We start from the raw sequence: 222,500 nt of genomic DNA, 5'->3' as shown, positions 1-222,500 counted from the left end.
CCCGTCACACCATGGGAGTGGGTTGCAAAAGAAGTAGGTAGCTTAACCTTCGGGAGGGCGCTTACCACTTTGTGATTCATGACTGGGGTGAAGTCGTAACAAGGTAACCGTAGGGGAACCTGCGGTTGGATCACCTCCTTACCTTAAAGAAACGTTCTTTGTAGTGCTCACACAGATTGTCTGATGAAAAATTAGCAGTAAGAAAATCTCTGCAGGCTTGTAGCTCAGGTGGTTAGAGCGCACCCCTGATAAGGGTGAGGTCGGTGGTTCAAGTCCACTCAGGCCTACCAAATTCTTTCTGATACCGCGTTGTGAAACGACTCGCATACTTCAGTATGCTTCGCCGCTCCACGCCTTGTCTCAGCAGGAATTAAGGTGAATGAGATAACTACGATGGGGCTATAGCTCAGCTGGGAGAGCGCCTGCCTTGCACGCAGGAGGTCTGCGGTTCGATCCCGCATAGCTCCACCATCTTTACTGCAAAAACACAAGAAAACTTCAGAGTGTACCTGAAAAGGTTCACTGCGAAGTTTTGCTCTTTAAAAATCTGGATCAAGCTGAAAATTGAAACGACACACTGTTTCATTTCTCCGTAATAAGAAATGAAAAGCGGTGTGTTCGAGTCTCTCAAATTTTTGCAAGTCGATGATGAATCGAAAGAAACATCTTCGGGTTGTGAGGTTAAGCGACTAAGCGTACACGGTGGATGCCCTGGCAGTCAGAGGCGATGAAGGACGTGCTAATCTGCGATAAGCGTCGGTAAGGTGATATGAACCGTTATAACCGGCGATTTCCGAATGGGGAAACCCAGTGTGTTTCGACACACTATCATTACGTGAATACATAGCGTAATGAAGCGAACCGGGGGAACTGAAACATCTAAGTACCCCGAGGAAAAGAAATCAACCGAGATTCCCCCAGTAGCGGCGAGCGAACGGGGAGCAGCCCAGAGTCTGAATCAGCTTGTGTGTTAGTGGAACGGTCTGGAAAGTCCGACGGTACAGGGTGATAGTCCCGTACACCAAAATGCACAGGTTGTGAACTCGAAGAGTAGGGCGGGACACGTGGTATCCTGTCTGAATATGGGGGGACCATCCTCCAAGGCTAAATACTCCTGACTGACCGATAGTGAACCAGTACCGTGAGGGAAAGGCGAAAAGAACCCCGGCGAGGGGAGTGAAAAAGAACCTGAAACCGTGTACGTACAAGCAGTGGGAGCCTCTTTATGGGGTGACTGCGTACCTTTTGTATAATGGGTCAGCGACTTATATTCTGTAGCAAGGTTAACCGTATAGGGGAGCCGAAGGGAAACCGAGTCTTAACTGGGCGTTAAGTTGCAGGGTATAGACCCGAAACCCGGTGATCTAGCCATGGGCAGGTTGAAGGTTGGGTAACACTAACTGGAGGACCGAACCGACTAATGTTGAAAAATTAGCGGATGACTTGTGGCTGGGGGTGAAAGGCCAATCAAACCGGGAGATAGCTGGTTCTCCCCGAAAGCTATTTAGGTAGCGCCTCGTGAATTCATCTTCGGGGGTAGAGCACTGTTTCGGCTAGGGGGTCATCCCGACTTACCAACCCGATGCAAACTGCGAATACCGAAGAATGTTATCACGGGAGACACACGGCGGGTGCTAACGTCCGTCGTGAAGAGGGAAACAACCCAGACCGCCAGCTAAGGTCCCAAAGTCATGGTTAAGTGGGAAACGATGTGGGAAGGCACAGACAGCCAGGATGTTGGCTTAGAAGCAGCCATCATTTAAAGAAAGCGTAATAGCTCACTGGTCGAGTCGGCCTGCGCGGAAGATGTAACGGGGCTAAACCATGCACCGAAGCTGCGGCAGCGACACTATGTGTTGTTGGGTAGGGGAGCGTTCTGTAAGCCGTTGAAGGTGGCCTGTGAGGGTTGCTGGAGGTATCAGAAGTGCGAATGCTGACATAAGTAACGATAATGCGGGTGAAAAACCCGCACGCCGGAAGACCAAGGGTTCCTGTCCAACGTTAATCGGGGCAGGGTGAGTCGACCCCTAAGGCGAGGCCGAAAGGCGTAGTCGATGGGAAACAGGTTAATATTCCTGTACTTGGTGTTACTGCGAAGGGGGGACGGAGAAGGCTATGTTAGCCGGGCGACGGTTGTCCCGGTTTAAGCATGTAGGCGGAGGTTCCAGGTAAATCCGGTACCTTTTTAACGCTGAGGTGTGATGACGAGGCACTACGGTGCTGAAGTAACAAATGCCCTGCTTCCAGGAAAAGCCTCTAAGCATCAGGTAACACGAAATCGTACCCCAAACCGACACAGGTGGTCAGGTAGAGAATACCAAGGCGCTTGAGAGAACTCGGGTGAAGGAACTAGGCAAAATGGTGCCGTAACTTCGGGAGAAGGCACGCTGATATGTAGGTGAAGTGGTTTACCCATGGAGCTGAAATCAGTCGAAGATACCAGCTGGCTGCAACTGTTTATTAAAAACACAGCACTGTGCAAACACGAAAGTGGACGTATACGGTGTGACGCCTGCCCGGTGCCGGAAGGTTAATTGATGGGGTTATCCGTAAGGAGAAGCTCTTGATCGAAGCCCCGGTAAACGGCGGCCGTAACTATAACGGTCCTAAGGTAGCGAAATTCCTTGTCGGGTAAGTTCCGACCTGCACGAATGGCGTAATGATGGCCAGGCTGTCTCCACCCGAGACTCAGTGAAATTGAACTCGCTGTGAAGATGCAGTGTACCCGCGGCAAGACGGAAAGACCCCGTGAACCTTTACTATAGCTTGACACTGAACACTGGTCCTTGATGTGTAGGATAGGTGGGAGGCTTTGAAGTGTGGACGCCAGTCTGCATGGAGCCATCCTTGAAATACCACCCTTTAATGGCTGGTGTTCTAACGTGGACCCGTAATCCGGGTTGCGGACAGTGTCTGGTGGGTAGTTTGACTGGGGCGGTCTCCTCCTAAAGAGTAACGGAGGAGCACGAAGGTTAGCTAATCCTGGTCGGACATCAGGAGGTTAGTGCAAAGGCATAAGCTAGCTTGACTGCGAGAGTGACGGCTCGAGCAGGTGCGAAAGCAGGTCTTAGTGATCCGGTGGTTCTGAATGGAAGGGCCATCGCTCAACGGATAAAAGGTACTCCGGGGATAACAGGCTGATACCGCCCAAGAGTTCATATCGACGGCGGTGTTTGGCACCTCGATGTCGGCTCATCACATCCTGGGGCTGAAGTAGGTCCCAAGGGTATGGCTGTTCGCCATTTAAAGTGGTACGCGAGCTGGGTTTAGAACGTCGTGAGACAGTTCGGTCCCTATCTGCCGTGGGCGCTGGAGAATTGAGGGGGGCTGCTCCTAGTACGAGAGGACCGGAGTGGACGCATCACTGGTGTTCGGGTTGTCATGCCAATGGCATTGCCCGGTAGCTAAATGCGGAAGAGATAAGTGCTGAAAGCATCTAAGCACGAAACTTGCCCCGAGATGAGTTCTCCCTGAGACTATAAGTCTCCTGAAGGAACGTTAAAGACGATGACGTTGATAGGTCGGGTGTGTAAGTGTAGCGATACATTGAGCTAACCGATACTAATGAACCGTGAGGCTTAACCTTACAACGCCGAAGATGTTTTGGCGAAGAGACGACATTCAGCTTGAAACAGATTACATTAACCGGCGAGAAGCGGGTTAATAACAGAATTTGCCTGGCGGCTGTAGCGCGGTGGTCCCACCTGACCCCATGCCGAACTCAGAAGTGAAACGCCGTAGCGCCGATGGTAGTGTGGGGTCTCCCCATGCGAGAGTAGGGAACTGCCAGGCATCAAATTGCAGTAAACCGGGATGAAGAATCCGGGTAGTGACAAAGAAATTCGGTGGAGCGGTAGTTCAGTTGGTTAGAATACCTGCCTGTCACGCAGGGGGTCGCGGGTTCGAGTCCCGTCCGTTCCGCCACTTATTAGAAAATTAAGCCTGCTACTAAGCAGGCTTAATGATAAAAAAATTTAGGGGCGTAGCTCAGTTGGTAGAGCACCGGTCTCCAAAACCGGGTGTCGCGAGTTCGAGTCTCTCCGCCCCTGCCAGAAACAATCCTTAGCATTCTTGCTAAGGATTTTTTTTATCTGCAATTTGCACTGTGCCTTCCAGTTGTTTTATTCCCGGCATCCTTGCCCGTATTTTCTTTAATCTTCCAGAATATTCGTTCTCAGCAAGTCGCAAATCAGTGCATGTTTATCGCTGTTTTGCAGCCAAACTGCATATAACGGGCGCGAAAGGTTTGTACTGTCAGTAACCGTATGGAGATCGCTTTTACCTTTAGCCCAACTGACCGGAAGCCAGCTAAAGCCTCTAAGGACTGAAAGTTGCTGCCTGGCCAATTCTGCCGAACTGGTGGTGAGTACCGGCACTTCATCTCCTGCAATCAATCCCGCTTCGTGTTGCTGAAAGTCAGGTCCCCATTCCAGACGCAGATAATTCAGTTCATCCTTGGTTTGCGAAGGAGAACTGCAATAGAGCGCCAGCGTGAAATATCCCAACAGTTGGCTGCTAAATTCGTCCATTTTGGGCGTTTCGGTAGTAATCAGTAGATCAAGCTGTCGTTCATGGAGCTGTTTTACTAACGACTGTCGCTGAGCGATCCTCGCTTCAAACTGCAGGCTGGATTGCGGCTCCTGGGATTGGTACAAACGCCCCAGCCAGCCATTAAGCATGCATTCCCAGAGGGATGCGCTGGCACCAATAGAAAACTCGTTATGCCGCGAGGTATTCGCAACCTCCTTACGTGCGGCTTGCCACGTATTCATCAGCGTTTCAGCGTAAGGCAGTAATTTTTCACCTGCAGCGGTTAAACGGATATTGTTTCTGTGTCGGGTGAACAGGTTTACACCCAATTGATTTTCCAGTTGTCTGATCCGGAAACTAACCGCTGATTGGGTCAGATAGAGCGCTTCAGCAGCTCTGCCAAAGTGGCGTGTCCGGCTAACTTCCAGGAAAGTTTTTAACAATTCCGTATCCACAACTCGCTCCATAAAATTATTTGTCGTTATGATTTAAATCTTTTGTTTGACGCTCTGTCAAGCGTAACTAATACTCCGCGCCATAAATAGCTCGGCCAAAGAATTAGGAGCGTGCAGGATGGCGGAAAGCTTTACGACGACTAATCGATATTTCGATAATAAATATTATCCCCGCGGATTCTCCCGTCATGGTGATTTCACCATTAAAGAAGCACAACTGCTTGAGCGTCACGGTTATGCTTTCAACGAGCTGGATCTGGGCAAGCGTGAGCCGGTAACGGAAGAAGAAAAACTGTTTGTTGCGGTATGCCGTGGTGAGCGCGAACCGGTTACCGAAGCTGAACGTGTGTGGTCCAAATACATGACGCGCATTAAGCGTCCAAAACGCTTCCACACGCTGTCAGGCGGGAAACCTCAGGTGGAAGGTGCGGAAGACTACACCGAATCTGATGATTAATAAAAAAAGGGCGAAAGCCCTTTTTTTATGCCAGTAGTTTCTGCAAATGAATGAGTAATCTGTCTATCGCCCGATACCCAACAGCCTCCTGTAAGTGCTGGCGAGAGATATGGTCAGATTGCTCTATATCCGCGATCGTTCGAGCGACCTTTATCAGGCGTAACCAGGCGCGGATGGATAATCCGAGATGCGCGAGCGTTTCTTCAAGCCACTGTGCATCGTCGCTGCGCAGTGGACAGTATTTATGGATATCCTGACTGTCCAGATGCGCGTTTAACTTATTTTGTCGTCGATACTGACGATCTCGCGCTGCCATAACACGTTGCTTCACCGTTGCGCTATCTTCCCCTTTTACCTGGTTCTGGCTGAGTATCCCGGGCGGTGGCAAAGGGATTTCGAGAGAGAGATCGAAGCGGTCAAGAAATGGACCGGATAATCGATTGAGGTAGCGTAGCGTCTGCTCTGGGGTACAGCGGTTATGGTTCCCCTGATAATGGCCTGTTGGGCTGGGATTCATGGCGGCTATGAGTTGAAAGCGAGCGGGATAGGTGATTTTTGCTCTGGTGCGGGATAGATGTATCTGTCCGGACTCAATGGGTTCGCGCAGTGCATCCAGCGTGCGTCGCTCAAACTCGGGTAGTTCATCCAGAAATAGTATGCCGTTATGCGCCAGAGAGATCTCGCCAGGCGCAGGAATAGAGCCTCCACCGACCATGGCGGTTAAAGAAGCACTGTGATGCGGAGAGCGAAAAGGGCGTTTTTTCCACTGTTTCTGTAGCGTGTCGGAATTGACCAGACTAAGAATCGCGGCGCTTTCCAGTGCCTCATCGTTACTCAGTGGCGGAAGCAATCCTCTCAGGCGACTGGCCAGCATGGTCTTACCCGTACCCGGAGGGCCGATGAGTAAGAGGTTATGACCGCCAGCTGCGGTAAGCTCCAGCCCGCGTTTACCCTGTTCCTGGCCGATAACATCGCTCAGATCATCTGCTAATGCGCAGGGGGTAAAATCTGCCGATGATGGTTTGTCTAAATCATGCTTACCTTCGAGGAATGCGCATACTGCCTGTAGATGATCGGCTATCAGGCACCCTTCACCCTGTATTAGTCCAACTTCAGCTGCATTCTCTTTTGCGACAATAATTCTCCTGCCTGCGCGAATGGCTTCGGTTGCACTTGATATCGCACCGGGAACGCCGCGTAACGCGCCTGTAAGCGCTAATTCGCCTACCAGCTCATATGTATCGAGATTATGGGTAGTAAGCTGCTCAGAAGCGGCCAGAAGCGCAACTGCGATAGGTAAATCGTATCGTCCCCCTTCTTTTGGGAGATCGGCTGGAGCGAGGTTTATGGTTATCTTCTTTGCCGGGAATTCATAACCGCTATTAATTACCGCACTGCGAACCCGATCGCGAGCCTCTTTTACCGTTGTTTCGGGTAATCCCACCATGGTTAAACCAGGCAAACCATTGCTGATATGTACCTCGATGGTAATGGCTGGCGCATTCACGCCCAACGCAGCGCGTGTGTGAACAATCGATAGTGACATAAGCCCTCCTGATGAAAGCATTATGTCGCAATACATCGCGGCAAGATTTCACATAATTACGGTTTTTAGAGGCTTATTCCCGTGTTTTATGTAGCTCAACACTGATTGCATAAAGTCTGGAATAGCGCTCGCAAACGCTTTTGAATGGCGTTTTTAGTAGGGAATGGTTGCCGAGAATCACCTGAAACGTGAAATATTTTCACCTTTGATTTTTTGTTTAAAAAACAACGATATTTATCTAAACCGTTAACGTCGTCAGAAAAACGAATAAAAAAATATCTTGTGTCATTTGCAAATTCTATGGTAACTCTTTAGGTATTCCTTCGAACAAGATGCAAGAAAATACAAAAATGACAGCCCTTCTACGAGTGATTAGCCTGGTCGTGATTAGCGTGGTGGTGATTATTATCCCACCGTGCGGGGCTGCACTTGGACGAGGAAAGGCTTAGAAAACAAGCCTTAACGAACTAAGACCCCCGCACCGAAAGGTTCGGGGGTTTTTTTTGACCTTAAAAACATACACGAGGAGCAGAAAGTGAACGGTAGCATAAAATTCTGTTTCTCAAGATTTCCGGCGGGGATGTAACTATGAATGGGGCACAGTGGGTGGTACATGCGTTGCGTGCACAAGGGGTTCAAACCGTCTTTGGTTATCCTGGTGGCGCAATTATGCCGGTTTACGATGCGTTATATGACGGCGGCGTAGAACACCTGTTGTGCCGACACGAGCAGGGCGCGGCAATGGCAGCAATTGGCTATGCCCGTGCGACCGGTAAAACCGGCGTGTGTATCGCCACTTCCGGGCCTGGTGCTACCAACCTGATCACGGGCCTTGCCGATGCGCTGTTAGATTCAGTTCCTGTGGTGGCGATCACCGGCCAGGTGGCATCACCTTTCATCGGAACGGATGCGTTCCAGGAAGTGGACGTTCTGGGTATGTCTCTGTCCTGCACCAAACACAGTTTCCTGGTGCAGTCACTGGAAGAGCTGCCGCGCATCATGGCTGAAGCTTTCGCTGTAGCGAATTCCGGTCGTCCGGGGCCGGTTCTGGTTGATATCCCGAAAGACATCCAATTGGCCAGCGGTACGCTGGAGCCGTATTTTACGACAGTCAAAAACGTAGAGGTTTTCCCGCACGCTGACGTTGAGCAGGCGCGTAAAATGCTGGCACATGCGCAGAAACCTATCCTGTACGTAGGTGGCGGCGTTGGTATGGCGCAGGCGGTCCCGGCCCTGCGTGAATTTATCGCGGTAACCCAAATGCCGGTCGCTTGCACGTTGAAGGGGCTGGGCGCAGTAGAGGCTGACTACCCATACTATTTGGGTATGTTGGGAATGCACGGCACTAAAGCGGCAAATTTCGCGGTGCAAGAATGTGATTTACTGATTGCAGTGGGCGCGCGTTTTGATGACCGGGTGACCGGCAAGCTGAATACCTTCGCACCAAACGCCAGCGTGATCCACATGGATATCGACCCTGCGGAAATGAACAAGCTGCGCCAGGCGCACGTAGCATTGCAGGGTGATTTAAATTCTCTGCTGCCGGCATTGCAGCAATCGCTGAAGATTGACGCATGGCGTCAGCATAGTGCTGAACTGCGCACAGAGCATACCTGGCGCTATGATCATCCCGGTGAGGCTATCTACGCACCACTGTTGTTGAAGCAGTTGTCCGATCGCAAACCCGTGGACAGCGTAGTGACAACGGATGTTGGCCAGCATCAGATGTGGTCGGCGCAGCATATGACCTACACCCGCCCGGAAAATTTTATCACCTCGAGCGGCCTGGGTACGATGGGCTTTGGCTTGCCAGCAGCGGTTGGCGCGCAGGTTGCTCGCCCGAACGATACGGTAATCTGTATCTCCGGTGACGGTTCCTTCATGATGAATGTACAGGAGCTCGGCACCGTAAAACGCAAGCAGTTGCCGCTGAAGATAGTTTTACTCGACAACCAGCGGTTAGGCATGGTGCGACAATGGCAGCAGCTGTTTTTCCAGGAACGTTATAGCGAAACCACCCTTACCGATAACCCCGATTTCCTCATGTTGGCCAGCGCCTTCGGCATACCAGGTCAACACATCACCCGTAAAGACCAGGTTGAAGCGGCACTCGACACCATGCTGAACAGCGAGGGGCCATACCTGCTTCATGTCTCAATCGACGAACTTGAGAATGTCTGGCCTCTGGTACCGCCAGGTGCCAGTAACTCAGAAATGCTGGAGAAATTATCATGATGCAACATCAGGTCGCCGTTGAGGCTCGGTTCAATCCGGAAACGTTAGAACGTGTTTTACGCGTGGTACGCCATCGCGGTTTTCAGGTGTGCTCCATGAATATGGAAGCCGCTAGCGATGCGCAGAATATAAATATCGAATTGACCGTTGCCAGCCCCCGGTCGGTCGACTTACTGTTTAGTCAGTTAAGTAAACTGGTAGACGTTGCACATGTTGCTATCTGCCAGAGCACAACCACATCACAACAAATCCGCGCCTGAGCGCAAAAGGAAGAAAAATGACGACGAAAAAAGCTGATTACATTTGGTCTAATGGCGAGATGATTCGTTGGGAAGACGCTAAGGTTCACGTGATGTCCCACGCGCTGCACTACGGTACTTCTGTATTTGAAGGCATCCGTTGCTACGATTCTCACAAAGGGCCGGTGGTGTTCCGTCATCGCGAACATATGCAGCGTCTGCGTGATTCAGCCAAGATCTATCGTTTTCCGGTTTCTCAGAGCGTTGATGAGCTGATGGAAGCTTGCCGTGAGGTGATTCGTAAAAACAATCTGACCAGCGCCTATATCCGTCCGCTGGTGTTTGTTGGCGACGTGGGGATGGGCGTTAACCCGCCAGCGGGATACACCACTGACGTGATCATCGCTGCGTTCCCGTGGGGCGCTTACCTTGGTGCTGAAGCGCTGGAACAGGGGATCGACGCGATGGTTTCTTCCTGGAACCGCGTTGCGCCGAACACCATCCCTACAGCGGCTAAAGCGGGCGGTAACTATCTGTCTTCGCTGCTGGTGGGTAGTGAAGCGCGTCGTCATGGCTATCAGGAAGGCATTGCCCTGGATGTGAATGGTTACATCTCTGAAGGCGCGGGTGAAAACCTGTTTGAAGTAAAAGACGGCATTCTGTTTACCCCGCCGTTTACCTCTTCTGCACTGCCGGGTATCACCCGTGACGCGATCATTAAGCTGGCGAAAGATCTCGATATCGAAGTGCGTGAGCAGGTGCTGTCCCGTGAATCGCTGTACCTGGCCGACGAAGTGTTCATGTCCGGTACCGCGGCCGAAATCACCCCAGTACGCAGCGTCGATGGTATCCAGGTGGGCGAAGGCCGCTGCGGTCCGGTCACCAAACGCATCCAGCAGGCCTTCTTTGGCCTCTTCACTGGTGAAACGGAAGATAAATACGGCTGGTTGGATCAGGTTAATCAATAAACATAAATTTGGGACGGCACGCACCGTCCCAATTATTAGACAGACGGGAGTTAATCAAGCATGCCTAAGTATCGTTCTGCTACCACCACCCACGGCCGCAATATGGCGGGTGCCCGCGCACTGTGGCGCGCCACCGGGATGACCGATGATGATTTCGGTAAACCGATTATCGCTGTGGTGAACTCTTTTACCCAGTTTGTGCCGGGTCACGTCCACCTGCGCGATCTCGGTAAACTGGTTGCCGAACAAATCGAAGCCTCAGGCGGCGTGGCGAAAGAGTTCAACACCATTGCTGTGGATGATGGTATCGCCATGGGGCACGGTGGCATGCTGTATTCACTGCCGTCGCGCGAGCTGATTGCTGACTCCGTTGAGTACATGGTTAACGCCCACTGCGCCGATGCGATGGTCTGTATCTCTAACTGCGACAAAATCACCCCTGGGATGTTAATGGCCTCTTTGCGCCTGAATATTCCGGTGATCTTTGTTTCCGGCGGTCCGATGGAAGCCGGGAAAACCAAGCTCTCTGACCAAATCATCAAGCTCGACCTGGTTGATGCGATGATTCAGGGTGCTGACCCGAAAGTCTCCGACTCACAAAGCGAGCAGGTTGAACGTTCCGCCTGTCCAACCTGCGGCTCCTGCTCCGGCATGTTCACCGCCAACTCGATGAACTGCCTGACCGAAGCGCTGGGCCTGTCGCAGCCGGGTAACGGTTCGCTGTTGGCGACTCACGCCGACCGTAAAACGCTGTTCCTTAACGCGGGTAAACGCATCGTCGAGCTGACCAAACGCTATTACGAGCAGGATGATGCCTCCGCCCTGCCGCGCAACATTGCCAGTAAAGCGGCGTTTGAGAACGCCATGACGCTGGATATCGCCATGGGCGGCTCCACCAACACCGTTCTGCACCTGCTGGCGGCCGCACAGGAAGCGGAAATCGACTTCACCATGAGTGATATCGACAAGCTGTCCCGCAAAGTCCCACAGCTGTGTAAAGTGGCGCCGAGCACGCAGAAATACCATATGGAAGACGTGCACCGCGCAGGCGGCGTACTGGGTATTTTAGGCGAACTGGATCGTGCCGGACTGCTGAACCGCGACGTGAAAAACGTGCTGGGTCTGACTCTGCCGCAAACGCTTGATCGGTATGACGTGATGTTGACCAAAGACGACGCGGTGAAAAAAATGTTCCGCGCCGGACCGGCGGGCATCCGTACCACCCAGGCGTTCTCGCAGGACTGCCGTTGGGATACGCTGGATGACGACCGCGCTGAAGGCTGCATCCGCTCGCTGGAACATGCTTACAGCAAAGACGGCGGTCTTGCAGTCCTGTACGGTAACTTTGCGGAAAACGGCTGTATCGTAAAAACTGCAGGCGTGGATGACAGTATCCTGAAATTCACCGGCCCGGCAAAAGTGTATGAAAGCCAGGACGATGCGGTTGAAGCAATCCTCGGCGGTAAAGTGGTGGCTGGCGACGTGGTTGTCATTCGCTACGAAGGGCCGAAAGGCGGGCCAGGCATGCAGGAAATGCTCTACCCAACCACCTTCCTGAAATCGATGGGCCTCGGCAAGGCTTGTGCGCTGATTACCGATGGTCGTTTCTCCGGCGGTACTTCGGGGCTTTCCATCGGTCACGTTTCTCCGGAAGCCGCCAGCGGCGGTAATATCGCGATTATCGAAGATGGTGACATGATTGCCATTGATATCCCGAATCGTGGTATTCAACTGCAACTGAGTGATGCGGAAATCGCTGCGCGCCGTGAAGCGCAGGAAGCTCGCGGTGACAAAGCCTGGACGCCAAAAGATCGTCAACGTCAGGTCTCCTTTGCACTGCGCGCCTATGCCAGCCTGGCAACCAGTGCCGACAAAGGTGCGGTGCGCGATAAGTCGAAGCTCGGGGGATAATGACCATGGCGGATTCACAACCTCTATCCGGTGCTCCTGAGGGCGCTGAGTATCTCAGAGCGGTACTGCGTGCGCCGGTATACGAAGCGGCACAGGTAACGCCGCTACAGAAAATGGAAAAGCTCTCTTCGCGCCTCGATAACGTCATTCTGGTGAAGCGCGAAGACCGTCAACCCGTTCACAGCTTCAAGCTACGCGGTGCCTATGCCATGATGGCGGGCTTGACCGAAGAGCAAAAAGCGCATGGGGTCATCACCGCATCGGCGGGTAATCATGCTCAGGGTGTCGCGTTCTCTTCTGCGCGATTAGGCGTGAAGGCGCTGATTGTCATGCCAACGGCTACCGCCGATATCAAAGTCGATGCCGTTCGCGGCTTCGGCGGAGAAGTGCTGCTGCACGGCGCGAATTTTGATGAAGCCAAAGCCAAAGCGATTGAACTGTCACAGCAGCAGGGTTTTACCTGGGTTCCACCGTTTGATCATCCGATGGTGATTGCCGGGCAGGGCACGCTGGCGCTGGAGCTGCTCCAGCAGGACGCTCATCTCGATCGCGTATTCGTGCCTGTTGGTGGTGGCGGATTAGCGGCAGGTGTTGCGGTGCTGATTAAACAGCTGATGCCGCAAATCAAAGTGATTGCCGTGGAAGCGGAAGATTCGGCCTGCCTGAAAGCAGCGCTGGATGCTGGTCATCCGGTGGATCTGCCGCGTGTGGGTCTCTTTGCCGAAGGCGTAGCGGTGAAACGTATTGGCGATGAAACCTTCCGTCTGTGCCAGGAATATCTCGACGATATTATCACTGTCGATAGCGATGCTATTTGTGCGGCAATGAAAGACCTGTTCGAGGATGTACGTGCGGTGGCTGAGCCTTCCGGGGCGCTGGCGCTGGCGGGGATGAAAAAATACATCGCCCAGCACAATATTCGCGGTGAACGTCTGGCGCATGTTCTTTCCGGCGCTAACGTTAACTTCCACGGCCTGCGCTACGTTTCCGAACGTTGCGAGCTGGGCGAACAGCGTGAAGCGTTGCTGGCGGTGACGATTCCGGAAGAGAAGGGCAGCTTCCTGAAGTTCTGCCAGCTGCTGGGCGGGCGTTCGGTGACCGAGTTCAATTATCGCTTTGCTGACGCCAAAGATGCCTGCATCTTCGTGGGCGTGCGGCTGAGCCGCGGCGTTGAGGAGCGTAAGGAAATCCTTAGCCTACTCAAAGATGGCGGTTACAGCGTGGTGGATCTGTCAGACGATGAAATGGCCAAGTTGCATGTGCGCTATATGGTCGGTGGCCGTCCTTCTAAGCCGTTGCAAGAGCGCCTTTATAGCTTTGAGTTCCCGGAATCGCCGGGCGCGCTGCTGAAGTTCCTCTACACCCTGGGAACGCACTGGAATATCTCGCTATTCCACTACCGTAGCCACGGTACCGACTACGGCCGTGTACTGGCGGCGTTTGAGCTGGGCGATAACGAACCGGACTTCGAAACCCGGCTCAATGAACTGGGCTATGAGTGCCACGACGAGACCCATAACCCGGCGTTCAGGTTCTTCCTGGCGGGTTAACAACAGCCATTAAAAAAGGGTTCATGTAAAAACATGAACCCTTTTTGCTACTGTATCAGCAGATTACAGCGTGATAACGTCGAATTCGACTTCGGTATTCACGTCAGCGTCGTAGTCCACGCCGTCGAGGCCAAAACCGAACAGGTTCAGGAATTCTTGCTTGTAGCCTGCATAATCGGTTTCTTGCGCCAGGTTTTCGGTGGTGATCAGCGGCCACAGGTCGCGACATGCCTGCTGAATGTCATCACGCAGTTCCCAGTCATCCATACGGATACGCTGGTTGTCATCAAGCGCCACTTTGTCACCGTACAGGCTGGTGGTCATCAGACGGTTGATTTGCTCGATACAACCTTCATGAATCCCCTGTGCTTTCATCAGCTTGAAGACCATGGAGATGTACAGCGGCATCACTGGAATGGCGGAAGACGCCTGGGTGATTACGGATTTCAGTACGGCAACGTTCGCAGAGCCGTGCAGCGGAGCCAGCTGGTTACGCAGTTCGCCCGCGGCGCGATCGAGATCTTCTTTCGCTTTGCCCAGCGCGCCGTGCCAGTAGATTGGCCAGGTCAGGTCGGTACCGATGTAGGAGTAGGCTACGGTTTTCACGCCGTCAGCCAGCACGCCAGCTTCGTTCAGCGCGCCCATCCACAGTTCCCAGTCTTCGCCGCCCATGACGGTGACGGTGTTCTGCACTTCTTCTTCGGTTGCCGGCTCAATGCTGGCGGTGATGATCTGATCTTTGTTGGTATCGATCGCTTTAGAGGTGTAAACCTCACCGATTGGCTTCAGCGCAGAACGGACGATTTCACCGGTTTTCGGCATTTTACGCACTGGGGAAGCCAGTGAGTAAACCACCAGGTCAATCTGACCCAGGTCTTCTTTTATCAGTTTGATCACTTCATCACGGCATTCGTCAGAGAACGCATCGCCGTTGATGCTTTTGGAGTACAGACCTTCACGCTTAGCTGCTTCATCGAAAGCGGCAGAGTTATACCAGCCTGCGGAACCCGGTTTGGTATCCGTGCCCGGTTTTTCGAAAAATACGCCGATAGTGGCGGCTCCGCTGCCAAAGGCGGCAGAAATTCTGGAAGCCAGACCGTAACCGGTGGAAGCACCGATCACCAGCACGCGGGACGGGCCGTTCTCGATTTTCCCGTTCTGCTTAACATACTCGATCTGCTTTTCCACGTTGACTTTGCAGCCAGTCGGATGGGTCGTTGTACAGATGAATCCACGAATTTTTGGTTTGATTATCATAATGATGGCTAATTAAGTTTGTATTTTCGCTGTCAAGTGCGCAATGACACCGTCTGTTCTGGCCTGCTTAACGCGATGGTTAACAAGCCCCCCACTACAATGGATCACGACATTATACAGAAAAGGAGCGCCAATACTGAATCTACCACTGATTTTAGGCCTGACGCTGGAGCTAGTCGGCAGATTTACGTTCCAGAACAATCTTCCAGAACGCGTCGATCAGCGGTTCATGCAGCCGCTTTTTCGGCGCGCAGACGCCCAGTTCGAACGGCGTTTTCTCGTCGCTGCGTTCTAAAATCATCACGCGGTTACGTACCGGCTCCGGGCTGTTTTCCAGCACCACTTCCGGCAGCAGCGCCACGCCGCAGCCCAGCGCCACCATTGAGACCATCGCTTCATGACCGCCTACCGTAGCGTAAATCGATGGGTTGCTGATTTTGTGACGGCGGAACCACAGCTCAATGCGGCGGCGGACCGGCCCCTGGTCGGCCATGATAAACGGCACCGTCGACCAGTCGGGTTTCTCGACGGAAACCTGATTACGCACCGGGCAGGGCAGCGCCGGGGCGATCAGCACCACCGTCAGATTCTCCAGCATCGAGAAAGCTACCGCGCCGGGTAGTGTCTCGGGCTTACCGGCAATCGCCAGATCGGCTTCACCAGTGACCACTTTGTCCATCGCATCGGCGGCGTCGCCGGTGGTGAGCTTAATTTCCACCGATGGATGCTCGGCGCGGAAACGATCGAGAATGGGTGGCAGATGGCTGTATGCCGCAGTTACCGAACAGAAAATATGCAGTTCGCCTGACAGCGACGGCCCTTGTTGATCGAGGGTGTGGCGCAGTTGCTGGTATTGCAGCAGCGTCTGTTGGGCGAATACGCGCAGCTCTTCGCCCGCTTCGGTCAGCGTGACCGTGCGGTTATCGCGCACAAACAGCGGCTGGCCGAGATCTTCTTCCAGGCGCTGAATCTGGCGCGAAAGCGTGGAGGGGCTGACGTGCATTGCCCGTGCGCTGCGGCCAAAGTGGCGACTTTCAGCCAAATGCAGGAACATTTTCAGATCGCGTAAATCCACAGACGAGCCTCCGATTTTCTACGTTGCATAAATTGCAATGTGACGTTGTGAATATATCAATTTCCGCAATAAATTTCCTGTTGTAATGTGGATTCAATCTCGCAAATACAAATCTGCGAACCGAATAATAAGCACCACAACACAACATCACGGAGTACACCATCATGGCTAACTACTTTAATACACTGAACCTGCGCCAGCAGCTGGCACAGCTGGGTAAATGTCGCTTTATGGGCCGCGACGAATTCGCCGATGGTGCGAGCTACCTTCAGGGTAAAAAAGTGGTCATCGTCGGCTGTGGCGCTCAGGGTCTGAACCAGGGCCTGAACATGCGTGACTCCGGTCTGGATATCTCCTACGCACTGCGTAAAGAAGCCATTGCTGAGAAGCGTGCTTCCTGGCGTAAAGCGACCGAAAACGGCTTCAAAGTGGGTACCTACGAAGAGCTGATCCCGCAGGCGGACCTGGTCGTTAACCTGACCCCGGACAAACAGCACTCCGACGTGGTGCGCTCCGTACAGCCGCTGATGAAAGATGGCGCGGCGCTGGGCTACTCCCACGGCTTCAACATCGTCGAAGTGGGCGAGCAGATCCGTAAAGACATCACCGTTGTGATGGTGGCACCGAAGTGCCCGGGTACTGAAGTTCGTGAAGAGTACAAACGTGGCTTCGGTGTACCGACCCTGATCGCCGTTCACCCGGAAAACGATCCGAAAGGAGAAGGCATGGCGATTGCTAAAGCCTGGGCTGCGGCCACCGGTGGTCACCGTGCGGGCGTGCTGGAGTCCTCCTTCGTTGCGGAAGTGAAATCTGATCTGATGGGTGAGCAGACTATCCTGTGCGGTATGCTGCAGGCAGGTTCTCTGCTGTGCTTCGATAAGCTGGTGGAAGAAGGTACTGACCCGGCATATGCTGAAAAACTGATTCAGTTCGGCTGGGAAACCATCACCGAAGCGCTGAAGCAGGGCGGCATCACCCTGATGATGGACCGTCTGTCTAACCCGGCGAAACTGCGTGCTTATGCGCTGTCCGAACAGCTGAAAGAGATTATGGCGCCGCTGTTCCAGAAACACATGGACGACATCATTTCCGGCGAATTCTCTTCCGGCATGATGGCTGACTGGGCTAACGACGATAAGAAACTGCTGACCTGGCGTGAAGAGACCGGTAAAACCGCGTTCGAAACCGCTCCGCAGTTTGAAGGTAAAATCGGTGAGCAGGAGTACTTCGATAAAGGCGTTCTGATGATTGCGATGGTGAAAGCGGGCGTTGAACTGGCGTTCGAAACCATGGTTGATTCCGGCATCATCGAAGAATCTGCGTACTACGAATCACTGCACGAGCTGCCGCTGATCGCGAATACCATCGCCCGTAAGCGTCTGTACGAAATGAACGTGGTTATCTCCGATACCGCAGAATACGGCAACTACCTGTTCTCTTACGCTTGCGTACCGCTGCTGAAAGAGTTCATGACCACCCTGCAGACCGGCGACCTGGGCAAAGCGATTGCCGAAGGTGCGGTAGACAACGCGCAGCTGCGCGACGTGAACGAAGCAATCCGTAGCCACGCTATCGAGCAGGTTGGTAAGAAACTGCGCGGTTACATGACCGATATGAAACGCATTGCCGTTGCTGGCTAAATAGGATGTCGGGTGGCGCTTGCGCTTACCCGACCTACGCACAGCAGATGTAAGCCGGATAAGGCGTAGCCGCCATCCGGCAAAAAAATCCCGGTGCCTGAACGCTCCGGGATTTTTTATTAGTTACGGTACAGTACTTTAATGATGTGGTAACCAAACTGAGTGTGCAGCGGGCCGGTTGGCTCCAGCACTGGGCAGGAAAAGACCACTTTGTCGAACGCCGGAACCATCTGGCCCTGACGGAATTCACCTAAATCACCGCCGCGTTTGCCTGATGGGCAGATAGAGTGTTTCTTCGCCAGTTTGCCGAAGTCTGCGCCGTTTTTAATCTGTTCCAGAAGATCCAGTGCCAGTTTCTCTTCTTTAACAAGGATATGCACTGCTGCTGCTGTTTTTGCCATGATCGTGCCTTGAGTGGGGTGGTTAAGGCTGGCTATACTACCACGCTGTTATTCTCCCCTCCCGACTTTCATGAGTGACCCTTTATGCGTTTGAACCCCGGACAACAACAAGCCGTCGAATTCGTCACCGGACCTTGCCTGGTGCTGGCGGGAGCGGGTTCCGGCAAGACGCGTGTTATCACCAACAAAATCGCCCATCTGATCCGTGAATGTGGTTATCAGGCACGCCATATTGCAGCCGTGACCTTTACCAATAAGGCTGCGCGCGAGATGAAAGAGCGCGTGGCGCAAACGCTGGGTCGTAAAGAGGCGCGTGGGTTGATGATCTCCACCTTCCACACCCTGGGACTGGATATCATTAAGCGTGAATATGCGGCGCTGGGGATGAAGTCTAACTTCTCGTTGTTTGACGATACTGACCAGGTGGCCTTGCTCAAGGAACTGACCGAAGGGCTAATCGAAGACGATAAGCTTATCCTCCAGCAGTTGATCTCGACGATCTCCAACTGGAAAAACGATCTGATGACTCCGGCACAGGCGGCAGCCAGCGCCAAGGGCGAGCGCGATCGTATTTTTGCCCACTGCTATGGTCTGTATGACGCGCATATGAAGGCGTGTAACGTCCTCGATTTTGACGATCTGATCCTGCTTCCCACGCTGCTGCTACAGCGCAATGAAGAAGTGCGTGAGTGCTGGCAAAACAGAATCCGCTACCTGCTGGTGGATGAATATCAGGATACCAACACCAGCCAGTACGAGCTGGTGAAGTTGCTGGTAGGTAAACGCGCGCGCTTTACCGTCGTGGGCGATGACGATCAGTCGATCTACTCCTGGCGCGGCGCCCGTCCACAGAACCTGGTACTGTTAAGCAAAGATTTTCCGGCTTTGCAGGTGGTGAAGCTGGAGCAAAACTACCGTTCATCAGGTCGCATCCTGAAGGCGGCGAACATCCTTATTGCGAACAATCCACACGTCTTTGAAAAGCGACTCTTTTCCGAGTTGGGTTACGGTGCTGAACTGAAGGTACTGAGTGCCAATAATGAAGAGCACGAAGCGGAACGCGTGACCGGGGAATTAATTGCCCATCATTTTGTGAACAAGACGCAGTATAAAGACTACGCCATCCTGTATCGCGGTAATCATCAGTCGCGCGTGTTCGAAAAGTTTCTAATGCAGAACCGTATCCCGTACAAAATTTCCGGCGGAACGTCGTTCTTCTCGCGTCCGGAGATTAAAGATCTGCTGGCTTATCTGCGCGTGCTGAGCAACCCGGATGACGATAGCGCATTTTTGCGGATCGTAAACACGCCAAAACGTGAAATCGGCCCGGCCACGCTGCAAAAGTTGGGGGAATGGGCGATGACACGTAATAAAAGCCTGTTTACCGCCAGCTTTGATATGGGGCTTAGCCAGACACTAACCGGGCGCGGGTATGATTCTCTGACTCGCTTTACGCACTGGCTGGGGGAAATTCAGCGTCTGGCGGAGCGTGAGCCGGTTGCCGCTGTGCGCGATCTTATCCACGGTATTGATTACGAATCCTGGCTGTATGAAACCTCGCCGAGTCCGAAAGCGGCTGAAATGCGTATGAAAAACGTCAATACGCTGTTCAGTTGGATGACGGAGATGCTGGAAGGCAGTGAGCTGGAAGAGCCAATGACCCTGACCCAGGTTGTTACCCGCTTTACCCTACGCGACATGATGGAACGTGGAGAGAGTGAAGAAGAGCTGGATCAGGTGCAATTAATGACACTGCATGCCTCAAAAGGGCTGGAGTTCCCATACGTGTTTATGGTGGGAATGGAAGAAGGATTTTTGCCGCACCAGAGCAGTATCGATGAAGACAATATCGACGAAGAACGTCGTCTGGCTTATGTAGGGATTACGCGTGCACAAAAAGAGCTCATCTTCACGCTATGTAAAGAGCGTCGTCAGTATGGTGAGCTGGTGCGTCCGGAACCGAGTCGTTTCCTTCTGGAGCTGCCACAGGATGACGTTATCTGGGAGCAAGAGCGAAAAGTGGTGAGCGCAGAGGAGCGGATGCAAAAAGGGCAGGCCAGCATCGCTAATATTCGGGCAATGATGGCGAAAGCTAAAGCGAAGTAGGTATTTTATGGGCCGGATATGTGTAAGCACTATCCGGCAACCAACATCTAATGAACGTCCAGCGGCCAGTGGACATAGCTTTGCCACTGGCTTTCCTGATCGATTAACTCTTTACCCAGCGGATGATGTTCCAGCCAGCCTTCTGGTAGAGTGACCGTCAGGTGCTCGTTTCTTGCATCCAATTGAATTTCCGGCACAAGATCGTCACGGCGACGACTGGCGAAGATGATCGCCAGGCGTAGCAAACGACAAAGATGCTCCGCGATGCGCGGCGGCACTGCGTTTTGCTGGTGGAGCGAAGAGAGATCGACGGGATTGGTCTGGTTGAGTAACAGCGTCGCTAGCAGTTTCTTTTGCGCAGGGGTAAAACCCGGGAGATCGAGATTGCGCACCAGATAAGCGGCATGCTGTGGTGCCTGTTTAAAATCAACGCTTAGGCCAATTTCATGCAGCTGACAGGCACTAATCAGTAATTCGCGGCTAATCGGTTCAAGATGCCACTTTTTTTCTACCTGATCGAGAAATTTAGTCGCCAAATTGGCAACGCGATGTGCTTGCTCTGTATCGACCATAAAGCGACGCTGGATATTGCGTAATGTGCGGCTACGAATATCCTGATCCACCGCCAGATGCAGCATACCGTAGACCAGACCTTCACGTAATGCGCCGCCGGCCAGGGTCATGCATTGAATGTTCAGTTCGGTGAAAATAGCAATCAAAATGGCCAGCCCGCTGGGGAAAACCAGCGCACGTTCCAGCGTTAACCCTTCGATCTCTAGCTCTTCCAGACGACCGCAGTGAATGGCGCGCTGCTTAAGCTGCTGAAGTTTGGCCAGCGTAATGCGCTCATCCATGCCCTGCGCCATCATGATTTCCTGCAACGCCTGGACGGTGCCAGAGGCACCAACGCAAACTTTCCAGCCATGAAAACGCAGTTTGTCGGCGACCGGGCGCAGAACTTCGCGAGCCGCTTTCTCGGCCTCGTCAAAGTTTTCCTGTGCCAGATTACGATCGGTAAAATAGCGTTCGAGCCAGGTGACGCAGCCCATTGACAGGCTGAACAGGGAAGTGGTTTGCGCGCCAGAACCGGTAACCAACTCTGTGCTGGCCCCGCCAATGTCGACGACCAGACGCTGATCTGCGCCGCCGGTAGTGTGGGCCACACCTTGATAAATCAGGCGCGCTTCTTCTTCACCGCTAATCACCTGGACAGGGCAGCCGAGGATCTCTTGCGCTTTAGCAATAAACACATCGGCATTTACGGCGATGCGTAATGTTGCCGTGGCGACCACGCGGATTTGTGGATGCGGAATATCCTGCAGACGTTCTGCAAACAGGCGCAAACATTGCCAGCCGCGCTCCATCGCTTCAACAGAGAGCTCGTTGTCACCGTTGAGTCCAGCAGCCAGACGCACTTTGCGTTTGATACGAGTGAGCGTCTGGATGCTTCCTGCCACCTCACGTACAACCAGCATATGAAAACTATTTGATCCGAGATCGATTGCCGCATACAGCGAAGTAGAATTCATACACTTCATCCTTCAACCTGTATCTGTGTTGGCTGCGTTCTCTCACCCGAATCACTTACTAAAGTAGGTTCATCAGGATTCGTTTTCTTGCCGCCTTGATACAGGCTGAATGATTTTGTGTATGGCATAACTTTTCTTAACCTGAACGACGACGATTACGCGGAGCACCACCGGTACGGCGTGGGCCATTGCCTGTGCGCGGGCGCGTTAAGCGCAAAGGCTTCGGCAGATCGGTCATCAGCGCATCCGGGTTATATTTGCTGACCGGAATCGAGTGGCCGATATAGGTCTCAATTGCGGGTAAATTCAGCGCGTACTCTTCACAAGCGAGGCTGATAGAGTGACCGCTTGCACCAGCACGACCGGTACGACCAATACGGTGAACGTAATCTTCACAGTCATCCGGCAGGTCATAGTTAAATACGTGCGTTACGGCTGGGATATGCAGACCACGTGCAGCAACATCCGTCGCAACGAGAATGTCGATATCGCCACGGGTGAATTCATCGAGGATTCGCAGACGTTTTTTCTGCGCCACGTCACCGGTCAGCAGACCGACACGATGGCCGTCTGCAGCAAGGCTGCCCCAGATATCTTCACAACGATGCTTGGTGTTAGCAAAAACAATGGCGCGATCTGGCCACTCTTCTTCAATCAGCGTTTGCAGTAAACGCATTTTCTCTTCGTTGGAGGGGTAGAAGAGCTCTTCTTTAATGCGATGGCCAGTTTTCTGTTCCGGTTCGACTTCAACGTACTCAGCGTTATTCATTTGTTCGAACGCCAGTTCGCGAACGCGGTAAGAGAGGGTTGCAGAAAACAGCATATTCAGACGTTGGGTGGTTGGCGGCATACGACGGAACAGCCAACGGATATCTTTAATAAAGCCCAGATCGTACATACGATCGGCTTCATCCAGCACCACGACCTGAATCGCGCCCAGATTAATGTGGTTCTGTTTTGCATAGTCGATGAGACGACCGGTCGTGCCGATAAGAATATCGACGCCGCTTTCCAGCACTTTCAGCTGCTTATCGTAACCGTCGCCGCCATACGCCAGGCCTAATTTCAGACCAGTGGTCTGTGCCAGCGGCTCGGCATCGGCGTGGATCTGCACGGCTAACTCACGCGTTGGCGCCATAATTAACGCACGCGGTTGGTTCACCTTGCGATCGGCAATCGCGGGATGAGAGAGAAGATAATGAAACGTTGACGTCAGGAACGCCATCGTTTTTCCGGTACCGGTTTGCGCCTGCCCGGCAACATCACGACCAGCCAGCGTTAGCGGCAGCGCGAGGGCCTGAATGGGCGTACAGTTATGAAAGCCTTTTTTTTCAAGGGCTTCTATCACCTTTGGGTGCAGGGCGAAGTCGGAAAACTTCTGTTCTGTTAAATGTGTTTTGCTCATAGTGTGGTAGAATATCAGCTTACTATTGCTTTACGAAAGCGTATCCGGTGAAATAAAGTCAACCTTTAGTTGGTTAATGCTACATCAACACGTCGTTGATTAATGCTACACCAATGCACCAGGCTTATTCCTGTGGAGTTATTATGAGCGATAAAATTATTCACCTGACTGACGACAGTTTTGACACGGATGTACTCAAAGCGGACGGAGCAATCCTCGTTGATTTCTGGGCAGAGTGGTGCGGTCCGTGCAAAATGATCGCTCCGATTCTGGATGAAATCGCTGACGAATATCAGGGCAAACTGACGGTTGCTAAATTGAACATTGACCAAAACCCAGGCACCGCGCCGAAGTATGGTATCCGTGGCATCCCGACCCTGTTGCTGTTTAAAAACGGCGAAGTTGCGGCGACAAAAGTCGGCGCGCTGTCCAAAGGTCAGTTGAAAGAATTCCTCGACGCTAATTTAGCGTAAGGAAGTCTCATGATCGGGCGACCATACTTCGAAATGATTCGGATGACTGGACGCCCGACTTGAGTCGTGCTAAGTTAGTGTTGACTTCGTATTAAACATACCTTATTAAGTTTGAATCTAGTTATATCCAATACTTCCCGTTGTTTCTCGCGCGAGAAGTGGACAGATTCCTGGCTTGTCACTCAATCCGTCTTGTCGTTTCAGTTCTGCGTACTTTCCTGTGACCAGACAGCGAACAGACATGAGTTGATGGCCGTAAACAGGCATGGATGACCCTGCCATACCATTCACAACATTAAGTTCGAGATTTACCCCAAGTTTAAGAACTCACACCATTATGAATCTTACCGAATTAAAGAATACGCCGGTTTCTGAGCTGATCACTCTCGGCGAAAATATGGGCCTTGAAAACCTGGCTCGTATGCGCAAGCAGGACATTATTTTTGCCATCCTGAAGCAGCACGCAAAGAGTGGCGAAGATATCTTTGGTGACGGTGTGCTGGAGATATTGCAGGATGGATTTGGTTTCCTCCGCTCTGCAGACAGCTCCTACCTCGCCGGTCCTGATGACATCTACGTTTCTCCCAGCCAAATCCGCCGTTTCAACCTCCGCACTGGTGATACCATTTCTGGTAAGATTCGCCCGCCGAAAGAAGGTGAACGCTACTTTGCGCTGTTGAAAGTTAACGAAGTTAACTACGACAAACCAGAAAACGCCCGTAACAAAATCCTCTTTGAGAACTTAACGCCGCTGCACGCAAACTCTCGTCTGCGTATGGAACGTGGTAACGGTTCTACTGAAGATTTAACGGCGCGTGTACTGGATCTGGCATCGCCGATCGGTCGTGGCCAACGTGGTCTGATTGTTGCTCCGCCGAAAGCGGGTAAAACCATGCTGCTGCAGAACATCGCGCAGAGCATTGCATACAATCATCCTGACTGCGTGTTGATGGTGCTGCTGATTGACGAACGTCCGGAAGAAGTTACCGAGATGCAGCGTCTGGTGAAAGGTGAAGTGGTTGCGTCTACCTTTGACGAACCAGCCTCCCGCCACGTTCAGGTTGCGGAAATGGTTATCGAGAAGGCGAAACGTCTGGTTGAACACAAGAAAGACGTTATCATTCTGCTTGACTCCATCACCCGTCTGGCACGTGCATATAACACCGTGGTTCCTGCTTCCGGTAAAGTACTGACCGGTGGTGTGGACGCCAACGCCCTGCATCGTCCGAAGCGTTTCTTTGGTGCTGCACGTAACGTGGAAGAGGGCGGTAGCCTGACCATCATCGCGACTGCGCTGATTGATACCGGCTCTAAAATGGATGAAGTTATCTATGAAGAGTTTAAAGGTACCGGCAACATGGAACTGCACCTCTCTCGTAAGATTGCTGAAAAACGCGTCTTCCCGGCTATCGACTACAACCGTTCCGGTACCCGTAAAGAAGAGTTGCTCACCACCCAGGAAGAGCTGCAGAAAATGTGGATCCTGCGTAAAATCATCCATCCGATGGGTGAAATCGACGCCATGGAGTTCCTCATTAACAAGCTGGCGATGACCAAGACCAATGACGACTTCTTCGATATGATGAAGCGTTCCTGATTCGGGCATCATCTGAAAACGCCACGTTTTTACGTGGCGTTTTGCTTTTACGATTCATCCTAATGTTTGGTCAGATAAAATTGTCATTATTATCGGCGTCATGGATTGTCACAATGTGCGGCATGACCGACAAGAGGTAGGAAGTGTAATGTTTTAGCTGCTCTCTTCAAGGGGGCGTCTTAACGCATTATACTTTAAGGAAATGATATATGCTGAGAACACATACACTGTGAATCTACTCGCTGCTTTCTCTGAGCTAGTTAGTATTTTTTTATTCACAACCATTTTTATTTTTTTGGCACGAAAAGTAGCCATAAAAATAGGTTTAGTGGATAAGCCAAACTTCCGCAAACGTCACCAAGGGATTATTCCGTTAGTGGGCGGGATTTCTGTGTTTGCCGGAATCAATTTCATGTTTGGCCTTTCGGATTATTACATTCCCCATGCCTCTTTATACCTCTTCTGTGCAGGTGTGCTGGTGTTTGTTGGCGCGCTTGACGATCGTTTTGACATCAGCGTAAAAATACGAGCAGTCGTTCAGGCGGCGATTGCTATTGTGATGATGGTAAAAGGTGAGCTTTATCTAAGTAGCCTGGGATATATTTTTGGCCCGTGGGAGTTGTTGTTGGGTCCCTTTGGTTATTTTCTCACCCTTTTTGCCGTCTGGGCGGCGATTAACGCCTTTAATATGGTTGATGGCATTGATGGCTTGTTAGGCGGGCTATCCAGCGTCTCATTCGCAGCGATGGGGTTTATCCTGTGGTTCGATGGCCAGACAAGCCTGGCAATCTGGTGTTTTGCCATGATCGCCGCCATTCTGCCTTACATCCTACTGAACCTGGGGATTCTCGGACGCCGCTATAAAGTCTTTATGGGCGATGCGGGGAGTACGCTGATTGGCTTTACGGTAATCTGGATCCTGCTGGAGACCACTCAAGGTAAAACGCATCCTATTAGCCCGGTCACGGCTCTGTGGATTATCGCCATTCCGTTAATGGATATGGTGGCGATCATGTATCGTCGTTTACGTAAAGGCATGAGTCCTTTCTCTGCAGATCGCCAGCATATTCATCATTTAGTGATGCGCGCCGGGTTTACTTCCAGACAGGCATTTGTTCTGATCACGTTGGCTGCAGCGATTCTGGCCTCTATCGGTGCACTGGCTGAATATTTTCGTTTAGTCCCTGAATGGGCCATGTTGGTGCTCTTTTTACTGGCATTCGGTCTTTACGGTTACTGTATTAAGCGAGCATGGAAGGTGGCGAGATTTATTAAGCGAGTTAAGCGCAGACTACGAAGGCACCGCGAAGGCAAACCAAACTTAACCAAGTAAATTGAGGATGCGATGACACAACCATTACCGGGGGAACACGCCGTGAGCGCAGAAAATGAACTGGATATCCGTGGGTTGTTTCGTGCCTTATGGGCAGGGAAAGTGTGGATTGTCGGTATGGCTCTCGCCTTCGCGTTAGTCGCTCTCGCCTATACGTTCTTTGCTCGTCAGGAGTGGAGTGCGACGGCGATTTCAGACAGGCCCACGGTCAATATGTTGGGCGGTTATTACTCTCAGCAGCAATTCTTGCGTAACCTGGACATCAAGGCCAGTCTTGCATCAGCGGATCAACCGTCAGTGATGGATGAAGCCTATAAAGAATTTATTATGCAGCTTGCCTCATGGGATACGCGCCGTGAATTCTGGCAGCAGACTGATTACTACAAGCAACGTATGGTGGGTAACAGCAAAGCCGATGCGGCGATGCTGGATGAACTGATCAATAACATTCAGTTTATGCCTGGCGATGCGGTTCGTAATACCAATGACAGCGTGAAGCTGATTGCCGAGACGGCACCCGATGCCAACAATCTGTTGCGTCAGTATGTTGCGTTTGCCAGTCAGCGTGCTGCGCGTCATCTGAACGACGAGTTAAAGGGAGCCTGGGCTGCGCGCACCGTGCAGATGAAGGCACAGGTAAAACGCCAGGAAGAAGTGGCGAAATCGATTTTCTCTCGCCGAGTCCACAACATTGAGCAGGCACTCAAAATTGCTGAACAGCATAATATTTCGCGTACTTCCACTGACGTTCCGGCTGAAGAATTACCTGATTCAGAACTGTTTTTGCTTGGACGCCCTATGCTGCAGGCGCGACTCGAAAACCTGCAATCTGTTGGTCCCGATTTCGATCTGGACTACTTCCAAAACCGAGCCATGCTTAACACACTGAACGTTGGGCCAACTCTGGATCCGCGTTTTCAGACCTATCGTTATTTGCGTACGCCGGAGGAACCGGTAAAACGTGACAGCCCTCGTCGTGCCTTCCTGATGATTATGTGGGGCATCGTTGGGGCTCTGATCGGTGCTGGTGTCGCGTTAACCCGTCGCCGCACGATTTAGCAATATCGTTGCAGTGAGGGGCTGGGCCCTCACTGCCAATCCGAAGAGAATCGATGTGAAAGTACTGACTGTATTTGGCACGCGACCGGAGGCCATAAAAATGGCACCTCTGGTTCATGCGTTGGCAAAAGATCCTGATTTTGAGGCAAAAGTTTGCGTCACGGCGCAGCATCGCGAGATGCTCGATCAGGTGTTGAACCTTTTTTCCATTGTACCTGACTACGATCTCAATATTATGCAGCCAGGTCAGGGACTAACAGAAATTACCTGCCGAATACTGGAAGGATTAAAGCCTATTCTGGCTGACTTTAAACCCGACGTTGTGTTGGTTCACGGCGATACCACGACCACCATTGCCACTAGCCTGGCCGCGTTCTATCAGCGTATTCCGGTAGGGCATGTGGAGGCGGGTTTACGTACAGGCGATCTCTACTCTCCCTGGCCGGAAGAGGCGAACCGTACGCTGACAGGGCATTTGGCGATGTATCATTTTGCGCCAACAGAAAACTCGCGCCAAAACCTGCTACGGGAAAATATTTCTGATAGCCGTATCTTCGTTACAGGTAATACGGTTATTGATTCGTTGATCTGGGTTCGTGACCGTGTACTGGGAAATGAGGTGCTGCGTACCGATCTGGCAGAACGTTATCCTTTCCTGGCTGTTGATAAAAAGATGATACTGGTGACCGGTCATCGTCGTGAAAGCTTCGGTCGCGGTTTTGAACGCATATGCCACGCGCTGGCGGAAATTGCTGCGGCCAATCAGAACGTACAGATTGTCTATCCGGTGCACCTGAATCCTAACGTTAGCGAACCGGTGAATCGCATTCTGGGTCACGTTGAAAACGTCATCCTGATTGAACCGCAGGATTACATGCCGTTTGTCTGGCTGATGAATCATGCCTGGCTGATCCTGACCGACTCCGGTGGGATTCAGGAAGAAGCCCCATCTTTGGGGAAACCGGTACTGGTGATGCGCGAAACGACGGAACGTCCGGAAGCGATTACTGCAGGTACAGTACGTCTGGTAGGGACAGACCCGCAGCGTATTGTCGAAGAAGTCACGCGTTTGCTGCATGACGATAATGAATATCAGACCATGAGCCGCGCCCATAATCCATATGGTGACGGGCAGGCATGTGGCCGCATTTTACACGCGTTAAAAAATAATCGGATATCGCTATGAGTTTTACGACCATTTCTGTCATTGGGCTGGGTTATATCGGACTGCCGACGGCGGCTGCCTTTGCTTCCCGTCAAAAGCATGTGATTGGCGTAGATGTAAATCAACACGCGGTGGATACCATTAATCGCGGTGAAATTCATATCGTTGAGCCAGATTTGGGCGCCGTGGTGAAAACGGCGGTCGAAAATGGATTTCTGCGTGCGACCACAACCCCTGTAGATGCGGATGCCTTTCTGATTGCTGTGCCTACTCCGTTTAAGGGGGAGCACGAACCCGATATGGTTTATGTGGAAGCCGCAACCAAGTCTCTTGCTCCGGTGCTGAAAAAAGGCGCGTTGGTGATCCTTGAATCGACGTCGCCTGTCGGGGCTACCGAACAGATGGCCACATGGCTGGCTGAAATGCGTCCTGATTTGACTTTCCCGCAGCAGGTCGGTGAACAGGCTGACGTTAACATTGCTTATTGTCCAGAACGCGTGCTGCCGGGCCAGGTGATGGTTGAACTGATTAAAAACGACCGCGTGATTGGGGGAATGACCTCCGTCTGTTCCGCGCGTGCTAGCGAACTGTACAACATTTTCCTTGAGGGTGAATGTGTCGTGACCAACGCGCGCACTGCGGAAATGTGCAAGCTGACTGAAAATAGCTTCCGCGACGTCAATATCGCCTTCGCTAATGAGTTGTCGCTGATTTGCGCCGATCAGGGGATCAACGTCTGGGAACTGATTCGCCTGGCAAATCGCCATCCGCGCGTGAATATTTTGCAGCCGGGTCCGGGTGTTGGCGGGCACTGTATCGCAGTTGATCCGTGGTTTATCGTGGCGCAGAACCCGCAGCAGGCGAAATTGATTCGCACCGCGCGTGAGGTAAACGACGGTAAGCCTCATTGGGTGGTCGATCGGGTAAAAGCAGCCGTGGCCGACTGTCTGGCGGATACCAATAAACGGGCCAGCGAAGTGAAAATTGCCTGTTTTGGTCTGGCATTTAAACCGAATATCGATGATTTACGTGAAAGCCCGGCGATGGGAATTGCGCAAAGTATCGCGCATTGGCACAAAGGCGAAACATTGGTGGTGGAACCGAATATCCATCAACTGCCGAAAAAACTGGACGGTCTGTGCCAACTGGCAACGCTGGACGATGCCCTGGGAAGTGCCGATGTACTGGTCTTGCTTGTCGACCACAATGAATTTAAAGCCATTGAAGGCGATGCGGTTCACCAGCAATATGTCGTTGATACCAAAGGGGTCTGGCGGTGAAAATCCGCGCCAGTATTGAGCCGCTTAGCTGGGAAAATACGTTCTTTGGCGTGCATAGCGCTATTGTGCGTTTTGACCAACACGCGTCGGTTCTGACTGCGGATGCGTTGCAGCCCTGGTCGCGGGTACAGGCAAAAATACCTGCCGCCAATACCCAAGCATTAGATGCCCTGCAACAAATGGGCTTCTCACTGGTTGAAGGTGAAGTGGATTTTGTGCTGCCAGTGACGTGTGCGCATGGTGACCCCGGTGCGCAGGTCGCACAAACTACGGATATCCCTGCATTACGCCATCTGGCAGGACAGGCGTTCGCGCAAAGTCGTTTTCGCGCCCCGTGGTATGCCGCAGATGCCAGCGCGCGTTTTTATGCGCAGTGGATTGAAAACGCGGTGCTGGGGACGTTCGATCATCAATGCCTCGTTTTTCGTACACCAACAGGTGAGATTCGTGGCTATGTCTCGCTGCGTGAACTGAATGCGACCGAGGCGCGAATTGGCCTGCTAGCCGGGCGTGGGGCGGGAGCAGAACTGATGCAGGCCGCGCTTTGCTGGGCGCAGGCTCACGGTAAAACAGCACTGCGTGTGGCGACCCAAATGGGCAATACCGCCGCGCTTAAACGTTATATACACAGTGGTGCGAATGTGGAAAGCACCGCGTATTGGTTATACAGGTGACACGATGATTCCATTTAACGCACCGCCGGTGGTGGGCACTGAACTCGATTACATGCAGTCTGCGATGAACAGCGGCAAACTGTGTGGCGATGGCGGTTTTACCCGTCGCTGCCAGCAGTGGCTGGAACAGCATTTTGGCAGCGAGAAAGTATTGCTGACGCCTTCCTGCACCGCATCGCTTGAGATGGCGGCATTGCTGCTGGATATCCAGCCTGGCGACGAAGTCATTATGCCAAGCTATACGTTTGTATCCACGGCCAATGCTTTCGTGCTGCGAGGCGCGAAAATTGTCTTTGTTGATATCCGCCCGGATACCATGAACATTGACGAAACGCTGATTGAAGCGGCGATCACCGACAAAACCCGCGCGATTGTGCCGGTGCATTACGCGGGTGTGGCCTGCGAAATGGATACTATTATGGCGCTGGCGACCAAACATAACCTGTTTGTGGTGGAAGATGCGGCCCAGGGCGTTATGTCGACTTACAAAGGTCGGGCGCTGGGGACGATTGGTCACATCGGTTGCTTTAGCTTTCATGAGACCAAAAACTATACCGCAGGTGGTGAAGGCGGTGCGACGCTGATTAATGATAAAAAATTAGTCGAACGTGCAGAGATCATCCGTGAAAAAGGGACAAACCGCAGCCAGTTTTTCCGTGGCCAGGTAGATAAATATACCTGGCGTGATATCGGCTCCAGCTATTTGATGTCCGATCTACAGGCCGCCTATCTGTGGGCGCAGCTGGAAGCAGCGGACCGCATTAACCAGCAGCGTCTGACTCTGTGGCAGAACTACTATGATGCTCTTGAACCGCTGGCGCGTACCGGACGTATCGAGCTGCCTTCTGTACCGGACGACTGCGTGCAAAACGCCCATATGTTTTACATCAAGCTGCGCGATATCGACGATCGCACGGCGTTGATTAACTTCCTGAAAGAAGCTGAAATTATGGCGGTGTTCCACTATATCCCGCTGCATGATTGCCCGGCTGGCGACAAATTCGGCGTATTTGCCGGTGTTGATCGTTACACCACCAAAGAGAGCGAGCGTTTGCTGCGTTTACCGTTGTTCTACAACCTGTCGCCGGTCAACCAGCGAACGGTAATTTCGACCTTACTCAACTACTTCGCCTGAAATGTCGCTTGCTAAAGCGTCCTTATGGACGGCAGCCAGTACGCTGGTAAAAATTGGTGCGGGTTTGCTGGTCGTGAAGCTGCTGGCGGTGTCGTTTGGCCCGGCAGGCGTGGGGCAGGCGGGTAACTTCCGCCAGATGGTCACCGTGCTTGGTGTCCTGGCGGGGGCCGGCATTTTCAACGGCGTCACGAAATATGTTGCGCAGCACCATGACGATCCGAACCAGCTCCGCAAGGTCGTCGGTACATCTTCCGCGATGGTGCTGGGATTCTCTACGCTGATGGCGGTGATTTTTCTGCTGGCGGCCGCACCAATCAGTCAGGGATTGTTTGGTCATACTCATTATCAGGGGCTGGTAAGACTGGTTGCGCTGGTGCAGATGGGCATTGCCTGGGCGAATCTGCTGCTGGCGTTGATGAAGGGGTTTCGCGATGCGGCGGGTAACGCGCTGTCGCTGATTGTGGGTAGTCTGGTGGGCGTAGTGGCTTATTATGGCTGTTATCGCCTGGGAGGGTATGAAGGCGCTTTGCTGGGTCTGGCGTTAGTGCCCGCGTTGGTCGTTATCCCCGCCGCTATTATGCTGATTAAGCGTGGGGCGATTCCGCTGCATTACCTGAAACCCTCGTGGGATAACGGTCTGGCTGGACAGCTAAGCAAGTTTACGCTGATGGCGCTGATTACCTCCGTAACGTTGCCTGTGGCATACGTGATGATGCGAAACCTGCTGGCGGCGCAGTACAGTTGGGATGATGTGGGGATTTGGCAGGGGGTAAGCAGTATCTCTGATGCTTATCTGCAATTCATTACCGCTTCATTCAGCGTTTACTTGCTGCCGACGTTGTCGCGACTGACTGAAAAGCGCGACATTACGCGCGAGGTGGTTAAGTCGCTGAAGTTCGTGTTACCAGCAGTTGCCGCCGCGAGCTTTACCGTTTGGCTACTGCGTGACTTTGCTATCTGGCTGCTTTTCTCCGCAAAATTCACCGCCATGCGCGATCTGTTTGCCTGGCAACTGGTTGGCGATGTACTAAAAGTTGGGGCGTATGTCTTTGGGTATCTGGTGATCGCGAAAGCATCACTGCGGTTTTATATTTTGGCTGAAATTAGCCAGTTCATGTTATTGACGATGTTTGCTCACTGGCTGATCCCTGTACATGGTGCGCTGGGAGCGGCACAGGCTTATATGGCAACGTACATCGTCTATTTTTCACTTTGTTGTGGCGTGTTTTTACTCTGGCGTAGGCGGGCATGACTGTACTGATTCACGTTCTGGGATCGGATATCCCTCACCATAACCAAACCGTGTTGCGGTTTTTCAACGACTCGCTTGCCGCGACGAGCGAGCACGCGCGCACGTTTATGGTTGCCGGTCAGGATGCGGGATTCAGTGAGAGCTGCCCGGCGTTATCGCTGAGTTTTTACAGCGGGAAAAAAGCGTTAGCCGAAGCAGTTATCGCGAAAGCAAAAGCGAATCGCCAACAGCGATTCTTCTTCCACGGTCAGTTCAACACCAGCCTGTGGTTGGCGCTGCTGGGCGGGGGAATTAAACCGACGCAGTTTTACTGGCATATCTGGGGTGCTGATTTATACGAAGTCTCCAGTGGGCTGAAATTCCGCCTGTTTTACCCGATTCGCCGCATGGCGCAGAATCGCGTGGGCTGCGTGTTTGCCACACGGGGCGATTTACGTTATTTCGCCGAGCAACATCCGCATGTACGGGGTGAGTTGCTCTATTTCCCAACGCGAATGGATTCTTCACTCAATAACATGAGCAATGATTGTCAGCGCAGCGGCAAGATGACGGTGCTGGTTGGCAACTCTGGCGATCGCAGCAATGAGCATGTTGCCGCGCTGCGTGCTGTCCATCAGCAGTTCGGCGACACGGTGAACGTGATTGTGCCGATGGGTTATCCCGCCAATAATGAGGCCTATATCGACGAGGTTCGCCAGGCCGGTATGGCATTATTTAGCGCTGATAATCTGCAAATTTTAAGTGAAAAGCTGGAATTTGATGCCTATCTAACATTATTGCGGCAATGCGATTTGGGTTACTTTATTTTTGCCCGACAGCAGGGGATCGGTACCCTGTGTTTGCTGATCCAGGCGGGTATCCCGTGCGTGCTCAACCGTGAAAATCCCTTCTGGCAGGATATGGTGGAACAGAATCTTCCGGTGTTATTTACCACGGATGATCTCAATGAAGGCGTCGTACGTGAAGCGCAGCGCCAGTTGGCATCGGTAGATAAAAACACGATTACCTTCTTTAGCCCGAATTATCTGCAGCCGTGGTATAACGCGCTGCGCATTGCTTCAGGAGAAACCGTATGAGCCTGATGCAATTCAGCGGTCTGCTGGTAGTCTGGCTGCTCTCTACCTTATTTATCGCCACGCTGACCTGGTTTGAGTTCCGCCGCGTACGTTTTAACTTCAATGTTTTCTTCTCATTGTTGTTCTTGCTGACGTTCTTCTTCGGATTCCCGTTAACCAGCATCCTGGTGTTCCGCTTTGATGTGGCAGTGGCTCCGCCGGAGATCCTGCTGCAGGCCTTGCTGTCAGCAGCCTGTTTCTATGCCGTCTACTACGTGACGTATAAAACGCGATTGCGTAAGCGAGTAGAGGGTAAGCCGCGCAGGCCGCTGTTTACCATCAATCGCGTTGAAGCCCATTTGACCTGGGTTATCCTGATGGCGATTGCGCTGGTGAGCGTGGGCGTCTTCTTTATGCACAACGGATTCCTGCTGTTCAGACTGCAATCCTATAGCCAGATTTTTTCCAGCGAAGTCTCTGGGGTCGCTCTGAAGCGTTTCTTCTACTTCTTCATTCCGGCCATGCTGGTGGTTTATTTCCTGCGTCAGGACAGCAAAGCGTGGTTGTTCTTCCTGGTGAGCACCGTCGCGTTTGGTTTGCTGACCTATATGATTGTGGGCGGGACACGCGCCAATATCATAATCGCGTTTGCCATCTTCTTGTTTATCGGCATTATTCGCGGCTGGATTTCGCTGTGGATGTTGGTCGCCGCAGGCGTGCTGGGTATTGTCGGGATGTTCTGGCTGGCCTTGAAGCGCTACGGAATGAGCGTTAGCGGCGATGAGGCGTTCTATACGTTCCTGTACCTTACGCGCGACACTTTCTCGCCGTGGGAGAACCTGGCGCTGTTGCTGCAGAATTACCACAATATTGAGTTCCAGGGGCTGGCGCCGATTGTCCGTGACTTCTACGTCTTTATTCCTTCCTGGCTGTGGCCTGGGCGGCCGAGTATTGTACTCAACTCAGCGAACTACTTTACCTGGGAAGTGTTGAACAACCACTCAGGACTGGCGATTTCGCCGACGTTAATTGGTTCACTGGTGGTGATGGGCGGGGCGCTTTTTATACCATTAGGCGCGATTGTCGTTGGACTCATTATCAAGTGGTTCGACTGGCTGTATGAGCTAGGTAACCGCGAAACTAATCGCTATAAAGCGGCGATTCTGCACAGTTTCTGTTTTGGCGCCATTTTCAATATGATCGTGTTGGCACGTGAAGGGCTGGATTCGTTTGTCTCGCGAGTGGTCTTTTTCCTCGTGATTTTTGGCGTTTGCCTACTGATGGCAAAACTGCTGTTTTGGCTATTCGATAGCGCAGGACTCATCCATAAGCGAATCAAGTCGCTGCCCCGGACACAAATTGAAGGATCGTAATGACAGATAACATAACTGCGCCGCTGTATTCGCTGCGCGGATTACAACTGATTGGCTGGCGCGATATGCAACATGCGCTGAATTACCTGTTTGCCGAAGGACACCTCAGGTCAGGAACGCTGGTGGCTATCAACGCTGAGAAAATGCTGACAGCAGAAGATAATCCTGAAGTGAGGGAGCTGATCAACGCCGCGGAGTTCAAATATGCGGATGGGATTAGCGTGGTGCGTTCGGTGCGCAAAAAATTCCCACAGGCGCAGGTTTCACGTGTGGCCGGTGCTGACCTTTGGGAAGCGCTGATGGCGCGAGCCGGGCAAAACGGAACGCCTGTTTTCCTGGTTGGTGGCAAGCCTGAAGTTCTGGCGCAAACAGAGGCAAAACTACGTGCACAGTGGCGTGTGAACATTGTGGGTAGCCAGGATGGTTATTTTACCTCAGAGCAGCGTCAGGCGTTATTTGAGCGTATTCACGCCAGCGGCGCGCAAATTGTGACGGTGGCGATGGGTTCGCCGAAACAAGAGATCTTTATGCGTGATTGCCGCAAGACTCACCCTGACGCGCTGTATATGGGCGTGGGTGGCACCTACGACGTCTTTACCGGTCACGTTAAGCGTGCGCCTAAAATCTGGCAAAATCTGGGACTGGAGTGGCTGTATCGCTTATTGTCGCAACCGAGCCGTATTACTCGACAACTTCGCTTATTACGCTATCTACGCTGGCACTATACCGGCAACCTCTGACGCCCTCTCTCCTCTGATAAGTAGCGTGATCTGCTAATTACGCTACTTATTCACAACATAATCGCTGCTTTCTCGCACAATATATTCATTTTTTGAATGCTTTAATTGCCATTTAAGCGATTTTAGGAAACCATTCGCAACAATCATTTCAGTGCCGTGGAGTTTTGACGCCAACTGCTAAGCGGTCGGTGTCGTATAGCCTGTTATGACATAACAAGATGTACCCATAACGAGAACCGGTAATACCGGACAGCATGCAAACACAACAAGAGGATTTATGGCCGAGAACAAACCTGAGCTACAGCGTGGGCTGGAGGCTCGTCACATCGAATTAATTGCCCTCGGGGGCACTATTGGCGTCGGGCTGTTTATGGGGGCCGCCAGTACCCTGAAATGGGCGGGACCTTCGGTTCTGCTGGCGTATATCGTCGCCGGGCTGTTCGTATTTTTCATTATGCGTTCTATGGGGGAGATGTTATTCCTCGAGCCGGTTGCCGGTTCATTCGCTGTTTACGCTCACCGTTATATGAGCCCCTTCTTTGGCTATCTCACCGCCTGGTCATACTGGTTTATGTGGATGGCGGTGGGGATCTCAGAGATTACCGCCATCGGGGTGTACGTCCAGTTCTGGTTCCCGGAAATGGCGCAATGGATACCCGCACTGATCGCGGTCGGATTGGTTGCATTGGCGAACCTCGCCGCAGTTCGCTTGTATGGTGAAATTGAGTTCTGGTTTGCCATGATCAAAGTGACCACCATCATTGTGATGATCGTCATTGGGTTAGGGGTGATTTTCTTCGGTTTTGGTAATGGCGGTCAGGCGATCGGCTTTGGCAACCTGACCGAACACGGCGGTTTCTTTGCTGGTGGTTGGAAGGGCTTCCTGACGGCATTGTGTATTGTCGTGGCTTCTTACCAGGGCGTGGAGCTGATCGGCATTACTGCAGGTGAAGCGAAGAACCCACAGGTCACGCTGCGTAGCGCGGTAGGTAAAGTGCTGTGGCGTATCCTGATTTTCTACGTTGGCGCAATTTTTGTTATTGTCACTATTTTCCCGTGGAACGAGATTGGCAGCAACGGCAGTCCGTTTGTTCTCACCTTTGCCAAGATTGGTATTACCGCCGCGGCGGGGATTATTAACTTTGTGGTCCTGACGGCGGCGCTGTCTGGCTGTAACAGCGGCATGTACAGCTGTGGGCGTATGCTCTACGCGCTGGCCAAGAATCGCCAGCTCCCCGCCGCTGTTGGGAAAGTTTCTCGCCATGGCGTACCGGTTGCCGGCGTGGCCATTTCTATCGCGATCCTGCTGATTGGTTCGTGCCTGAACTACATCATTCCCAATCCGCAGCGCGTGTTTGTTTATGTCTATAGCGCCAGCGTGTTGCCGGGGATGGTGCCGTGGTTTGTGATCCTGATAAGCCAGCTGCGTTTCCGTCAGGCGCATAAAGCGGCGATTGCCAGTCATCCATTCCGCTCCATTCTGTTCCCGTGGGCGAATTATTTGACGATGGCGTTCCTGATTTGCGTATTAATTGGCATGTACTTTAATGAAGATACCCGAATGTCGCTTTTTGTTGGCATGGGTTTCTTGTTGGCCGTGACGTTCATTTATAAGGTTTTTGGTCTGAATCGTCATGGCACAGCCCATAAATTGCGGGAATAAGCGACAAAACGCACAAACCATGACCAAACGATAATTTATTTTAAAAAAGCACTAGACAGAAGACCGAGACCTCCGTAATATCCAGCCCCGCAACGGCGCTAAGCGCCCGTAGCTCAGCTGGATAGAGCGCTGCCCTCCGGAGGCAGAGGTCTCAGGTTCGAATCCTGTCGGGCGCACCATTTAGTAGGGTGCCAGAGCTGCGGTGGTTTTAATACCGCGTAAAAGATTTGCAGTGGTGGCTATAGCTCAGTTGGTAGAGCCCTGGATTGTGATTCCAGTTGTCGTGGGTTCGAATCCCATTAGCCACCCCATTAATTTAAAGTTGTGAAATGCGAAGGTGGCGGAATTGGTAGACGCGCTAGCTTCAGGTGTTAGTGTCCTTAGGATGTGGGGGTTCGAGTCCCCCCCCTCGCACCACGACTTAAAGAATTGAACTAAAAATTCAAAAAGCAGTAAAACGGCGAGTAGCGCAGCTTGGTAGCGCAACTGGTTTGGGACCAGTGGGTCGGAGGTTCGAATCCTCTCTCGCCGACCAATTTTGAACCCCGCTTCGGCGGGGTTTTTTGTTTTCTGATTTTCCCTTCTCAGCCTTTATTCCCGCGAATTACCTGATGTCTTAAAAAGTCCGAATACCTGGTTTTTGCAGTGCAATCGTGGCATGCCTTGTGCAATAATATGCGGGTAGATGCTCATTCCATCTCTTATGTTCGCCCTCTGGCCTCATAAACTCAGGAATGATGCAGAGCCATTTACGGTGCTTATCGTCCACAGACAGATGTCGCGTAGCCTCATCAAACACCATGGACATAACGTTGAGTGAAGCACCCATTTATGTTGTCATACAGACCTGTTTAACGCCTGCTCCTTACCGAGCGGGCGTTTTTTTATGCATACACAAAATCCTTCGAGCTGCTTCTCGAATGATTTTGTGTATACGAGATGAAAAATATGTAGGCCCGGTAAGCGAAAGCGCCACCGGGCATTCAGGAGTTACTGCGGGGGATTGTTGTTCTGCAACGTCAACATCAGGCCATCACGACGCATGGTGGCGGCTTCTTCCGGTTGATGCAGTCTGTCCAGCGCGTCAGCAAGCCAGGCGTAGTCATAGGCATCCGGGCGCTGTTTGAGAGCGGCACGGAAGGCGAGCGTGGCTTCCTGCCATTCCCCATGCTTCATTAACGACTGACCCAGCGTACTCCACAGCAACGGGCGATCGCCCACGGCTTTAATCTGCTGGCGCAACACTTTTTCTATCTGTTCCGGATTATTGGTTTTCAGACGCGGGATCGGCAGCACCAGACGGTCATCGTACTGACGTTTCAAACCATCAATGATGACCTGCTGCGCCGTATCGTGATCGTCACACTCAATCAGATGTTCAGCCATTGCTACCTGCAAAGCAACCTGATGACGAGTTTTACGGTTCTGGTTTTTCCACCATGCACGCAGCCCCTCGCTGCCCTGATCGGCGCGGACCTGATCCATCAAGCCAACCCATGCCTGTTGTTCCAGCATGGCGCGGTGCTCGTCATCACCCACATGCGCTTTTGCCATGGATGGGATGATATCCAGCAAGGAACTCCATGCGCCGGTGCGAATGTAGGCCTGCTCAGCCAGACGCAGCACTTCCGGATGACGTGGCGTTACTTCCAGCAGTTTGTCTATGCTGTGGCGTGCGGCGTGATTTTCATTACGCGCCAGTTGTAGGCGAACGCGAGCGATTTCTACCGGGATCGTATCATTTCCCGCCAGTTCGGTAGCACGCTCAAGGTGTTGGTTGGCGCGAGCTTCGTCACCGCGCTGCTGAGCCGCTTCTGCCGCCAGCAGGTAATTCACTACTGGCTGTTCTGCATGATCGGCATTTTTCGACATCAGCTTCTCAACCTGCTGATAGTCACCTTCTGCCAGTTTGAGCAGCGCCTGTTCGGTCTGCTTACGGGCGCGACGACGTTTACGACCCACAAACCACCCACGGGTATGTGCGCCGGTGCGGAAAATTCGGCGCAACAGCCATTCAATCGCAAACAGGACGACCATGGCGACGATCAGGATGATCACCAGGCCCGTCACGCTGGTTTCGATATTGTAGTTATCCGTCTGGATCAGCACATAGCCCTGATGACCGGCTATCATCGGACCGACGACGATCCCGGCGATCAACAGCACAAAGAGCAACAATACTTTTAGCATCATTATTCTCCTTGCGGCGCGGTTGCCGGAGCGTCTGTCGAAGGCGCTGGCGCTGCTGCTACCGGTGCTGTGGCAGGTTGCGCCAGTAAATTACGTACGCGGGTCTGCATTAACTTGTCGAGAATAGCCTGACTCTGCAGCGTTTCCGGGACATCCATACTGATGCTTTGCTGGCTCAGTTGGTCTACTTCTTCAAGGAACGCTTTGGTCGCTGCATCGTCGGTGTCGTAGTAAGCACGCACCCATGTGGAGACATTTTCCAGCGCCTGGCGGTATGTCTCTTCCTGATGACGCGGCACGGCCTGTGCAGCTACTAACAGGCGGGAACGGATATTTTCACGTAAGTAAACGTCCTGGTTCGGTGCCAGCAGCGGTACGGCAGTTTCATCACGACGGCGCACGGTGATAAAGCTGTCCATAAAGTTCTGCCAGCTTTTTTGCAGATTGACGCGCCATTCGCTAATCGAGCTGGAAAGCTCGCTGCTGTCCGAGTCCATCGGTGAATCGTCGGTGTCGTTGTCGGCCAAACGCAGGTTATCGATCTGATTAGAGAGTTGATTCACTTTCAGGATAATGCCGTCATAGTCGACCTGAGTCACCGCGGAGAGGCTCGCGATATCGTCAGTAATCGCACGTCGCGCGGTAATTAAGCTCGGGTCGTTCATATCTGCCAGACTGGCATCGGCGCTTTTCAGCAGCGCCGCGGCGGTAGTGACGTCCTGATCGCTCCATAATTTGCGACCAGCCAGTTTCACCAGGAAATCAGCCTGCGCCAGCAGCCATGTTCCAGCATCGCTGCCGGAGATGGCGGCGACTTTTTGCTGGACTTCATCAAGCTGTTTGACCAGCGCGGCCTGCTGGCGAGTGGCTTCATCCAGCTGCGTTGCCTGCTGTTTAATAATACCTTCCAGTTCAGCTTTCTGGCTTTCCTGCGCTTTTTGCAGTGCCGTCAGCTGGTTCGCCAGCGCATCGCTGGTTGCCGTTTGTGTTGTTGCCTGTTGTTTCCCCCAGCCGTACAGCCCAACGCCTGCTGCCAGCGCAATAGCAATTGCCACAGCGCTCAGAATCAGCGCCGTGCTGTTCTTACTCTTTTTTTCAGTATTAACTGGCTGTGACGTGGTTTCCACGGCCTCCCTGGTCTCTTCAACCACGGCGGAGGATTTTTCTTGTTCCGTCATTATGGCATCCCATTATGAGAGTTATTGTAATGCGCGTAGAAGCGCATCGTTGTCGGCGTTATCAGCGACCTTAATATCTTGCCAGCCCAGTTCCCGGGCGAGGTGCGCCAGACGCTCACTGACGACCAGCAGCCGACAGCGTAGTAACCAGTGCTCACGATACCACTGTGGAATAAGCGTCCAGAGCTGTTGTAGCATCTCTCCGCTAGTGACGACCACCGTGGTTACGCCACGGGATTGCCAGCGCATCGCTTCTTCTGCACCATCGTAATATTTTGCACTGCGTTGATAACATTCACAAAAATCGACATCGGCTCCGCGTGCCGTCAGGGTTTCACCTATCAGCTCACGGCCACCGTTGCCGCGTAATATAAGCGCGCGTTTTCCCGCAATATTTTGTAATTCAGGTAATTGTAGCAAGACTTCGCTAATTTCCCGATCCAGAGGGTAGTGAATATTGAAGCCACTAACAGTATGCAGCGCCAGCGCCGTTGTACGGCCAATGGCAAAATATTGCGGAAGGGATGGCCAGCTTTTCTCTTGCTGCTGAAGCTCGGCATCTGCAAAGGTAACGGCGTGCTGCGAGAGGGCGAAGACCAGATCGTTCTCCGTCAGCGCCGACAGTCGGGAAGCAAGCGTTGCCAGTTCCCGACCAGGTGAAAACTCGATGAGCGGAAAACTCCAGGCCACCTGCCCCAGTGTGCGCAGACGGCTCACTAACTCTTCCCCTGCGGGAGACGGGCGGGTGACCAGAATACTCATGCGGGTGCTTCTCCGTTATAAACTTCAGCCAGAATGGCGCGCGCACCATTCTCCAGCAGTTCTTCTGCCAGAGAGATGCCCATCTGTTCGGCATCCTGTGTGGCGCCGCGACGTTCTCCGCATACCATCTGTGAACCGTCTGGCGCGCCGACCAGCGCACGTAGCCAAATTTCACCGTCGATGATTTCGGCATAGCTACCAATAGGTACCTGACATCCCCCTTCCAGGCGGGTGTTCATGGCGCGTTCTGCTTTGACGCGTAGCGCGGTTTCTTCATGGTTGAGCGGCGCTAACAGCGCCTGAGTGCGCATATCATCCAGTCGACATTCTATGCCTACTGCGCCTTGTCCGACAGCGGGCAGGGAGACTTCCGGCGGCAGAGCGGTACGGACTCGCGACTCAAGACCTAAACGTTTTAATCCAGCGACCGCCAGAATAATGGCGTCATAATCGCCGTTATCCAGTTTGCTGAGGCGCGTGCCTACGTTGCCGCGCAGCGAACGGATGACGAGATCCGGGCGACGCTTCGCCAACTGGCACTGGCGACGCAAACTGGATGTCCCAACGATGCTGCCTGCGGGGAGTTCATCCAGCGTGTTGTACTTATTTGAGACGAAAGCATCACGCGGATCCTCTCGCTCGCAAATGGTGACCAGTCCAAGACCGTCAGGGAATTCAACCGGCACATCCTTCATGGAATGCACGGCGATATCGGCGCGTTTTTCCAGCAGCGCGACTTCCAGCTCTTTAACAAACAACCCTTTCCCTCCGACTTTCGCCAGCGGGGTATCAAGGATCACATCGCCACGGGTTACCATAGGAACCAGTTCCACGATCAGACCTGGGTGGTTTGCCATTAAGGCGTCTTTGACATAATGTGCCTGCCAGAGCGCAAGGGGGCTTTGGCGTGTGGCAATTCTCAAAACATTGTCTAACATGCTTGTTACCGTCATTATCAATCATTGACCATCCTAACATCCTTATCAAAGGGATGTCAGCGTTACGCTCAAACGTAAGTGAGAGGAAAGGCGCTGCATCATCACTGTCAGTGAATAATGACGAGAAAAACCTCCCGACCGTATGAAGGAATTTACACGTAACGAACGGTGCTACACTGGTATGTAGCGCATCTTTCTTTACGGTCAATGAGCAAGGTGTTAAATTGATCACGTTTTAGACCATTTTTTCATCTGTAACTAATAAAAGTGCAGGGGAAAAAGGTAACGGTTATTTTTGACATACGGTTTATCCGGACTGATGACGAGGGTGGTGAGCGTTTGCGCCGCTGCTATCGACGCCATGACGGATGCAACATCAGGCGATACGTCTTGTACCTCTATATTGAGACTCTGAAACAGAGACTGGATGCCATAAATCAACTGCGTGTGGATCGCGCGCTTGCTGCCATGGGACCTGCTTTCCAGCAGGTATACAGTCTGCTGCCGACATTATTGCACTACCACCATCCGCTGATGCCGGGTTACCTTGATGGTAACGTTCCCAAGGGCATATGCCTTTACACGCCTGATGAAACCCAACGCCACTACCTGAACGAGCTGGAACTGTACCGCGGTATGTCGCCGCAGGACCCGCCGAAGGGCGAACTGCCGATCACCGGCGTTTACTCAATGGGCAGTACCTCTTCGGTAGGGCAAAGCTGTTCGTCTGACCTTGATATCTGGGTCTGCCATCAATCCTGGCTGGATAGCGAAGAGCGCCAGCTGCTGCAGCGAAAATGTAGCCTGCTGGAAAGCTGGGCGGCCTCGCTGGGTGTGGAAGTCAGTTTCTTCCTGATTGATGAAAACCGTTTCCGTCACAATGAAAGCGGCAGTCTGGGTGGTGAAGACTGTGGTTCGACGCAGCATATCCTGTTGCTGGATGAATTCTATCGCACCGCTGTGCGCCTCGCGGGTAAACGTATTCTGTGGAATATGGTGCCGGGCGACGAAGAAGAGCACTACGACGATTACGTCATGACGCTCTACGCACAGGGGGTGTTAACGCCAAATGAATGGCTGGATCTCGGCGGACTCAGTTCGCTTTCCGCCGAAGAGTACTTTGGCGCCAGCCTCTGGCAGTTGTACAAGAGTATCGACTCCCCGTACAAAGCGGTACTGAAAACGCTGTTGCTGGAAGCCTATTCCTGGGAATATCCCAACCCACGACTGTTGGCGAAAGACATTAAACAGCGCTTGCATGACGGCGAGATCGTCTCTTTTGGTCTCGACCCTTACTGCATGATGCTGGAGCGCGTTACCGAGTACCTCACGGCGATCGAAGATCCGACGCGCCTGGATTTAGTACGTCGATGTTTCTACTTAAAAGTGTGCGAGAAACTGAGCCGTGAGCGCGCCTGCGTGGGCTGGCGTCGTGAAGTATTAAGTCAGTTAGTGAAAGAGTGGGGCTGGGATGACACCCGTCTGACCATGCTGGATAACCGCGCTAACTGGAAGATTGACCAGGTACGTGAAGCGCATAACGAACTGCTCGATGCGATGATGCAGAGCTATCGTAACCTGATCCGCTTTGCGCGGCGCAATAACCTCAGCGTCAGCGCCAGTCCGCAGGATATCGGCGTGCTGACCCGTAAGCTGTATGCTGCGTTTGAAGCGTTGCCGGGTAAGGTCACGCTGGTGAACCCGCAGATATCTCCGGATCTCTCGGAACCGAATCTGACCTTTATCCATGTACCGCCGGGTCGTGCCAACCGTTCGGGTTGGTATCTCTACAACCGCGCGCCTAACATGGACTCGATCATCAGCCATCAGCCGCTGGAATATAACCGCTATCTCAACAAGCTGGTGGCGTGGGCATGGTTCAATGGCCTGCTGACCTCGCGTACGCATTTGTTTATTAAGGGCAACGGCATTGTTGATTTGCCGAAGCTGCAGGAAATGGTCGCCGACGTGTCGCACCACTTCCCGCTGCGACTGCCTGCGCCAACGCCGAAAGCGCTCTATAGCCCATGCGAAATTCGCCATCTGGCGATTATCGTTAACCTCGAATATGACCCGACGGCAGCGTTTCGCAATCAGGTGGTGCATTTTGATTTCCGTAAGCTGGACGTCTTCAGTTTTGGTGAAGAGCAAAAATGCCTGGTGGGTAGCGTAGACCTGCTGTACCGCAACTCGTGGAATGAAGTGCGTACGCTGCACTTCAACGGCGAGCAGGCGATGATTGAAGCGTTAAAAACGATTCTGGGCAAAATGCACCAGGATGCCGCGCCGCCAGATAGCGTCGAGGTCTTCTGCTATAGCCAGCATCTGCGCGGTTTAATTCGCACCCGCGTTCAGCAACTGGTGTCTGAGTGCATCGAATTACGTCTGTCCAGCACCCGTCAGGAAACCGGACGTTTCAAAGCGCTGCGTGTTTCCGGCCAGACGTGGGGATTGTTCTTCGAGCGCCTGAACGTCTCGGTGCAGAAGCTGGAAAACGCGATTGAATTCTATGGCGCGATTTCACATAACAAACTGCACGGGCTTTCGGTCCAGGTTGAGACCAACCATGTGAAACTGCCGTCGGTGGTAGACGGTTTTGCCAGTGAAGGGATTATTCAGTTCTTTTTCGAAGAAACGGGTGATGAGCAGGGCTTTAATATCTACATTCTGGACGAAAGCAATCGGGCTGAGGTGTATCACCACTGCGAAGGTAGTAAAGAGGAACTGGTACGCGACGTCAGCCGTTTCTACTCATCGTCGCACGATCGTTTTACCTACGGCTCCAGCTTCATCAACTTTAACCTGCCGCAGTTCTATCAGATTGTGAAAACCGACGGGCGCGCGCAGGTGATTCCGTTCCGCACCCAGCCGATTAGCGCTGTTCCGCCCGTCAATCAGGACAACGACGCGCCGCAGTTGCAGCAGTACTTCTCTTAAGCATAGTGCCGGATGGCGGTGTAAACACCTTATCCGGCCTCCAAATGCGCGAGATACCCAGGCAGGATAAGCGAAGCGCATCCGGCAATCACACTTAGTGGAAGCTCACCTCTTCACCTGCCTGCTGCGTTGCCGCCTGTTCCAGCAGATCCCAGAACGTTTCGCCGCTTCGGTCGCAGATCCACTCGTCGCCTTTCAGGTCAAAATGGTAGCCGCCCTGTTTGGTCGCCAGCCATACCTGGTGCAGCGGCTCCTGACGGTTAATGATAATTTTGCTGCCGTTTTCGAAACTGATGGTCAGAACGCCGCCGTTGATCTCACAATCAATATCGCTGTCGCCATCCCAGTCATCCAGACGTTCTTCAATGGTCATCCACAGGGTGTCAGCAAGGCGATGAAATTCACTGTCGTTCATTTTCTTATCCTATTTTTCGTGATGCCCGCAGTATAACGTGGAATAAATCGCGATGCAGTTTTTAGCCAAACTCTTGCTTTTACGCCTTCTCCTGCGATGATAGAAAGCAGAAAGCATGAACTTTACAGGCCATCAATAATGAAAAACGTGTTAAAGCCACTCGCTGTCATTTTTACTCTGTTCAGCCTGACGGGCTGTGGGCTAAAAGGCCCGCTCTATTTCCCACCAGCTGATAAAACCGCGCCGCCTCCGACCAAGAGCGTTCAGCCGCAATCGCAATCCACCACGCCTGAGAAAAACGATCGTGGGATTAGTGATGGGCCTTCTCAGGTGAATTACTAACGGCAGGAATAGATTTTACATTTCTGTACCCGCGTGAACGGAGTGAATGATGCAATTCTCTAAAATGCATGGCCTTGGCAACGATTTTATGGTCGTCGACGCGGTAACGCAGAATGTCTTTTTCTCACCAGAGCTGATCCGCCGCCTGGCCGACAGACATCTCGGCGTTGGATTTGATCAACTGCTGGTGGTTGAACCTCCGTATGATCCGGAGCTGGATTTCCACTACCGTATTTTTAATGCCGACGGCAGTGAAGTGTCACAGTGCGGCAATGGCGCCCGCTGTTTTGCCCGTTTTGTTCGCCTGAAAGGGCTGACCAATAAGCGCGATATTCGCGTCAGTACCGCGAATGGTCGTATGGTATTAACCGTAACCGACGACGAGCTGGTGCGGGTGAATATGGGCGAACCCAATTTTGAACCCTCGCAGGTTCCTTTTCGCGCTAATAAAGCAGAGAAGACCTATATTATGCGCGTGGCCGAACAGACAGTATTGTGCGGCGTGGTTTCAATGGGGAATCCGCACTGCGTGATTCAGGTTGATGATGTTGATACGGCCACGGTAGAAACACTGGGACCGGTTCTGGAAAGCCATGAACGCTTCCCTGAACGCGCCAACATCGGATTTATGCAGGTGGTAAAACGCGAGCATATCCGACTGCGCGTCTATGAGCGCGGTGCGGGTGAAACGCAGGCCTGCGGCAGCGGTGCATGCGCCGCCGTTGCAGTCGGTATCCAGCAGGGGCTGCTGGCAGAAGAAGTGAGGGTGGAATTACCGGGCGGTCGACTTGATATCGCCTGGAAAGGTCCGGGTCATCCGCTGTATATGACTGGCCCGGCGGCACATGTCTACGACGGATTTATTCACTTATGAAGCAACCAGGGGAAGAACTACAGGAAACGCTCATGGAGCTCGACGATCGGGCGGTCGTCGATTATCTGCAACGTAATCCTGAGTTTTTTATCCGTAATGCCCAGGCTGTTGAAGCGATGCGAGTTCCGCACCCAGTGCGGGGCACGGTCTCTTTAGTGGAATGGCATATGGCGCGGGCGCGTAATCATATTAACGTGCTGGAAGAGAACATGGCGCTGTTGATGGAACAGGCCAACGCCAATGAAAGCCTGTTCTATCGTCTGTTAAATCTGCAAGGACGTCTGGTGGCGGCCAGCAGCCTTGACGATATGCTGATGCGATTTCATCGCTGGGCGCGTGAGTTAGGGCTGGCAGGAGCGACGGTTCGTCTGTTCCCGGATCGCTGGCGACTAGGCGCGCCCTCAAAATTCACCCATCTGGCATTAAGCCGTCAGGCTTTTGAACCGTTGCGTATCCAGCGTTTGGGCCAGTCGCAGCACTATCTTGGGCCGCTCAATGGTCCTGAATTGCTGGTCATGATGCCGGAGGCGAAAGCCATAGGCTCAGTCGCGATGTCGATGCTCGGGCAGGATGGATCCCTTGGCGTGATGCTGTTTAGCAGTCGTGATGTTAATCATTACCAGCAGGGGCAAGGCACGCAATTGCTGCAGGAAATCTCGCTGATGTTGCCGGAGCTGCTGGAGCGCTGGATTGAACGCGTATGACCGATTCACCCCTTTCTCAGGATGTGGCGCGCTTTTTGCGCTATCTGGGCGTTGAGCGTCAGCTTAGCCCGATCACCTTGCTTAATTATCAGCGTCAGCTTGATGCCATCATTGCGTTAGCTGGAGAGACCGGTCTGCAAAGCTGGCAACAATGTGATGCGCTCATGGTCCGCAGTTTTGCTGTTCGCAGCCGTCGTAAAGGATTGGGGCCGGCGAGTCTGGCGCTGCGTCTCTCCGCGTTACGCAGTTTCTTCGACTGGCTGGTTAATCAGGGCGAACTGAAAGCCAATCCGGCAAAAAGCGTTTCCGCGCCGAAAGCACCGCGTCATCTGCCTAAAAATATCGATGTCGACGACGTTAATCGTCTGCTGGATATCGATCTCAACGACCCCCTTGCCGTGCGTGATAGAGCGATGCTGGAAGTGATGTACGGCGCGGGTCTGCGTTTATCTGAACTGGTTGGGCTGGATATTAAACATCTCGATCTCGACACCGGCGAAGTGTGGGTGATGGGTAAGGGCAGTAAAGAGCGTCGCCTGCCGATTGGCCGCAATGCGGTGGCGTGGATTGAGCACTGGCTGGATCTGCGCGGACTCTTTGGCTGCGATGACGATGCGCTATTTCTGTCCAAACTGGGCAAACGCATCTCGGCGCGTAACGTGCAGAAACGCTTTGCTGAATGGGGTATCAAGCAGGGGCTGAACAGCCACGTACATCCCCACAAATTACGCCACTCCTTTGCGACGCATATGCTGGAGTCGAGCGGCGATCTGCGCGGAGTGCAGGAGTTATTGGGTCATGCCAATCTCTCCACAACTCAAATCTATACCCATCTTGATTTTCAACACCTGGCTTCAGTGTACGATGCGGCGCATCCGCGCGCCAAACGGGGGAAATAATGCGTTTTTACCGGCCTTTGGGGCGCATTTCTGCGCTCACCTTTGACCTTGATGACACCCTTTACGATAACCGTCCCGTTATCACACGCACCGAGCAGGAAGCGCTCGCGTTTGTACAGAATTACCATCCGGCGTTGAATTCGCTGCAAAATAGCGACCTACAGCGCTTGCGTCAGGCCGTTCGTGACGCCGAGCCGGAAATCTATCACGATGTTACCCAATGGCGTCACCGGGCCGTAGAACGCGCTATGCTGGAGGCGGGTTTGTCAGCGGCAGAAGCCAGAATGGGGGCGAATGCGGCGATGATGAATTTTGCCAAATGGCGTAGCCGCATTGAAGTCCCACAGACGACGCATGACACGCTGAAAGCGCTGGCTCGCAAATGGCCGCTGGTGGCGATCACCAACGGTAACGCGCAGCCGGAACTGTTTGGCCTGGGTGATTACTTTGAATTTGTGCTGCGCGCCGGTCCCGACGGACGATCAAAACCGTTCAGCGACATGTACACGCTGGCGGCGGAAAAACTGAAAATGCCTGTAGGTGAGATCCTGCATGTGGGTGATGACCTGACGACAGACGTCGCGGGCGCTATCCGTTGTGGTATGCAGGCCTGCTGGATCAAACCGGAAAATGCCGACCTGATGCACACCGCTGACAGCCGTTTGCTGCCGCATATCGAAATTTCACAGTTGGCATCTCTGACCTCGCTGATATAATCACCAACAACTCTGTATAAATTCCCAGGGGTCCGGCTGGGCCCTGTTGATTCCGGCGGTGCCAATGGACGTTTCTTACCTGCTCGATAGCCTCAATGACGAACAGCGCCAGGCTGTGGCCGCGCCACGCAGCAACATGTTGGTTCTGGCAGGTGCGGGGAGTGGTAAAACGCGCGTGCTGGTGCACCGTATCGCCTGGTTACTGACGGTAGAGAACAACTCGCCGTATTCGATTATGGCGGTAACCTTTACCAACAAAGCGGCAGCGGAAATGCGCCACCGTATTGGTCAGATCATGGGAACCAGCCAGGGCGGTATGTGGGTGGGGACGTTCCACGGTCTGGCGCACCGTCTGCTGCGCGCGCACCATATGGATGCCAACCTGCCGCAGGATTTCCAGATCCTCGACAGCGAAGACCAACTGCGTCTGCTCAAGCGCCTGATCAAGGCGATGAACCTGGATGAGAAGCAGTGGCCGCCGCGTCAGGCGATGTGGTTTATCAATAGTCAGAAAGACGAAGGGCTGCGCCCGCACCATCTGCAGAGCTATGGCAACCCGGTTGAGCAAACCTGGCAGAAAGTGTATCAGGCTTACCAGGAAGCGTGTGATCGCGCCGGGCTGGTGGATTTCGCCGAGCTGCTACTGCGCGCCCATGAACTGTGGCTCAACAAGCCGCATATCCTGCAGCACTATCGCGAACGCTTTACCAATATCCTGGTGGACGAATTTCAGGATACCAACAACATTCAATACGCCTGGATCCGCCTGCTGGCGGGCGATACCGGTAAAGTGATGATCGTGGGTGATGACGACCAGTCGATCTACGGCTGGCGCGGGGCGCAGGTGGAAAACATCCAGCGCTTCCTAACCGATTTCCCGGGCGCAGAAACCATTCGTCTGGAGCAGAATTACCGCTCGACCAACAATATCCTCAGCGCAGCTAACGCCCTGATTGAGAACAACAACGGGCGTCTGGGTAAAAAGCTGTGGACCGACGGTGTCGACGGTGAACCGATCTCGCTTTACTGCGCGTTCAACGAACTTGATGAAGCGCGTTTTGTGGTTAACCGCATCAAGACCTGGCAGGACAACGGTGGCGCGCTTGAACAATGCGCTATTCTGTACCGCAGCAACGCCCAGTCGCGCGTACTGGAAGAGGCGTTGTTACAGGCCAGCATGCCGTATCGGATTTATGGCGGGATGCGCTTCTTCGAACGCCAGGAAATCAAAGATGCGCTCTCTTACCTGCGCCTGATCGCTAATCGCAATGACGACGCCGCATTTGAGCGCGTGGTGAATACACCGACCCGCGGGATTGGCGATCGTACTTTAGATGTGGTGCGTCAGACCTCCCGTGACCGCCAGCTAACGTTGTGGCAGGCTTGTCGTGAGCTGTTGCAGGAAAAAGCCCTCGCGGGGCGCGCTGCCAGCGCCTTACAGCGTTTTATGGAGCTGATTGACGCACTGGCCCAGGAGACCGCCGATATGCCGCTGCACGTGCAAACTGACCGGGTGATTAAAGACTCCGGCCTGCGCATGATGTACGAGCAGGAAAAAGGCGAGAAGGGCCAGACGCGTATCGAAAACTTAGACGAACTGGTGACGGCAACGCGCCAGTTTAGCTACAACGAGGAAGATGAAGACTTAATGCCGTTGCAGGCGTTCCTGTCTCACGCCGCGCTGGAGGCGGGCGAAGGGCAGGCGGATACCTGGCAGGATGCGGTTCAGCTGATGACCCTGCACTCGGCGAAAGGTCTGGAGTTCCCGCAGGTGTTTATCGTCGGCATGGAAGAAGGCATGTTCCCCAGCCAGATGTCGCTGGACGAAGGCGGACGTCTCGAAGAGGAACGCCGCCTGGCCTACGTCGGCGTGACCCGCGCGATGCAAAAGCTGACGCTGACCTACGCCGAAACGCGTCGTCTGTACGGTAAAGAGGTTTACCATCGCCCGTCGCGCTTTATTGGTGAACTGCCGGAAGCGTGTGTTGAAGAGGTACGTCTGCGCGCCACGGTCAGCCGCCCGGTAAGCCATCAGCGAATGGGCACGCCAATGGCGGAAAACGATACCGGCTATAAGCTTGGCCAGCGCGTACGCCATGCCAAGTTTGGCGAGGGCACCATTGTCAATCTGGAAGGCAGCGGCGAGCACAGTCGTTTGCAGGTCGCGTTCCAGGGGCAGGGGATCAAATGGCTGGTGGCGGCCTATGCCCGACTGGAAACGGTATAACTTTCAGAAAAATATCATTATTTTGTAACGATCTGCTAGCCTTACTGATGAGCAGGTAATTTATCCAGGCTAGCGTTTCGTTGCGTGTTGACGTCAAAATTTTGCTGGCGTAACATGCGCGCACGATTACGCTAAGAGGACATTCGCCTTGGACACACCCAGTAGATACTGGCTCATTATCCTGTCATCCAGGATCAACTCCTAAGGCTATCCCTTTTTGCTGATAGCCTTCGCGGTTGTCAGCGACCTTCTGTTTTTCCCGTCGCGCTGAGTCAGGCTGTTTAATGGTCTGAAACCCAATTTGTTTCTGTGTGCCCTCCGAACTGTCCGATAATTTTTTGCATTGGGAGTCCCGGTCATGCTGAGCGCATTTCAACTGGAAAACAATCGTTTAACTCGCCTTGAGGCAGACGAGATCGAGCACCTGGCCAGTTCGGTTTGGGTCGATTTAGTCGAGCCGGATGACGAAGAACGAAACCGTGTGCAAAAGGACTTGGGCCAGAATCTGGCTACGCGCCCTGAACTGGAAGACATCGAAGCATCCGCGCGTTTTTTTGAAGACGAAGACGGTCTGCACATTCACTCTTTCTTCTTTTATGAAGATGCCGACGATCACGCGGGTAACTCAACCGTCGCATTTACTATTCGCGAAGGCCGTCTGTTTACCCTGCGTGAGCGCGAATTGCCGGCCTTTCGCCTGTACCGCATGCGTGCGCGTAACCAGGCTATGGTGGATGGCAATGCCTACGAGCTGTTGCTCGACCTGTTCGAAACCAAAATTGAACAGCTGGCGGATGAGATCGAAAACATCTACAGCGACCTGGAAAAACTCAGCCGTGTGATCATGGAAGGGCGTCAGGGCGATGAATATGACGAAGCGCTGTCGACGCTGGCGGAACTGGAAGATATCGGCTGGAAGGTACGCTTGTGTCTGATGGATACCCAACGTGCACTGAACTTCCTGGTGCGTAAAGCGCGGTTGCCGGGCAGTCAGCTGGAGCAGGCGCGTGAGATCCTGCGCGATATCGAATCTCTGCTGCCGCACAATGAATCGCTGTTCCAGAAGGTTAACTTCCTGATGCAGGCGGCGATGGGTTTTATCAACATCGAGCAGAACCGCATCATCAAGATCTTCTCGGTGGTTTCTGTGGTGTTCCTGCCGCCGACGCTGGTGGCGTCCAGCTATGGGATGAACTTTGAGTTCATGCCGGAACTGCACTGGAGCTTTGGTTATCCTGGGGCGATTGTCTTTATGATGCTCGCCGGTCTGGCGCCGTATCTGTACTTTAAGCGCAAGAACTGGCTGTAATGGCGGTGACTTATCCGGCCTACGGTGATGTGCTTTTGTAGGCCGGATAAGCGAAGCGCCATCCGGCAATCCCCTAGCTCCGACGAATCCGTCGTTGCGTATAAATCGCATCCATCACGAAAATCGCCAGCGCGACCCAGATAAACGCGAAAGTGACCATCTTGTCCGCACCCGGTACTTCACCGTAGAACGTTACCGCCAGCAGGAACATCAGCGTAGGGCCAATGTACTGGAAAAAACCCAGCGTCGACAGACGCAGGCGGGTTGCCGCGCCGGTAAAGCACAGCAGCGGAATGGTGGTCACGACACCCGCAGCAATCAGCAGCAAATTGAGCGACATCGGGTTTTGCCCCATATGGCTGGTTGGGCTGTCGGCAATGCCAAACAGATAGATGGCTGCAACGGGTAAAAGCCACAGGGTTTCGATCAGCATGCCGGTTTGTGCTTCGACCGCAATCTTCTTGCGCACCAGGCCATAGAACGCAAAGCTGAACGCCAGTCCCAGCGCGATGATTGGCAGCGATCCGAAGGTCCACAGCTGTACCAGCACGCCGCATGCGGCTAACAGTACCGCCAGCCACTGCATGCGACGAAAGCGTTCGCCGAGGAAAAGCATTCCCAGCACAATATTCACCAGCGGGTTAATAAAATAGCCGAGGCTGGCTTCCAGCATATGGTGATTATTGACCGCCCAAATGAACAGCAGCCAGTTTCCGCCGATGAGCACCGCCGAGAGCGCCAGCAGGAAGATCTTCTTTGGCGTTTGGAGCAGCGTTTTGACACCCGACCATTGGCGGCTGATGCTCATCAGCACCACCATGAAGAAAAATGACCAGATGACACGGTGCGTCAGGATCTCATCCGCCGGGACATAGTAAATCAGCTTGAAGTAGGCAGGTGCGATACCCCAAATAAAATAAGCAGCAAGAGCGAGTAACACGCCCTGCCGCGTTTGTTTAGCATCCATCGGGAAAACTCATTGCAGAAATGTAACAGCAGTTTACCTTTTTTTGGCTGCTTACCCCACCATATAAGTGGCGGTTGCGCTGGCAATATAAAGCTGTTCTTCGTTATGCAGTTCCACGCGTGCCACGGCGACTTTATTACCCGCCCGCAGCAGGCTGCTGGTGGCGGTAAAGCGATTCCCTCTCCCTGGGCGCAGGTAATCAACGCGCAAATCGATGGTTCCCATGCGTGACATCCGCTGACGCAGTTCGTCCTCACTGATCGTCTCATGGCGGGTTAGCGTACTGCCAACGCACACCAGTCCGGCGGCGACGTCCAGCGCCGAGGCGATCACGCCGCCATGCAAAATGCTTTGCGCCCAGTTGCCGACCATCATCGGTTGATTATTAAAGGCTAATTGAGCAAATTCTTTCTCATAGCGTTCAAGCTCAAGTCCCAGCGCCCGGTTAAACGGCATATGATAGACAAACATTTCACCCACTAACTTCAGCGCTTCCTCAGCAGTAAGTACGGCAGACATATGATCCCTACATCTTAATGGTTAATTAAATGTTGATATTATGCTTATTATTTGTTGTTTTCTACTTTAGGACGGGATAACTAACGAGGAACTCGCTAAGTATGTAGAATACTTGCCAGATAATTATACAATTCATCAATATTTTGGTTCAGGAGAACAGTACCGATGCGGGCGATTTTGGGATGGTTACTACCAGCAGTCATGCTGCCGTTGACCGCGTATGCGCAGGAAGCGACAGTGAAAGAGATTCATGATGCACCGGCGGTTCGTGGCAGTATTATCGCCAACATGCTGCAGGAACATGACAACCCTTTCACGCTTTATCCTTATGACACTAACTATCTTATCTACACCAATACCAGCGACATGAACAAAGAGGCGATCAGCAGCTATAGCTGGTCCGAAAATGCGCGCAAAGATGAGGTTAAGTTTCAGCTAAGCCTGGCGTTTCCGCTGTGGCGCGGGATATTAGGCCCAAATTCGGTACTCGGCGGCTCCTATACCCAGAAATCCTGGTGGCAGCTTTCTAACAGTGAAGAGTCTTCACCGTTTCGCGAAACCAACTACGAACCGCAATTGTTCCTCGGTTTCGCCACCGACTACCGCTTTGCCGGTTGGACGCTTCGTGATGTCGAAATGGGTTATAACCATGACTCTAACGGCCGCTCCGATCCCACTTCACGTAGCTGGAACCGTCTTTATACTCGCCTGATGGCTGAAAACGGTAACTGGCTGGTGGAAGTTAAGCCGTGGTACGTCATCGGCAGCACTGATGATAACCCGGATATCACAAAATATATGGGCTACTATCAGCTCAAACTGGGTTATCACCTCGGTGACGCCGTCTTAAGTGCGAAAGGTCAGTACAACTGGAATACCGGTTACGGTGGCGCTGAGTTGGGTGTCAGTTACCCCATTACGAAGCATGTGCGTCTTTACACCCAGGTTTACAGCGGTTACGGCGAATCGCTGATTGACTATAACTTCAATCAGACCCGTGTTGGTGTGGGCGTGATGCTCAACGATATCTTCTGATAAGTATTGAGAGTATTTTAATCGTTGCAGTTTCTCTCTCAGGCGCTGAAAATAGCGCCTGTTTTTATTTCAGGCTAATGGGGTTAATGTGGCGCAGGCGGAAGTGTTGAATCTGGAAATGGGCGCTAAACAGGTTTTGCAAGAAACCTTTGGCTACCAACAGTTTCGCCCTGGTCAGGAAGAAATCATTGATACCGTGCTCTCTGGTCGCGACTGCCTGGTCGTTATGCCGACCGGCGGCGGTAAATCCCTGTGCTATCAAATTCCCGCATTATTGCTAAACGGACTCACCGTTGTTGTTTCTCCGCTGATTTCCTTGATGAAGGATCAGGTCGATCAACTGCTGGCCAACGGCGTGGCGGCGGCGTGCCTTAACTCTACTCAAAGTCGTGAGCAGCAGCTTGAGGTGATGGCAGGCTGTCGTACAGGACAGATTCGCTTACTGTACATTGCGCCCGAACGTCTGATGCTGGATAACTTCCTTGAGCATCTGGCGCACTGGAATCCGATGCTGCTGGCGGTTGATGAAGCGCACTGTATTTCGCAGTGGGGGCATGATTTCCGCCCCGAATACGCGGCGCTGGGACAGTTGCGCCAACGTTTCCCAACCCTGCCGTTTGTGGCGCTGACCGCGACCGCGGATGAGACAACCCGGCTGGATATTGTGCGTCTGCTGGGACTCAACGACCCGTTAATTCAGATCAGCAGCTTTGACCGCCCGAACATTCGCTACATGTTGATGGAGAAGTTTAAGCCGCTCGATCAGCTGATGCGCTACGTGCAAGAGCAGCGCGGTAAGTCTGGCATTATCTACTGTAACAGTCGCGCTAAAGTCGAGGACACCGCCGCGCGTCTGCAAAGCCGTGGCATCAGCGCCGGGGCTTATCATGCCGGGCTGGAAAATGCCGTACGCGCCGAGGTGCAGGAGAAATTCCAGCGCGACGACCTGCAAATCGTGGTGGCGACCGTGGCGTTCGGTATGGGGATCAACAAACCTAACGTACGCTTCGTGGTGCATTTCGACATTCCGCGCAATATCGAATCCTATTACCAGGAAACCGGCCGCGCCGGGCGTGATGGTCTACCGGCGGAAGCGATGCTGTTTTACGATCCAGCTGATATGGCATGGCTACGCCGTTGCCTCGAAGAGAAACCCGCTGGGCAACTGCTGGATATCGAACGGCATAAGCTCAATGCGATGGGGGCGTTTGCCGAGGCACAAACCTGTCGTCGCCTGGTGCTGCTGAATTATTTTGGCGAAGGGCGTCAGGAGCCGTGTGGTAACTGCGACATCTGCCTCGATCCGCCAAAGCAGTACGACGGACTCATGGATGCGCGTAAAGCGCTGTCGACGATTTACCGTGTTAACCAACGCTTCGGCATGGGGTACGTCGTGGAAGTGCTGCGCGGAGCGAATAACCAGCGTATTCGCGAACTGGCTCATGACAAACTGCCGGTCTATGGCATTGGTCGCGAGCAAAGCCACGAACACTGGGTGAGCGTTATTCGCCAGCTTATTCACCTGGGCCTGGTGACGCAGAATATTGCTCATCACTCCGCGTTACAGTTAACCGAAGCCGCGCGTCCGGTGCTGCGCGGTGAAGTTCCACTACAGCTTGCCGTGCCGCGTATTGTGGCGCTGAAACCGCGCGCGATGCAGAAATCCTTCGGCGGCAACTATGACCGCAAACTATTCGCCAAATTGCGTAAGCTGCGTAAAGCCATTGCTGATGAAGAGAACATCCCGCCGTACGTGGTGTTCAACGACGCTACGTTGATTGAAATGGCCGAACAAATGCCGGTTTCACCGAGTGAAATGCTGAGCGTCAACGGCGTGGGAATGCGTAAACTTGAACGTTTTGGCAAAGAGTTTATGGCGCTTATCCGCGCACACGTTGATGGTGACGACGAAGAGTAGTCAGCCGGGCAAAAAAGTGCCAGGATGGTGACTCACTGAACTATTCCCCCGCGAGTCATTTTTATGTTAACGCTATTTTTCACCGTTGCGTTGGTGCATATCGTTGCGCTGATGAGCCCCGGTCCCGATTTCTTTTTTGTTTCTCAAACTGCGGTTAGCCGTTCGCGCAAAGAAGCGATGATGGGCGTGCTGGGTATTACCTGCGGCGTCATGGTCTGGGCTGGCGTGGCGCTGCTCGGCCTGCATCTGATTATCGAAAAAATGGCCTGGCTGCACACCATTATTATGGTAGGTGGGGGGCTGTATCTGTGCTGGATGGGTTACCAGATGCTGCGCGGCGCATTTAAAAAACAGGATGTTGCAGCTCCCACTCCGCAGGTTGAGCTGGCGCAGAGCGGACGCAGCTTCTTGAAAGGCCTGCTGACCAATCTGGCGAACCCTAAAGCCATTATCTATTTTGGCTCCGTCTTCTCGTTATTTGTTGGCGACAACGTCGGAACGGGAGCGCGTTGGGGGATTTTTGCCCTGATTATTGTGGAAACGCTGGCGTGGTTTACCGTGGTTGCCAGCCTGTTTGCGCTGCCGAAGATGCGTCGTGGCTATCAGCGCCTGGCGAAGTGGATTGACGGTTTTGCCGGGGCGCTGTTCGCGGGTTTCGGCATCCACCTGATTATTTCGCGCTAAGTTTGTTACCCGCCTGGGAGTCCCAGGCGGAGTACGGTTTATTGCGCAAGCTTCTGTAATTCATCCTTCGAAAGGCCGGTCATTTCCATAATCGCATCGGTATCAAGACCTCGCTTGAGCATTGCTTTTGCTACATCAGTGAGGGCAATGCGTTTGCCCTCTTCACGGCCTATCTGCTTTAGTTGATCCGCCATTGTCATCAGTTTGTCTCCATGCTGCGGCACACGCTGTGCCAGCTTATACAGTAATGTCTGAACATCTTGTGTATTCCCTGCTTGCACCATGTAGTTTACCAGCACGGTTATTTGTTGTCCGCTCATCTTCTCCAGCATAAACAGGCGGGTAAGTTTATCCAGCAGCTGTGCCATGTCGCGCTGGCGAATATGCTTTTGCACTAATGTCAGCGCCGCCATACTGCGATGCTGCATGATTTCATCATCTGGAATAACCGTCACATCCACCAACGGAAACGGTGTGCTGTAAAGTTGAAGGGCGGTTCCCGAATCCTCAAAGTGATCCAGCCAGTTCATTGAGCCTTGCCATGGGCTTTGCTTGCCATGGTAAAAGAGCACTGGAATCACCAGCGGTAGAGTGTCGTTTCCAGCCTCAAGATGACGTTGCATCGCGGCGATAGCGTAGCGCATCAGGCGAAATGACATATGCTTGTCAGGTGAGCTTTGATGCTCGATGAGCACATGTACATAGCCATGCCCGCTGGTGGTTTCCAGTGAGTAGAGAATATCGCTGAAATAGGGGCGCAGATCGTCCTCCACAAAACTGCCTGATTCCAGACGGAGCGTTTCCAGTTTGCAGATTTTGATTAACGAAGGAGGAAGATGAAGTTCGATAAAGTCCCGCGCGGTTTCCACGCGGGAGAGGAAGGTCTTAAATACTGCGTCATGGGGTGTCGTTGCTTCCGCCATCGTCCATCATCCGTGAGAAGTGAGAGTGGCGGCATTCTTACTCTGGTATTCAACACCTAACAGCACAGAATAAAAGACTTTTCCTCCTTTGCGGCTAAGTACGGAAAGTCATATTCAGACGCTCATACTGTTAGCATTTCTTTGCGAGTGCCGTTCCATTGGCTAGGCATGCCTTGCCGATGCCAGCAGGGCGCCTATCAGCATAAACAGCGAGCCGAACACTTTGTTCAGCGCCTTCATTTGCTTTGGCCCTTTAATCCAGCCAGCAATGCGTGTGGCCAGCGTCGCGTAACCGATCATCACAATGATATCGACCACGATGGTCGTAACGCCAAGCACCACGTACTGCATCAGTTGCGGTTCCTGCGGCAGGATAAACTGCGGGAACAGGGCGGCAAGAAAAACAATGCTCTTGGGGTTGGTCAGATTCACAAAGACCGCGCGTTTGAACAGGCGACTGCGTGATTGTGTATTCGCCATGGTGTTCAGATCGATAGCGCCCGCAGCCCGCCATTGTTGAATACCCAGCCAAATCAGATAGGCCGCTCCCGCCCACTTCAGCACCTCAAATGCGATCACCGAACGTGAAAATAGCGTTCCTAGCCCCACGCCTACCAAAACGATATGAATGCCCAGCCCGGTCTGTAAACCTGCAATCGACGCGCTGGCACCGCGATAACCATGGCTGATGGCAGTGGTCATAGTGTTGATTGCGCCAGAGCCTGGAGACAAGCTCAAAATAATAGAGGTCAGCAGGTAGGCGAACCACCATTCAAAGGTCATGAGAAACTCCCGGATTGTCTATTTTTATGCCACAATACGCTACTGCCGTTAGGTTGTATCAGCGACGGCGAAAAAAACGATTTTACTTGGTCAGCGAGGCTGGATACCCGATGTTTCAGCAGCAAAAGGACTGGGAAACAAGAGAAAACGCGTTTGCTGCTTTTTCCATGGGGCCACTGACAGATTTCTGGCGTCAGCGGGAAGAAGCGGAATTTACGGGTGTGGATGATATCCCCGTACATTTTGTGCGTTTTCATGCAGAAAAAAACGATCGCGTCATCGTCGTCTGTCCTGGACGCATTGAAAGCTATGTGAAATACGCTGAACTGGCGTATGACCTGTTTCATTCTGGTTTTGACGTGCTCATTATCGATCACCGTGGTCAGGGGCGTTCCGGGCGAATGCTTTCGGATCCACATCGCGGTCATGTCGATAACTTTAATGACTATGTCGACGATCTAACCGCCTTCTGGCAGCAGGAGGTGCTACCCGGCCCGTGGAGAAAACGCTATATCCTGGCGCATTCAATGGGCGGGGCGATTGCCACGTTATTCCTGCAGCGCCACCCGAATCAGTGTGATGCCATCGCGCTTTGTGCACCGATGTTTGGTATTGTGATGCGCTTTCCCGACTGGATGGTGCGCCACATTCTGGACTGGGCTGAAGGGCACCCGCGGATCCGCGAAGGCTATGCGATGGGAACCGGGCGCTGGCGGGCGCTGCCGTTCGGTATGAATGCGTTAACCCATAGTCGACAGCGCTATCGGCGCAATCTACGCTTCTATGCTGATGAGCCGCGGTTGCGCGTTGGCGGTCCCACCTATCACTGGGTACGCGAAGGGATTCTGGCTGGTGAACAGGTTTTGGCTGGCGCTGGGGATGATGCGACGCCGACGCTGCTGATTCAGGCTGAAGAAGAACGTGTAGTGGATAACCGCATGCACGATCGTTTTTGTGAACTCCGCGCCGCAGCGGGCCATCCTGTAGAAGGAGGTCAGCCGCTTGTCATAAAAGGCGCGTACCATGAGATCCTTTTTGAAAAGGACGCCATGCGCTCAGTCGCGCTTAACGCTATTGTCGAATTTTTCGACAAACATAACTCATCCAGCGGAACCCGCTTTGCCTAGAGGTTTAATTTTCTTATGTATCAGGTTGTTGCGTCTGATTTAGACGGTACGCTGCTTTCCCCCGACCATACTCTGTCCCCCTATGCCAAAGAGACGCTGAAGTTATTGACCGCTCGCGGCGTTAACTTCGTGTTTGCGACTGGCCGTCATCATGTTGATGTGGGGCAAATTCGCGATAACCTCGGCATTAAAACCTACATGATCACGTCCAACGGCGCGCGGGTGCATGATTCTGACGGGAATCTGGTTTTTTCCCATAACCTGGATCGCGACATTGCCAGCGATCTGTTTGGCGTAGTGAATGCAAATCCGGACATCGTGACCAACGTTTATCGCGATGATGAATGGTTTATGAATCGCCATCGTCCGGACGAAATGCGCTTTTTCAAAGAAGCAGTGTTTAACTATTCCCTGTTTGAACCTGCATTACTGGAGCCTGAAGGTGTCAGCAAAGTGTTCTTCACCACCGACTCTCACGAAAGACTGCTACCGCTGGAGCAGGCGATTAACGCCCGCTGGGGCGATCGCGTCAACGTCAGCTTCTCTACGCTTACCTGTCTGGAAGTCATGGCGGGCGGCGTGTCGAAAGGTCATGCGCTGGAAGCGGTAGCGAAAGCGATGGGCTACAGCCTGAAAGACTGCATCGCTTTTGGCGATGGGATGAACGATGCGGAAATGCTCTCCATGGCGGGCAAAGGCTGCATCATGGGCAATGCCCACCAGCGCCTGAAGGATCTGCATCCGGAGCTGGAAGTCATCGGACTCAACGCCGACGATGCCGTGCCGCACTACCTGCGCGATCTCTTTTTAAAGTAATTGTTCTTTAGTTGACCAGTTGTCAACTAAACTCTCCGCTACAATGGATGTTCCCTGTTCTAAGAGACATCCATTGTGGCGCTACTCATCATTACCACTATTTTGTGGGCCTTTTCCTTCAGCCTGTTTGGCGAGTACCTTGCTGGTCATGTCGATAGCTATTTTGCGGTGCTGGTGCGCGTTGGACTCGCGGCGCTGGTGTTCCTGCCGTTCTTACGTACCCGCGGGCACAGCGTAAAAACGATCGCGCTATATATGCTGGTGGGGGCCATGCAGCTTGGCATTATGTATATGCTGAGTTTTCACGCCTACCTGTACCTGACGGTTTCAGAGCTGTTGCTTTTCACCGTGCTGACGCCGCTCTACATCACGCTGATTTATGACCTGATGAGCGGGCGCCGTTTGCGTTGGAGCTACGCTTTCAGTGCGTTACTGGCGGTGATTGGCGCGGGGATTATTCGTTACGATCAGGTAACCAGCCACTTCTGGACTGGCCTGCTGCTGGTGCAGCTTTCCAACATTAGTTTTGCCATCGGTATGGTGGGCTACAAGCGTCTGATGGAAACCCGCCCAATGCCACAGCATAACGCTTTTGCCTGGTTTTATATGGGGGCCTTTATGGTGGCTGTCGTGGCCTGGTTCATGCTGGGCAATGCGCAGAAAATGCCTACCACTACGCTACAGTGGGGTATCCTGGTCTTTCTTGGCGTGGCAGCGTCCGGCATTGGTTACTTTATGTGGAACTACGGCGCGACCCAGGTGGATGCCGGTACGCTGGGCATCATGAACAATATGCATGTGCCGGCCGGGCTGTTGGTCAACCTGGCTATCTGGCATCAACAGCCTCACTGGCCAAGCTTCATCATTGGCGCGGCTGTGATAGTGGCCTCACTGTGGGTACATCGAAAGTGGGTCGTTCCGCACTCCGCACAAACGGCAGATGATCGCAGGCGTGATTCCGCGCTGAGCGAATAAACGCTTCAGTGACCGGCTGTCGCTGCTCGCCATCACGCACGGCGGCGTACAGTCGGCTCCACAATCCATCACCTAGGGTTTTAGTCACTACTAAACCCTGGCGTTCAAAACTCTCCACCACCCAGTGCGGTAACGCCGCGATACCCATTCTGGCTGCAACCATCTGAATCAGCAGCAGGGTGTTATCCACGCTCTTCAGCGACGGGCTCACGCCCGCAGGCTGCAGGAAATGCCGCCATACATCCAGTCGACTCCGTTGCACTGGGTAAATGAGCAGCGTCTCGCTGGCCAAATCTTCCGGCGTGATTTGCGTTTTGCTGGCCAACGGATGGTCAGGCGCCAGTACCAGGCGGACTTCAAAATCAAACATCGGTGAGTAGTGCAATCCGCTGCGCGGCAGAATGTCGGAGGTTAACACCAGATCCAGCTCATCCTGCTGTAGCGCTGGTTGTGGATCGAACGTCACGCCGGATTTAAAGTCCATCTCCACCTGTGGCCAGTTGGCACGAAAATTCTCCAGCGCGGGCGCCAGCCATTGAATACAACTGTGACATTCAATTGCGATTCGCAGCCGGGTTTGCTGCGGTTCGTTGCAAGCCTGCAGCGCACGACCAATTTGCGGCAACACCTGATTAGCTAACTGCAGCAGGATTTCTCCCTGCGGCGTAAAGCGCAGAGGCTGGCTTTTACGGATAAAAAGTCGAAAGCCAAGGCGCTGCTCCAGATCGCTGAACTGGTGAGAAAGAGCGGATTGGGTCTGATGCAACGTCGCCGCGGCGGCTGCCAGCGAACCGCTATTCCGCAACGCCTGGAGCGTTTTCAGGTGTTTAATCTCGATCATGAAAGTCCTTCACTTCGGCATGAACAAATTGCGCTTGAGGAATATACAGTAACCGCCAATTATGGATGTGTAAACATCTGGACGGCTAAAATCCTTCGTCTTTTAAATTTATGGTGCGTTGGCTTAGTTTCCCCACCCCAGTCACTTACTTCAGTAAGCTCCTGGGGATGAGTAAACTTGCCGCCTTCCCTAAATTCAAAATCCATAGGATTTACATATAATTAGAGGAAGAAAAATGACAATATTGAATCACACCCTCGGTTTCCCTCGCGTTGGCCTGCGTCGCGAGTTGAAGAAAGCGCAAGAAAGCTACTGGGCGGGAAATTCCTCCCGTGAAGAATTGCTGGCCGTTGGCCGCGAGCTGCGTGCCCGCCATTGGGAGCAGCAGAAGCAGGCGGGTGTTGACCTGCTGCCGGTAGGTGATTTTGCCTGGTACGATCACGTGCTGACTACCAGCCTGCTGCTCGGCAACGTTCCGGCTCGTCATCAGAATAAAGACGGCTCGGTCGATATCGATACCTTATTCCGTATTGGCCGTGGCCGCGCACCGACCGGTGAGCCAGCGGCGGCGGCAGAAATGACCAAATGGTTTAATACCAACTATCACTACATGGTGCCAGAGTTCACCAAAGGTCAGCAGTTCAAACTGACCTGGACGCAACTGCTGGATGAAGTAGACGAAGCGCTGGCGCTCGGGCACAAGGTGAAACCTGTGCTGCTGGGGCCGGTAACTTACCTGTGGCTGGGGAAAGTGAAGGGCGAACAGTTTGACCGCCTGAGTCTGTTGAACGACATTCTGCCGGTTTACCAGCAGGTGTTGTCTGAGCTGGCAAAACGGGGTATTGAGTGGGTGCAGATTGACGAACCTGCTCTGGTGCTGGAATTACCGCAAGCGTGGCTGGACGCTTTCAAACCAGCTTATGATGCCTTGCGGGGCCAGGTGAAGCTGTTACTGACCACCTACTTCGAAGGCGTAACGCCAAACCTGGATACCATTACCGCGCTGCCGGTGCAGGGACTGCACGTTGACTTCGTGCACGGTAAAGATGATGTCGCCGAGCTGCACAAACGTCTGCCTGCCGACTGGCTGCTGTCAGCGGGCCTGGTGAACGGGCGCAACGTCTGGCGCGCCGATCTCAGCGAAAAATACGCGCAAATTAAAGATATCGTCGGGAAACGTGACCTGTGGGTGGCTTCTTCCTGCTCCCTGCTGCACAGCCCCATCGATCTCAGCGTGGAAACCCGCCTTGATGCAGAGGTGAAGAGCTGGTTTGCCTTCGCCCTGCAAAAATGCGGCGAGCTGGCGCTGCTGCGTGATGCGTTGAACAGCGGTGATACGGCGGCAATTGTCGAATGGAGCGCACCGATTCAGGCTCGTCGTCACTCTACTCGTGTCCACAACGCCGCAGTGGAAAAACGTCTGGCGGCAATCACCGCCCAGGACAGCCAGCGCGCCAACGCTTATCCGGTTCGTGCCGAGGCGCAACGTGCCCGCTTTAATCTGCCGGCATGGCCGACCACGACTATCGGCTCATTCCCGCAAACCACCGAAATTCGCGGTCTGCGTCTGGACTTCAAAAAGGGCAACCTGGATGCCGGTAACTACCGCACCGGTATTGCGGAACATATCAAACAGGCGATCGCCGAACAGGAGCGTCTGGGGCTCGACGTGCTGGTACACGGTGAAGCCGAACGTAACGACATGGTGGAATACTTTGGTGAGCATCTGGACGGGTTCGTCTTTACCCAGAACGGTTGGGTGCAGAGCTATGGCTCCCGTTGCGTGAAGCCACCGGTAGTCATTGGCGACGTCAGCCGCCCGGAAGCGATCACCGTGGAGTGGGCGAAGTATGCCCAGTCACTGACCGACAAACCGGTAAAAGGTATGCTGACCGGTCCGGTGACCATTCTTTGCTGGTCATTCCCGCGTGAAGACGTGACGCGTGAAACCATCGCGAAGCAGATTGCGCTGGCGTTGCGTGATGAAGTTGCGGATCTGGAAGCAGCGGGGATCGGCATTATCCAGATTGATGAGCCGGCACTGCGTGAAGGTTTACCGCTGCGTCGCAGCGACTGGGCGGCATATCTGGAATGGGGCGTGGAGGCTTTCCGCATTAACGCGGCGGTGGCGAAGGATGAAACCCAGATCCACACCCACATGTGTTACTGCGAGTTCAACGACATCATGGACTCCATTGCGGCGCTGGACGCAGACGTGATCACTATTGAGACTTCACGTTCTGATATGGAGCTGCTGGAGTCGTTCGAAGAGTTCGACTATCCGAACGAAATAGGGCCGGGCGTCTACGACATTCACTCGCCGAACGTCCCGAGCGTGGAGTGGATTGAAGCTCTGCTGAAGAAAGCCGAGCAGCGTATTCCGGCTGAGCGTCTGTGGGTGAACCCGGACTGCGGTCTGAAAACGCGCGGTTGGCCGGAAACCCGTGCCGCGCTGGCAAACATGGTTAAAGCGGCGCAGAATCTGCGTCAGGCGTAAAAACAAAACGGAGGCTGATGCCTCCGTTTTGTTTATTGGTTTGCCTGGCGGGAATTATTTCTTCCCACCGTATTGCGCGAACCACTCCAGCATTCTCTGCCAGCCGTCTTTCGCGGACTCTTCGTGATAGCTCTGGCGATAATCGGCGTTGAAGGCATGTCCGGCATCGGGATAGACCACGATTTCCGCTTTCGCATTGGCGGCGCGTAGCGCCTGACGCATTGTTTCAACGGTATCTTGCGGAATGCTGGTATCCTGGGCGCCATAAAGTCCCAAAACGGGGGCGTTAAGATCGGTTGCGATATCAACGGGATGTTTCGGCGAGTTGAGGGTTTTATCACCCACCAGTTTGCCATACCACGCCACCGCCGCTTTTAACTGCGGATTATGTGCGGCATACAGCCAGGTGATGCGTCCACCCCAGCAAAATCCGGTGATCATCAGTTGGTGCGCATCTCCCCCGTTGCGGGAGGCCCAACTGGCGACGTGGTCCAGATCGGCCAGTACCTGAGAGTCAGGCACTTTGGCGACAAGGCCGCTGAGCAACGTGGGGATATCGGCAAAGTCATTGGGATCGCCTTCGCGAAAATAGAGTTCTGGTGCGATAGCCAGATACCCTTCCAGAGCCAGACGGCGGCAAACGTCACGAATGTGCTCATGAATACCAAAAATCTCCTGCACGACAATGACCACGGGAAGCAGTCCATCGGTTTGTTTTGGTCGTGCGTGATACGCTGGCATATCATCGCCTTGTGAAGGTATGGACGTTACACCGGCGATAATTTCGTTATCCGGAGTGTGAACCGTGGTAGACGTCGGTGGAGATACAGCAGGTGCAAAGCCAGATTGTCGTGTTGTCATGGTATTCTCCGTACCCTTAAATATTCAGCCAAAAAGCGCATTGTTAACTATAGACACATGCAACGAACCACATTGCCTTAAACGGGCTATCTTTTGTGCAGGGCTTCCTTACATCGCATCATTTATGTGATACGCATCACTTTTTGATGGTAATTGAATGCAATTGATTTACATCATAGTGATGACTGTCACGAAAATATGTTCATGCCTTCGGTAAAGTGTGTTTTTGCTTCTTCTGACAAAACCGATTCACAGAGGAGTTTTTATGTCTAAGTCTGATGTTTTTCATCTCGGCCTCACTAAGAGCGACTTACAAGGGGCTACGCTTGCTATCGTCCCTGGCGACCCGGAGCGTGTGGAAAAGATCGCCGCGCTGATGGATAAGCCGGTTAAGCTGGCATCTCATCGCGAGTTCACTACCTGGCGTGCTGAGCTGGATGGTAAAGCCGTGATCGTTTGCTCTACCGGTATCGGCGGCCCGTCAACCTCTATTGCCGTTGAAGAACTGGCACAACTGGGCATTCGTACCTTCCTGCGTATCGGTACGACTGGCGCTATCCAGCCGCATATCAATGTAGGTGATGTCCTGGTCACCACGGCGTCTGTCCGTCTGGACGGCGCAAGCCTGCACTTCGCGCCAATGGAGTTCCCGGCCGTTGCGGACTTCGAGTGCACCACTGCGCTGGTGGAAGCGGCGAAATCTATCGGCGCCACTACCCACGTGGGCGTTACTGCATCTTCTGACACCTTCTACCCGGGCCAGGAACGTTACGACACCTTCTCTGGTCGCGTCGTGAGCCGTTTCAAAGGCTCGATGGAAGAGTGGCAGTCTATGGGCGTTATGAACTACGAAATGGAATCTGCCACGCTACTGACCATGTGCGCAAGCCAGGGTCTGCGTGCCGGTATGGTCGCAGGTGTTATCGTGAACCGTACTCAGCAAGAGATCCCTAATGCGGAAACGATGAAACAAACAGAAAGCCATGCGGTAAAAATCGTGGTGGAAGCTGCGCGTCGTTTACTGTAATTCTCCCGTCTATTCAAAAAGGCCGACGCGTTCGGCCTTTTTATTTTGCGTAGTACCTCGCAGGAAATTCCTTTTAAACTGGACGTTTATACAGCACAATTCTATTTTGTGCGGGTAAGTCGTTGCTGTAAGGGGGCGTTGTGGATATTTCAATTATGATGAGTGCCGTGCTGGCGTTAGCCGCAGGGCTGCTGGTTGGGTGGCTGGCAACAAAAGCGCACGCCGACAGGATCCGTGCCGATCTCATCGAAGAACGACGTGAACTGGATATCGCGCTAAGTGCCGCCCGGCAACAACTCTCACAGGAAGCCCACTGGCGTGATGAGTGCGAACTGCTTAATAACGAATTGCGCAGCCTGCACAGTATCAACACCTCTCTGGAAGCTGATCTCCGGGAAGTCACCACCCGGCTGGAAGCAACGCAACAGCATGCGGAAGATAAGATTCGTCAGATGATCAACAGCGAACAGCGCCTGAGCGAGCAGTTTGAAAATCTGGCGAACCGTATATTCGAGCACAGCAATCGCCGCGTAGATGAGCAAAATCGCCAAAGCCTGAACAGCCTGCTGGCACCGCTTCGCGAACAACTGGACGGTTTTCGACGCCAGGTTCAGGATAGCTTTGGTAAAGAGGCACAGGAACGTCATACTCTGGCGCACGAAATTCGTAATCTCCAGCAACTGAATGCGCAGATGGCACAGGAAGCGGTAAACCTGACGCGGGCATTAAAAGGCGATAACAAAACGCAGGGTAACTGGGGCGAGGTCGTACTCACGCGGGTGCTTGAGGCTTCCGGTCTGCGCGAAGGCTATGAATATGAAACCCAGGTCAGCATCGAAAACGACGCCCGTTCGCGGATGCAGCCAGATGTTATTGTCCGATTACCGCAGGGCAAAGATGTGGTGATTGATGCGAAAATGACGCTGGTCGCCTATGAACGCTATTTTAACGCTGAAGATGAATTCACCCGCGAGAGCGCGTTGCAGGAGCACATCGCCTCGGTGCGCAACCACATTCGTCTGCTGGGCCGCAAAGACTATCAGCAGCTTCCGGGGCTGCGTACGCTTGACTATGTGCTGATGTTTATCCCCGTTGAGCCCGCTTTTTTGCTGGCGTTAGACAGACAGCCCGAACTGATTACCGAAGCGCTTAGAAATAACATTATGCTGGTGAGCCCTACCACGCTGTTGGTGGCATTGCGCACGATTGCCAACCTGTGGCGCTACGAGCATCAGAGTCGTAATGCGCAACAAATTGCCGATCGGGCCAGCAAACTTTATGACAAGATGCGGTTGTTTGTGGATGATATGTCGGCAATAGGTCAAAGCCTGGACAAAGCCCAGGATAATTACCGACAGGCGATGAAAAAACTCTCTTCCGGTCGTGGAAACGTCCTGTCGCAGGCAGAAGCGTTTCGCAGTTTAGGTGTAGAAATTAAGCGCGAGATTAATCCTGAGCTGGCTGAGCAAGCCACTACGCAGGATGAAGAATACCGCTTGCGCTCGGTCCCTGAGACGCAACAAGATGCATCTTGCCCCGATGGTGAAGCGGTAAATCAGCAATCAAACTAGTCCATTTGGGGTAGTTGAACCCGGCAGAAGGGTAGGGCAAATTGGCCCAATCTGTTACACTTCTCGAACATTTTTTGGATGAGCAGGCACTGAGATGGTGGATAATTCACAAGAAACGACGCACTTTGGCTTTCAGACCGTCGCTAAAGAGCAGAAAGCTGACATGGTGGCCCACGTTTTTCATTCTGTGGCCTCTAAATATGACGTTATGAATGACTTAATGTCATTCGGCATTCATCGTTTGTGGAAGCGCTTCACCATTGACTGCAGTGGCGTGCGTCGCGGGCAAACCGTTCTCGATTTAGCAGGCGGTACCGGCGATCTGACGGCGAAATTCTCTCGCATGGTAGGCGAAACCGGCAAAGTTGTGCTGGCGGATATCAATGACTCAATGCTCAAAATGGGTCGCGAAAAGCTGCGCAATATTGGTGTGGTGGGTAACGTTGAGTACGTTCAGGCGAATGCGGAAGCACTACCTTTCCCTGACAACACGTTTGACTGCATCACCATCTCTTTCGGTCTGCGCAACGTTACGGATAAAGACAAAGCATTACGCTCCATGTACCGCGTATTGAAGCCGGGCGGACGTCTACTGGTGCTGGAATTCTCCAAGCCGATTATCGAACCGTTGAGCAAAGCCTACGACGCGTACTCTTTCCATGTTCTGCCGCGTATAGGTTCAATGGTAGCAAGCGATGCGGACAGCTATCGCTATCTGGCGGAATCCATCCGCATGCATCCCGATCAGGACACCTTAAAAGCAATGATGCAAGATGCCGGGTTCGAAAGCGTTGATTACTACAACCTGACAGCAGGTGTCGTTGCGCTGCATCGTGGATACAAGTTCTGACAGGAGAGTGGGGATGCCTTTAAAACCCTTAGTGACCGCAGGCGTTGAAAATCTGCTCAACACCTTTCTGTACCGCTCTCCTGCGCTCAAGTCAGCCAGAACGCGTTTACAGGGCAAAGTGCTACGTGTTGATCTCAAAGGATTTTCAACATCGTTAGTCCTGGTGTTTAGTGAGCGCCAGGTCGATGTGCTGGGGGCGTGGGAAGGCGAAGCCGATTGCACCGTAATCACATATGCCAGTGTGTTACCGAAATTGCGTGACAGACAGCAACTCACCACGCTTATCCGCAGCGGTGAACTGGAAGTCCAGGGTGATATCCAGGTAGTACAGAACTTTGTTGCGCTTGCCGATCTGGCCGAGTTGGATCCTGCAGAACTGTTAGCACCCTATACTGGCGATATCGTCGCGGAAGGGGTCAGCAAAGTCTTGCGTGGTGGAGCGAAGTTCCTGTGCCATAACTTTCAGCGCCAGCAGCGCTATGTCGCCGAAGCGATCACCGAAGAGTGGCGCATGGCTCCTGGCCCACTAGAGGTTGCATGGTTTGCTGAAGAAACGGCAGCCGTTGAGCGCGCGGTTGAATCTCTGGCCAAACGGCTGGAAAAACTGGAGGCCAAATGACGCCAGGTGAAGTACGGCGCCTTTATTTCATCATTCGCACTTTTTTAAGCTACGGTCTTGATGAACTCATCCCCAAAATGCGAATCACGCTGCCGCTTAGGTTGTGGCGATACTCGTTGTTCTGGATGCCCAACCGACATAAAGACAAACCGCTGGGAGAAAGGCTGAGACTGGCTTTACAGGAACTCGGCCCGGTGTGGATCAAGTTTGGGCAGATGCTCTCCACCCGTCGTGACCTTTTCCCTCCGCACATCGCCGATCAGCTTGCGCTATTGCAGGATCGTGTTGCCCCGTTTGATGGGCTTAGAGCGAAAAAACAAATCGAAGAGGCCATGGGCGGGCTGCCCGTCGAGGAATGGTTTGATGATTTTGAAATCACGCCGCTGGCATCTGCGTCTGTTGCTCAGGTTCACACTGCGCGATTGAAATCGAATGGCAAAGAGGTGGTGATCAAAGTTATTCGCCCGGACATACTGCCGGTCATCAAAGCGGATTTAAAACTGATCTACCGCCTGGCTCGTTGGGTTCCTCGTCTGCTGCCAGATGGGCGTCGCCTGCGACCAACAGAAGTCGTCCGTGAATATGAAAAAACGTTGATTGATGAGCTAAATCTGCTGCGCGAATCGGCGAACGCCATTCAGCTACGACGTAATTTTGAAGATAGCCCGATGCTGTACATCCCGGAAGTGTATTCCGACTATTGCAGTCAGAACATGATGGTGATGGAGCGCATTTACGGTATCCCGGTTTCAGATGTCACCACGCTTGAGAAGAACGGCACCAATATGAAGTTGCTGGCTGAACGTGGTGTTCAGGTCTTCTTTACTCAGGTATTCCGCGACAGCTTTTTCCATGCGGATATGCACCCTGGGAACATTTTTGTCAGTTATGAGCACCCTGAAAACCCGAAATACATTGGTATTGATTGTGGGATTGTGGGCTCTTTAAACAAAGAAGATAAACGTTACCTGGCTGAAAACTTCATTGCGTTCTTTAACCGCGATTACCGCAAAGTTGCTGAACTGCACGTGGATTCTGGTTGGGTTCCACCGGATACCAACGTTGAAGAGTTTGAATTTGCCATTCGTACCGTGTGCGAGCCGATTTTTGAAAAACCGCTGGCGGAGATTTCCTTTGGTCATGTGCTGTTGAATTTGTTCAACACTGCGCGCCGCTTCAATATGGAAGTCCAGCCTCAACTGGTATTGCTACAGAAGACGCTGCTGTACGTTGAGGGGGTCGGACGACAGCTCTACCCGCAGTTAGATTTGTGGAAAACGGCTAAGCCATTCCTCGAATCCTGGATTAAAGATCAGGTCGGTATTCCGGCGCTCGTTAGGGCATTTAAAGAAAAAGCACCGTTCTGGGTCGAAAAAATGCCAGAAATACCTGAACTGGTGTATGACAGTTTGCGCCAGGGCAAATATTTACAGCACAGTGTTGATAAGATTGCCCGCGAGCTTCACGCGAATCATGTACGCCAGGGACAATCCCGTTATTTATTGGGCATTGGCGCAACATTGTTGCTAAGTGGAACATTCCTGCTGGTAAGCCGCCCTGAGTGGGGGCTTATGCCGGGCTGGTTGATGGCAGGCGGTGTCTTAGCCTGGTTAATCGGCTGGCGCAAAATGCGCTGAATTTTTCATCGCCCAAGGCAGGCCGTGTAACGTATACTACGGCCTTATTAATTCATCATCTATGACAGAGGAACATGTATGGGTGGTATCAGTATTTGGCAGTTGTTGATCATTGCCGTCATCGTTGTACTGCTATTTGGCACCAAGAAACTCGGCTCCATCGGTTCCGATCTTGGCGCATCGATTAAAGGCTTCAAAAAAGCGATGGGTGATGATGAGCCTAAGCAAGATAAAACCAGCCAGGACGCTGATTTTACAGCTAAATCCATCACCGATAAGCAGGGCGAAGTGAAAAAGGAAGACGCCAAAAGCCAAGATAAAGAGCAGGTATAATCCGTGTTTGATATCGGTTTTAGCGAACTGTTATTGGTGTTCGTGATCGGCCTCATTGTCCTGGGGCCGCAACGATTACCCGTAGCGGTAAAAACGGTTGCTGGCTGGGTGCGTGCTTTACGTTCCCTGGCAACTACTGTTCAGAATGAACTGACCCAGGAGCTTAAGCTTCAGGAGTTTCAGGACAGCCTGAAGAAAGTAGAGAAAGCGAGCCTGACAAATCTGACCCCGGAGCTGAAAGCGTCAATGGATGAGCTGCGTGAAGCGGCGGAATCGATGAAGCGTTCTTACAGCGTGCACGATCCTGAGAAAGCGAGCGATGAAGCGCACACTATCCATAATCCGGTGGTGAAAGAAGGTGAAGCGCAGCGAGAAGGGGTCACCCCTGCCGCCGCTGAAAATCAGGCCAGTTCGCCGGAGCAAAAACCGGAATCCACGGGTGCTAAAACGCCAGAGCCGACGGAAAACACTTCCGCTACGTTGATGGATGCAGAAAAGAAAGCTGCCGCACCTGTTGTCGAATCCTCACCCTCGTCGAGTGATAAACCGTAAACATGTCTGTAGAAGATACCCAACCGCTCATCACGCATCTTATTGAGCTGCGTAAGCGACTCCTGAACTGCATTATTGCGGTAATCGTGATCTTTCTGGCGTTGGTTTATTTTGCCAACGACATTTACCATATGGTTGCAGCGCCTCTGATTAAACAGATGCCGCAGGGTGCAACGATGATCGCCACCGATGTGGCTTCGCCGTTCTTTACGCCAATCAAGTTGACCTTCATGGTGTCGCTGATCCTGTCAGCGCCAGTGATCCTCTACCAGGTATGGGCATTCATTGCGCCTGCTTTGTACAAACATGAACGTCGCCTGATTGTGCCGCTGCTGGTCTCCAGTTCGTTGCTGTTCTACATCGGCATGGCATTCGCCTATTTTGTTGTCTTCCCGTTGGCGTTTGGTTTTCTGGCTAACACGGCTCCGCAAGGCGTACAGGTATCAACGGACATTGCCAGCTATCTCAGTTTCGTCATGGCGCTGTTTATGGCTTTCGGGGTCTCTTTTGAGGTCCCTGTCGCCATTGTGCTGCTATGCTGGATGGGCATTACGACGCCAGACGATTTACGCAAGAAGCGTCCTTACGTTGTGGTTGGGGCATTTGTCGTCGGGATGTTACTGACCCCGCCAGATGTCTTCTCGCAAACGTTGTTGGCGATACCGATGTACTGCCTGTTTGAAGTGGGCGTTTTCTTCTCTCGTTTCTATGTCGGCAAGCGACGTACGCGAGATGAGGACAACGAGGCCGAAGAAGCAAAAGAAGCCGAAGCCACCGAGAAAACAGAAGAGTAAATTCAACCGCCCGTCAGGGCGGTTGTCATATGGGAGGTAGCATGTTTGACATTGGCGTTAATTTAACCAGTTCACAATTTGCAAAAGACAGGGATGATGTTGTGGCGCGCGCCTTTGCTGCGGGCGTAAACGGTATGCTTCTGACCGGAACAAACCTGCACGAAAGCCAGCAGGCGCTAAAGTTGGCACAGCATTATCCGCATTGCTGGTCCACGGCTGGCGTGCACCCGCATGACAGCAGCCAATGGCAATCCTCAACGGAAGACGAGATTATCGCGCTGGCAAACCAGTCTGAGGTGGTCGCTATTGGCGAGTGCGGTCTGGATTTCAATCGCAATTTCTCCACGCCGCAGGAGCAGGAACGTGCTTTTGAGGCGCAACTGCGCATTGCTGCTGAACTGCAGATGCCGATTTTCATGCATTGTCGGGATGCCCATGAGCGTTTTCTGACGTTGCTGGAGCCGTGGCTGGATAGCCTCCCAGGCGCGGTGCTGCACTGTTTTACCGGAACGCGGCAGGAGATGCAGGACTGCGTGGACCGGGGACTCTATATCGGTATCACCGGCTGGGTCTGTGATGAGCGCCGGGGGATGGAACTGCGGGAATTGCTGCCGTTTATTCCGGTGGAAAGGCTGCTGATTGAAACCGATGCGCCTTACCTACTCCCTCGCGACTTAACGCCTAAACCGACGTCACGGCGCAATGAACCGGCGCACCTGCCACATATTCTTGAGCGTATTGCCCACTGGCGCGGGGAAAATCCTCAATGGCTGTCAGCAACCATTGATGCTAACGTCCGAACACTGTTCGAAGTGACCTTCTAAACGGCTTAAATTTTTCGAAAGCCGGTATTTTTCACACTCTGCTTAACCTCTTTATTCAACAGGTTAAGCAGTAGCATGGAACGTGCTTCGCCATCCGGTTCGGTGAAGATCGCTTTTAGCCCCTCAAACGCCCCTTCAGTAATAATCACGCTGTCCCCTGGCTGAGGAGTTTGCGGGTCAACAATTCCTTCAGGCTTGTAGATAGAAAGCTGGTGAATAACGGGAGAAGGAACTGTCGCAGGCGTCGCGCCAAAACGGACGAAATGGCTGACACCACGCGTGGCATTGATAGTGGTGGTGTGGATCACTTCCGGGTCGAACTCGACAAACATGTAATTAGGGAATAGTGGTTCACTGACTGTGGTACGTTTACCGCGCACTATTTTTTCCAGGGTGATCATAGGCGTCAGGCAGTTCACCGCCTGCCTTTCCAGGTGTTCCTGGGCTCGCTGAAGTTGCCCACGTTTGCAGTACAGTAAATACCAGGATTGCATAATAACTCTTATCCGCTTGTTCTGAGCGCCAGCATAGCAAAAGCCATGCGTTAAGTTAATTATACCCGCCTCAACGCAGGCTGAAACCCAATGGGTATATACTCCCAAGGCTTATATGTATCGCCAGAGTTCACGCTAATTTAACAAAAATACAGCATCACAATGATGAACGCCGTATAATGAAGCGCTTACGAAGAGGCCACAATGGACGCCATGAAATATCACGATTTACGCGACTTCCTGACGCTGCTTGAACAGCAGGGTGAGCTCAAACGCATTTCGCTTGAGGTGGATCCCCACCTGGAAATTACTGAAATTGCCGATCGCACTCTGCGTGCCGGTGGGCCTGCCTTACTGTTTGAGAATCCGAAAGGCTATTCAATGCCGGTGCTGTGTAACCTGTTTGGCACACCAAAGCGTGTTGCGATGGGGATGGGACAAGAAGATGTCTCGGCGCTACGAGAAGTCGGTAAACTGTTGGCGTTTTTGAAAGAGCCAGAGCCACCGAAAGGATTCCGCGATCTGTTTGATAAGCTGCCGCAGTTTAAGCAGGTGTTGAACATGCCGACTAAGCGGTTGCGTGGTGCGCCTTGTCAGCAAAAAATCTACTCAGGCGATGACGTTGATTTAAACCGCATTCCGATTATGACCTGCTGGCCGGAAGATGCCGCGCCGCTGATTACCTGGGGACTCACCGTCACGCGTGGTCCGCATAAAGAGCGGCAGAATCTGGGCATCTATCGCCAGCAGCTGATTGGTAAAAACAAGCTTATTATGCGCTGGTTGTCCCATCGCGGCGGCGCGCTTGATTATCAGGAGTGGTGCGCGGCGCATCCTGGTGAACGTTTCCCGGTTTCAGTGGCGTTGGGGGCAGATCCTGCGACCATTCTGGGGGCTGTGACACCCGTTCCTGATACATTATCCGAGTACGCATTTGCCGGGCTGTTGCGCGGTACCAAGACCGAAGTGGTCAAATGTATTTCCAACGACCTGGAAGTGCCTGCCAGCGCAGAAATCGTACTGGAAGGGTACATCGAACCGGGCGAGCTGGCTCCAGAAGGGCCCTATGGCGATCATACCGGCTACTACAACGAAGTAGATAATTTCCCGGTCTTTACCGTCACCCACATTACCCAGCGTGAAGATGCTATTTATCACTCTACCTATACCGGACGTCCGCCTGATGAGCCAGCAGTGCTCGGCGTGGCGCTGAACGAAGTATTCGTTCCTATTCTGCAAAAGCAGTTCCCGGAAATCGTCGATTTTTACCTGCCTCCGGAAGGCTGTTCATATCGTCTGGCCGTGGTGACGATGAAAAAACAGTACGCAGGCCATGCCAAACGCGTCATGATGGGTGTTTGGTCGTTTTTGCGTCAGTTCATGTACACCAAATTTGTTATTGTCTGCGATGATGACGTTAACGCGCGCGACTGGAATGATGTAATTTGGGCTATTACTACCCGTATGGACCCCGCCCGGGATACGGTACTGGTAGAGAATACGCCAATTGATTACCTGGACTTTGCCTCGCCGGTTTCCGGCCTTGGTTCAAAAATGGGGCTGGATGCCACAAATAAATGGCCGGGCGAAACCCAACGCGAATGGGGACGTCCGATTAAAAAAGATCCTGAAGTGATTGCGCGTATTGACGCAATTTGGGATGAACTGGCCATCTTTAATGACGGCAAAAGCGCCTGAGGCGCGATCGTTTTGCCTATTGATCCGACAGAGAGAGCGCATGACAACCTTAAGCTGTAAAGTGACCTCGGTAGAAGCTATAACTGACACCGTATATCGCGTTCGTTTAGTGCCAGACGCGGCGTTTTCCTTTCGTGCTGGCCAGTATTTAATGGTCGTGATGGACGAAAGGGATAAGCGTCCGTTCTCCATGGCATCAACGCCGGACGAGCAAGGATTCATTGAGCTGCACGTTGGCGCCTCTGAGCTAAATCTTTACGCCATGGCCGTGATGGACCGTATTCTGAAAGACCGGGAAATCAAGGTCGATATTCCGCATGGCGAAGCCTGGCTGCGTGATGAAGACGAGCGCCCGCTGATCCTGATTGCCGGAGGTACAGGGTTCTCTTACGTGCGTTCTATTCTGCTTACCGCGCTGGCGCGCAATCCCAACCGCGATATCACTATTTACTGGGGCGGGCGCGAAGAGAAGCATCTCTATGATCTCTCAGAGCTGGAAGCATTGTCGGTGAATCACCCGAACCTGCGTGTTGAGCCGGTGGTAGAGCAGCCTGAAGACGGCTGGCGTGGTCGTACGGGAACCGTGTTAACGGCAGTATTGCAGGATTACGGTACTCTGGCGGAACACGATATCTACATTGCCGGTCGTTTTGAGATGGCAAAAATCGCGCGCGACCTGTTCTGTAATGAGCGTCAGGCACGTGAAGATCGCCTGTTTGGCGACGCGTTCGCGTTCATTTAAGCGCTGTGCGCCGGAGTCCTTCCGGCGCATCCATCACCAACCTTACTTCTTCTAACAGGGTGCAAGCCCGGTCTCACTGCTCCTCTTTTCAGAAAATTTTTAGTAAACATGTTTTTCCTATCTATTAACCATAAAACTGATTTTTTGTGACGGGTCTCATTTTGTTTAGTAAACAAAATAGGCAAGCTGTATCGCATCACATTGCTGGACATCAACGAGGGAAAACCATGAGGCTCGGACTGGATATCGGCGGGACTAAAATTGAAGCGGTGGTGATTGATAACGCGGGTGAAATTGTTTACCGCGAGCGATGTGCGACACCAAAGCAGAGTTACGGTGATTTTTTCCAGGCCGTGACGGAGATGATTTCTAAGGCCAGACTGGCCGTTAATCAGTCTTTATCGGTTGGTGTTGGAGTGCCTGGCGCGGTGGATAGCGAAGGTTTGATTAAGAATTCGAACATCCTGGTGTTGAATCAGCAGGCCTTTGCTCAAGACCTTGAGCGAGCGTTAGGAATACCTGTGCCTGTTACTAATGATGCCAACTGCTTTACCCTGTCGGAAGCGATGGACGGTAGCGGACACGGGCATAGCGTGGTATTTGGCGTGATCCTCGGTACCGGTTGCGGCGGTGGACTATGCATCGATAACCGTTTGATCTCTGGGCCTAACGCCTGTGCAGGAGAGTGGGGACATAATGCATTGCCGCGCTACCACGAATCTCGGGATGGGGCTGAAGTGACATGCTATTGCGGACAGGTGAACTGTATTGAGAGCTTTATTTCCGGCAGCGGCCTGGAGCGTCAGTATATGAATCACACCGCGCAACATGCAGGTGTGCCACATATTATGCAGCGGGTAGAATCGGGTGATGCAGATGCCTGTTTGTTATGGGAACGCTATTGCGATCAGCTGGCGCGCGCGTTGGCGGGGGTGGTGAATACGCTCGATCCCGATGTTATCGTGCTGGGCGGTGGGGTATCCAATATCACTTTACTGTACTCAGGCTTGCAGGCGCGAGTGGCGCAGTACGTATTTGGTAAACAGTGCCGTACGCCGATCGTTCAGGCCCGACACGGTGACAGCAGCGGCGTACGCGGCGCGGCCTGGCTGGGGGCGCAAAAGGCCAGCGTAAATCAATGAGAGTGACATGACGAAACCTGTACGTATCAGGGACATTGCCGAAGCTTGTGGTGTCTCGGTTGGCGCGGTTTCCCGCGCCCTGAAAGGGCAGCCAGGGCTACGTGAAGATACCCGGCTGCGCATTATTTCTGTGGCGCAGCAGCAGGGTTATGATTTTTCTCGCCTGCGTGCAGACAAGATCAAACGCGTCCTGTTTTTGCTGCACCGCCAGCACAATATCAGCCGGGCATTGCCGTTTTATTCTCAACTGCTGCTGGGGATAGAAGATAACTGTCGTGACCATGGTATTGCGCTGAGCTTTCTCTCCATTGGTCCAGGCGATGCAGTGAGTGAGCAGGTGATGTTGCACCAGCCTGATGCGCTGATCTGCGCGGGATTTTTTGAGCCTGAATTACTTGGCTTGCTGCAACAGATGAAACTGCCGTTGGTGCTGGTGGATCTCTGGGCGCCGGGCCTGCCTTGCGTGAACCCGGACAATACCCAGGGCGGTTATCTGGCCACGCAACATCTGATTGCGCAAGGGCGCAGCCGTATCGCTTTTCTTGCCAGTTCGCTTGCGCACTACAGCATCCGTCAGCGCGAGAAGGGCTACCGTCAGGCATTGTATGAAGCCCGTTTGCTGATGCCGCCAGAGTATGAAGCCATTGCGCCGCCACTGCTGGATACCGAGCAATCTTTGGTGGAGGCGATTAATGAATTGCTCAGCCTGCCAGAGCCGCCCGACGCTATTTTTGCCTATAACGACGCGGCAGCGCTGGTTGTTCAACGGGTGTGTGCGCAGCAGGGTATACGTATCCCGGAAGATCTTGCGTTGGTGGGGTTTGATGATATTGATGCTGCGGCCTGGTCACATCCACCACTCACCACCATTGCGGTTGATAAACAACAATTGGGGCGTGAAGCGCTGCGTTTATTGCTGGAAGAAAATCAGGAAGAGAATCTGCTGTTGCCGGTGCAGTTAGTGGTGCGTGGTAGTTCAGGGAAATAAAAAACCCGCCCCTGACAGGCGGGAAGAACGGCAACTAAACCTTTCCCCGTCATAATTCACTCTGCCTCTTTGTTGGCTGCCTTTGCTCACCCCGGTCACATAGTTATCTATGCTCCCGGGGATTCGCTCAGTTGCCGCCGCGATGCAGCGCGAATTATTTAGGGGAATTTATCTTTGATTAAACTCGCTCAAATACCGTTGCGATGCCCTGGCCTAACCCGATACACATCGTCGCCAGGCCAAACTGTACGTCTTTGCGTTCCATCAGGTTGAGCAGGGTGGTGCTGATACGTGCCCCGGAGCATCCCAGTGGGTGGCCCAGAGCGATCGCGCCGCCGTTGAGGTTGATCTTCTCGTCTATCTGCTCCATCAGTCCCAGATCTTTAATGCACGGCAGGATCTGAGCGGCAAAGGCTTCGTTCATCTCAAACAAGCCGATGTCGCTGGTGGAGAGTCCCGCTTTTTTCAGCGCCAGCTTTGAGGCCGGAACCGGACCGTAACCCATGATTGACGGGTCGCAGCCAACAACAGCCATCGAACGAATACGGGCTCGCGGCGTCAGACCCAGCTCACGGGCGCGACTTTCACTCATGACCAGCATCGCCGCTGCGCCGTCGGAGAGCGCGGAGGATGTACCGGCAGTGACCGTTCCACTAACCGGATCGAACGCAGGGCGCAGGGTGGAGAGCGCTTCAACGGTTGTCTCCGGGCGGATAACCTCATCGTAGTTAAACTGCTTCAGCACGCCGTCGGCATCATGACCGCCGGTCGGGATGATTTCGTTTTTAAATGCGCCAGACTGTGTTGCAGCCCAGGCGCGAGCATGTGAACGTGCGGCGAAAGCATCCTGCATTTCACGGCTGATGCCGTGCATGCGGGACAGCATTTCTGCGGTCAGACCCATCATCCCCGCCGCTTTTGCTACGTTGCGGCTCATGCCCGGATGGAAATCAACGCCGTGGCTCATTGGTACATGGCCCATATGCTCCACGCCACCAATCAGGCACGCCTGAGCATCGCCGGTCATGATCATACGTGCCGCGTCGTGCAGCGCCTGCATTGATGAACCGCACAGGCGGTTCACGGTGACCGCCGGAACGGAGTGCGGGATTTCCGCCAGCAGCGCGGCGTTACGGGCGATGTTGAAACCCTGCTCAAGCGTTTGCTGCACACAGCCCCAGTAAATGTCATCCAGCGCGGTTGGATCCAGCGCCGGATTACGCGCCAGCAGGCTACGCATTAAGTGTGCGGAGAGATCTTCTGCCCGCACGTTACGAAACGCCCCCCCTTTTGAACGGCCCATCGGGGTACGGATCGCATCAACAATTACAACCTGTTCCATTGTGACTCCTTAAGCCGTTTTCAGGCTGCCAACCGGGCGGGCAGGCTCAACCTGGGGATAATACGGTTCGTTATGGCGCGCCTTATCACGCAGACCAGCCGGAACTTCATACAGCGCTCCGAGGTGCTGATATTGCTGGGCCATATCGAGATACTTCGCGCTGCCGAGCGTATCCAGCCAGCGGAACGCGCCGCCGTGGAACGGAGGGAAGCCCAGGCCATACACCAGTGCCATATCGGCTTCTGCCGGGCTGGCTATAATGCCTTCTTCCAGGCACCGTACCACTTCGTTGACCATCGGGATCATCATGCGAGCGATAATCTCTTCATCACTGAATTCGCGTTTCGGCTGGCTGACTTCTGCCAGCAGATCATCAACGGTGGCATCCTCTTCTTTTTTCGGCTTGCCCTTGTTGTCTTCTTTATAACGCCAGAATCCAAGACCGTTTTTCTGTCCGAAACGGTTAGCATCAAACAGGGCGTCTATCGCGTCGCGATAATCTTTCTGCATACGCTGAGGGAAGCCTGCGGACATCACTGCCTGCGCGTGATGTGCGGTATCAATTCCCACCACGTCCAGCAGATAAGCCGGGCCCATCGGCCAGCCAAACTGTTTTTCCATGACTTTGTCGACTTTGCGGAAATCCGCCCCATCGCGCAGCAGCTGGCTAAAACCGGCAAAATACGGGAACAGCACGCGGTTCACGAAGAAACCGGGGCAGTCGTTGACCACAATTGGCGTTTTGCCCATCTGGCTTGCCCATGCGACAACTTTGGCGATGGTTTCATCCGAGCTTTTCTCGCCGCGAATGATCTCAACCAGTGGCATGCGGTGTACTGGGTTAAAGAAGTGCATCCCACAGAAGTTTTCCGGGCGCTTGAGCGCGCTAGCCAGCTCGTTGATTGGGATGGTAGAGGTATTCGACGCCAGTACGGTGTCCGGGCGTACCTGATCTTCGGTTTCCGCCAGTACCGCTTTTTTCACTTTCGGGTTTTCCACGACCGCTTCAACCACCACGTCCACACGCTCAAAACCGCTATAGTCGAGGGTTGGATGAATAGTGGAAATCACGCCCGCCATTTTCAGACCGTCAATTTTGCCGCGCTCAAGCTGTTTGTTCAGCAGTTTGGCCGCTTCGGTCATGCCCAGCGTTAATGATTTGTCGTTGATATCTTTCATGACAACCGGCACGCCTTTCCAGGCTGACTGGTAAGCGATGCCGCCGCCCATAATGCCTGCACCCAGCACTGCCGCTTGCTTTGGTGCTTCAATATTTTTGGTGAGCTTTTTGGCTTTGGCTTTCACGAACTGATCGTTAAGGAAGATCCCAACCAGCGCGCGAGCTTCACTGGTGTGCGCCAGTGGCACAAAGCTTTTATTTTCCAGATTCAGCGCTTCTTCACGGCCAAAACGAGCCGCTGCTTCAATGGTTTTTACCGCGGTAATCGGTGCGGGATAATGCTTACCTGCCGTCTGCGCCACCATGCCTTTGGCGATGGTAAAGCTCATAGCCGCTTCAATTTTGCTGAGTTTCAACGGCTCCAGCTTAGGCTGACGTTTGGCTTTCCAGTCGAGGTCGCCGTTAATCGCCTGACGTAATACCGCGATCGCGCCATCAAGCAGTTTGTCTTGCTTCACTACGCCATCGACCAGACCGATTTTTAGCGCCTGCTCAGCACCAACGTCTTTACCTGCCGCAATAATTTCCAGCGCGCTGTCCGCACCCAGCATACGTGGCATACGCACAGAGCCGCCAAAGCCCGGCATAATGCCCAGCTTGGTTTCCGGCAGACCAATGCGCAGGTCCGGTGTTGCCAGACGATAATCAGTTGCCAGGACACACTCGCAGCCACCGCCCAACGCATAGCCATTTACCGCTGAGAGGGTCGGAACAGGTAGATCTTCGAGGCGGTTAAAGACGCTGTTGGCAAAATGCAGCCACTGGCTCAGTTGCTCTTCAGGCACGAGGAACAGTGAAAGGAATTCGGTGATATCGGCACCAACAATAAAGGCTGCTTTGTTAGAGCGCAGCAGCAGCCCTTTTAAATTCGGTTGTTTTTCCAGCACATCAAGCGCATGGCCCAGGCTGGCAACGGTGGCCGTGTCGAGTTTATTGACCGAACCAGGGGCATCGAACACCAGTTCGGCGATGCCATCTTCCAGCCAGTCGAGGTACAGGGTGTCGCCTTTGTAAAGCATGTCAGTCTCCTGAATCCGCAAGGTGATCTGGTCATACCAGATGAATCGAAGTGTGTGTTTTATGTTAATAAAATGCAAACGAATGATTAAAGAAATGACGATTCGATCACGCTCGGCAGAAATCACGCACTCACAAAGCGATGTGCTAAGATGCGGAGACTTGAGGTCAAAAAAACAGAAGGGTAGAAAATGGAATCACTGGCCGCACTCTATAAAAATCATATCGTTACCTTACAAGAACGGACGCGCGACGCGCTGGAGCGCTTCAAGCTGGATGCGTTACTTATTCACTCAGGCGAACTTGTTAACGTCTTTCTCGACGATCATCCGTATCCGTTTAAGGTCAATCCGCAATTCAAAGCCTGGGTGCCTGTCACGCAGGTTCCTAACTGCTGGTTGCTGGTGGATGGCGTAAACAAGCCGAAACTGTGGTTCTACCTGCCGGTCGATTACTGGCACAACGTTGAGCCGCTGCCTACCTCTTTCTGGACGGAAGAAATCGAGATCATCGCGCTGCCGAAAGCGGATGGTATCGGTAGCCAACTGCCTGCTGCTCGCGGCAATATCGGTTACATTGGCCCGGTTCCGGAACGTGCCCTGCAACTGGACATCGCGGCCAGCAACATCAACCCGAAAGGGGTGATCGACTACCTGCATTATTACCGTGCCTATAAAACGGACTACGAACTGGCCTGTATGCGCGAAGCGCAGAAAATGGCAGTAAATGGACACCGTGCAGCAGAAGAAGCGTTCCGTTCCGGAATGAGCGAGTTTGATATCAACCTCGCTTACCTGACTGCCACCGGTCACCGCGACACCGACGTGCCATACAGCAACATCGTGGCGCTTAACGAGCATGCTTCGGTTCTTCATTACACCAAGCTGGATCATCAGGCGCCGTCTGAAATCCGCAGCTTCCTGCTCGACGCTGGCGCGGAATACAACGGCTATGCGGCAGACCTGACGCGTACCTGGTCGGCGAAAAACGACAACGACTATGCGCATCTGGTGAAAGACGTTAACGACGAAGAGCTGGCGCTGATTGCCACCATGAAAGCAGGTGCCAGCTACGTGGATTACCACATTCAGTTCCATCAGCGCATCGCGAAGCTGCTGCGTAAGCATCAAATCATCACCGATATGAGTGAAGAGGCGATGGTAGAAAACGATCTTACTGGGCCGTTTATGCCACACGGCATTGGTCACCAGTTGGGCCTGCAGGTACATGATGTCGCTGGCTTTATGCAGGATGACAGTGGTACCCATCTGGCCGCGCCGTCGAAGTATCCTTACCTGCGTTGCACCCGCGTATTGCAACCGGGCATGGTTCTGACCATCGAACCGGGCATTTACTTCATTGAATCTCTGCTGGCGCCGTGGCGTGAAGGGCAGTTCAGCAAACACTTCAACTGGCAGAAAATTGAAGCCCTGAAACCGTTCGGCGGTATTCGTATTGAAGACAACGTGGTGGTCCACGAAAACAATATCGAAAACATGACGCGGGATTTGAAACTGGCGTAATGGACAGTTGGTTAATCCCTGCGGGGCCGGTTAGCGTCGTCGAAGAGATCAAAAAAAGCCGCTTCATTACGCTGCTCGCCCATACGGACGGCGTAGAAGCGGCAAAAGCGTTTGTTGAATCAGTCAAAGCGGAACACCCGGACGCCCGCCACCATTGCGTGGCGTGGGTGGCGGGTGCGCCCAATGACTCGCAGCAGCTAGGATTTTCAGACGATGGCGAACCGGCGGGTACGGCAGGTAAACCGATGCTCGCACAGCTGATGGGGAGCGGTGTCGGTGAGATTACCGCTGTAGTCGTGCGCTACTACGGCGGTATCCTTCTCGGTACTGGAGGATTGGTAAAAGCCTACGGCGGCGGTGTGAATCAGGCGTTGCGCCAGTTAACGACACAGCGCAAGACGCCATTAACCGAATATACTTTGCAGTGTGAGTACGGTCAGCTGGCAGGCATTGAAGCCTTGCTGGGGCAGTTTGACGGTAAAGTCGTTGCCAGTGATTACCAGGCTTTTGTTCGACTCAGGGTGGCGCTTCCTTTTGCCAAAGTGGATGAGTTTTCGGCAAAACTGGCGGATTTTAGTCGTGGTTCATTGCAATTGTTAGCGATTGAAGAATAATCCCCACCTCATTTTAAAGAACTAAGGAAGCGGCAGAGATGCATTTTCGCGCCATCACCCGAATCGTTGGACTACTGGTCATCTTATTCTCGGGGACAATGATTATCCCTGGACTGGTAGCGCTCATATACCGTGACGGGGCAGGGCGTGCATTCACCCAAACTTTCTTCGTTGCTTTGGCGATCGGCTCCATGCTGTGGTGGCCAAACCGTAAAGAGAAGGGCGAGCTGAAATCGCGCGAAGGATTTCTGATTGTCGTTTTGTTCTGGACCGTTCTGGGCAGCGTGGGTGCGCTACCGTTCATCTTTGCGGAAAGCCCAAACCTGACGATAACCGACGCTTTTTTTGAATCCTTTTCCGGATTGACCACCACCGGTGCAACGACGCTGGTGGGGCTGGATTCATTGCCACACGCGATTCTCTTTTATCGCCAGATGCTGCAATGGTTCGGCGGGATGGGGATCATCGTGCTGGCGGTGGCTATCCTGCCTATTCTTGGCGTGGGTGGGATGCAGCTTTATCGGGCAGAAATGCCGGGGCCGCTGAAAGATAATAAGATGCGCCCGCGTATTGCCGAAACGGCGAAAACGCTGTGGCTTATCTATGTATTACTGACGGTGGCGTGCGCGCTGGCGCTATGGTTTGCCGGGATGCCCGCGTTTGACGCCATTGGGCACAGTTTTGCCACGATTGCCATCGGTGGTTTTTCCACACACGATGCCAGCGTGGGGTATTTCGACAGTCCCACGATTAATACGATTATTGCTATCTTCTTGCTGATCTCCGGTTGTAACTACGGTCTGCACTTCTCTTTATTAAGCGGGCGTAGTCTGAAGGTTTACTGGCGCGATCCGGAATTCCGCATGTTCATCGGCGTGCAGTTGACGCTGGTGGCTGTCTGTACGTTGGTGCTGTGGATACACAATACCTATGGCTCGGCGCTCACGACGATTAACCAGGCCTTTTTCCAGGTGGTATCGATGGCGACGACTGCCGGATTTACCACGGACAGTATTGCCCGCTGGCCGCTGTTCCTGCCGGTGCTGTTGCTGTGTTCTGCTTTTATCGGCGGCTGTGCCGGGTCGACGGGGGGGGGCTTGAAGGTGATTCGTATCCTGCTGCTGTTTAAGCAAGGCAACCGCGAATTGAAACGACTGGTTCATCCGAATGCGGTTTACAGTATCAAACTGGGTAACCGTGCGTTGCCGGAGCGAATTCTTGAAGCCGTATGGGGATTCTTCTCTGCCTATGCGTTGGTCTTTATTATCAGTATGCTGGCGATTATTGCGACCGGCGTTGATGACTTCTCCGCGTTTGCCTCTGTTGTGGCAACGTTGAATAACCTGGGGCCTGGACTGGGGGTTGTTGCCGACAACTTTGCCAGTATGAACCCTGTGGCGAAGTGGATCCTGATTGCCAATATGCTGTTTGGTCGTCTGGAGGTCTTTACTCTGCTGGTGCTCTTTACCCCTACCTTCTGGCGTGAATAATGGAGTAACACGTGAAAACACTGATTCTTTTTTCTTCCCGGGACGGACAAACGCGTGAAATCGCTGAATATCTGGCTTCTGAACTCAAAGAGCTGGGCGTTTGGGCAGATGTTGTTAATTTGCATCGTACCGCGGAGCCGGACTGGCAAAATTATGACAGCGTGGTGATTGGCGCCTCGATTCGCTATGGTCATTACCATGCTGCTTTTCAGGAGTTTGTGAAAAAGCATGCCACACGGCTGAATTCGATGCCGAGTGCGTTCTACTCTGTAAACCTCGTTGCCCGTAAACCGGAGAAACGTACGCCGCAAACCAACAGCTATGCGCGTAAGTTCCTGATGAGTTCGCCGTGGCGACCAGATCACAGTGCAGTCATTGCGGGTGCTTTGCTGTATCCCCGCTATCGCTGGTATGACCGCGTTATGATCCAACTGATAATGAAGATGTCAGGCGGTGAAACGGATACGAATAAAGAAGTGGTGTATACCGATTGGGAACAGGTTGCGAGATTCGCGCGGGAAATAGCCCAATTAACCAACAAAACGTCGTTAAAATAAACGTAAAGAATAAAAAATACGCACTCGGAAGATTATTTTAAATTTCCCCTTGTCAGCCTGAAATAACTCCCTATAATGCGCCTCCACTGACACGGAACAACGGATTACAAGCCGCCGGGTCAGCGGGGTTCCACTGAGAACTCCGGCGAAGAAAGCGAAATTAAATGCTTGACTTCGTGGCGGGATGGCGTAATATGCACACCCCGCGCCGCTGAGAAAAAGCGAAGCGGCACTGCTCTTTAACAATTTATCAGACAATCTGTGTGGGCACTCGAAGATACGGATTCTTAACGTCGCAAGACGAAAAATGAATACCAAGTCTCTGAGTGAACATACGTAATTCATTACGAAGTTTAATTCACGAGCATCAAACTTAAATTGAAGAGTTTGATCATGGCTCAGATTGAACGCTGGCGGCAGGCCTAACACATGCAAGTCGAACGGTAGCACAGAGGAGCTTGCTCCTTGGGTGACGAGTGGCGGACGGGTGAGTAATGTCTGGGAAACTGCCCGATGGAGGGGGATAACTACTGGAAACGGTAGCTAATACCGCATAACGTCGCAAGACCAAAGAGGGGGACCTTCGGGCCTCTTGCCATCGGATGTGCCCAGATGGGATTAGCTAGTAGGTGGGGTAACGGCTCACCTAGGCGACGATCCCTAGCTGGTCTGAGAGGATGACCAGCCACACTGGAACTGAGACACGGTCCAGACTCCTACGGGAGGCAGCAGTGGGGAATATTGCACAATGGGCGCAAGCCTGATGCAGCCATGCCGCGTGTATGAAGAAGGCCTTCGGGTTGTAAAGTACTTTCAGCGAGGAGGAAGGCATTAAGGTTAATAACCTTAGTGATTGACGTTACTCGCAGAAGAAGCACCGGCTAACTCCGTGCCAGCAGCCGCGGTAATACGGAGGGTGCAAGCGTTAATCGGAATTACTGGGCGTAAAGCGCACGCAGGCGGTCTGTCAAGTCGGATGTGAAATCCCCGGGCTCAACCTGGGAACTGCATCCGAAACTGGCAGGCTAGAGTCTTGTAGAGGGGGGTAGAATTCCAGGTGTAGCGGTGAAATGCGTAGAGATCTGGAGGAATACCGGTGGCGAAGGCGGCCCCCTGGACAAAGACTGACGCTCAGGTGCGAAAGCGTGGGGAGCAAACAGGATTAGATACCCTGGTAGTCCACGCCGTAAACGATGTCGACTTGGAGGTTGTGCCCTTGAGGCGTGGCTTCCGGAGCTAACGCGTTAAGTCGACCGCCTGGGGAGTACGGCCGCAAGGTTAAAACTCAAATGAATTGACGGGGGCCCGCACAAGCGGTGGAGCATGTGGTTTAATTCGATGCAACGCGAAGAACCTTACCTACTCTTGACATCCAGAGAACTTAGCAGAGATGCTTTGGTGCCTTCGGGAACTCTGAGACAGGTGCTGCATGGCTGTCGTCAGCTCGTGTTGTGAAATGTTGGGTTAAGTCCCGCAACGAGCGCAACCCTTATCCTTTGTTGCCAGCGGTCCGGCCGGGAACTCAAAGGAGACTGCCAGTGATAAACTGGAGGAAGGTGGGGATGACGTCAAGTCATCATGGCCCTTACGAGTAGGGCTACACACGTGCTACAATGGCATATACAAAGAGAAGCGACCTCGCGAGAGCAAGCGGACCTCATAAAGTATGTCGTAGTCCGGATTGGAGTCTGCAACTCGACTCCATGAAGTCGGAATCGCTAGTAATCGTGGATCAGAATGCCACGGTGAATACGTTCCCGGGCCTTGTACACACCGCCCGTCACACCATGGGAGTGGGTTGCAAAAGAAGTAGGTAGCTTAACCTTCGGGAGGGCGCTTACCACTTTGTGATTCATGACTGGGGTGAAGTCGTAACAAGGTAACCGTAGGGGAACCTGCGGTTGGATCACCTCCTTACCTTAAAGAAACGTTCTTTGTAGTGCTCACACAGATTGTCTGATGAAAAATTAGCAGTAAGAAAATCTCTGCAGGCTTGTAGCTCAGGTGGTTAGAGCGCACCCCTGATAAGGGTGAGGTCGGTGGTTCAAGTCCACTCAGGCCTACCAAATTCTTTCTGATACCGCGTTGTGAAACGACTCGCATACTTCAGTATGCTTCGCCGCTCCACGCCTTGTCTCAGCAGGAATTAAGGTGAATGAGATAACTACGATGGGGCTATAGCTCAGCTGGGAGAGCGCCTGCCTTGCACGCAGGAGGTCTGCGGTTCGATCCCGCATAGCTCCACCATCTTTACTGCAAAAACACAAGAAAACTTCAGAGTGTACCTGAAAAGGTTCACTGCGAAGTTTTGCTCTTTAAAAATCTGGATCAAGCTGAAAATTGAAACGACACACTGTTTCATTTCTCCGTAATAAGAAATGAAAAGCGGTGTGTTCGAGTCTCTCAAATTTTTGCAAGTCGATGATGAATCGAAAGAAACATCTTCGGGTTGTGAGGTTAAGCGACTAAGCGTACACGGTGGATGCCCTGGCAGTCAGAGGCGATGAAGGACGTGCTAATCTGCGATAAGCGTCGGTAAGGTGATATGAACCGTTATAACCGGCGATTTCCGAATGGGGAAACCCAGTGTGATTCGTCACACTATCATTACGTGAATACATAGCGTAATGAAGCGAACCGGGGGAACTGAAACATCTAAGTACCCCGAGGAAAAGAAATCAACCGAGATTCCCCCAGTAGCGGCGAGCGAACGGGGAGCAGCCCAGAGTCTGAATCAGCTTGTGTGTTAGTGGAACGGTCTGGAAAGTCCGACGGTACAGGGTGATAGTCCCGTACACCAAAATGCACAGGTTGTGAACTCGAAGAGTAGGGCGGGACACGTGGTATCCTGTCTGAATATGGGGGGACCATCCTCCAAGGCTAAATACTCCTGACTGACCGATAGTGAACCAGTACCGTGAGGGAAAGGCGAAAAGAACCCCGGCGAGGGGAGTGAAAAAGAACCTGAAACCGTGTACGTACAAGCAGTGGGAGCCTCTTTATGGGGTGACTGCGTACCTTTTGTATAATGGGTCAGCGACTTATATTCTGTAGCAAGGTTAACCGTATAGGGGAGCCGAAGGGAAACCGAGTCTTAACTGGGCGTTAAGTTGCAGGGTATAGACCCGAAACCCGGTGATCTAGCCATGGGCAGGTTGAAGGTTGGGTAACACTAACTGGAGGACCGAACCGACTAATGTTGAAAAATTAGCGGATGACTTGTGGCTGGGGGTGAAAGGCCAATCAAACCGGGAGATAGCTGGTTCTCCCCGAAAGCTATTTAGGTAGCGCCTCGTGAATTCATCTTCGGGGGTAGAGCACTGTTTCGGCTAGGGGGTCATCCCGACTTACCAACCCGATGCAAACTGCGAATACCGAAGAATGTTATCACGGGAGACACACGGCGGGTGCTAACGTCCGTCGTGAAGAGGGAAACAACCCAGACCGCCAGCTAAGGTCCCAAAGTCATGGTTAAGTGGGAAACGATGTGGGAAGGCACAGACAGCCAGGATGTTGGCTTAGAAGCAGCCATCATTTAAAGAAAGCGTAATAGCTCACTGGTCGAGTCGGCCTGCGCGGAAGATGTAACGGGGCTAAACCATGCACCGAAGCTGCGGCAGCGACACTATGTGTTGTTGGGTAGGGGAGCGTTCTGTAAGCCGTTGAAGGTGGCCTGTGAGGGTTGCTGGAGGTATCAGAAGTGCGAATGCTGACATAAGTAACGATAATGCGGGTGAAAAACCCGCACGCCGGAAGACCAAGGGTTCCTGTCCAACGTTAATCGGGGCAGGGTGAGTCGACCCCTAAGGCGAGGCCGAAAGGCGTAGTCGATGGGAAACAGGTTAATATTCCTGTACTTGGTGTTACTGCGAAGGGGGGACGGAGAAGGCTATGTTAGCCGGGCGACGGTTGTCCCGGTTTAAGCATGTAGGCGGAGGTTCCAGGTAAATCCGGTACCTTTTTAACGCTGAGGTGTGATGACGAGGCACTACGGTGCTGAAGTAACAAATGCCCTGCTTCCAGGAAAAGCCTCTAAGCATCAGGTAACACGAAATCGTACCCCAAACCGACACAGGTGGTCAGGTAGAGAATACCAAGGCGCTTGAGAGAACTCGGGTGAAGGAACTAGGCAAAATGGTGCCGTAACTTCGGGAGAAGGCACGCTGATATGTAGGTGAAGTGGTTTACCCATGGAGCTGAAATCAGTCGAAGATACCAGCTGGCTGCAACTGTTTATTAAAAACACAGCACTGTGCAAACACGAAAGTGGACGTATACGGTGTGACGCCTGCCCGGTGCCGGAAGGTTAATTGATGGGGTTATCCGTAAGGAGAAGCTCTTGATCGAAGCCCCGGTAAACGGCGGCCGTAACTATAACGGTCCTAAGGTAGCGAAATTCCTTGTCGGGTAAGTTCCGACCTGCACGAATGGCGTAATGATGGCCAGGCTGTCTCCACCCGAGACTCAGTGAAATTGAACTCGCTGTGAAGATGCAGTGTACCCGCGGCAAGACGGAAAGACCCCGTGAACCTTTACTATAGCTTGACACTGAACACTGGTCCTTGATGTGTAGGATAGGTGGGAGGCTTTGAAGTGTGGACGCCAGTCTGCATGGAGCCATCCTTGAAATACCACCCTTTAATGGCTGGTGTTCTAACGTGGACCCGTAATCCGGGTTGCGGACAGTGTCTGGTGGGTAGTTTGACTGGGGCGGTCTCCTCCTAAAGAGTAACGGAGGAGCACGAAGGTTAGCTAATCCTGGTCGGACATCAGGAGGTTAGTGCAAAGGCATAAGCTAGCTTGACTGCGAGAGTGACGGCTCGAGCAGGTGCGAAAGCAGGTCTTAGTGATCCGGTGGTTCTGAATGGAAGGGCCATCGCTCAACGGATAAAAGGTACTCCGGGGATAACAGGCTGATACCGCCCAAGAGTTCATATCGACGGCGGTGTTTGGCACCTCGATGTCGGCTCATCACATCCTGGGGCTGAAGTAGGTCCCAAGGGTATGGCTGTTCGCCATTTAAAGTGGTACGCGAGCTGGGTTTAGAACGTCGTGAGACAGTTCGGTCCCTATCTGCCGTGGGCGCTGGAGAATTGAGGGGGGCTGCTCCTAGTACGAGAGGACCGGAGTGGACGCATCACTGGTGTTCGGGTTGTCATGCCAATGGCATTGCCCGGTAGCTAAATGCGGAAGAGATAAGTGCTGAAAGCATCTAAGCACGAAACTTGCCCCGAGATGAGTTCTCCCTGAGACTATAAGTCTCCTGAAGGAACGTTAAAGACGATGACGTTGATAGGTCGGGTGTGTAAGTGTAGCGATACATTGAGCTAACCGATACTAATGAACCGTGAGGCTTAACCTTACAACGCCGAAGATGTTTTGGCGAAGAGACGACATTCAGCTTGAAACAGATTACATTAACCGGCGAGAAGCGGGTTAATAACAGAATTTGCCTGGCGGCTGTAGCGCGGTGGTCCCACCTGACCCCATGCCGAACTCAGAAGTGAAACGCCGTAGCGCCGATGGTAGTGTGGGGTCTCCCCATGCGAGAGTAGGGAACTGCCAGGCATCAAATAAAAGCGAAAGGCCCGGTCGAAAGACCGGGCCTTTTGTTTTATCTGTGGTCTGTCGGTGAGCGCTCTCCTGAGGAGGACAAATCCGCCGGGAGCGGATTTGAACGTTGCGCAGCAACGGCCCGGAGGGTGGCGGGCAGGACGCCCGCCATAAACTGCCAGGCATCAAATAAAGTGAAGAAGCCCATCCTGACGGATGGGCTTTTTTGCGTGTGTACGGGGTAAAAACCGCCGGGCTGAACGTATTGTGCAGGCCTGATAAGCGCAGCGCATCAGGCACATCACGACACCGCAGTTATCTTCTGGCCCATTGCGTAACAAAATCAGCTACTTGCTGTATGTTGTTGATATCTAACAATGGAACATCCACCGCCAGCGGAACGTCACTGGCAACCGCTATAACATAGTCATCCATCACCAATTCCTCAGGACTATGCCCGCAGCCTTCGCGGAAAAGTAGGATCTTAGCGACAGGTTCATGCTTAAATCCCTCAACCAACACCATATCCAACGTTGAAGCGTCCATCCGGCTTACCAGATACGCTAAATCCAGTTCGGGCTCTTCCGGTGTTTCTACCATTAATGCCCAACGTTGCTGGCTGGCGACCAGAGTTTGTGCTGCACCAGCTTTGCGTAACTCATAGCTATCTTTACCGGGCTTGTCGACATCCATCTTGTGATGAGTATGCTTAATCAATCCGGGACGTATACCTCTGGCACGTAGTTCCGGGATCAACTTTTTGAGCAGCGTGGTTTTTCCCGTGCCGCTCCATGCCGCAATGGCGAGTAATGGGATCATGATTTTTCCTGCCATTTTGCGAGCTCTTCGGGGGTGTTCACGTTTACGAACGCATCTTTATGATCGCTGAAATCGACAGCATGACCGCCAGCCAGACGCATAAAGACCATAACGCGTCGTTCACCGGACTGAAGATAATCCTGCAGTAAAGGCTGCATAGAGCGGTGCATCAGCGCAATGGTTGGGTGATCTCTTTCACCATCATGCACCCAGACAACCGGTGCTGCTTTGCGCTGCTCTTTTAAACGAGCGACCAGATCGTGAGGAATATAGGGCATATCGCACGGGCAGAACAAAAACCATTCCCCCGTTTGCTGCAGGAATACCGATAGCATCCCGGCCAGTGGGCCAGGGAAATCGGCCAATGAATCGGGAATAACTTTCAGGCCGCTTTGCTGGTATATATCCCTGTGGCGATTGGCATTAACCACCACGGTTTCGACCTGCAAAGCGAGAATGTCGGCCACATGTCGCCAAAGAGGTTTACCGTCCAGCTCAAGCAGACCTTTATCGGTTCCGCCCATCCGTCTGGCCTTACCGCCAGCCAGCACAACCCCTGTTATTGCACTATCCAGAATCACTGATATCGCCTCTTTTAATGTGGGATTGACCCTGCTAACGTATCTGTATTGAGCCTAAGGAGCACAACCATGAAATGTAAACGTCTGAATGAAGTTATTGAACTCCTCCAGCCTGCCTGGCAGAAGGAACCCGATCTTAACCTGATGCAATTTTTACAGAAACTGGCGCAAGAGTCAGGTTTTGACGGCGAACTGGCGGATTTAACTGATGACATTCTGATCTATCACCTGAAAATGCGTGACTCGGCGAAAGATGCGGTCATTCCAGGTATTCAGAAAGATTATGAAGAAGATTTTAAAACTGCACTACTCCGCGCACGTGGCGTAATTAAAGAGTAAAAGCTTGTAATCGCCGCCACCGAAAGCGCTGCGAAATGATATCCTGAATCATTCGTAGTATTTTCCGGATGATGGGATGAACGACAACGCTTTTAATTTCCAGACGCTACACCCGGATACCATCATGGATGCACTGTTTGAGCAGGGGATCCGGGTGGACTCCGGGCTTACCCCGCTTAACAGTTATGAAAACCGTGTCTATCAATTCCAGGACGAAGACCGTCGACGCTTTGTCGTTAAGTTTTATCGCCCTGAACGTTGGTCTGTCGATCAGATCCAGGAAGAGCACCAGTTTGCTCTGGAACTGGTAAACGATGAAGTCCCGGTAGCTGCTCCGCTGGAATTCAGCGGTCAAACGCTATTAAGCCATCAGGGTTTCCATTATGCGATCTTTCCCAGCGTCGGTGGACGTCAGTTTGAAGCCGACAACATCGATCAGATGGAGGCGGTGGGGCGCTATCTCGGGCGTATGCACCAGACCGGATGCAAGCGTACTTTTGCCTTCCGCCCAACGATCGGCCTTGAAGAATACCTGACTGAGCCGCGTAAAGTTTTTGAACACGCACAGCTAATCCCATCAGGGCAAAAAGCGGCCTTCCTGAAGGCAACGGATGCGCTTATCGCGATCGTTACTGAACGCTGGCATACGCGTTTAACCACGTTACGCCTGCACGGTGATTGTCATGCCGGTAATATTCTGTGGCGCGATGGCCCGATGTTTGTCGATTTAGATGATGCCCGCAACGGTCCGGCTATTCAGGATTTATGGATGCTCCTCAATGGCGATAAAGCTGAACAACGTATGCAGCTTGAAACCATTATCGAGGCTTATGAAGAGTTTAGTGAGTTCGACATCTCTGAAATCGGACTGATAGAACCTTTACGCGCTATGCGTTTAGTTTATTATCTTGCCTGGCTAATTCGACGTTGGGCTGACCCTGCATTTCCAAAAAACTTCCCGTGGTTAACCGGGGAAGATTACTGGCATCGTCAGACCGCGACCTTTATTGAGCAGGCAAAAATTCTGCAAGAGCCCCCCTTACAATTAACGCCAATGTATTAATCGGAGAAACTTGAACATGAAAAAAATATGGCTGGCGCTGGCTGGTATGGTCTTAGCTTTTAGCGCATCTGCAGCGCAGTTCCAGGATGGCAAACAATACATCACTCTGGAAAAGCCAGTTGCGGGTGAACCGCAAGTGTTGGAGTTCTTCTCCTTCTACTGCCCGCACTGCTACCAGTTTGAAGAAGTGCTTCACGTATCTGATAATGTGAAGAAAAAGCTGCCGGAAGGCACCAAGATGACCAAATACCACGTCGAGTTTCTCGGGCCTTTGGGTAAAGATCTGACGCAGGCATGGGCGGTTGCAATGGCGCTGGGTGTTGAAGATCAGGTCACCGTTCCGCTGTTTGAAGGCGTTCAGAAAACCCAGACCGTTCAGTCTGTTGCTGATATCCGTAAAGTGTTTGTCGACGCAGGTATTAAAGGCGAAGATTATGATGCGGCATGGAATAGCTTCGTGGTGAAATCACTCGTGGCACAGCAGGAAAAAGCGGCGGCTGATTTACAGCTGCAGGGTGTTCCGGCGATGTTCGTGAATGGCAAATATCAGGTCAACCCACAGGGCATGGATACCAGCAGCATGGATATCTTCGTACAACAGTATGCGGATACCGTGAAGTACCTGGTTGGTCAGAAATAAAAGCAAAAGCCGGTCACTGACCGGCTTTTTTATTTGAGGCTTTAATCGCGTCGAGCTGCGCGTCTTTCTCACTCCATAGCGTATTTAGCCAGAGCTGAAACCGACGCTTGAATCCCTTATCGTTCACGTAATCACCGTGCAACTCTTCATGAATTGGCTCCAGATTCACCCGCACGACAATCCGCGTTAACTTACCGCTCAGCATGTCGTAGAACGGTCGACTACTGTTTTCCGGATAGCACAACGTGACGTTCAACATTTTATCGAACTGTGAACCCAGTACATTCAATGCCATTGCAATACCGGCCGCCTTAGGAGGGAGCAGGTTTTGATAGGGCGAGCGGGTTTGCTCACGTTTATCTTTGGTAAAGCGCGAACCTTCGACAAAATTCACAATGGTTGTCGGGTGTACGCGAAATTTCTCGCAGGAACGACGCGTTGTTTCGACATCTTTACCACGGCGTTCCGGATGGCGAAGCAGATAGCCACGTGAATAGCGTTTCATAAACGGCATATCCAGCGCCCAGCAGGCCAGGCCAATAAAGGGTACCCAGGCCAACTGCTGCTTGAGGAAATATTTATTCATCGGGATGTGCTTACGGAACAGAACGCAAAGCACAACGATATCAGCCCAGCTGTAATGATTACAAATGAGCAGATACCAGTTTTTCTTGCTAAGACCTTCCAGTCCTTCAACATCCCACTTTAGCCGTGGATTAAGGTGCAGCAGTAGCGCCAGACCTTCACACCAGCAGTACATCATGAAATTACAGAAGACAGAAACCTTGCGCCAGACGACAGGAATAGGCAAAAGGAGTTTCACAACTCCCGCAAGGATGATCGGCACAGAACAAAAAATCGTGACCAATATGGTCAATACGATACTCAGCAACAGCGTTATCGCAGCGAGTATTCTCGTCATAATTAAATTATTCAAAAGGTTAGCCATAGACAGTGCGCGAAAGAGGCGCAAGGGGCTGATTTTATCAGAAAACGAACCAAATGATGGATCTTCCCTCAATAGAAAAAAGAGGAATATCTATCCACATCAGGATATAAGCTGTAAAAATGGAATAAAATGCTGTGTATTTATTTAATTCATTGAAATACATATAAAAATATTATGAGGCAATAATTGCCTTGTTATATTTAAAGAGCTGTAAATTATTTATTCACAAAGTTATCCACAGCTGTCTTTGCGAGCAAAGCAGAAGATCTACAAAAGTTTTTCGACAAATGCGGCGAAAAACTCATGTTTTCATCCTGTCTGTGGCATCCTTTACCCATAATCTGATAAACAGGCACGGACATTATGGTTCAGATCCCAGAAAACCCACTTATCCTTGTAGATGGCTCATCTTACCTGTATCGCGCATACCACGCGTTCCCACCGCTGACTAACAGTGCAGGAGAACCTACGGGTGCGATGTACGGTGTCCTCAACATGCTGCGTAGCTTGATTTTGCAATATCAGCCGACCCACGCGGCGGTGGTATTCGACGCCAAGGGTAAAACCTTCCGTGATGAGTTATTCGAACACTATAAGTCGCACCGCCCACCCATGCCGGACGATCTGCGTGCGCAGATTGAACCTCTGCATGCGATGGTAAAAGCGATGGGGCTGCCACTGTTGGCGGTTTCTGGCGTGGAGGCGGATGATGTCATCGGTACGCTGGCGCGGGAAGCAGAGAAGGTGGGTCGTCCGGTGCTGATTAGCACTGGTGATAAAGATATGGCTCAGTTGGTGACGCCGAATATCACCCTTATCAACACCATGACCAATACGATCCTCGGCCCGGATGAGGTGGTAAATAAATACGGTGTCCCGCCGGAACTGATCATCGATTTCCTGGCGCTGATGGGGGATTCCTCAGATAACATCCCTGGCGTTCCAGGCGTAGGTGAAAAAACTGCGCAGGCTCTGCTGCAGGGGCTGGGTGGGCTGGATACTCTCTATGCTGAATCAGACAAAATTGCAGGGCTGACATTCCGTGGTGCGAAAACCATGGCGGGCAAACTTGAGCAGAATAAAGAGGTGGCGTACCTCTCTTATCAATTGGCTACTATCAAAACGGATGTTGAGCTGGAGTTGACCTGCGAGCAGCTGGAAGTCCGTCAACCGGCAGCGGAAGAACTGCTTGGCCTGTTTAAACAGTATGAATTCAAACGTTGGGTTACTGACGTTGAAGCGGGTAAATGGCTACAGGCGAAAGGGACGAAGCCGGCGGCAAAACCGCAAGAAACTATTGTCGTCGATGAAACGCCTGAGGAGCCGGCTACGGTTCTTTCGTATGATAACTATGTGACGATTCTGGACGAAGCGACGCTGGAAGAGTGGATCGCGAAGCTGAAAAAAGCACCTGTCTTTGCCTTCGATACTGAAACTGACAGCCTGGACAATATTTCCGCGAATCTGGTTGGCCTGTCTTTTGCCATTGAACCGGGTGTGGCGGCATATGTTCCTGTTGCCCACGATTACCTGGATGCCCCCGATCAAATAGCTCGCGATCGCGCGCTGCAGCTGCTGAAGCCGCTGCTGGAAGATGAGAACGCGCACAAAGTCGGGCAGAACCTGAAGTACGATCGTGGTATCCTGGCGAACTATGGCATCGAGCTGCGCGGCATCACCTTTGACACCATGCTTGAATCCTACATTCTTAACAGCGTCGCTGGCCGACACGATATGGACAGCCTGTCGGACCGCTGGCTTAAACATAAAACCATCACCTTTGAAGAGATCGCTGGAAAAGGCAAAAACCAGCTGACCTTTAACCAGATAGCATTGGAAGAAGCCGGGCGTTACGCTGCGGAAGACGCCGACGTTACGCTACAGCTGCATCTGAAAATGTGGCCAGAATTACAGCAGCATAAAGGGCCACTGAACGTCTTTGAAAATATCGATATGCCGCTGGTGCCAGTTTTGTCTCGTGTTGAGCGCAACGGTGTGAAAATCGATCCGGCTGTTCTGCACAAGCATTCAGAAGAACTGACGCTGCGTTTGAACGAGCTGGAGCAAAAAGCACACGAGATCGCCGGAGAAGCGTTTAACCTCTCTTCCACCAAGCAACTGCAAACCATCCTGTTTGAAAAGCAGGGTATTAAGCCGCTGAAGAAAACCCCTGGTGGCGCACCATCAACGTCAGAAGAGGTGCTGGAAGAGCTCGCGCTGGATTATCCGTTGCCGAAAGTTATCCTGGAATATCGTGGGTTAGCAAAACTGAAGTCGACCTATACGGATAAGCTTCCGTTGATGATTAACAAGAAGACCGGGCGCGTGCACACTTCCTATCATCAGGCAGTTACCGCAACGGGTCGCTTGTCTTCAACGGATCCGAACCTGCAAAACATCCCGGTACGTAATGACGAAGGTCGTCGTATTCGTCAGGCGTTCATTGCGCCAGAAGACTACGTGATTGTCTCTGCGGACTACTCACAGATTGAACTGCGTATCATGGCGCACCTTTCACGTGATAAAGGTCTGCTTACCGCGTTTGCCGAAGGGAAAGATATTCACCGCGCAACGGCGGCAGAAGTCTTTGGTTTACCGCTTGATTCTGTGACCAGCGAGCAACGCCGCAGCGCGAAAGCCATCAACTTCGGTTTGATCTACGGGATGAGCGCTTTTGGTCTGGCGCGCCAGTTGAATATTCCGCGTAAAGAAGCACAGAAGTACATGGATCTCTACTTCGAACGCTACCCAGGCGTGTTGGAATATATGGAACGCACCCGCGCGCAGGCGAAAGAGCAGGGTTATGTAGAAACGCTGGAAGGTCGCCGTCTCTATTTACCGGATATTAAATCCAGTAATGGTGCTCGTCGTGCAGGTGCAGAACGCGCGGCAATTAACGCCCCGATGCAGGGTACTGCCGCAGACATTATCAAACGAGCGATGATTGCGGTGGACAGATGGCTGCAAACCGAGCAACCGCGTGTGCGTATGATCATGCAGGTACACGATGAACTGGTGTTTGAGGTGCATAAAGATGACCTCGAAAGCGTCTCTAAAAAGATCCACCAACTGATGGAAAACGAGACCCAGATTGACGTGCCGTTGCTGGTGGAAGTCGGTAGTGGCGAAAACTGGGATCAGGCGCACTAAGGGTTTACTGAATAACGGCTCTTTTTCGTAACTAAGCAACATAAGAGAGAGCTTTTTGTGATGTCCATTAGAATTCCCTATGTAAGGAATGAAAAAAAATTACAAAAAGTGCTTTCTGAGCTGCTCAAAAAAGAGTAAAGTTATTCTCGTAGGGTACAGAGGTAAGATGTTCTATCTTTCAGACCTTTTACTTCACGTAATCGGATTTGGCTGAATATTTTAGCCGCCCCAGTCAGTAATGACTGGGGCGTTTTTTATTGTGCGAAAGAAAAGTTTTGTACATGCTGTAGGCCGGATAAGACGCGCAGCGGCGCCATCCGGCAATACGGTGGGTTATTCCCCGTCCTGCATCTCTTCAACCGGTGCCAGTTCACTAAACCAGCTATCCAGTTTTTGCCGCAGTTTGTCCACACCCAGCTTTTTCAGCGATGAAAATGCTTCTACCTGCACATCACCGTTAAATGCCAGTACGGCTTCGCGTACCATATTCAACTGCGCTTTGCGTGCACCGCTGGCCAGCTTATCTGCTTTAGTCAGCAGTACCAGAACCTGAACGTTGCTCTCAACCGCCCACAGGATCATCTGTTGATCGAGATCTTTTAACGGGTGACGAATATCCATCAGTACCACCAGACCTTGCAGGCTCTGACGTTTTTCCAGATATTCAGCCAGCGCGCGCTGCCATTTACGCTTCATCTCTTCTGGAACTTCGGCATAACCGTATCCTGGCAAATCGACCAGGCGTTTGCCGTCAACGACTTCAAACAGGTTGATGAGCTGAGTACGACCTGGCGTTTTAGATGTACGCGCCAGACCCTTTTGATTCGTCAGGGTATTTAGCGCACTGGATTTGCCTGCGTTGGAACGGCCAGCAAAAGCCACTTCTATACCCGTGTCGGAAGGTAAGTGGCGAATATCAGGCGCACTCATCACAAAGTGCGTCTGTTGATAATTCAAGTTAGTCAAAGCAGTCCTCTCCATCAATCAGGGCTTTGCAGCGATTATACCTGAACCCCAGCAAAAGGCTGGTTTTTCGACGAGTGGGCTGTGTGAGTAAAAACCACGCGCTTTGTGAGACATTGCCGACAGTTTCTATACGAGATGACAGAGTAAAAAATGACAGAAATAAAATAAATCATAGAGTTACATTTGGGCGCTATTCTTAAAATCAGAAATTGTTACCCAGGTTACTTGTACGTTTAAACCAAAACGGTAAAGTAGCATCCATAGCGAGGAAGCTGACAGGATAGACGACTCAGGATGAGGGTCAGGAGCGCCAGGAGGCGAAGACACAGGATTGTCAGGAAGACAAACGTCCGGAGACGTTAGTAAAAGGAAATGGAAACAACACGGAATGTTAGAGGCTAAGGGAAAAACAGGGTGTGTTGATAGCCAACAGGGATTGTAGAGCCCGTAAGGGTTGAGAGTCAGGAAAAAAGGCGACAGATTACTCTGTCGCCTTTTTTCTTTATTTCTGCTAGATTCCGGCGCAATTATATACTGAATAAAACAGCCAAAGACGAATCATGATGAAACCAACTTCTACACCACGCGGTAAAGGTCCTGCAAAAGCGCGTCGTAAAACACGCGAAGAAATTAACCAGGAAGCTCGCGACCGTAAGCGCCAGAAAAAACACCGTGGTCATGCGGCAGGTAGCCGTGCGTCCGGTAGCGAAGGCGCATCTGGTGGCGGAAACCAAAATAAGCAAAAAGATCCTCGTATTGGCAGCAAAACCCCCATTCCATTGGGCGTGACCGAAAAAGTCACCAAACAGCACAAACCGAAGAGTGAGAAACCTATGCTTTCACCACAGGCTGAGTTGGATTTACTGGAAACGGATGAGCGCCTGGATGCGCTGCTGGAGCGTCTTGAAGCAGGAGAGACCCTGAGCGCGGAAGATCAGTCCTGGGTTGATGCCAAGCTGGACCGCATTGATGAGCTGATGCAAAAGCTGGGTCTTTCTTACGATGACGAGGAAGAAGAGGAAGAAGAAGAAGAAAAGCAGGAAGACATGATGCGCCTGCTGAAAGGCGGTAACTAACGGTTTTACACCGTGGGTCTTCCCGTCCTGCTTATAACCCTTCCGGTTATATGTTATCTGGTGTGGTTATTCGTTAAACTACAGCGGTTGTCGCGGCGACAGAAGTGGCTGCGCAACCGACTTATCACCCGTACTGGGGTTAAGTCGGTACGCCGTACCCGCCAGAGACGCCATCGGAAGGAGTGAGCATGTCAGAGCAGTTAATAGACTGGGACCTGGCCCTGATCCAGAAATATAACTATTCCGGGCCACGATATACCTCGTACCCGACCGCGCTGGAGTTTTCTGAAGACTACGGCACTGAAGCATTTCTAAAGGCCGTGGCGCGTTATCCTGAGCGTCCTCTCTCGCTGTACGTTCACATCCCGTTCTGCCACAAGCTGTGTTATTTCTGTGGCTGTAACAAGGTCGTGACTCGCCAGCAGCATAAAGCCGATCAATACCTCGATGTCTTAGAACAAGAAATTATTCATCGCGCACCGCTGTTTGCCGGACGTCATGTCAGTCAGTTGCACTGGGGCGGCGGCACGCCAACGTATCTGAATAAAGCGCAAATCAGCCGTTTGATGTCGCTGCTGCGTGGCAACTTTAACTTTAACGACGACGCCGAAATCTCGATCGAAGTGGATCCGCGTGAAATTGAGCTGGATGTGCTCGATCATTTACGCGCTGAAGGTTTTAACCGCCTGAGCATGGGGGTGCAGGACTTCAATAAAGAAGTTCAGCGCCTGGTGAACCGTGAGCAGGATGAGGAGTTTATCTTTGCGCTGCTGAATCATGCGCGTGAGATTGGCTTTACCTCAACGAATATCGATCTGATTTATGGTTTGCCAAAACAGACGCCGGAAAGTTTCGCCTTTACCCTGAAACGCGTTGCTGAGCTGAATCCAGACCGACTGAGCGTCTTCAACTACGCGCACCTGCCGACGCTGTTTGCCGCTCAGCGCAAGATTAAAGACGCCGACCTGCCCAGCGCGCAGCAGAAGCTGGATATCCTGCAGGAAACCATTTCTTCACTGACCGAAACCGGTTATCAGTTCATTGGTATGGATCACTTTGCTCGGCCGGATGATGAGCTGGCGATTGCTCAACGCAAGGGTGTGCTGCATCGTAATTTCCAGGGTTATACCACCCAGGGTGATACAGATCTGCTGGGAATGGGCGTGTCAGCCATTAGTATGATTGGTGACAACTATGCGCAGAACCAGAAAGAGCTGAAGCGCTATTATCAGCAGGTAGACGAGCAGGGGGACGCACTGTGGCGCGGAATTGCCCTGACCCGCGATGACTGCATTCGTCGTGATGTTATTAAGCTCCTGATCTGTAACTTCCGCCTCGACTATGCCGCTGTGGAACAGCAATGGGCTCTGAACTTCGCTGACTATTTTGCCGAAGACCTGAAACTGCTGGCACCGCTGGCGAAAGATGGGCTGGTGGATGTGGATGAGAAGGGGATTCAGGTTACGCCGAAGGGGCGCCTGTTGATCCGTAATATTTGCATGTGCTTTGATGCCTATCTGCGGCAGAAAGCACGCATGCAGCAGTTCTCCCGCGTCATTTAACCGGGTTACCCGGTGGCGCTACGCTTACCGGGCCTACACGTCGCAATAATCTGTAGGCCGGATAAGCGTTAGCGCCATCCGGCGCGCCTTCAGCTGAACAGCCCAACCAGCGCCGCACACAGCACTGCGGCAACCGCAGTTTGTGGCGTATGGCTTTCGACCGCACCGCTCGACAGTAGATTAATCATTGATTCCAGCATGATGACTTCCCCCGTTTGCCGGGCACGATCATACTTAACTCATCGGAACAGTAAAGCGCAAAATAGCAGCAATTTGCGCTCAATTATCAATCTTTACACAGTGACGAATCGTCACTCCATTCCGAGTTCTTTTAACTTACGCGTCAAGGTATTACGGCCCCAGCCAAGCAGGCGTGCGGCTTCCTGTTTGTGCCCCTGGGTATGACGTAGCGCGGTGGTCAACAGCGTGCGCTCCATTTCCGGTTGAGCCTCAGAAAGCAGGTTTTGATGACCGGAACGCAAGGCCCGGTCTGCCCACTGTGCCAACAGGGTTGCCCAGCTGTCTGGCTGCATATGGGACGGTGCGTCAGGCACGGTGGTTTCAAACAGCTCGGCTGGTAAGTCCTGAATCAGTACTTCCTGCCCGGCCGCCATGACGGTTAACCAGCGGCAGGTGTTCTCAAGCTGACGCACGTTACCCGGCCAGGCCAAACGGGTCAGCGCCGCCTCGGTCTCCGGGTGTAATTGTTTGGCTTCAACCCCCAGTTCGTGCGCGGCCTCCTGCAGGAAATGGCGCGCCAGACGTGGGATATCTTCCCGACGTTCACGCAGTGGCGGCAAATGCACGCGGATGACGTTCAGACGATGGAATAAGTCCTCGCGGAATTTGCCTTCCTGTACGCGTAGTTCCAGATTCTGGTGCGTGGCGGCGATAATACGTACGTCCACCTTCACGGGCGCATAGCCGCCAACGCGGTAAAACTGTCCATCGGCTAATACGCGCAATAAACGCGTTTGCACGTCCAGCGGCATATCGCCAATTTCATCGAGGAACAGCGTACCGCCGTCAGCCTGTTCAAAGCGCCCCTGACGAATGGTATTCGCCCCGGTAAACGCGCCTTTCTCGTGACCAAACAGCTCAGATTCGATCAAATCTTTTGGGATTGCCGCCATGTTCAGGGCGATAAACGGCGCTTTGACGCGCGGGCTATGACGGTGCAGCGCATGGGCGACCAGCTCTTTACCGGTCCCGGACTCCCCGTTAATCAATACGCTGATTGACGATCGGGACAGGCGGCCAATAATGCGAAAGACGTCCTGCATTGCCGGCGCTTCGCCGATGATGTCGGTTGTTGGGCCGTTGATCTGAACATTGCGCGGCTGCTGCTGTTCCTGATAATGGCTGATGGCACGTTCGACCAGCGCCACGGCTTCATCAATATCAAAAGGTTTGGGCAGATAATCAAACGCCCCTTGCTGATAGGCGCTGACGGCAGCATCCAGATCGGAGTGCGCGGTCATTATGATGACCGGAAGCATCGGATGCCGCTGTTTAATCTGTTTTAACAGCGTCAGACCGTCCATGCCCGGCATGCGAATATCCGACAACAGTACGTCAGGCGTTTTGCTGGCCAGCGCGTCCAGCACCTCTTTACCACTTTCAAATGTGGTACAGCTTAGCCCTGCCCCTGCGAGCGCACGTTCAAGCACCCAACGGATGGAACTATCGTCATCAACGACCCAGACTATTCCTCGTTGCATAAACGTCACCTTATTTCCTGATAGGCAGGTAAACCGAGAACTCGGTATGACCCGGCCAACTGGTAAATTCAATTTTGCCGGAATGTTGATCAATTAAATTGCGGGCGATGGATAATCCAAGCCCGGTACCGCCTTCGCGACCGCTGACCATTGGGTAGAACAGCGTGTCCTGCAAATGCGAGGGAATACCCGGACCGTTGTCCTCAACATCAATCCGTGCCGCCAGGCGATAACGTACGCCGTGCAGCGTGAGCTGAAACGCGGTGCGGGTACGCAGAATGATCTCACCGCCTTCCGCTCCCAGCGCCTGCAAAGCATTGCGCACGATGTTTAACAGAACCTGCTCGATCTGGTCCGGATCGTGCAGTAGTTCGGGCAGACTCGGGTCGTAATCACGAATCAGCGTGACGTTTTCCGGGAGCTCCATTGAGACCAGCGCCACCACGCGCTCCGCCACCTTGTGAATACTTTCAGTGACATGCATGCCAGGTTGTTGTGGTCCCAGCAGACGGTCGACCAGATTACGCAGGCGGTCGGCCTGCTCAATAATGACTTTGGTATATTCGGTCAGCGCCGGGTCCGGAAGCGCTTTGCTGAGTAGCTGCGCTGCGCCGCGTAATCCACCTAAAGGGTTCTTGATTTCGTGCGCCAGACCGCGCACCAGATCGCGGGCGGCAATCTGCTGGGCGTGCTGGAGCTGCTCCTGACTCAGACGGCGCTGGTTATCCATTGGCGCCATCTCCAGCAGGATAAGGCCATCAGGCAGCCTCTGAGCGGTCACTGAGAGGATATGTGAGTGGCTGTCTATCACCAGCGTCACTTCGTTATCCGTAAAGCCCTGGCCTGCTTCCAGGCTCTCTCGCATCAGTCCGATGTTTAAGGAGAAATAACTCAACAGATCGGGAAGCGGTGTACCAAACAGTTTGCGGGAGCTTTGGGCGAGCAGCTGCTGTGCCGCCGGGTTGGCGTAATGTACCGCCAGCTCATCGTCGACGAGCAAAATGCTGTTGATTAAAGAATTGAGGATCTGCCCAGCATCGGGCAGCGTGCCGGTTGCCATTCAGCAGTCTCCTGAAAAGTGTTGCACCAATTTAGTGCATTATAGCTTTTTACATCAAAAAAGCGCGAGAAAGCAGGTTGTTAGTGGAGAAAAAAGCCCATCCTGGGATGGGCTACAGATGACTGGCAAACGCAGATGCCGGATGGCGGCTTTGCTTTATCCGGCCTACAAGGTGATGTTACCGGTAGGCCTGATAAGCTTGCGCCATCAGGCGTCCTATCATTCGCCATCGATCTCAAGCCTGCCTGAGCAGGCTAAAAGTTCCACGGCAACTCAAACGATTAAACGCTGTAGTACAGCTCAAACTCTACCGGGTGCGGAGTCATACGCACACGGTCATCTTCTTCGCGACGCAGCGTAATGTACGCATCGATCGCTTCATTGGTGAACACGCCGCCTGCAGTCAGGAACTCACGGTCCAGATCCAGTTCTTTCAGTGCTTCTTCCAGAGAACCAGCAACCTGTGGGATCTCTTTCGCTTCTTCCGGCGGCAGGTCGTACAGGTTTTTGTCCATGGCTTCGCCCGGGTGGATCTTGTTCTTGATGCCGTCAAGACCAGCCATCAGCAGTGCTGCGAAGCACAGGTACGGGTTAGCAGCCGGGTCCGGGAAACGCACTTCAATACGACGCGCTTTCGGAGAAGCAACAACCGGAATACGGATAGAAGCAGAACGGTTACGGGCAGAGTAAGCCAGCATTACCGGCGCTTCGTAGCCTGGGACCAGACGCTTATAGGAGTTGGTGGTCGGGTTAGCCAGGGCGTTGATCGCTTTAGCGTGCTTGATTACACCGCCGATGTAGAACAGCGCCTGCTCAGACAGACCCGCATATTTGTCGCCAGAGAACAGGTTTACGCCGTTCTTGGACAGGGACATGTGGCAGTGCATACCGGAACCGTTATCACCGAACATCGGTTTTGGCATAAAGGTCGCGGTTTTACCGAAACGGTGCGCAACGTTGTGCACGACGTATTTGTAGATCTGAATTTCGTCCGCTTTTTTGGTCATGGTGTTAAAGCGGGTCGCGATTTCGTTCTGGCCAGCGGTCGCCACTTCGTGGTGATGCGCTTCAACAACCAGGCCCATCTCTTCCATGATCAGACACATGGTAGAACGGATGTCCTGAGAAGAATCTACCGGAGGAACCGGGAAGTAACCGCCTTTCACACCAGGACGGTGACCTTTGTTACCACCTTCGTATTTGGTGGAGGAGTTCCATGCGCCTTCGATGTCATCGATTGCCACGTGGGAACCGGAAATAGACGCGCCGAAACGGATGTCGTCAAACAGGAAGAATTCTGGCTCTGGCCCGAACAGAACGGTGTCTGCGATGCCGGTAGAACGCAGATACTCTTCAGCGCGTTTTGCGATGGAGCGCGGGTCGCGGTCATAGCCCTGCAGTGTACCAGGTTCCAGGATATCGCAACGGATGATCAGGGTGGACTCTTCATAGAACGGGTCGATGAGTGCAGTAGACGCATCTGGCATCAGAACCATGTCTGATTCGTTAATGCCTTTCCAGCCACCGATTGAGGAGCCGTCAAACATTTTGCCTTCTTCAAAGAATTCGGCATTTACCTGATGAGCAGGAATAGTGACGTGCTGTTCTTTACCTTTGGTATCAGTGAAGCGCAAATCAACAAACTTCACTTCGTGTTCGTTCAGCATCGTCAAAACGTGTTCAGCGGACATACTTACTCTCCCGGATTGGTCATGGTCGTCGTGGTAACGAAGTCTTCAATTCTGCAAAAAATTGGCCGTGTCGCCGTAAAAAATATAAAGCGAAATCTGTGCCAACTTTTAAATTGCCCCTAAAAGGCGTTATCATGCGCACTATCGTGCAAAGGGGCTGCACCATGAAGGTTGTATTGCACCATTATAGTGCTTTAATGTGAACATTAAGCACCATATTGGTGCAAAGCATGTCAGATTACCCCTTTTAACGCTCCGTGAATGTGATCACAAAGAAACTCTGCAATACTTGTTTGCGGAGGATGTTTGTGATCCTGTTTTGTACTGCGATTAATCCGTGTACAATAACGCGCTATTTCTAAAATGCCTGAGGCAAAGTTGTGATCGAAAATTTGCGTAACATCGCCATCATCGCGCACGTAGACCATGGTAAAACGACCCTGGTAGACAAGCTGCTCCAACAATCCGGTACGTTCGATGCACGTGCTGAAACCCAAGAGCGCGTGATGGACTCCAACGATTTGGAGAAAGAGCGTGGGATTACCATCCTCGCTAAAAACACCGCTATCAAATGGAATGACTACCGCATCAACATCGTTGATACCCCGGGGCACGCCGACTTCGGTGGTGAAGTTGAACGTGTAATGTCCATGGTCGACTCCGTGCTGCTGGTGGTGGATGCAATGGATGGTCCGATGCCGCAGACGCGCTTCGTGACCAAAAAAGCCTTTGCCCATGGCCTTAAGCCAATTGTTGTTATCAACAAAGTTGACCGTCCTGGCGCGCGTCCTGACTGGGTTGTTGATCAGGTATTCGACCTGTTCGTTAACCTCGACGCTACCGACGAACAGCTGGACTTCCCGATCGTTTACGCTTCCGCGCTGAACGGTATCGCAGGTCTGGATCACGAAGATATGGCTGAAGACATGACTCCGCTGTATCAGACTATCGTTGATCGTGTACCGGCTCCGAACGTAGATCTTGATGGCCCGCTGCAGATGCAAATCTCTCAGCTGGACTACAACAACTACGTTGGCGTAATCGGTATCGGCCGCATTAAACGCGGTAAAGTTAAACCTAACCAGCAGATCACTATCATTGATAGCGAAGGCAAAACCCGTAACGGTAAAGTCGGTAAAGTTCTGACTCATCTGGGTCTGGAACGTATCGAGAGCGATATTGCCGAAGCCGGCGATATCATCGCGATCACCGGTCTGGGCGAACTGAACATCTCCGACACCATCTGCGATCCGCAGAACGTCGAAGCGCTGCCGGCTCTGTCCGTTGATGAACCGACCGTAACCATGTTCTTCTGCGTAAACACCTCTCCGTTCTGTGGTAAAGAAGGTAAATATGTTACCTCTCGTCAGATCCTTGACCGCCTGAACAAAGAGCTGGTGCACAACGTTGCGCTGCGCGTTGAAGAAACCGAAGATGCGGATGCGTTCCGCGTATCCGGTCGTGGTGAGCTGCACCTGTCTGTTCTGATTGAAAACATGCGTCGTGAAGGTTTCGAAATGGCGGTTTCCCGTCCGAAAGTTATCTTCCGCGAAATCGATGGCCGTAAACAAGAGCCGTTCGAAAACGTAACGCTGGACGTCGAAGAGCAGCATCAGGGTTCTGTCATGCAGGCTCTGGGTGAGCGTAAAGGCGACCTGAAAAACATGAATCCAGATGGCAAAGGCCGCGTACGTCTTGACTACGTGATCCCAAGCCGTGGTCTGATCGGCTTCCGTTCAGAATTCATGACCATGACTTCCGGTACCGGTCTGCTGTACTCCACCTTCAGCCACTACGACGATGTTCGTGCGGGTGATGTGGGTCAGCGTCAGAACGGCGTACTGATCTCCAACGGCCAGGGTAAAGCAGTTGCGTTCGCACTGTTCAGCCTGCAGGACCGCGGTAAGCTGTTCCTGGGTCACGGTGCTGAAGTTTACGAAGGCCAAATCATCGGTATTCACAGCCGCTCTAACGACCTGACTGTAAACTGCCTGACCGGTAAGAAACTGACCAACATGCGTGCGTCCGGTACTGACGAAGCAACGGTTCTGGTTCCGCCGGTTAAGATGACTCTGGAGCAGGCTCTGGAATTCATCGATGACGACGAACTGGTAGAAGTTACTCCAACCTCTATCCGTATTCGTAAGCGTCACCTGACTGAAAACGATCGTCGCCGTGCAATGCGTGGCGCGAAAGAAGAGTAATTAACGCTCTTTCTCAGGTAAGCATAAAAAAGCCGCTGATTATCAGCGGCTTTTTTTATCATCAGCAGTATCAGAAGAAATACTTTGCCCCAACACGAATCTGGTTTTGTTCGCGATGATAGGGTTCAACATTGCGATCTAACCAGCGTAATTCCAGGTAGGGCAACCAGTGTTCATTGATCCGATATTTAAAGGTATTGGTAATTTCCCAGTGATGATCTTTTCCGTTGCTGCTATTGAAGTCATTGACTCGCATAAAATAGTGCGGTTCAAAGGTATAGGAAAATTTATCAGTAATGGCAAAGTTCCAGTAGTTACCTATTTCATAGGTATCATTATTATCCAGGTCACCGTTCAGGTCGGTTGAACTGTAGTTATTATGATTATATCGATTACGCACGGTAAGATTAAACCATGGTGTAAATTTATAGTTAACATCCAGATAAACAGCGCCGCCAGAACCAATACTCTTATCGTTTATTAGCCCGCCAGGTTGGATTGTTAATTTATCTGTTGGTTTAAATAACGGATACCAGCCCTCTATTTCGTTATAGCCGTGTTTTAGCTCATCCTTGCGTTGCATCGTGTAGGTGTTGGTGAGCATGATGCCCGCACCCATATCAGAGTTATAGCCGACGCGCATCATGACCTCTATTTGATCGGACGCCAGGTTATATGCTTCGCGGTTTTCTACATAGGCTCCAGCGAAAGCAGAGGTTGATACCACAGAGGATAAGAAAATTATTGTCGTTAATTTTTTCATGATAAATCCATTTTTTAAGCGTAGGGAGGCCGCCATCCATTTGGATGGAATAGGCGGCTATTATTTTTATACGTTTACAGCAGAGGTATTCTTTTTATTGGTAATAGGGTCCGGTTGGATGTTGTTTTTCTTCCGTTGGCTGATTTCCTCAATAATAAAAGCAAAACGTGTTTCGTTGAGTTTATAAAAGAAGCCCATTGTGAGTGCTGCAATAATTGCAAGTCCGCAAGGCCAGAGAAAGATGAGTTGACGCAAACCGAGCAGGGTAGCATCGCTCTGGGCTATGTTGGGGATATAACCGATTTGTGTCAGCATAATCCCAGGCAGGAAGCCTGCGAGCGCCGCGGAAATTTTGCGCGAAAAGGTATAACCCGTATATACCGAGCCTTCCGCACGGATCCCCGTCTTCCATTCGCCATAATCGACCGTATCCGGAACCAGCGCCCAGTTCAGGCTGTTAACAAAAGCGGTTCCGAAGAAGGCCATGCAAGAAAACATCACGAATAAAAATGACGTGCTGCCCCAGAAAAAGTTCAGCACATCGCCGATTGCCCATAGCGCCAGACCGCCGAGGTAAACCTGTTTTTTACCGAAGCGTTTTACAGCTGTGGGAACCAGCAGTACCCCAACCAGAATGCATCCCATGCTGAAGAAACCCATCCACGACAGCAGATGTATATCGTTCAGCACGTACTGGGTGTAATACACCTGAATTGCCAGCTTAATGTTGAATGCCGCCAGCGTGCACAAGTTGGCAACACATAGCACCAGTAGTGGAGGGTTACGGAAAATGGCGCAGAACGATTTGAGAATACTGGGTTTATGGTGATCCGGCACGATTTCGATATAGCGTTCCTTCACACCGCTAAAGCACCACCACATACTGAACAATCCGCAGACAGAGAAGAGCAGTGCGGCAATCAGATACCCCAGCGAAGGCGAACTGACAAATAGCGCCTGAATCGGCATAAAGCCAACGGTACACAGTAACAGGCCTACGGTAGCGCCGCCCTGACGCCAGGCGGCGAGCTGAGCGCGTTCATGTGGATTTTTAGTAATTGCAGGCACCATCGCGCCGTAGGAACAGTTCATCAGGCTATAGAACAGGCCGAACAGCATGAACAACACCGTTGCCAGCCCCGTTTTCACTGTTAGCGTAAATCCTGTCGCTAAAAACTGTGCGCTGGCGACGACGGCGACAGGAAATGACGCATACAAAATAAAGGGTCTGAATTTCCCCTTTGCGCCAATATTACGCCTTGAGTCCAGCAACACGCCGGTCAGAATATCGGTGAAGGCGGTGAAGAACTTCGCCACCAAAAAGATAATCCCACCGTACCAGGCCGGCATCCCTAGTTCATCGGTATAAAATTTAAGCAGATACAGTGTGCCGATACACAGCATCAAATTTGAGCCGAAGTCACCCACTCCGTAGGCGAATTTTTCACGCAGGCTCAGTTTTAGCGTTAGCGGATCATGAAAAGACATAATCGCTCCTCAATAGCGCCCCGTAGAGCGCTATTCATTATTATTATCAAACGGTTTGTTTACGCGCTTCTATCTCTTCAACGATGCGGACATACATCTTCTCATTAAGGTTGTAGAAACAGCCCATAGCTACAATGGTGATCACCGCCAACGCGCAGGGATAAATAAAGATCAGCTGACGCAACCCTTCGATCGTACTGGCAGATTGCACCACGTTGGGGACGTAGCCGATTTGCGTCAGCATCCAGCCGGGGAAGAATCCTGCCAGCGCTTGTGACACTTTACGAAAGAAGGTGAAGCCGGTGTATACCGTTCCTTCCGAACGTACGCCGGTACGCCATTCGCCATATTCCACCGTGTCGGAGACCAGCGCCCAGTTCAGGCTGTTGACGAATGCTGAGCCGAAGAACGCCAGGCACGAGAAAGCGACAAAGCTGACGGAACCGCCGCCAAAGAAGTAGTTCAGCAGATCGCCCGCGACCCAAATCAACAAACCGCCGATGTAGACCTTTTTCTTGCCGAAACGTCTGACCATTCCCGGCATCAAGAAGACGCCGATGAAGATACAGCCCATGCTGAAAAAGCCCATCCAGGAAAGGAGGATCGGGTCGTTCAGTACGTACTGGGTGTAATAGACCTGAATCGCCAGCTTGACGTTAAACGCGCCAAGTGTGCAAAGGTTGGCAACGCACAGAATAAACAGCGGGCGATTACCTGCGATGGCGCGGAAGGATTGCAGCAATCCCGGTTTTTGCGCGGCATCAACGGGTTTCACCTCCACGTAGCGTTCTTTAACCCCGGCATAGCACAGCCACATAAACAGCAAGCCGAACAGAGAGAATAAGGTGGCAGCGAAGATATAGCCCAACTGTGAGTTGCCTTCGATCAGGTTCATTACTGGCACAAAACCGACGGTGCACAGCAGCAGGCCAAGAGTGGCTCCGCCCTGTCGCCAGGCAGCCAGCGAGGCGCGTTCGTCCGGGTTTTTGGTGATCGCGGGGACCATCGCACCGTAAGAGCAGTTCATCATACTGAAGAACAGTCCGTACAGCATAAACAGTACCGTTGCCATCACCGTTTTACCGGTGACTTCAAATGGTGTACCGACAAAGTTCGCAATCGCCAGCAGCGTCACTGGAAATGCGGCATACAGAACGAACGGGCGGAATTTGCCTTTCGGGCCGATTTTGCGGCGCGAGTCGAGCATAATCCCAGTCCCCATATCGGTAAACGCGGTAAAAAACTTGGCGATAAGGAAAATGATACCGCCATAAGTTCCAGGTAAACCAAGAACATCGGTATAAAACTTGAGTAAATAGAGCGTACCTATGTCCAGCAGGATATTGGAACCTAAATCACCCATCCCATAGGCGAGTTTTTCTTTGAACGGCAAGCGTAGGGTTGCCGGATTAGAAGAAGTCTGACTCATTATTATTCTCCATGTGCCCGTGAGTCTCCCCACGGGCGAGCCGTATTAGATGTTGCGTAAAGTGGCAAACAGTGACGCCCATTCACTCTTCGCGCGATAAAACACCGGAGGCTTGCCAATCGGCGCATCCACGGTAATTTCACCGCCCTGATAGGTTTCCCCGGTCCAGACATTTATCCAGCTATCTTCCGGCAGATACAGGGTCCAGTCGGACTTGCCTTGCTCGTGAACCGGCGCGACCAAAAGATCTTGTCCCAGCAGATACTGATATTTCAGGGTATAGGTACGCGCATCGTCTTCGTAATGCAGGAACAGCGGGCGCATCACCGGCAGACCGGTAGCGCTGTTTTGCGCGACGGCCTGTTTGAGATACGGTTTCAGGGTGGTAAACACGGCGGTCATTCGTGCAAAGTGGGCGATGGTTTCAGCATCACCATCAAACTGCCAGTTATCGCCTGGGCGGTTACCCTCGTGGGTACGCATCATCGGCGTGAAGGCGCTGAAGTCACACCAGCGCAGCAGCAGTTCTTTGCTGCGTTTCATGTCAAACAGGGTGGTGTAGCCGCCGATATCGCTGTGGTGCAGACCGTGACCGGTCATCGCCAGCGACAGCGCTGCAGGAACGACGGAAGCCAGACCGTCGTCAAGGCTCCAGTCCACGTTCTGATCGCCCGCCCACATCATGGTGGAGTATTTCTGGCTGCCGGTGTAACCCGCACGCATAAAGAACAGGATCTCGCCGAGTTTGCCGGTCTCCTGTAGCGCTTCGTAGTTACATTTCGCCCACAGTGCGGGCCAGGCGTTGTGCATGATCTCGGCGCTGACGCCGTTGTGCAGATACGTATCTGTCGGCAGGTATTCGCCAAAATCTGCCATCCAGCCGCCGCAGCCCAGTTCGATCATGTTTTTCTTGATGACCTCTTTGAACCAGTCGTAGGCTTCCGGGTTGGTCAGATCGACCACGCCGCCGTAAAACTCGCCAAACTCTACGAGGTAATCGCCGCCGGATGCATCTTTCGCCAGATAACCGTGTTTGGCCGCTTCGGCACAGAGATCTTTATCGCTGGCAACATACGGGTTGATGTAGGAGAGGAACTGCACGCCTTCTTCTTTCCATTGCTTAATACGGCTATCCAACTGCGGATAATTGTCGCTGTTCCACTTCCAGTTCCACATCACGCGCTTGCCAAAGGAGGTCATGCGGATCCCGGACCAGTCCTGCGCCCAGATGCCGTTTACTTTCACGCCTGCGTTACGCATGGTGTCCAGTTTGCTCTGGCAAACCTCAGTACCGCCCTGAATACCGAGCGTGACGCCATCGTAGATCCAGTCCGGCAGCTCCGGCTGGCGTCCTAACAGCGCAGTCAGTTTTTCCAGCAGAGAGATGTAGGTATCAGCGCACTCAAAGCGCAGGGTGGTTTTGTCCTCCCACAGCGCCAGTTCGTGATACTCCGGCGCGCTGAAGTCGAAATTCATATAGCAACTGTTATCAACGTGGCAGTAGTACTTCTGCGTGCTGACGAAGGTCGGCTGTGGGAAGAAGGTCCAGTAGTAGTCGCCACCGGCGTTCTCTTTACAGTCGGCTTGCCAGGTGACATAGCTGTTTTTGTTTCGGCCCACGCCCTGTTCACTGGTCCACAGCGGGAACGGCTTACCGCGTAAGTCGAAATAAGAGAACTGTTCGCCGCAGCCGTAAATATGATCGTCCGCCCTGGCGGCCAGACGCAGCCAGATGCGGTTATGGTTGAGATCGCCGTTGTGCAGATCCAGCTTCAGGCGACCCTGTTCATCGGTGGAAATATGCAGCGTGGCGTTGATGGTATCACCGCGGCTGAAATGCACCCGCCAGCCGTCTGGGGACTCGCTTACCGTGGCGCCAGTCAGAGCAATCTTCTCATTGAGCCTGTCTTTAATGCTGAAGTTGCCGCGAAACATGTCAATGTCGGCAACGCCAGCGCCGACCCACAGGCAGGGCGTTTCTGTGCTGTGGCGTAAAATCAGGCGCTGGTGGTACGTTAAAGCAAATCCATCAGGTAATGATGTGAGTTCTATGGCGGTTGACCGTTGTTGTAGCGAATTCATTGTCGTCTCCGTAAAAATAGGGTAATTCGGTAATTTGTCGGAAATCTGTTATTCACTGCCGATTAAAAAATGCATCTGATGTTGTTCTCCGGGCGCGAGATGAATCAGGCTAATTCCGGAGTTAAAGGCGTCTGGCGGGCAGGTCATCGGTTCAACCGCCAGGCCACGCCGTGCTAATTTTTCGCCGGTATACACTTGCAACCAGGGCTGGTGGCTGCGTAAAAAAGTGGACATGTTTTGCGATGGGCTGGTCATCCTGACTTCCCACTCAGCGTCAGGTGGCATAGTCCTGAACGTATGATCGATAGCGGTCTGCGCAATGCGTTGCGGCGTGGTGAAATATCGTTCATCACATGTTTCTTCAATCACCGGGAGTGTTAATTCACAGTCATCAATGGGTTGCAGATTGCAGGTCAAATAGGGATGTGCTCCCGCGCCATACGGCGCGATTTCATCACCCACATTCTGTGTGCGGATAAAAACGTGCAGTCCACGGGTTGCCTCCAGTCGGTAAATCACCTCTGAAACCAGCGCGAAGGGATAACCATAAGAAGACGGCAGAAAAATCGTCAGCGACACTTCCGATGCCGACTGCTGGTTAATCTGCCAGTCCCGCCAGGCCAGTAACCCATGAATGGCGGTATGTGAAACCGAGTCGTTAACGGCAAGCTGGTAATCCTTGCCGTTATAGTGATAGCTGCCGTCTACAACGCGGTTTGGCCAGGGGATTAACACTTTCCCCAAGTGTGCCAGTGGCATTTCTTCCGGTTTGTGGGGAATAACGATATGACGCCCACGGTGCGTCAATTCTGCTAGCCCAGCGCCAACCGTGACGATTTTCGCCTGGTAGTGTCCGGCCTGAAGATGAATGGTTTTTCCACCGCTATGCATGGCAGCCCACCTTGTTACTTATTTAGCGTTGATATCCAGCAGACCGGCGGCAACAGCCGGAGCAAGGCCCGGAGCCAGCGGCAGACGTGGGATCACCAGGCAGTGCAGCAGGTGATAAATATCCTGCTTGCCGTCCCAGACTTTGGTGGTCACCTTGTTATCGGTGTCCAGCTCCTGCCACCATGAACCGGTCTCGTAATCCATCAGGTAGGTGATGCAGTAATCCCACCATTTCTGGTACCAGGCTTCGTACTGGCTGTCGCCTGTGAGGGTGTACAGGGCGTAGGCGGTACCCATCGCTTCGACTATCGGCCAGCGCACTCTTTCGCGAACGATCGGTTTGCCGTCCCAATCCACCGAATAGACAAAACCGTCTGCGCCGTCCGGTGCCCAGGCGTCGCGGATAGTGGCGTGGAAAAGTCCTTTTGCATCTTCCAGCAGCCAGGCAGGAGGCGTTTCAAAGCGAGCTTCCAGCGCAGCATGCAGATGCAGCATCAGGCGGCCCCACTCGATCCAGTGACCCGGCGTGCCACCGTAGGCGCGGAAACGGTGAGCTGGGTTGTCCTTGTTGTAATCGCGGATTGGGTTCCACTGTGAATCGAAGTGTTCATTGACGCGGTACTCCCCGCTACGGGCCACGTCGTGAATAATCACCGAAGAGATACGCAGTGCGCGATCGAGCCATTTACGGTCATGAGTAACGTCATACACGATCAGGAAAGCCTCGACCGCGTGCATGTTAGCGTTGCCGCCGCGATAATCTTCTGTCTGGCTGAAGGCTTCGTCCCAGGACTCCAGGCACATTTGTTCGTCTTCGCTCCAGAAGTACTTCTCAATCACCTCGATGGCGTCATCCAGCAATTTTCTGGCCTGTGGATGACCGGTAGTGACCGCGCTTGCCGCGCCAAGTAAAACGAAGAAATGCTGATAACCCTGCTTGGAGGCATCCATCACGCCTTCGTCATTGACGCAGGCGTACCAACCGCCGTAGCGTGTGTCGCGTAGCGCGCCGTTCAGCGCCTTAATGCCGTGGTCTACGAGTTGATATGCACCTGGGCGACCCATGGAGGCGGCAACGGAATAGACGTGCAGCATGCGGGCGGTGATCCACAGATGCGTTCCCATATCCGCTCTGACCTGACCACTGTTTCCTAACCAACCAAACCCGGTGGGCACCGCCGCGTTCTTACCAAAGTTAAAGATGCGATCGGTTTCTTGTTCCAGCCAGCGGTTGTGGCTTAAGGTGTTAAACCATTTCATGCTTTGATCCTCTATTAGCGGCGGGCCATCATTTCGTCGACGATATCGCCCAGACGCTGCAACTTCGGTGCGGAAACATCACGCAGCATCAGTTCGGTATCCGGCAGACCCACGACGGATGACCAGACCGCACGCCCGGCCAGGAAGCCGGATGCGCCTGCGGTCATTGCTACGCTGACCGCGCGTGGGAACAGTTTTTCATCCACACCAGAGGAGAGAATGACCCACGGCATGTTGATGTTTTCATTCAGGCGCTGAGAGGCGCTAAGCAATTCCTGTTGGGTTCCTTTGCCGTACAGCGGCATTTCGACCTTGTAGAGATCGGCACCGCTGTCGCCCAGCTCTTTCGCGGCATCGATGATGGCCTGTTCACGGCAGAACTTATCGCCACGACGCGGTGGGCGAACAACCGGCTCGATGATGCTCAGCAGTCCATTGGAATGGCATAACTCATTAAATTCTTTCACCATATCAAGACGCTGTTGGGCATCTTCATCGCTACGCCACAGCACCAGCAATTTGAGAGCCTTGGCGCCATCTTGCTTCACAGCCTGCGGGTTGATTTTTTTATCAATCACTACGCTATCGACCGGAATTCCGTTACCCGGAATAAACTCATCAGCGGCCACAATCATGGCGCAGTTTTTGGCTACCGCGTTTTGCTCTACAACCTGGCGGTAGCAGAACTGCTGATCGACCAGAATGGCGGAGGCATAGGGGGACAGGATCTTTGCCGCATTGACTTTGAAATCGGTCAGCACGCTGTCATTGACCGGGGATTTTGCACCCGCAGCGGCAAACATTAAGCGCATGGCTTCGCGCTGATCGACCGCCAGCATGGCAAAACCGCCGGAAGCTCGGGTGATATCTTTCAGGGTGTACTTCGTCATTGTTCAGTCCTTACTTATCTGTGTGTTTATTTAGCCCGGCGGATGCGCGAACCTGTTCAAGAATGGCCGTCCAGTCTTCCCGGCCACGGCCAGCGGCGCGTGCCTGGTTATAGACTTCGCGGGAGGCGGCACCGAGCGGCATCGGCACATGTAGTTGGTTGGCAACGTCCAGCGCGATGCCAAGATCCTTGTGAGCTAAATCGATCATAAAAGCCGGGGAAAGATCGCCTTTCAGCACTTTGTTCGGCCAGGAGGTAGTGAAGTGGCCTTTCCCGGCGGGAGTGCCGCTCATGACTTGCAAGGCCACATCGAAGGAGAGGCCGAGCGCTTCGCACAACACGGCGGCTTCAGCAGACAAGGCGTTTAACGCGATGCTCATGTAGTTGTTGATGAGCTTGACGCGAATGCCCATACCGGGGCCGCCTGCGTTGATCAATTCATTACCCATCGCCATCAGAACCGGTGTGGCGCGTTCTACCTGCTGTGCCGTTCCACCTGCCAGCAGCAACAGCGTTCCTGCGATAGCGTGATCGGAGGTACGTCCAACCGGGCAATCCATCATGTCGAAGCCTTTGTCACGCATATCGGCGATCAGTTTGTCGGTTTGCAGTGGGTGAATAGTCGACATATCAATCACTAATGCCTGCGGGGAGAGGTTTTCGCAGATACCCTGCTCACCGAACAGTACGCTGCGCACCAGATCGCCGTTTGGCAGCATTGTGATGACAAATTCTGCCCCTTTTACTGCCTGAGCCGGGCTACTGGCAGGTTGAGCTCCTTTTTCCACCAGGCGCTGAACGGCATCCGGGTTAACGTCAAAGACGCTGAGTTGATGACCCTGCTTCAGCAAGTTGCTCGCCATGGGTGAACCCATCTGACCTAATCCGATAAATGCTATAACTGCCATAACGTTCTCCTGAGACGTGGATGTCATTTTTTGTCATTTAAGGTCGTTTGTTTTTGTCTGTTTTTGATCGTATTTGTAATTTATGGTCAAAAAATTGACAGCCGTCACTTTTTAAACATTTTGTGAAATTAAAATGATCCCATCTTGAAACGCCTAAGGAATGACCATGATTCGTATTGCTTGTGTAGGTATTGCCGTGATGGATCGCATCTATTACGTGGAAGGTTTACCGACCGAAGGAGGTAAGTATGTGGCGAAGCGTTATACGGAAGTGGGCGGCGGGCCTGCTGCAACGGCCGCAGTGGCTGCAGCGAAGCTGGGCGCGCAGGTGGACTTTGTTGGCCGTGTGGGCGATGACGACACCGGAAATAGCCTGCTGGCGGAGCTGGAATCCCTGGGGGTAAACACCCGTTACACCCGGCGCTATGCGGGGGCAAAGTCTTCGCAATCGGCAATTATGGTTGATGCGCAAGGAGAACGGATTATCGTTAACTATCCCAGCCCGGATTTACTGCCGGATGCTGCCTGGCTGAATGAGATCGATTTTTCCCAGTGGGATGTGGTGTTGGCGGATGTTCGCTGGCACGAAGGCGCCAGGCAGGCGTTCACGCTGGCGCGTCGGGCGGGAGTGATGACGGTACTGGATGGTGACGTCACGCCACAAGATATCAGTGAGCTGGTGGCGTTGAGCGATCATGCGGCGTTCTCTGAACCGGGTCTGGCGCGTTTAACCGGGATAAATGATTCTGAAGCTGGACTTAAACAAGCAAAAACGCTCACAAATGGTCATGTCTATGTGACACGAGGGAGCGAAGGCTGTGACTGGATAAAAAATAATACGTTGCAGCATCAATCTGGATTTAAAGTCGATGTTGTGGATACTACGGGAGCTGGGGATGTTTTCCACGGTGCGCTCGCATTCAGCCTGGCGGGTGGCGATGCTCCAGAAGAGGCCGTCAGGTTTGCCAGTGGGGTTGCTGCGTTAAAATGCACTCGCCCGGGAGGAAGGGCCGGAATCCCTGACTGTGATCAAACCCGATCTTTTCTGTCACTTTTTGTATAAAATGCCAGGGCAATGGTTTTTCGAGGAAATTTCATGAGTCTTACCGAACTGACCGGTAACCCGCGGCACGATCAGCTGTTGATGCTGATCAGCGAGCGCGGTTATATGAATATCGACGAGCTGGCGAGCCTGCTGGACGTGTCCACGCAAACTGTGCGTCGTGATATTCGTAAACTCAGCGAGCAGGGATTAATTACGCGTCATCATGGTGGCGCGGGCAGAGCCTCCAGCGTGGTGAATACGGCGTTTGAGCAGCGTGAAGTTTCCTGGACGGAAGAGAAGAAGGCCATCGCGGAAGCGGTGGCTGACTACATTCCCGATGGATCAACGGTGTTTATTACCATTGGCACCACCGTTGAGCAGGTGGCCCGCGCGCTGTTAAACCATAATCATTTGCGCATTATTACCAACAGCCTACGCGTGGCGCACATTCTGTATAACAACCCACGTTTTGAAGTTATGGTACCAGGTGGAACGTTACGCCCGCACAACAGCGGCATCATTGGCCCTTCTGCTTCAGCATTTGTGGCTGATTTTCGGGCCGACTACCTGGTTACCAGCGTTGGTGCGATCGAAAGTGATGGCGCACTGCTGGAGTTTGATGTCAATGAAGCCAGCGTAGTGAAAACGATGATGTCCCATTCAAGACACATTCTGCTGGCAGCGGATCATACGAAATATACGGCTTCTGCCGCGGTAGAAATTGGTAACGTGTCTCAGGTGACTGCGCTGTTTACTGATGAATACCCAGGTCCGGCATTGCACAATTTACTCCAGTCACAGCAGGTTGAAATTGTGCAGGTGAGTCCTTCACAGGATGATGCTCTGGCCGTGTAATTCTTCCCAATGATGGCCCGATAACTTCGCAGCCATCACTCTCGCATAGTCAAACTTCTCCTTTCCCGCTACAGTTATTCATCCACGGCGAATAAGGAGAAGGGCATGCTCTATATCTTTGATTTGGGTAATGTGATTGTCGATATTGACTTCAACCGCGTGTTGGGCACATGGAGCGATCTAAGTCGTGTACCGTTGGCTTCGCTAAAGCAAAGTTTCACCATGGGGGAGGCTTTTCACCAGCACGAGCGAGGTGAAATAACGGATGAAGCCTTTGCCGAGGCGCTATGTCATGAGATGGCGCTGCCGCTAAGTTACGAGCAGTTCTCTCACGGCTGGCAGGCCGTTTTTGTCGCCTTGCGCCCTGAGGTCATCGACATCATGCAAAAGCTGCGTGAGCAGGGGCATCGGGTGGTCGTCTTGTCGAATACCAACCGCCTGCACACCACGTTTTGGCCGGATGAATATCCCGAGATCCGTCAGGCTGCTGACCATATTTACCTTTCCCAGGAACTGGGCATGCGTAAACCGGAAGCGCGGATTTACCAGCACGTCCTGCAGTCTGAAGGTTTTTCTGCGCACGATGCGGTCTTTTTTGACGATAACGCCGATAATATTGAAGGGGCTAACCGGTTAGGGATCACCAGTATCCAGGTCGTCGATAAAAAGACCATTCCTGACTATTTCGCGACGTTGTTATGCTAAAAAATGTTCAGCAGCAAGCCAGGCATCATACGCGTCCTGTACGAGACTGGCTGAAGCTATTATGGCAGCGGATTGATGAGGACAACATGACGACGCTGGCAGGGAATCTTGCCTATGTTTCATTGCTCTCATTAGTGCCGCTTATTGCCGTCGTATTTGCGCTTTTCGCCGCATTTCCGATGTTTTCCGACGTCAGTGTCCAGTTACGTCATTTTATTTTCGCAAACTTTATCCCGGCGACGGGAGACGTCATTCAGCGTTATATCGAACAGTTTGTCGCCAACTCGAACAAAATGACGGCCGTTGGGGCATGCGGGCTGATTGTCACAGCGTTATTGTTGATGTACGCCATCGATAATGCGTTGAATACTATCTGGCGCAGTAAGCGTACTCGCCCTAAAGTTTACTCTTTCGCCGTCTACTGGATGATTTTAACGCTGGGGCCGCTGTTGGCGGGGGCCAGTCTGGCGATCAGCTCTTATCTGTTGTCATTGCGCTGGGCCAGCGATCTCAACACGGTGATTGATAACGTCCTGCGTATTTTCCCGCTGGTGCTTTCCTGGCTCTCGTTCTGGCTGCTTTACAGCATCGTACCGACTACGCGTGTACCCAACCGTGATGCGGTTATTGGTGCCTTTGTGGCTGCTGTGTTGTTCGAAGCCGGAAAGAAAGGATTTGCGCTCTATATCACGATGTTTCCGTCTTATCAGCTCATTTACGGTGTTCTGGCGGTGATCCCTATTTTATTTGTCTGGGTATACTGGACCTGGTGTATCGTCTTGCTAGGCGCGGAAATAACTGTCACTCTCGGGGAATACCGCAAACTTAAACAAGCCGCAAAAGAAGAAGAAGCAGAGCAACCATGATTGCATTAATTCAGCGCGTAACCCGTGCCAGCGTCACCGTGGAGGGTGAGGTGACGGGTGAAATTGGCCCAGGACTTTTGGTCCTGTTAGGTGTCGAAAGGGATGATGACGAACAGAAAGCGAATCGCCTGTGCGAGCGTGTACTCGGTTATCGAATCTTTAGCGATGCCGAAGGCAAAATGAACCTTAATGTGCAGCAATCAGGGGGGAGTGTACTGGTGGTTTCACAGTTTACGCTGGCGGCAGATACCGAGCGTGGCATGCGCCCGGGGTTTTCGAAAGGCGCAGCGCCCGAGCGTGCAGAAGCGCTGTATGAGTACTTTGTTGAGCGTTGCCGCCAACAGGAAATGAATACGCAAACTGGTCGATTCGCTGCGGATATGCAGGTTTCACTGGTTAATGATGGCCCGGTGACGTTCTGGTTACAAGTATGAACCAGCTACCGGTATGGCCGCGGACAACAAGAGAGAATACGACTATGTATCACCTTCGAGTACCGCAAACAGAAGAAGAATTGGAGCGCTACTACCAGTTTCGCTGGGAGATGCTGCGTAAACCATTGCACCAGCCAAAAGGCTCCGAACGGGATGCATGGGACGCGATGGCGCATCACCAGATGGTGGTGGACGAAGAGGGGAATCTGGTTGCGGTAGGGCGTCTGTATATCAATGCGGATAACGAAGCTTCCATACGCTTTATGGCCGTAGACCCCTCCGTGCAAGAGAAAGGGTTGGGCACGCTGATGGCGATGACTCTGGAGTCTGTGGCGCGTCAGGAAGGGGTCAAACGCGTAACCTGTAGTGCCCGTGAAGATGCGGTCGAATTTTTCGCCAAGCTCGGTTTTGTGAGCCAGGGAGAAATCACCACGCCGCAAACCACGCCGGTGCGCCACTTTTTGATGATTAAGCCCATTGCGACGCTGGACGATATTCTCCATCGCGGGGACTGGTGCGGACAGCTACAACAAGCCTGGTACGAACATATTCCATTGAGTGAGAAAATGGGCGTACGCATTCAGCAGTACACTGGGCAGAAATTTATCACCACGATGCCCGAGACAGGCAATCAGAATCCGCACCATACCCTGTTTGCCGGTAGCCTGTTTTCACTGGCTACGCTAACGGGCTGGGGACTTATCTGGCTGATGCTGCGCGAGCGTCATCTGGGTGGGACAATAATCCTGGCCGACGCGCATATCCGATACAGCAGGCCGATCACCGGGAAACCAACTGCTATTGCCGATCTGGGGTCGTTGAGCGGTGACCTCGACCGCCTGGCAAGAGGTCGCAAGGCGCGAGTTCAGATGCAGGTCGGGGTGTTTGGCGATGACACACCGGGCGTCGTGTTTGAAGGTACTTACATTGTGCTACCTGCGAAACCGTTTGGCGCATATGAAGAAGGCGGTAACGAGGAAGAGTAGGTCCTCTGGCTAAAATGTAATGTTGGGTTCATTTGCTGATGTAAAATGCGGATTATGAAAATGCCATAATCCGCATTTTGATAAAAATCGCATGCTGTCGATGATTGTATTGACGGGTATCTTCCTTAATTTCAGAACTCATGAACATCCTTATTGGCCAAGCCGCCAGGCCACATCTCGCATCACATTTCGTGCCGCCGGGCTCACCCCTGCCAACTGGAAAAAACCGTGGATAACGCCGAGATAGCGTTGGCAAGAGCACTCCACGCCTTGCTCCAGGAACCGTTGATACAGGGCTTCACCCTCATCTCGCAGTGGGTCGAATTCGGCAGTAATGATGTGCGTGGGCGGTAAACCGTTGAAGTCTTTGCGCCAGAGTGGGCTGACTTCGGGATGTAATGGATCGGTTTTCGGCATATACATTTCGTAGCCCGAAAGCAGTGTATCGCGGGTGATAATGTAATCCCGTCCATTATGGTCATAGCTCGCAAAGCTGGCAGTTGCGTCCAGCATCGGGTAGATCAGCATAAGCTGTGCAGGTTGCCATTGCCTGACAGCTTTCAGGCGTAGTGCGGTGACCAGCGCCAGGTGTCCACCTGCGCTGTCGCCAGCAAGCGTAATGTTGTCCCGGTCTACTCCCAGTTTCTGGGCATACTTCCAGATGATATTGGCCCCGGTTTCAGCATCGTTATGTGCTGCCGGGAAGGTATGCTCTGGTGCGAGGCGATACTGCACCGCAATGATCCGACAGCCGCTGTACCTGGCGAGTTGCCTTAGCTGGTTATCATGTGTGGCAAATCCACCGCTGACAAAGCAGCCGCCGTGATAATAGATAACGCAGGGGAGATTTCCCGTGCTGCCCCGCGGCGAAATAACGCGAAATGCCATGGCATCGAGTTCAATATCTTCAGCCTGTACGCGGGTTTCAGTTTCTCCGGCCAGCGCCGTACTGGCAATATAGGCCGCTCTCCGGTCATCAATATTCTGCTCACGGGAAGAAGGGCGTCCCGCCGCGATAAATGCCTCAACTAACTGCGCAATCCCGCTTTCCAGTGCCATTTTTAAATACTCTTATCTGTATGGATATACAGGTTTATAACCTGGATTACTAAGAATGAAAATGGGAAAAATAGGGGTGGGTATGATTCTGGAAAGCGGCTCGCAAAAGTAAAAATCGTTCGCGTGGAGGCTATTTTCTCGCTTTTTTCAGGTGTATGTTGTGTGGAAATTAATCGCTGATGATATACTTGAGGTATATATGAGTATGATGGCTGGGATGGATATGGGCAGAATTTTACTCGATTTATCAGATGAAGTGATTAAACGTCTTGATGATCTCAAGGTGCAGCGCAACCTGCCGCGAGCAGAACTTTTACGGGAGGCCGTTGAACAGTATCTTGAGAGGCAGGATCAGGCTGAAACCACAATTTCACGTGCTCTTGGGCTGTGGCAAGGCTGTGAGGAAGATGGTGTTGAATACCAGCGTAAACTCCGTGAGGAATGGTAATGGTCAAAGGATCCGCGCTTTTTGATACCAACATCCTCATCGATCTGTTTAGTGGGAGAAATGAAGCAAAACTAGCGATAGAAACATGGCCGCCGCAGAATGCAATCAGCCTCATTACATGGATGGAGGTGATGGTGGGTGCAAAAAAATACCATCAGGAAGCCCGTACTCGTGTTGCGCTAGGTGCTTTTAACGTGATCGGCGTTTCACAGGATATTGCTGAACGAAGCGTGAGTATCAGACAGGAATATGGGATGAAATTGCCGGATGCCATTATTTTGGCAACAGCACAGATTCATCGTCTTACGCTGGTTACGCGAAATACTAAGGATTTTGCAGGCCTATCCGGTGTGGTCACACCGTATACATTATAACCCGGGCGACTTACGCCGCCCGGTAGTGCGAAGAACTTACTCCCCTTCACCCGGGAACAGGAATGGGTTGATGGAGCTGCGGGCAAAGCCCTCTTGCTCCATATGCGCGTCCAGCATCAGTGAGGCGAGATCGTCGGCCACGGCTTCGACTTTCGGGTCTTTTTCCTGATAGAGAATCTTCAGGTAAGTCCCGCAGTCGCCGCAGCTTTCAGCTTTGATTGCCGCCTGTTCGTTATCCAGTGACCAGTAGTTCAAATCACGGCTCTGTTCGCAGTTGCTGCACTTCACGCGCACCACGTGCCACTCGGTTTCGCACAGGTTGCAATGCAGATAACGCAGACCCTGGGTGGTACCGATTTGCACCATGCTGGAGACCGGCATTGAACCACACACCGGGCAGTACTGACGCTGTTCACCGTATTCCGCACGGGCTTTGCCGGGGATCAGGCTTGCCATCTGCGCCCAGTAGAGCGACAGGGCAGCCCATATGAACGGTGCTTTGTCGCTGCTGACGGAGGCAAAATCAGAGGCAAACAGCGCGCTGGCCATTAGCTCCAGTTCCTGCTCTGAGGCTTTTTCCAGATTCTCGATCACCGCTAACGCGGGACCGCTCATCTCTGGCTTCAGCTCAGCAATCAACGACTGCAGCAGCTTTTGCCAGTGCTTGTCGCGTGGCAGGACGTGGATATCCAGCGGCGGTTTACCCTGATCGTTCGCTTCTTTGATGCGCGCGGTCAGATCCATCTGCAGCGGATGGTCGTACAGCACCACTTCCTGCGCGTGGGCGATCAGCGCGGCAAAGCGCAGGTAGTCGCCCAGCGGGTTGTTCTCGGCCAGCTCGCGCAGGCGCTCAGCGCGGCGGTTATACAAATTTTTGAGTCTGGGGAATAATAACGGCGGAATCATATCCGCCGTGCGTTTCTCGCTCTTCTCCAGCTCATCTTGCGGGATTATGCGAATACTCATTCAGATGACTTTTCCTGTTTCTGGCGGACTTCACGGTACCAGCGCGGGTGATGTTTCTTCGCCCATGAGCTGGTAACCCATCCTTCCACCATCGCGGTAATGGTGCCTTTCACCCAAAGGGCGGCGTAAATGTGCACCATGATAACCACAATTAGCGCTACTGCGGCAAATGAATGCAGCATTAACGCGAATCGGATCACCGGGATTGAGAAAGCAGGCGCAAAATACGGACGCCAGATGACCACTCCGCTCACCAGCAACAGGACCAGGAAGATAATCGCCGCCCAGAATACGCATTTCTGGCCGAAGTTATAACGTCCCGTGTCACCTACTTCCTCGTTGACGACAATCTTACGAATATTCTTCGCCCAAAAGATATCATCCCGATTGATTAGATTGTGGTGCCAGTAACGGAAAAACATGATGATAAACGAGGCAAACATGATCACGCCGACAAACGGGTGCACAATTCGCGCCAGTTGCGGAGTGCCCATGATGTGCATCAGCCAGTTAAAAGACGGGAAGAGAAAGCCCATCCCGCTCACTGCCGCCAGAATGAAGCAGAAGGCGGTGATCCAGTGGTTGATGCGTTCCGGCGCCGTGTAGCGCACGATGGTGTCACGTCGTTTCATTTGCGCACCTCGTCTTTTTCTTCATGCAGGTTGTCTTCTTCCTCTTCCGTGCGGTTTGGGCCTACACCGACGTAGTGGAAGATACTGGCCGCAAATGTCGCTGCAAAGCCGACGGCTGCGAGAGGTTTCCAGATGCCTTTCCAGAATTTCACGGTGGCGCTGATTTCCGGGTTCTCCGGCAGGCCGTGATACAGATTCGGCTTGTCAGCATGGTGCAATACGTACATGACGTGCGTACCGCCAACGCCTGCCGGATCGTACAGACCCGCGTTTTCGTAACCACGCGTTTTCAGCTCCGCCACACGCTCGCCTGCCAGCGTTTTCATCGACTCTTTAGTACCGAAATGAATCGCGCCGGTTGGGCAGGTTTTCACGCAGGCCGGTTCTTGCCCGACCACGACACGGTCAACGCACAGCGTACATTTGTAGACGCGGTTGTCTTCCGGGTTGAGGCGCGGCACGTCGAACGGACAGCCTGCGATACAGTAGCCACAGCCGATACACTGCTCGGACTGGAAGTCGACGATACCGTTGGCATACTGAATGATTGCACCTTCAGCCGGACACGCCTTCAGGCAGCCCGGATCGGCACAGTGCATACAGCCATCCTTGCGGATAAGCCACTCCAGTTTGTCGTTTTGTTCCACTTCTGAGAAGCGCATTACCGTCCAGGATTTAGCGGTCAAATCAGCTGGGTTGTCGTACACCCCAACGTTGTTGCCCACTTCATCACGGATGTCGTTCCATTCTGAACACGCCACCTGACACGCTTTACAGCCGATACAGGTGGTGACGTCGATAAGCTTCGCCACCTCTTCCTGATGGTCCCGCGCCTGAGGCGCGGGGGTGAAACCGTTAGTGGCGGAACGACGAATGATGTCTTGCGATTGATAAGCCATAGGTCGTCTCCGTTACACCTTTTCCACGTTCACGAGGAAGGACTTAAATTCCGGCGTCTGCGTGTTCGCATCACCGACGAATGGCGTTAACGTGTTAGCGATAAAGCCTTTTTTCGCCACACCTTCGTAGCCCCAGTGAATCGGAATACCGATGGTGTCGATATCCTGACCGTTGGCCTTCAGCGTGCGAATACGTTTAGTCACCACTGCTTTGGCTTTAATGTAGCCGCGGTTAGAGGAGACTTTGACGGTATCGCCATGAGAGATACCGAGCTTATTCGCCAGCTTCTCGCCAATTTCCACAAACTGTTCCGGCTGTGCGATGGCATTGAGCAGCGCATGCTTGGTCCAGTAGTGGAAGTGCTCGGTCAGACGATAGGTCGTACCGACGTACGGGAATTTATCTGCTTTACCCAGTGCTTCCGCGTCACCTTTAAAGATGCGCGCGGCAGGGTTAGAGATAACGTTCGGGTGCAGCGGGTTAGTCCCCAGCGGCGTTTCAAACGGCTCGTAGTGTTCCGGGAACGGACCTTCCGCCATCTTATCGATAGCAAACAGGCGTCCCATCCCTTCCGGCTGCATGATGAACGGACCAACGTTGCTGCCAGGTGCGGCGGCGCTGTAGTCCGGAATATCCATCCCGCTCCATTTCGCCCCATCCCATTTCAGGATCTGACGTTTTGGATCCCACGGATTCCCCTGCGGATCAGCGGAAGCGCGGTTATACAGAATGCGTCGGTTGAGCGGCCACGCCCATGCCCAGCCCAGCGTGTTGCCAAGGCCTGATGGGTCGGCGTTATCGCGACGTGCCATCTGGTTGCCTTCCGGCGTCCAGCTACCGGCAAAAATCCAACAGCCGCTGGAAGTGGTGCCGTCGTCACGCAGTTGGGCGAACGAGCTAAGCTGTTGGCCTTTCTTAACGATGACTGCACCTGTTGCCGGGTCGATAATGTCGGCCAACGCTTTACCGTTGCTCTCCATCGCCACTTCTTCCGAAGCCGGTTCGTGTGGTGTGGAGTAGTTCCAGGTCATGCTCAGCACCTGTTCCGGGTTCGCGCCACCCTGCTCGGCATACATCTTGCGCATGCGCAGGAAGATACCGGCGAGGATTTCACCATCGGTAACGGCAATCCCCGGGGCATCCGCGCCTTTCCAGTGCCACTGCAGCCAGCGACCGGAGTTAACGATAGAACCGTTCTCTTCGGCGAAGCAGGTGGACGGCAGACGGAATACTTCGGTCTGGATTTTCGACGGGTCAACATCGTTCGACTCACCGTGGTTCTGCCAGAAGGTAGACGTTTCGGTGTTGAGCGGGTCGATGGTGACCAGGAATTTCAGTTTGGACAGTGAAGCCACGACCTTGTTTTTATTCGGGAATGACGCGACTGGGTTAAAGCCCTGGCAGATATAGCCATTCACTTTGCCCTGGTTCATCATCTCGAAGTACTGCAGCACGTCGTACCCTTTATCCCACTTCGGCAGCAAGTCGAAGCCCCAGCTGTTTTCCGCTGTCGCTTTATCGCCAAAGAAGGCTTTCATCATTGAGACGAAGAATTTCGGGTAGTTGCCCCAGTAGTTCACCTGACCTTCCAGCAACGGTTTTGGCGTGTTGGCGGCAAGGTAGGTTTGCAGGTCAGTCTGTTTTTCGCTCGGCAGCGTCATATAGCCCGGCAGGCTTTGTGACAGCAGGCCTAAGTCGGTCAGACCCTGAATGTTGGAGTGACCGCGCAGGGCGTTAACACCGCCGCCGGCCATCCCCATGTTGCCAAGCAGCAACTGGATCATCGCCATGGTACGGATGTTCTGCGCACCTACGGAGTGTTGTGTCCAGCCAAGGGCGTACAGGAACGACGCGGTTTTATCTTTGGCACTGGTTTCTGCGATGTACTCACAGACCTTCAGGAAGTCAGCCTTTGGCGTACCGCAGATATTTTCTACAACATCCGGCGTGTAGCGGGAGACGTGCTGTTTCAGCAGGTTCCACACGCAGCGCGGGTGTTGCAGGGTGACATCGCGTTTGGCGAAGCCTTTTTCATCCAGCTCGTAGTTCCAGCTGGTTTTGTCATACTTGCGTTTGTCCGCGTCGTAGCCAGTGAACAGGCCATCTTCGAAACCGTAATCCTCACGCACGATCAGGCTGGCGTTGGTATAGGCCTCAGTGTATTCGCGGTTGAATTTTTCGTTGTTCAGCAGGTACAGCAAGACGCCTGACAGGAAAGCAATGTCAGTACCGGAACGAATCGGCGCATAGAAATCAGCCACCGCTGCGGTTCGCGTAAAGCGCGGATCGATCACAATCAGCTTCGCGCCGTTGTGAATTTTAGCTTCCATCGCCCAGCGGAATCCGACCGGGTGGGCTTCAGCGGCGTTACCGCCCATCACCACAACGAGGTTGGCGTTTTTAATGTCGACCCAGTGGTTGGTCATCGCACCGCGACCAAATGTTGGAGCAAGACTTGCTACCGTTGGTCCGTGTCAGACGCGTGCCTGGTTGTCGACCGCGAGCATACCGAGCGCGCGGGAGAATTTTTGCGTTAAATAGCCGGTTTCGTTACTGGAAGCGGAAGCACACAGCATCCCAGTGGAAAGCCAGCGGTTAACGGTTACGCCTTCGGCGTTTTGTGCAACGTAGTTTGCGTCGCGGTCTTCTTTCATCAGCTTAGCGATGCGGTCAAATGCCTCATCCCAGCTAATCTGTTGCCACTTATCAGAGCCTGGTGCGCGGTATTCCGGGAATTTCAGGCGACTTTCGGAGTGGATGAAGTCCACAAGTCCTGCCCCTTTCGGGCACAACGCGCCACGGTTCACCGGGTGATCCGGGTCCCCTTCGATATGGAAGATGGATGCTTTGGCGTTTTTTGCTCCGTCACCGAGACTGTACATTAACAGTCCACAGCCAACGGAACAGTAAGTGCAGGTGTTACGGGTTTCGCGGGTACGCAGCAGTTTATATTGCCGTGTTTCCGCGAGCGCTACGCCGGGTGCAAAACCCAGTGCCGCTGCCGTGGTGCCTGCCATACCGCCAGCGCAGATCTTAAAGAACTGCCTTCTGCTGACCTGCATGGTTTGCTCCTTTTTCGACATTGTCACGTTCCCTCACTTTTCCGTTACTCGAGCGTGAGGGAAGTGGTTGTTATTTTTCTTTGCGGACGGGACCGCAAAGGTCCAGAATTGGGTGAATTTCCCTCCGTCCAGGAGGGGTTTGTAAAGAATACCACAATGTTGGTATGCGTGTTCCAATATGGTTAAAAGAAAGTGAATAAGATTATTCGAGAAAACATCAAAAATGTGACGACTTTGACAGGATCGCGCCAGTTGACCCTCTGGAAACGCGAGGATTTGCAACATCCTCAGCCGGATGTCGTCGCTGAAGAAGTACCGGTTGCGCTGGTTTACAACGGGATTTCGCACGTGGTAATGATGGCGTCACCGAAAGATCTTGAGCACTTTGCGATGGGCTTTTCACTTTCTGAAGGCATTATTGAGCGCCCGCAGGATATCTACGCAATGGAAGTGGTTCCTTCCTGTAACGGATTAGAAGTGCAGGTTGAGCTGTCCAGTCGTCGATTTATGGGGCTGAAGGAGCGTCGTCGCGCGCTGGCCGGTCGCACCGGTTGCGGCGTTTGTGGCGTGGAGCAGCTCAATGACATTGGCAAGCCAGTCCAGCCGCTGCCGTTTACCCAGACATTCGATCTGACGAATCTCGATCACGCTTTACGCCATCTCAATGATTTTCAACCCGTGGGGCAACTGACAGGCTGCACGCACGCGGCTGCCTGGGTACAGCCGTCAGGTCATCTGGCGGGCGGGCATGAAGATGTTGGGCGTCATGTTGCGCTGGATAAACTGCTGGGGCGACGCGCAATCGAAGGGGAAACCTGGCAACAGGGCGCGGTAATAGTCTCCAGCCGCGCCAGCTACGAGATGGTGCAGAAGTCGGCGATGTGCGGCGTGGAGGTCCTGTTTGCTGTTTCTGCGGCGACAACGCTGGCGGTAGAAGTTGCCGAGCGCTGCAACCTGACGCTGGTGGGCTTTTGCAAACCGGGCAGGGCGACGATTTATACGCATCCACAGCGTCTGGTCGCGCAGTGACGCCACCAGGCGGCCATAATACTGCCTGAAAATGCTAGTTCCATGATTACGGCAACCGGCGAGCCAACAATCACATTGTTCAGTAGCCAACACAGGCTTCCGCACAATGTGTATCCCCGTAATTTTCCGCTGCGTTTTTGAAACGACGCAAAAGTCATCAACAGGCTTCCCATCAGCGGCAAAATACTCGACAGATTTTGCCAAAGATAAATGCTACACAGCAGCGATCCCAGCATATATCCCCACATCACCCAGCGGTGAAACGTGATGATGGCCGTCGCATAGCGGCAAGCGGCAATGATCATTAGCCCAGCCGCAGCGTGTTGATCCAAAAGATAGAAATGGATAGCTAACAGGGAAGTAGAGCCGGTGAGCAGCGTTAAAGTGATAGCCCGGCGTTGAAAATGAAAAGCGGAAATATCCAGTAAGAAGCTGATGCCAGCCAGCATCTGAGAGAGAAGAAATGCGTTCATTGTGGTCGCCATCGATTAAAGAGTGACGGGACAATAATCGACGCATCAACGTAAGGCGTTAACCTTTGTTAAGACGCTGGCGAATACGGGACAGGCTAACGGGGGTAATGCCGATATAGTTGGCGAGATCACGCTGAGTGAGCTGCGACTCCCAGTCCGGGAAGTGTGTTTGTACGTACTGGTAGCGTTGCTCTGGGGTATTGAGCAGCAGCATTTGCTCTTTTTTCTCTTTGTAGATCAATTGCTGGATCAGTAGCTGGGTCTTAATCTCCTGATTTTCCGGTGCATTCAGCAACGCCAAGGGGATTTCAGTGGTTTCTCCAGCGGCGATCATTTGCAGACTGTAATCGGCAGGCGTGTTAGTTAGCCAGTTCAGGTACAGAAAGCAGTATTCTCCGGCAAAGTAGAATTCTTTAACCCTTTCAATGCCGTTGTCCGCGTGATAAACCGCACGAGCAACACCATGATGCAAAAGATGAATTTTACTTTGTGGTTCACCTTGACGAAGTAACCAACTACCTGCCGGTTGCGTTTTTCTACGGCTGCCAGCAAGCCATTGTGATTCCTGATTACGTGACACTTTATCTCTCAAATAATTTGAATAAGACTGGCAAATCCTTCCGCTTTTAGTTGTGCGATGTGAGGGCTATTATTTATCACATCAAGGCACGGTGCCTTACTCAAACAACTAAGTTAAAGGGTTTATATCATGAAAAGCATCAAAACTTTTGTCGCAGTTATCGCTCTGGCTACTTCTTTCGGTTCTTTCGCTGCTCAGACAGTTACTGCAACCGGTTCTACGCTGGAAAGTGCTGAAGCAAAAATTGCCGCCCAGGCTGAACGTGCAGGCGCCAGCGATTATAAAATCACTCAGGCTTACACCGGTAACCGCGTGCACATGACTGCTGAACTGCTGAAATAAGATACCTCAGTACTGTCGAAAGAGCGCCCTTGAGGCGCTTTTTTCATTTCTGATATTACTGCCTGAGCAATGCAATAAACGCTTCATATCCGGTCAATCCCGCAATAGTATCAGCCTGATGGCTGCTCAGTACGCTGGATAAATAACTGAAGATTTTTAGTTCATGCCGCGCCTCGGCGGCGGCACAGGCGATCAGGACATGACTGACGGGTTCGTTATTCACCAAAATGGGCTGTGCGAGGGTGATAAAGAAACCGCGGAAACGACGCTCCTGTTCGCTCCAGCAATGAGGAATCGCCAGGCGATTCACTATCAAGTTTTCACCTTCATGCTCCCGGGCGCAAATGCGTAGCGCTTCGTCCTCAGTGATATGGCCCTGGGCCACAAGCTGGCCGCAGATCCGACCGATGATGCTCTGCCAGCTTTCGGCCTTCATATTGGCGTAATGGAAGCAGCCCTGCTGTAAAAAGAAACGTTCGGGCTGCTGGCGGATAAAGGCCGTCGCAAGGAAGTGTTTGATCTGCTCGGTACCCGCTGCGGTGATAATATTCTTGATGGTTAAGGTGTTTTTTAGAGATTCATCAAGCAGATAGTGACTATTGTTGACGATTAACAGCGGGGTGACTTCTTCGCTGATGGCGCTGACTTCACTTGTATTTCGCGCAATGATCACCCGACAATTCAGGACATCCCGCTCAATAGCCTGTTGGTTGATGGTGGCGATAGCATTCTGGTCGGATAATAAAATGACCGGCTGACGCTCGTTTTGATGCCGCTCCAGCGCACAGGCGAAGTAAAGCCCGATGAGATCGCTATCGAACAACGGGATATCCAGTTTTTCGCGCAACAGGGCGATAAAACGCAAACTCAAATCGAAAGCGGCAGGCCAGGTAGACTTCAGGTTATGCATACTGCTCTGGCGATGCTCCGGTACCCAAACCGGGGCAGAGACGCATCTCAACAGGTGGCCAGTAATATTTTCAACCAGTTGGGCATCGATAACGTTCAACGCGGCAATGCCGGGAACGCTTTTTAACAAGCAGGTCACCGCATCGGCCGAGATGGTCATTGCCTGACGTTGCCTGATTTCCAGAAGACCGATCAGGGTTCTGAAAGCGTTTTCGCCAAGGTAGACTCCTCCTTGTTCCACCGCATTTTTCAGTGATATATACCGACACTCCGGCCACGATCCGGTGAGCTGATTACGCAGGGCGTAGACTGCCAGCACCAGACTTGCCAGGTACTCTCCCGAGATGAACGGGAATTCATCAAGTTTTTCACATGCAGTGTTGAGCCTGTCGATGTTGTCTCGGGTAATACCTGGCAGTGGAATTAAGAGTGGATCTTTTTTAAGCAGATTTGCCAGCAGGATTATGCGTTTTTCTTCTGGTTCATCAATGAAATGACCGACGCCCGGGCGGCTGGCAAGACAAAAGGCGCGCTCATAGCGCTGTTTCAAACGCGGGAGACGATCTGCCACCCAGGTTTCAGGTAAATTGAGTGCTGAAGCCAGCTGTACGCGGGGTGTAAAGGTATTAAGCAGAAGAAAGGCCAGCAACCGGTCATCATTATCATGGCGTTGCAGAAGCTGAAAATAACCGCGTCTGTCGACGATATCCAGTTGATAACCCGCGTTGCCGCCAGGCTGAATACGAGCCTTACCGCTGAGGGTAAAATTGAGGTAATCAATATCACGCAGGATGGTTCGACTCGAAACGCCAGTTTGTCGCGCCAGCTCGCCCAACGGACACGGCTGCTGTTCAAGAATATCCACAATTTTTAACTGGCGTTCCGATAACATTAATTCACCTGGAGAAAGTCGGTGAAGGATTTCACTTTTTCTGCCGTCAGCGAGCTCAGCAGCTCGCGCACCAGCGTAAACAGCGCGTCGTAATCTGCTGCGGAAATCATGCCGCTGTTGGCGTGGAGATAGCGTGTCGGCAGGCAGAGTGCCGCCACCGGACGACCCCCTCCCATAACGTTATAGCGTCCGCCGTCCGTCGCCCCGGTTTTCATGGTGCAGAACTGCAAAGGCGCATCGCTGTTTTTGGCACACGCTTTTAACGCGGCGACCAGCTGTTGATTGGGAAAATAGCGCTTATCGAACAGCATCAGGCCAGGGCCATCGCCAAGCTTGAGCGGGTATTTGATGGCGTCGATTCCGGGCACATCGCCCGCAACTGCGGTATCCAGCACTATCACCACGTCGGGCTTGATATGCTCGGCCGAGGTTTGCGCTCCGCGCAGCCCGACCTCTTCTTCCACGCTGCCCACGCCGTACAGGGTAATGTCAGGGTTATCGACGGTTTGTAACAGCTCAGCCATCAGCGCGCAGCCGACGCGGTTATCCAACGCTTTACCGACGATCTTATCTTCGCCCCAGCGAGCGAAATTGGCTTCCGGGCTAATGAAGTCACCGATCGCAATCCCGTATTTTTCTACTTCTTCGTGGCTGTTAGCGCCAATATCGATAAACATCTCGTCAAAGGTCAGCGGCTGCTGTTTCTGCTTTTCCGTCAACGCGTGCGGAGCGACGGAGCCGATAATACCAGGGATTTTAAATCCCTTGCGTGTGCGAATGGTGACCCGGTGGTTCAGCATCGACTGGCTCCACCAACCACCAATGGTGGTGAAGCGCAAAAATCCGCTCTCGTCGATATGCGTGACCATAAAGCCGACTTCATCCATATGGCCGACAACCGCCACCTTCGGCCCGCGGTTGCCTTTGCGGGCGACAAAGCTACCGAGGCCGTCGAAGGTGATTTCATCGACGCTGGATTCCAGCGCGTTAATGAGAAGAGTACGAACTTCCTGTTCATCGCCGCTGACGGCGCTGGCTTCGCATAACTGCTGAAGTAACTCAATGTTCATGGGCAAGCTCCTGCTGCGCGGCTTTACGTTTCAGCCACAACCCTTTCAGGATAATAATTAACGAAATGTTCAGTGCCAGACCGATAGCCAGCACCAGGTAAAATGATCCCGCCGGAGACATCAGGCCAATCAGCGGATCAAAGATACCTAAACCCGGCGCGAGGCGTTTGATTCCAAAGGCGATAACCAGCATGCCGGTAACGCCACCGGAGAGCGTATTGGCGGTAATCATCGGCAGCGGCGCGGCCAGTGCGTAGGGGATGGCCGGCTCGGTAGCGACGGTGGCGCCGACGACAATCGCACTGCTGGCGGCGGCCTTCTCCTGTTGCGTAAACAGTTTAGGCGCTAAATAGGTAGCGATTCCCGCCGCGACGGGCGGCATCAGCGCCACCACGCCGACGATGGCGTACCAGTCATAGATATGTTTTTCCAGCAGTGAGAAGCAGAAGAACCAGGCCGTTTTATTGATTGGCCCGCCCATATCAAATGCCAGCATCGCACCAACGAGGAAGGCCGCGCCCATTTTCATGGATGGAGGAATGGTGTTCAGGAAGTGCAGCAGACCGCCCATGATGTCGGACATCACCGGGCCGATGACGTAGTAAGTCAGTACGCCGAACACCAGTAAAGTGACAAACGGGATCAGCATAGAACCAAGCAGTGGCTGTAGCGCTTTGCCGAGGCGAACCTTGCGAAACCAAAGGACAAAGTAGCCAATTGCCAGCCCGAGTACGACCGCGCCGAGAAATCCTGCGCCGGACTGCGTACCCAGCAGGCCTTTATCGTTCGCCAGATAACACACCAGAAATGCTGGGGCAAAAGCGGGTTTATCGGCAATCGACCAGGCAATATATGCCCCCATAATCGGGATCATAAAGGTAAAGCCCAGATAGCCGATCGATTCAACAATCCAGGTGAACGACGGCGCGCCTTTCGACATATCGGTATAGGGCAAACCGAACTGCACCAGCATATTGGCGATGGCGACCAGAATACCGCCGCCGATAACAAACGGCAGCGCGGCGGAAACGCCCGCCATCAGGTGGCTCATTACGCTACCGTGCTGGACCTCCTGTTTTCCCAGTTTCACGCTGCTATCGGCGGCGAAAAGTTGGGAATGCGTCGGTAACTGCGTAAAAATCAGGTCGATATTTTTTAGCGCCTGGGAAATGGCGATTTCATAGACTTTTTTCCCGGCAAAACGTGCCCGGTCTTCGCCGCTCAGGCCGCGACCGGTGGCCAGAATGACATAATCGGCAGCGGCAATCTCTTCATTGCTCAGGCGGTTTTCGACGCCGCTTGAGCCCTGGGTTTCGACTTTAATCGTGTGGCCGAGCGAGCGCGCTTTTTGCTCCAGCGCCTCTGCCACCATATAAGTGTGGGCGATCCCCGCCGGACAGTTGGTGATCGCCACTAAACGTAAGGATGACTCCATAGCCGCGTCCTTATGAGGTTAAGGTCTGATTAAGCAGGGCGAGCACCTGGCTGGCGTCACCTTGCTTCAGTTGATCGATGAAATCCTGATGAATGATTTTGCGGCACAGGGTGCCGATGATTTTGACCTGATCGTCCTCGCCGGTTTGTGGCACGCCGAGGCAGATCCAGCAGTTGACGTCCTCGCCGTCGCTGGCTTTCCAGTCCACGTTTTCTGACTTGCGCGCGAACAACACAAAGGGCTGCCTGATGCAGGCGCTCTTACCGTGCGGGACGGCAATACCCGAGCCAAAGCCGGTGGAATGCAGCTTTTCGCGCAGCAATAGCGTTTGCAGGAAAATGCTGCGATCGGAGACATAGCCATTCTGAAACGCCATATCTGCCAGTTGCTTGAGGATGGCATACACGCTATTCCCCTGAATATTCAGGTCAATGCAGTTAGCTGTAAGGGTTGTCATGTGGGGGGCTCCGTTAAAACTATTTGATTTGATTCTAACGGCGAGATGGCGAAGAGATGAGCGGCAATATGTCAGCGTGGAATGACAATTTGGGGCCGAGTTAGCGCGTGGTTTTGTGGGGTAAAACACACAACGCTACAGGCGATTACCCTGATGAATATTTCGCCAGGGTAATTATTTTTTTAGTGTATTCCCGCCATCCTTAACAATGCGGTCACCACCGCGGCGGCAACGATCACCACGATTAGCGGCAGCTTGCGCCAGGCGAGAAATACCGCGAAGCCAACCCCAAGAACCCGCGCCATACCGGCAAAGTGTTCGCCTTCGTAAAAGGTGGTCGCCAGCGCAACGGAGAACAGTAGTACCGTTGCGGCGTCGGAAAGCAGCGCCTGCGAGCGTTCCGAGAACGCTAAACGACTCCCAAGCTTCGCTCCGCCTAAACGCATTAAATAGGTTCCCAGAGATAAGATGGCGATACCGACGATAAACAGCGTCATGTTGCCCATTATTTTTTCCTCGTCAGTAAGCCAAACAGTGAGAGCAAAACCGGTAAACCGACCGGCGCAAAGGGGATGGCGGCAAGCGACAACCCGGCACCGCTACAGGCGCGAATCAGTGTGGTGCGGTTTTTAAAGGCCGGGACCACTAAGGCCAATAAAATTGCAGGGAAGACGGCATCCAGACCGATGGTTTCCGGGGCGGGGAGCAGTTTGCCGACGCCCGCGCCGATCAGTGTGCCAACAGGCCAGAAAATAGCGACGCCCAGACCGCACAGCCAATAGGCTGCTTTACGTTGTTCGGGTGTTTTTTGCGACAGGCCGAATACTACGCTTTCGTCGTTCATGATATGACAGCCGAGGAAACTCGCAGCCCGGGAGCCCACAAGATCGCGCACCGTGACGCCAAACGGGATGTGTCGGGCGTTGACCAGTAAACCGGCAGCCGCAGCCGCCAGTGGGTTACCGCCGCTGGCGACGATGCCGATAAACATAAACTCGGATGCACCCGCCAGCACGGTAATAGAGAGCACAAACGGTACCCACAGCGGGAAGCCGTAGGCCATTGCCAGCGAGCCGTATGACATGCCGACTACGCCGACGGCCAGACAGACTAAAAATATTGCTTTTATTGTGTCGCCTTTGAGACTGGAAAAATAATGTTTCATACCATTTTAGCCATATCGAACGAATTTCCATTATAATGAACGCGACCAGTTAATATTACAAGTCGAACGATTCGTTCGATATAAAGAACATGGAGTCGTGAATGACCCAGCCCATCAGTATGATCGCGAAAAGCCTGGTGCGTGAACGTCAGCGCACCGGTTTGTCATTGGCAGAGATTGCCCGTCGCGCAGGGATTGCAAAATCGACACTCTCGCAATTGGAAGCGGGCAATGGCAATCCTAGCCTGGAAACGCTCTGGTCGCTGTGTGTGGCGTTGGATATTCCCTTTGCGCGCCTGCTGGAGCCGCAGGAACAAAAAACGCAGGTGATTCGCCGCGGCGAAGGAACAAAAGTTGTGGCTGAGCAGGCCCACTATCAGGCCATTTTACTGGCCGCCTGCCCACCGGGGGCACGGCGGGATATCTATCTGCTGCTGACGCAGCCGGGTGCGGATCGGATTTCACAGCCGCATCCGCCGGGATCGGTTGAACACATCATCGTGACGCAGGGTAAGGCGATGGTGGGATTGACGGAAGCACCGGAGGAGTTAGGCGAGGGCGACTATATTTGTTACCCCGCTGACCAGGCGCATATCTTTAAAGCGCTGGAGCCTGACACCCAGGCGATTCTGGTTTCTGAGCAGAACTAACTGTTATGTTGCGTTGTGCCGGATGCGGCGCGTTAGCGCCATATCCGGCCTACAAGACTACTGCAAATAAAACACTTCTTTTAGCTCTGCGCTGACCGGGCTGTTGTCTGGGTTGGCCGGCATTACGTCGCGCATATGCTTCCACCAACGTTGGCAAACGTCGGTGCTGGCAATGGCATTCCAGCGTTCTTCGGACTCAATCTCAACGGTGGCGAACAGCAGATTGCGCGCCTGATCGAGATAAATCGCGTAGTGATGGGCGCCGTGTGCTTTCAGCACCGCTTCCAGTTCTGGCCAGATGGGATTGTGCCGACGCTGGTACTCAACGTGCGCGTCGGCATTCACCTGCATTATAAAGGCCTTGCGAATCATAACGCCTCCAGATACAGCTCGCGGACCTCGTCGCGGCTGGCGGTGCGCGGGTTGCACGGCGCACACGGATCGGCCAACGCTTTATCCAGCCAGCCCTCAATATCCTCTTTCGTCACGCCAAGTGAACTAAAGCCCGCAGGAATACCGACACGCTTGCTGAGTGCACGAATCGCGTTGATGGCCTCCATACTTGCCGCTTCATCGCTCATGTCACGGGTATCGACGCCCATCGCCTGCGCTACGCGGGCAAAGCGCGCCACGGCGTTTGGACGGTTAAAGTTTTCGATTACCGGCAGCAGGATGGCGTTGCAGACGCCGTGTGGCAGATTATGGGTTGCGCCCGGCTGGTGCGCCAGCGCATGCACCAGACCGAGACCAGCGCTGTTAAAGGCCATCCCCGCCAGATACTGACCAAACGCCATTTGCTCACGAGCGTCGAGATTATGACCGTCGTCGACCGCTTTTGGTAGCCACAGGTTGATCAGGCGAATCGCTTCCAGCGCGTTAGCGTCGGTGAGCGGATGCGCACCAACGGAAACATAGGCTTCCACCGCGTGGGTTAAGGCGTCCATACCGGTTGCGGCGGTGACGGATGCCGGGATGTCCAGCATGACGCTGGCGTCATCCACGGCGATATCCGGGATGATATTCGGGTCGATGATCACCTCTTTGACCTTACGGGCAGAGTCGATAATGACCGCGTTGCTGGTCATCTCTGCTGCCGTACCGGCGGTGGTATTGATGGCGACCAGCGGTACACCCGCATTTTTCACTTTGCCTACGCCGGAGTAAGCAGTAGAAGGGCCGGGGTTGGCGGTCAGGATCTTCACCGCTTTAGCCGTATCGATCGGGCTACCGCCACCGAAGGCAATAATGTAGTCACATTTGGCGTCCTGATACGCCGCGAAACCTTTCTGCACCAGCTCTTCCGTCGGGTTTGGAAACACCTCATCAAACAGGTGGTAAGACATCTGATGTTCATCCAGCGCGGCAAACAGGCTATCCAGCAGGCCCAGCTTTACCAGTTGACCATCGGTGACGATCAGCGCTTTGCCCCATTGTTTATTCGCCACGAGGTTCGCCATATCGGCAATCGCGCCGGCGCCATGCAGGCTAATTTTTGGCAGTGCCAACATAAAGCTCATCACTATTCTCCTTAAAAAAATTCCCTGGTGCCCGATGGCGCTACGCTTATCGGGCCTACGGTGAAATGCGCACCGTCATGTAGGCCGGATAAGGCGAAGCTGCATCCGGCGTTGAGTGGGGAGGTATCAGTACAGCTCTATGGCGCTGGCCAGCGGCGTCACGCCGAAGCGTTTGCCAAGTGCGATCAGCTCTTCACGCGTAATGGTCTGCTTCATACCGCCCATCGAGTAAATCTTGACCAGAACCTCAGCGGATTTCTCTGCGGTATCGATCAAACCGAACGCTTCGTCGAGGGTGGGTCCACTGCCGAACACGCCGTGGAATGGCCACAGTACCAGCGAGTGTTTCTGCATTTCCTCGGCGGTCGCCTGACCAATTTCATCTGTACCTGGCACCATCCACGGCAGAATACCAACGCCATCCGGGAACACCACCAGGCACTCGGTGCTGCCTTCCCACAGCTTGCGGGTAATCAGCGCGGTGTTGTTTTCCAGCACGTAGGTCAGAGCGATCAGGTTGGTGGCATGGCAGTGCATGATCACGCGGTCTTTACCGTTCGTCGCTTTAATGCGTTCGCAGTGAGAGAGGAAGTGAGCCGGCAGTTCAGAGGTCGGTACAGCCTCGTGAGTCAGGCCCCAGAGGATGTGGTAGCCCGCACCGTCGCTGTCGATTTTCACCACGCCCAAATTGGCTGCTGGATCGAGCTGGACGTTGCGGAAAAATTTCCCCGAACCGGTGACGATAAACGGCGTATTCGCCAGCAGCGGCATCGGCTGACTCAGCGCGATATAGCGTGGTTTTTCGTGGAAATCGGCGCTAAATGGCGCGATATCTGCTTCATCAAGACGCAGCGTCAGGTTACCGCCGTTACGCTCGTCCCAGCCTTTCAGCCACGCATCAGAAGTGGCTTTTATCATCCCCTGGACGAACCAGGAAGTAGTAATGTTTTGCATGTTCGGTGTTCCTGTTTATTGCCCGAACGTTATCGGGCCTACAAGCCTGGTGTCACGGTTAGCTACGTTTGCTCAAAATCTCTTTTTCATAAGTGCGCACGCTGTCCAGCCACTGGCTGCCCGCTGGCGTGTCGTGACGCTGGCAATACATCTCCCAGACGGCCTGCCACGGCAGCGATTTTTGCTCTTCCAGCAGGGCCAGGCGTGCGGTGTAGTCGCCGCTGGCTTCGAGCTGGCGCAGTTGCTCGGTCGGTTCTAACAGCGCGCGCAGCAGGGCTTTTTTCATATTGCGGGTACCGATCACCCACGCGGCGATGCGGTTAATGGAGGCGTCGAAGAAGTCGAGGCCGATGTGTACGCGGTCAAACAGGTTGTGGCGCACGATCTCGCTGGCAATCGCCTGCGTTTCATCATCCAGCAGCACCACGTGATCGCTGTCCCAACGCACTGGACGGCTGACATGCAGCAGCAGGCGCGGCACGTACAGCATGGCGGCGGAGATTTTGTCGGAAATCACTTCGGTCGGATGGAAATGACCCGCATCCAGACACAGCGCCGTCTGGCGACTGGTGGCGTAACCCATGTAGAACTCGTTAGAGCCCACGGTGTAGCTTTCCGCACCGATGCCAAACAGCTTGCTTTCGACGGCATCGATATGGTGCGCCGGGTCGAGTTTCTCGCTGATCACTTCGTCCAGCGCGTCCAGCAGACGCTGGCGCGGCGCTAAACGATCAACAGTGATGTCTTTCATGCCATCCGGGATCCAGATGTTCATCACTGATGGCGTACCCAACTGCTCGCCAAAATACGCCGAGACGCGACGGCTGGCTTTGCAGTGATCGATCCAGAACTGGCGAATGGTGTCATCGGCGTGGGCCAGCGTGAAACCGTCGGCGCTCAGCGGGTGTGAGAAGCAGGATGGGTTGAAATCCAGTCCTAACTGGTTCGCTTTCGCCCACTCCACCCAGTTTTTAAAGTGCTCAGGTTTGATTTGATCGCGGGCAACCGGCGTATCAGATTCCAGATAGATCGCGTGCAAATTCAGACGTTTTGGACCCGGAATCAGGCTCAGCGCCTGCTCCAGATCGGCCCGCAGTTCGGTGGCGTTACGCGCTTTACCCGGATAGTTACCGGTAGCCTGAATACCGCCAGTGAGCGAACCTTCCGGATTTTCGAAACCGGCGACATCATCGCCCTGCCAGCAGTGCATGGAGATCGGCAGACGATCGAGCTGGCGTAAGGCCGCCTCGACATCAATGCCTACCGCGGCGAAACGCAGTTTTGCCAGTTCCCAGGCTTGTTCAAGTTGAGTGGTCATGCGCAAAGCTCCTTTGTCTGTCGTAGTGATTGAAACTGCGCCTGGTAGCGGGCAATTTCACTTTCAGGATTGGGAATGAAGGTGGTCAGTTCGTAGTTAGCGCGCACCACCTGACGGAAATCATCAACGTTGTTCAGCTCGTCCAGCGTCATCAGCTGGATGCCAATATTGCCGAGCGTGGAGGCCTCAATTGGCCCGGACATCACGCGAATACCGCAGGCATCCGCGCACAACTGGTTCAGTAAGGTGTTCTGGCAGCCGCCACCGACAATGTGCAGTTGGCTAAATGCTGCACCACGCAGTTGTGCCAGCTCTTGCAGGATGTCGGCGTACAGCAACGCCAGGCTGTCGAAGATACAGCGCGCCAGTTCGGCGTTTTGCAGGGGTACGGGTTGGCCTGATTCACGGCATGCTGCCTGAATTTCTGCACTCATATCGTCGGGGTTGATAAAGCGATCGTCGTTCGGGTTTATCAGGAATTGACAGGCCGGCAGCGCTTGCGTTTGGCTGATAAGCGTTGGCAGGTCGGAAATCTGGCGCTCTTTTAATACGCGCTGGAGCAGCCACAGCCCCATAATATTTTTCAGGACACGGTAGCGCCCTTCCGCGCCGCCTTCGTTGGTGATATTCGCCGCCAGTGCCGCATCGTTGGTATACGGCGTTCTGCTCTCAAAGCCCATCAGCGACCAGGTCCCGGAAGAGAGATAGGCGCTGTTTTTGTCGGCCAGCGGAGAAGCTATGACCGCGCTGGCCGTGTCGTGACTGGCGACGGCTACGACCGGAATTTGATTTTTCTGCGGGCAAATCCAGTGACCAATTACGTTCCCCGGATGTGTCGGACGACCAAACCAGGCTTTGTCTGCTCCGGTCCACGCCAGCAGAGTGTCATCCCAGTCGTCGGTATTAATATTGACTAACTGGGTGGTGGTGGCATTGGTGTATTCCCAGTTCATTTTGCCGGTCAGGCGAAAGCTGAAGTAGTCGGGGATCAGCAGGGCATGGGCCACCTGCGGGAGCAGTTCTGGCTGTTGTTCAACCAGCGCACGCAACTGATACAGGGTGTTAAAGGGCAGAAACTGAATGCCGCTACGGCGGTAAATTTCACCTTTACCCGGCTGCGCCATCGCTTGCGCCATAATGCCGGTCGTGCGGCTGTCACGGTAAGAGACCGGCAGACCGACACGTTGACCGACGTTATCGATCAGAACGTAATCCACGCCCCAGGTATCAATTCCGATGCTGTCTATCCGAATGCCTTCATCGCAGACTTTTTTCAGGCCAAGACGAATATCGTTTTCCAGGCTGTCGATGTCCCAGGTGTCAAAACCGTCTGTTTTTTGCAGGCAGTTCACGAAGCGGTGGATTTCACGCAGCGTCAGGGTGCGGTGTTCACTGTCGTAACGCGCCAGCATTACGCGCCCACTGGATGCGCCGAGATCGACTGCGACACAATGGCGAAAAGTCATAGCGAGGTCCTTCTGAGTTTTATTGCACTCAGTCTAAGAACCCCAGATAACGCGTACCTTCTTGACAGTGACAGCCACAATTAGCGGCTGGCAACATGGCAAAGGTGAACGTGATGCTGTTCACAATTTCTATTAAAAGGGTCGGTTTTAGCGGATGTGACGTCTTCCGCAATTCCCGATCTTTCCCGCCATTTCTTGAAGAATTGACCGTGTTTACGCACTTTGGCGTCAAAAATTTAAGGTGAGGGTGATAACCCTTAATTACTATTCAGCCATGTTCATTTGATCGGGAAGGATGTCATCATGACGATATTGCATTGCGTGGATTTTTTTCCGACAGGTAAAGCGCCAGTGGCTATTGAACCGCGGCTTCCTCAACCTGCGTTTCCAGAACATCATCATGATTTTCATGAAATTGTGGTGGTCGAACATGGAACGGGGATCCATGTGTTCAACGGACAGCCTTACACCATCAGCGGCGGTACGGTGTGTTTCGTTCGCGATCATGACCGGCATTTATATGAACATACTGACAATCTGTGCCTGACCAATGTGTTGTATCGCTCCCCGGATGCGTTTCAATTTCTGGCTGGGCTGAATCAGCTTTTACCTCAGGAACAGAATGGGCAGTATCCTTCGCACTGGCGGGTGAATCAGGGTGTGTTGCAGCAGGTTCGACAACTGGTGGGGCAGATGGAAGCGCTCGGTGAGGGGATGGATACACCAACGGCGGCAAATCGCGAGATCCTGTTTATGCAGTTGCTGGTGCTGCTGCGTAAAAGCAGCCTGATGGAAGCAGCGACCGATAACGACGCGCGGCTTAACCTCCTGATGGCGTGGCTGGAAGATAACTTTGCCGACGAGGTATGTTGGGAGGCGCTGGCCGAGAAGTTTTCCCTCTCTTTGCGTACTCTGCATCGCCAGCTCAAACAGCAAACCGGATTGACGCCGCAGCGCTACCTTAACCGCTTGCGGCTGATCAAGGCTCGGCATCTGCTTCGTCACAGTGATGATAGCGTGACAGACATCGCTTATCTCTGCGGATTCGGCGACAGTAACCACTTTTCGACGCTTTTTCGCCGTGAGTTCAAGTGGTCGCCACGCGATATTCGTCAGGGGCGCGATCTCGTTGTGGCAAGCAGCCTCCAGTAACGCGAAAGCTATCAACGTTTTTTATCGCCGAATCTCAGATAATCATGTTCCTTAACGCCGGATGGCGGCTACGCCTTATCCGGCCTACAGATTACGTGACACGTAGCCGCCACCCGGCAGGGAATATTGTGATGGCGAACCATCTGGTCCTTCTGAAATCAGACTTTTTTGCGCATGAGCAGCAGGCTGTCGCCGTAGCCGATCGTTATCCGCAGGATGTCTTTGCTGAGCATACCCATGAGTTTTGCGAGCTGGTTCTGGTCTGGCGCGGTAATGGCCTGCATGTCCTTAACGATCGCCCGTACCGGATAACCCGTGGCGATCTGTTTTACATTCGCGCCGAAGATAAACACTCCTACACTTCCGTTAACGACCTTGTGCTACAAAATATCATCTACTGCCCGGAGCGGTTGACGCTGAATGTTGACTGGCAAGGGGCGATCCCCGGATTTGATGGTGCGCCGAGGCACCCGCACTGGCGACTCGGTAGCGTTGGCATGAGCCAGGTCAGACAGGTGATAAGCCAGCTTGAGCATGAAAGTAATCAACGTGATGCGCAGGCTTTTACCATGGCTGAGCTGCTGTTCGGGCAACTGGTGACCCACCTTAAACGGCATCGTTATGCAACGGATACGCTCCCGGCAACGTCGAGCGAAACGCTGCTGGATAAACTGATCACCGCGTTAGCCGGTAGCCATGAGCATGCGTTCGAACTGAATAAGTTTTGCGAGCGCGAACGGTGCAGCGAGCGCGTTTTGCGCCAGCAGTTTCGCAGCCAGACCGGGATGACCATCAACCAGTATCTCCGCCAGGTGCGGGTTTGCCATGCGCAGTATCTGCTCAAACATAGTCGGTTGATGATTAGTGAGATTTCCATGCGCTGCGGCTTTGAGGACAGTAACTACTTTTCGGTGGTGTTCACGCGGGAAACCGGGATGACGCCCAGCCAGTGGCGTCATCTCAGCACCCAACATGATTAGCTGGCCATTCCCAGACCCACAATGTTTGCCGCGACAATGATCACCACGCAGCCAAGGCTTAGCACACTGACCGGACGGCGACCCGCGTTTTTCCACTCTTTCAGCACCAGCCCGACAATCCCGCCGCACAGAACATAGAAGCTCATGTGCAGCATCCAGCTTACATAATCATATTGAGCCGGAATACGCGCGTGGCCCCAGGCGTAGAAGAAGAATTGCAAATACCACATCAGGCCACCAAGCGCAGACAGCAGCACGTTGGTGATAATCAGTGGTTTGGCTAACGAGAAGTCGGCTTTTATCGACAAGTTTTTCACTTTTGCCAGACGAATGAAGCAAAAGCCCAGGTTGACTAACGCGCCGCCGCCCATGATAACCACGTAGCTGGGCAGGGCGACATACAATGGATCGACACCCAGCGCGGCGGCGGCATCGTGCATTGGTTTAGCGGCGTTCATCGCAAATGACATCCCGGCGGAGAAAATGCCGCACATGACCGCCAGAACCAGCCCTTTTTTCAGGTTGAACTCTTCCGCTTTGATGCCCATTTTGCGTTCTTTTAACTGACCGGCCCGAGTCACAATACCGACGCCAATCAGCGCGACCAGTACGCCAAGCAGCGTCATGCGTCCGCCGGAAGTATTGATCAGCACATCAAAGTTGCCGTTGATAATTGGGGTCATCAGCGTGCCGACAATCAACGTAATCCCAATTGCAATGCCGATCCCCATCGACATACCGAGATAGCGCATGGTCAGACCATAGTTGATATTGCCAATCCCCCACATTGCGCCGAACAGAAACACCGGCGCCAGCGTAGAGAGGCTGAAAGAACTGAAGTAGGCCCAGAAATTGGGAAGCAACATGGCGCTAATGGTCCATGGCAGGATAAGCCAAGAGACGATCCCGCCAACCGACCACATCGTTTCCCATGACCAATGTTTGACTTGTTTGAACGGGGCATAGAAACAGGCGGCACTGGCTGCGCCTATCAAATGCCAAAAGATACCCATCGTAATCGCGTTACTCATGACTTAATCCTCGTTATTTTTTATCGTCGGTAATGACCCCTCCGACCAAACGAGTTTAAAAATTACGCAGGGTGTTAACCTTTTAACGATTGCCGCCATTTTGCGCATGTTGGCAATCATCACGTTAACTGGGTGATTCGGTTCACATCTTTAGCAATCAACATGCGCTATTAAAACCTTGTAAAAAGTACGGCATTGATAATCATTTTCAATATCATTTAATTAACTATAATGACCCAACTGCTTACGCGGCGTTAACACAGGCCGCCCGACAATACTGGAGATGATTATGAGTTATACACTGCCATCCCTGCCGTACGCTTATGATGCCCTTGAACCGCACTTCGATAAGCAGACGATGGAAATCCACCATACCAAACACCACCAGGCTTACGTAAACAACGCGAACGCTGCGCTGGAAAGCCTGCCAGAATTCGCCAGCCTGTCCGCTGAAGAGCTGATCACCAAACTGGATCAACTGCCAGCAGACAAGAAAACCGTACTGCGTAACAACGCGGGCGGTCACGCTAACCACAGCCTGTTCTGGAAAGGCCTGAAAACCGGTACTACGCTGCAGGGTGACCTGAAAGCGGCTATCGAACGTGACTTTGGCTCCGTTGACAACTTCAAAGCTGAATTTGAAAAAGCAGCGGCAACCCGCTTTGGCTCCGGCTGGGCGTGGCTGGTGCTGAAAGGTGACAAACTGGCTGTTGTTTCCACCGCCAACCAGGATTCCCCGCTGATGGGTGAAGCTATCTCTGGCGCTTCCGGTTTCCCAATCGTGGGCCTGGATGTTTGGGAACACGCTTACTACCTGAAATTCCAGAACCGTCGCCCGGACTACATCAAAGAGTTCTGGAACGTCGTGAACTGGGACGAAGCTGCCGCGCGTTTCGCAGCAAAAAAATAAGTTCTATGCTTTAACGAAGCCCTGCAAGCGATGCTTGTGGGGTTTTTTTGTGATCAAACTCAATATAAAAACAATGATCCACTTAAATTGAAACAAGGTTTTATTATGCGAGTGGGATCACTTTTATAGTCTCTATGAATGTCTATCTTCTTTTCATCAAGACGGGCGCATCTCAAAGCAAGATGCAATCGCCCATAAAAATTGCCCCATTTTTATGTCTACAGGTGATGGAAATGCAGATCAAACGTACGATAGAGAAAATCCCAGGCGGTATGATGCTGGTGCCGCTTTTCCTGGGCGCGTTGTGTCACACCTTTTCCCCCGGCGCCGGGAAATACTTCGGCTCCTTTACCAACGGTATGATCACCGGTACGGTACCTATCCTGGCGGTCTGGTTCTTTTGCATGGGGGCGTCGATCAAGCTAAGCGCCACCGGCACCGTGCTGCGTAAATCAGGTACGTTAGTCATAACCAAGATTCTGGTGGCGTGGGTGGTTGCAGCGATTGCCTCACGCATTCTGCCAGAACATGGCGTAGAGGTCGGATTCTTCGCTGGGTTGTCTACGCTGGCGCTGGTGGCCGCGATGGATATGACCAACGGCGGGTTGTATGCCTCGATTATGCAGCAGTACGGCACCAAAGAAGAGGCTGGGGCGTTTGTCCTGATGTCGCTGGAGTCTGGCCCGCTGATGACCATGGTGATTCTGGGAACTGCCGGGATCGCGTCGTTTGAACTGCACGTATTTGTTGGCGCAGTATTGCCGTTCCTGATTGGTTTTGCGCTGGGTAATCTGGATCCTGAGCTGCGGGAATTCTTCAGTAAGGCCGTGCAGACGCTGATCCCGTTCTTTGCCTTCGCATTAGGTAACACCATTGATTTGAGCGTGATTGCTCAGACCGGCGTGCTGGGTATTCTGCTGGGCGTGGCAGTGATTATCATCACTGGTATTCCATTGATTATCGCCGATAAACTGATTGGTGGTGGCGATGGTACGGCGGGGATTGCGGCTTCCAGTTCTGCGGGGGCGGCGGTTGCTACGCCTGTGCTGATTGCTGAAATGGTTCCGGCATTTAAACCGATGGCACCGGCAGCAACTTCCCTGGTCGCCACGTCGGTGATTGTGACCTCCATTCTGGTGCCGATTATCACGTCTATCTGGTCAAAAAGGGCCAAAGCAAGGGCGGCAGAAATTGATCTTCGTGGCACCGTGAAGTAAGTCTCTTAAGCCGGATGGTCTGCACCATCCGGCTTAATTATTTACCCTTTGACGACAAACACCTCATCGATTGTTCTACACTCACTCTCGTTCAACTCTCCACCGGCATTACGTGACACGCCGGAGCAATAGCCAAACTTACGCGATACCACGGTTTTGATGGTGGTGACAAAATCTTCGCCGATGGCATAGATGGACATGTAGGTGCCAATCTGGTCCTGAATATCGCGAAGCGCTGCCAGGTCGCCCTGCTTAAACGCTTCCCGCGCGCTGACAAACAGTTCCGGCATGACGTTGTTCAACCCTGAAATAATCCCTGCGCCACCTGCCAACAGGTTGGGAATATAGTATTCGTCGTAGCCGGACAGCACGGCAAAATCCTCCCGCACGGCGCGGGTAGTCTGAATCATACTGCGAGTATGAGACTGGCAGTCGACGGTGTCTTTGATACCAGCGAAATTCGGGAACTCAGCGGCGAGGGAGGCAACCAGCTCGGGGGTTAAATCGCAGCCGGTGCGTGCCGGGAAGTTATAGGCAAACCATTTGCCGCTGAGTTTCTGCCCCAACTGACGGAAGTAGCTCAGCAGCTGTTTCGCCGTTTGTCCGTAGTAGTAGGGCGGCAGGATCATCACGGCATCGTAACCTGAGCGATACGCTTCCTGCGCCATCAACAATACATCATTCTGGCAGGTGGATGAGACGTTGGCGACCATCTTCAGCGAGCTCATGGCGCGGGCCTCGCGGATCAGCAATAGCCTTTCTTCGAGCGTAAAGGAAGCAAATTCCCCGATGCTGCCCATCAGCAAAATCACATCGATTTTGGCCTCGGTAAGGCGTTTGAGATGCTGGTTTAGACCGTTGAGATCGATCTTACCGTCATTGTCCATTGGCGTAATGGAAGGACACCAGACGCCAGCAAATTGCGATTGACCAGTCACGTTGTCGACTCCTTATTTGAAATGATGTTTCAAAACCAGCTTACATTGATAGCATGTGTCCCTAAGTTTCATGTGAACCGTGCTCTCATTTTGAGCGACTGGGGTAAAATAAATGTGGTGTAATGGGGGAAATTTATCGGGAGAGGGAACAGATGCGATATCCGGTCGATGTTTTTACGGGCAAAGTTCGGGACTACACGGGAAGCCGTCCCAGCGCGATTGCTAAAGTCCAGATTGACGGTGAGCTGATGCTGACCGAACTGGGGCTGACGGGAGATGAACAGGCGGAAGCGAAAATTCATGGCGGGCCGGATCGCGCGCTGTGTCACTATCCGCGTGAACACTATCAGCACTGGAGACAAGCGTTTCCGGAGCAGGCGGAGCTATTTGTCGCGCCCGCGTTTGGTGAGAACCTCTCTACTGAGGGGCTGACTGAAGAGAATGTGTATATTGGTGACATTTTCCAGTGGGGAGAGGCGTTGATTCAGGTCACGCAGCCGCGCTCGCCGTGCTTTAAGTTGAATTTCCATTTTGGCATCAGCGATATGGCCTGCCAGATGCAGGATGCAGGTAAGACGGGCTGGCTGTGCAGCGTCGTCGCGGCAGGGCTGGTATCTGCAGACGCGCCGTTGATCCTGGCGTCACGCGTGAGCGACGTCAGCGTGCGGGAGGCAATTGCTATCGCCTGGCATATGCCGTTTGATGATTCGCAATATCACCGTTTACTGTCGGCTGCCGGGTTATCAAAAAGTTGGACCAGAACGATGCAAAAGCGTCGTTTAAGCGGCAAGATCGAAGACAATTCCCGCCGTTTGTGGGGGAAATAATTCCCCCTGTCCGTGGAGGCCGGATGAGGCATTACGCCGCCATCCGGCAACACAGAGAGACTCAGGAACGCTTATACAACGGTAACCAAATTACCAGCCGTAAACCACCCAGCGGGCTGTCTTCGGCCTTCACCCAGCCACGATGCTGCTGGATTGCGGTTTCAACAATCGCCAGACCCAGACCTGTTCCGCCAGACTCGCGATCGCGCGCCTCATCGGTACGATAAAACGGACGGAAAATCTGTTCTCTGTCTTCAGGGCTTACACCTGGGCCATCGTCGTCCACGGTGATGGTAATCCCGTCGATATCCACCGCGAAGCCAACTTCAATCTTCGTATGTGAATAGCGCAGGGCATTGCGCACAATGTTTTCCAGCGCACTTTCCAACGCATTTGGGTTACCGTACAGCGGCCACGGACCCGGCGGGAAATTCACCGTGAACGATTTACCCATCTGCTCAGCTTCAAAGGCGGCGTTATCCAGCACTTCGCCCCACAGCTGATTAGCTTTCACCGTTTCACTGACCAGCGCGTTTTTCTGCTGATTACGTGACATCACCAGCAGGTCGTTGATCATGCTGTCTAGTCGGTGTGCTTCTGTTTCAATGCGCTCCAGCTCTTTGCTCTCACCGCTACGACGGCGCAGCAGAGCGGTACCCAGTTGCAGACGTGTTAGCGGTGTTCTCAGCTCGTGAGAGATGTCCGACAGCAGACGTTGCTGCGTGGTCATCATCCGTTCCAGCGCCGTCACCATCTGGTTAAAGCTGGCACCTGCCGCCAGAAACTCCTGCGGACCGGCTTCCAGCTCCGGATGTTGACGCAGGTTGCCCTGGGCCACTTCATCCGCCGCGTTTTTCAACTTACGCGCTGGTTTCGCCAGACTCCAGGCAAGCCAGAGCAATAGCGGAGAGCTGACTAACATGGTGACGATCAGCAATAACAGCGGTCGGTCAAACAGCAGGTTGATAAAGTCAGATTGTGAGCTGCTGGCTGGTCGAATGAGATACAGCTGGTAGTTATCTTCACCGTCTCTGACGGAGAAAGGCCCGACCATCTCAACGCGACCGTATTTTTTCTTTTGCGGATGGTCTGCGTTATCGGCCTGACCAATAAAGTTACGAATGATCTGCATTTCATTGCGTTCTGCGCCGATCACGCGTCCTTCCGTCGTAACAAGTAATAACCGCTGTCCTGGCGGCGCCCACTTGTCTATCGCCCGAAACAAGCGACGCCACCACATCAAATCGTTGGGTGGATCGTTCGCCAGTTCAGCTTCAACGTGTTGCTCAATCATTAACCCCTGGCGCTGCTCGCTGTCCAGTAGCTCGGTCATCTGGCGTGAGTCGAGCTTGGGTAACATCAGTACCAACATCAACACCAGTGCCAGCGTCAACCAGAAGATGGCAAAGATGCGCGCGGTTAAGCTCCCTATCATGAAGCGGAAACCATCAGGTAGCCGCGACCACGCAGGGTTTTAAACCACGGGTGTCCGTCTTTACGCTCTGGCAGCTTACGACGCAGGTTCGAGATATGCATATCGATAGCGCGATCGAAAGGCGTCAGGCGTTTACCCAGCACTTCCTGGCTCAGGTGCTCACGCGAAACCACCTGACCGAGATGCTGTGCCAGCAAATAAAGCAGGGTGAATTCGGTGCCGGTTAACTCCAGAATTTGCCCGTCAAAGCTGGCTTCCTGGCGACCCGGATTAAGGCTTAACGCATCTACTTCCAGAGTCGGCGAGCCGTTATCGCTGTTCTGCTGCTGTTCGCTCCAGTGTGAGCGACGCAGAATAGCGCGGATGCGCGCGACCAGTTCACGGTCGTTAAACGGTTTGGGTAAATAGTCGTCCGCGCCCAGCTCAAGGCCAAGTACGCGATCCAATTCGCTGCCGCGAGCGGTCAGCATGATTACGGGTGTCTGGTGTGTCTGACGAAGTGCTTTCAGCGTATCAATGCCGTTTTTCTTCGGCATCATGACGTCGAGCAAAAGTAAATCGATGCTGTCATCCAGAAGCTCAAGCGCCTGTTCCCCATCATAGGCAACCAGCACATCAAAACCTTCCATTTCGAGCAACTCCTTTAACAGGGAAGTCAGCTCTCGGTCATCATCAACTAACAGGATTTTATTCATTGTTTACGTACCTCCGAGGCAGAAATTACGTCATCAGGCGTCGCTAATCTATGACTTTACGTTGTTTTACACCCCCTGACGCATGTTTGCAGCCCGAATCGTAAACTGTCTCTCGTTGAATCGCGACAGAAAAGATTTTGGGAGCAAGTGATGGGCAAAGTTAGCGCTGCCGTCATGGCCTCAACGCTGGCACTCAGTACATTTAGCCATGCAGCTGAAGTCGTCACAGGCGATCACTGGCACCTGGGTGAAGGCTCATCGCAACGTAGCGTTCAGAGCCACATGTTTGACGGTATCAGTTTAACCGAACATCAACGTCAACAGATGCGAGATTTAATGCAGCAGGCAAGACACGAACAGCCTCCTGTTAATGTTAGCGAAATGGAGACAATGCATCGCCTTGTCACCGCAGAGAAATTTGATGAAAGCGCAGTGCGCGCTCAGGCAGAAAGAATGGCGCAAGAACAGGTTGCCCGCCAGGTTGAAATAGCCAGGATCCGCAACCAGATGTATCGCCTGTTAACGCCCGAGCAGCAAGCGGTTTTAAATGAGAAACATGAACAACGAATGGAGCAACTGCGCGACGTAGCGCACTGGAAAAAAAGCTCATCGTTGAATTTATTGAGTAGTAGCAACTCACGTTCCCAGTAGTAACCCTGTTTTCCTTGCCATAGACACCATCCCTGTCTTCCCCCACATGATGTGGGGGTTTTTTTTGCCCAAAATTTGTCACTCGGTTATTGCCTGACTGTTTTACTTCATCCGTTATACTAGCGGCATATTCTGGCTGGAGTGTTTATGAATCATACCTATGGGCGGCTGGTGAGCCGGGCGGCAATCGCGGCGACCGTGATGGCATCGCTGTTACTATTGATCAAAATTTTCGCGTGGTGGTACACCGGATCGGTCAGTATTCTGGCTGCACTGGTGGATTCTCTGGTGGACATTGCGGCGTCGTTAACCAACCTGTTGGTGGTGCGCTATTCGCTGCAACCGGCCGATGATGAACATACGTTCGGACACGGAAAAGCGGAATCACTGGCGGCGCTGGCGCAAAGCATGTTTATTTCCGGTTCGGCGCTGTTTTTATTCCTGACCGGGATTCAGCATCTCATCCAACCGACGCCGATGAAAGATCCCGGCGTTGGGGTGGTTGTCACCATCATTGCGTTAGTGTGTACAATCATTCTGGTCTCGTTTCAGCGCTGGGTAGTGAAGCGTACGCAAAGTCAGGCCGTTCGGGCAGATATGCTTCATTATCAGTCTGATGTTATGATGAACGGTGCGATTCTCATTGCGCTCGGGCTGGCATGGTACGGCTGGCATCGTGCGGATGCCTTGTTTGCGCTCGGGATTGGCATCTATATTTTATATAGCGCATTACGCATGGGGTATGAGGCAGTGCAATCTTTGCTGGATCGCGCTTTACCCGATGAGGAACGTCAGGAAATTATTGATATCGTGACGTCATGGCCTGGGGTCAGCGGCGCTCACGATCTTCGCACGCGGCAGTCAGGGCCGACCCGCTTTATTCAGATTCATTTGGAAATGGAAGATAATCTGCCGCTCGTTCAGGCGCATTTAGTGGCTGAACAGGTTGAGCAGGCAATTTTACGGCGTTTCCCGGGATCGGATGTCATCATTCATCAGGATCCCTGTTCAGTCGTACCCAAGGAAGGCAAGGTGTTTGAGCTTTCATAATTCGTTGTAAAAAGTGAACCGGGCCAGCATTTTGTGTATAAATTACCACCATTTGGCCTGACCTGAATCAATTCAGCAGGAAGTGATTGTTATACTATCTGCATATTCGTTGGATCGTTTCGATATGCGGAATCGACTTCCGGCAGCAGATTTCATTTTGCATTCCAAAGTTCAGAGGTAGTCATGATTAAGAAAATCGGTGTGTTGACAAGCGGCGGTGATGCGCCGGGCATGAACGCAGCAATCCGTGGTGTTGTACGTGCAGCGTTGACGGAAGGGCTGGAAGTCATGGGGATCCATGATGGCTACCTGGGTTTGTATGAAGACCGTATGGTCCAGCTTGACCGCTACAGCGTGTCCGACATGATCAACCGTGGCGGTACTTTCCTCGGTTCAGCTCGCTTCCCGGAATTCCGCGACGAAAACGTGCGTGCGGTGGCTATCGAAAACCTGAAAAAGCGTGGCATTGATGCGCTGGTTGTTATCGGCGGTGACGGTTCTTACATGGGTGCAAAACGCCTGACTGAAATGGGCTTCCCATGCATCGGTCTGCCGGGCACTATCGACAACGATATCAAGGGCACCGACTACACCATCGGTTACTTCACCGCTCTGGGTACTGTAGTAGAAGCGATTGACCGTCTGCGTGATACCTCTTCTTCTCACCAGCGTATTTCCATCGTTGAAGTGATGGGCCGCTACTGTGGCGATCTGACCCTGGCGGCTGCAATTGCCGGTGGTTGTGAGTTCGTAGTGGTTCCGGAAGTGGAATTCAGTCGCGACGATTTGGTTGCTGAAATCAAAGCGGGCATCGCGAAAGGTAAAAAACACGCAATCGTAGCGATCACTGAACACATGTGTGACGTTGACGAACTGGCGCATTACATCGAGAAGGAAACGGGCCGCGAAACGCGTTCGACCGTGTTGGGTCACATTCAGCGTGGTGGTTCCCCGGTTCCTTACGATCGTATCCTGGCATCACGTATGGGCGCATATGCTATTGAACTGCTGCTGGCAGGTCATGGCGGTCGCTGTGTCGGTATTCAGAACGAGCAACTGGTTCACCACGATATCATCGATGCTATCGAGAACATGAAGCGTCCATTCAAAGGTGACTGGCTGGACTGCGCGAAAAAACTGTACTGATTGTTTTTTGTTGCCCGGTGGCGCTTCGCTTACCGGGCCTACAGAGTGTACTCTTGTAGGCCGGATAAGGCGTAAGTCGTCATCCGGCACAACCTTCCTCATTTATTCCCCGAAGTTATAGCAAATCTTTTTTTATTCTTTAATGTTTGGATGCCTTTCTGGCACGCTTTGCTCATCACAACATCACATAAGGGAGCTGGGCGATGAACAAATGGGGCGTAGGGTTAACATTATTGCTGGCATCAACCAGCGTTCTGGCAAAGGATATTCAGTTACTTAACGTATCGTACGATCCAACACGTGAACTGTACGAGCAGTACAATAAAGCCTTCAGCGCGCACTGGAAGCAGGAAACGGGCGATAACGTCGTGATCCGCCAGTCGCACGGCGGCTCTGGTAAACAGGCGACCTCTGTCATCAACGGTATTGAAGCCGATGTGGTGACGTTGGCACTGGCATATGACGTGGATGCCATTGCTGAACGTGGTCGAATTGATAAAAACTGGATTAAGCGCTTGCCGGATAACTCTGCGCCTTACACCTCCACCATCGTGTTCCTGGTCCGCAAAGGCAACCCCAAACAAATTCATGACTGGAACGATTTGATCAAACCCGGCGTGTCAGTGATTACACCAAACCCGAAAAGCTCAGGCGGCGCACGCTGGAACTATCTGGCGGCATGGGGCTATGCCCTGCACCACAACAACAACGATCAGGCCAAGGCACAAGACTTTGTGAAGGCCCTGTATAAAAACGTTGAGGTGCTCGATTCTGGTGCACGTGGCTCAACCAATACTTTCGTTGAACGTGGTATCGGTGATGTGCTGATCGCCTGGGAAAACGAAGCGCTGCTGGCAACGAACGAGCTGGGTAAAGACAAATTTGAGATAGTGACGCCGAGTGAATCTATTCTCGCGGAGCCGACCGTTTCCGTGGTCGATAAAGTGGTGGAAAAGAAAGACACCAAAGCGGTGGCGGAAGCTTATCTGAAGTATCTCTACTCTCCGGAAGGCCAGGAAATTGCAGCGAAAAACTACTATCGTCCACGTGATACAGACGTTGCGAAGAAATACGAAAATGCATTTCCGCAGCTGAAGCTGTTCACCATCGACGAAGAGTTTGGCGGCTGGACAAAAGCGCAGAAAGAGCACTTCTCTAATGGCGGTACGTTCGACCAGATCAGCAAACGCTAAATAAGTCTGTGATTTACCGACCCGGTGGCCTAACGCGACCGGGTTTTTTATTTGTCATGGTTTTGCGTTACTCTTGCCCTTCAATGGGATACAGGAAACGCGTAATGAAAAAAGCAGGCTATCTTTTACTGGCGGTGATTGTGATCGCCGCCGCTGCAGGCATCGGGTACTGGAAATTCACCGGCAACCCGGACGCATTACGCCAGATCGTCCTTCAACAATGCTTACCGCACCAGTTGCAGCAGCAGGATCCTGCACCATGCGCAGAAGTGAAGACGGATGCCGGATATGTGGTGTTCAAAGACCGTAACGGCCCTTTGCAATATTTGTTGATGCCCACTTATCGCATTAACGGTACGGAAAGCCCACTGCTGTTGAAATCAGGCACGCCGAACTTTTTCTGGCTGGCCTGGCAGGCGCGTAGCTTTATGAGCCAAAAATACGGCCAGGAAATCCCTGACAAAGCAGTCTCTCTGACCATTAACTCACGTAGCGGGCGTACTCAAAATCACCTGCATATTCATATCTCCTGCCTGCGAACCGATGTCAGAAAACAGCTGGATGACAACCTGGCGAAAATCAGCACCCGCTGGCTACCTCTACCAGGTGGGCTGCGCGGTCATGAATATCTGGCGCGTCGCGTCACGGAAAATGAACTGGCACAACGCAGCCCATTTATGATGCTGGCAGAAGAGGTGCCGGATGCACGTGAGCATATGGGCAGCTATGCGTTGGCGATGGTGCGTCAGAGCGATGAATCCTTTGTTCTGCTGGCTACTCAGCGCAATCTGCTGGCGCTGAATCTCGCCTCCGCTGAGGAAATTCAGGATCATCAATGTGATATTCTGCGTTAACCCCACCTAATCTGGCGTTTACTCCGCATGCCTGTCCCCGTATTCTTGTTGAAAAAAACAACAGGAGACAGGCATGTCGCTCTGGCTTACACACCCTCTGTTTATCCCCTCTCTGGTGGTTGGCATCACCATTCTGCTCTGGGCTACGTCGCTGCTGCCGGAGTTTATAACGGCGCTGCTGTTCTTTGCCGTGGCGATGGTCGCCAAAATCGCGCCACCGGATGTGATCTTTGGCGGCTTTGCGTCCTCCGCATTCTGGTTGGTGTTTAGCGGCTTTGTGCTGGGTATCGCGATTCGTAAAACGGGGCTGGCGGACAGGGCGGCGAGGGCGCTGTCATCACGGTTGACCGACTCCTGGCCGTTAATGGTGGCGAGTGTGGTGCTGTTGAGTTACGCGCTGGCGTTTGTAATGCCATCCAACATGGGCCGCATTGCGCTGCTGATGCCGATTGTCGCAGCGATGGCGAAACGAGCTGGAATTAACGATGGTACGCGCGCCTGGTATGGTCTGGCACTGGCCGTTGGGTTTGGGACATTCCAGCTTTCTGCGACGATTTTACCCGCAAACGTACCGAATCTGGTGATGAGCGGCGCGGCGGAAGGCTCTTACGGCATCCACCTCAATTATCTTCCCTATTTGCTGCTGCATACGCCGGTTCTGGGTTGGCTTAAAGGCGCAGTTCTCATCGTGCTTATCTGCTGGCTGTTCCCTGGCAAGCCCCATGCGCCACGCGATCTCACGCCGTCGGAACCGATGAGTGGAGATGAAAAACGTCTGGCCTGGATGTTAGCGGTGGTGTTGCTTCTTTGGGTAAGCGAAAGCTGGCACGGCATTGGCCCCGCGTGGACCGGGCTGGCGGCGGCAGTTATCACATTGCTCCCACGGGTTGGCTTTATCAATGGCGACGAGTTTTCCACTGGGGTCAACATTCGTACCTGTATTTATGTGGCGGGTATTCTGGGGCTGGCGATCACCGTCACGCAGACAGGTATTGGTAGCGCCGTTGGCGAAGCGCTGTTACAGGTGATGCCGCTGGATGCGGAAAAGCCGTTTACCAGTTTCCTCGCGCTGACCGGTATTACCACGGCGCTTAATTTTATTATGACGGCGAACGGTGTTCCGGCGCTGTATACCACGTTGGCGCAAAGCTTTGCCGATGCGACGGGATTCCCGCTGCTGTCGGTGATTATGATCCAGGTGCTGGGTTATTCCACACCACTGTTGCCGTATCAGGCTTCACCGATCGTGGTGGCGATGGCGCTCGGGAAAGTACCTGCAAGGGCAGGGATGCTGCTGTGTATCGCACTGGCGGCGGCAACGTATTTGATTCTTCTGCCGCTGGATTACGCCTGGTTTACGGTGTTGGGAAAACTGTAGCTGTATCAAAATGTTAATTTTATGTTTTGTGAGTGAGTGAATTGTATTATGCGCGGCAATATCGGTTAATGCCTGAGCGCAGATTTGCGCACTGGAAACTCAAGGATTGATTCATGGACAGTTTGACCCCCATCCGCCGCTGGCCTGCCATCATCTCGCTTGTGATTACGCTGACCATCTGGTTTGTTATCCCGTGTCCTCCTGACGTAACCCCGCAAGCATGGCACCTGCTGGCACTGTTTATTGGTACGATCGCCGCGATTATCGGTAAAGCTATGCCCATTGGTGCAATTGCGATTGTGGCGATTATGCTGGTGGCGATGACAGGCGTTACTAACCCAGGCAAACCCTCCGCGGCATTGAACGATGCATTGAGTGGTTTTTCTAACCAGCTAATCTGGCTGATTGGTTTATCCATTATGCTGTCGCAAAGTCTGTTAAAGACCGGCCTGGGCGCGCGTATTGGCTACGGGTTTATTGCGCTCTTTGGTAAAAGAACGCTGGGTATTGCGTGGGCATTAACCCTTGCGGAAACGCTAATTGCACCCGTAACGCCAAGCAATACCGCGCGTGGTGGTGGCATTATCCACCCGGTAATGCGGGCGATTGCGGAGAGCCTCGGCTCGCAGCCAGGCCATGCCGAGAATGGCTCAACGGGCCGTTATCTCGCGCTGGTGAACTACAACATTAACCCGATCAGCTCGGCAATGTTCATCACCGCGACCGCACCTAATCCGTTAATCGTCAGTTTTTTGACAAAGGGGACGGATGGCGTGCTGAACATGACCTGGGGAATGTGGGCTATTGCGGCGCTTCTTCCCGCACTGGTATCACTGGTTGTCATGCCGATTGTAATCTGGTGGCTCTATCCGCCAGCTATCACGCGCACGCCAAATGCGCCGCAGTTTGCGCGGCAAAAACTGGATGCGCTGGGTCCACTTTCTTTGGCAGAGAAAATCACCCTGGGGGTGTTCATTTTGCTGCTCTGTCTATGGGCGGGTGTTCCAGCAATGCTGATGGGCAGTGCCTGGAGCGTAAACCCCACTAGCGCCGCGTTAATTGGATTGTCGATTCTATTGATGGCGGGTGTATTGAGCTGGGATGACATTCTTAAATGCCGCGGGGCATGGGATACGATAGTCTGGTTTGCCGCGCTGGTGATGATGGCGGATTTTCTCAGCAAACTGGGATTGGTAGGATGGCTGGCAACCAGCGTGGGTAGCGCAATCGACCATCTTGGCGTGCACTGGAGTGTTGCGACGCTGTTGTTGATCCTGCTTTACGTCTACTCGCACTACTTTTTCGCCAGCACAACTGCGCATATTACGGCTATGTTCGCTGCGTTCTTTGCCGCAGGCTTAGGCCTCGGCGCGCCGCCAGCGCTGCTTGGTTTAATGCTCGGTTTCTCCTCCTCCTTGATGATGTCGCTCACGCACTATGGCACGGGTACTGCGCCTATTATCTTTGGTTCGGGCTATGTCACGTTGGCGGAGTGGTGGAAAACGGGGCTGGTGATGAGTGTGATCAACCTGACCATTTGGGGTGTGACCGGCGCCTTCTGGTGGCACTGGTTGGGATACTGGTAGTTAATACAGCGGGAGGAGGGCTCCTCCCGCCTTAACAACTTAAGCCTGTTTAGCGGCTTCTGCTGCTTTAACGATGACTGCGAAGGCATCTGCTTTCAGAGAAGCACCACCAACCAGCGCACCGTCGATGTCCGGCTGAGCGAACAGTTCTGCCGCGTTAGCTGCGTTTACAGAACCGCCGTACTGGATGATAACTTGCTCAGCGATTTTCGCGTCAGCTTTAGCAATGTGGTCACGAATAAATTTGTGAACAGCCTGAGCCTGAGCAGGAGTTGCAGATTTGCCGGTACCAATAGCCCATACTGGTTCGTAAGCGATAACGACGCCTTCGAATGCTGCCGCGCCCTGAGTTTTCAGAACCGCGTCGATCTGACGTGCACAAACTTCTTCAGTTTTGCCCGCTTCGTTTTCTGCTTCGGTTTCACCGATGCACAGAACTGGAGTCAGACCCTGCTCTTTCAGCACGGCGAATTTTTTAGCGATCAGCTCGTCAGATTCTTTGTGGTAAGTACGACGCTCAGAGTGACCGATAATGATGTACTGCGCGCCGATGTCTTTCAGCATTTCAGCACTTGTTTCACCAGTGAATGCGCCAGACAGGTTCAGGTCAACGTTCTGCGCGCCCAGAATGATGTGGCTACCGGCAGCGGCGTGTTTCGCCAGGTCGATATACATTTCCGGTGGAGCAATCGCTACTGCACAGCCAGCAACGCCAGCCAGTTCTTTACGCAGGTTAGCAACCAGTTCGTTTACCATGTGGCGGCTGCCGTTCAGTTTCCAGTTACCCATCACTAAAGGATGTCGCATTTCATTTCTCCACGCTTGTCAGCGAATTAAGGAATATGGCCGCCCGTGAGGGCAGCATGGTCTGTGAAACAGTATAGAGATTCATCCCCTGAAAGGCTTTGCTTTTTGTCATCAATTCGCCTTCTCAAGACTTTCTGATAGTACCAGCTTAATCGGTTCAACAGCGAAGGTCAGTCCTTTTTCACCGTTGTCAGCAACAACATAGCGAATTGCGCCTTCTGTTTCAGCGTAATAGCGCTTACCTTTGCCTGCGGCGAGCAGTTTTTGCAGCTTTTTCTGGCTCTGTTCTTTCGTCAGCAGCGGCGCGACGGTGCGGATGACGGCGGTCATGTATTCCAGCGCTTTCGCTTTGGCTGCCTTTTGTTCTGGCCCCTGAATGGGTAACCAGGTTATCTGCATGCTTTTGATTTTAAGGGTGCCGCGTTCAAGAGCGGAAGACGCATACAGGTTTTCATTGATTTTACTGGCTGCGCGGGTGAGATTTGCTCGATCGCGACTGCTGTCGATGGCACGGAACTCATTCAGAATAAGCTTCGGATTCTGCGTATTAAAGTTTTCACGAAACTGGCTAATCGACAGGTCAAAGGTCGGCGCGCCCGCCAGTAAATAGGGGGCCGTGGTTGCCGTCGACGGCTCTTCCGCCAGTACCGCAGTGCTCGCGGTTAAGGCTGAAAACAATAATAAAAACAGTGTAAATCCTTGCTTCATCAATCGTACCTTTCATTCTCATTGCTCACGATTAAAACGGTAACCGTCGAGCTTGTCAAAAGGGTAAACTGTTCTGGAAGGTAATAATAAAGGAACTTACATGACCATACAGCAGTGGTTATTCTCATTTAAAGGGCGCATCGGGCGCCGTGATTTCTGGATTTGGATTGGCCTCTGGATCGTCAGCATGCTGGTTCTGTTTTCGCTGGCGAGCAAAGAATTACTCGATATTCAGACCGCGGCTTTTTGTCTGGTGTGTCTGCTATGGCCAACGGCGGCAGTGACGGTAAAACGTCTGCATGACCGGGGGCGCTCCGGAGCGTGGGCGCTGTTGATGATCCTGGCGTGGATGCTGCTGGCCGGAAATTGGGCGATTTTACCCGGCGTCTGGCAATGGGCGGTAGGCCGCTTTGTTCCAACGTTGATTCTGGTTGGTATGCTTATCGATCTGGGGGCGTTCATTGGCACCCAGGACGCGAATAAATATGGTAAGGATACGCAGGACGTAAAGTACAGAGCTGACTCGTAGGCCGGATAAGCGTAAGCGCCATCCGGCAAAATGCCCGGGTGTTTACCGGGCATTGAAACGTTCTTACCAGTAGTGCTCTGCGGTCATATGGCCCGGTCGACGGCGCAGGTGTTTGGTCATTTGCCGGGTCTCTTTCAGCAACTGCTGCGTGTCGCGTACCATTTGCGGGTTTCCGCACAGCATCACATGGCTGGTTTCTTTATCCATTGGCAACCCGACTGCTTTTTCTAGCTCACCGCTTTCAATCAACGCCGGTACACGTCCGGTCAGCGAATCTGCGGCTGTTTCACGGCTGACAACCGTCTGGATGCGTAATTTACCTTCGTAGCGTTTTTCCAACGACTGCATCAACGGTAGATAGCTCAAATCGGCGGCATAGCGCGCGGCGTGGACCAGCACCAGATTTTTAAAGCGATCCAGGTCCTTGCCTAACTGCAGAATCGACAAATATGGGCCGATAGCCGTGCCGGTCGCCAGCATCCATAGCGTTTCGCAATCGGGGACTTCATCCAGCACGAAGAAACCAGCAGCTTCACTCACCACCTGCACTTCATCGCCTGGCTTCAGTGCTGCCAGACGAGGGCTGAGTTTGCCGTCGGGAACCGTCACCAGATAAAACTCTAAATCGGGGTTATCAGGGGCATTTACGTAAGAATAGGCGCGCTGGACGCGTTCGCCGTCGATCTCAAGGCCAAGCTTAGTGAACTGACCTGCAGTGAAAGGAAGAACTGGAGCTCGCACGGTCAAACTAAACAGGGCATCGGTCCAGTTTTGCACCTTTGTGACTTTGCCTGTTACCCAATCTGCCATGGTTTTCTCCTGTCTGCTTTGATTGCCTTATCTTCGTTCGTTGGACGAAAGATTTCCAGCCCATATGGGCTGGAAGGCTCTATTGATCAAATCAATTACAGGATGTGCGCCTGCACATCGGGATCTTTACGATCGAGGTAGTGAATCGACTGAATGCGACGGATCGTACGTGATTTGCCGCGGATCAGCAGCGTTTCGGTGGTCGCGATATTACCTTTACGGCTAATCCCTTCCAGCAAATCGCCTTTGGTGATGCCGGTGGCGGAGAAAATGACGTTGTCGCTACGCGCCATTTCATCGAGGCGCAGCGCTTTGCCCGCTTCAATGCCCATGGCGGCGCAACGAGCCAGTTCTTGTTCGCCAATGCGACGGTTCTCTTCGCTGTCGCCTTTGACGTCATGACGCGCCAGCAAACGGCCCTGCATGTCGCCGTCCAGTGCGCGGATCACCGCTGCGGAAACCACACCTTCAGGTGCGCCGCCAATGCCGTACAGCACGTCAACTTCACTGTCTGGCATGCAGGTCAGAATGGAGGCCGCAACGTCGCCGTCTGGAATAGCGAAGACGCGCACGCCCAGTTTTTGCATTTCGGCGATCGTTTCATCATGGCGTGGTTTGGCCAGAATGGTTACGGTCAGCTCACTCAGCGGTTTATTGAGTGCAGCGGCAACGTTATGCAGGTTGGCTTCCAGCGACAGGTTCAGGTCGATAGACCCTTTTGCGCCTGGGCCGACAATCAGCTTTTCCATGTACATATCTGGCGCATTCAGGAAGCAGCCTTTATCGCCCACAGCCAGTACGGCCAGCGCGTTTGCCTGACCCATTGCCGTCATGCGTGTACCTTCGATAGGATCGACGGCGATGTCGACCGCATCACCAAGACCGGTCCCGACTTTTTCACCGATAAACAGCATCGGCGCTTCATCAATCTCACCCTCGCCAATCACGATGGTGCCGTCGATGTTGACCTGGTTGAGCATAATACGCATGGCGTTCACTGCCGCGCCGTCAGCGGTATTTTTATCGCCGCGGCCCAGCCATTTATAGCCAGCCAGCGCGGCCGCTTCGGTCACGCGTGAAAATTCAATGGCAAGTTCTCGTCTCATTGCAAACTCGTAGCTGAAAGGAATGGCGCGAAGTGTAGCACAGGGGAGGGGGCGAGATTATTGATGTGTGTGCGGGGTTGCCCCCGCACGAAGATTTTGCCGGATAAGCCAAAGTAGCCATCCGGCAATGACGTATTACTCGTCGTGATCTTCCCATGCCATGGCGCGTTTGACCGCTTTTTTCCAGCCGCTGTAACGGAAGTTACGCTCGGTGGTTTCGATGCCTGGACGGAATTCACGCTCGATGACCGCTTTCTCCTGCAACTCATCCAGATTCTGCCAGAAGCCTACTGCCAGGCCAGCCAGGTACGCTGCACCTAATGCGGTGACTTCGCGAACTTCCGGACACTCTACGCGGGTGCCCAGAATGTCAGACTGGAACTGCATCAGGAAGTTGTTGGCGACCGCACCGCCGTCAACGCGCAGGGCGTGCAGACGAATACCGGAGTCAGCCTGCATCGCTTCCAGAACATCACGCGTCTGATAAGCGATAGACTCAAGCGTTGCGCGGATGATGTGGTTGGAGTTTACGCCACGGGTCAGGCCGAAGATGGCGCCACGTGCATACGGGTCCCAGTACGGTGCACCCAGGCCAGTAAATGCCGGAACGACGTACACGCCGTTGGTGTCTTTCACTTTGGTGGCGAAATACTCAGAGTCGAATGCATCGCTGATGAGTTTCATTTCATCGCGCAGCCACTGAATGGATGCGCCAGCCATAAATACCGCACCTTCCAGCGCGTAGTTCACTTCCCCGGTCGGTCCGCAGGCGATGGTGGTCAGCAGTCCGTTTTCGGACTTAACGGCTTTCTCACCGGTATTCATCAGCATGAAGCAGCCGGTACCGTAAGTGTTTTTCGCCATCCCTTCCTTTACGCACAGCTGGCCAAACAGAGCTGCCTGCTGGTCACCGGCGATACCGGAGATAGGAATACGAATGCCGCCTTTACCACCAATGTTGGTCTGACCGTACACTTCAGAAGAGCGACGCACTTCTGGCAGCATGGCGCGCGGAATATCCAGCGCATCCAGCATCGTGTCATCCCAGTCCAGGGAGTGGATGTTGAACAGCATGGTACGTGAAGCGTTGGTGTAATCCGTGACGTGTACGCGTCCCTGCGTCATTTTCCAGATAAGCCAGGTGTCCACGGTACCAAACAGCAGTTCGCCGCGACGAGCGCGCTCACGCGAGCCTTCAACGTGGTCGAGGATCCATTTCACCTTGGTGCCAGAGAAGTACGGGTCAATCACCAGGCCGGTGTTGTTACGGATGTATTCTTCCATGCCATCGCGCTTAAGCTTTTCGCAGATATCTGCGGTACGACGACACTGCCACACAATGGCGTTGTAGATTGGTTTACCGGTCTCACGCTCCCAGACGATGGTGGTTTCACGCTGGTTGGTAATACCGATCGCTGCAATTTCATCGGAACTGATATCGGCTTTCGCCAGAACTTCAACCAGCGTAGAGCTTTGGGTTGCCCAAATTTCCATTGGGTCGTGTTCTACCCAACCTGCTTTCGGGTAGATTTGCTCGAATTCGCGCTGTGAAACGGCAACGATATTCGCATCGTGGTCCATTACGACCGCGCGGGAGCTGGTGGTGCCCTGGTCGAGCGCAACGATATATTTTTTTTCAGTCATAATTTTTGTCCCGTAGTCACATTACAGCGAAGCTTTTTGTTGAGTGTTGGCCGCCGCGTCTTTTTCTTCAATCACGCAGACATCGCACGGTAAATGGCGACCAATCAGTTTGCGATATGCCCATGCGCCCAAAATCGCGCCGGTAATCGGGCCAAATACCGGAACCAGGAAGTAAGGGATATCGCGACCACCTGTGAAGGCAATCTCACCCCATCCGGCCATCCAGGCGAAGAGTTTCGGTCCGAAGTCACGTGCCGGGTTCATCGCAAAACCTGTCAGCGGACCCATGGAAGCACCAATAACGGCAATTAATAAGCCAATCAGCAGTGGTGCCAGCGGACCACGAGGTACACCGTTACCATCGTCGGTCAGAGCCAGAATCAGCCCCATTAGAATAGCGGTAATGACCATTTCAACCGCGAAGGCCTGCACAAAATTGATATGCGGATTCGGATAGGTGGAGAAAGTACCCGCCAGACCCAGGCTTTCGGTAGTGCCACGCACGATATGGTTGGTTTGTTCAAAATCGATGAAAAGATTGTAATAAAGCCCGTAAACCAATGCCGCTGCGCAAAAGGCGCCGGCAATTTGCGAAATAATAAAAGGGACAACTTTGCGTTTATCAAAACAGGCGAACAGCCAGAGTGCGATGGTTACCGCGGGATTCAGGTGTGCACCAGAAACGCCTGCGGTCAGATAGATAGCCATTGCTACCCCCAGACCCCAGATGATACTGATTTCCCACTGACCAAAAGTAGCACCAGCTACTTTGAGTGCAGCGACACAGCCCACACCGAAGAAAATCAACAACCCGGTACCGAGGAATTCAGCAATGCACTGGCCTTTTAAGGTTGAGGTTTGACTCATAATCGGATCCTGAAGAGAGTTTAATGTTTATTGTGTGCGAGAAGGTCACTGACATCCCCGGAGCCGGTAGGCACACTGTTAATTTATCGTTAACGCTCAAAAACGAGAAATATCGAAATTAAAATGTGTGTACTGCATCAACAAAATGAGCGTTTTCGCGCCATTGTGCGGTATTTGTTATACAAAAATAGTGTGAGCTGAATCATTTCACTGATCAATCTGTTAACACTTAAGAGTTATGACAGTCATGTCACCAGGAGAAAGACTAAAAGTGTTGCAAACCGCAATCTGCGCGGGATGCCGCTGGACAGGGATGACGCGGCTTCATACAATCGGTGTTAAGTAGAGTGCGCTCGTTTTTATTAAGGCGTCGCCGGTTATCGGGACGAGGATTTTTATCCATCAACGCCTTGCAATTCAGGAGAGGTATGACGATGTCATTAGAAGTGTTTGAGAAACTGGAAGCAAAAGTACAGCAGGCGATTGATACCATCACGTTGTTACAGATGGAAATCGAAGAGCTGAAAGAAAAGAACAACTCACTGTCGCAGGAAGTTCAGACTGCACAGCAGCAGCGTGAAGAGCTGGAGCGTGAGAACAACAACCTGAAAGAACAGCAGAATGGCTGGCAGGATCGTCTGCATGCCCTGCTGGGTCGTATGGAAGAAGTCTAATTACGCTTCATCTTTCGTGCCGTAGCTGCGTTGGCTGCGCTCAGTTACCCCAGTCACGTAGTTTACTACGCTCCTGGGGATACCTTCGTTTGCCGCCTTGCTACAAGACGAAATCTATTGCGTAATCGTTCCTGTGTAGGCCGGATAAGGCGTAAGCCGTCATCCGGCAATACAATCGTTTTACCGCAACACAACGTTAATTTCAGGCATTCAAACCCCCATCTACGTCCAGACCGGTGCCGGAAATCTGCCCAGCCGCTGGGCTTGCCAGAAACGTCACCGCCGCTGCAACATCCTCCGGTGTTCCGTAATGCCCTGTAGCAATAAGCTGCCGTTGGGATTCTGCCTGCTCGCCATCTGCCGGGTTCATATCACTGTCAGTTGGGCCGGGATGGACAAGATTAACGGTAATACCCCGTGGGCCGAGATCGCGAGCCAGGCCACGGGTTAGCGAGTTGAGCGCTGATTTAGTCATCGCGTAGACGGCAATCCCCGGCTGGGCGACGCGGTTGGCAAGACAACTGCCAATATTGATGATTCGCCCACCTTCAGGGAGATGCGGTAGCGCGGCCTGTATGGCAACTACCACGCCACGGATGTTCACGTTAATCAATGCGTCGATGTCTTCCAGTGACAGCGACTCCAGCGGGCCGCCGCGTGCGATCCCTGCGTTGTTGACCAGGATATCCAGTCCTCCGAGTGACTGTACCGTGCGGTTTACGGCATTCTGAATCGCCTGAGCGTCTGCACTGTTTGCCTGAATCGCCTCACCATGGCGGCCAAGTGCTGTAATTTCATCGGCAACGGCCTAGGCTTTCTCCGCAGATTTTTCATAGGTTATAACAACATCAGCACCGGCTTTCGCCAGCGACAGTGCAATGGCGCGCCCTAATCCACGACTGGCTCCGGTGACCAGCGCTTTTTTACCTGTCAGATCGATATGCATGATGACCTCGTGATGAGAGTGATGAGATTCATCATTAGGTATAGAGAGAGTTTTTTCTTCGTCAATGCGCTGGATGGGGGAATCGGAAGGGTGGTGTGGCAAAAAAAAGCCAGTCAGTTGTTTAACCGACTGGCATCACACCGAATTGCGGTGTTTTCTTTACTCGATATCGAGCGGGTCTTCGGAGAGGATTATACCGGTGTTGTCGGCGTACAGGTGATCGCCAGAGAAGAACGTTACACCGCCAAAGTTGACGCGTACATCGCTTTCTCCAATACCTTCCCCTGCGGCACCGACCGGAATCGCGGCAATCGCCTGAATGCCGATATCCAGTTCTTCCAGATCGTCTACCTGACGGACTGAGCCGTAGATGACCAGACCTTCCCATTCATTCTGTACGGCCAGTCGAGCCAGTTCGGCATCGACCAGCGCACGACGGACAGAACCACCGCCATCGACCAGCAGAATGCGACCACGGCCGTTTTGTTCGAGCAGATCGTACAGCAACCCGTTGTCCTCGAAACATTTTACCGTGATGATTTGTCCGCCAAACGACGACCGTCCTCCAAAGTTAGAGAACAGTGGTTCCACGACGTTGACATCTTCCTGATAGATGTCACAAAGCTCGGATGTATCGTATTTCATAGGCTCAACGTTCAGTTGCTGCGAGAATTTTTAGTATATCGCGCTATGTGTACTGTTGGCAAAATCATCAATTGTTAATTGATATTTGTCAGTTAAAGAGACCACTGACTTAAGAAAATTCCAACGACAAACAGAAGGTTAGTTAACAATGCCGCTTTTACGGTGCGTTCCAGCATTGGGCGCATTGCCGCAGGATCCATCTCACGCATCACGTATCGCGCCTGTTTAATCAGCAGCGGAGCGGCGAGGATAAACAGCCATCCCCACAGGCTTTGCAGTGAGAACAGGTTAAACAGGGCCAGGCAGACCAGCGTGCCCATCAGCAGACAGGCGTGGTAGCGGCGGGCATTGACAGCGCCTAAACGTACGACCAGTGTGTTCTTGCCGTTCTCTCTGTCGCTGTTGATATCGCGCAGATTGTTGACGTTGAGCACGGCAGTTGCCAGCAGGCCGCAGGCGGTAGCAGGCAGAATGAGCGCCGGAATCAACGTATGCGCCTGCAGATACCAGCTTCCCATAACGCTCAGCCAGCCGAAGAACACCAGCACGGAAATATCGCCCAGACCGATATATCCGTAAGGGCGATTGCCTACGGTATAGGTGATTGCGGCGATGATCGACAGGCCGCCGAGCACCAGGAAGCCGACAAAATCTGCCAGCGTGTGACAGGCCACAGCAACCAGGGCCAGACCGGACAGGCAGATCAAGACCACGGTGACGATCAGCGCCCGCTTCATCTGCTGTTGGGTGATGACCCCTTTTTGCATACCGCGCAGCGGTCCTATGCGGTCGGGCTTGTCGCTGCCTTTGACGGCATCGCCATAGTCGTTAGCGAGATTGGACAGAATTTGCAGTAATCCCGCCGTAATCAATGCCAGCAGAGCAACCAGCGGATTGAAGTATCCTTGCCACCATGCTAATGCCGTACCGACGATGATCGCCGCGAAGGCGAGCGGTAAGGTCTTAGGTCGTAAACTTTCCAGCCAGGCTTGTGAGCGGCTAATTTGTTGTTGTTCAGTCATATTTAGCGCCAATAAAAATGGGGCTTTATCAGCCCCATCAACAGTGATGAAAATGCATTGAACGCGATTATAGGATAAAACGGCTCAGATCTTCATCTGCGACCAGCGCATCCAGATGTTTGCTCACATATTCGGCATCAATTGTGATGCTTTGGCCGTTCAAATCGCTCGCATCATAGGAAATATCTTCCATCAGACGTTCCAGAACGGTATGCAGACGACGTGCACCGATGTTTTCGGTGGTTTCGTTAACCTGCCAGGCCGCTTCGGCAATGCGTTTAATACCGGATTCAGTGAAGTTGATGTCCACACCTTCAGTCGCCATCAGCGCTTTGTACTGCACGGTGATGGAGGCATTCGGTTCAGTAAGGATACGCTCAAAATCGCTGGTGGTCAGCGCCTGCAGCTCGACACGAATCGGCAGACGACCCTGCAGTTCCGGGATCAGGTCGGACGGTTTCGCCACCTGGAATGCGCCAGAGGCGATAAACAGAATATGATCTGTTTTCACCATACCGTGCTTGGTGGACACCGTGCAGCCTTCAACCAGCGGCAGCAGGTCGCGCTGTACGCCTTCGCGGGACACGTCCGGGCCGGAGGATTCACCGCGTTTACAGATTTTGTCGATTTCGTCGATAAACACGATCCCGTGCTGCTCAACGGCGTCGATAGCTTCTTGTTTCAGCTCTTCCGGGTTCACCAGTTTGGCCGCTTCTTCTTCAATCAGCAGTTTCATCGCGTCTTTGATTTTCAGCTTACGCGGTTTTTGCTTCTGACCGCCCAGGTTCTGGAACATGGACTGCAGCTGGCTGGTCATCTCTTCCATTCCCGGAGGCGCCATAATTTCAACGCCCATCGGTGCGGCCGCGAGATCGATTTCGATCTCTTTATCATCCAGCTGGCCTTCACGCAGTTTTTTACGGAACGCCTGACGCGCTGCAGAAGGTTCCTGCGGCTGTTCAGACTGTCCCCAGTTATTTTTAGCCGGTGGGATCAGCACGTCGAGAATGCGCTCTTCCGCCATCTCTTCAGCGCGGAAGCGGTTTTTCTCGATTGCCTGAACGCGGACCATCTTAATGGCAGCATCGGTCAGATCGCGGATGATCGAGTCAACTTCTTTACCAACATAGCCAACTTCGGTGAATTTGGTTGCTTCAACTTTGATGAACGGCGCGTTGGCCAGTTTTGCCAGACGACGGGCGATTTCGGTTTTACCGACGCCGGTCGGGCCAATCATCAGAATGTTTTTCGGCGTGACTTCATGGCGCAACTCTTCGTTGAGCTGCATACGACGCCAGCGGTTACGCAGGGCAATCGCCACGGAACGCTTAGCGTTATCCTGGCCGATGATGTGTTTGTTCAGTTCGCTGACAATTTCGCGTGGGGTCATTTCAGACATGGGGGATCCTTACGCTTTGGAGTTCAATTCTTCGATGGTATGGAAGTGGTTGGTATAAATGCAGATATCCCCTGCAATATCCAACGCTTTCTCAGCAATCTCGCGTGCGCCAAGCTCGGTGTTTTCCAGCAGAGCGCGTGCAGCAGCCTGGGCGTAGGGACCGCCGGAGCCGATGGCAATCAGATCGTTTTCTGGCTGGATGACGTCGCCGTTACCGGTGATGATGAGCGATGCCGTTTCATCTGCGACGGCCAGCAGCGCTTCGAGTTTGCGCAGCATACGGTCTGTACGCCAGTCTTTTGCCAGTTCAACGGCAGCCTTCACCAGGTGGCCCTGGTGCATTTCCAGCTTGCGTTCAAACAGTTCAAACAGCGTGAATGCATCCGCAGTACCGCCCGCAAAGCCCGCGATGACTTTGTCGTTGTACAGACGGCGGACTTTCTTCACGTTGCCTTTCATTACGGTGTTACCCAGTGTGGCCTGACCATCACCGGCGATTACCACATGGCCGTTACGGCGTACGCTTACTATTGTTGTCACGAGCAGACCCCTTGGTTACAAATGCAATGTACAGGCCCCGCACAGTGTGCGGGGCGTAATGCAAGTATAGATGGGGGGGATTTTGGGGGTTTCAACCCCCAGTGGCGAGTCGAATGCAGTTTGTGTGACCAGCCACCTTCAGGCGGCTGATGGTGTTGTCGGCATTCTCTTTGCCTTTGACCGGACCAATGACCACGCGATTCCAGCCGTTATTGGTGGTAATACGCGAGTTGAACCCTTCAAAGGCCAGCTGCGCGCGCACGGTTTCCGCCTGCTCAGCGCCTTTAAATGACCCGCACTGAACCATCCAGCGGCGTTCATCTTTTTTCTCCGCCGTCTGTTTTGGCGGCTGCGTTTCATTCGTTATTGGCGCGGCCGGTTGCGTTTTCGGCTGAGCGGCGGTGGTATGCGCAGGCGTTTGCAGCAAATCCTGATACGGCTGTTGCGCCGCCGGTTTTGGCTGTGCTTTCGGCTGCTGTACCGGCGCGGTTTGCGCCGTACGCGTTTGCGGCTGCTGGTAAGGCTGTTCCGCTACCCGTGGTTGCGTGCGCGGCTGTTGAGCCTGCTGCTGCGTGTTGGCCCATTGCTGTTGCTGTACCTGACGCTGGCGCTGCAACGTTTGCTGACGCTGTTCAGGCGTTTGTTCGTTCCACGGCACTTCGTTGAGCTGCGTTGGCTGTTGACGCATATCAGCCTGCATCTGCGCCAATAGCTGGCGCTGCTCATTGGTTAGCTGATCGGCGTTCAGCACCTCGCCGCCGGCAGACGGTTCGGTAGGCGCACGTACGCCAGGCTGACGGCTTTCCAGCTCTTTAATGTATCGCCAGCGCTCTTCCGGTTTTGGCGGGATGCCATTACCGGTGACTTTCTGGTTTTGCAGCGTTTCGGACTCTTCTTTCTTGTGATGCGTAATGAAATACAGACCACCGATAAAGGTCACGAGTACGGCTGCAGCAATAGCAACCATTGCGGGCGATACCGCAGGCGTATTGCGTTGTTTTTTCCGTGATGTGCTCTTCTTGCGCCGCGAAGGTGCCGGTTGGCCGCGACGTACATAATCTCGTTGTGCCACTATCGTTTCGCTGTATTTATTCGTTCGTCAGCCCGCCATGTTACTTAAGCGGCGGGCCTTTGACCAGACAGGGGAGTCCGAAAGCACTTTACTTTACGTCAGTGCCCGGGTAGTACCCCGAATAATAAGCTCGCAGTCCAGTAAACGTGAGCCACTGCTGACGTTCTGTCCTTGTAATTGATCGAGCAGTAACAGCATAGCTTCACGTCCGATATCGAAACGCGGCTGTGCGACGGTTGTCAGGGGTGGATCACAAAATTCCGCGAGCGAAATGTTATCGAAGCCGATAATCGATAAATCGTCGGGCACCTTCAGGCCCTGACGTTTGGCGTAAGAGAGGGCACCTTCAGGCCCTGACGTTTGGCGTAAGAGAGGGCGCCAAGCGCCATGACATCGCTGTGACAAAAGACCGCGGTAGGCGGCTGTGGTAGCGCCAGGAGCTGTTTAAGCGCATTGGCTCCCGCTTCATAGGTAAAGTCACCGCGCGCGATGAAATGCGGATCGACAGTAATTCCGCTGCGACGTAGTGCCTGAACGTAACCTTGCAGACGGTAATGGCACAGCGGCATATCTTCGGGCCCGGCGATACAGCCAATGCGTTTATGCCCCAGTTCCAGCAGATAGTTCATCGCGTTGAAGGCGGCGGTGAGGTTATCAATGTGCACGGTGGGTAGTTCCAGCTCTGGCGCGAACTCGTTGGACATAACCATCGGTGGCAAGTTGCGTTGCTCTTCCACGCTGGCATCAAACGGCAGGCGCGAGCTGAGCAGCACCATGCCATCGATCTGCTTGGTAATTATGAGGTTGAGGAAGGTCTTTTCCTGCTGGTTCTGGTGCGCGCAATCGCCGATAAGCACCAGATATCCCTGTTCTGCGGCGGTGACTTCGATGCCACGAATCACTTCGCTAAAAAATGGATCGCAGATATCCGGCACAATCACCAGAATGGTACGCGATTCATTACGCTTAACGTTACGCCCCATTGATTGGGGTAAATATCCCACTTCAAGCGCTGCCTGCTCAACCTTGTTACGGGTTGACTGCGAGACTTTGTCTGGGTTCATTAATGCGCGGGATACGGTTGCCGTTGAGACTTTCGCCTTCAGAGCAACATCTTTCATCGTAGCGGCGGCAACCTGCTTATTCGGTTTCACTCTTTCTCCTCGCCAGAGAGCTGCTGGCACAGACTCGTCCTTGAATAGCCTTCATCTGAAACATTTTTATCAGATAGTGAATGGAAGCGGTTACAGAATTTTCATAAAAAGTGTGATGGATATTTAATTTTACGATCCGCCTCGCATCGTGAGGGATTATCCCTCGATGGGATCGACATCCAGCACCCATTTAACCTTACGTGCATCGGGTAACGTATTAATCAGCGCCAGCGTTCCGCTGACGATATGCTGCAGGCGAATTCGCGACGGGTGCTGCAACAAAATTTGCCAGCGATAGCGACCGCCACGTTTGGGCGCCAGGGCGGGAACTGGGCCTAACACCCACAGTTTTTCATCGGCCAGCGGACTGGCCTGAATCAGATTTCGTAACTGCTGTAAGAACATCGGCGCATGCTGGTTGTTGTGATCTTCTGCCCGCACGATCACATGGCTGGTCCATGGGGGAAGCTGGAGCGTTTGTCGCTCTGCCAGCGCCTGCTCGGCAAAGGCGTCATACCCTTTATACAGCAAGGTTTGCAGCAGCGGATGTTCAGGGTGGTGCGTTTGCAGTACCACTTCGCCCTGCTTCCCGGCGCGACCGGCACGCCCGGAAACCTGCGTGTAGAGCTGGGCGAAGCGTTCTGCCGACCGGAAATCTGCGGAGAACAGCGCGCCGTCAACGTCCAGCAGCGCCACCAGGGTGACGTCCGGGAAATGGTGGCCTTTCGCCAGCATTTGCGTGCCGATCAGGATTCGCGCGCCGCCGCGATGCACTTCTGCCAGATGTTGCTCCAGCGACCCTTTGCGGCTGGTAGTGTCGCGATCGATGCGTGAGATTGGCACGCCGGGGAAAAAAGGCGCCAGAGCCTGCTCAAGCTGTTCGGTGCCGAGTCCTACCGGAACCATGTGCGTTGAGCCGCAGGAAGGGCATTGACGCGGTATCGGACGCTGACTGTCGCAATGATGGCAGCGCAGATGGTGTTGCGCCTGATGCAGCGTGTAGTAGTGATCGCAGCGCGGGCATTCAGCAATCCAGCCACAGTCGTGGCACAGCAGGGCAGGCGCAAAACCCCGGCGGTTTAAAAACAGGATCACCTGGTTATCCGCTTGCAGATGCTGACGCATACGGGCGATAAGCGCAGGGGCGAGCCCGGCCTGTACCTGCTGACCCTTGAGATCCAGCACGTGCTGAGTGGCTGGGCGTGCATTCCCGGCACGGCGCGTCAGGCGCAACATGCGGTATTTTTTCTGCCGCACGTTGCACAGCGTTTCCAGCGCAGGGGTGGCTGAGCCGAGAATGATGGGAATTTGTTCGCTATGGGCGCGATAAACCGCGAGGTCGCGCGCATGATAACGCCAGCCTTCCTGCTGTTTATAAGAGCTGTCGTGCTCTTCGTCGATGACAATCACGCCCAGATTTTTAAACGGCGTAAACAGCGACGAGCGCGTGCCGATAACAATTGCCGCTTCACCATTTTTCGCCTTCAGCCATGCCGAAAGACGTTCACTGTCATTTAAACCCGAGTGCAGGACTTCGACCGGCGCATTGAAGCGTTCGCGAAAACGGGCAATAGTTTGCGGCGTCAGGCCAATCTCCGGCACCATTACCAGCGCCTGTTTGCCCTGGGCGAGCACATTTTCCAGTACGCTTAAATAGACCTCTGTTTTACCCGATCCCGTCACGCCCGCTAATAGCCAGGCGCTAAAACTGTCTGATGTGCTGTGGATCGCCCCGACGGCGGTGGCCTGTTCGGTATTCAGCCGCAGACGCTCACCGGAAACCGCGTAGTGCGTACGCCAGTCGCTAAAGCCTGGCGTTTCGCTCGCCAGGGAGCACAGCCCTTTTTTCCGCAGTGCCTGTAATGCGGCGTCATTAAATTCCAGTTCAGCCACCTGGTCGCGCCAGATTTTTCCCTGGCGTAGCGCAGCCAGCGCCTGTTGCTGCTTGGGAGAACGCTTCAGGCTGTTGAGGTCAATAACCTGGCCTTCTTCAGTGGCAAACCAGTACCACATGGGCGCGTTTGTCGCCGGACGTCCCTGGCGCAGTAAAATTGGCAGAGCGTGAAACAGTACGTCACCGATAGGATGATGATAATAATCCGCCGCCCACAACAGCAGACGCCAGACAGAGGTTGAGTAGACCGGTTCGCTGTCCAGCACTTCGAGAACGGCTTTCAATTCGCTCCGCGGTAGTTCACTGTGCTCGCTGACGGACAGGACGATACCCACGCGCTCCTGCTGCTTGCCAAAAGGCACGCGTACACGACACCCGGCTTTGGCGCTCAAGCCTTCCGGCAGGAGGTAGTCAAAGGTGCGAGGTAGCGGAACAGGTAAGGCAACGTGCGCAACGGGCATTGAATCATCCTGACTTGAAATCTGGCGGGTTAGTATACACATTAGTGGAGGGTAGAATGCGGATCAGTTTGCATGAGCAGGTTAATTTCTGTATGATTCGCCGCCTTTGATACAAATTTGTATCACTGACCTATACTATTAACATCGCGTGGTGTCTGGCGTTAGGGCTGGAAGAGCGACGCGGCCTTAAACCGAGGTTTTCCCATGAAAAAAGATATTCACCCGAAATACGAAGAAATTACTGCAAACTGCTCTTGCGGTAACGTCATTAAAATCCGCTCTACTGTCGGTCACGATCTGAACCTCGACGTGTGCAGCAAGTGCCACCCGTTCTATACTGGCAAGCAGCGTGATGTTGCTACCGGTGGCCGTGTTGATCGCTTCAACAAGCGTTTCAGCATCCCAGGCAGCAAGTAAGTTTCAGCTGTCAGAAAAAAAGCGCCTTATGGCGCTTTTTTTGTATCTGCGCTTGAAGACTAAAATTTATATTGATGTGTTGAATGATGTTTTTTGTTTAATAAATGAAACAGTGTTTTTATTTTTTGGGTAAAATGTTTCTAGTAGTGATCTGCGTCATTTTTATCTTCTGATTTCTGCCACTCATGCCAATTGTTGGCAAAATACCAAAGGTTTCTGCTTTCTTTCTAAAATACACTTTCGTGGAAATATAAAATTATTCTTAATCCTTCATCGTTTCCCATTAATGGACGGGACGAGATGGGGAATTTCCGTTGTTGAGTGTGAAGAGGGATTGTCATGAAATTTAAATCTGCGTTATTACTGATTCCATTATTCTCTGCGGCCGCACAAGCGGGTTATGTTGATTACCGGCATGAATATTATGACGATGGGCGTAATTACGATCGTGTTTATATGTCTCACCGTTTTGCGACTGGTTTTGGTGTCGCAGTCGAAGCCATTTCACGTTCCGAAGATACGCAATCTAATGATGCGTGGAATAATATGGAAAGTAATGGCAACGAGTATACTGCAAGCTACCAGTTTACCTGGCGGGATCTTATCTGGCAGCCAGGTATTGCGATCGAAACGGGCGATAACATCACGATTTATAAACCTTATATCCGCGTGCAGTACAACATTAACGACAGCTGGTGGACCGCGTTCCGCTATCGTCAGGAGTACATGCGCAGAAACACTGACGGCAAAGATGACCGCATGGTCTATCGTCCGGAAGCCTGGCTTGGTTATAACGTCAATGACTGGATGTTTGAGTTAAATGGTATTTATAAAATTGCCGATAGCGAAGATTTATATAACAACCGGAAAGATGATTATGAATATAACTTCCGCGTGGCGTATAAACTAGGCTCCTGGGTTCCATTTGTTGAGGTTGGTAACGTTTCCTCGGGTTATAACACAACAACGACAGACGATCGTCAGACCCGTTATCGTGTCGGTCTTGGTTATAACTTCTAACCGGTAATAGCTTTCATATCGACTGATTACATCGATAAGCATAGTTTGTGTGAATAATATGTCTAAGGAGTTGACATCATGTCTAATGATGGAACTATTATCGGAAATAATGAACCCACTGCCGTCAGACCTTTCGGAATTCGAGATAAAATTGGTTATTTATGTGGTGACCTCGGAACCTGTTTTATTCTTGGCTTGGTTAATAGTTTTCTAATGATTTATTACACTAACGTCCTCGGTATTTCCGGCGTTATTGTTGGCTCACTCTATTTTGTGACCAAACTCTTTGATGCGTTCGTTGATGTTGGTGTAGGGCGCTTATGCGATACCTCTAAATTGACGGTACATGGACGTTTTAACCCGTGGGTGCGTCGCATGAAGTATCCATTTTGCATCATTGCAGTTGTCCTGTTCCTGCCGTTTGTGAATGATTTTTCTTATACGGCGAAAATTATCTACATCTGTTGCTCCTATTTCATTTACGGTTCGCTGTTATCGACCGTGAGTATTCCGTACGGTGCTATGTCTGCGGCGATTAGCTCGAATCCGGATGATCGTGTCTCGCTGTCAACCTGGCGCAGCGTTGGGTCAGCTATCGGCGGTGGGGCAACCGGCTTTTTCATTCCGATCCTGATGTACACCACCCTGGTGGACGGAAGCCAGGTGATTTCCGGGCAACACTTCTTCTGGATTTCCATTGGTTGCGCAGTGCTGGGCTTTATCTTTTTATCCTTGACCTGTCAGTTAACGACCGAACGCGTGCGCGTGGAGAGAAAAGAGAGCATGCCCGTTTCGGTGTTGCTGAAGGGACTGGTACGCAATAAGGCGCTGATTGTTTTAGTGGTTGTGGATTTGCTGATTGTGATTAATCAGGGATTGTCCGGTACCAATATGACTTACCTGTTTAATGACTATTTCCACAATAAAGAGGCGATGTCAGTCGCGTTGCTGTTTACCTTTGGTTCCCTGGTTTTGCTGGCACCATCGGCATCCTGGCTCACAAAGCGGTTTGGTAAAAAAGAGGCCAGCGTCGGCGCGCTACTCTTTGCAGTAGCGATGTATTTGATTATGTACTTCATCCACATTACCGACGCGAAAGTCTATTTGGTTTTCCTGTTCCTGGCGACGTTGGGGGCTGGACTATTCAACCTGATGATTTGGGCGTTTATGACCGATGTGTGTGATTATCACCAGTATGTCACCGGCGATCGCGAGGATGGTACCGTCTATGGTGTGAACTTCTTTGCCCGCAAGGTTGGTCAGGCGTGTGCAGGAGCCATTGGCGGCTTTATGTTGGCCATCATTGGTTATCAATCATCGTCAACAGGTGGCGCTGTGCAAACCAGCATTGTGCAGGAAAACATCTATACGATGGCGAATCTTTTACCGGCGTTATGCCTGTTTTTGGCCGCGGTTATTCTGATTTATTTCTATCCATTGAACCGTAAAGAGACGCTCAAAATGGAAGAAACATTGAATAAACTTAATGGTATCAGTAAGTAACATAGCGAGAAGCGGCGGGAGCAATCCCGCCTTTTCTCATCTGTTCTAACAATCAGTATTCCCACGTTTCCGGGTTGATACCCAGTTCACGCATGATTACCTTTGCTTCTTCCGGGATTTCATCACTGCGTTCTTTACGCAGGTCTTCATCGTTGGGTAATGGTTGCCCGGTAAAAGCATGCAGAAACGCTTCACACAGCAGTTCGCTGTTGGTGGCGTGGCGCAGGTTGTTCACCTGACGACGCGTGCGTTCATCGGTAAGGATTTTTAACACCTTCAGAGGAATGGAAACCGTAATTTTTTTGACTTGCTCACTCTTCTTACCGTGCTCAGCGTATGGGCTGATATATTCGCCGCTCCATTCAGCCATGAGATACCTAATCCTCTTTGTCATTAATATTGAGGCCAGAACCTGAGCCCGGACCATAATTGTGCGTAGTTTATCGTAGTGGCGCGGCCCTGACACGAAGTAGCCGACGCAGATGTACGCTAATGCATATAATTTTAACGGCTATTTCCAGTTTGCTCAATCTATACGCAAAGAAGTTTAGATGTCCAGATGTATTGACGGCTATAGTAACAATGATTACTCTGGTGCCTGACTTTTCACCGACTCAGCCAGGATCTTCTCAATATGACGCGTAAACAGGCCACCATCGCAGTGCGTAGCGGGTTAAATGACGACGAACAGTACGGTTGCGTTGTCCCGCCGATTCACCTCTCCAGCACCTATAACTTTACCGGATTTAATGAACCCCGTGTTCATGACTATTCGCGTCGCGGCAACCCAACGCGTGATGTCGTTCAGCGTGCGCTGGCGGAACTGGAAGGTGGTGCAGGTGCTGTACTGACCAATACTGGCATGTCGGCGATTCATTTGGTGACCACTGTCTTCCTTAAGCCTGGCGATCTGCTGGTTGCACCGCACGACTGCTACGGCGGGAGCTACCGACTGTTTGACAGTCTGGCAAAACGTGGCTGTTATCGCGTACTGTTTGTCGATCAAGGCGATGAACAGGCGTTGCAGGCGGCGCTGGCAGAAAAACCGAAGCTGGTGCTGGTAGAAAGCCCAAGCAACCCGCTGCTGCGCGTGGTGGATATTGCGAAAATCTGCCGGCTGGCGCGCGACGCTGGCGCGGTCAGCGTGGTGGACAACACTTTTTTAAGCCCGGCACTGCAAAATCCACTGGCATTAGGCGCCGATCTGGTGTTGCATTCATGCACGAAATATTTAAACGGTCACTCAGACGTGGTGGCTGGTGTGGTTATAGCCAAAGATCCGGAAACGGTCACTGAACTGGCATGGTGGGCGAATAATATTGGTGTGACCGGCGGCGCGTTTGATAGTTATCTGCTGTTGCGCGGCCTGCGTACTTTGTCTCCTCGTATGGAGGTGGCGCAACGTAATGCTCAGGCGATAGTCGATTATCTGCAAACTCAGCCGCTGGTGAAAAAATTGTATCACCCGTCATTGCCGGATAATCAGGGCCATGAGATTGCTGCGCGTCAGCAAAAAGGCTTTGGCGCGATGTTAAGTTTTGAACTGGATGGCGATGAGCAAACGCTGCGCCGTTTCCTCGGCGGGTTGTCATTGTTTACGCTGGCGGAATCGTTAGGGGGCGTTGAAAGTCTGATCTCCCACGCCGCAACTATGACACACGCGGGCATGGCACCAGAAGCGCGTGCTGCTGCCGGAATTTCCGAAACGCTGCTGCGTATCTCCACCGGTATTGAAGATGGCGAAGATTTAATTGCCGACCTGGAAAATGGCTTCCGGGCTGCAAACAAGGGGTAAACATGAGTGTGATTGCGCAGGCAGGGGCGAAGGGTCGTCAACTGCACAAATTTGGTGGTAGTAGTCTGGCAGACGTGAAATGTTATCTGCGTGTCGCAGGCATTATGGCGGATTACTCGCAGCCTGATGACATGATGGTTGTTTCAGCCGCAGGCAGTACCACTAACCAGTTGATTAGCTGGCTGAAATTAAGCCAGACCGATCGCCTTTCTGCGCATCAGGTTCAACAGGCGTTACGTCGCTATCAAAGTGAGCTTATCAGCGGTTTGTTACCTCCCGAGGTGGCGGATGGACTGATTGGCGCGTTTATTCACGATCTGGAACGCCTGGCCGGGTTACTCGACAGCGGCGTGAACGATGCCGTCTATGCTGAGGTTGTTGGGCATGGTGAGGTATGGTCCGCGCGTTTGATGTCTGCCGTCCTTAATCAACAGGGGCTGGAGTCGGCCTGGCTGGATGCGCGCGATTTTTTACGTGCTGAACGCGGTGCCCAGCCGCAGGTAGATGAAGGTCTTTCTTACCCATTACTGCAGCAACTGTTGGCGCAGCATCCGGGTAAACGCCTGGTGGTTACCGGCTTTATTAGCCGCAGCAATGCCGGTGAAACAGTGCTACTGGGGCGTAACGGTTCTGACTACTCGGCGACGCAGGTTGGTGCGCTGGCGGGCGTTTCCCGAGTAACTATCTGGAGCGATGTCGCTGGGGTTTACAGCGCGGATCCGCGTAAAGTAAAAGACGCCTGTTTGCTGCCGCTGCTGCGTCTGGATGAAGCCAGCGAGCTGGCGCGTCTGGCGGCACCGGTTCTCCATGCCCGTACCTTACAGCCGGTTTCCGGTAGCGATATCGATCTCCAGTTGCGTTGTAGCTATACCCCAGAGCAGGGTTCAACGCGTATTGAGCGAGTACTGGCCTCCGGTACCGGGGCGCGTATTGTGACCAGTCATGATGACGTCTGCCTGATCGAGTTTCTGGTTCCGACTGGCCAGGATTTTAAGCTGGCTTATAAAGAGATTGACCAGGTTTTAAAACGTAGCCAGGTGCGTCCGCTGGCAGTGGGCGTGCATCCTGACCGCCAGCTATTGCAATTTTGCTACACCTCCGAAGTCGCTGACAGCGCGCTGAAAATTCTGGATGAAGCTGGCCTGCCAGGCGAGCTGCGTCTGCGCCAGGGGCTGGCGCTGGTGGCGATGGTCGGGGCGGGCGTCACCCGTAATCCGCTGCACTGCCACCGTTTCTGGCAACAGTTGAAAGGTCAGCCGGTTGAATTCACCTGGCAGTCGGAAGAGGGCATCAGCCTGGTCGCGGTACTGCGTACTGGGCCAACGGAGAGCCTGATTCAGGGTCTGCATCAGTCAATCTTCCGTGCTGAAAAACGCATTGGTCTGGTGTTGTTCGGCAAAGGTAACATTGGGTCGCGCTGGCTGGAGCTGTTCGCTCGCGAGCAGAGCACGCTCTCGGCGCGTACCGGATTAGAGTTTGTGCTGGCGGGTGTGGTTGATAGCCGTCGTAGCCTGCTGAATTACGAAGGGCTGGATGCCAGCCGCGCGTTAGCTTTCTTTGATGACGAGGCGGTAGAGCAGGATGAAGAGTCTCTATTCCTGTGGATGCGTGCTCACCCGTATGATGATTTAGTGGTGCTGGATGTGACCGCGAGCGAGCAACTGGCGGATCAGTATCTGGATTTTGCCAGCCATGGTTTCCACGTCATCAGCGCCAACAAACTGGCCGGGGCGAGCAGCAGTAATAATTACCGCCAGATTCATGACGCTTTCGAAAAAACGGGTCGCCACTGGTTATATAACGCCACCGTGGGTGCAGGTTTGCCGATCAACCATACCGTGCGCGATCTGATTGATAGTGGCGATACTATTTTGTCGATCAGCGGGATCTTCTCCGGCACGTTGTCGTGGTTGTTCCTGCAATTTGATGGCACGGTCCCATTCACCGATCTGGTGGATCAGGCATGGCAACAGGGTCTGACTGAACCCGATCCGCGCGTAGATCTTTCCGGCAAAGATGTGATGCGTAAGCTGGTGATTCTGGCGCGTGAAGCGGGTTACGACATCGAACCGGACCAGGTTCGCGTGGAATCGCTGGTGCCTGCGCATTGTGAAGAAGGCTCTATTGACCATTTCTTTGAGAATGGCGATGAGCTGAACGAGCAGATGGTGCAGCGTCTGGAAGCGGCGCGTGAAATGGGGCTGGTGCTGCGCTATGTGGCGCGTTTTGATGCTAACGGCAAAGCTCGCGTTGGTGTTGAAGCGGTTCGCCCTGAACACCCGCTGGCGGCGCTGTTGCCGTGCGATAACGTATTCGCCATAGAGAGCCGCTGGTATCGCGATAACCCGCTGGTGATACGTGGACCGGGCGCGGGCCGTGACGTCACCGCTGGGGCGATTCAGTCTGACATCAACCGTTTAGCGCAGTTGCTGTAGTTTGTGTTGCCGGATAGCGCTTACGCTTATCCGGCTTACATATGGCATGAACCGTAGGCCCGGTAAGCGGCAGCGCCACCGGGCAAATCGCGCTGGGTGATCAGGGTGTTGTATTGCTCCGCCAGCGTCCTTATCGTCTGAAACACCGAATGAGCCGAGTAACGGGCGCTATCCCGAAACTCCGCCTGCTGCTGTAACCAGACGAGAAAATGGTGGCCTGCCGCCAGTGTGATTGACGCCCCTTTTTCAACCTGACCCTCCGTTAACAGACACACCATTTTGCGTGTGTCGCCTTGTTGCCAAATTTGCCACTGGTTTCGCCACCACCCCTGCCAGGTTTTACCCAGTAATCGCCAGGGCAGTGTGCACTTATCGCTATTGATCTCTTCATCAATAAACCAAAGCGAAGCGTGATGATCGCGATATTGCTGCGCCCATGCGGTAATCGCCGCGCCGCGCAGAAAACATTCGTGGGCAATAATGTGCGTTTTTACCTCAGGCCAGAGATGGCTCAGTATGCGGAAATGTCCGTGCGCGGTAATGACCGGGCGTAAAACTGCGCCATTGGCATTTCGTTTGAGCATGGCACTGCCGTACTGGATTTCATCAAACTGGCTGCGGCGTAAAAACAGGGTTTCCCTCTGTCTTACTCGTTCAACGATATCGTCATGAATGACCGCGGGTTCAACGTTGTTACGCCAGCGGTATCGTAATGTATCCCCTACGAGATGGGGCGTGAAATTACTGGAAATATGCAAAATATTGCCGCGAATAGCGTCAAAACTGAGTAATACATAAAGTTTCTGGTCGGTGCAGGCTCCCTGAAAAGGGACGATTAAGGGAACCGTCGCTATTTGTTCTGGTGGAACAATGGTGGTGAGCGGCTGCTGCTTTGGTGTCCAGACATGTTTGCAGCTCCGGCACTGAACGCGTTGGCTGCCCTGAGGATTATGCCCATAGAGGATGGTTTCCCGCTGATAACATAGTGGGCAAAAATGACCGCTTTGGGCGGCAAAATCCGTTAAATATGCTGACAACCACCCACCAAACTGTTCCTCATTAAACAGCGGGGGATAGCTGCCGCATGCCCGGCAATGCAGCGCAGCATAACCCAACCGATACTCGGGCCAGCTGTAATCTGGTGAGCTCGCCAGCCCCAGATTTTTACAGCCGAAGGACTTACAGCAATTGATGGTGAACAGTGACGTCATCGTATTACCAACGATTTTTAATGGTCGTTGATTTTGACCCGCGACTATCACCAGTGGATGTGAGTTTTCTCACATAAAAAAACCTTTCAGAACGTAACGTAGCGATTCTTTATATGACTGAAAGGGATTGATTATGAAGTTAAAAATGCTTGCTGTTGGTGTTCTGGTATCGTTGCCGCTTTGGGCGAGTGCCAAAGATGTCACGATTATCTATACCAACGATCTTCACGCCCACGTTGAACCTTATAAAGTCCCATGGATTGCTAATGGCACGCGTGATATTGGTGGTTGGGCTAATATCACGACGATGGTGAAGCAGGAAAAAACGAAAAATAGCGCCACCTGGTTTTTTGATGCCGGTGATTATTTTACCGGGCCGTATATCAGCAGCCTGACCAAGGGTAAGGCGATTATCGATATCATGAACACCATGAATTTTGATGCTGTCACCATGGGTAATCATGAATTCGATCACGGTTGGGATAACACGCTACTACAACTGAGTCAGGCGAAATTCCCCATCGTGCAGGGTAATATCTTTTATCAGAACAGCAGCAAAATGTTCTGGGATAAGCCTTACACCATTATTGAAAAAGATGGCGTGAAGATTGGTGTGATTGGCCTGCACGGCGTGTTTGCTTTTGATGATACGGTTTCTGCTGCGACACGTGTCGGTATTGAAGCGCGGGATGAAGTGAAGTGGTTGCAACGCTATATCGATGAGCTTAAAGGTAAAGTCGATCTCACTGTGGCGCTGATCCATGAAGGTACGCCAGCGCGTCAGTCTAGTCAGGGAAGTACAGATGTGCGCCGTGCATTGGATAAAGACATCCAGACCGCAGGTCAGGTAAAGGGGCTGGATATCCTGATTACCGGCCATGCGCATGTGGGCACGCCGGAGCCGATTAAAGTCGGTAACACTCTGATTCTTTCTACCGACAGCGGCGGTATTGATGTGGGTAAACTGGTGCTGGATTATCAGCAGAAACCGCATCAATTTACCGTGAAGAACTTCGAGCTGAAGACCATTTATGCTGATGAGTGGCAGCCAGACCCGCAGACGAAACAGGTCATTGATGGCTGGAATAAAAAGCTTGATAAGGTGGTACAACAGACGGTTGCAAACTCTCCGGTTGAGCTGACGCGTGCTTACGGTGAATCTTCTTCGTTGGGCAATCTGGCGGCAGATGCGTTGCTGGTGGCGGCAGGTAAAGATACTCAATTAGCGCTCACTAATTCGGGCGGTATCCGTAATGAAATCCCAGCAGGTGCTATCACGATGGGTGCAGTCATTAGCACCTTCCCGTTCCCCAACGAGCTGGCAACAATGGATCTCACCGGTAAACAGTTGCGTAGCCTGATGGAGCACGGCGCGGGTTTAAGCAACGGTGTATTGCAGGTGTCCAAAGGACTGGAGATGAAGTATGACAGCAGTAAACCAGTCGGTCAGCGCGTCACCGTACTAACGTTAAACGGTAAACCGATTGAGGATGCCACGGTTTATCACATTGCCACCAATAGCTTCCTGGCAGACGGCGGTGATGGCTTTACGGCATTTACCGAAGGAAAAACGCGAAATACCTCCGGAGGTTACTATGTCTCTAATGCTGTCGTTGACTATTTCAAGGCGGGAAATACGCTGACGGATGAGCAGCTTAAAGGCATGCGTGTGGCAGATGTGAAACCATAGTGAGCTCAGGCCAGCAGACAATCCGCTGGCCTGTTGTTTTAGCCTCTGTGAGAGGCAAACACCTCTTTCGCGGCGAACAAACCATTGAGTGCGGCAGGGAAGCCGGCATATACGGCCATCTGCATAATCACTTCAACGATCTCATCCTGCGTTAAACCAACGTGTAATGCCGCGCCAATATGCACTTTCAACTGCGGGGCGGCATTGCCCATTGCCGTTAAAGCGGCGACAGTGGCAATTTCCCGGCTGCGCAGGTCCAGACCTGGACGTGCATAGATGTCGCCAAACGGAAATTCCAGCAGGTAGCGGGCAAAATCCGGCGCGATATCCTTCAGGCTCTCAACGACGGCCTCTCCCCCTTTACCATCTACCTGTTGCAGCATTTTCTGGCCGGTAATAAAACGTTCTGATTCCATGATTTTTCCCTCGTAGGTGTGGCGTATGGCGAGAGAATAGGGGGCGTAGAATGATTTGGATAATACCGTTTCCGTGATACCTTTTCGGTATGACAACATCGCCATTACACTCTCTGGATATTCGTCTACTGCGCTACTTTTCCGTAGTAGCGGAAGAGAACAATATGAGCCGGGCTGCGCAGCGCTTGTTTATGTCGCAACCACCGTTGAGCCGCCACATTCGCCAGCTTGAAGATCGCCTGGGGGTCACGCTGTTTGTCCGTCATACCCGTGGATTAACGCTGACGGAGGACGGCCAGCGCGTACTTGAAATGGTACGCCCGCTGCTTGATCTTCAGGACAAAACCTACGCTGCGTTGAGTCAATTAACGCAAGTCGGGGAGCCATCTCTGCGCTTAGGGTTAAGCACGGCGTTTGAACAGGGCGTTTTTGCTGCGCTTGAGTCACAGCTGACTACGCATGCGCAGAAGCGACATATTGTCCGTCATGGTTCGCCTGAACTCGCGCGTATGGTGCGTCGTGGAAAGCTGGATGCCGCGCTGGTGGCGTTACCGCTTGAGACTTCGGGGCTTAGCGTCACGCCGCTCGGCTGGCAAGAATCGATGATCGTCGCCTTACCCGCGCTCTGGCCAGAGGCGGCGCTGTCGTCACTCTCATTAAAGTCGCTGAGCCACCGACCGCTGTTCTGGTTCAAACGTGAACGTAACCCTGCCTTTTTTGATTACACCCGACATATTTTTAGTCATGCTGGTTACTCTCCTGCCTGTATTGAAGAACCGCTGGAACATGATGTGTTGTTGGCGCGGATCGCGCAGGGTGAAGGTCTGAGTCTGCTTCCGGCCTCTTTTTCCGCTATCCAACGTCGGGGGGTGATATTCCTGCCGCTTACCGATACCGAATTGCGTATTAGCACGGGGCTGCTGATGCTGCCTGAAAACGTAAAGAAATTAGAGTGGCTGCAGACGGTCATGGCGCAATCCCTCATCAATTCAGACTGATGTGAATTTTTTTCACGTTGACTGAGTATTCCTCACCTTTAGCGATGATTTTTGTGTTGACGCCAGCATGCTTTTCCGTCATTTTTACATCTAGACGTCTAAACGTATAGCAGTTCACAACACAACATATAACGACAAAAGATTGATGAGGTAAGGTATGAGCTTTTTTCACGCCAACCAGCGGGAAGCCCTGAATCAGAGCCTGGCAGAAGTTGCCGGTCAGATTAACGTTTCATTTGAGTTTTTCCCGCCGCGCACCAGTGAAATGGAGCAAACCCTGTGGAACTCCATCGATCGCCTGAGCAGCCTGAAGCCGAAGTTTGTTTCAGTCACTTACGGTGCAAACTCTGGTGAGCGCGACCGTACGCACAGCATTATTAAAGGCATTAAGGATCGCACGGGTCTTGAAGCAGCGCCGCACCTGACCTGTATTGATGCGACCCGTGATGAGCTGCGTACCATTGCTCAGGACTACTGGAACAACGGTATTCGTCATATTGTTGCCCTGCGCGGTGATTTGCCGCCGGGAAGCGGTAAACCGGATATGTATGCTTCTGACCTGGTGACGCTACTGAAAGACGTTGCAGACTTTGATATCTCCGTTGCGGCTTACCCGGAAGTGCACCCGGAAGCGAAGAGCGCTCAGGCTGATTTGCTGAACCTGAAGCGTAAGGTTGATGCCGGTGCGAACCGGGCGATCACCCAGTTTTTCTTCGATGTAGAAAGCTATCTGCGTTTTCGCGATCGCTGCGTGTCTGCGGGTATCGATGTGGAAATTATTCCGGGTATCCTGCCAGTCTCCAACTTTAAGCAGGCGAAAAAATTTGCCGACATGACCAACGTCCGCATTCCGGCGTGGATGTCGACCATGTTTGATGGTCTGGATGATGACGCGGAAACCCGCAAGCTGGTGGGCGCTAATATCGCCATGGACATGGTGAAGATTCTCAGCCGCGAAGGGGTGAAGGATTTTCACTTCTATACCCTTAATCGTGCCGAGATGAGCTACGCTATTTGTCACACACTGGGTGTAAGACCGAACTAAACAGATCCCAGCCCTCTACGGAGGGCTTTTTGTTGATCATTTTGATCTACATCTCTGTAACGTAAAATATAAAAGGAATTAGCTATCGAATCTGTGGGTTATTTCGACTATATCTTATCACTGGTGGTGTATATCGTAGTCAGAACACTGTAAAGGGAGCATATAGATGAGCATGTCCGACGATAGCCAGAACACATCAACTGCCGGTAAGTGTCCTTTTCATCAGGGCGGTCACGACCAGAGCGCGGGAGCAGGAACGAACAACCGCGACTGGTGGCCAAATCAACTGCGCGTTGATCTTTTAAACCAACATTCCAACCGTTCTAACCCGCTGGGTGAGGACTTCGACTACCGCAAAGAGTTTAGCAAACTCGACTACTCTGCCCTGAAAGGGGATCTCAGAGCCCTTCTGTCCGAATCTCAACCGTGGTGGCCCGCTGACTGGGGAACCTATGCTGGATTGTTTATCCGCATGGCATGGCACGGTGCAGGGACCTATCGCTCCATCGATGGACGCGGTGGCGCGGGTCGCGGACAGCAGCGTTTTGCACCACTGAACTCCTGGCCGGACAACGTAAGCCTTGATAAAGCGCGTCGTCTGCTGTGGCCAATCAAGCAGAAATATGGCCAGAAAATTTCCTGGGCCGACCTGTTTATCCTCGCGGGTAACGTGGCGCTGGAAAACTCAGGCTTCCGCACCTTCGGCTTTGGTGCTGGTCGTGAAGATGTCTGGGAACCGGATCTCGACGTAAACTGGGGTGATGAAAAAGCCTGGCTGACTCACCGTCACCCGGAAGAACTGGCCAAAGCGCCGTTGGGCGCAACCGAAATGGGCCTTATCTATGTGAACCCGGAAGGGCCGGACCATAGCGGCGAACCGCTTTCAGCGGCAGCAGCTATTCGCGCGACCTTCGGTAATATGGGTATGAACGACGAAGAAACCGTGGCGCTGATTGGCGGTGGTCATACGTTGGGCAAAACCCACGGAGCTGCACCGGCTTCGCACGTAGGCGCCGATCCTGAATCCGCACCGATTGAAGCACAAGGCCTGGGCTGGGCGAGCAGCTACGGCAGCGGCGCGGGCGCGGATGCCATTACATCCGGTCTGGAAGTGGTCTGGACGCAGACGCCAACCCAATGGAGCAACTATTTCTTCGAGAACCTGTTCAAATACGAGTGGGTACAAACCCGCAGTCCGGCAGGCGCTATTCAGTTTGAAGCGGTTGACGCGCCAGAAATTATTCCTGATCCGTTTGATCCATCGAAAAAACGTAAGCCGACGATGCTGGTTACCGACCTGACGCTGCGTTTCGATCCTGAGTTCGAGAAAATCTCCCGCCGTTTCCTGAACGATCCGCAGGCGTTCAACGAAGCGTTTGCTCGTGCGTGGTTTAAACTGACGCACCGTGATATGGGGCCAAAAGCGCGTTACATCGGACCGGAAGTGCCAAAAGAAGATTTGATTTGGCAAGACCCGCTGCCACATGCGTTCTTCAACCCAAGCGAAGAAGATATCCTGAAACTGAAAGCGACCATTGCCGCTTCCGGGCTGTCCGTGGGCGAACTGGTATCAGTAGCATGGGCGTCGGCATCGACTTTCCGCGGTGGGGATAAACGTGGCGGCGCTAACGGTGCGCGTCTGGCGCTGGATCCACAGCGCAGCTGGGATGTGAATGCCACCGCAGCACGCGTTCTGCCTGTGCTGGAAGGGATTTATAAGTCTGCCCATACCGCCTCGTTGGCCGATATTATCGTGCTGGCCGGGGTTGTTGGTATCGAGCAGGCGGCAAGTGCTGCGGGCGTCAGCATTAAGGTACCTTTTGCGCCGGGCCGCGTGGATGCGCGCCAGGATCAAACGGATATTGAGATGTTTGAACTGCTTGAGCCGATCGCCGATGGCTTCCGTAACTACCGCGCCCGTCCTGACGTATCGACCACCGAGTCGCTGCTGATCGATAAAGCACAGCAGCTGACGCTAACCGCACCGGAAATGACCGTGCTGGTGGGCGGTATGCGCGTACTGGGCACCAACTTTGATGGTAGCCAGCACGGTGTCTTTACCGATCGTCCAGGCGTACTCAGCACTGACTTCTTCGTCAATCTGCTGGATATGCGCCATGAGTGGAAGGCGGTTGATGAGTCACAAGAGCTTTTTGAAGGTCGTGACCGTCTGAGCGGCGAAGTAAAATACACCGCAACCCGCGCCGATCTGGTATTTGGTTCTAACTCTGTATTGCGCGCAGTGGCTGAAGTTTATGCCTGCAGCGATGCCCACGAGAAGTTCGTGAGAGATTTCGTGGCCGCATGGGTGAAAGTGATGAACCTGGATCGTTTCGATCTGCTGTAACAGACGATGCCGGATGCCGCTTGCGCGGATCCGGCATGGTAGGAATAAAAAAATCCCCGCATTTGCGGGGATTTTCTATTTGCAGGTTATTCCCACTCTTGCAGGTAACGTTGACCGTACTGGTCAGCCACAAGCAGGGCGGCATACACCTGGTCCGGCGTTGCGCCGCCAGGCATGTTGTGGATGGTTTCGCCTTCGGCACAGGCTGCCTCAGCCACAATGCGCATTTTCGCCTGAATATCCTGTTTGATATCCAGTTGCGCCAGGGTAATCGGCAAGCCAACGGAATGGCACAGCGCGGCAACGGTTTCTATTTCATCGACTGGCGCGTTTTCCAGCACCAACTGCGTCAGCGTACCGAAAGCCACTTTCTCGCCGTGGTAATAATGATGTGCATCCGGGATTGCGGTCAGACCGTTATGAATGGCGTGAGCCGCTGCCAGACCACCGCTTTCAAAACCGACGCCACTCAGATAGGTGTTGGCTTCAATAATGCGCTCCAGTGCTGGTGTAACCACGTGCTGCTCTGCAGCCAGCATCGCTTTTTCACCTTCTTCGATCAGCGTATTGAAGCACAGCTCCGCCAGCGCCAGTGCGGCCTGAGTGCATTGACCACCCGCCATGGTTGTTGCGCCGCTGCGTGAGCAGGCGCGTGCTTCAAACCAGGTTGCCAGCGCATCGCCGATACCTGCTGCCAGCAGACGCGCCGGTGCGCCCGCGACAATTTTGGTATCAACAATGACCCTGTCCGGGTTGTTCGGCAGCAGCAGATAGCGGTCAAATTCACCGGCATCAGTGTAAATGACGGACAGTGCGCTACACGGTGCATCGGTGGAGGCGATGGTTGGCGCAATGGCGACCGGTACACCCATAAAGTGCGCCAGCGCTTTGGCGGTATCCAGCGTTTTACCGCCGCCGATACCGAGCACGGCCCCGCATTGCGCTTTTTCTGCCACGCCACGCAGGCGGTCGATTTCGTTTTGCGAACATTCGCCGCCAAATGGTGCAATTTCCAGCGCCAATCCGGCGTCATGGAAGCTTTTTTCCAGCGCAGGTTGGGCAAAGCCTAAGACAAACTTGTCCCCAACGACCAGCCAGCGCTCTGCCAGTGGTTTGAGGTAGCTGCCAAGACGGGTAATAACATCAGCACCCTGGATGTACTTACCAGGTGATTGAATAATGCGATCCATACTTTATTTCCCTCACAGGTTGATGTGACCAAATGCGTTGTTCCAGTCCTGCTCAAACTTCTCTATCGCTGACTCTACCGCAGGGGTATTGAGCATTTGTTGCGCTACGTCTAATGGCAGGGTGATTGCTTCACATCCTGCCAGCAAGCAATCCAGCGCCTGGCGCGGAGTTTTAAAGCTGGCCGCCAACACCATGCTGTTCGGTGTATGCAGTTCCAGTAACGTTTGCAGTTCCTGTACCGTGCGAATTCCGTCGCCGCCCTGCGCGTCGATACGGTTAACGTAAGGCGCGATATATTTCGCTCCTGCCAGCGCAGCCAGTAGCCCCTGAGAAGCACTGTAAACGGCGGTTCCCAGCGTGGTGATACCCTCTTTTTTCAGCATCTTGATCGCGGCCAGACCTTCGGATGTCACCGGGATTTTCACTACCAGACCGGGCACCGCATTGCTCAGGCGTTTAGCTTCTTCCACCATGCCCTGCGCATCCCGGCTCATGGTCTGGGCAAACAGAATGCCCTCTTTGCCAATGGCGTTCTGCAGGCGTGGCAGCACATCCCAGATGGATTCTGTGCTTGCTGCCACAATGCTTGGGTTGGTGGTGACGCCCGCGATAGGGAAGATGCGGGCCAGACGTTCGACTTCCGCGACGTTGGCGGTATCAAGATAAAGTTCCATACAAAAACACCCTCTACGTTTTCCGTTAGCTGCCCGTTGCCGGGTTGCTTTGCTATGCACAGAATAAGAGTGTTTCGTCACGCGGTGCTATCTGACAAATCTGTCAAAAGCTGGATAAATGTAATATGTCTATAAAAGTGAGAGATACCTCACATGTAAGTGATATGTGATGGTATATGTTTTTTGATAATACAAAAATCCAGTAAATATTACCTTTGTCTCCGTTTTCTGTCCCAGTATGCGATTATTACTGGTCAGTTTTTTTCTCCGTCAACTGGCTGTGATACTGCCGACGATACTCTGACGGCGAACGTTCAGTATTCTTGCGAAACAGGCGGCAGAAGTAGTTGCTGTCAATAAACCCACAGGTGTGCGCCACGTCTTTGATCTTCAGCTCGTAACCCTTTAACAGCGTTTTTGCGTGTTCCAGTCGCGTGTGGTTCAGGTATTCGTTAAAACCGATAGCGCCCGTTTTTTGAAACAGGTGGGAGAGGTAATTGGGTGAAATGTAAAACGCCTGTGCGACGGATTCACGGGTGAGCGGTGAAGCGTAGCGTTCGTCAATATAGCCGCGAATGGCGTCGAAAAGCGCCTGACTACGTGATGCGGTTTGGATCTGGCTGCCGAGCAGATCGCGACAGTGGCTCAGCAAGCTCGCAACGATTAGCCTGGCCGTTTGCTGCTCCTGCGGCTGCATTTGCATCTCATGGAGCGTTTGCAGCAGAAAAGAGCCAATACGCGGCCCACGCCGAGCGACGTTCTGGTGGGTAAGGTTTTGATATTGCTTGCCGTCCCATTGGACGACGCTGAAACCCAGTTGCTGTTTGCCGAACAGAATGCTGAGTGTCGTGACCGGTGTGGCCCACTGCGGAATATTCCAGCCGCCAGCCGGAACAAACAAGACATCGCCGGGGGTAAGCACCTTATCGATGCCAGAATCCGCAAATTCACCTTCCAGCACAATTTCCAGCCGGGGAAAATCGACCTGATACGCCAGTTCCGGCGTTGTGCTATTGGTGCTGGCGAAATAAATCTGCCGCAGCGGCGTGGGGCCGTTAATCAGGCGGGAGAGAAGATGGCTGACGTCGTGATACATGTTAATCCCTTGCAGGCAGCAGACAGGGAAACAGTAACGTTGAAAACAATCGCCCTCAAGTGATTATTGCCGGATGGCGGCTAATGCCATATCCGGCCTACAAGTCTTTGCGAGCTGTAGGCCGGATAAGCGTAGCGCATCCGGCAGACGGTTATTGATTACCGATTTGATCGCCGTAAGGCAGGGAATCGTAATCTATCAGGGCATTTTTCTTGTACGGATTGCCAATCCAGCGGGTTGTCTCTTTGAACTGCGGATTGGTAATGGCGCGAGTTGGATCGAAGCCATCGTAGGTGAAGCCCGCTAAGTCAGACCATGTGTGGATAAGCTCTGAGCTGCTGTATTTACGATTCACATCCTGTGAGAAGTCACGCGGGTGCGCGGCCTGCCATTTTTCCGAAGTCCACAACAGGAACGGCACCGTGTACATATGGCGCGTTGGGTTGTCTTCATTACGACCCTGCGTTTTGTGCGGTGGCGTATCGTAAACCTCTTCGCCATGATCGGAGAAGTACAGCAGGAAGCCGTTCGGATCGGTCGCTTTATAGTCTTTGATCAGGCTGGCAATAATATGATCGTTGTAAACATTCGCGCTGTCGTAATCGTTGTAGGCTTCCAACTCATCGTTACTCAGACCTGCGGGAACATGGTCGATATTATTGTCAAACTTACCCTGGCCATCCGGATAGCGGAATTTGTACTTAATATGCGTACCCAGCAGATGCACGATGATGAACTTTTTCGGTGCCGGGTCGGCCAGTACTTCTTTAAATGGCGCCAGCACGTTGCTGTCATATTCGCGCGCACTTTGCGTACGCTGCTGGTTCATATAGAACTGTTTATCCGTCTGCTTAGAGAACACCGTCAGCATGGTGTTGCGGGCGGTCATCGTCTGCTGATTAGTGATCCAGAAGGTTTTATAACCCGCCTGTTTCATCATGTTCATCAGGGACGGCTGAGTCAGATACAGATCCGGGTTCTTCTCGTTAGCGAAGGTCAGCGCCTGCTGCAGGATTTCAATGGTGTACGGACGGGAAGTCACGACATTATTGAATACGGTGAAGTTAGGATCGGATTTATGCAGCGCATCCAGTTCTGGCGTCGTTTCACGCGGATAGCCATACAGGCTCATGCGGCCACGTTGCGTTGACTCACCAATCACCAGTACCAGCGTACGCGGTGCGTCACCTGAACTGTCTTTAAAGTTGGCCAGCGGCGGCAGGGCATTGTTCTCATTCAGCAGGCTATTGAGCGAGGTCAACTGCTGACGATACTGATAATACCCGGAGATGAATTGCCACGGCGCGGCGGGCTCCATACGTGAAGCAAGGCCATCCAACGTTTTTTCAAACGGCTTATGTTTGATAAATGTGTTCACTGTCATCGGATGCAGAATCAATCCGTATAACAGTGCAAACGACACCAGATAGCGCCAGGGTGATGGAATATGTACCGGACGCAGACGTGTCCATAGCAGAATTGCCATTGCTGTATATGCCAGCGCAATTAAGACGATCTTCAGGCTGAAGTATTGACTCAGGTACTCGCTGGCTTCGTTCGCATTGGTTTCAAACATTACGTACAGAACGCTTTGCGAGAACTCTTGCCCGTAAATGACGTAATAGCTCAGAGCTGCCAGCGAGGCCGCCCATAGAATTACGCCAATGACGGCAGCAATAATGCGGATACGGTTTGGAAATAAGAATACCGGGATCAACCACAGCGAGCTGAACAGCAGGGAGTCGCGTAGGCCGGTAGATCCGCTATAGCCGCTAAAATAGATAACGGCCTGCAGTAATGAGGAAAAAAACCAAAAATAGAGGAGCGCCCAACCCAGGGCTTTCCAGCTAAAGGCGGGTTTAGACTGGAGTTGTAAGGATTGCATAATGTGAGCCTGTCTTTAATCGTAGCGCCAAGAGTAGCGACTAAACATTAAGAGGAACTGAAGCATCACGATCTCAGGATCGTGTTTTGCTGTTGTAATATTCACGTAGTGAATATGTTCAGGCGGGAATATATTGAAAATGAAGTGGTTGTAACAGCTGTTTTTACAGTCGCCTTCGTACAATAGCACGAAGGCGACAGCGGGAGGGGGCGTTAGCCTGTATTGCGCATACCGGCTGCAACACCAGCGATAGTCACCATCAGCGCTTGTTCAACGCGTGGATCCGGTTCATGGCCTTGCTCTTCGGCCTGGCGTGAGCGGTGTAACAATTCTGCCTGTAAGACGTTCAGCGGGTCAGTATAAACATTCCTTAACTGAATGGACTCGGCAATCCACGGCAGGTCGGCCATCAAATGTGAGTCGTTGGCAATCGCCAGTACGACATCGATATCTGCTGCCAGGCGTTGGCGTAGCTCTTCACCCAGCGGCCACAGCTCTTTTTTGACCAGGCGCTGATCGTAATACTCTGCCAGCCACAGGTCTGCTTTCGCGAAAACCATTTCCAGCATGCCAAGGCGTGTGGAGAAGAATGGCCAGTCGCGGCACATCGCTTCGAGTTCGCTTTGCTTACCATCTTCAACCACTTTTTGCAGCGCGGTACCAGCACCAAGCCAGGCCGGGAGCATCAGACGGTTCTGCGTCCAGGCAAAGATCCACGGTATAGCACGCAGAGACTCAACGCCGCCGGTCGGACGGCGTTTTGCCGGACGTGAACCGAGCGGCAATTTACCCAGTTCCTGCTCCGGTGTAGCTGAGCGGAAATAAGGGACGAAGTCTTTGTTTTCACGAACATATCCACGGTATAGCTCGCAGGAAATATCGGAAAGCTCATCCATGATATGACGCCAGTTATCCTTCGGTTCTGGCGGTGGTAACAGGTTGGCCTCCAGAATTGCTCCGGTATACAGCGACAGGCTGCTGATGGTCACTTCCGGCAGGCCGTACTTAAAGCGGATCATCTCCCCTTGTTCTGTCACGCGCAGACCGCCTTTCAGACTGCCTGGCGGTTGAGAGAGCAGCGCCGCATGCGCAGGCGCGCCGCCGCGACCAATGGATCCGCCGCGACCGTGGAACAGCGTCAGTTCGATACCGGCTTTTTCGCAGGTTTTGATCAGCGCGTCCTGAGCCTGGTATTGCGCCCAGGACGCCGCCATCACGCCCGCGTCTTTTGCGGAATCAGAGTAGCCGATCATGACCATCTGTTTGCCCTGAATAAAGCCGCGGTACCAGTCGATATTCAGAAGCTGGGACATGACGTCATCGGCATTGTTGAGGTCGTCCAGCGTTTCAAATAGCGGAGCGACCGGCATAGCAAAACCAATTCCGGCTTCTTTCAGCAGCAGATGCACGGCCAGCACATCCGACGGCGTTTTCGCCATCGAGATAACATAGGCGGCAATGGAGCCATACGGGGCTTCGGCAATGACCTGACAGGTGTCGAGCACTTCACGGGTGTCATTGCTCGGCTCCCAGTTACGCGGCAGGAGCGGACGCTTGGAATTCAGTTCGCGGATCAGGAAAGCCTGTTTATCAGCTTCCGACCAGTTTTCGTAGTCGCCAATGCCCAGATAACGAGTCAGTTCGCCCAAGGCTTCAGTATGACGGGTGCTTTCCTGACGAATATCAATACGCACCAGCGGTACGCCGAAACACTTCACGCGGCGCAGGGTGTCGAGCAATTCGCCATTGGCGATGATGCCCATACCACAGGCCTGTAGAGACTGGTAGCACGCGTAAAGCGGGTCCCAGAGCTGTTCGTTTTGGGTGAGAAGTCCCGCAGGTTTCGGCAATTTCTCGCCTTTCAGACGAGCTTCAAGCCAGGCCTGGGTCGCCATCAGACGAGAACGCAGGGTTTTCATCAGATAGCGGTAAGGTTCCGCTGCGCCTTCTTCACCTACCAGCGCCATCAGCTCCGGTGTAGCATCCACCATCGACAGCTCAGAAATCAGAAACTGGATGTCTTTCAGGAACAGGTCTGTCGCTTTCCAGCGGCTGAGCAATAGCACGTGACGGGTGATATCCGCCGTTACGTTCGGGTTGCCGTCACGGTCGCCGCCCATCCAGGAGGTAAATCGAACCGGGACAAAATCAACTGGCAGCTTATATCCAAGATGCTCTTCCAGTTGCTCATTCAGCTCGCGCAGGTAGTTCGGCACACCTTCCCACAGGCTGTTTTCAACAACCGCGAATCCCCATTTGGCTTCATCAACCGGGCTTGGGCGCAGTTTGCGGATTTCATCCGTATGCCAGGACTGAGCAATGAGCTGACGCAGACGGCGCATCAGTTGGTTGCGTTCATAATCGACGAGGTCTTTGTTATCAAGCTGCTTGAGGCAGGCGTTCACTTCACCCATTTTATGGATCAGCGTACGACGAGTGATCTCGGTCGGGTGGGCGGTGAGTACCAGCTCCAGAGAGAGTGATTCTACGGCTTTCTTGATGGTGGCGTCATTGAGGTTGGGCTGCTCTTTCAGTTTACGCAGAGTGCGAGCAATCACTTCCGGGTTGCTGGCTGCTTCGCCTTTTGGCGAAATGCTGTGGTGCTGCTCGGCGGTGTTGGCCAGGTTCAGGAACTGGCTAAATGCGCGGGCAACCGGCAGCAGCTCGTCGTTAGACAGATTTTGCAGTGTGGTGAGCAATTCCTGGCGATTAATTTCATTGCCAGCGCGAGATGATTTGGACAGCTTTCGAATTGTTTCTACGCGATCAAGAATGTTCTCTCCCAACGCATCCTTGATGGTCTCTCCCAGCACTTTGCCGAGCATACTGACATTACTACGCAACGCGGAATATTGTTCGTTCATATTAACCCAGACACCCCATCTATTTTGAATATGTCCTGTATCTTTCGCGCCTGACTATCACGCAAAATCTTGCGGACTTAACTTTTTAGCCGTCTTTTATAAAGCCACGTAAAACACGTGACGTCAATTGCTGCGAAATCGGTTCAGCAAACGAATAAATGCCGTGAATTTACGTTATTTAATTCACATCCAATCAAATAAGCGTTGCTTATGGAAATGTTAAAAAATCGCCCCGCTTAACACTAAAGGATTAGCGGGGTGACAAGCAGTTAATGCCAGCAGAAATGGTGCACAACCTGGGTGATTAATTCGCGGGTTGGCTTAATAAAGCGCGTTTCCAGATACTCATCCGGCTGATGCGCCTGATTAATGGAGCCTGGACCCAATACCAGCGTTGGGCAAAGCGTCTGGATAAACGGCGCTTCGGTGCAATAGTTCACCACTTCAGTCTGTGCGCCCAGCAGTTTCTCAACCACCTCTACCAGTTGATGGTCAGGTGGGCACTCATAGCCGGGAATCGGCGGATGCAGTTCCGATACGGTCAGGCGACCCGGCCAACGTTCGCTGACAGGGGCCAGCGCTTCGTTAAGTAACCCATTGAGATCGTTTAGCGTCATACCCGGTAGCGGGCGAATATCCATATGCAATTCGCAGCAGGCGCAGATTCGGTTGGCGGCGTCACCGCCGTGGATGTGGCCCAAATTTAACGTTGGATACGGGACGGTAAAGGCATCATGGTGATAGCGCGCTTTCAGGTCATCGCGCAGATGCATGATATGGCCGATGGCATCATGCATCAGTTCAATCGCATTAACGCCACGCGCCGGATCGCTTGAATGACCCGACTGTCCCAGAATGCGTATCGCATTAGAGATATGGCCTTTGTGTGCGCGCACCGGTTGCAGGGATGTGGGTTCGCCAATGATCGCGCAGTCCGGGCGCAGAGCGGTAGTTTCAGAGAAGTAGCGAGCTCCCGCCATGCTGGTCTCTTCGTCAGCAGTGGCCAGAATGTACAGGGGTTTTTTCAGTTTCGTGACGTCGACATCACGCAACGCGTCGAGGATAAAGGCGAAGAAGCCTTTCATATCCGCCGTACCCAAACCATACAGCTTATTGTCATGCTCGGTTAGAGTGAACGGATCGCGGGTCCAGCGTCCGTCGTCAAAGGGTACGGTATCGGTATGGCCCGCCAACAACAGGCCGCCAGCGCCCTGTCCAATGCTCGCCAGCATATTGAATTTATTTCGCGTATCGGGAACCGGTTGGACCTCCACATTGAAGCCTAAATCTTTAAACCAGCCCGCCAGCAGAGTGATTAAACCTGCATTGCTTTGATCGAGCGCTTCTTCGGTGGCACTGATCGATGGCGTGGCAATCAGAGCGCGGTAAATCTCGATAAATGGCGGTAAATTGTTTTTCATTGTTGACACACCTCGGGTCATGATAGTATCAATATTAATGCAGTATTTGTGAATAAAAATACATTAACGTTGAGCGTAATAAAACCCACCAAGTGTAAGGTGAGGTGATAAAGGCTTATACCTGGCAACAGAATCTAAGAAGGTGAGCTGCCCCGATGTTGAATACGCTGATTGTGGGCGCCAGTGGCTATGCCGGCGCAGAGCTTGTGGCCTATGTAAATCGCCATCCTGATATGACCATAACCGCTTTGACCGTCTCAGCGCAAAGCAATGATGCAGGAAAATTAATCTCCGATTTGCATCCGCAGTTGAAAGGCATTGTCGATTTACCGTTGCAGCCAATGTCAGATATCAGCGAGTTTAGCGCAGGGGTGGATGTTGTGTTCCTCGCAACGGCTCATGAGGTGAGTCATGACCTGGCTCCGCAGTTTTTGCAGGCCGGTTGCGTGGTGTTTGACCTTTCGGGCGCGTTTCGCGTAAACGACGGCACGTTCTATGAAAAATATTATGGCTTTACGCATCAGCATCCTGAGCTGCTGGAGCAGGCCGTTTATGGGCTGGCGGAGTGGAACGCGGACAAACTGAAAGAAGCGAATCTGATTGCTGTGCCAGGTTGTTACCCGACGGCGGCGCAGCTTTCGCTGAAACCGTTGATTGATGCCGGGCTGCTGGATCTCAGCCAGTGGCCGGTAATTAATGCGACCAGCGGCGTGAGCGGTGCGGGGCGTAAAGCGGCTATCTCCAACAGCTTTTGTGAGGTGAGCCTGCAGCCGTATGGCGTGTTTACCCATCGTCATCAGCCGGAAATCGCCACTCATCTGGGGACAGAAGTGATTTTCACCCCGCATCTGGGTAACTTCCCGCGCGGAATTCTGGAAACTATCACTTGCCGCCTTAAGGCGGGCGTAACCCATGCTCAGGTGGCTCAGGCGCTGCAACAGGCGTATGGCGATAAACCGCTGGTGCGTCTGTATGACAAAGGGGTTCCGGCGCTGAAGAATGTGGTTGGATTACCGTTCTGCGATATCGGGTTTGCCGTACAGGGTGAACACCTGATCGTCGTGGCGACGGAAGACAACTTATTGAAAGGCGCGGCGGCACAGGCGATGCAGTGCGCAAATATTCGTTTTGGCTTTGCCCAAACGCAGTCTCTTATTTAGGGTGCAACAATGAATCCATTAATTATCAAGTTGGGCGGCGTTTTACTGGATAGCGAAGAGGCGCTGGAGCGCTTGTTTACCGCACTGGTGAATTATCGTGAGTCGCACCAGCGTCCGCTGGTCATTGTGCACGGTGGCGGCTGCGTGGTCGACGAGCTGATGAAGCAGCTGAATCTGCCGGTGAAAAAGAAAAATGGTCTGCGCGTCACGCCTGCCGATCAAATTGACATTATTACCGGTGCCCTGGCGGGAACGGCGAATAAAACCTTGCTGGCTTGGGCGAAAAAGCATCACATCGCGTCTGTGGGTCTGTATCTTGGCGATGGCGACAGCGTAAAAGTGACGCCGCTCGATAAAGAACTGGGTCATGTTGGACTGGCGCAGCCGGGTTCGCCTAAGCTGATTAACACGCTGCTGGAAAGCGGTTTTCTGCCGGTAGTGAGCTCTATTGGCGTCACTGATGATGGGCTGCTGATGAACGTGAATGCCGATCAGGCGGCAACGGCGCTGGCGGCAACGCTGGGTGCGGATCTGATCCTGCTCTCTGATGTAAGCGGTATTCTGGATGGCAAAGGCCAGCGTATTGCCGAAATGACTGCAGCGAAAGCGGAACAGCTGATTGAACAGGGCATTATTACCGATGGCATGATCGTGAAGGTGAATGCGGCGCTGGATGCCGCGCGTACGCTGGGTCGTCCGGTGGATATCGCCTCCTGGCGTCATGCAGAGCAACTCCCGGCGCTGTTTAACGGCACGCCAATTGGTACGCGTATTCTGGCTTAACTACTAATGTGCCGGATGGCGGCTTCGCCTTATCCGGCCTACGTGGGTTTTGTAGGCCCGGTAAGCGCAGCGCCACCGGGCAAAAATATCATATTAAGGAAATTCGTTATGGCACTTTGGGGTGGGCGTTTTACACAGGCAGCAGATCAGCGGTTCAAACAGTTCAACGACTCGTTGCGTTTTGACTACCGCCTGGCAGAACAGGATATTGTTGGCTCTGTGGCCTGGTCCAAAGCGTTGGTAACGGTCGGTGTACTGACTGCTGATGAACAGCTGCGGTTGGAAGAAGCGCTGAATAATCTGCTGGAAGAGGTTCGCGCGAATCCTCAGCAGATTCTGCAAAGCGATGCCGAAGATATTCACAGTTGGGTGGAAGGTAAGCTGATTGATAAAGTCGGCCAGCTTGGTAAAAAACTGCATACCGGACGTAGCCGTAACGACCAGGTCGCGACCGATCTCAAGCTGTGGTGCAAAGACACGGTTATCGAATTACTATCGGCCAATCGTCAGTTACAAACTGCGCTGGTGGTGACGGCGGAGAATAACCAGGACGCCGTCATGCCGGGTTACACCCACCTGCAACGTGCGCAGCCGGTGACGTTTGCTCACTGGTGTCTGGCCTATGTTGAAATGTTGGCGCGTGACGAGAGCCGCCTGCAGGATGCGCTCAAACGCCTTGACGTCAGTCCGTTAGGCTGCGGCGCGCTGGCGGGTACGGCGTATGAAATCGATCGCGAGCAGCTGGCGGGTTGGTTGGGCTTTGCCTCGGCTACGCGCAACAGTCTGGACAGCGTTTCTGACCGTGACCACGTGCTGGAGTTACTCTCAGACGCCTCTATCGGCATGGTACACCTGTCGCGTTTTGCTGAAGACCTGATTTTCTTTAACACCGGCGAAGCGGGCTTTGTCGAGCTGTCTGATCGTGTGACTTCGGGTTCATCTCTGATGCCGCAGAAGAAAAATCCGGATGCGCTGGAGCTGATCCGTGGCAAATGCGGTCGCGTGCAGGGTGCGTTGACCGGCATGATGATGACGTTAAAAGGCCTCCCGCTGGCATACAACAAAGATATGCAGGAAGACAAAGAAGGGCTGTTCGACGCGCTCGACACCTGGCTGGACTGTCTGCATATGGCCGCGCTGGTGCTGGATGGTATCCAGGTGAAACGTCCGCGTTGTCAGGAAGCGGCGCAGCAGGGCTATGCTAACGCCACTGAACTGGCGGATTATCTGGTGGCGAAAGGTGTCCCGTTCCGCGAAGCGCACCATATCGTAGGTGAAACGGTGGTCGAGGCGATTCGACAGGGCAAACCGCTGGAGGCGCTGTCGCTTGCTGACTTACAAAAGTTTAGCCAGGTGATTGGCGATGACGTTTACCCGATCCTCTCGTTGCAATCGTGCCTGGACAAGCGTGCGGCGAAAGGCGGCGTGTCACCCCAGCAGGTTGCACAGGCGATCGACTACGCGAAGGCGCGTCTGGCATAAATTGATGGGTAATCATTCGAGCCTGGCGTCACGCCGGGCTTTTTTATGCAAAAAAAATGCGGACACAAGGTCCGCAAAAGTTCACGTTGGCTTTAGTTATTTCGAGTATGAGAGAAACTCTCAAAACGGACAGTAGCTTCAAGGGTTAAAGGGGTACCGTTCCGTTTCTGTGGTGCATTATTAAACAGAAAGCTTGATAGGGATAATCGTTCGTTGCTATGCTACCTATCGCTACGAACTATCGTGGCGATGGAGGATGAATAATGAATATTCGTGATCTTGAATACCTGGTAGCGCTAGCCGAACATCGTCACTTCCGACGAGCGGCAGACTCCTGTCACGTTAGCCAACCAGCGCTGAGCGGGCAGATCCGCAAGCTGGAAGATGAGCTTGGCGTCATGTTGTTGGAGCGTACGAGTCGCAAGGTGCTGTTCACCCAGGCTGGTTTGCTGCTGGTGGATCAGGCGCGCACCGTGCTGCGCGAGGTCAAAGTGCTCAAGGAGATGGCAAGCCAACAAGGCGAGACAATGTCTGGCCCGCTGCATATTGGTTTGATCCCAACGGTGGGGCCATACCTGCTGCCGCATATTATTCCGATGTTGCACCAGACCTTCCCAAAACTGGAAATGTATCTCCATGAAGCGCAGACACATCAGCTGTTAGCGCAACTGGATAGCGGCAAGCTCGACTGCGTCATTCTGGCGCTGGTGAAAGAGAGTGAGGCGTTCATCGAAGTACCGCTATTTGATGAGCCAATGCTGCTGGCGATCTATGAAGATCATCCGTGGGCAAACCGTGACTGTGTACCGATGTCCGACTTGGCGGGTGAAAAACTGCTGATGCTGGAAGATGGCCACTGCCTGCGCGATCAGGCAATGGGCTTCTGCTTTGAAGCGGGTGCTGATGAAGATACCCATTTTCGGGCAACCAGTCTGGAAACGCTGCGTAACATGGTGGCGGCAGGAAGCGGTATTACCTTACTGCCTGCGCTGGCTGTTCCGCCGGAGCGTAAGCGTGATGGTGTCGTTTATCTGCCATGCATTAAACCCGAACCGCGTCGTACGATTGGTCTGGTGTACCGTCCTGGTTCGCCGCTGCGCAGCCGTTATGAACAGTTGGCAGAGGCCATCCGTGGATCAATGGATGGCCATTTCGACAGTGCGTTAAAACAGGCGGTTTAAGCCATTTAGCGCTGCTACCCGATAGGCTTCTGCCATGGTTGGGTAGTTAAAGGTGGTGTTAACGAAGTACTCGATAGTGTTACCACCACCTTTTTGCTCCATTATCGCTTGCCCGATGTGAATAATTTCGGCCGCGCGCTCCCCAAAGCAGTGGATCCCCAGAATCTCTTTGGTTTCGCGATGGAACAGGATCTTCAGCGTTCCGACACTCATACCCACGATTTGCGCACGTGCCAGATGCTTAAACTGGGCGCGGCCAACCTCGTATGGAACTTTCATTGCCGTGAGTTGCTGTTCGGTTTTACCAACGGAGCTGATTTCTGGAATGGTATAAATCCCGGTCGGGATATCTTCAATCAGATGCGCGGTGGCTTCGCCTTTTACCAACGCCTGGGCGGCAATGCGTCCCTGGTCGTAGGCCGCGGATGCCAGGCTCGGATAACCGATCACATCCCCTACGGCATACACATGCGGCAGCGCCGTCTGGTACATGCTATTCACTTTGAGCTGCCCACGGCTGTCGGTTTTCAGACCAATGTTTTCCAGCGCCAGCGAATCGGTATTACCGGTACGGCCATTGGCGTACAACAGGCAGTCTGCCTTCAGTTTCTTACCGGATTTCAGGTGCATGATGACGCCGTCATCGCAGCCTTCAATCTTCTCATACTCTTCGTTGTGGCGAATGACCACACCGCTGTTCCAGAAGTGGTAAGAGAGGGAGTCGGACATCTCTTGATCGAGGAATGCCAGCAGACGATCGCGGGTGTTGATTAAATCAACTTTGACGTCCATTCCACGGAAGATCGACGCATATTCACAGCCAATGACCCCCGCGCCATAAATCAGCACATGGCGGGGTTCGTGGTGCAGGCTCAGGATAGAGTCGCTGTCGTAAACCCGGGGATGCGAAAAGTCGACATCAACAGGGCGATAAGGACGCGAACCGCAGGCAATAACAAACTTATCCGCAGTCAGTGTTTCCACCGTACCGTCGTGACATTCCAGGGCGATCGTGTGTTCATCAACAAAACGGGCATTCCCCTGCAAAATTTCGCAGTGATTGCGCTCGTAAAATCCTTGCCGCATACGCGTTTGCTGATTAATAACGTTATCAGCGTGGTTGAGAATATCGGCAAAAGAAGAACGAAGGAGTCGGGAGTGGTCGCTGTACAGTGGGTTCTGATTGAATTCAATAATGCGGCTGACGGCGTGGCGGAGGGCTTTCGACGGGATGGTGCCCCAGTGGGTACAGCCTCCGCCGACGTTATGATAGCGCTCAATCACCGCGACGCGCGCTCCTTGCTTAACCAGACCCATTGCAGCGCCTTCGCCGCCGGGACCGGAACCTATTACTATTGCATCGTAATCGTAGGAATGTGACATGGTCAGGCTTACCTGTTCTTATACATAAAAGCAACAGAATAGTAACATCGTTGTCAGGATAACCCAATTATCGTTGTGCTTTTTTGCGAAGTCGAAGCACAAACTGCGCGTAAACAATCATTCACAAAGCCATGCCAACCGCCTAATCTCTGGTATAGTGCCAGCAAGGTATGTGGAAGGATTCAGACATCGTGATGGGCGTTAGAGCGCAACAAAAAGAAAAAACCCGGCGTTCGCTGGTAGAAGCCGCATTTAGTCAACTGAGCGCTGAGCGTAGTTTTGCCAGCCTCAGTTTACGCGAAGTTGCTCGTGAAGCGGGCATTGCGCCAACCTCGTTTTATCGCCATTTCCGCGATGTGGATGAACTCGGCCTGACGATGGTGGACGAAAGCGGTCTGATGCTGCGTCAATTGATGCGCCAGGCGCGCCAGCGTATCGCGAAGGGCGGGAGTGTGATCCGCACCTCGGTCTCAACATTTATGGAGTTCATCGGCAACAATCCCAACGCCTTCCGTTTATTATTGCGCGAGCGTTCGGGGACATCCGCAGCGTTTCGTGCAGCGGTCGCACGTGAAATTCAGCATTTCATTGCGGAACTTGCGGACTATCTGGAACTCGAAAACCATATGCCTCGTGCGTTTACTGAAGCGCAAGCCGAAGCCATGGTAACCATTGTTTTCAGCGCCGGGGCAGAAGCACTGGATGTTGGCGCTGAACAGCGTCGACAGCTAGAAGAGCGGCTGGTATTGCAACTGCGCATGATCGCGAAAGGCGCATTTTATTGGTACCGCCGTGAACAAGAGAAGATGACGCACCACTCCGAGTAACGAGAAGGACAAGCAATGAAACAGTCAGGTCAAGATAAAGGTACGCTGCTGCTGGCGCTGGTTGCTGGCTTATCGATCAATGGTACATTTGCGGCGCTGTTTAGCTCCATTGTGCCATTCTCCGTATTCCCGATTATTTCGCTGGTGCTGACGGTTTATTGTTTGCATCAACGCTATCAGAACCGCACCATGCCTGTGGGATTGCCGGGCCTGGCCGCCGCCTGTTTTATTCTCGGTGTTCTGCTGTACAGCACCGTGGTACGCGCTGAATATCCGGATATTGGCTCTAACTTCTTCCCGGCGGTGCTGTCGGTGATTCTGGTGTTCTGGATCGGCTTTAAAGTGCGTAACCGTAAACAGGAAATTGTGGAGTAATAGTTGTCGCTGTAGGCCGGATAAGGCAAAGCCGCTATCCGGCAATCTGAACCGGTAGTGCTTATCCGGCTTCCGTTCAGTCTTACTTCTTCGTTAACAGTACTCCGCACTCCATATGGTGCGTATACGGGAACTGATCGAATAGCGCCAGACGTGAAACATTGTGCGTCTGGCTTAACGTTTCCAGGTTCTTACACAGCGTCTCCGGATTGCAGGAGATGTACAGAATGCGCGGATACGCCTGCACCATTTTCTCCGTTTCGCTGTCCAGACCGCTGCGCGGTGGGTCAACGAAGATAGTTTCACACTGGTAACTCTTCAGATCGATTCCCTGCAAACGGTTGAACTCGCGAACGCCGTTCATCGCCTGAGTAAACTCTTCGGCCGCCATGCGGATAATTTGTACGTTATCAATATGGTTAGCCGCGATGTTGTACTGTGCAGCAGCCACGGACGGTTTGGCGATTTCAGTGGCCAGTACGCGGTTGAAGTTTTGCGCCAGGGCTAACGAGAAATTGCCATTGCCGCAATACAGCTCCAGCAGGTCACCTTTTGAGCCCCTGGTGACATCAATCGCCCACTCTAACATCTGAATATTCATGGCGGCGTTTGGCTGGGTGAAGCTGTTCTCAACCTGGCGGTAGATAATCTCTTTACCTGCAACCGGCAAGCGTTCGTCAATGTAGTCCTGGTCCAGCTCAATTTTGGTTTTGGTAGCCCGACCAATCAAATGCACGTTCAGGTTTTGCGCCCGCAGCGCATCTCGCAGCGCTTCGGCTTCCTTACGCCATTCATCATCCAGCTTTTTATGGTACAGCATCGAAACCACCGCCTGATCGCTCAGGGTTGTGAGGTAATCAATCTGAAACAGTTTGTGGCGCAGGACGTGGTTGTTGCGAACGCCGTCGATCATTGCCGTCATTAGCGTGTTGATGAGATCGCTGGCAGCCGGGAAGCTGTCGACGCGAATACGGTTTTTGGTCTGGCTGTCGAACATGATGTGGTACAGGTCATCACCGTCATGCCACAGGCGGAATTCGGCGCGCATACGGTAATGGCTGACCGGTGAGCGAAACACTTCCGGAGCCTGTGCATAAAATGGCGTCATTAAGCTCTGCAGACGCACTACTTTCTCAGCTAACTGGGCGTCGTACTGTTCTGTCGGAAGGTGTTCGGGGGTCATGATGCGTCCTGAAAAATAAAAGTACGCGGGGATTGTAGGGATTGCTCAACAGATGTCCAGTCATTGATGATTTCCGATAATGTGATACGCAGTCTGGACACCAGGTTGTAACAAACTGTAGCATCCGTTTTCCGGTCCTGTGAGTTAAAAGGGAATCCAGTGTAAATCTGGAGCTGACGCGCAGCGGTAAGGAAGGTAAGAGATGAGCGCACCTGGTGCAGACACTGCGGATTGCCGCGGGAAGTCATCCTCTCTTTAAGTCGCCTCCAAGCCCGAAGACCTGCCGGCTAACGTCGCATCTGGTTTTCATCATCGCGTACTATCGGTGGGACCTGCGGCATCCTTCTTAAATTGTGGATGCTTTACAATGATCAAAAAATCATTGCTGTGCACGGCGCTGTCCGTCACGGCATTTTCTGGTTGGGCACAGGACACTCGCCCGGATACTCTCGTCGTCACTGCCAACCGTTTTCAGCAGCCTCGTAGCGCAGTACTCGCTCCTATTACCGTTGTTACGCGTCAGGATATCGATCGCTGGCAATCTACCTCCGTGAATGATGTGCTTCGTCGTCTGCCTGGCGTCGATATCGCTCAATACGGTGGTATGGGACAAAACTCGTCTATCTCTATTCGCGGCACCAACGCCAGCCATGTTCTGGTGCTGATTGACGGCGTGCGCCTGAACCTGGCAGGGGTTAGCGGCGCAGCCGATCTCAGCCAGTTCCCGGTCTCGTTAGTGCAGCGTATCGAATACATTCGAGGGCCGCGTTCGGCGGTTTATGGTTCTGATGCGATTGGCGGCGTGGTGAATATCATTACCACGCGCGAAAAGCCGGGGACGGAACTGACAGCCGGTGTGGGTAGCAATGGCTACCAGAATTACGATGTCTCAACCCAACAACAGCTCGGCGAAAATACGCGCGTCACGCTGATGGGCGATTATGCCTATACCAAAGGCTTTGATGTTGTAGCATACGGCAGCACCGGCTCTCAGGCTCAGCCCGACAAAGACGGCTTCTTAAGTAAGACGCTGTATGGCGCGCTGGAACACAACTTTTCCGATACATGGAGCGGGTTTGTTCGCGGTTATGGTTATGATAACCGCACGAATTACGACTCATATTACTCTCCTGGCTCGCCGCTCCTCGATACCCGAAAACTCTACAGCCAAAGCTGGGATGCCGGACTGCGTTTTAATGGCGAGCTTATCCAGTCGCAGCTGGTTTCGAGCTATAGCCATAGCAAAGACTACAACTATGATCCGGATTATGGTCGCTATGACTCCTCGGCCACACTGGATGAGATGAAGCAATATAATGTGCAGTGGTCAAACAGCATAGTGGTTGGTCATGGTAATGTGGGCGCTGGTGTCGACTGGCAAAAGCAAACTACGGAGCCTGGCACCGGGTATGTCACGGACGGTTACGACCAGCGAAATACCGGCCTCTACTTGACGGGATTACAGCAACTGGGTGATTTCACTTTCGAAGGTGCTGCGCGCAGTGATGATAACTCCGAGTTTGGACGTCATGGCACATGGCAAACCAGCGCCGGATGGGAGTTTATTGAAGGCTATCGCTTTATTGCGTCCTACGGTACATCTTACAAAGCACCTAATCTCGGGCAGTTGCATGGTTATTACGGCAATTCGAACCTGGATCCTGAACAAAGTAAGCAATGGGAAGGGGCGTTTGAAGGCTTAACGGCGGGTGTGAACTGGCGAGTTTCAGGGTATCGTAACGATATCGATGACATGATCGATTATGACCCACATACCGAGAAATACTTTAACGAAGGTAAAGTACGCATTAAAGGCGTTGAAGCGACCGCAAACTTTGATACCGGACCGCTGGCACATACGTTGAGCTACGATTATGTCGATTCGCGCAATGCAATTACGGACAAGCCCCTCGCACGACGTTCTAAACAGCAGGTGAAATACCAGCTTGACTGGCAGGTCTATGATTTTGACTGGGGCCTGACGTATCACTACCTGGGAACGCGTTATGACACGGACTACGTAACCTACCAGCCGGTAAAAATGGGAGGAGTTAGCCTGTGGGATCTTGCCGTGTCATATCCAATCACCTCACAGCTGACAGTTCGTGGTAAAATCGCCAACCTGTTCGATAAAGATTACGAGACAGTTTATGGCTACGCAACTGCAGGACGGGAATACACCTTGTCTGGCAGCTACACCTTCTGATCCCCGTCCCACCGTGCTGGTGTTTGATTCCGGCGTCGGTGGGTTGTCGGTCTATGACGAGATCCGGCGTCTTTTGCCGGATCTCCACTATATCTACGCTTTCGACAACGTCGCCTTTCCTTATGGAGAGAAGAGCGAGGAGTTTATCGTCGAGCGTGTTGTTGAGATTGTGACTGCTGTCCAGCAGCGCTATCCCCTTTCTCTTGCGGTCATCGCATGTAATACAGCAAGCACGGTGTCGCTTCCTGCGTTACGTGAGAAGTTTGCCTTCCCGGTTGTGGGCGTGGTGCCTGCGATTAAACCGGCGGCGCGACTCACGGCGAATGGCGTAGTGGGGCTGCTGGCTACGCGTGCAACGGTGAAGCGCTCGTATACCCATGAGCTGATTGCGCGGTTTGCTAACGAATGCCAAATTGCAATGTTGGGTTCTGCTGAGCTGGTGGAACTGGCGGAAGCGAAGCTGCACGGTGAAACAGTTTCTCTGGAAGAGCTGCGGCGTATTCTGCGTCCGTGGCTGCGGATGTCGGAACCACCCGATACGGTAGTGCTCGGGTGCACTCATTTCCCTCTATTACAGGAAGAGCTTTTACAGGTCCTGCCCGAGGGGACGCGGCTGGTGGATTCTGGTGCCGCGATTGCGCGCCGCACCGCCTGGTTATTAGAACATGAAGCGCCAGATGCGAAATCAACCGATGAGAACGTTGCATTTTGTATGGCAATGACGACAGAAGCCGAACAACTATTGCCAGTGCTACAGCGCTATGGCTTTAAAACGCTCGAAAAACTGTCAGTTTAAGTGGTTTTGATGAAAAAACACGCACTCGGAAGATTATTTTAAATTTCCCCTTGTCAGCCTGAAATAACTCCCTATAATGCGCCTCCACTGACACGGAACAACGGATTACAAGCCGCCGGGTCAGCGGGGTTCTCCAGAGAATCTCGTAGAGAAAAGCAAAAATAAATGCTTGACTCTGAATGAGGAAAACGTAATATACGGGACCTCGCGACAGAGCGCTAAAGCGCGTCGCAACTGCTCTTTAACAATTTATCAGACAATCTGTGTGGGCACTCGAAGATACGGATTCTTAACGTCGCAAGACGAAAAATGAATACCAAGTCTCTGAGTGAACATACGTAATTCATTACGAAGTTTAATTCACGAGCATCAAACTTAAATTGAAGAGTTTGATCATGGCTCAGATTGAACGCTGGCGGCAGGCCTAACACATGCAAGTCGAACGGTAGCACAGAGGAGCTTGCTCCTTGGGTGACGAGTGGCGGACGGGTGAGTAATGTCTGGGAAACTGCCCGATGGAGGGGGATAACTACTGGAAACGGTAGCTAATACCGCATAACGTCGCAAGACCAAAGAGGGGGACCTTCGGGCCTCTTGCCATCGGATGTGCCCAGATGGGATTAGCTAGTAGGTGGGGTAACGGCTCACCTAGGCGACGATCCCTAGCTGGTCTGAGAGGATGACCAGCCACACTGGAACTGAGACACGGTCCAGACTCCTACGGGAGGCAGCAGTGGGGAATATTGCACAATGGGCGCAAGCCTGATGCAGCCATGCCGCGTGTATGAAGAAGGCCTTCGGGTTGTAAAGTACTTTCAGCGAGGAGGAAGGTGTTGTGGTTAATAACCGCAGCAATTGACGTTACTCGCAGAAGAAGCACCGGCTAACTCCGTGCCAGCAGCCGCGGTAATACGGAGGGTGCAAGCGTTAATCGGAATTACTGGGCGTAAAGCGCACGCAGGCGGTCTGTCAAGTCGGATGTGAAATCCCCGGGCTCAACCTGGGAACTGCATCCGAAACTGGCAGGCTAGAGTCTTGTAGAGGGGGGTAGAATTCCAGGTGTAGCGGTGAAATGCGTAGAGATCTGGAGGAATACCGGTGGCGAAGGCGGCCCCCTGGACAAAGACTGACGCTCAGGTGCGAAAGCGTGGGGAGCAAACAGGATTAGATACCCTGGTAGTCCACGCCGTAAACGATGTCGACTTGGAGGTTGTGCCCTTGAGGCGTGGCTTCCGGAGCTAACGCGTTAAGTCGACCGCCTGGGGAGTACGGCCGCAAGGTTAAAACTCAAATGAATTGACGGGGGCCCGCACAAGCGGTGGAGCATGTGGTTTAATTCGATGCAACGCGAAGAACCTTACCTACTCTTGACATCCAGAGAACTTAGCAGAGATGCTTTGGTGCCTTCGGGAACTCTGAGACAGGTGCTGCATGGCTGTCGTCAGCTCGTGTTGTGAAATGTTGGGTTAAGTCCCGCAACGAGCGCAACCCTTATCCTTTGTTGCCAGCGGTCCGGCCGGGAACTCAAAGGAGACTGCCAGTGATAAACTGGAGGAAGGTGGGGATGACGTCAAGTCATCATGGCCCTTACGAGTAGGGCTACACACGTGCTACAATGGCATATACAAAGAGAAGCGACCTCGCGAGAGCAAGCGGACCTCATAAAGTATGTCGTAGTCCGGATTGGAGTCTGCAACTCGACTCCATGAAGTCGGAATCGCTAGTAATCGTGGATCAGAATGCCACGGTGAATACGTTCCCGGGCCTTGTACACACCGCCCGTCACACCATGGGAGTGGGTTGCAAAAGAAGTAGGTAGCTTAACCTTCGGGAGGGCGCTTACCACTTTGTGATTCATGACTGGGGTGAAGTCGTAACAAGGTAACCGTAGGGGAACCTGCGGTTGGATCACCTCCTTACCTTAAAGAAGCGTTCTTTGTAGTGCTCACACAGATTGTCTGATGAAAAATTAGCAGTAAGAAAATCTCTGCAGGCTTGTAGCTCAGGTGGTTAGAGCGCACCCCTGATAAGGGTGAGGTCGGTGGTTCAAGTCCACTCAGGCCTACCAAATTCGCTTCCGTGCTGTGTTACGGCGATGCTCGCATACTTTAGTATGCTTCGCACCACCGCGCCTTGCCCGGAAACGAATTAGGGTACAGAGATTAGCATTTACGATGGGGTTATAGCTCAGCTGGGAGAGCGCCTGCCTTGCACGCAGGAGGTCTGCGGTTCGATCCCGCATAGCTCCACCATCTTTACTGCAAAAACACAAGAAAACTTCAGAGTGTACCTGAAAAGGTTCACTGCGAAGTTTTGCTCTTTAAAAATCTGGATCAAGCTGAAAATTGAAACGACACACTGTTTCATTTCTCCGTAATAAGAAATGAAAAATGGTGTGTTCGAGTCTCTCAAATTTTCGCAATCAGAAGTGAAACATCTTCGGGTTGTGAGGTTAAGCGACTAAGCGTACACGGTGGATGCCCTGGCAGTCAGAGGCGATGAAGGACGTGCTAATCTGCGATAAGCGTCGGTAAGGTGATATGAACCGTTATAACCGGCGATTTCCGAATGGGGAAACCCAGTGTGTTTCGACACACTATCATTACGTGAATACATAGCGTAATGAAGCGAACCGGGGGAACTGAAACATCTAAGTACCCCGAGGAAAAGAAATCAACCGAGATTCCCCCAGTAGCGGCGAGCGAACGGGGAGCAGCCCAGAGTCTGAATCAGCTTGTGTGTTAGTGGAACGGTCTGGAAAGTCCGACGGTACAGGGTGATAGTCCCGTACACCAAAATGCACAGGTTGTGAACTCGAAGAGTAGGGCGGGACACGTGGTATCCTGTCTGAATATGGGGGGACCATCCTCCAAGGCTAAATACTCCTGACTGACCGATAGTGAACCAGTACCGTGAGGGAAAGGCGAAAAGAACCCCGGCGAGGGGAGTGAAAAAGAACCTGAAACCGTGTACGTACAAGCAGTGGGAGCCTCTTTATGGGGTGACTGCGTACCTTTTGTATAATGGGTCAGCGACTTATATTCTGTAGCAAGGTTAACCGTATAGGGGAGCCGAAGGGAAACCGAGTCTTAACTGGGCGTTAAGTTGCAGGGTATAGACCCGAAACCCGGTGATCTAGCCATGGGCAGGTTGAAGGTTGGGTAACACTAACTGGAGGACCGAACCGACTAATGTTGAAAAATTAGCGGATGACTTGTGGCTGGGGGTGAAAGGCCAATCAAACCGGGAGATAGCTGGTTCTCCCCGAAAGCTATTTAGGTAGCGCCTCGTGAACTCATCTTCGGGGGTAGAGCACTGTTTCGGCTAGGGGGTCATCCCGACTTACCAACCCGATGCAAACTGCGAATACCGAAGAATGTTATCACGGGAGACACACGGCGGGTGCTAACGTCCGTCGTGAAGAGGGAAACAACCCAGACCGCCAGCTAAGGTCCCAAAGTCATGGTTAAGTGGGAAACGATGTGGGAAGGCACAGACAGCCAGGATGTTGGCTTAGAAGCAGCCATCATTTAAAGAAAGCGTAATAGCTCACTGGTCGAGTCGGCCTGCGCGGAAGATGTAACGGGGCTAAACCATGCACCGAAGCTGCGGCAGCGACACTATGTGTTGTTGGGTAGGGGAGCGTTCTGTAAGCCGTTGAAGGTGGCCTGTGAGGGTTGCTGGAGGTATCAGAAGTGCGAATGCTGACATAAGTAACGATAATGCGGGTGAAAAACCCGCACGCCGGAAGACCAAGGGTTCCTGTCCAACGTTAATCGGGGCAGGGTGAGTCGACCCCTAAGGCGAGGCCGAAAGGCGTAGTCGATGGGAAACAGGTTAATATTCCTGTACTTGGTGTTACTGCGAAGGGGGGACGGAGAAGGCTATGTTAGCCGGGCGACGGTTGTCCCGGTTTAAGCATGTAGGCGGAGGTTCCAGGTAAATCCGGTACCTTTTAACGCTGAGGTGTGATGACGAGGCACTACGGTGCTGAAGTAACAAATGCCCTGCTTCCAGGAAAAGCCTCTAAGCATCAGGTAACACGAAATCGTACCCCAAACCGACACAGGTGGTCAGGTAGAGAATACCAAGGCGCTTGAGAGAACTCGGGTGAAGGAACTAGGCAAAATGGTGCCGTAACTTCGGGAGAAGGCACGCTGATATGTAGGTGAAGTGATTTACTCATGGAGCTGAAATCAGTCGAAGATACCAGCTGGCTGCAACTGTTTATTAAAAACACAGCACTGTGCAAACACGAAAGTGGACGTATACGGTGTGACGCCTGCCCGGTGCCGGAAGGTTAATTGATGGGGTTATCCGTAAGGAGAAGCTCTTGATCGAAGCCCCGGTAAACGGCGGCCGTAACTATAACGGTCCTAAGGTAGCGAAATTCCTTGTCGGGTAAGTTCCGACCTGCACGAATGGCGTAATGATGGCCAGGCTGTCTCCACCCGAGACTCAGTGAAATTGAACTCGCTGTGAAGATGCAGTGTACCCGCGGCAAGACGGAAAGACCCCGTGAACCTTTACTATAGCTTGACACTGAACACTGGTCCTTGATGTGTAGGATAGGTGGGAGGCTTTGAAGTGTGGACGCCAGTCTGCATGGAGCCATCCTTGAAATACCACCCTTTAATGGCTGGTGTTCTAACGTGGACCCGTAATCCGGGTTGCGGACAGTGTCTGGTGGGTAGTTTGACTGGGGCGGTCTCCTCCTAAAGAGTAACGGAGGAGCACGAAGGTTAGCTAATCCTGGTCGGACATCAGGAGGTTAGTGCAAAGGCATAAGCTAGCTTGACTGCGAGAGTGACGGCTCGAGCAGGTGCGAAAGCAGGTCTTAGTGATCCGGTGGTTCTGAATGGAAGGGCCATCGCTCAACGGATAAAAGGTACTCCGGGGATAACAGGCTGATACCGCCCAAGAGTTCATATCGACGGCGGTGTTTGGCACCTCGATGTCGGCTCATCACATCCTGGGGCTGAAGTAGGTCCCAAGGGTATGGCTGTTCGCCATTTAAAGTGGTACGCGAGCTGGGTTTAGAACGTCGTGAGACAGTTCGGTCCCTATCTGCCGTGGGCGCTGGAGAATTGAGGGGGGCTGCTCCTAGTACGAGAGGACCGGAGTGGACGCATCACTGGTGTTCGGGTTGTCATGCCAATGGCATTGCCCGGTAGCTAAATGCGGAAGAGATAAGTGCTGAAAGCATCTAAGCACGAAACTTGCCCCGAGATGAGTTCTCCCTGAGACTATAAGTCTCCTGAAGGAACGTTAAAGACGATGACGTTGATAGGTCGGGTGTGTAAGTGTAGCGATACATTGAGCTAACCGATACTAATGAACCGTGAGGCTTAACCTTACAACGCCGAAGATGTTTTGGCGAAGAGACGACATTCAGCTTGAAACAGATTACATTAACCGGCGAGAAGCGGGTTAATAACAGAATTTGCCTGGCGGCTGTAGCGCGGTGGTCCCACCTGACCCCATGCCGAACTCAGAAGTGAAACGCCGTAGCGCCGATGGTAGTGTGGGGTCTCCCCATGCGAGAGTAGGGAACTGCCAGGCATCAAATTTAGTGTGCTGATATGGCT

General features: G+C 52.8%; 188 protein-coding genes, 12 tRNA genes, 9 rRNA genes, 3 pseudogenes and 1 riboswitch (1 of these 213 cut by a window edge). Of the genes and pseudogenes, 128 read left to right on the top strand and 84 right to left on the bottom strand.

The window, feature by feature from the left end:
• From SK39_RS11420 to SK39_RS11390, 7 genes are all read left to right on the top strand, one after another.
• A 16S ribosomal RNA gene (locus SK39_RS11420) occupies nucleotides 1-141 on the top strand; it begins 1,401 nt to the left of the window's first position.
• Nucleotides 142-213: 72 nt separating this feature from the next.
• Nucleotides 214-290, top strand: a tRNA-Ile gene (locus SK39_RS11415).
• Between the two features lie 105 nt (nucleotides 291-395).
• A tRNA-Ala gene (locus SK39_RS11410) sits at nucleotides 396-471 on the top strand.
• A gap of 208 nt (nucleotides 472-679) precedes the next feature.
• Nucleotides 680-3,586 (top strand): 23S ribosomal RNA (locus SK39_RS11405).
• A 90-nt stretch (nucleotides 3,587-3,676) separates the two neighbouring features.
• Nucleotides 3,677-3,792 (top strand): 5S ribosomal RNA (rrf, locus tag SK39_RS11400).
• The 16S, 23S and 5S rRNA genes sit together here with 4 tRNA genes alongside, the layout of an rRNA operon.
• Nucleotides 3,793-3,847: 55 nt before the next feature.
• A tRNA-Asp gene (locus tag SK39_RS11395) sits at nucleotides 3,848-3,924 on the top strand.
• 52 nt (nucleotides 3,925-3,976) lie between these two features.
• Nucleotides 3,977-4,052 (top strand) — tRNA-Trp (locus SK39_RS11390).
• A gap of 99 nt (nucleotides 4,053-4,151) precedes the next feature.
• On the opposite strand, the gene hdfR is transcribed toward SK39_RS11390, so the two are convergent.
• Complete coding sequence (hdfR, locus tag SK39_RS11385) at nucleotides 4,152-4,997, bottom strand: HTH-type transcriptional regulator HdfR (protein WP_129622360.1); 846 nt, start codon at nucleotides 4,995-4,997, stop codon at nucleotides 4,152-4,154.
• Between the two features lie 106 nt (nucleotides 4,998-5,103).
• Here hdfR and maoP point away from each other — a divergent pair, with 106 nt between their 5' ends.
• Entirely contained in the window at nucleotides 5,104-5,442 is a 339-nt protein-coding gene (maoP, locus tag SK39_RS11380) for a macrodomain Ori organization protein MaoP (protein WP_003018025.1), read from the top strand.
• Nucleotides 5,443-5,467: 25 nt separating this feature from the next.
• On the opposite strand, the gene SK39_RS11375 is transcribed toward maoP, so the two are convergent.
• On the bottom strand, nucleotides 5,468-6,988 hold the full coding sequence (locus SK39_RS11375; protein WP_048217012.1) for a YifB family Mg chelatase-like AAA ATPase: 1,521 nt from the start codon (nucleotides 6,986-6,988) through the stop codon (nucleotides 5,468-5,470).
• Nucleotides 6,989-7,338: 350 nt separating this feature from the next.
• Between SK39_RS11375 and ilvL the strand changes: the two genes are divergently transcribed.
• From ilvL to ilvA, 6 genes are all read left to right on the top strand, one after another.
• On the top strand, nucleotides 7,339-7,437 hold the full coding sequence (gene ilvL / locus SK39_RS25805) for an ilv operon leader peptide (protein WP_001311244.1): 99 nt from the start codon (nucleotides 7,339-7,341) through the stop codon (nucleotides 7,435-7,437).
• Between the two features lie 139 nt (nucleotides 7,438-7,576).
• Nucleotides 7,577-9,223 carry an acetolactate synthase 2 catalytic subunit gene (gene ilvG, locus SK39_RS11370; protein ID WP_032950611.1) on the top strand — a complete coding sequence of 549 codons (1,647 nt, stop codon included), beginning with the start codon at nucleotides 7,577-7,579 and terminating at the stop codon, nucleotides 9,221-9,223.
• Nucleotides 9,220-9,483 carry an acetolactate synthase 2 small subunit gene (gene ilvM / locus SK39_RS11365; protein WP_003018017.1) on the top strand — a complete coding sequence of 88 codons (264 nt, stop codon included), beginning with the start codon at nucleotides 9,220-9,222 and terminating at the stop codon, nucleotides 9,481-9,483. Before ilvG ends, ilvM begins: the two co-directional genes overlap by 4 nt.
• Nucleotides 9,484-9,500: 17 nt before the next feature.
• Nucleotides 9,501-10,430, top strand: coding sequence for a branched-chain amino acid transaminase (locus SK39_RS11360; RefSeq protein ID WP_003018014.1), 930 nt, complete (start codon nucleotides 9,501-9,503; stop codon nucleotides 10,428-10,430).
• Nucleotides 10,431-10,490: 60 nt separating this feature from the next.
• Nucleotides 10,491-12,341 carry a dihydroxy-acid dehydratase gene (gene ilvD, locus SK39_RS11355; RefSeq protein WP_003844609.1) on the top strand — a complete coding sequence of 617 codons (1,851 nt, stop codon included), beginning with the start codon at nucleotides 10,491-10,493 and terminating at the stop codon, nucleotides 12,339-12,341.
• A gap of 5 nt (nucleotides 12,342-12,346) precedes the next feature.
• Nucleotides 12,347-13,891, top strand: a complete 1,545-nt coding sequence (ilvA, locus tag SK39_RS11350; protein WP_003844611.1) for a threonine ammonia-lyase, biosynthetic — start codon at nucleotides 12,347-12,349, stop codon at nucleotides 13,889-13,891.
• Between the two features lie 63 nt (nucleotides 13,892-13,954).
• Here the strand turns inward: ilvA and fabV are convergent, their stop codons facing one another.
• Both fabV and ilvY read right to left on the bottom strand, forming a co-directional pair.
• A complete protein-coding gene (fabV, locus tag SK39_RS11345) occupies nucleotides 13,955-15,148 on the bottom strand; it encodes an enoyl-ACP reductase FabV (protein WP_048217011.1) in 1,194 nt (397 codons plus the stop codon).
• A gap of 172 nt (nucleotides 15,149-15,320) precedes the next feature.
• Complete coding sequence (gene ilvY, locus SK39_RS11340) at nucleotides 15,321-16,223, bottom strand: HTH-type transcriptional activator IlvY (protein WP_003018003.1); 903 nt, start codon at nucleotides 16,221-16,223, stop codon at nucleotides 15,321-15,323.
• 164 nt (nucleotides 16,224-16,387) lie between these two features.
• Between ilvY and ilvC the strand changes: the two genes are divergently transcribed.
• Nucleotides 16,388-17,863, top strand: coding sequence for a ketol-acid reductoisomerase (gene ilvC / locus SK39_RS11335; protein ID WP_003018001.1), 1,476 nt, complete (start codon nucleotides 16,388-16,390; stop codon nucleotides 17,861-17,863).
• 119 nt (nucleotides 17,864-17,982) lie between these two features.
• Here the strand turns inward: ilvC and ppiC are convergent, their stop codons facing one another.
• The gene (gene ppiC, locus SK39_RS11330; protein WP_003017999.1) at nucleotides 17,983-18,264 is read right to left on the bottom strand and encodes a peptidylprolyl isomerase PpiC; all 282 of its coding nucleotides are present in this window, start codon (nucleotides 18,262-18,264) and stop codon (nucleotides 17,983-17,985) included.
• An 84-nt stretch (nucleotides 18,265-18,348) separates the two neighbouring features.
• Here ppiC and rep point away from each other — a divergent pair, with 84 nt between their 5' ends.
• A complete protein-coding gene (gene rep / locus SK39_RS11325) occupies nucleotides 18,349-20,370 on the top strand; it encodes a DNA helicase Rep (RefSeq protein WP_048217010.1) in 2,022 nt (673 codons plus the stop codon).
• 47 nt (nucleotides 20,371-20,417) lie between these two features.
• Here the strand turns inward: rep and gppA are convergent, their stop codons facing one another.
• The gene (gene gppA, locus SK39_RS11320) at nucleotides 20,418-21,899 is read right to left on the bottom strand and encodes a guanosine-5'-triphosphate,3'-diphosphate diphosphatase (protein WP_003017996.1); all 1,482 of its coding nucleotides are present in this window, start codon (nucleotides 21,897-21,899) and stop codon (nucleotides 20,418-20,420) included.
• 136 nt (nucleotides 21,900-22,035) lie between these two features.
• The gene (gene rhlB, locus SK39_RS11315; RefSeq protein ID WP_048217009.1) at nucleotides 22,036-23,304 is read right to left on the bottom strand and encodes an ATP-dependent RNA helicase RhlB; all 1,269 of its coding nucleotides are present in this window, start codon (nucleotides 23,302-23,304) and stop codon (nucleotides 22,036-22,038) included.
• 143 nt (nucleotides 23,305-23,447) lie between these two features.
• Here rhlB and trxA point away from each other — a divergent pair, with 143 nt between their 5' ends.
• The 18 genes from trxA to SK39_RS11230 all read left to right on the top strand — a co-directional run bounded on the left by trxA (nucleotide 23,448) and on the right by SK39_RS11230 (nucleotide 38,638).
• Nucleotides 23,448-23,777: a thioredoxin TrxA gene (gene trxA / locus SK39_RS11310; protein WP_001280776.1), complete on the top strand. Its 330-nt coding sequence runs from the start codon at nucleotides 23,448-23,450 to the stop codon at nucleotides 23,775-23,777.
• A gap of 130 nt (nucleotides 23,778-23,907) precedes the next feature.
• Nucleotides 23,908-24,027 carry a rho operon leader peptide gene (locus SK39_RS25795; RefSeq protein ID WP_049259789.1) on the top strand — a complete coding sequence of 40 codons (120 nt, stop codon included), beginning with the start codon at nucleotides 23,908-23,910 and terminating at the stop codon, nucleotides 24,025-24,027.
• Between the two features lie 87 nt (nucleotides 24,028-24,114).
• Nucleotides 24,115-25,374 (top strand): transcription termination factor Rho, encoded by a 1,260-nt coding sequence (gene rho / locus SK39_RS11305; RefSeq protein ID WP_002437993.1) that lies wholly within the window; start codon nucleotides 24,115-24,117, stop codon nucleotides 25,372-25,374.
• A 202-nt stretch (nucleotides 25,375-25,576) separates the two neighbouring features.
• On the top strand, nucleotides 25,577-26,707 hold the full coding sequence (gene wecA / locus SK39_RS11300; RefSeq protein ID WP_176602770.1) for a UDP-N-acetylglucosamine--undecaprenyl-phosphate N-acetylglucosaminephosphotransferase: 1,131 nt from the start codon (nucleotides 25,577-25,579) through the stop codon (nucleotides 26,705-26,707).
• A gap of 12 nt (nucleotides 26,708-26,719) precedes the next feature.
• On the top strand, nucleotides 26,720-27,766 hold the full coding sequence (gene wzzE / locus SK39_RS11295; RefSeq protein WP_003844617.1) for an ECA polysaccharide chain length modulation protein: 1,047 nt from the start codon (nucleotides 26,720-26,722) through the stop codon (nucleotides 27,764-27,766).
• Between the two features lie 55 nt (nucleotides 27,767-27,821).
• The gene (gene wecB / locus SK39_RS11290) at nucleotides 27,822-28,952 is read left to right on the top strand and encodes a non-hydrolyzing UDP-N-acetylglucosamine 2-epimerase (RefSeq protein WP_032948215.1); all 1,131 of its coding nucleotides are present in this window, start codon (nucleotides 27,822-27,824) and stop codon (nucleotides 28,950-28,952) included.
• Nucleotides 28,949-30,211, top strand: coding sequence for a UDP-N-acetyl-D-mannosamine dehydrogenase (wecC, locus tag SK39_RS11285; protein ID WP_032938458.1), 1,263 nt, complete (start codon nucleotides 28,949-28,951; stop codon nucleotides 30,209-30,211). Before wecB ends, wecC begins: the two co-directional genes overlap by 4 nt.
• Complete coding sequence (gene rffC, locus SK39_RS11280; RefSeq protein ID WP_032938460.1) at nucleotides 30,208-30,885, top strand: dTDP-4-amino-4,6-dideoxy-D-galactose acyltransferase; 678 nt, start codon at nucleotides 30,208-30,210, stop codon at nucleotides 30,883-30,885. Before wecC ends, rffC begins: the two co-directional genes overlap by 4 nt.
• Before the next feature lie 4 nt (nucleotides 30,886-30,889).
• Complete coding sequence (gene rffA / locus SK39_RS11275) at nucleotides 30,890-32,020, top strand: dTDP-4-amino-4,6-dideoxygalactose transaminase (RefSeq protein ID WP_048217008.1); 1,131 nt, start codon at nucleotides 30,890-30,892, stop codon at nucleotides 32,018-32,020.
• 1 nt (nucleotide 32,021) lies between these two features.
• On the top strand, nucleotides 32,022-33,272 hold the full coding sequence (gene wzxE / locus SK39_RS11270) for a lipid III flippase WzxE (RefSeq protein ID WP_048217007.1): 1,251 nt from the start codon (nucleotides 32,022-32,024) through the stop codon (nucleotides 33,270-33,272).
• Nucleotides 33,269-34,348: a TDP-N-acetylfucosamine:lipid II N-acetylfucosaminyltransferase gene (locus tag SK39_RS11265; protein WP_048217006.1), complete on the top strand. Its 1,080-nt coding sequence runs from the start codon at nucleotides 33,269-33,271 to the stop codon at nucleotides 34,346-34,348. Before wzxE ends, SK39_RS11265 begins: the two co-directional genes overlap by 4 nt.
• Nucleotides 34,345-35,700 carry an ECA oligosaccharide polymerase gene (wzyE, locus tag SK39_RS11260; RefSeq protein ID WP_032950629.1) on the top strand — a complete coding sequence of 452 codons (1,356 nt, stop codon included), beginning with the start codon at nucleotides 34,345-34,347 and terminating at the stop codon, nucleotides 35,698-35,700. Before SK39_RS11265 ends, wzyE begins: the two co-directional genes overlap by 4 nt.
• Nucleotides 35,700-36,440: a lipopolysaccharide N-acetylmannosaminouronosyltransferase gene (wecG, locus tag SK39_RS11255; protein WP_003844623.1), complete on the top strand. Its 741-nt coding sequence runs from the start codon at nucleotides 35,700-35,702 to the stop codon at nucleotides 36,438-36,440. Before wzyE ends, wecG begins: the two co-directional genes overlap by 1 nt.
• Nucleotides 36,441-36,717: 277 nt before the next feature.
• A complete protein-coding gene (gene thrP / locus SK39_RS11250) occupies nucleotides 36,718-38,103 on the top strand; it encodes a bifunctional threonine/serine APC transporter ThrP (RefSeq protein ID WP_003017961.1) in 1,386 nt (461 codons plus the stop codon).
• 102 nt (nucleotides 38,104-38,205) lie between these two features.
• Nucleotides 38,206-38,282 (top strand) — tRNA-Arg (locus tag SK39_RS11245).
• A gap of 56 nt (nucleotides 38,283-38,338) precedes the next feature.
• Nucleotides 38,339-38,414: transfer RNA gene (locus SK39_RS11240), tRNA-His, on the top strand.
• Nucleotides 38,415-38,434: 20 nt separating this feature from the next.
• Nucleotides 38,435-38,520 (top strand) — tRNA-Leu (locus SK39_RS11235).
• 41 nt (nucleotides 38,521-38,561) lie between these two features.
• Nucleotides 38,562-38,638, top strand: a tRNA-Pro gene (locus SK39_RS11230).
• Nucleotides 38,639-39,093: 455 nt separating this feature from the next.
• On the opposite strand, the gene hemY is transcribed toward SK39_RS11230, so the two are convergent.
• From hemY to hemC, 4 genes are read right to left on the bottom strand one after another with little or no spacing between them, the layout of a single operon-like run.
• Complete coding sequence (hemY, locus tag SK39_RS11220; protein ID WP_032938472.1) at nucleotides 39,094-40,293, bottom strand: protoheme IX biogenesis protein HemY; 1,200 nt, start codon at nucleotides 40,291-40,293, stop codon at nucleotides 39,094-39,096.
• 2 nt (nucleotides 40,294-40,295) lie between these two features.
• Nucleotides 40,296-41,471 (bottom strand): uroporphyrinogen-III C-methyltransferase, encoded by a 1,176-nt coding sequence (gene hemX, locus SK39_RS11215; protein ID WP_048217005.1) that lies wholly within the window; start codon nucleotides 41,469-41,471, stop codon nucleotides 40,296-40,298.
• A gap of 21 nt (nucleotides 41,472-41,492) precedes the next feature.
• Nucleotides 41,493-42,233 carry a uroporphyrinogen-III synthase gene (hemD, locus tag SK39_RS11210; RefSeq protein WP_003017952.1) on the bottom strand — a complete coding sequence of 247 codons (741 nt, stop codon included), beginning with the start codon at nucleotides 42,231-42,233 and terminating at the stop codon, nucleotides 41,493-41,495.
• Nucleotides 42,230-43,171 carry a hydroxymethylbilane synthase gene (gene hemC, locus SK39_RS11205; RefSeq protein WP_003841203.1) on the bottom strand — a complete coding sequence of 314 codons (942 nt, stop codon included), beginning with the start codon at nucleotides 43,169-43,171 and terminating at the stop codon, nucleotides 42,230-42,232. Before hemC ends, hemD begins: the two co-directional genes overlap by 4 nt.
• A 390-nt stretch (nucleotides 43,172-43,561) precedes the next feature.
• Here hemC and cyaA point away from each other — a divergent pair, with 390 nt between their 5' ends.
• Nucleotides 43,562-46,108 carry a class I adenylate cyclase gene (cyaA, locus tag SK39_RS11200; RefSeq protein WP_003017946.1) on the top strand — a complete coding sequence of 849 codons (2,547 nt, stop codon included), beginning with the start codon at nucleotides 43,562-43,564 and terminating at the stop codon, nucleotides 46,106-46,108.
• Between the two features lie 94 nt (nucleotides 46,109-46,202).
• Here cyaA and cyaY read toward each other — a convergent pair whose 3' ends face one another.
• Entirely contained in the window at nucleotides 46,203-46,523 is a 321-nt protein-coding gene (gene cyaY / locus SK39_RS11195; protein WP_003017943.1) for an iron donor protein CyaY, read from the bottom strand.
• A 138-nt stretch (nucleotides 46,524-46,661) separates the two neighbouring features.
• Here cyaY and lptM point away from each other — a divergent pair, with 138 nt between their 5' ends.
• The 8 genes from lptM to corA all read left to right on the top strand — a co-directional run bounded on the left by lptM (nucleotide 46,662) and on the right by corA (nucleotide 53,594).
• Nucleotides 46,662-46,865: an LPS translocon maturation chaperone LptM gene (lptM, locus tag SK39_RS11190; RefSeq protein ID WP_003017937.1), complete on the top strand. Its 204-nt coding sequence runs from the start codon at nucleotides 46,662-46,664 to the stop codon at nucleotides 46,863-46,865.
• Between the two features lie 49 nt (nucleotides 46,866-46,914).
• Nucleotides 46,915-47,739 carry a diaminopimelate epimerase gene (gene dapF, locus SK39_RS11185; RefSeq protein ID WP_003841207.1) on the top strand — a complete coding sequence of 275 codons (825 nt, stop codon included), beginning with the start codon at nucleotides 46,915-46,917 and terminating at the stop codon, nucleotides 47,737-47,739.
• Nucleotides 47,736-48,443 carry a DUF484 domain-containing protein gene (locus tag SK39_RS11180; protein WP_003841208.1) on the top strand — a complete coding sequence of 236 codons (708 nt, stop codon included), beginning with the start codon at nucleotides 47,736-47,738 and terminating at the stop codon, nucleotides 48,441-48,443. Before dapF ends, SK39_RS11180 begins: the two co-directional genes overlap by 4 nt.
• Nucleotides 48,440-49,342 (top strand): tyrosine recombinase XerC, encoded by a 903-nt coding sequence (gene xerC / locus SK39_RS11175; RefSeq protein WP_003841210.1) that lies wholly within the window; start codon nucleotides 48,440-48,442, stop codon nucleotides 49,340-49,342. The genes SK39_RS11180 and xerC overlap by 4 nt, the downstream gene beginning before the upstream one ends.
• Complete coding sequence (gene yigB, locus SK39_RS11170; protein ID WP_003017925.1) at nucleotides 49,342-50,058, top strand: 5-amino-6-(5-phospho-D-ribitylamino)uracil phosphatase YigB; 717 nt, start codon at nucleotides 49,342-49,344, stop codon at nucleotides 50,056-50,058. Before xerC ends, yigB begins: the two co-directional genes overlap by 1 nt.
• Nucleotides 50,059-50,122: 64 nt before the next feature.
• Nucleotides 50,123-52,285 carry a DNA helicase II gene (uvrD, locus tag SK39_RS11165; RefSeq protein WP_003017922.1) on the top strand — a complete coding sequence of 721 codons (2,163 nt, stop codon included), beginning with the start codon at nucleotides 50,123-50,125 and terminating at the stop codon, nucleotides 52,283-52,285.
• A gap of 148 nt (nucleotides 52,286-52,433) precedes the next feature.
• The gene (gene ysgD / locus SK39_RS27580) at nucleotides 52,434-52,490 is read left to right on the top strand and encodes a YsgD/CorL family protein (protein ID WP_212723238.1); all 57 of its coding nucleotides are present in this window, start codon (nucleotides 52,434-52,436) and stop codon (nucleotides 52,488-52,490) included.
• Nucleotides 52,491-52,643: 153 nt separating this feature from the next.
• On the top strand, nucleotides 52,644-53,594 hold the full coding sequence (gene corA, locus SK39_RS11160) for a magnesium/cobalt transporter CorA (protein WP_003017920.1): 951 nt from the start codon (nucleotides 52,644-52,646) through the stop codon (nucleotides 53,592-53,594).
• A gap of 73 nt (nucleotides 53,595-53,667) precedes the next feature.
• Here the strand turns inward: corA and rarD are convergent, their stop codons facing one another.
• Together rarD and yigI are read right to left on the bottom strand one after the other, a co-directional pair.
• Nucleotides 53,668-54,561, bottom strand: a complete 894-nt coding sequence (gene rarD / locus SK39_RS11155; RefSeq protein ID WP_048217004.1) for an EamA family transporter RarD — start codon at nucleotides 54,559-54,561, stop codon at nucleotides 53,668-53,670.
• 51 nt (nucleotides 54,562-54,612) lie between these two features.
• A complete protein-coding gene (yigI, locus tag SK39_RS11150; RefSeq protein WP_003017917.1) occupies nucleotides 54,613-55,080 on the bottom strand; it encodes an acyl-CoA thioesterase YigI in 468 nt (155 codons plus the stop codon).
• Between the two features lie 165 nt (nucleotides 55,081-55,245).
• Here yigI and pldA point away from each other — a divergent pair, with 165 nt between their 5' ends.
• The 3 genes from pldA to rhtC all read left to right on the top strand — a co-directional run bounded on the left by pldA (nucleotide 55,246) and on the right by rhtC (nucleotide 58,717).
• Nucleotides 55,246-56,115, top strand: coding sequence for a phospholipase A (gene pldA, locus SK39_RS11145; RefSeq protein ID WP_003017916.1), 870 nt, complete (start codon nucleotides 55,246-55,248; stop codon nucleotides 56,113-56,115).
• Nucleotides 56,116-56,203: 88 nt separating this feature from the next.
• Nucleotides 56,204-58,033: an ATP-dependent DNA helicase RecQ gene (gene recQ, locus SK39_RS11140; RefSeq protein ID WP_003841217.1), complete on the top strand. Its 1,830-nt coding sequence runs from the start codon at nucleotides 56,204-56,206 to the stop codon at nucleotides 58,031-58,033.
• A 63-nt stretch (nucleotides 58,034-58,096) separates the two neighbouring features.
• Nucleotides 58,097-58,717, top strand: coding sequence for a threonine export protein RhtC (rhtC, locus tag SK39_RS11135; RefSeq protein WP_003828942.1), 621 nt, complete (start codon nucleotides 58,097-58,099; stop codon nucleotides 58,715-58,717).
• A 38-nt stretch (nucleotides 58,718-58,755) separates the two neighbouring features.
• On the opposite strand, the gene SK39_RS11130 is transcribed toward rhtC, so the two are convergent.
• On the bottom strand, nucleotides 58,756-59,640 hold the full coding sequence (locus tag SK39_RS11130; RefSeq protein WP_048217003.1) for an Rpn family recombination-promoting nuclease/putative transposase: 885 nt from the start codon (nucleotides 59,638-59,640) through the stop codon (nucleotides 58,756-58,758).
• Between the two features lie 162 nt (nucleotides 59,641-59,802).
• Nucleotides 59,803-60,423 carry a homoserine/homoserine lactone efflux protein gene (rhtB, locus tag SK39_RS11125; RefSeq protein ID WP_003828938.1) on the bottom strand — a complete coding sequence of 207 codons (621 nt, stop codon included), beginning with the start codon at nucleotides 60,421-60,423 and terminating at the stop codon, nucleotides 59,803-59,805.
• A 110-nt stretch (nucleotides 60,424-60,533) separates the two neighbouring features.
• Here rhtB and pldB point away from each other — a divergent pair, with 110 nt between their 5' ends.
• The 3 genes from pldB (at nucleotide 60,534) to SK39_RS11110 (ending at nucleotide 63,341) form a co-directional block, all read left to right on the top strand.
• Complete coding sequence (gene pldB, locus SK39_RS11120; RefSeq protein WP_003017911.1) at nucleotides 60,534-61,550, top strand: lysophospholipase L2; 1,017 nt, start codon at nucleotides 60,534-60,536, stop codon at nucleotides 61,548-61,550.
• 15 nt (nucleotides 61,551-61,565) lie between these two features.
• On the top strand, nucleotides 61,566-62,366 hold the full coding sequence (yigL, locus tag SK39_RS11115) for a sugar/pyridoxal phosphate phosphatase YigL (protein ID WP_003017910.1): 801 nt from the start codon (nucleotides 61,566-61,568) through the stop codon (nucleotides 62,364-62,366).
• Nucleotides 62,367-62,441: 75 nt separating this feature from the next.
• Nucleotides 62,442-63,341: a carboxylate/amino acid/amine transporter gene (locus SK39_RS11110; protein WP_003844634.1), complete on the top strand. Its 900-nt coding sequence runs from the start codon at nucleotides 62,442-62,444 to the stop codon at nucleotides 63,339-63,341.
• On the opposite strand, the gene metR is transcribed toward SK39_RS11110, so the two are convergent.
• Entirely contained in the window at nucleotides 63,229-64,182 is a 954-nt protein-coding gene (gene metR, locus SK39_RS11105) for an HTH-type transcriptional regulator MetR (protein ID WP_048217002.1), read from the bottom strand. The two genes, SK39_RS11110 and metR, sit on opposite strands and share 113 nt — an antisense overlap.
• 235 nt (nucleotides 64,183-64,417) lie before the next feature.
• Here metR and metE point away from each other — a divergent pair, with 235 nt between their 5' ends.
• Nucleotides 64,418-66,679, top strand: coding sequence for a 5-methyltetrahydropteroyltriglutamate--homocysteine S-methyltransferase (gene metE / locus SK39_RS11100; RefSeq protein WP_032938482.1), 2,262 nt, complete (start codon nucleotides 64,418-64,420; stop codon nucleotides 66,677-66,679).
• A 54-nt stretch (nucleotides 66,680-66,733) separates the two neighbouring features.
• Here metE and SK39_RS11095 read toward each other — a convergent pair whose 3' ends face one another.
• Entirely contained in the window at nucleotides 66,734-67,540 is an 807-nt protein-coding gene (locus SK39_RS11095) for a dienelactone hydrolase family protein (protein WP_048217001.1), read from the bottom strand.
• Nucleotides 67,541-67,805: 265 nt separating this feature from the next.
• On the opposite strand from SK39_RS11095, the gene udp reads away from it, so the two are divergent.
• The 9 genes from udp (at nucleotide 67,806) to tatD (ending at nucleotide 75,747) form a co-directional block, all read left to right on the top strand.
• Nucleotides 67,806-68,567 carry a uridine phosphorylase gene (udp, locus tag SK39_RS11090; RefSeq protein WP_003017903.1) on the top strand — a complete coding sequence of 254 codons (762 nt, stop codon included), beginning with the start codon at nucleotides 67,806-67,808 and terminating at the stop codon, nucleotides 68,565-68,567.
• A 140-nt stretch (nucleotides 68,568-68,707) separates the two neighbouring features.
• Nucleotides 68,708-70,138 carry a DNA recombination protein RmuC gene (gene rmuC, locus SK39_RS11085; RefSeq protein WP_096890398.1) on the top strand — a complete coding sequence of 477 codons (1,431 nt, stop codon included), beginning with the start codon at nucleotides 68,708-68,710 and terminating at the stop codon, nucleotides 70,136-70,138.
• A gap of 94 nt (nucleotides 70,139-70,232) precedes the next feature.
• Nucleotides 70,233-70,988, top strand: coding sequence for a bifunctional demethylmenaquinone methyltransferase/2-methoxy-6-polyprenyl-1,4-benzoquinol methylase UbiE (gene ubiE / locus SK39_RS11080; RefSeq protein WP_003017897.1), 756 nt, complete (start codon nucleotides 70,233-70,235; stop codon nucleotides 70,986-70,988).
• Nucleotides 70,989-71,001: 13 nt separating this feature from the next.
• Nucleotides 71,002-71,607, top strand: a complete 606-nt coding sequence (ubiJ, locus tag SK39_RS11075; RefSeq protein WP_003017894.1) for a ubiquinone biosynthesis protein UbiJ — start codon at nucleotides 71,002-71,004, stop codon at nucleotides 71,605-71,607.
• A complete protein-coding gene (gene ubiB / locus SK39_RS11070; protein ID WP_003841233.1) occupies nucleotides 71,604-73,244 on the top strand; it encodes a ubiquinone biosynthesis regulatory protein kinase UbiB in 1,641 nt (546 codons plus the stop codon). The genes ubiJ and ubiB overlap by 4 nt, the downstream gene beginning before the upstream one ends.
• Nucleotides 73,245-73,322: 78 nt before the next feature.
• Complete coding sequence (tatA, locus tag SK39_RS11065) at nucleotides 73,323-73,577, top strand: Sec-independent protein translocase subunit TatA (RefSeq protein WP_003017888.1); 255 nt, start codon at nucleotides 73,323-73,325, stop codon at nucleotides 73,575-73,577.
• A 3-nt stretch (nucleotides 73,578-73,580) separates the two neighbouring features.
• A complete protein-coding gene (gene tatB / locus SK39_RS11060) occupies nucleotides 73,581-74,129 on the top strand; it encodes a Sec-independent protein translocase protein TatB (RefSeq protein ID WP_003841235.1) in 549 nt (182 codons plus the stop codon).
• Nucleotides 74,130-74,131: 2 nt separating this feature from the next.
• Complete coding sequence (tatC, locus tag SK39_RS11055; protein WP_048217000.1) at nucleotides 74,132-74,923, top strand: Sec-independent protein translocase subunit TatC; 792 nt, start codon at nucleotides 74,132-74,134, stop codon at nucleotides 74,921-74,923.
• A 41-nt stretch (nucleotides 74,924-74,964) separates the two neighbouring features.
• Nucleotides 74,965-75,747 carry a 3'-5' ssDNA/RNA exonuclease TatD gene (tatD, locus tag SK39_RS11050; RefSeq protein WP_003017882.1) on the top strand — a complete coding sequence of 261 codons (783 nt, stop codon included), beginning with the start codon at nucleotides 74,965-74,967 and terminating at the stop codon, nucleotides 75,745-75,747.
• A gap of 5 nt (nucleotides 75,748-75,752) precedes the next feature.
• Here the strand turns inward: tatD and rfaH are convergent, their stop codons facing one another.
• Entirely contained in the window at nucleotides 75,753-76,241 is a 489-nt protein-coding gene (rfaH, locus tag SK39_RS11045) for a transcription/translation regulatory transformer protein RfaH (RefSeq protein ID WP_003017881.1), read from the bottom strand.
• A 204-nt stretch (nucleotides 76,242-76,445) separates the two neighbouring features.
• Here rfaH and ubiD point away from each other — a divergent pair, with 204 nt between their 5' ends.
• From ubiD to SK39_RS11025, 4 genes are all read left to right on the top strand, one after another.
• On the top strand, nucleotides 76,446-77,939 hold the full coding sequence (ubiD, locus tag SK39_RS11040) for a 4-hydroxy-3-polyprenylbenzoate decarboxylase (protein WP_003841240.1): 1,494 nt from the start codon (nucleotides 76,446-76,448) through the stop codon (nucleotides 77,937-77,939).
• Nucleotides 77,940-77,979: 40 nt separating this feature from the next.
• Nucleotides 77,980-78,681, top strand: a complete 702-nt coding sequence (fre, locus tag SK39_RS11035) for an NAD(P)H-flavin reductase (protein WP_003017873.1) — start codon at nucleotides 77,980-77,982, stop codon at nucleotides 78,679-78,681.
• 227 nt (nucleotides 78,682-78,908) lie between these two features.
• A complete protein-coding gene (locus SK39_RS11030; RefSeq protein WP_032938486.1) occupies nucleotides 78,909-79,823 on the top strand; it encodes an ROK family protein in 915 nt (304 codons plus the stop codon).
• Between the two features lie 7 nt (nucleotides 79,824-79,830).
• The gene (locus tag SK39_RS11025) at nucleotides 79,831-80,811 is read left to right on the top strand and encodes a LacI family DNA-binding transcriptional regulator (RefSeq protein WP_003017867.1); all 981 of its coding nucleotides are present in this window, start codon (nucleotides 79,831-79,833) and stop codon (nucleotides 80,809-80,811) included.
• Between the two features lie 178 nt (nucleotides 80,812-80,989).
• Here SK39_RS11025 and fadA read toward each other — a convergent pair whose 3' ends face one another.
• Both fadA and fadB read right to left on the bottom strand, forming a co-directional pair.
• Nucleotides 80,990-82,153: an acetyl-CoA C-acyltransferase FadA gene (gene fadA, locus SK39_RS11020; protein WP_003017858.1), complete on the bottom strand. Its 1,164-nt coding sequence runs from the start codon at nucleotides 82,151-82,153 to the stop codon at nucleotides 80,990-80,992.
• Between the two features lie 9 nt (nucleotides 82,154-82,162).
• The gene (fadB, locus tag SK39_RS11015; RefSeq protein WP_003017855.1) at nucleotides 82,163-84,352 is read right to left on the bottom strand and encodes a fatty acid oxidation complex subunit alpha FadB; all 2,190 of its coding nucleotides are present in this window, start codon (nucleotides 84,350-84,352) and stop codon (nucleotides 82,163-82,165) included.
• Nucleotides 84,353-84,541: 189 nt separating this feature from the next.
• Here fadB and pepQ point away from each other — a divergent pair, with 189 nt between their 5' ends.
• The 9 genes from pepQ to rrf (SK39_RS10965) all read left to right on the top strand — a co-directional run bounded on the left by pepQ (nucleotide 84,542) and on the right by rrf (SK39_RS10965) (nucleotide 94,102).
• Nucleotides 84,542-85,873 carry a Xaa-Pro dipeptidase gene (gene pepQ, locus SK39_RS11010; protein ID WP_003841250.1) on the top strand — a complete coding sequence of 444 codons (1,332 nt, stop codon included), beginning with the start codon at nucleotides 84,542-84,544 and terminating at the stop codon, nucleotides 85,871-85,873.
• Entirely contained in the window at nucleotides 85,873-86,487 is a 615-nt protein-coding gene (locus SK39_RS11005; protein WP_003841252.1) for an IMPACT family protein, read from the top strand. The genes pepQ and SK39_RS11005 overlap by 1 nt, the downstream gene beginning before the upstream one ends.
• 38 nt (nucleotides 86,488-86,525) lie before the next feature.
• Nucleotides 86,526-87,977: a Trk system potassium transporter TrkH gene (gene trkH, locus SK39_RS11000; RefSeq protein ID WP_003017848.1), complete on the top strand. Its 1,452-nt coding sequence runs from the start codon at nucleotides 86,526-86,528 to the stop codon at nucleotides 87,975-87,977.
• An 11-nt stretch (nucleotides 87,978-87,988) separates the two neighbouring features.
• Nucleotides 87,989-88,534: a menaquinone-dependent protoporphyrinogen IX dehydrogenase gene (hemG, locus tag SK39_RS10995; RefSeq protein WP_003017846.1), complete on the top strand. Its 546-nt coding sequence runs from the start codon at nucleotides 87,989-87,991 to the stop codon at nucleotides 88,532-88,534.
• 375 nt (nucleotides 88,535-88,909) lie between these two features.
• A 16S ribosomal RNA gene (locus SK39_RS10985) occupies nucleotides 88,910-90,451 on the top strand.
• A gap of 72 nt (nucleotides 90,452-90,523) precedes the next feature.
• A tRNA-Ile gene (locus tag SK39_RS10980) sits at nucleotides 90,524-90,600 on the top strand.
• A gap of 105 nt (nucleotides 90,601-90,705) precedes the next feature.
• Nucleotides 90,706-90,781, top strand: a tRNA-Ala gene (locus SK39_RS10975).
• 208 nt (nucleotides 90,782-90,989) lie between these two features.
• A 23S ribosomal RNA gene (locus SK39_RS10970) occupies nucleotides 90,990-93,896 on the top strand.
• A 90-nt stretch (nucleotides 93,897-93,986) separates the two neighbouring features.
• Nucleotides 93,987-94,102 (top strand): 5S ribosomal RNA (rrf, locus tag SK39_RS10965).
• Between the two features lie 300 nt (nucleotides 94,103-94,402).
• Here the strand turns inward: rrf (SK39_RS10965) and mobB are convergent.
• Nucleotides 94,403-94,906, bottom strand: a complete 504-nt coding sequence (gene mobB, locus SK39_RS10955; RefSeq protein ID WP_003028613.1) for a molybdopterin-guanine dinucleotide biosynthesis protein MobB — start codon at nucleotides 94,904-94,906, stop codon at nucleotides 94,403-94,405.
• Nucleotides 94,903-95,487: a molybdenum cofactor guanylyltransferase MobA gene (mobA, locus tag SK39_RS10950; protein WP_003028614.1), complete on the bottom strand. Its 585-nt coding sequence runs from the start codon at nucleotides 95,485-95,487 to the stop codon at nucleotides 94,903-94,905. The genes mobB and mobA overlap by 4 nt, the downstream gene beginning before the upstream one ends.
• 69 nt (nucleotides 95,488-95,556) lie before the next feature.
• Here mobA and SK39_RS10945 point away from each other — a divergent pair, with 69 nt between their 5' ends.
• The 3 genes from SK39_RS10945 (at nucleotide 95,557) to dsbA (ending at nucleotide 97,529) form a co-directional block, all read left to right on the top strand.
• Nucleotides 95,557-95,826, top strand: coding sequence for a YihD family protein (locus SK39_RS10945; RefSeq protein WP_003028616.1), 270 nt, complete (start codon nucleotides 95,557-95,559; stop codon nucleotides 95,824-95,826).
• 76 nt (nucleotides 95,827-95,902) lie between these two features.
• Complete coding sequence (locus tag SK39_RS10940) at nucleotides 95,903-96,889, top strand: serine/threonine protein kinase (protein WP_003847930.1); 987 nt, start codon at nucleotides 95,903-95,905, stop codon at nucleotides 96,887-96,889.
• Nucleotides 96,890-96,905: 16 nt separating this feature from the next.
• Entirely contained in the window at nucleotides 96,906-97,529 is a 624-nt protein-coding gene (dsbA, locus tag SK39_RS10935) for a thiol:disulfide interchange protein DsbA (RefSeq protein WP_003028621.1), read from the top strand.
• A gap of 13 nt (nucleotides 97,530-97,542) precedes the next feature.
• On the opposite strand, the gene SK39_RS10930 is transcribed toward dsbA, so the two are convergent.
• Entirely contained in the window at nucleotides 97,543-98,478 is a 936-nt protein-coding gene (locus SK39_RS10930) for an acyltransferase (protein WP_003028622.1), read from the bottom strand.
• A 363-nt stretch (nucleotides 98,479-98,841) separates the two neighbouring features.
• On the opposite strand from SK39_RS10930, the gene polA reads away from it, so the two are divergent.
• Together polA and spfP are read left to right on the top strand one after the other, a co-directional pair.
• Nucleotides 98,842-101,628, top strand: coding sequence for a DNA polymerase I (polA, locus tag SK39_RS10925; RefSeq protein ID WP_003840413.1), 2,787 nt, complete (start codon nucleotides 98,842-98,844; stop codon nucleotides 101,626-101,628).
• A gap of 166 nt (nucleotides 101,629-101,794) precedes the next feature.
• Nucleotides 101,795-101,842, top strand: coding sequence for a small protein SpfP (spfP, locus tag SK39_RS27830; protein ID WP_071892919.1), 48 nt, complete (start codon nucleotides 101,795-101,797; stop codon nucleotides 101,840-101,842).
• A gap of 119 nt (nucleotides 101,843-101,961) precedes the next feature.
• On the opposite strand, the gene yihA is transcribed toward spfP, so the two are convergent.
• The gene (gene yihA / locus SK39_RS10920) at nucleotides 101,962-102,594 is read right to left on the bottom strand and encodes a ribosome biogenesis GTP-binding protein YihA/YsxC (RefSeq protein WP_003847926.1); all 633 of its coding nucleotides are present in this window, start codon (nucleotides 102,592-102,594) and stop codon (nucleotides 101,962-101,964) included.
• 209 nt (nucleotides 102,595-102,803) lie between these two features.
• On the opposite strand from yihA, the pseudogene SK39_RS27575 reads away from it, so the two are divergent.
• From SK39_RS27575 to hemN, 3 genes and pseudogenes are all read left to right on the top strand, one after another.
• A pseudogene (locus tag SK39_RS27575) lies at nucleotides 102,804-102,989 on the top strand (hypothetical protein).
• A gap of 165 nt (nucleotides 102,990-103,154) precedes the next feature.
• Entirely contained in the window at nucleotides 103,155-103,670 is a 516-nt protein-coding gene (gene yihI / locus SK39_RS10915; protein WP_016151253.1) for a Der GTPase-activating protein YihI, read from the top strand.
• Nucleotides 103,671-103,858: 188 nt separating this feature from the next.
• Nucleotides 103,859-105,232 (top strand): oxygen-independent coproporphyrinogen III oxidase, encoded by a 1,374-nt coding sequence (gene hemN / locus SK39_RS10910; protein WP_003847923.1) that lies wholly within the window; start codon nucleotides 103,859-103,861, stop codon nucleotides 105,230-105,232.
• Nucleotides 105,233-105,321: 89 nt separating this feature from the next.
• Here hemN and SK39_RS27110 read toward each other — a convergent pair whose 3' ends face one another.
• The 4 genes from SK39_RS27110 to glnA form a co-directional block, all read right to left on the bottom strand.
• A complete protein-coding gene (locus SK39_RS27110; protein WP_003028631.1) occupies nucleotides 105,322-105,432 on the bottom strand; it encodes a YshB family small membrane protein in 111 nt (36 codons plus the stop codon).
• 111 nt (nucleotides 105,433-105,543) lie between these two features.
• Nucleotides 105,544-106,953, bottom strand: coding sequence for a nitrogen regulation protein NR(I) (glnG, locus tag SK39_RS10905; protein ID WP_003028633.1), 1,410 nt, complete (start codon nucleotides 106,951-106,953; stop codon nucleotides 105,544-105,546).
• A 10-nt stretch (nucleotides 106,954-106,963) separates the two neighbouring features.
• Complete coding sequence (glnL, locus tag SK39_RS10900; protein ID WP_003028636.1) at nucleotides 106,964-108,013, bottom strand: nitrogen regulation protein NR(II); 1,050 nt, start codon at nucleotides 108,011-108,013, stop codon at nucleotides 106,964-106,966.
• A gap of 281 nt (nucleotides 108,014-108,294) precedes the next feature.
• Nucleotides 108,295-109,704: a glutamate--ammonia ligase gene (gene glnA, locus SK39_RS10895; RefSeq protein ID WP_003028638.1), complete on the bottom strand. Its 1,410-nt coding sequence runs from the start codon at nucleotides 109,702-109,704 to the stop codon at nucleotides 108,295-108,297.
• Nucleotides 109,705-110,084: 380 nt separating this feature from the next.
• On the opposite strand from glnA, the gene typA reads away from it, so the two are divergent.
• The gene (typA, locus tag SK39_RS10890; protein ID WP_003028641.1) at nucleotides 110,085-111,908 is read left to right on the top strand and encodes a ribosome-dependent GTPase TypA; all 1,824 of its coding nucleotides are present in this window, start codon (nucleotides 110,085-110,087) and stop codon (nucleotides 111,906-111,908) included.
• Nucleotides 111,909-111,978: 70 nt separating this feature from the next.
• Here typA and ompL read toward each other — a convergent pair whose 3' ends face one another.
• The 8 genes from ompL to yihU form a co-directional block, all read right to left on the bottom strand.
• A complete protein-coding gene (ompL, locus tag SK39_RS10885; RefSeq protein WP_003028643.1) occupies nucleotides 111,979-112,671 on the bottom strand; it encodes a porin OmpL in 693 nt (230 codons plus the stop codon).
• A gap of 66 nt (nucleotides 112,672-112,737) precedes the next feature.
• Nucleotides 112,738-114,159: an MFS transporter gene (locus SK39_RS10880; protein ID WP_003028645.1), complete on the bottom strand. Its 1,422-nt coding sequence runs from the start codon at nucleotides 114,157-114,159 to the stop codon at nucleotides 112,738-112,740.
• A gap of 46 nt (nucleotides 114,160-114,205) precedes the next feature.
• Complete coding sequence (locus SK39_RS10875; RefSeq protein WP_048216997.1) at nucleotides 114,206-115,588, bottom strand: MFS transporter; 1,383 nt, start codon at nucleotides 115,586-115,588, stop codon at nucleotides 114,206-114,208.
• Between the two features lie 45 nt (nucleotides 115,589-115,633).
• On the bottom strand, nucleotides 115,634-117,670 hold the full coding sequence (locus SK39_RS10870; RefSeq protein WP_032938391.1) for an alpha-glucosidase: 2,037 nt from the start codon (nucleotides 117,668-117,670) through the stop codon (nucleotides 115,634-115,636).
• Between the two features lie 48 nt (nucleotides 117,671-117,718).
• The gene (locus SK39_RS10865) at nucleotides 117,719-118,561 is read right to left on the bottom strand and encodes an aldose-1-epimerase (protein WP_003847917.1); all 843 of its coding nucleotides are present in this window, start codon (nucleotides 118,559-118,561) and stop codon (nucleotides 117,719-117,721) included.
• 18 nt (nucleotides 118,562-118,579) lie between these two features.
• Complete coding sequence (gene yihS, locus SK39_RS10860) at nucleotides 118,580-119,821, bottom strand: sulfoquinovose isomerase (RefSeq protein ID WP_032938394.1); 1,242 nt, start codon at nucleotides 119,819-119,821, stop codon at nucleotides 118,580-118,582.
• A 14-nt stretch (nucleotides 119,822-119,835) separates the two neighbouring features.
• Nucleotides 119,836-120,711 carry a sulfofructosephosphate aldolase gene (gene yihT / locus SK39_RS10855; RefSeq protein WP_003847913.1) on the bottom strand — a complete coding sequence of 292 codons (876 nt, stop codon included), beginning with the start codon at nucleotides 120,709-120,711 and terminating at the stop codon, nucleotides 119,836-119,838.
• 10 nt (nucleotides 120,712-120,721) lie between these two features.
• A complete protein-coding gene (gene yihU, locus SK39_RS10850; protein ID WP_003847911.1) occupies nucleotides 120,722-121,618 on the bottom strand; it encodes a sulfolactaldehyde 3-reductase in 897 nt (298 codons plus the stop codon).
• Between the two features lie 166 nt (nucleotides 121,619-121,784).
• Between yihU and SK39_RS10845 the strand changes: the two genes are divergently transcribed.
• The 6 genes from SK39_RS10845 to fabY all read left to right on the top strand — a co-directional run bounded on the left by SK39_RS10845 (nucleotide 121,785) and on the right by fabY (nucleotide 126,509).
• Nucleotides 121,785-122,681, top strand: coding sequence for a sugar kinase (locus SK39_RS10845; protein WP_003847909.1), 897 nt, complete (start codon nucleotides 121,785-121,787; stop codon nucleotides 122,679-122,681).
• A 33-nt stretch (nucleotides 122,682-122,714) separates the two neighbouring features.
• Nucleotides 122,715-123,518 carry a DeoR/GlpR family DNA-binding transcription regulator gene (locus tag SK39_RS10840; RefSeq protein ID WP_003847907.1) on the top strand — a complete coding sequence of 268 codons (804 nt, stop codon included), beginning with the start codon at nucleotides 122,715-122,717 and terminating at the stop codon, nucleotides 123,516-123,518.
• 105 nt (nucleotides 123,519-123,623) lie between these two features.
• The gene (yihX, locus tag SK39_RS10835) at nucleotides 123,624-124,223 is read left to right on the top strand and encodes a glucose-1-phosphatase (RefSeq protein ID WP_003028663.1); all 600 of its coding nucleotides are present in this window, start codon (nucleotides 123,624-123,626) and stop codon (nucleotides 124,221-124,223) included.
• The gene (locus tag SK39_RS10830; RefSeq protein ID WP_003028669.1) at nucleotides 124,217-125,089 is read left to right on the top strand and encodes a virulence factor BrkB family protein; all 873 of its coding nucleotides are present in this window, start codon (nucleotides 124,217-124,219) and stop codon (nucleotides 125,087-125,089) included. The genes yihX and SK39_RS10830 overlap by 7 nt, the downstream gene beginning before the upstream one ends.
• Nucleotides 125,086-125,523: a D-aminoacyl-tRNA deacylase gene (dtd, locus tag SK39_RS10825; RefSeq protein ID WP_003028671.1), complete on the top strand. Its 438-nt coding sequence runs from the start codon at nucleotides 125,086-125,088 to the stop codon at nucleotides 125,521-125,523. Before SK39_RS10830 ends, dtd begins: the two co-directional genes overlap by 4 nt.
• A gap of 44 nt (nucleotides 125,524-125,567) precedes the next feature.
• A complete protein-coding gene (gene fabY / locus SK39_RS10820) occupies nucleotides 125,568-126,509 on the top strand; it encodes a fatty acid biosynthesis protein FabY (RefSeq protein WP_003825286.1) in 942 nt (313 codons plus the stop codon).
• Between the two features lie 150 nt (nucleotides 126,510-126,659).
• On the opposite strand, the gene SK39_RS10815 is transcribed toward fabY, so the two are convergent.
• Nucleotides 126,660-127,568: an alpha/beta hydrolase gene (locus SK39_RS10815; protein ID WP_003847901.1), complete on the bottom strand. Its 909-nt coding sequence runs from the start codon at nucleotides 127,566-127,568 to the stop codon at nucleotides 126,660-126,662.
• 205 nt (nucleotides 127,569-127,773) lie between these two features.
• On the opposite strand from SK39_RS10815, the gene SK39_RS10810 reads away from it, so the two are divergent.
• Both SK39_RS10810 and SK39_RS10805 read left to right on the top strand, forming a co-directional pair.
• Entirely contained in the window at nucleotides 127,774-128,016 is a 243-nt protein-coding gene (locus SK39_RS10810; RefSeq protein WP_043018956.1) for a ribbon-helix-helix domain-containing protein, read from the top strand.
• Entirely contained in the window at nucleotides 128,016-128,390 is a 375-nt protein-coding gene (locus SK39_RS10805; RefSeq protein ID WP_003028682.1) for a type II toxin-antitoxin system VapC family toxin, read from the top strand. The genes SK39_RS10810 and SK39_RS10805 overlap by 1 nt, the downstream gene beginning before the upstream one ends.
• Before the next feature lie 36 nt (nucleotides 128,391-128,426).
• Here SK39_RS10805 and fdhE read toward each other — a convergent pair whose 3' ends face one another.
• Genes fdhE through fdnG form a run of 4 tightly spaced genes read right to left on the bottom strand, consistent with a single transcriptional unit; the run spans nucleotide 128,427 to nucleotide 133,950 of the window.
• A complete protein-coding gene (gene fdhE / locus SK39_RS10800) occupies nucleotides 128,427-129,356 on the bottom strand; it encodes a formate dehydrogenase accessory protein FdhE (RefSeq protein WP_003028685.1) in 930 nt (309 codons plus the stop codon).
• A complete protein-coding gene (fdoI, locus tag SK39_RS10795) occupies nucleotides 129,353-129,988 on the bottom strand; it encodes a formate dehydrogenase cytochrome b556 subunit (protein WP_003028686.1) in 636 nt (211 codons plus the stop codon). The genes fdhE and fdoI overlap by 4 nt, the downstream gene beginning before the upstream one ends.
• A complete protein-coding gene (fdoH, locus tag SK39_RS10790) occupies nucleotides 129,985-130,887 on the bottom strand; it encodes a formate dehydrogenase O subunit beta (protein WP_003847898.1) in 903 nt (300 codons plus the stop codon). Before fdoH ends, fdoI begins: the two co-directional genes overlap by 4 nt.
• Nucleotides 130,888-130,899: 12 nt before the next feature.
• Nucleotides 130,900-133,950 (bottom strand): formate dehydrogenase-N subunit alpha, encoded by a 3,051-nt coding sequence (fdnG, locus tag SK39_RS10785; protein ID WP_085952512.1) that lies wholly within the window; start codon nucleotides 133,948-133,950, stop codon nucleotides 130,900-130,902.
• Between the two features lie 192 nt (nucleotides 133,951-134,142).
• On the opposite strand from fdnG, the gene fdhD reads away from it, so the two are divergent.
• Nucleotides 134,143-134,979, top strand: coding sequence for a formate dehydrogenase accessory sulfurtransferase FdhD (gene fdhD, locus SK39_RS10775; RefSeq protein ID WP_003847897.1), 837 nt, complete (start codon nucleotides 134,143-134,145; stop codon nucleotides 134,977-134,979).
• Here the strand turns inward: fdhD and SK39_RS10770 are convergent.
• Entirely contained in the window at nucleotides 134,946-135,452 is a 507-nt protein-coding gene (locus SK39_RS10770; protein ID WP_003847896.1) for a YgjV family protein, read from the bottom strand. The genes fdhD and SK39_RS10770 overlap by 34 nt on opposite strands.
• A 58-nt stretch (nucleotides 135,453-135,510) precedes the next feature.
• A complete protein-coding gene (locus SK39_RS10765) occupies nucleotides 135,511-136,032 on the bottom strand; it encodes a Crp/Fnr family transcriptional regulator (protein WP_003847894.1) in 522 nt (173 codons plus the stop codon).
• A gap of 129 nt (nucleotides 136,033-136,161) precedes the next feature.
• Here SK39_RS10765 and SK39_RS10760 point away from each other — a divergent pair, with 129 nt between their 5' ends.
• Complete coding sequence (locus SK39_RS10760; protein WP_003825262.1) at nucleotides 136,162-136,374, top strand: YdgH/BhsA/McbA family protein; 213 nt, start codon at nucleotides 136,162-136,164, stop codon at nucleotides 136,372-136,374.
• A gap of 55 nt (nucleotides 136,375-136,429) precedes the next feature.
• On the opposite strand, the gene SK39_RS10755 is transcribed toward SK39_RS10760, so the two are convergent.
• The 6 genes from SK39_RS10755 to SK39_RS10730 all read right to left on the bottom strand — a co-directional run bounded on the left by SK39_RS10755 (nucleotide 136,430) and on the right by SK39_RS10730 (nucleotide 142,302).
• The gene (locus SK39_RS10755) at nucleotides 136,430-138,175 is read right to left on the bottom strand and encodes a putative frv operon regulatory protein (RefSeq protein ID WP_003847892.1); all 1,746 of its coding nucleotides are present in this window, start codon (nucleotides 138,173-138,175) and stop codon (nucleotides 136,430-136,432) included.
• Nucleotides 138,175-139,245: an aminopeptidase gene (locus SK39_RS10750; protein WP_003847889.1), complete on the bottom strand. Its 1,071-nt coding sequence runs from the start codon at nucleotides 139,243-139,245 to the stop codon at nucleotides 138,175-138,177. Before SK39_RS10750 ends, SK39_RS10755 begins: the two co-directional genes overlap by 1 nt.
• A complete protein-coding gene (locus tag SK39_RS10745) occupies nucleotides 139,235-140,680 on the bottom strand; it encodes a PTS fructose-like transporter subunit IIBC (protein WP_003847888.1) in 1,446 nt (481 codons plus the stop codon). Before SK39_RS10745 ends, SK39_RS10750 begins: the two co-directional genes overlap by 11 nt.
• Nucleotides 140,681-140,690: 10 nt before the next feature.
• Nucleotides 140,691-141,137 (bottom strand): PTS fructose transporter subunit IIA, encoded by a 447-nt coding sequence (locus SK39_RS10740; RefSeq protein WP_003847887.1) that lies wholly within the window; start codon nucleotides 141,135-141,137, stop codon nucleotides 140,691-140,693.
• A 182-nt stretch (nucleotides 141,138-141,319) separates the two neighbouring features.
• Nucleotides 141,320-141,643 (bottom strand): AzlD domain-containing protein, encoded by a 324-nt coding sequence (locus SK39_RS10735; protein ID WP_003847885.1) that lies wholly within the window; start codon nucleotides 141,641-141,643, stop codon nucleotides 141,320-141,322.
• Complete coding sequence (locus SK39_RS10730) at nucleotides 141,643-142,302, bottom strand: AzlC family ABC transporter permease (protein ID WP_003028720.1); 660 nt, start codon at nucleotides 142,300-142,302, stop codon at nucleotides 141,643-141,645. The genes SK39_RS10735 and SK39_RS10730 overlap by 1 nt, the downstream gene beginning before the upstream one ends.
• Nucleotides 142,303-142,403: 101 nt before the next feature.
• Here SK39_RS10730 and SK39_RS10725 point away from each other — a divergent pair, with 101 nt between their 5' ends.
• Nucleotides 142,404-142,952, top strand: coding sequence for a helix-turn-helix domain-containing protein (locus SK39_RS10725; RefSeq protein ID WP_003028726.1), 549 nt, complete (start codon nucleotides 142,404-142,406; stop codon nucleotides 142,950-142,952).
• A gap of 57 nt (nucleotides 142,953-143,009) precedes the next feature.
• On the opposite strand, the gene rhaM is transcribed toward SK39_RS10725, so the two are convergent.
• The 5 genes from rhaM to rhaB all read right to left on the bottom strand — a co-directional run bounded on the left by rhaM (nucleotide 143,010) and on the right by rhaB (nucleotide 148,207).
• Nucleotides 143,010-143,324: an L-rhamnose mutarotase gene (rhaM, locus tag SK39_RS10720; RefSeq protein ID WP_003847882.1), complete on the bottom strand. Its 315-nt coding sequence runs from the start codon at nucleotides 143,322-143,324 to the stop codon at nucleotides 143,010-143,012.
• Nucleotides 143,321-144,469, bottom strand: a complete 1,149-nt coding sequence (gene fucO / locus SK39_RS10715) for a lactaldehyde reductase (protein ID WP_003847880.1) — start codon at nucleotides 144,467-144,469, stop codon at nucleotides 143,321-143,323. Before fucO ends, rhaM begins: the two co-directional genes overlap by 4 nt.
• A 126-nt stretch (nucleotides 144,470-144,595) precedes the next feature.
• Nucleotides 144,596-145,423: a rhamnulose-1-phosphate aldolase gene (rhaD, locus tag SK39_RS10710; protein WP_003847879.1), complete on the bottom strand. Its 828-nt coding sequence runs from the start codon at nucleotides 145,421-145,423 to the stop codon at nucleotides 144,596-144,598.
• Nucleotides 145,424-145,481: 58 nt separating this feature from the next.
• Nucleotides 145,482-146,741, bottom strand: a complete 1,260-nt coding sequence (rhaA, locus tag SK39_RS10705; RefSeq protein WP_003847877.1) for an L-rhamnose isomerase — start codon at nucleotides 146,739-146,741, stop codon at nucleotides 145,482-145,484.
• On the bottom strand, nucleotides 146,738-148,207 hold the full coding sequence (gene rhaB, locus SK39_RS10700) for a rhamnulokinase (RefSeq protein ID WP_016151265.1): 1,470 nt from the start codon (nucleotides 148,205-148,207) through the stop codon (nucleotides 146,738-146,740). The genes rhaA and rhaB overlap by 4 nt, the downstream gene beginning before the upstream one ends.
• A 303-nt stretch (nucleotides 148,208-148,510) precedes the next feature.
• Here rhaB and rhaS point away from each other — a divergent pair, with 303 nt between their 5' ends.
• Together rhaS and rhaR are read left to right on the top strand one after the other, a co-directional pair.
• Nucleotides 148,511-149,359: an HTH-type transcriptional activator RhaS gene (gene rhaS / locus SK39_RS10695; RefSeq protein ID WP_003840473.1), complete on the top strand. Its 849-nt coding sequence runs from the start codon at nucleotides 148,511-148,513 to the stop codon at nucleotides 149,357-149,359.
• Between the two features lie 131 nt (nucleotides 149,360-149,490).
• The gene (gene rhaR / locus SK39_RS10690; protein WP_003840475.1) at nucleotides 149,491-150,339 is read left to right on the top strand and encodes an HTH-type transcriptional activator RhaR; all 849 of its coding nucleotides are present in this window, start codon (nucleotides 149,491-149,493) and stop codon (nucleotides 150,337-150,339) included.
• On the opposite strand, the gene rhaT is transcribed toward rhaR, so the two are convergent.
• Nucleotides 150,336-151,370: an L-rhamnose/proton symporter RhaT gene (gene rhaT / locus SK39_RS10685; protein WP_003840477.1), complete on the bottom strand. Its 1,035-nt coding sequence runs from the start codon at nucleotides 151,368-151,370 to the stop codon at nucleotides 150,336-150,338. The two genes, rhaR and rhaT, sit on opposite strands and share 4 nt — an antisense overlap.
• 289 nt (nucleotides 151,371-151,659) lie before the next feature.
• Between rhaT and sodA the strand changes: the two genes are divergently transcribed.
• Both sodA and kdgT read left to right on the top strand, forming a co-directional pair.
• Nucleotides 151,660-152,280, top strand: coding sequence for a superoxide dismutase [Mn] (gene sodA, locus SK39_RS10680; RefSeq protein WP_003840480.1), 621 nt, complete (start codon nucleotides 151,660-151,662; stop codon nucleotides 152,278-152,280).
• 233 nt (nucleotides 152,281-152,513) lie between these two features.
• Nucleotides 152,514-153,497 carry a 2-keto-3-deoxygluconate transporter gene (gene kdgT, locus SK39_RS10675; RefSeq protein WP_048216996.1) on the top strand — a complete coding sequence of 328 codons (984 nt, stop codon included), beginning with the start codon at nucleotides 152,514-152,516 and terminating at the stop codon, nucleotides 153,495-153,497.
• A gap of 41 nt (nucleotides 153,498-153,538) precedes the next feature.
• Here the strand turns inward: kdgT and SK39_RS10670 are convergent, their stop codons facing one another.
• Complete coding sequence (locus SK39_RS10670) at nucleotides 153,539-154,435, bottom strand: dihydrodipicolinate synthase family protein (protein WP_003847870.1); 897 nt, start codon at nucleotides 154,433-154,435, stop codon at nucleotides 153,539-153,541.
• Nucleotides 154,436-154,587: 152 nt separating this feature from the next.
• Here SK39_RS10670 and yiiM point away from each other — a divergent pair, with 152 nt between their 5' ends.
• A complete protein-coding gene (gene yiiM / locus SK39_RS10665; protein WP_003028749.1) occupies nucleotides 154,588-155,262 on the top strand; it encodes a 6-hydroxyaminopurine reductase in 675 nt (224 codons plus the stop codon).
• A 61-nt stretch (nucleotides 155,263-155,323) separates the two neighbouring features.
• On the opposite strand, the gene cpxA is transcribed toward yiiM, so the two are convergent.
• Together cpxA and cpxR are read right to left on the bottom strand one after the other, a co-directional pair.
• On the bottom strand, nucleotides 155,324-156,697 hold the full coding sequence (gene cpxA, locus SK39_RS10660; protein WP_048216995.1) for an envelope stress sensor histidine kinase CpxA: 1,374 nt from the start codon (nucleotides 156,695-156,697) through the stop codon (nucleotides 155,324-155,326).
• Nucleotides 156,694-157,392, bottom strand: a complete 699-nt coding sequence (gene cpxR / locus SK39_RS10655) for an envelope stress response regulator transcription factor CpxR (RefSeq protein WP_003028763.1) — start codon at nucleotides 157,390-157,392, stop codon at nucleotides 156,694-156,696. Before cpxR ends, cpxA begins: the two co-directional genes overlap by 4 nt.
• Before the next feature lie 150 nt (nucleotides 157,393-157,542).
• Here cpxR and cpxP point away from each other — a divergent pair, with 150 nt between their 5' ends.
• The 7 genes from cpxP (at nucleotide 157,543) to SK39_RS10620 (ending at nucleotide 165,250) form a co-directional block, all read left to right on the top strand.
• Nucleotides 157,543-158,043 carry a cell-envelope stress modulator CpxP gene (gene cpxP / locus SK39_RS10650; RefSeq protein ID WP_003028767.1) on the top strand — a complete coding sequence of 167 codons (501 nt, stop codon included), beginning with the start codon at nucleotides 157,543-157,545 and terminating at the stop codon, nucleotides 158,041-158,043.
• A 147-nt stretch (nucleotides 158,044-158,190) separates the two neighbouring features.
• Nucleotides 158,191-159,093 (top strand): CDF family cation-efflux transporter FieF, encoded by a 903-nt coding sequence (fieF, locus tag SK39_RS10645; RefSeq protein WP_003028775.1) that lies wholly within the window; start codon nucleotides 158,191-158,193, stop codon nucleotides 159,091-159,093.
• A 183-nt stretch (nucleotides 159,094-159,276) separates the two neighbouring features.
• Complete coding sequence (gene pfkA, locus SK39_RS10640; protein ID WP_003028778.1) at nucleotides 159,277-160,239, top strand: 6-phosphofructokinase; 963 nt, start codon at nucleotides 159,277-159,279, stop codon at nucleotides 160,237-160,239.
• Between the two features lie 203 nt (nucleotides 160,240-160,442).
• The gene (sbp, locus tag SK39_RS10635; protein ID WP_048216994.1) at nucleotides 160,443-161,432 is read left to right on the top strand and encodes a sulfate/thiosulfate ABC transporter substrate-binding protein Sbp; all 990 of its coding nucleotides are present in this window, start codon (nucleotides 160,443-160,445) and stop codon (nucleotides 161,430-161,432) included.
• A gap of 104 nt (nucleotides 161,433-161,536) precedes the next feature.
• A complete protein-coding gene (locus SK39_RS10630) occupies nucleotides 161,537-162,286 on the top strand; it encodes a CDP-diacylglycerol diphosphatase (protein ID WP_048216993.1) in 750 nt (249 codons plus the stop codon).
• A 73-nt stretch (nucleotides 162,287-162,359) separates the two neighbouring features.
• Complete coding sequence (locus SK39_RS10625; protein WP_003840496.1) at nucleotides 162,360-163,664, top strand: SLC13 family permease; 1,305 nt, start codon at nucleotides 162,360-162,362, stop codon at nucleotides 163,662-163,664.
• Between the two features lie 113 nt (nucleotides 163,665-163,777).
• The gene (locus SK39_RS10620) at nucleotides 163,778-165,250 is read left to right on the top strand and encodes a DASS family sodium-coupled anion symporter (RefSeq protein WP_048216992.1); all 1,473 of its coding nucleotides are present in this window, start codon (nucleotides 163,778-163,780) and stop codon (nucleotides 165,248-165,250) included.
• A gap of 39 nt (nucleotides 165,251-165,289) precedes the next feature.
• Here the strand turns inward: SK39_RS10620 and tpiA are convergent, their stop codons facing one another.
• Nucleotides 165,290-166,057: a triose-phosphate isomerase gene (gene tpiA / locus SK39_RS10615; RefSeq protein WP_003028783.1), complete on the bottom strand. Its 768-nt coding sequence runs from the start codon at nucleotides 166,055-166,057 to the stop codon at nucleotides 165,290-165,292.
• A gap of 111 nt (nucleotides 166,058-166,168) precedes the next feature.
• On the bottom strand, nucleotides 166,169-166,765 hold the full coding sequence (locus SK39_RS10610; protein WP_003028785.1) for a YiiQ family protein: 597 nt from the start codon (nucleotides 166,763-166,765) through the stop codon (nucleotides 166,169-166,171).
• A 100-nt stretch (nucleotides 166,766-166,865) separates the two neighbouring features.
• On the opposite strand from SK39_RS10610, the gene SK39_RS10605 reads away from it, so the two are divergent.
• Nucleotides 166,866-167,294: a DUF805 domain-containing protein gene (locus tag SK39_RS10605; RefSeq protein WP_048216991.1), complete on the top strand. Its 429-nt coding sequence runs from the start codon at nucleotides 166,866-166,868 to the stop codon at nucleotides 167,292-167,294.
• A gap of 63 nt (nucleotides 167,295-167,357) precedes the next feature.
• Here the strand turns inward: SK39_RS10605 and fpr are convergent, their stop codons facing one another.
• The 4 genes from fpr to SK39_RS10585 form a co-directional block, all read right to left on the bottom strand.
• A complete protein-coding gene (gene fpr / locus SK39_RS10600) occupies nucleotides 167,358-168,104 on the bottom strand; it encodes a ferredoxin--NADP(+) reductase (protein WP_048216990.1) in 747 nt (248 codons plus the stop codon).
• Nucleotides 168,105-168,199: 95 nt separating this feature from the next.
• A complete protein-coding gene (gene glpX, locus SK39_RS10595) occupies nucleotides 168,200-169,210 on the bottom strand; it encodes a class II fructose-bisphosphatase (RefSeq protein WP_003840506.1) in 1,011 nt (336 codons plus the stop codon).
• 135 nt (nucleotides 169,211-169,345) lie between these two features.
• Nucleotides 169,346-170,854 carry a glycerol kinase GlpK gene (gene glpK, locus SK39_RS10590; RefSeq protein WP_048216989.1) on the bottom strand — a complete coding sequence of 503 codons (1,509 nt, stop codon included), beginning with the start codon at nucleotides 170,852-170,854 and terminating at the stop codon, nucleotides 169,346-169,348.
• Nucleotides 170,855-170,875: 21 nt separating this feature from the next.
• The gene (locus SK39_RS10585) at nucleotides 170,876-171,721 is read right to left on the bottom strand and encodes an MIP/aquaporin family protein (RefSeq protein WP_003028793.1); all 846 of its coding nucleotides are present in this window, start codon (nucleotides 171,719-171,721) and stop codon (nucleotides 170,876-170,878) included.
• 428 nt (nucleotides 171,722-172,149) lie between these two features.
• On the opposite strand from SK39_RS10585, the gene zapB reads away from it, so the two are divergent.
• Nucleotides 172,150-172,395, top strand: a complete 246-nt coding sequence (zapB, locus tag SK39_RS10580; protein ID WP_088732415.1) for a septal ring assembly protein ZapB — start codon at nucleotides 172,150-172,152, stop codon at nucleotides 172,393-172,395.
• Between the two features lie 202 nt (nucleotides 172,396-172,597).
• Here the strand turns inward: zapB and SK39_RS10575 are convergent.
• The 8 genes and pseudogenes from SK39_RS10575 to priA form a co-directional block, all read right to left on the bottom strand.
• Nucleotides 172,598-173,341, bottom strand: a pseudogene (locus SK39_RS10575) (SDR family NAD(P)-dependent oxidoreductase).
• Between the two features lie 159 nt (nucleotides 173,342-173,500).
• Nucleotides 173,501-173,986: a ribonuclease E activity regulator RraA gene (gene rraA / locus SK39_RS10570; RefSeq protein ID WP_003028798.1), complete on the bottom strand. Its 486-nt coding sequence runs from the start codon at nucleotides 173,984-173,986 to the stop codon at nucleotides 173,501-173,503.
• A 92-nt stretch (nucleotides 173,987-174,078) separates the two neighbouring features.
• The gene (gene menA / locus SK39_RS10565) at nucleotides 174,079-175,008 is read right to left on the bottom strand and encodes a 1,4-dihydroxy-2-naphthoate polyprenyltransferase (RefSeq protein WP_003028801.1); all 930 of its coding nucleotides are present in this window, start codon (nucleotides 175,006-175,008) and stop codon (nucleotides 174,079-174,081) included.
• A gap of 67 nt (nucleotides 175,009-175,075) precedes the next feature.
• On the bottom strand, nucleotides 175,076-176,407 hold the full coding sequence (gene hslU / locus SK39_RS10560; protein WP_003028803.1) for an HslU--HslV peptidase ATPase subunit: 1,332 nt from the start codon (nucleotides 176,405-176,407) through the stop codon (nucleotides 175,076-175,078).
• A 9-nt stretch (nucleotides 176,408-176,416) separates the two neighbouring features.
• Complete coding sequence (gene hslV, locus SK39_RS10555) at nucleotides 176,417-176,947, bottom strand: ATP-dependent protease subunit HslV (RefSeq protein ID WP_003028805.1); 531 nt, start codon at nucleotides 176,945-176,947, stop codon at nucleotides 176,417-176,419.
• Nucleotides 176,948-177,038: 91 nt separating this feature from the next.
• Nucleotides 177,039-178,019 carry a cell division protein FtsN gene (gene ftsN / locus SK39_RS10550; protein WP_003840513.1) on the bottom strand — a complete coding sequence of 327 codons (981 nt, stop codon included), beginning with the start codon at nucleotides 178,017-178,019 and terminating at the stop codon, nucleotides 177,039-177,041.
• A 93-nt stretch (nucleotides 178,020-178,112) separates the two neighbouring features.
• Nucleotides 178,113-179,173 (bottom strand): annotated as a pseudogene (gene cytR / locus SK39_RS10545) (DNA-binding transcriptional regulator CytR).
• Between the two features lie 156 nt (nucleotides 179,174-179,329).
• Nucleotides 179,330-181,528, bottom strand: coding sequence for a primosomal protein N' (priA, locus tag SK39_RS10540; RefSeq protein ID WP_048216988.1), 2,199 nt, complete (start codon nucleotides 181,526-181,528; stop codon nucleotides 179,330-179,332).
• Nucleotides 181,529-181,732: 204 nt separating this feature from the next.
• On the opposite strand from priA, the gene rpmE reads away from it, so the two are divergent.
• The 3 genes from rpmE to SK39_RS10525 all read left to right on the top strand — a co-directional run bounded on the left by rpmE (nucleotide 181,733) and on the right by SK39_RS10525 (nucleotide 184,468).
• Entirely contained in the window at nucleotides 181,733-181,945 is a 213-nt protein-coding gene (gene rpmE, locus SK39_RS10535) for a 50S ribosomal protein L31 (RefSeq protein ID WP_003028810.1), read from the top strand.
• Between the two features lie 339 nt (nucleotides 181,946-182,284).
• Nucleotides 182,285-182,965 (top strand): oligogalacturonate-specific porin KdgM family protein, encoded by a 681-nt coding sequence (locus SK39_RS10530; protein ID WP_003028811.1) that lies wholly within the window; start codon nucleotides 182,285-182,287, stop codon nucleotides 182,963-182,965.
• A gap of 78 nt (nucleotides 182,966-183,043) precedes the next feature.
• Nucleotides 183,044-184,468, top strand: coding sequence for an MFS transporter (locus SK39_RS10525; protein ID WP_048216987.1), 1,425 nt, complete (start codon nucleotides 183,044-183,046; stop codon nucleotides 184,466-184,468).
• Between the two features lie 52 nt (nucleotides 184,469-184,520).
• Here SK39_RS10525 and metJ read toward each other — a convergent pair whose 3' ends face one another.
• Nucleotides 184,521-184,838 carry a met regulon transcriptional regulator MetJ gene (gene metJ, locus SK39_RS10520; protein ID WP_003028816.1) on the bottom strand — a complete coding sequence of 106 codons (318 nt, stop codon included), beginning with the start codon at nucleotides 184,836-184,838 and terminating at the stop codon, nucleotides 184,521-184,523.
• A gap of 264 nt (nucleotides 184,839-185,102) precedes the next feature.
• Between metJ and metB the strand changes: the two genes are divergently transcribed.
• Together metB and metL are read left to right on the top strand one after the other, a co-directional pair.
• A complete protein-coding gene (gene metB / locus SK39_RS10515) occupies nucleotides 185,103-186,263 on the top strand; it encodes a cystathionine gamma-synthase (protein ID WP_048216986.1) in 1,161 nt (386 codons plus the stop codon).
• A gap of 2 nt (nucleotides 186,264-186,265) precedes the next feature.
• A complete protein-coding gene (gene metL, locus SK39_RS10510; RefSeq protein ID WP_003028820.1) occupies nucleotides 186,266-188,698 on the top strand; it encodes a bifunctional aspartate kinase/homoserine dehydrogenase II in 2,433 nt (810 codons plus the stop codon).
• A 35-nt stretch (nucleotides 188,699-188,733) separates the two neighbouring features.
• Here the strand turns inward: metL and SK39_RS10505 are convergent, their stop codons facing one another.
• Nucleotides 188,734-189,909: a hypothetical protein gene (locus SK39_RS10505; protein ID WP_048216985.1), complete on the bottom strand. Its 1,176-nt coding sequence runs from the start codon at nucleotides 189,907-189,909 to the stop codon at nucleotides 188,734-188,736.
• Nucleotides 189,910-190,042: 133 nt separating this feature from the next.
• Between SK39_RS10505 and SK39_RS10500 the strand changes: the two genes are divergently transcribed.
• Entirely contained in the window at nucleotides 190,043-191,599 is a 1,557-nt protein-coding gene (locus tag SK39_RS10500) for a bifunctional metallophosphatase/5'-nucleotidase (protein WP_048216984.1), read from the top strand.
• Nucleotides 191,600-191,637: 38 nt separating this feature from the next.
• Here SK39_RS10500 and SK39_RS10495 read toward each other — a convergent pair whose 3' ends face one another.
• Nucleotides 191,638-192,015, bottom strand: a complete 378-nt coding sequence (locus tag SK39_RS10495; protein ID WP_003028825.1) for a carboxymuconolactone decarboxylase family protein — start codon at nucleotides 192,013-192,015, stop codon at nucleotides 191,638-191,640.
• 89 nt (nucleotides 192,016-192,104) lie between these two features.
• On the opposite strand from SK39_RS10495, the gene SK39_RS10490 reads away from it, so the two are divergent.
• From SK39_RS10490 to katG, 3 genes are all read left to right on the top strand, one after another.
• Nucleotides 192,105-193,013 carry a LysR family transcriptional regulator gene (locus tag SK39_RS10490; protein ID WP_048216983.1) on the top strand — a complete coding sequence of 303 codons (909 nt, stop codon included), beginning with the start codon at nucleotides 192,105-192,107 and terminating at the stop codon, nucleotides 193,011-193,013.
• A gap of 157 nt (nucleotides 193,014-193,170) precedes the next feature.
• Nucleotides 193,171-194,058 (top strand): methylenetetrahydrofolate reductase, encoded by an 888-nt coding sequence (gene metF / locus SK39_RS10485; RefSeq protein ID WP_003028830.1) that lies wholly within the window; start codon nucleotides 193,171-193,173, stop codon nucleotides 194,056-194,058.
• A gap of 166 nt (nucleotides 194,059-194,224) precedes the next feature.
• Nucleotides 194,225-196,405, top strand: a complete 2,181-nt coding sequence (gene katG, locus SK39_RS10480; RefSeq protein ID WP_048216982.1) for a catalase/peroxidase HPI — start codon at nucleotides 194,225-194,227, stop codon at nucleotides 196,403-196,405.
• 86 nt (nucleotides 196,406-196,491) lie between these two features.
• Here the strand turns inward: katG and gldA are convergent, their stop codons facing one another.
• From gldA to argE, 6 genes are all read right to left on the bottom strand, one after another.
• On the bottom strand, nucleotides 196,492-197,595 hold the full coding sequence (gene gldA, locus SK39_RS10475) for a bifunctional L-1,2-propanediol dehydrogenase/glycerol dehydrogenase (RefSeq protein ID WP_048216981.1): 1,104 nt from the start codon (nucleotides 197,593-197,595) through the stop codon (nucleotides 196,492-196,494).
• Nucleotides 197,596-197,607: 12 nt separating this feature from the next.
• The gene (gene fsa, locus SK39_RS10470) at nucleotides 197,608-198,270 is read right to left on the bottom strand and encodes a fructose-6-phosphate aldolase (protein WP_048216980.1); all 663 of its coding nucleotides are present in this window, start codon (nucleotides 198,268-198,270) and stop codon (nucleotides 197,608-197,610) included.
• A 247-nt stretch (nucleotides 198,271-198,517) separates the two neighbouring features.
• Nucleotides 198,518-199,366, bottom strand: coding sequence for an AraC family transcriptional regulator (locus SK39_RS10465; protein ID WP_044701855.1), 849 nt, complete (start codon nucleotides 199,364-199,366; stop codon nucleotides 198,518-198,520).
• A 151-nt stretch (nucleotides 199,367-199,517) separates the two neighbouring features.
• The gene (locus tag SK39_RS10460; RefSeq protein ID WP_048216979.1) at nucleotides 199,518-201,251 is read right to left on the bottom strand and encodes a phosphoethanolamine transferase CptA; all 1,734 of its coding nucleotides are present in this window, start codon (nucleotides 201,249-201,251) and stop codon (nucleotides 199,518-199,520) included.
• A 212-nt stretch (nucleotides 201,252-201,463) separates the two neighbouring features.
• Nucleotides 201,464-204,115 (bottom strand): phosphoenolpyruvate carboxylase, encoded by a 2,652-nt coding sequence (gene ppc / locus SK39_RS10455; protein ID WP_003840542.1) that lies wholly within the window; start codon nucleotides 204,113-204,115, stop codon nucleotides 201,464-201,466.
• 269 nt (nucleotides 204,116-204,384) lie between these two features.
• Nucleotides 204,385-205,536, bottom strand: a complete 1,152-nt coding sequence (gene argE, locus SK39_RS10450; RefSeq protein WP_003028848.1) for an acetylornithine deacetylase — start codon at nucleotides 205,534-205,536, stop codon at nucleotides 204,385-204,387.
• Nucleotides 205,537-205,691: 155 nt separating this feature from the next.
• Here argE and argC point away from each other — a divergent pair, with 155 nt between their 5' ends.
• The 4 genes from argC to oxyR all read left to right on the top strand — a co-directional run bounded on the left by argC (nucleotide 205,692) and on the right by oxyR (nucleotide 210,142).
• A complete protein-coding gene (gene argC, locus SK39_RS10445; RefSeq protein WP_003847834.1) occupies nucleotides 205,692-206,696 on the top strand; it encodes an N-acetyl-gamma-glutamyl-phosphate reductase in 1,005 nt (334 codons plus the stop codon).
• Nucleotides 206,697-206,705: 9 nt separating this feature from the next.
• Nucleotides 206,706-207,479 carry an acetylglutamate kinase gene (gene argB, locus SK39_RS10440; protein WP_003028854.1) on the top strand — a complete coding sequence of 258 codons (774 nt, stop codon included), beginning with the start codon at nucleotides 206,706-206,708 and terminating at the stop codon, nucleotides 207,477-207,479.
• A gap of 108 nt (nucleotides 207,480-207,587) precedes the next feature.
• Nucleotides 207,588-208,961 (top strand): argininosuccinate lyase, encoded by a 1,374-nt coding sequence (argH, locus tag SK39_RS10435; protein WP_003028856.1) that lies wholly within the window; start codon nucleotides 207,588-207,590, stop codon nucleotides 208,959-208,961.
• Nucleotides 208,962-209,224: 263 nt separating this feature from the next.
• Nucleotides 209,225-210,142 (top strand): DNA-binding transcriptional regulator OxyR, encoded by a 918-nt coding sequence (gene oxyR, locus SK39_RS10430; RefSeq protein ID WP_048216978.1) that lies wholly within the window; start codon nucleotides 209,225-209,227, stop codon nucleotides 210,140-210,142.
• Here oxyR and sthA read toward each other — a convergent pair.
• Complete coding sequence (sthA, locus tag SK39_RS10425) at nucleotides 210,125-211,525, bottom strand: Si-specific NAD(P)(+) transhydrogenase (protein WP_003028860.1); 1,401 nt, start codon at nucleotides 211,523-211,525, stop codon at nucleotides 210,125-210,127. The two genes, oxyR and sthA, sit on opposite strands and share 18 nt — an antisense overlap.
• Nucleotides 211,526-211,716: 191 nt before the next feature.
• On the opposite strand from sthA, the gene fabR reads away from it, so the two are divergent.
• Both fabR and SK39_RS10415 read left to right on the top strand, forming a co-directional pair.
• On the top strand, nucleotides 211,717-212,352 hold the full coding sequence (fabR, locus tag SK39_RS10420) for an HTH-type transcriptional repressor FabR (RefSeq protein WP_003028862.1): 636 nt from the start codon (nucleotides 211,717-211,719) through the stop codon (nucleotides 212,350-212,352).
• Nucleotides 212,353-212,367: 15 nt separating this feature from the next.
• Entirely contained in the window at nucleotides 212,368-212,727 is a 360-nt protein-coding gene (locus SK39_RS10415; protein ID WP_003028863.1) for a YijD family membrane protein, read from the top strand.
• 82 nt (nucleotides 212,728-212,809) lie between these two features.
• Here SK39_RS10415 and trmA read toward each other — a convergent pair whose 3' ends face one another.
• Nucleotides 212,810-213,910 (bottom strand): tRNA (uridine(54)-C5)-methyltransferase TrmA, encoded by a 1,101-nt coding sequence (gene trmA, locus SK39_RS10410; RefSeq protein WP_032938427.1) that lies wholly within the window; start codon nucleotides 213,908-213,910, stop codon nucleotides 212,810-212,812.
• Nucleotides 213,911-214,025: 115 nt separating this feature from the next.
• A riboswitch (cobalamin riboswitch) is annotated at nucleotides 214,026-214,212 on the top strand.
• 65 nt (nucleotides 214,213-214,277) lie between these two features.
• Here trmA and btuB point away from each other — a divergent pair.
• From btuB to rrf (SK39_RS10370), 7 genes are all read left to right on the top strand, one after another.
• The gene (gene btuB / locus SK39_RS10405; RefSeq protein ID WP_003840550.1) at nucleotides 214,278-216,116 is read left to right on the top strand and encodes a TonB-dependent vitamin B12 receptor BtuB; all 1,839 of its coding nucleotides are present in this window, start codon (nucleotides 214,278-214,280) and stop codon (nucleotides 216,114-216,116) included.
• The gene (murI, locus tag SK39_RS10400) at nucleotides 216,061-216,912 is read left to right on the top strand and encodes a glutamate racemase (RefSeq protein WP_003847829.1); all 852 of its coding nucleotides are present in this window, start codon (nucleotides 216,061-216,063) and stop codon (nucleotides 216,910-216,912) included. The genes btuB and murI overlap by 56 nt, the downstream gene beginning before the upstream one ends.
• Nucleotides 216,913-217,289: 377 nt before the next feature.
• Nucleotides 217,290-218,831 (top strand): 16S ribosomal RNA (locus SK39_RS10390).
• Nucleotides 218,832-218,903: 72 nt separating this feature from the next.
• Nucleotides 218,904-218,980 (top strand) — tRNA-Ile (locus SK39_RS10385).
• Between the two features lie 108 nt (nucleotides 218,981-219,088).
• Nucleotides 219,089-219,164, top strand: a tRNA-Ala gene (locus tag SK39_RS10380).
• Nucleotides 219,165-219,362: 198 nt separating this feature from the next.
• A 23S ribosomal RNA gene (locus SK39_RS10375) occupies nucleotides 219,363-222,268 on the top strand.
• A 90-nt stretch (nucleotides 222,269-222,358) separates the two neighbouring features.
• Nucleotides 222,359-222,474: ribosomal RNA gene (gene rrf, locus SK39_RS10370) — 5S ribosomal RNA — on the top strand.
• The last annotated feature ends 26 nt before the right edge of the window (nucleotides 222,475-222,500 follow it).

Source organism: Citrobacter sp. BIDMC107 (assembly GCF_001037575.1).
In the GTDB taxonomy this organism is placed as follows: domain Bacteria; phylum Pseudomonadota; class Gammaproteobacteria; order Enterobacterales; family Enterobacteriaceae; genus Citrobacter; species Citrobacter freundii.
The sequence above is the reverse complement of the archived record's forward strand: the minus strand, read 5'-3'. Positions and strand labels throughout refer to the sequence as shown.

Excerpts from the sequence above, each read along its gene's own strand:
- hdfR (WP_129622360.1), bottom strand. The coding sequence starts at position 4,997 with ATGGAGCGAGTTGTGGATACGGAATTGTTAAAAACTTTCCTGGAAGTT.
- maoP (WP_003018025.1), top strand. The coding sequence starts at position 5,104 with ATGGCGGAAAGCTTTACGACGACTAATCGATATTTCGATAATAAATAT.
- SK39_RS11375 (WP_048217012.1), bottom strand. The coding sequence starts at position 6,988 with ATGTCACTATCGATTGTTCACACACGCGCTGCGTTGGGCGTGAATGCG.
- ilvL (WP_001311244.1), top strand. The coding sequence starts at position 7,339 with ATGACAGCCCTTCTACGAGTGATTAGCCTGGTCGTGATTAGCGTGGTG.
- ilvG (WP_032950611.1), top strand. The coding sequence starts at position 7,577 with ATGAATGGGGCACAGTGGGTGGTACATGCGTTGCGTGCACAAGGGGTT.
- ilvM (WP_003018017.1), top strand. The coding sequence starts at position 9,220 with ATGATGCAACATCAGGTCGCCGTTGAGGCTCGGTTCAATCCGGAAACG.
- SK39_RS11360 (WP_003018014.1), top strand. The coding sequence starts at position 9,501 with ATGACGACGAAAAAAGCTGATTACATTTGGTCTAATGGCGAGATGATT.
- ilvD (WP_003844609.1), top strand. The coding sequence starts at position 10,491 with ATGCCTAAGTATCGTTCTGCTACCACCACCCACGGCCGCAATATGGCG.
- ilvA (WP_003844611.1), top strand. The coding sequence starts at position 12,347 with ATGGCGGATTCACAACCTCTATCCGGTGCTCCTGAGGGCGCTGAGTAT.
- fabV (WP_048217011.1), bottom strand. The coding sequence starts at position 15,148 with ATGATAATCAAACCAAAAATTCGTGGATTCATCTGTACAACGACCCAT.
- ilvC (WP_003018001.1), top strand. The coding sequence starts at position 16,388 with ATGGCTAACTACTTTAATACACTGAACCTGCGCCAGCAGCTGGCACAG.
- ppiC (WP_003017999.1), bottom strand. The coding sequence starts at position 18,264 with ATGGCAAAAACAGCAGCAGCAGTGCATATCCTTGTTAAAGAAGAGAAA.
- rep (WP_048217010.1), top strand. The coding sequence starts at position 18,349 with ATGCGTTTGAACCCCGGACAACAACAAGCCGTCGAATTCGTCACCGGA.
- gppA (WP_003017996.1), bottom strand. The coding sequence starts at position 21,899 with ATGAATTCTACTTCGCTGTATGCGGCAATCGATCTCGGATCAAATAGT.
- rhlB (WP_048217009.1), bottom strand. The coding sequence starts at position 23,304 with ATGAGCAAAACACATTTAACAGAACAGAAGTTTTCCGACTTCGCCCTG.
- trxA (WP_001280776.1), top strand. The coding sequence starts at position 23,448 with ATGAGCGATAAAATTATTCACCTGACTGACGACAGTTTTGACACGGAT.
- rho (WP_002437993.1), top strand. The coding sequence starts at position 24,115 with ATGAATCTTACCGAATTAAAGAATACGCCGGTTTCTGAGCTGATCACT.
- wecA (WP_176602770.1), top strand. The coding sequence starts at position 25,577 with ATGATATATGCTGAGAACACATACACTGTGAATCTACTCGCTGCTTTC.
- wzzE (WP_003844617.1), top strand. The coding sequence starts at position 26,720 with ATGACACAACCATTACCGGGGGAACACGCCGTGAGCGCAGAAAATGAA.
- wecC (WP_032938458.1), top strand. The coding sequence starts at position 28,949 with ATGAGTTTTACGACCATTTCTGTCATTGGGCTGGGTTATATCGGACTG.
- rffA (WP_048217008.1), top strand. The coding sequence starts at position 30,890 with ATGATTCCATTTAACGCACCGCCGGTGGTGGGCACTGAACTCGATTAC.
- wzxE (WP_048217007.1), top strand. The coding sequence starts at position 32,022 with ATGTCGCTTGCTAAAGCGTCCTTATGGACGGCAGCCAGTACGCTGGTA.
- SK39_RS11265 (WP_048217006.1), top strand. The coding sequence starts at position 33,269 with ATGACTGTACTGATTCACGTTCTGGGATCGGATATCCCTCACCATAAC.
- wzyE (WP_032950629.1), top strand. The coding sequence starts at position 34,345 with ATGAGCCTGATGCAATTCAGCGGTCTGCTGGTAGTCTGGCTGCTCTCT.
- wecG (WP_003844623.1), top strand. The coding sequence starts at position 35,700 with ATGACAGATAACATAACTGCGCCGCTGTATTCGCTGCGCGGATTACAA.
- thrP (WP_003017961.1), top strand. The coding sequence starts at position 36,718 with ATGGCCGAGAACAAACCTGAGCTACAGCGTGGGCTGGAGGCTCGTCAC.
- hemY (WP_032938472.1), bottom strand. The coding sequence starts at position 40,293 with ATGCTAAAAGTATTGTTGCTCTTTGTGCTGTTGATCGCCGGGATCGTC.
- hemX (WP_048217005.1), bottom strand. The coding sequence starts at position 41,471 with ATGACGGAACAAGAAAAATCCTCCGCCGTGGTTGAAGAGACCAGGGAG.
- hemD (WP_003017952.1), bottom strand. The coding sequence starts at position 42,233 with ATGAGTATTCTGGTCACCCGCCCGTCTCCCGCAGGGGAAGAGTTAGTG.
- hemC (WP_003841203.1), bottom strand. The coding sequence starts at position 43,171 with ATGTTAGACAATGTTTTGAGAATTGCCACACGCCAAAGCCCCCTTGCG.
- cyaY (WP_003017943.1), bottom strand. The coding sequence starts at position 46,523 with ATGAACGACAGTGAATTTCATCGCCTTGCTGACACCCTGTGGATGACC.
- lptM (WP_003017937.1), top strand. The coding sequence starts at position 46,662 with ATGAAAAACGTGTTAAAGCCACTCGCTGTCATTTTTACTCTGTTCAGC.
- dapF (WP_003841207.1), top strand. The coding sequence starts at position 46,915 with ATGCAATTCTCTAAAATGCATGGCCTTGGCAACGATTTTATGGTCGTC.
- SK39_RS11180 (WP_003841208.1), top strand. The coding sequence starts at position 47,736 with ATGAAGCAACCAGGGGAAGAACTACAGGAAACGCTCATGGAGCTCGAC.
- xerC (WP_003841210.1), top strand. The coding sequence starts at position 48,440 with ATGACCGATTCACCCCTTTCTCAGGATGTGGCGCGCTTTTTGCGCTAT.
- yigB (WP_003017925.1), top strand. The coding sequence starts at position 49,342 with ATGCGTTTTTACCGGCCTTTGGGGCGCATTTCTGCGCTCACCTTTGAC.
- uvrD (WP_003017922.1), top strand. The coding sequence starts at position 50,123 with ATGGACGTTTCTTACCTGCTCGATAGCCTCAATGACGAACAGCGCCAG.
- corA (WP_003017920.1), top strand. The coding sequence starts at position 52,644 with ATGCTGAGCGCATTTCAACTGGAAAACAATCGTTTAACTCGCCTTGAG.
- rarD (WP_048217004.1), bottom strand. The coding sequence starts at position 54,561 with ATGGATGCTAAACAAACGCGGCAGGGCGTGTTACTCGCTCTTGCTGCT.
- yigI (WP_003017917.1), bottom strand. The coding sequence starts at position 55,080 with ATGTCTGCCGTACTTACTGCTGAGGAAGCGCTGAAGTTAGTGGGTGAA.
- pldA (WP_003017916.1), top strand. The coding sequence starts at position 55,246 with ATGCGGGCGATTTTGGGATGGTTACTACCAGCAGTCATGCTGCCGTTG.
- rhtC (WP_003828942.1), top strand. The coding sequence starts at position 58,097 with ATGTTAACGCTATTTTTCACCGTTGCGTTGGTGCATATCGTTGCGCTG.
- SK39_RS11130 (WP_048217003.1), bottom strand. The coding sequence starts at position 59,640 with ATGGCGGAAGCAACGACACCCCATGACGCAGTATTTAAGACCTTCCTC.
- rhtB (WP_003828938.1), bottom strand. The coding sequence starts at position 60,423 with ATGACCTTTGAATGGTGGTTCGCCTACCTGCTGACCTCTATTATTTTG.
- pldB (WP_003017911.1), top strand. The coding sequence starts at position 60,534 with ATGTTTCAGCAGCAAAAGGACTGGGAAACAAGAGAAAACGCGTTTGCT.
- yigL (WP_003017910.1), top strand. The coding sequence starts at position 61,566 with ATGTATCAGGTTGTTGCGTCTGATTTAGACGGTACGCTGCTTTCCCCC.
- metR (WP_048217002.1), bottom strand. The coding sequence starts at position 64,182 with ATGATCGAGATTAAACACCTGAAAACGCTCCAGGCGTTGCGGAATAGC.
- metE (WP_032938482.1), top strand. The coding sequence starts at position 64,418 with ATGACAATATTGAATCACACCCTCGGTTTCCCTCGCGTTGGCCTGCGT.
- SK39_RS11095 (WP_048217001.1), bottom strand. The coding sequence starts at position 67,540 with ATGACAACACGACAATCTGGCTTTGCACCTGCTGTATCTCCACCGACG.
- udp (WP_003017903.1), top strand. The coding sequence starts at position 67,806 with ATGTCTAAGTCTGATGTTTTTCATCTCGGCCTCACTAAGAGCGACTTA.
- ubiE (WP_003017897.1), top strand. The coding sequence starts at position 70,233 with ATGGTGGATAATTCACAAGAAACGACGCACTTTGGCTTTCAGACCGTC.
- ubiJ (WP_003017894.1), top strand. The coding sequence starts at position 71,002 with ATGCCTTTAAAACCCTTAGTGACCGCAGGCGTTGAAAATCTGCTCAAC.
- ubiB (WP_003841233.1), top strand. The coding sequence starts at position 71,604 with ATGACGCCAGGTGAAGTACGGCGCCTTTATTTCATCATTCGCACTTTT.
- tatA (WP_003017888.1), top strand. The coding sequence starts at position 73,323 with ATGGGTGGTATCAGTATTTGGCAGTTGTTGATCATTGCCGTCATCGTT.
- tatC (WP_048217000.1), top strand. The coding sequence starts at position 74,132 with ATGTCTGTAGAAGATACCCAACCGCTCATCACGCATCTTATTGAGCTG.
- tatD (WP_003017882.1), top strand. The coding sequence starts at position 74,965 with ATGTTTGACATTGGCGTTAATTTAACCAGTTCACAATTTGCAAAAGAC.
- rfaH (WP_003017881.1), bottom strand. The coding sequence starts at position 76,241 with ATGCAATCCTGGTATTTACTGTACTGCAAACGTGGGCAACTTCAGCGA.
- ubiD (WP_003841240.1), top strand. The coding sequence starts at position 76,446 with ATGGACGCCATGAAATATCACGATTTACGCGACTTCCTGACGCTGCTT.
- fre (WP_003017873.1), top strand. The coding sequence starts at position 77,980 with ATGACAACCTTAAGCTGTAAAGTGACCTCGGTAGAAGCTATAACTGAC.
- SK39_RS11030 (WP_032938486.1), top strand. The coding sequence starts at position 78,909 with ATGAGGCTCGGACTGGATATCGGCGGGACTAAAATTGAAGCGGTGGTG.
- SK39_RS11025 (WP_003017867.1), top strand. The coding sequence starts at position 79,831 with ATGACGAAACCTGTACGTATCAGGGACATTGCCGAAGCTTGTGGTGTC.
- fadA (WP_003017858.1), bottom strand. The coding sequence starts at position 82,153 with ATGGAACAGGTTGTAATTGTTGATGCGATCCGTACCCCGATGGGCCGT.
- fadB (WP_003017855.1), bottom strand. The coding sequence starts at position 84,352 with ATGCTTTACAAAGGCGACACCCTGTACCTCGACTGGCTGGAAGATGGC.
- pepQ (WP_003841250.1), top strand. The coding sequence starts at position 84,542 with ATGGAATCACTGGCCGCACTCTATAAAAATCATATCGTTACCTTACAA.
- SK39_RS11005 (WP_003841252.1), top strand. The coding sequence starts at position 85,873 with ATGGACAGTTGGTTAATCCCTGCGGGGCCGGTTAGCGTCGTCGAAGAG.
- trkH (WP_003017848.1), top strand. The coding sequence starts at position 86,526 with ATGCATTTTCGCGCCATCACCCGAATCGTTGGACTACTGGTCATCTTA.
- mobB (WP_003028613.1), bottom strand. The coding sequence starts at position 94,906 with ATGATCCCATTACTCGCCATTGCGGCATGGAGCGGCACGGGAAAAACC.
- SK39_RS10945 (WP_003028616.1), top strand. The coding sequence starts at position 95,557 with ATGAAATGTAAACGTCTGAATGAAGTTATTGAACTCCTCCAGCCTGCC.
- SK39_RS10940 (WP_003847930.1), top strand. The coding sequence starts at position 95,903 with ATGAACGACAACGCTTTTAATTTCCAGACGCTACACCCGGATACCATC.
- dsbA (WP_003028621.1), top strand. The coding sequence starts at position 96,906 with ATGAAAAAAATATGGCTGGCGCTGGCTGGTATGGTCTTAGCTTTTAGC.
- SK39_RS10930 (WP_003028622.1), bottom strand. The coding sequence starts at position 98,478 with ATGGCTAACCTTTTGAATAATTTAATTATGACGAGAATACTCGCTGCG.
- polA (WP_003840413.1), top strand. The coding sequence starts at position 98,842 with ATGGTTCAGATCCCAGAAAACCCACTTATCCTTGTAGATGGCTCATCT.
- yihI (WP_016151253.1), top strand. The coding sequence starts at position 103,155 with ATGATGAAACCAACTTCTACACCACGCGGTAAAGGTCCTGCAAAAGCG.
- hemN (WP_003847923.1), top strand. The coding sequence starts at position 103,859 with ATGTCAGAGCAGTTAATAGACTGGGACCTGGCCCTGATCCAGAAATAT.
- SK39_RS27110 (WP_003028631.1), bottom strand. The coding sequence starts at position 105,432 with ATGCTGGAATCAATGATTAATCTACTGTCGAGCGGTGCGGTCGAAAGC.
- glnG (WP_003028633.1), bottom strand. The coding sequence starts at position 106,953 with ATGCAACGAGGAATAGTCTGGGTCGTTGATGACGATAGTTCCATCCGT.
- glnL (WP_003028636.1), bottom strand. The coding sequence starts at position 108,013 with ATGGCAACCGGCACGCTGCCCGATGCTGGGCAGATCCTCAATTCTTTA.
- glnA (WP_003028638.1), bottom strand. The coding sequence starts at position 109,704 with ATGTCCGCTGAACACGTTTTGACGATGCTGAACGAACACGAAGTGAAG.
- ompL (WP_003028643.1), bottom strand. The coding sequence starts at position 112,671 with ATGAAAAAATTAACGACAATAATTTTCTTATCCTCTGTGGTATCAACC.
- SK39_RS10880 (WP_003028645.1), bottom strand. The coding sequence starts at position 114,159 with ATGTCTTTTCATGATCCGCTAACGCTAAAACTGAGCCTGCGTGAAAAA.
- SK39_RS10875 (WP_048216997.1), bottom strand. The coding sequence starts at position 115,588 with ATGAGTCAGACTTCTTCTAATCCGGCAACCCTACGCTTGCCGTTCAAA.
- SK39_RS10870 (WP_032938391.1), bottom strand. The coding sequence starts at position 117,670 with ATGAATTCGCTACAACAACGGTCAACCGCCATAGAACTCACATCATTA.
- SK39_RS10865 (WP_003847917.1), bottom strand. The coding sequence starts at position 118,561 with ATGCATAGCGGTGGAAAAACCATTCATCTTCAGGCCGGACACTACCAG.
- yihS (WP_032938394.1), bottom strand. The coding sequence starts at position 119,821 with ATGAAATGGTTTAACACCTTAAGCCACAACCGCTGGCTGGAACAAGAA.
- yihT (WP_003847913.1), bottom strand. The coding sequence starts at position 120,711 with ATGACGAAGTACACCCTGAAAGATATCACCCGAGCTTCCGGCGGTTTT.
- yihU (WP_003847911.1), bottom strand. The coding sequence starts at position 121,618 with ATGGCAGTTATAGCATTTATCGGATTAGGTCAGATGGGTTCACCCATG.
- SK39_RS10845 (WP_003847909.1), top strand. The coding sequence starts at position 121,785 with ATGATTCGTATTGCTTGTGTAGGTATTGCCGTGATGGATCGCATCTAT.
- SK39_RS10840 (WP_003847907.1), top strand. The coding sequence starts at position 122,715 with ATGAGTCTTACCGAACTGACCGGTAACCCGCGGCACGATCAGCTGTTG.
- yihX (WP_003028663.1), top strand. The coding sequence starts at position 123,624 with ATGCTCTATATCTTTGATTTGGGTAATGTGATTGTCGATATTGACTTC.
- SK39_RS10830 (WP_003028669.1), top strand. The coding sequence starts at position 124,217 with ATGCTAAAAAATGTTCAGCAGCAAGCCAGGCATCATACGCGTCCTGTA.
- dtd (WP_003028671.1), top strand. The coding sequence starts at position 125,086 with ATGATTGCATTAATTCAGCGCGTAACCCGTGCCAGCGTCACCGTGGAG.
- fabY (WP_003825286.1), top strand. The coding sequence starts at position 125,568 with ATGTATCACCTTCGAGTACCGCAAACAGAAGAAGAATTGGAGCGCTAC.
- SK39_RS10815 (WP_003847901.1), bottom strand. The coding sequence starts at position 127,568 with ATGGCACTGGAAAGCGGGATTGCGCAGTTAGTTGAGGCATTTATCGCG.
- SK39_RS10810 (WP_043018956.1), top strand. The coding sequence starts at position 127,774 with ATGATGGCTGGGATGGATATGGGCAGAATTTTACTCGATTTATCAGAT.
- SK39_RS10805 (WP_003028682.1), top strand. The coding sequence starts at position 128,016 with ATGGTCAAAGGATCCGCGCTTTTTGATACCAACATCCTCATCGATCTG.
- fdhE (WP_003028685.1), bottom strand. The coding sequence starts at position 129,356 with ATGAGTATTCGCATAATCCCGCAAGATGAGCTGGAGAAGAGCGAGAAA.
- fdoI (WP_003028686.1), bottom strand. The coding sequence starts at position 129,988 with ATGAAACGACGTGACACCATCGTGCGCTACACGGCGCCGGAACGCATC.
- fdoH (WP_003847898.1), bottom strand. The coding sequence starts at position 130,887 with ATGGCTTATCAATCGCAAGACATCATTCGTCGTTCCGCCACTAACGGT.
- SK39_RS10770 (WP_003847896.1), bottom strand. The coding sequence starts at position 135,452 with ATGAACGCATTTCTTCTCTCTCAGATGCTGGCTGGCATCAGCTTCTTA.
- SK39_RS10760 (WP_003825262.1), top strand. The coding sequence starts at position 136,162 with ATGAAAAGCATCAAAACTTTTGTCGCAGTTATCGCTCTGGCTACTTCT.
- SK39_RS10755 (WP_003847892.1), bottom strand. The coding sequence starts at position 138,175 with ATGTTATCGGAACGCCAGTTAAAAATTGTGGATATTCTTGAACAGCAG.
- SK39_RS10750 (WP_003847889.1), bottom strand. The coding sequence starts at position 139,245 with ATGAACATTGAGTTACTTCAGCAGTTATGCGAAGCCAGCGCCGTCAGC.
- SK39_RS10745 (WP_003847888.1), bottom strand. The coding sequence starts at position 140,680 with ATGGAGTCATCCTTACGTTTAGTGGCGATCACCAACTGTCCGGCGGGG.
- SK39_RS10740 (WP_003847887.1), bottom strand. The coding sequence starts at position 141,137 with ATGACAACCCTTACAGCTAACTGCATTGACCTGAATATTCAGGGGAAT.
- SK39_RS10735 (WP_003847885.1), bottom strand. The coding sequence starts at position 141,643 with ATGGGCAACATGACGCTGTTTATCGTCGGTATCGCCATCTTATCTCTG.
- SK39_RS10730 (WP_003028720.1), bottom strand. The coding sequence starts at position 142,302 with ATGAAACATTATTTTTCCAGTCTCAAAGGCGACACAATAAAAGCAATA.
- SK39_RS10725 (WP_003028726.1), top strand. The coding sequence starts at position 142,404 with ATGACCCAGCCCATCAGTATGATCGCGAAAAGCCTGGTGCGTGAACGT.
- rhaM (WP_003847882.1), bottom strand. The coding sequence starts at position 143,324 with ATGATTCGCAAGGCCTTTATAATGCAGGTGAATGCCGACGCGCACGTT.
- fucO (WP_003847880.1), bottom strand. The coding sequence starts at position 144,469 with ATGAGCTTTATGTTGGCACTGCCAAAAATTAGCCTGCATGGCGCCGGC.
- rhaD (WP_003847879.1), bottom strand. The coding sequence starts at position 145,423 with ATGCAAAACATTACTACTTCCTGGTTCGTCCAGGGGATGATAAAAGCC.
- rhaA (WP_003847877.1), bottom strand. The coding sequence starts at position 146,741 with ATGACCACTCAACTTGAACAAGCCTGGGAACTGGCAAAACTGCGTTTC.
- rhaB (WP_016151265.1), bottom strand. The coding sequence starts at position 148,207 with ATGACTTTTCGCCATTGTGTCGCAGTCGATCTCGGCGCATCCAGTGGG.
- rhaS (WP_003840473.1), top strand. The coding sequence starts at position 148,511 with ATGACGATATTGCATTGCGTGGATTTTTTTCCGACAGGTAAAGCGCCA.
- rhaR (WP_003840475.1), top strand. The coding sequence starts at position 149,491 with ATGGCGAACCATCTGGTCCTTCTGAAATCAGACTTTTTTGCGCATGAG.
- rhaT (WP_003840477.1), bottom strand. The coding sequence starts at position 151,370 with ATGAGTAACGCGATTACGATGGGTATCTTTTGGCATTTGATAGGCGCA.
- sodA (WP_003840480.1), top strand. The coding sequence starts at position 151,660 with ATGAGTTATACACTGCCATCCCTGCCGTACGCTTATGATGCCCTTGAA.
- kdgT (WP_048216996.1), top strand. The coding sequence starts at position 152,514 with ATGCAGATCAAACGTACGATAGAGAAAATCCCAGGCGGTATGATGCTG.
- yiiM (WP_003028749.1), top strand. The coding sequence starts at position 154,588 with ATGCGATATCCGGTCGATGTTTTTACGGGCAAAGTTCGGGACTACACG.
- cpxA (WP_048216995.1), bottom strand. The coding sequence starts at position 156,697 with ATGATAGGGAGCTTAACCGCGCGCATCTTTGCCATCTTCTGGTTGACG.
- cpxR (WP_003028763.1), bottom strand. The coding sequence starts at position 157,392 with ATGAATAAAATCCTGTTAGTTGATGATGACCGAGAGCTGACTTCCCTG.
- cpxP (WP_003028767.1), top strand. The coding sequence starts at position 157,543 with ATGGGCAAAGTTAGCGCTGCCGTCATGGCCTCAACGCTGGCACTCAGT.
- fieF (WP_003028775.1), top strand. The coding sequence starts at position 158,191 with ATGAATCATACCTATGGGCGGCTGGTGAGCCGGGCGGCAATCGCGGCG.
- pfkA (WP_003028778.1), top strand. The coding sequence starts at position 159,277 with ATGATTAAGAAAATCGGTGTGTTGACAAGCGGCGGTGATGCGCCGGGC.
- sbp (WP_048216994.1), top strand. The coding sequence starts at position 160,443 with ATGAACAAATGGGGCGTAGGGTTAACATTATTGCTGGCATCAACCAGC.
- SK39_RS10630 (WP_048216993.1), top strand. The coding sequence starts at position 161,537 with ATGAAAAAAGCAGGCTATCTTTTACTGGCGGTGATTGTGATCGCCGCC.
- SK39_RS10625 (WP_003840496.1), top strand. The coding sequence starts at position 162,360 with ATGTCGCTCTGGCTTACACACCCTCTGTTTATCCCCTCTCTGGTGGTT.
- SK39_RS10620 (WP_048216992.1), top strand. The coding sequence starts at position 163,778 with ATGGACAGTTTGACCCCCATCCGCCGCTGGCCTGCCATCATCTCGCTT.
- tpiA (WP_003028783.1), bottom strand. The coding sequence starts at position 166,057 with ATGCGACATCCTTTAGTGATGGGTAACTGGAAACTGAACGGCAGCCGC.
- SK39_RS10610 (WP_003028785.1), bottom strand. The coding sequence starts at position 166,765 with ATGAAGCAAGGATTTACACTGTTTTTATTATTGTTTTCAGCCTTAACC.
- SK39_RS10605 (WP_048216991.1), top strand. The coding sequence starts at position 166,866 with ATGACCATACAGCAGTGGTTATTCTCATTTAAAGGGCGCATCGGGCGC.
- fpr (WP_048216990.1), bottom strand. The coding sequence starts at position 168,104 with ATGGCAGATTGGGTAACAGGCAAAGTCACAAAGGTGCAAAACTGGACC.
- glpX (WP_003840506.1), bottom strand. The coding sequence starts at position 169,210 with ATGAGACGAGAACTTGCCATTGAATTTTCACGCGTGACCGAAGCGGCC.
- glpK (WP_048216989.1), bottom strand. The coding sequence starts at position 170,854 with ATGACTGAAAAAAAATATATCGTTGCGCTCGACCAGGGCACCACCAGC.
- SK39_RS10585 (WP_003028793.1), bottom strand. The coding sequence starts at position 171,721 with ATGAGTCAAACCTCAACCTTAAAAGGCCAGTGCATTGCTGAATTCCTC.
- zapB (WP_088732415.1), top strand. The coding sequence starts at position 172,150 with ATGACGATGTCATTAGAAGTGTTTGAGAAACTGGAAGCAAAAGTACAG.
- rraA (WP_003028798.1), bottom strand. The coding sequence starts at position 173,986 with ATGAAATACGATACATCCGAGCTTTGTGACATCTATCAGGAAGATGTC.
- menA (WP_003028801.1), bottom strand. The coding sequence starts at position 175,008 with ATGACTGAACAACAACAAATTAGCCGCTCACAAGCCTGGCTGGAAAGT.
- hslU (WP_003028803.1), bottom strand. The coding sequence starts at position 176,407 with ATGTCTGAAATGACCCCACGCGAAATTGTCAGCGAACTGAACAAACAC.
- priA (WP_048216988.1), bottom strand. The coding sequence starts at position 181,528 with ATGCCCGTTGCGCACGTTGCCTTACCTGTTCCGCTACCTCGCACCTTT.
- rpmE (WP_003028810.1), top strand. The coding sequence starts at position 181,733 with ATGAAAAAAGATATTCACCCGAAATACGAAGAAATTACTGCAAACTGC.
- SK39_RS10530 (WP_003028811.1), top strand. The coding sequence starts at position 182,285 with ATGAAATTTAAATCTGCGTTATTACTGATTCCATTATTCTCTGCGGCC.
- SK39_RS10525 (WP_048216987.1), top strand. The coding sequence starts at position 183,044 with ATGTCTAATGATGGAACTATTATCGGAAATAATGAACCCACTGCCGTC.
- metJ (WP_003028816.1), bottom strand. The coding sequence starts at position 184,838 with ATGGCTGAATGGAGCGGCGAATATATCAGCCCATACGCTGAGCACGGT.
- metB (WP_048216986.1), top strand. The coding sequence starts at position 185,103 with ATGACGCGTAAACAGGCCACCATCGCAGTGCGTAGCGGGTTAAATGAC.
- metL (WP_003028820.1), top strand. The coding sequence starts at position 186,266 with ATGAGTGTGATTGCGCAGGCAGGGGCGAAGGGTCGTCAACTGCACAAA.
- SK39_RS10505 (WP_048216985.1), bottom strand. The coding sequence starts at position 189,909 with ATGACGTCACTGTTCACCATCAATTGCTGTAAGTCCTTCGGCTGTAAA.
- SK39_RS10500 (WP_048216984.1), top strand. The coding sequence starts at position 190,043 with ATGAAGTTAAAAATGCTTGCTGTTGGTGTTCTGGTATCGTTGCCGCTT.
- SK39_RS10495 (WP_003028825.1), bottom strand. The coding sequence starts at position 192,015 with ATGGAATCAGAACGTTTTATTACCGGCCAGAAAATGCTGCAACAGGTA.
- SK39_RS10490 (WP_048216983.1), top strand. The coding sequence starts at position 192,105 with ATGACAACATCGCCATTACACTCTCTGGATATTCGTCTACTGCGCTAC.
- metF (WP_003028830.1), top strand. The coding sequence starts at position 193,171 with ATGAGCTTTTTTCACGCCAACCAGCGGGAAGCCCTGAATCAGAGCCTG.
- katG (WP_048216982.1), top strand. The coding sequence starts at position 194,225 with ATGAGCATGTCCGACGATAGCCAGAACACATCAACTGCCGGTAAGTGT.
- gldA (WP_048216981.1), bottom strand. The coding sequence starts at position 197,595 with ATGGATCGCATTATTCAATCACCTGGTAAGTACATCCAGGGTGCTGAT.
- fsa (WP_048216980.1), bottom strand. The coding sequence starts at position 198,270 with ATGGAACTTTATCTTGATACCGCCAACGTCGCGGAAGTCGAACGTCTG.
- SK39_RS10465 (WP_044701855.1), bottom strand. The coding sequence starts at position 199,366 with ATGTATCACGACGTCAGCCATCTTCTCTCCCGCCTGATTAACGGCCCC.
- SK39_RS10460 (WP_048216979.1), bottom strand. The coding sequence starts at position 201,251 with ATGCAATCCTTACAACTCCAGTCTAAACCCGCCTTTAGCTGGAAAGCC.
- ppc (WP_003840542.1), bottom strand. The coding sequence starts at position 204,115 with ATGAACGAACAATATTCCGCGTTGCGTAGTAATGTCAGTATGCTCGGC.
- argE (WP_003028848.1), bottom strand. The coding sequence starts at position 205,536 with ATGAAAAACAATTTACCGCCATTTATCGAGATTTACCGCGCTCTGATT.
- argC (WP_003847834.1), top strand. The coding sequence starts at position 205,692 with ATGTTGAATACGCTGATTGTGGGCGCCAGTGGCTATGCCGGCGCAGAG.
- argB (WP_003028854.1), top strand. The coding sequence starts at position 206,706 with ATGAATCCATTAATTATCAAGTTGGGCGGCGTTTTACTGGATAGCGAA.
- argH (WP_003028856.1), top strand. The coding sequence starts at position 207,588 with ATGGCACTTTGGGGTGGGCGTTTTACACAGGCAGCAGATCAGCGGTTC.
- oxyR (WP_048216978.1), top strand. The coding sequence starts at position 209,225 with ATGAATATTCGTGATCTTGAATACCTGGTAGCGCTAGCCGAACATCGT.
- sthA (WP_003028860.1), bottom strand. The coding sequence starts at position 211,525 with ATGTCACATTCCTACGATTACGATGCAATAGTAATAGGTTCCGGTCCC.
- SK39_RS10415 (WP_003028863.1), top strand. The coding sequence starts at position 212,368 with ATGAAACAGTCAGGTCAAGATAAAGGTACGCTGCTGCTGGCGCTGGTT.
- trmA (WP_032938427.1), bottom strand. The coding sequence starts at position 213,910 with ATGACCCCCGAACACCTTCCGACAGAACAGTACGACGCCCAGTTAGCT.
- btuB (WP_003840550.1), top strand. The coding sequence starts at position 214,278 with ATGATCAAAAAATCATTGCTGTGCACGGCGCTGTCCGTCACGGCATTT.
- murI (WP_003847829.1), top strand. The coding sequence starts at position 216,061 with ATGGCTACGCAACTGCAGGACGGGAATACACCTTGTCTGGCAGCTACA.